Annotated in this window: 157 protein-coding genes, 4 pseudogenes and 1 riboswitch (2 of these 162 cut by a window edge); of the genes and pseudogenes, 108 read left to right on the top strand and 53 right to left on the bottom strand. The window is 71.2% G+C overall.

What is annotated here, in order from left to right:
• Positions 1–183, bottom strand: the 5' portion of a protein-coding gene (locus N5875_RS09885; protein WP_338493150.1) for a RecQ family ATP-dependent DNA helicase. Its footprint begins 2,001 nt before the window's first position; only the first 183 of its 2,184 coding nucleotides appear in the window; the start codon lies at positions 181–183; the stop codon falls past the left edge of the window.
• A 141-nt stretch (positions 184–324) separates the two neighbouring features.
• Here N5875_RS09885 and N5875_RS09880 point away from each other — a divergent pair, with 141 nt between their 5' ends.
• From N5875_RS09880 to N5875_RS09850, 7 genes are all read left to right on the top strand, one after another.
• Entirely contained in the window at positions 325–1,743 is a 1,419-nt protein-coding gene (locus N5875_RS09880; protein ID WP_338493147.1) for a DUF4192 family protein, read from the top strand.
• 115 nt (positions 1,744–1,858) lie between these two features.
• A complete protein-coding gene (locus N5875_RS09875) occupies positions 1,859–3,964 on the top strand; it encodes a glycogen debranching N-terminal domain-containing protein (RefSeq protein ID WP_338493145.1) in 2,106 nt (701 codons plus the stop codon).
• A gap of 109 nt (positions 3,965–4,073) precedes the next feature.
• Positions 4,074–4,928, top strand: coding sequence for an NUDIX domain-containing protein (locus N5875_RS09870; RefSeq protein WP_338493143.1), 855 nt, complete (start codon positions 4,074–4,076; stop codon positions 4,926–4,928).
• Positions 4,929–5,050: 122 nt separating this feature from the next.
• Complete coding sequence (locus N5875_RS09865; RefSeq protein ID WP_338493141.1) at positions 5,051–6,904, top strand: ATP-binding cassette domain-containing protein; 1,854 nt, start codon at positions 5,051–5,053, stop codon at positions 6,902–6,904.
• Positions 6,905–7,064: 160 nt separating this feature from the next.
• Positions 7,065–7,952, top strand: coding sequence for an FCD domain-containing protein (locus tag N5875_RS09860; RefSeq protein WP_318207495.1), 888 nt, complete (start codon positions 7,065–7,067; stop codon positions 7,950–7,952).
• A 378-nt stretch (positions 7,953–8,330) separates the two neighbouring features.
• A complete protein-coding gene (locus tag N5875_RS09855) occupies positions 8,331–9,878 on the top strand; it encodes an RNA polymerase sigma factor (protein WP_318207494.1) in 1,548 nt (515 codons plus the stop codon).
• 167 nt (positions 9,879–10,045) lie between these two features.
• Entirely contained in the window at positions 10,046–10,864 is an 819-nt protein-coding gene (locus N5875_RS09850) for a serine protease (protein WP_318207493.1), read from the top strand.
• Between the two features lie 114 nt (positions 10,865–10,978).
• Here N5875_RS09850 and N5875_RS09845 read toward each other — a convergent pair whose 3' ends face one another.
• Positions 10,979–11,209: a hypothetical protein gene (locus tag N5875_RS09845; protein ID WP_015036683.1), complete on the bottom strand. Its 231-nt coding sequence runs from the start codon at positions 11,207–11,209 to the stop codon at positions 10,979–10,981.
• 432 nt (positions 11,210–11,641) lie between these two features.
• Between N5875_RS09845 and N5875_RS09840 the strand changes: the two genes are divergently transcribed.
• The 3 genes from N5875_RS09840 to N5875_RS09830 all read left to right on the top strand — a co-directional run bounded on the left by N5875_RS09840 (position 11,642) and on the right by N5875_RS09830 (position 16,003).
• Positions 11,642–13,759, top strand: coding sequence for a DNA topoisomerase IV subunit B (locus N5875_RS09840; RefSeq protein ID WP_318207492.1), 2,118 nt, complete (start codon positions 11,642–11,644; stop codon positions 13,757–13,759).
• Positions 13,760–13,928: 169 nt separating this feature from the next.
• The gene (locus N5875_RS09835; RefSeq protein WP_318207491.1) at positions 13,929–14,414 is read left to right on the top strand and encodes a DUF485 domain-containing protein; all 486 of its coding nucleotides are present in this window, start codon (positions 13,929–13,931) and stop codon (positions 14,412–14,414) included.
• The gene (locus tag N5875_RS09830; protein WP_338493135.1) at positions 14,411–16,003 is read left to right on the top strand and encodes a cation acetate symporter; all 1,593 of its coding nucleotides are present in this window, start codon (positions 14,411–14,413) and stop codon (positions 16,001–16,003) included. The genes N5875_RS09835 and N5875_RS09830 overlap by 4 nt, the downstream gene beginning before the upstream one ends.
• 54 nt (positions 16,004–16,057) lie before the next feature.
• On the opposite strand, the gene N5875_RS09825 is transcribed toward N5875_RS09830, so the two are convergent.
• Both N5875_RS09825 and N5875_RS09820 read right to left on the bottom strand, forming a co-directional pair.
• Positions 16,058–16,747, bottom strand: coding sequence for a response regulator (locus N5875_RS09825; RefSeq protein ID WP_318207489.1), 690 nt, complete (start codon positions 16,745–16,747; stop codon positions 16,058–16,060).
• Positions 16,744–18,522, bottom strand: a complete 1,779-nt coding sequence (locus N5875_RS09820; protein ID WP_338493132.1) for a sensor histidine kinase — start codon at positions 18,520–18,522, stop codon at positions 16,744–16,746. The genes N5875_RS09825 and N5875_RS09820 overlap by 4 nt, the downstream gene beginning before the upstream one ends.
• Before the next feature lie 121 nt (positions 18,523–18,643).
• Here N5875_RS09820 and N5875_RS09815 point away from each other — a divergent pair, with 121 nt between their 5' ends.
• Together N5875_RS09815 and N5875_RS09810 are read left to right on the top strand one after the other, a co-directional pair.
• The gene (locus tag N5875_RS09815) at positions 18,644–19,726 is read left to right on the top strand and encodes a GTP-binding protein (protein WP_338493130.1); all 1,083 of its coding nucleotides are present in this window, start codon (positions 18,644–18,646) and stop codon (positions 19,724–19,726) included.
• A gap of 105 nt (positions 19,727–19,831) precedes the next feature.
• Positions 19,832–21,226: a M1 family metallopeptidase gene (locus tag N5875_RS09810; protein ID WP_338493128.1), complete on the top strand. Its 1,395-nt coding sequence runs from the start codon at positions 19,832–19,834 to the stop codon at positions 21,224–21,226.
• Positions 21,227–21,316: 90 nt separating this feature from the next.
• On the opposite strand, the gene N5875_RS09805 is transcribed toward N5875_RS09810, so the two are convergent.
• Positions 21,317–23,776, bottom strand: coding sequence for a DNA topoisomerase IV subunit A (locus N5875_RS09805; protein WP_338493126.1), 2,460 nt, complete (start codon positions 23,774–23,776; stop codon positions 21,317–21,319).
• A 181-nt stretch (positions 23,777–23,957) separates the two neighbouring features.
• On the opposite strand from N5875_RS09805, the gene N5875_RS09800 reads away from it, so the two are divergent.
• The 4 genes from N5875_RS09800 to N5875_RS09785 all read left to right on the top strand — a co-directional run bounded on the left by N5875_RS09800 (position 23,958) and on the right by N5875_RS09785 (position 28,813).
• Positions 23,958–25,313, top strand: a complete 1,356-nt coding sequence (locus N5875_RS09800) for a pitrilysin family protein (protein WP_318207484.1) — start codon at positions 23,958–23,960, stop codon at positions 25,311–25,313.
• Positions 25,314–25,339: 26 nt separating this feature from the next.
• Positions 25,340–26,707, top strand: coding sequence for a pitrilysin family protein (locus tag N5875_RS09795; RefSeq protein ID WP_318207936.1), 1,368 nt, complete (start codon positions 25,340–25,342; stop codon positions 26,705–26,707).
• Positions 26,708–26,907: 200 nt separating this feature from the next.
• Positions 26,908–27,073, top strand: a riboswitch (cyclic di-AMP (ydaO/yuaA leader).
• 12 nt (positions 27,074–27,085) lie between these two features.
• Positions 27,086–27,859 (top strand): M23 family metallopeptidase, encoded by a 774-nt coding sequence (locus N5875_RS09790; protein ID WP_338493124.1) that lies wholly within the window; start codon positions 27,086–27,088, stop codon positions 27,857–27,859.
• 270 nt (positions 27,860–28,129) lie between these two features.
• Positions 28,130–28,813, top strand: a complete 684-nt coding sequence (locus tag N5875_RS09785; protein WP_318207482.1) for a GntR family transcriptional regulator — start codon at positions 28,130–28,132, stop codon at positions 28,811–28,813.
• 144 nt (positions 28,814–28,957) lie between these two features.
• Here N5875_RS09785 and N5875_RS09780 read toward each other — a convergent pair whose 3' ends face one another.
• On the bottom strand, positions 28,958–29,239 hold the full coding sequence (locus N5875_RS09780) for an HPr family phosphocarrier protein (RefSeq protein WP_015036698.1): 282 nt from the start codon (positions 29,237–29,239) through the stop codon (positions 28,958–28,960).
• A 289-nt stretch (positions 29,240–29,528) separates the two neighbouring features.
• Between N5875_RS09780 and N5875_RS09775 the strand changes: the two genes are divergently transcribed.
• The 4 genes from N5875_RS09775 (at position 29,529) to N5875_RS09760 (ending at position 35,262) form a co-directional block, all read left to right on the top strand.
• On the top strand, positions 29,529–32,696 hold the full coding sequence (locus tag N5875_RS09775; RefSeq protein WP_338493119.1) for a GNAT family N-acetyltransferase: 3,168 nt from the start codon (positions 29,529–29,531) through the stop codon (positions 32,694–32,696).
• Between the two features lie 40 nt (positions 32,697–32,736).
• On the top strand, positions 32,737–33,333 hold the full coding sequence (locus tag N5875_RS09770) for a DUF5998 family protein (RefSeq protein ID WP_030325407.1): 597 nt from the start codon (positions 32,737–32,739) through the stop codon (positions 33,331–33,333).
• Positions 33,333–34,538: an alkaline phosphatase family protein gene (locus N5875_RS09765; protein ID WP_318207480.1), complete on the top strand. Its 1,206-nt coding sequence runs from the start codon at positions 33,333–33,335 to the stop codon at positions 34,536–34,538. The genes N5875_RS09770 and N5875_RS09765 overlap by 1 nt, the downstream gene beginning before the upstream one ends.
• Before the next feature lie 76 nt (positions 34,539–34,614).
• On the top strand, positions 34,615–35,262 hold the full coding sequence (locus N5875_RS09760) for a thymidine kinase (RefSeq protein WP_338493114.1): 648 nt from the start codon (positions 34,615–34,617) through the stop codon (positions 35,260–35,262).
• An 87-nt stretch (positions 35,263–35,349) separates the two neighbouring features.
• Here the strand turns inward: N5875_RS09760 and N5875_RS09755 are convergent, their stop codons facing one another.
• The 4 genes from N5875_RS09755 to N5875_RS09740 form a co-directional block, all read right to left on the bottom strand.
• A complete protein-coding gene (locus N5875_RS09755) occupies positions 35,350–36,357 on the bottom strand; it encodes an ABC transporter permease subunit (protein WP_318207478.1) in 1,008 nt (335 codons plus the stop codon).
• The gene (locus N5875_RS09750) at positions 36,354–37,250 is read right to left on the bottom strand and encodes an ABC transporter ATP-binding protein (RefSeq protein ID WP_318207477.1); all 897 of its coding nucleotides are present in this window, start codon (positions 37,248–37,250) and stop codon (positions 36,354–36,356) included. The genes N5875_RS09755 and N5875_RS09750 overlap by 4 nt, the downstream gene beginning before the upstream one ends.
• Positions 37,247–37,651: a GntR family transcriptional regulator gene (locus N5875_RS09745; protein ID WP_318207476.1), complete on the bottom strand. Its 405-nt coding sequence runs from the start codon at positions 37,649–37,651 to the stop codon at positions 37,247–37,249. The genes N5875_RS09750 and N5875_RS09745 overlap by 4 nt, the downstream gene beginning before the upstream one ends.
• Positions 37,652–37,812: 161 nt before the next feature.
• The gene (locus N5875_RS09740; RefSeq protein ID WP_338493109.1) at positions 37,813–38,502 is read right to left on the bottom strand and encodes a TetR/AcrR family transcriptional regulator; all 690 of its coding nucleotides are present in this window, start codon (positions 38,500–38,502) and stop codon (positions 37,813–37,815) included.
• A 136-nt stretch (positions 38,503–38,638) separates the two neighbouring features.
• Between N5875_RS09740 and N5875_RS09735 the strand changes: the two genes are divergently transcribed.
• From N5875_RS09735 to N5875_RS09715, 5 genes are all read left to right on the top strand, one after another.
• Positions 38,639–38,968 carry a hypothetical protein gene (locus N5875_RS09735; RefSeq protein WP_318207474.1) on the top strand — a complete coding sequence of 110 codons (330 nt, stop codon included), beginning with the start codon at positions 38,639–38,641 and terminating at the stop codon, positions 38,966–38,968.
• Positions 38,969–39,011: 43 nt separating this feature from the next.
• Positions 39,012–39,614 carry an isochorismatase family protein gene (locus tag N5875_RS09730; protein WP_338493107.1) on the top strand — a complete coding sequence of 201 codons (603 nt, stop codon included), beginning with the start codon at positions 39,012–39,014 and terminating at the stop codon, positions 39,612–39,614.
• A 307-nt stretch (positions 39,615–39,921) separates the two neighbouring features.
• A complete protein-coding gene (locus N5875_RS09725; RefSeq protein ID WP_338493104.1) occupies positions 39,922–42,528 on the top strand; it encodes a YfhO family protein in 2,607 nt (868 codons plus the stop codon).
• Between the two features lie 142 nt (positions 42,529–42,670).
• Positions 42,671–43,636: a glycosyltransferase family 2 protein gene (locus tag N5875_RS09720; RefSeq protein WP_318207471.1), complete on the top strand. Its 966-nt coding sequence runs from the start codon at positions 42,671–42,673 to the stop codon at positions 43,634–43,636.
• 3 nt (positions 43,637–43,639) lie between these two features.
• Complete coding sequence (locus N5875_RS09715) at positions 43,640–45,034, top strand: polysialyltransferase family glycosyltransferase (RefSeq protein WP_338493102.1); 1,395 nt, start codon at positions 43,640–43,642, stop codon at positions 45,032–45,034.
• A gap of 58 nt (positions 45,035–45,092) precedes the next feature.
• Here N5875_RS09715 and N5875_RS09710 read toward each other — a convergent pair whose 3' ends face one another.
• Positions 45,093–45,866 carry a VOC family protein gene (locus N5875_RS09710; protein ID WP_318207469.1) on the bottom strand — a complete coding sequence of 258 codons (774 nt, stop codon included), beginning with the start codon at positions 45,864–45,866 and terminating at the stop codon, positions 45,093–45,095.
• Between the two features lie 173 nt (positions 45,867–46,039).
• On the opposite strand from N5875_RS09710, the gene N5875_RS09705 reads away from it, so the two are divergent.
• The gene (locus N5875_RS09705) at positions 46,040–46,867 is read left to right on the top strand and encodes a sulfurtransferase (protein WP_318207468.1); all 828 of its coding nucleotides are present in this window, start codon (positions 46,040–46,042) and stop codon (positions 46,865–46,867) included.
• Positions 46,868–47,113: 246 nt separating this feature from the next.
• Here N5875_RS09705 and sepH read toward each other — a convergent pair whose 3' ends face one another.
• Complete coding sequence (gene sepH / locus N5875_RS09700; RefSeq protein WP_318207467.1) at positions 47,114–48,187, bottom strand: septation protein SepH; 1,074 nt, start codon at positions 48,185–48,187, stop codon at positions 47,114–47,116.
• A 539-nt stretch (positions 48,188–48,726) separates the two neighbouring features.
• On the opposite strand from sepH, the gene N5875_RS09695 reads away from it, so the two are divergent.
• Positions 48,727–49,560, top strand: a complete 834-nt coding sequence (locus N5875_RS09695; RefSeq protein WP_338493097.1) for a hypothetical protein — start codon at positions 48,727–48,729, stop codon at positions 49,558–49,560.
• Between the two features lie 3 nt (positions 49,561–49,563).
• Here the strand turns inward: N5875_RS09695 and N5875_RS09690 are convergent, their stop codons facing one another.
• On the bottom strand, positions 49,564–50,913 hold the full coding sequence (locus N5875_RS09690) for a D-arabinono-1,4-lactone oxidase (RefSeq protein WP_318207465.1): 1,350 nt from the start codon (positions 50,911–50,913) through the stop codon (positions 49,564–49,566).
• The gene (locus N5875_RS09685) at positions 50,852–52,114 is read right to left on the bottom strand and encodes an MFS transporter (protein ID WP_318207464.1); all 1,263 of its coding nucleotides are present in this window, start codon (positions 52,112–52,114) and stop codon (positions 50,852–50,854) included. The genes N5875_RS09690 and N5875_RS09685 overlap by 62 nt, the downstream gene beginning before the upstream one ends.
• Before the next feature lie 255 nt (positions 52,115–52,369).
• Between N5875_RS09685 and N5875_RS09680 the strand changes: the two genes are divergently transcribed.
• Both N5875_RS09680 and N5875_RS09675 read left to right on the top strand, forming a co-directional pair.
• Positions 52,370–53,497 (top strand): ferrochelatase, encoded by a 1,128-nt coding sequence (locus tag N5875_RS09680; protein ID WP_338493092.1) that lies wholly within the window; start codon positions 52,370–52,372, stop codon positions 53,495–53,497.
• Positions 53,498–53,544: 47 nt separating this feature from the next.
• On the top strand, positions 53,545–54,363 hold the full coding sequence (locus N5875_RS09675) for an inositol monophosphatase family protein (RefSeq protein WP_338499130.1): 819 nt from the start codon (positions 53,545–53,547) through the stop codon (positions 54,361–54,363).
• A gap of 141 nt (positions 54,364–54,504) precedes the next feature.
• Here the strand turns inward: N5875_RS09675 and N5875_RS09670 are convergent, their stop codons facing one another.
• Complete coding sequence (locus N5875_RS09670) at positions 54,505–54,678, bottom strand: hypothetical protein (RefSeq protein ID WP_015036717.1); 174 nt, start codon at positions 54,676–54,678, stop codon at positions 54,505–54,507.
• 375 nt (positions 54,679–55,053) lie between these two features.
• Between N5875_RS09670 and N5875_RS09665 the strand changes: the two genes are divergently transcribed.
• From N5875_RS09665 to N5875_RS09650, 4 genes are all read left to right on the top strand, one after another.
• Complete coding sequence (locus N5875_RS09665) at positions 55,054–55,707, top strand: response regulator transcription factor (RefSeq protein WP_030146958.1); 654 nt, start codon at positions 55,054–55,056, stop codon at positions 55,705–55,707.
• Positions 55,708–55,711: 4 nt separating this feature from the next.
• Complete coding sequence (locus tag N5875_RS09660) at positions 55,712–56,950, top strand: HAMP domain-containing sensor histidine kinase (protein WP_318207462.1); 1,239 nt, start codon at positions 55,712–55,714, stop codon at positions 56,948–56,950.
• Positions 56,951–57,346: 396 nt separating this feature from the next.
• Entirely contained in the window at positions 57,347–57,643 is a 297-nt protein-coding gene (locus N5875_RS09655; protein WP_003955561.1) for a DUF4193 domain-containing protein, read from the top strand.
• An 11-nt stretch (positions 57,644–57,654) separates the two neighbouring features.
• Entirely contained in the window at positions 57,655–58,716 is a 1,062-nt protein-coding gene (locus tag N5875_RS09650) for a hypothetical protein (protein WP_318207461.1), read from the top strand.
• Positions 58,717–58,738: 22 nt separating this feature from the next.
• On the opposite strand, the gene N5875_RS09645 is transcribed toward N5875_RS09650, so the two are convergent.
• Entirely contained in the window at positions 58,739–59,242 is a 504-nt protein-coding gene (locus N5875_RS09645; RefSeq protein ID WP_338493041.1) for a DUF3093 domain-containing protein, read from the bottom strand.
• Between the two features lie 58 nt (positions 59,243–59,300).
• Here N5875_RS09645 and N5875_RS09640 point away from each other — a divergent pair, with 58 nt between their 5' ends.
• The 8 genes from N5875_RS09640 to N5875_RS09605 all read left to right on the top strand — a co-directional run bounded on the left by N5875_RS09640 (position 59,301) and on the right by N5875_RS09605 (position 66,906).
• Positions 59,301–59,885, top strand: coding sequence for a PaaI family thioesterase (locus tag N5875_RS09640; RefSeq protein ID WP_318207459.1), 585 nt, complete (start codon positions 59,301–59,303; stop codon positions 59,883–59,885).
• A complete protein-coding gene (dut, locus tag N5875_RS09635; protein ID WP_055601374.1) occupies positions 59,885–60,397 on the top strand; it encodes a dUTP diphosphatase in 513 nt (170 codons plus the stop codon). Before N5875_RS09640 ends, dut begins: the two co-directional genes overlap by 1 nt.
• Position 60,398: 1 nt before the next feature.
• A complete protein-coding gene (locus N5875_RS09630) occupies positions 60,399–61,163 on the top strand; it encodes a DUF3710 domain-containing protein (RefSeq protein WP_229315634.1) in 765 nt (254 codons plus the stop codon).
• A 283-nt stretch (positions 61,164–61,446) separates the two neighbouring features.
• Complete coding sequence (locus N5875_RS09625; RefSeq protein ID WP_318207934.1) at positions 61,447–62,115, top strand: ABC transporter ATP-binding protein; 669 nt, start codon at positions 61,447–61,449, stop codon at positions 62,113–62,115.
• An 82-nt stretch (positions 62,116–62,197) separates the two neighbouring features.
• Positions 62,198–64,744: a sensor histidine kinase KdpD gene (locus N5875_RS09620; protein WP_318207458.1), complete on the top strand. Its 2,547-nt coding sequence runs from the start codon at positions 62,198–62,200 to the stop codon at positions 64,742–64,744.
• Positions 64,745–64,947: 203 nt separating this feature from the next.
• Positions 64,948–65,634 (top strand): response regulator, encoded by a 687-nt coding sequence (locus N5875_RS09615; RefSeq protein WP_318207457.1) that lies wholly within the window; start codon positions 64,948–64,950, stop codon positions 65,632–65,634.
• Between the two features lie 129 nt (positions 65,635–65,763).
• The gene (locus N5875_RS09610) at positions 65,764–66,162 is read left to right on the top strand and encodes an OB-fold nucleic acid binding domain-containing protein (protein WP_073906407.1); all 399 of its coding nucleotides are present in this window, start codon (positions 65,764–65,766) and stop codon (positions 66,160–66,162) included.
• 3 nt (positions 66,163–66,165) lie between these two features.
• The gene (locus tag N5875_RS09605; protein WP_318207456.1) at positions 66,166–66,906 is read left to right on the top strand and encodes a DUF3159 domain-containing protein; all 741 of its coding nucleotides are present in this window, start codon (positions 66,166–66,168) and stop codon (positions 66,904–66,906) included.
• A 106-nt stretch (positions 66,907–67,012) separates the two neighbouring features.
• On the opposite strand, the gene N5875_RS09600 is transcribed toward N5875_RS09605, so the two are convergent.
• On the bottom strand, positions 67,013–67,690 hold the full coding sequence (locus tag N5875_RS09600; protein WP_318207455.1) for a TrkA family potassium uptake protein: 678 nt from the start codon (positions 67,688–67,690) through the stop codon (positions 67,013–67,015).
• Positions 67,690–68,358, bottom strand: coding sequence for a TrkA family potassium uptake protein (locus tag N5875_RS09595; protein ID WP_030321520.1), 669 nt, complete (start codon positions 68,356–68,358; stop codon positions 67,690–67,692). The genes N5875_RS09600 and N5875_RS09595 overlap by 1 nt, the downstream gene beginning before the upstream one ends.
• Positions 68,359–68,592: 234 nt before the next feature.
• On the opposite strand from N5875_RS09595, the gene N5875_RS09590 reads away from it, so the two are divergent.
• Together N5875_RS09590 and N5875_RS09585 are read left to right on the top strand one after the other, a co-directional pair.
• Positions 68,593–70,644, top strand: coding sequence for an APC family permease (locus tag N5875_RS09590; RefSeq protein ID WP_318207454.1), 2,052 nt, complete (start codon positions 68,593–68,595; stop codon positions 70,642–70,644).
• 60 nt (positions 70,645–70,704) lie between these two features.
• On the top strand, positions 70,705–72,033 hold the full coding sequence (locus N5875_RS09585; protein WP_338493019.1) for a TRAM domain-containing protein: 1,329 nt from the start codon (positions 70,705–70,707) through the stop codon (positions 72,031–72,033).
• Positions 72,034–72,430: 397 nt separating this feature from the next.
• Here N5875_RS09585 and N5875_RS09580 read toward each other — a convergent pair whose 3' ends face one another.
• Positions 72,431–72,940, bottom strand: a complete 510-nt coding sequence (locus N5875_RS09580; protein ID WP_338499129.1) for a DUF6119 family protein — start codon at positions 72,938–72,940, stop codon at positions 72,431–72,433.
• Positions 72,941–72,998: 58 nt separating this feature from the next.
• Positions 72,999–74,117: pseudogene (locus N5875_RS09575) on the bottom strand (DUF6119 family protein); the annotation flags it as partial.
• Positions 74,118–74,263: 146 nt separating this feature from the next.
• Between N5875_RS09575 and N5875_RS09570 the strand changes: the two are divergent.
• The 4 genes from N5875_RS09570 (at position 74,264) to N5875_RS09555 (ending at position 83,021) form a co-directional block, all read left to right on the top strand.
• The gene (locus N5875_RS09570; protein ID WP_318207451.1) at positions 74,264–76,444 is read left to right on the top strand and encodes an N-6 DNA methylase; all 2,181 of its coding nucleotides are present in this window, start codon (positions 74,264–74,266) and stop codon (positions 76,442–76,444) included.
• 87 nt (positions 76,445–76,531) lie between these two features.
• Positions 76,532–78,526: a class I SAM-dependent DNA methyltransferase gene (locus N5875_RS09565; RefSeq protein WP_318207450.1), complete on the top strand. Its 1,995-nt coding sequence runs from the start codon at positions 76,532–76,534 to the stop codon at positions 78,524–78,526.
• Positions 78,523–79,815, top strand: a complete 1,293-nt coding sequence (locus tag N5875_RS09560; protein WP_318207449.1) for a restriction endonuclease subunit S — start codon at positions 78,523–78,525, stop codon at positions 79,813–79,815. Before N5875_RS09565 ends, N5875_RS09560 begins: the two co-directional genes overlap by 4 nt.
• Positions 79,812–83,021, top strand: coding sequence for a type I restriction endonuclease (locus tag N5875_RS09555; protein ID WP_318207448.1), 3,210 nt, complete (start codon positions 79,812–79,814; stop codon positions 83,019–83,021). The genes N5875_RS09560 and N5875_RS09555 overlap by 4 nt, the downstream gene beginning before the upstream one ends.
• A gap of 59 nt (positions 83,022–83,080) precedes the next feature.
• Here the strand turns inward: N5875_RS09555 and N5875_RS09550 are convergent, their stop codons facing one another.
• Together N5875_RS09550 and N5875_RS09545 are read right to left on the bottom strand one after the other, a co-directional pair.
• Positions 83,081–83,293 (bottom strand): DUF397 domain-containing protein, encoded by a 213-nt coding sequence (locus N5875_RS09550; RefSeq protein WP_318207447.1) that lies wholly within the window; start codon positions 83,291–83,293, stop codon positions 83,081–83,083.
• Positions 83,290–84,174 carry a helix-turn-helix transcriptional regulator gene (locus N5875_RS09545; protein WP_338499127.1) on the bottom strand — a complete coding sequence of 295 codons (885 nt, stop codon included), beginning with the start codon at positions 84,172–84,174 and terminating at the stop codon, positions 83,290–83,292. Before N5875_RS09545 ends, N5875_RS09550 begins: the two co-directional genes overlap by 4 nt.
• A gap of 110 nt (positions 84,175–84,284) precedes the next feature.
• Here N5875_RS09545 and N5875_RS09540 point away from each other — a divergent pair, with 110 nt between their 5' ends.
• The 7 genes from N5875_RS09540 to N5875_RS09510 all read left to right on the top strand — a co-directional run bounded on the left by N5875_RS09540 (position 84,285) and on the right by N5875_RS09510 (position 96,605).
• Complete coding sequence (locus N5875_RS09540; RefSeq protein WP_338493012.1) at positions 84,285–84,785, top strand: ATP-binding protein; 501 nt, start codon at positions 84,285–84,287, stop codon at positions 84,783–84,785.
• A gap of 127 nt (positions 84,786–84,912) precedes the next feature.
• The gene (locus N5875_RS09535) at positions 84,913–86,496 is read left to right on the top strand and encodes a serine/threonine-protein kinase (RefSeq protein ID WP_318207446.1); all 1,584 of its coding nucleotides are present in this window, start codon (positions 84,913–84,915) and stop codon (positions 86,494–86,496) included.
• Positions 86,497–86,573: 77 nt separating this feature from the next.
• Positions 86,574–88,739, top strand: coding sequence for an AIPR family protein (locus tag N5875_RS09530; RefSeq protein WP_318207445.1), 2,166 nt, complete (start codon positions 86,574–86,576; stop codon positions 88,737–88,739).
• 73 nt (positions 88,740–88,812) lie between these two features.
• Positions 88,813–90,945, top strand: a complete 2,133-nt coding sequence (locus tag N5875_RS09525) for a UvrD-helicase domain-containing protein (protein WP_338493007.1) — start codon at positions 88,813–88,815, stop codon at positions 90,943–90,945.
• A gap of 1,717 nt (positions 90,946–92,662) precedes the next feature.
• The gene (locus N5875_RS09520; RefSeq protein ID WP_338493005.1) at positions 92,663–93,637 is read left to right on the top strand and encodes an ROK family protein; all 975 of its coding nucleotides are present in this window, start codon (positions 92,663–92,665) and stop codon (positions 93,635–93,637) included.
• A 127-nt stretch (positions 93,638–93,764) separates the two neighbouring features.
• Entirely contained in the window at positions 93,765–94,958 is a 1,194-nt protein-coding gene (gene manA, locus N5875_RS09515) for a mannose-6-phosphate isomerase, class I (RefSeq protein WP_338493002.1), read from the top strand.
• Between the two features lie 339 nt (positions 94,959–95,297).
• Entirely contained in the window at positions 95,298–96,605 is a 1,308-nt protein-coding gene (locus N5875_RS09510) for a cellulase family glycosylhydrolase (protein WP_338493000.1), read from the top strand.
• A gap of 163 nt (positions 96,606–96,768) precedes the next feature.
• On the opposite strand, the gene N5875_RS09505 is transcribed toward N5875_RS09510, so the two are convergent.
• Both N5875_RS09505 and N5875_RS09500 read right to left on the bottom strand, forming a co-directional pair.
• Positions 96,769–97,815 carry a LacI family DNA-binding transcriptional regulator gene (locus N5875_RS09505; RefSeq protein ID WP_338492997.1) on the bottom strand — a complete coding sequence of 349 codons (1,047 nt, stop codon included), beginning with the start codon at positions 97,813–97,815 and terminating at the stop codon, positions 96,769–96,771.
• Positions 97,812–100,211: a glycoside hydrolase family 2 protein gene (locus tag N5875_RS09500; protein ID WP_338492994.1), complete on the bottom strand. Its 2,400-nt coding sequence runs from the start codon at positions 100,209–100,211 to the stop codon at positions 97,812–97,814. Before N5875_RS09500 ends, N5875_RS09505 begins: the two co-directional genes overlap by 4 nt.
• A 275-nt stretch (positions 100,212–100,486) precedes the next feature.
• On the opposite strand from N5875_RS09500, the gene N5875_RS09495 reads away from it, so the two are divergent.
• From N5875_RS09495 to N5875_RS09485, 3 genes are all read left to right on the top strand, one after another.
• Positions 100,487–101,812 carry an ABC transporter substrate-binding protein gene (locus tag N5875_RS09495; protein ID WP_338492992.1) on the top strand — a complete coding sequence of 442 codons (1,326 nt, stop codon included), beginning with the start codon at positions 100,487–100,489 and terminating at the stop codon, positions 101,810–101,812.
• A gap of 81 nt (positions 101,813–101,893) precedes the next feature.
• Positions 101,894–102,913 carry a sugar ABC transporter permease gene (locus tag N5875_RS09490; RefSeq protein WP_338492989.1) on the top strand — a complete coding sequence of 340 codons (1,020 nt, stop codon included), beginning with the start codon at positions 101,894–101,896 and terminating at the stop codon, positions 102,911–102,913.
• Positions 102,910–103,782 (top strand): carbohydrate ABC transporter permease, encoded by an 873-nt coding sequence (locus N5875_RS09485; protein ID WP_338492986.1) that lies wholly within the window; start codon positions 102,910–102,912, stop codon positions 103,780–103,782. Before N5875_RS09490 ends, N5875_RS09485 begins: the two co-directional genes overlap by 4 nt.
• Positions 103,783–103,861: 79 nt before the next feature.
• Here the strand turns inward: N5875_RS09485 and N5875_RS09480 are convergent, their stop codons facing one another.
• Positions 103,862–104,893 carry a LacI family DNA-binding transcriptional regulator gene (locus tag N5875_RS09480; RefSeq protein ID WP_338499125.1) on the bottom strand — a complete coding sequence of 344 codons (1,032 nt, stop codon included), beginning with the start codon at positions 104,891–104,893 and terminating at the stop codon, positions 103,862–103,864.
• 294 nt (positions 104,894–105,187) lie between these two features.
• Here N5875_RS09480 and N5875_RS09475 point away from each other — a divergent pair, with 294 nt between their 5' ends.
• Both N5875_RS09475 and N5875_RS09470 read left to right on the top strand, forming a co-directional pair.
• Positions 105,188–106,819 (top strand): cellulose binding domain-containing protein, encoded by a 1,632-nt coding sequence (locus N5875_RS09475; protein ID WP_338492983.1) that lies wholly within the window; start codon positions 105,188–105,190, stop codon positions 106,817–106,819.
• 625 nt (positions 106,820–107,444) lie between these two features.
• A complete protein-coding gene (locus N5875_RS09470; RefSeq protein WP_338492980.1) occupies positions 107,445–109,205 on the top strand; it encodes an ABC transporter ATP-binding protein in 1,761 nt (586 codons plus the stop codon).
• 59 nt (positions 109,206–109,264) lie between these two features.
• Here the strand turns inward: N5875_RS09470 and N5875_RS09465 are convergent, their stop codons facing one another.
• Both N5875_RS09465 and N5875_RS09460 read right to left on the bottom strand, forming a co-directional pair.
• Positions 109,265–110,575 (bottom strand): cellulase family glycosylhydrolase, encoded by a 1,311-nt coding sequence (locus N5875_RS09465; RefSeq protein ID WP_338492979.1) that lies wholly within the window; start codon positions 110,573–110,575, stop codon positions 109,265–109,267.
• Positions 110,576–112,007: 1,432 nt separating this feature from the next.
• A complete protein-coding gene (locus tag N5875_RS09460) occupies positions 112,008–112,964 on the bottom strand; it encodes a hypothetical protein (RefSeq protein WP_338492977.1) in 957 nt (318 codons plus the stop codon).
• Positions 112,965–113,337: 373 nt separating this feature from the next.
• Between N5875_RS09460 and N5875_RS09455 the strand changes: the two genes are divergently transcribed.
• From N5875_RS09455 to N5875_RS09445, 3 genes are read left to right on the top strand one after another with little or no spacing between them, the layout of a single operon-like run.
• A complete protein-coding gene (locus N5875_RS09455) occupies positions 113,338–114,216 on the top strand; it encodes a carbon-nitrogen hydrolase family protein (protein ID WP_338492974.1) in 879 nt (292 codons plus the stop codon).
• Positions 114,213–115,583, top strand: a complete 1,371-nt coding sequence (locus N5875_RS09450; RefSeq protein WP_338492972.1) for an APC family permease — start codon at positions 114,213–114,215, stop codon at positions 115,581–115,583. The genes N5875_RS09455 and N5875_RS09450 overlap by 4 nt, the downstream gene beginning before the upstream one ends.
• A 28-nt stretch (positions 115,584–115,611) precedes the next feature.
• Entirely contained in the window at positions 115,612–116,070 is a 459-nt protein-coding gene (locus tag N5875_RS09445; protein ID WP_338492970.1) for an ATP-binding protein, read from the top strand.
• Between the two features lie 608 nt (positions 116,071–116,678).
• Here the strand turns inward: N5875_RS09445 and N5875_RS09440 are convergent.
• From N5875_RS09440 to N5875_RS09430, 3 genes and pseudogenes are all read right to left on the bottom strand, one after another.
• Positions 116,679–116,818 (bottom strand): annotated as a pseudogene (locus N5875_RS09440) (glycosyltransferase); the annotation flags it as partial.
• Between the two features lie 267 nt (positions 116,819–117,085).
• A complete protein-coding gene (locus N5875_RS09435; RefSeq protein WP_338492968.1) occupies positions 117,086–118,912 on the bottom strand; it encodes a hypothetical protein in 1,827 nt (608 codons plus the stop codon).
• Between the two features lie 487 nt (positions 118,913–119,399).
• On the bottom strand, positions 119,400–120,293 hold the full coding sequence (locus N5875_RS09430; protein WP_338492967.1) for a LysR family transcriptional regulator: 894 nt from the start codon (positions 120,291–120,293) through the stop codon (positions 119,400–119,402).
• A gap of 133 nt (positions 120,294–120,426) precedes the next feature.
• Between N5875_RS09430 and N5875_RS09425 the strand changes: the two genes are divergently transcribed.
• The 6 genes from N5875_RS09425 (at position 120,427) to N5875_RS09400 (ending at position 128,326) form a co-directional block, all read left to right on the top strand.
• On the top strand, positions 120,427–122,010 hold the full coding sequence (locus N5875_RS09425) for an ABC transporter substrate-binding protein (protein ID WP_338492965.1): 1,584 nt from the start codon (positions 120,427–120,429) through the stop codon (positions 122,008–122,010).
• Positions 122,010–123,026: an ABC transporter permease gene (locus N5875_RS09420; protein ID WP_033204322.1), complete on the top strand. Its 1,017-nt coding sequence runs from the start codon at positions 122,010–122,012 to the stop codon at positions 123,024–123,026. The genes N5875_RS09425 and N5875_RS09420 overlap by 1 nt, the downstream gene beginning before the upstream one ends.
• A complete protein-coding gene (locus tag N5875_RS09415) occupies positions 123,023–124,999 on the top strand; it encodes an oligopeptide/dipeptide ABC transporter ATP-binding protein (RefSeq protein WP_338492960.1) in 1,977 nt (658 codons plus the stop codon). Before N5875_RS09420 ends, N5875_RS09415 begins: the two co-directional genes overlap by 4 nt.
• Positions 124,996–125,790: an ABC transporter ATP-binding protein gene (locus N5875_RS09410; protein WP_338492957.1), complete on the top strand. Its 795-nt coding sequence runs from the start codon at positions 124,996–124,998 to the stop codon at positions 125,788–125,790. Before N5875_RS09415 ends, N5875_RS09410 begins: the two co-directional genes overlap by 4 nt.
• Positions 125,787–126,692 (top strand): carbon-nitrogen hydrolase family protein, encoded by a 906-nt coding sequence (locus N5875_RS09405; protein WP_338492956.1) that lies wholly within the window; start codon positions 125,787–125,789, stop codon positions 126,690–126,692. The genes N5875_RS09410 and N5875_RS09405 overlap by 4 nt, the downstream gene beginning before the upstream one ends.
• Before the next feature lie 236 nt (positions 126,693–126,928).
• Positions 126,929–128,326 (top strand): aminotransferase class III-fold pyridoxal phosphate-dependent enzyme, encoded by a 1,398-nt coding sequence (locus N5875_RS09400; RefSeq protein WP_338492953.1) that lies wholly within the window; start codon positions 126,929–126,931, stop codon positions 128,324–128,326.
• 632 nt (positions 128,327–128,958) lie between these two features.
• On the opposite strand, the gene N5875_RS09395 is transcribed toward N5875_RS09400, so the two are convergent.
• The gene (locus N5875_RS09395; protein ID WP_338492950.1) at positions 128,959–129,303 is read right to left on the bottom strand and encodes a Tn3 family transposase; all 345 of its coding nucleotides are present in this window, start codon (positions 129,301–129,303) and stop codon (positions 128,959–128,961) included.
• Between the two features lie 467 nt (positions 129,304–129,770).
• Between N5875_RS09395 and N5875_RS09390 the strand changes: the two genes are divergently transcribed.
• The 3 genes from N5875_RS09390 (at position 129,771) to N5875_RS09380 (ending at position 132,844) form a co-directional block, all read left to right on the top strand.
• Positions 129,771–130,784, top strand: a complete 1,014-nt coding sequence (locus N5875_RS09390) for an AraC family transcriptional regulator (protein ID WP_338492948.1) — start codon at positions 129,771–129,773, stop codon at positions 130,782–130,784.
• Positions 130,785–130,886: 102 nt separating this feature from the next.
• A complete protein-coding gene (locus N5875_RS09385; protein ID WP_338492945.1) occupies positions 130,887–132,017 on the top strand; it encodes a hypothetical protein in 1,131 nt (376 codons plus the stop codon).
• Positions 132,014–132,844 (top strand): SDR family oxidoreductase, encoded by an 831-nt coding sequence (locus N5875_RS09380; RefSeq protein WP_338492943.1) that lies wholly within the window; start codon positions 132,014–132,016, stop codon positions 132,842–132,844. Before N5875_RS09385 ends, N5875_RS09380 begins: the two co-directional genes overlap by 4 nt.
• Positions 132,845–132,941: 97 nt before the next feature.
• Here N5875_RS09380 and N5875_RS09375 read toward each other — a convergent pair whose 3' ends face one another.
• The 3 genes from N5875_RS09375 to N5875_RS09365 all read right to left on the bottom strand — a co-directional run bounded on the left by N5875_RS09375 (position 132,942) and on the right by N5875_RS09365 (position 136,498).
• Positions 132,942–133,313: a hypothetical protein gene (locus N5875_RS09375; RefSeq protein WP_318207439.1), complete on the bottom strand. Its 372-nt coding sequence runs from the start codon at positions 133,311–133,313 to the stop codon at positions 132,942–132,944.
• Between the two features lie 172 nt (positions 133,314–133,485).
• Positions 133,486–135,243, bottom strand: a complete 1,758-nt coding sequence (locus N5875_RS09370) for a S8 family serine peptidase (RefSeq protein WP_338499124.1) — start codon at positions 135,241–135,243, stop codon at positions 133,486–133,488.
• A 775-nt stretch (positions 135,244–136,018) separates the two neighbouring features.
• Positions 136,019–136,498, bottom strand: a complete 480-nt coding sequence (locus N5875_RS09365; protein ID WP_318207931.1) for an ATP-binding protein — start codon at positions 136,496–136,498, stop codon at positions 136,019–136,021.
• 183 nt (positions 136,499–136,681) lie between these two features.
• On the opposite strand from N5875_RS09365, the gene N5875_RS09360 reads away from it, so the two are divergent.
• From N5875_RS09360 to N5875_RS09330, 7 genes are all read left to right on the top strand, one after another.
• Positions 136,682–139,351, top strand: coding sequence for a LuxR family transcriptional regulator (locus N5875_RS09360; protein ID WP_338492940.1), 2,670 nt, complete (start codon positions 136,682–136,684; stop codon positions 139,349–139,351).
• 364 nt (positions 139,352–139,715) lie between these two features.
• The gene (locus N5875_RS09355; protein ID WP_318207437.1) at positions 139,716–140,195 is read left to right on the top strand and encodes an Lrp/AsnC family transcriptional regulator; all 480 of its coding nucleotides are present in this window, start codon (positions 139,716–139,718) and stop codon (positions 140,193–140,195) included.
• Positions 140,196–140,353: 158 nt separating this feature from the next.
• A complete protein-coding gene (gene ddaH, locus N5875_RS09350; RefSeq protein ID WP_338492938.1) occupies positions 140,354–141,169 on the top strand; it encodes a dimethylargininase in 816 nt (271 codons plus the stop codon).
• On the top strand, positions 141,166–142,398 hold the full coding sequence (gene rocD / locus N5875_RS09345) for an ornithine--oxo-acid transaminase (protein WP_338492936.1): 1,233 nt from the start codon (positions 141,166–141,168) through the stop codon (positions 142,396–142,398). The genes ddaH and rocD overlap by 4 nt, the downstream gene beginning before the upstream one ends.
• A 169-nt stretch (positions 142,399–142,567) precedes the next feature.
• Positions 142,568–144,949 (top strand): SpoIIE family protein phosphatase, encoded by a 2,382-nt coding sequence (locus tag N5875_RS09340; protein ID WP_338492934.1) that lies wholly within the window; start codon positions 142,568–142,570, stop codon positions 144,947–144,949.
• 98 nt (positions 144,950–145,047) lie between these two features.
• Complete coding sequence (locus N5875_RS09335; RefSeq protein WP_338492932.1) at positions 145,048–145,392, top strand: hypothetical protein; 345 nt, start codon at positions 145,048–145,050, stop codon at positions 145,390–145,392.
• A gap of 179 nt (positions 145,393–145,571) precedes the next feature.
• Positions 145,572–145,700: a hypothetical protein gene (locus tag N5875_RS09330; protein ID WP_338492930.1), complete on the top strand. Its 129-nt coding sequence runs from the start codon at positions 145,572–145,574 to the stop codon at positions 145,698–145,700.
• Between the two features lie 296 nt (positions 145,701–145,996).
• Here the strand turns inward: N5875_RS09330 and cimA are convergent.
• Positions 145,997–147,559 (bottom strand): annotated as a pseudogene (gene cimA / locus N5875_RS09325) (citramalate synthase); the annotation flags it as partial.
• An 821-nt stretch (positions 147,560–148,380) separates the two neighbouring features.
• On the opposite strand from cimA, the pseudogene N5875_RS09320 reads away from it, so the two are divergent.
• From N5875_RS09320 to N5875_RS09310, 3 genes and pseudogenes are all read left to right on the top strand, one after another.
• Positions 148,381–148,816: pseudogene (locus tag N5875_RS09320) on the top strand (PfkB family carbohydrate kinase); the annotation flags it as partial.
• Between the two features lie 161 nt (positions 148,817–148,977).
• Entirely contained in the window at positions 148,978–149,952 is a 975-nt protein-coding gene (locus N5875_RS09315) for a 2-oxoglutarate and iron-dependent oxygenase domain-containing protein (protein WP_318207432.1), read from the top strand.
• A gap of 108 nt (positions 149,953–150,060) precedes the next feature.
• Positions 150,061–151,059: a methyltransferase gene (locus N5875_RS09310; RefSeq protein ID WP_338492927.1), complete on the top strand. Its 999-nt coding sequence runs from the start codon at positions 150,061–150,063 to the stop codon at positions 151,057–151,059.
• Between the two features lie 122 nt (positions 151,060–151,181).
• Here N5875_RS09310 and N5875_RS09305 read toward each other — a convergent pair whose 3' ends face one another.
• Positions 151,182–152,063: a helix-turn-helix transcriptional regulator gene (locus tag N5875_RS09305; protein WP_318207430.1), complete on the bottom strand. Its 882-nt coding sequence runs from the start codon at positions 152,061–152,063 to the stop codon at positions 151,182–151,184.
• 373 nt (positions 152,064–152,436) lie between these two features.
• On the opposite strand from N5875_RS09305, the gene N5875_RS09300 reads away from it, so the two are divergent.
• From N5875_RS09300 to N5875_RS09290, 3 genes are read left to right on the top strand one after another with little or no spacing between them, the layout of a single operon-like run.
• Positions 152,437–152,601: a hypothetical protein gene (locus tag N5875_RS09300; RefSeq protein WP_318207429.1), complete on the top strand. Its 165-nt coding sequence runs from the start codon at positions 152,437–152,439 to the stop codon at positions 152,599–152,601.
• A gap of 6 nt (positions 152,602–152,607) precedes the next feature.
• On the top strand, positions 152,608–152,919 hold the full coding sequence (locus N5875_RS09295) for a hypothetical protein (RefSeq protein ID WP_338492924.1): 312 nt from the start codon (positions 152,608–152,610) through the stop codon (positions 152,917–152,919).
• 34 nt (positions 152,920–152,953) lie between these two features.
• Positions 152,954–154,243: a LuxR C-terminal-related transcriptional regulator gene (locus tag N5875_RS09290; protein ID WP_338492922.1), complete on the top strand. Its 1,290-nt coding sequence runs from the start codon at positions 152,954–152,956 to the stop codon at positions 154,241–154,243.
• A gap of 40 nt (positions 154,244–154,283) precedes the next feature.
• On the opposite strand, the gene N5875_RS09285 is transcribed toward N5875_RS09290, so the two are convergent.
• Complete coding sequence (locus tag N5875_RS09285) at positions 154,284–155,627, bottom strand: FAD-binding oxidoreductase (RefSeq protein ID WP_338492919.1); 1,344 nt, start codon at positions 155,625–155,627, stop codon at positions 154,284–154,286.
• On the bottom strand, positions 155,624–156,100 hold the full coding sequence (locus N5875_RS09280; RefSeq protein WP_318207929.1) for a type II 3-dehydroquinate dehydratase: 477 nt from the start codon (positions 156,098–156,100) through the stop codon (positions 155,624–155,626). Before N5875_RS09280 ends, N5875_RS09285 begins: the two co-directional genes overlap by 4 nt.
• A gap of 250 nt (positions 156,101–156,350) precedes the next feature.
• Between N5875_RS09280 and N5875_RS09275 the strand changes: the two genes are divergently transcribed.
• Genes N5875_RS09275 through N5875_RS09260 form a run of 4 tightly spaced genes read left to right on the top strand, consistent with a single transcriptional unit; the run spans position 156,351 to position 160,356 of the window.
• Positions 156,351–157,127, top strand: a complete 777-nt coding sequence (locus N5875_RS09275; RefSeq protein WP_338492916.1) for an alpha/beta fold hydrolase — start codon at positions 156,351–156,353, stop codon at positions 157,125–157,127.
• Positions 157,124–158,155 (top strand): 3-dehydroquinate synthase family protein, encoded by a 1,032-nt coding sequence (locus N5875_RS09270; RefSeq protein ID WP_338492913.1) that lies wholly within the window; start codon positions 157,124–157,126, stop codon positions 158,153–158,155. Before N5875_RS09275 ends, N5875_RS09270 begins: the two co-directional genes overlap by 4 nt.
• A gap of 57 nt (positions 158,156–158,212) precedes the next feature.
• Positions 158,213–159,838, top strand: a complete 1,626-nt coding sequence (locus tag N5875_RS09265; RefSeq protein ID WP_318207423.1) for a bifunctional 3-(3-hydroxy-phenyl)propionate/3-hydroxycinnamic acid hydroxylase — start codon at positions 158,213–158,215, stop codon at positions 159,836–159,838.
• 53 nt (positions 159,839–159,891) lie between these two features.
• Positions 159,892–160,356 (top strand): nuclear transport factor 2 family protein, encoded by a 465-nt coding sequence (locus tag N5875_RS09260; protein WP_318207422.1) that lies wholly within the window; start codon positions 159,892–159,894, stop codon positions 160,354–160,356.
• A gap of 59 nt (positions 160,357–160,415) precedes the next feature.
• On the opposite strand, the gene N5875_RS09255 is transcribed toward N5875_RS09260, so the two are convergent.
• From N5875_RS09255 to N5875_RS09240, 4 genes are read right to left on the bottom strand one after another with little or no spacing between them, the layout of a single operon-like run.
• On the bottom strand, positions 160,416–161,387 hold the full coding sequence (locus N5875_RS09255) for an ROK family protein (protein ID WP_338492909.1): 972 nt from the start codon (positions 161,385–161,387) through the stop codon (positions 160,416–160,418).
• A gap of 20 nt (positions 161,388–161,407) precedes the next feature.
• The gene (locus N5875_RS09250; RefSeq protein WP_318207420.1) at positions 161,408–162,103 is read right to left on the bottom strand and encodes an HAD-IA family hydrolase; all 696 of its coding nucleotides are present in this window, start codon (positions 162,101–162,103) and stop codon (positions 161,408–161,410) included.
• On the bottom strand, positions 162,100–163,302 hold the full coding sequence (locus N5875_RS09245; RefSeq protein ID WP_338492906.1) for a Gfo/Idh/MocA family oxidoreductase: 1,203 nt from the start codon (positions 163,300–163,302) through the stop codon (positions 162,100–162,102). Before N5875_RS09245 ends, N5875_RS09250 begins: the two co-directional genes overlap by 4 nt.
• Positions 163,299–164,471 carry a DegT/DnrJ/EryC1/StrS family aminotransferase gene (locus N5875_RS09240; protein ID WP_318207418.1) on the bottom strand — a complete coding sequence of 391 codons (1,173 nt, stop codon included), beginning with the start codon at positions 164,469–164,471 and terminating at the stop codon, positions 163,299–163,301. Before N5875_RS09240 ends, N5875_RS09245 begins: the two co-directional genes overlap by 4 nt.
• 370 nt (positions 164,472–164,841) lie before the next feature.
• On the opposite strand from N5875_RS09240, the gene N5875_RS09235 reads away from it, so the two are divergent.
• From N5875_RS09235 to N5875_RS09220, 4 genes are all read left to right on the top strand, one after another.
• Positions 164,842–180,786: an SDR family NAD(P)-dependent oxidoreductase gene (locus N5875_RS09235; protein WP_338492903.1), complete on the top strand. Its 15,945-nt coding sequence runs from the start codon at positions 164,842–164,844 to the stop codon at positions 180,784–180,786.
• Between the two features lie 52 nt (positions 180,787–180,838).
• Complete coding sequence (locus N5875_RS09230) at positions 180,839–195,517, top strand: SDR family NAD(P)-dependent oxidoreductase (RefSeq protein WP_338492901.1); 14,679 nt, start codon at positions 180,839–180,841, stop codon at positions 195,515–195,517.
• A 98-nt stretch (positions 195,518–195,615) separates the two neighbouring features.
• Positions 195,616–196,410, top strand: coding sequence for an arylamine N-acetyltransferase (locus tag N5875_RS09225; protein WP_318207415.1), 795 nt, complete (start codon positions 195,616–195,618; stop codon positions 196,408–196,410).
• Between the two features lie 19 nt (positions 196,411–196,429).
• Complete coding sequence (locus N5875_RS09220; RefSeq protein ID WP_318207414.1) at positions 196,430–197,665, top strand: 3-deoxy-7-phosphoheptulonate synthase; 1,236 nt, start codon at positions 196,430–196,432, stop codon at positions 197,663–197,665.
• A gap of 110 nt (positions 197,666–197,775) precedes the next feature.
• Here N5875_RS09220 and N5875_RS09215 read toward each other — a convergent pair whose 3' ends face one another.
• Positions 197,776–198,744 carry a zinc-binding dehydrogenase gene (locus N5875_RS09215; RefSeq protein ID WP_318207413.1) on the bottom strand — a complete coding sequence of 323 codons (969 nt, stop codon included), beginning with the start codon at positions 198,742–198,744 and terminating at the stop codon, positions 197,776–197,778.
• Positions 198,745–199,076: 332 nt separating this feature from the next.
• Here N5875_RS09215 and N5875_RS09210 point away from each other — a divergent pair, with 332 nt between their 5' ends.
• Together N5875_RS09210 and N5875_RS09205 are read left to right on the top strand one after the other, a co-directional pair.
• Entirely contained in the window at positions 199,077–200,357 is a 1,281-nt protein-coding gene (locus N5875_RS09210) for a condensation domain-containing protein (RefSeq protein ID WP_338492896.1), read from the top strand.
• Positions 200,358–200,386: 29 nt separating this feature from the next.
• Positions 200,387–201,088, top strand: a complete 702-nt coding sequence (locus tag N5875_RS09205; protein WP_338492893.1) for an SDR family NAD(P)-dependent oxidoreductase — start codon at positions 200,387–200,389, stop codon at positions 201,086–201,088.
• Between the two features lie 144 nt (positions 201,089–201,232).
• Here N5875_RS09205 and N5875_RS09200 read toward each other — a convergent pair whose 3' ends face one another.
• The gene (locus tag N5875_RS09200; RefSeq protein WP_318207410.1) at positions 201,233–202,423 is read right to left on the bottom strand and encodes a cytochrome P450; all 1,191 of its coding nucleotides are present in this window, start codon (positions 202,421–202,423) and stop codon (positions 201,233–201,235) included.
• A gap of 61 nt (positions 202,424–202,484) precedes the next feature.
• Positions 202,485–203,483, bottom strand: a complete 999-nt coding sequence (locus N5875_RS09195; RefSeq protein ID WP_318207409.1) for an acetamidase/formamidase family protein — start codon at positions 203,481–203,483, stop codon at positions 202,485–202,487.
• A 159-nt stretch (positions 203,484–203,642) separates the two neighbouring features.
• Between N5875_RS09195 and N5875_RS09190 the strand changes: the two genes are divergently transcribed.
• The 9 genes from N5875_RS09190 (at position 203,643) to N5875_RS09150 (ending at position 215,851) form a co-directional block, all read left to right on the top strand.
• Positions 203,643–205,274: an AMP-binding protein gene (locus tag N5875_RS09190; protein ID WP_338492891.1), complete on the top strand. Its 1,632-nt coding sequence runs from the start codon at positions 203,643–203,645 to the stop codon at positions 205,272–205,274.
• Positions 205,275–205,395: 121 nt separating this feature from the next.
• The gene (locus N5875_RS09185) at positions 205,396–207,219 is read left to right on the top strand and encodes a non-ribosomal peptide synthetase (protein WP_338492888.1); all 1,824 of its coding nucleotides are present in this window, start codon (positions 205,396–205,398) and stop codon (positions 207,217–207,219) included.
• A gap of 59 nt (positions 207,220–207,278) precedes the next feature.
• A complete protein-coding gene (locus N5875_RS09180) occupies positions 207,279–208,622 on the top strand; it encodes a cytochrome P450 (RefSeq protein WP_318207406.1) in 1,344 nt (447 codons plus the stop codon).
• A gap of 53 nt (positions 208,623–208,675) precedes the next feature.
• On the top strand, positions 208,676–208,888 hold the full coding sequence (locus tag N5875_RS09175) for an MbtH family protein (RefSeq protein WP_318207405.1): 213 nt from the start codon (positions 208,676–208,678) through the stop codon (positions 208,886–208,888).
• Positions 208,885–209,652: a 3-oxoacyl-ACP reductase FabG gene (gene fabG, locus N5875_RS09170; protein WP_318207404.1), complete on the top strand. Its 768-nt coding sequence runs from the start codon at positions 208,885–208,887 to the stop codon at positions 209,650–209,652. Before N5875_RS09175 ends, fabG begins: the two co-directional genes overlap by 4 nt.
• 144 nt (positions 209,653–209,796) lie before the next feature.
• Entirely contained in the window at positions 209,797–210,954 is a 1,158-nt protein-coding gene (locus N5875_RS09165) for an acyl-CoA dehydrogenase family protein (RefSeq protein ID WP_338492882.1), read from the top strand.
• Between the two features lie 34 nt (positions 210,955–210,988).
• Positions 210,989–212,599 carry a carboxyl transferase domain-containing protein gene (locus tag N5875_RS09160; protein ID WP_338492879.1) on the top strand — a complete coding sequence of 537 codons (1,611 nt, stop codon included), beginning with the start codon at positions 210,989–210,991 and terminating at the stop codon, positions 212,597–212,599.
• A gap of 14 nt (positions 212,600–212,613) precedes the next feature.
• A complete protein-coding gene (locus tag N5875_RS09155) occupies positions 212,614–214,932 on the top strand; it encodes a biotin carboxylase N-terminal domain-containing protein (protein ID WP_338492877.1) in 2,319 nt (772 codons plus the stop codon).
• A 121-nt stretch (positions 214,933–215,053) separates the two neighbouring features.
• On the top strand, positions 215,054–215,851 hold the full coding sequence (locus tag N5875_RS09150; RefSeq protein WP_318212180.1) for a putative protein N(5)-glutamine methyltransferase: 798 nt from the start codon (positions 215,054–215,056) through the stop codon (positions 215,849–215,851).
• 150 nt (positions 215,852–216,001) lie between these two features.
• On the opposite strand, the gene N5875_RS09145 is transcribed toward N5875_RS09150, so the two are convergent.
• On the bottom strand, positions 216,002–216,640 hold the full coding sequence (locus N5875_RS09145) for an NAD(P)H-dependent oxidoreductase (RefSeq protein WP_318212179.1): 639 nt from the start codon (positions 216,638–216,640) through the stop codon (positions 216,002–216,004).
• Positions 216,641–216,805: 165 nt separating this feature from the next.
• Here N5875_RS09145 and N5875_RS09140 point away from each other — a divergent pair, with 165 nt between their 5' ends.
• From N5875_RS09140 to N5875_RS09125, 4 genes are read left to right on the top strand one after another with little or no spacing between them, the layout of a single operon-like run.
• Positions 216,806–217,654 (top strand): NAD(P)-binding domain-containing protein, encoded by an 849-nt coding sequence (locus N5875_RS09140; RefSeq protein ID WP_338492874.1) that lies wholly within the window; start codon positions 216,806–216,808, stop codon positions 217,652–217,654.
• The gene (locus N5875_RS09135) at positions 217,647–218,495 is read left to right on the top strand and encodes a metallophosphoesterase (protein WP_318212177.1); all 849 of its coding nucleotides are present in this window, start codon (positions 217,647–217,649) and stop codon (positions 218,493–218,495) included. Before N5875_RS09140 ends, N5875_RS09135 begins: the two co-directional genes overlap by 8 nt.
• The gene (locus N5875_RS09130; protein WP_338492870.1) at positions 218,492–219,247 is read left to right on the top strand and encodes a 4'-phosphopantetheinyl transferase superfamily protein; all 756 of its coding nucleotides are present in this window, start codon (positions 218,492–218,494) and stop codon (positions 219,245–219,247) included. The genes N5875_RS09135 and N5875_RS09130 overlap by 4 nt, the downstream gene beginning before the upstream one ends.
• Positions 219,219–220,202: an NAD(P)/FAD-dependent oxidoreductase gene (locus tag N5875_RS09125; protein WP_338492867.1), complete on the top strand. Its 984-nt coding sequence runs from the start codon at positions 219,219–219,221 to the stop codon at positions 220,200–220,202. The genes N5875_RS09130 and N5875_RS09125 overlap by 29 nt, the downstream gene beginning before the upstream one ends.
• Positions 220,203–220,261: 59 nt before the next feature.
• Here N5875_RS09125 and N5875_RS09120 read toward each other — a convergent pair whose 3' ends face one another.
• From N5875_RS09120 to N5875_RS09100, 5 genes are all read right to left on the bottom strand, one after another.
• Entirely contained in the window at positions 220,262–220,864 is a 603-nt protein-coding gene (locus N5875_RS09120; protein ID WP_055603314.1) for an XRE family transcriptional regulator, read from the bottom strand.
• A gap of 136 nt (positions 220,865–221,000) precedes the next feature.
• The gene (locus N5875_RS09115; protein ID WP_338492861.1) at positions 221,001–222,164 is read right to left on the bottom strand and encodes an acyl-CoA dehydrogenase family protein; all 1,164 of its coding nucleotides are present in this window, start codon (positions 222,162–222,164) and stop codon (positions 221,001–221,003) included.
• A gap of 3 nt (positions 222,165–222,167) precedes the next feature.
• The gene (locus N5875_RS09110; RefSeq protein ID WP_318212171.1) at positions 222,168–222,923 is read right to left on the bottom strand and encodes an alpha/beta fold hydrolase; all 756 of its coding nucleotides are present in this window, start codon (positions 222,921–222,923) and stop codon (positions 222,168–222,170) included.
• Positions 222,920–224,560, bottom strand: a complete 1,641-nt coding sequence (locus N5875_RS09105) for a GMC family oxidoreductase N-terminal domain-containing protein (RefSeq protein WP_338492858.1) — start codon at positions 224,558–224,560, stop codon at positions 222,920–222,922. The genes N5875_RS09110 and N5875_RS09105 overlap by 4 nt, the downstream gene beginning before the upstream one ends.
• The gene (locus N5875_RS09100) at positions 224,557–227,919 is read right to left on the bottom strand and encodes an amino acid adenylation domain-containing protein (RefSeq protein ID WP_338492855.1); all 3,363 of its coding nucleotides are present in this window, start codon (positions 227,917–227,919) and stop codon (positions 224,557–224,559) included. The genes N5875_RS09105 and N5875_RS09100 overlap by 4 nt, the downstream gene beginning before the upstream one ends.
• A gap of 234 nt (positions 227,920–228,153) precedes the next feature.
• Between N5875_RS09100 and N5875_RS09095 the strand changes: the two genes are divergently transcribed.
• Complete coding sequence (locus tag N5875_RS09095; RefSeq protein WP_338492852.1) at positions 228,154–228,747, top strand: flavoprotein; 594 nt, start codon at positions 228,154–228,156, stop codon at positions 228,745–228,747.
• Positions 228,748–228,842: 95 nt separating this feature from the next.
• Here N5875_RS09095 and N5875_RS09090 read toward each other — a convergent pair whose 3' ends face one another.
• Together N5875_RS09090 and N5875_RS09085 are read right to left on the bottom strand one after the other, a co-directional pair.
• The gene (locus tag N5875_RS09090) at positions 228,843–229,250 is read right to left on the bottom strand and encodes a RidA family protein (protein WP_318212167.1); all 408 of its coding nucleotides are present in this window, start codon (positions 229,248–229,250) and stop codon (positions 228,843–228,845) included.
• A gap of 58 nt (positions 229,251–229,308) precedes the next feature.
• Positions 229,309–230,686, bottom strand: the 3' portion of a protein-coding gene (locus tag N5875_RS09085; RefSeq protein WP_318212166.1) for an FAD-dependent oxidoreductase. Its footprint extends 86 nt past the window's final position; only the last 1,378 of its 1,464 coding nucleotides appear in the window; its start codon lies off the right edge, out of view; its stop codon occupies positions 229,309–229,311.

The raw sequence follows: 230,686 nt of genomic DNA, 5'->3' as shown, positions 1-230,686 counted from the left end.
GCCCCAGCCGGTCCGCTGCACCACCAGGGCACGGCGCCGGTCGGCGACCAGGGCCTCGATGGCCCGCCACTGGTCCTCGCGCAGTCTCGCCGTGCCCGTCGGGTCCGAGACGAGACGGGCGAGCACGGCATCGGCGGCGGTCCGGAGCGCGGCGCGGTCTTCCAGGGGATCTGCGTGGGTCATGACTCCATGCAACCCGATGGCTCGGACATCGCGCGAATGAGCGCCGAACCTGTGGACAACTCGACAGGCCGGCGGCAGCCCCGTTCCGGGAGTTATCCACAGGGGTTTCGGATTTCGGGAGATCACGAGACCGTCCTGACCATGAACGCGAATCACCACGAATCCAGCGGACCCTCCCGTACCCAGATCACCCTGCGCGGCCCGGCCGAACTGGCCGACGCCCTGCCGTTCGTGCTGGGCTTCCACCCCACCGACTCCGTCGTCCTGGTCGCCCTCCACGGGGAGCACGGCCGCTTCGGAGGACGGGTCAGGCTCGGCATTCCCCGCTCGCCCCGCGAATGGGCGTCCACCGCCGATCACCTCGCCGAATGCCTCGTCGAGGGAGGCGCGAGGAGCGGCACCCGACCCGACGGCATCGTCGTCTTCCTCTGCCAGGACCCCGCGGCGGGCGAGACGGGCCGCAGGGTCATGGAGCGCCTGCGCCCCTTCGCCCAGCGGCTGCGCACGGCGTGCGGCGCCCTCGACATCCCGGTCTACGAGGCCCTCTGCATCTCCGACGGTCTCTACTTCTCCTACTGCTGCCCCGACACACGCTGCTGCCCGCCCGATGGCACCCCGCTCGCCCTCAGCGGTACGTCGGTGATGGCGGCGACCGCGGCGTACGCCGGCGTCCAGGTACGGGGGTCCCTGCGGGACATGGAGAGGCGGTTCCAGCCCCCCGGCGGCCCCCAGGAGGAAGAACAGCGCGCGGCACTCGACGCGAGCGCCGCGGCGATCGTCCCCCGGATCCTCGAGGACGCCGAGGGCAAGGGGCGGGAGGAGGTGCGCGAGACGACGCTGCGCCTCGCACGGGCGGTCCTCCGCCGCTTCGTCAATCCGACGAGGGAGGCCGGGCCGACCGGCCGCACGGGCACCCCGACCGGCCCGAAGACCGTGCGGGGGAGCCTCGCCGGTACCGCCGAGGGCGACGCGGCCGACGACGCCCTGGTCGAGACCGGCGAAGCGGCCGCGCTGATCCTCGGTCTCCAGGACCGGGTCACCCGGGACCGCGCCGCCGAATGGATGGAGGGCTGGGAGGGCACCGCGGCCCTGCGCCTCTGGCGCGTACTCTCCCGGCGCTGCGTCGCCCCCTATCAGGAGCACGCCGCCGCACCGCTCACCCTCGCGGGCTGGACGGCCTGGTCCACCGGCGACGAGCCGACCGCCCGGGTCGCCCTCGGACTCGCGCTCGACATCGACCCCGAGTACGTCTTCGCCCGGCTGCTGCACCAGGCGTGCAACGAAGGGCTCGACCCCGAGTCGCTCCGCTCCTGCCTGCGAACCGAGCGGGACGGCCGGATCGCCTCGGACGAGGCCGCTTCCGGCGCCTCCCCGCGGGTCCGGACGCGCGTCGCCCGCCCGCAGAGCAGCAGGCAGACCCTCCGGAAGCCCGGTCGTCAGACCGGCGGAGGGGAGCGCCGTACCTCGGCCGGCGTCCGGCCCGGAGGGCCCGCCGCGGGGAAGCCGGGAAGCGGAAGTCCGCGGCGCGGTGGGCAGCGCGGCACCAGGAGCGGCCGATGACGACCGTGACCCGGCCGCCCGTCGGCGCGTTCAGCTCTCTGGCGGAGTCGTCCGAACCGTCCCGCCGACACGTCGCCGGCCGCCCGGTTCGCACAGAGAGCACCCCGTACCCGCCATGGCCCCCAGCCCTGTCCCGGCCCCCGGCCGTCACACCGGACCCCCGATCGGTCACCTGCCCGGACGCCCCAACGGGCGTCAACCGGGCACCGGCACCGACATGGGAGTCGGTGCCGCGCCGCCGCGCGCGGCCCGGCCCGTGGAGCTTCCCTCGGTGCACGGCGCGCTTCTCTGCGTGGCCCTGCCCGCCCTCGCGGTCTGCGCCGAGCACGGCCAGCTCACCGGTGAGGGACCCGAGGGCGTGTACGCGGCCGGGCGACGGATCCTTTCCCGCTGCGTCCTGCGCGTGGCGGGGCGCGAGCCGGTCGCCCTCCAGGGCCGCATGGCGGCCGCCGACCGGGCGGTGTTCCTCGGAGTCCTCCGAGCCCCCGGAGACCTGGGGCCCGATCCAGGACTCACCGTCGAACGCACGCGGAGCGCCGACGGCAGCGAGCGGATCACCCTGCGCAGCGCCGTCGCCCGCCCCCTCCGGCTCCCAGTGGAAATCGCTCTGGGGTCGGATCTCGCGGACCTGGGCACGGTGGCATCCGGCCGGACCGGACCCGAGCTCACCGCGACCGTCCACGGCACCGGGCTGCGCTGGGCCGGCGACGGCGGACGGTCCGTCACCGTCACGGCGGACCCGCCGCCCATGGACGCCCTGGCGGTGGCGGGCGTCCTGCGCTGGGAGGCCGAGCTGGCGCCCGGGGGCACGTTCACGGTCCGGTTGCGGGTACGCGGCGGCTCGCCGGGCCGCCCCGCCGGCTCCCAGGGCGGCAGCGCCGGACGGCCCGGCGGCCATGTCCTCGCCGAAGCCCTCGCCGAGGGCGACGACCCCCGCCCGGGGGAGCTGCTGCGCGCCTCCGTCGAGGACCTGCGGGCCCTGCTCCAGCGCGACCCGGCGCACCCGGCGGACGTCCACCTCGCGGCCGGCGTCCCCTGGCGCTGCGGGCCCGTCACCGCCGAAGCGCTCTGGGCGGCCCGGATGGCGCTGCCCCTCGGCACCCGGCTCGCCGTCACCACCCTGCGGGCCCTCGGGCGCACCCAACTCTCCGGCGGCGGACCCGAGTCCGGCCGCGTCCCGGGCCCCCTCAGGGACGCCGGCCCGTATCTGCCGCCCCGCTGCACGGGTATCGAGGCCACCCTCGCCTATCCGGTCGTGCTCGCCGAGGCCCGCCGCTGGGGGCTGCCGGCGGCGGACCTGGAGGAGCTGCTGCCCGTGGCGGAGCGCTGCCTCGACTGGTTGCGCCGGACGGCCGGCGCGAGTGGGCTCGTGCCGGACCCGGGGGCCGCCGGTCCGTGGCGCGCCGAGACGCAGGCGCACGCGCATCGCGCGGCGCTGCTCGGAGCGGACCTGCTCGACGCCTGCGGCAGGCCCGGGGGAGACGCGCTGCGCGAGGCGGCAGGGAGGCTGCGCGAGCACTTCCGACGGGATTTCTGGCTCGACGACCGGGGCGGCGGCCGACCGGCCGCCGCCCGGGGACCGGACGGCCGGACCTGGCCCCAGCTGGGTGGCTGGGCCGCGCATCTGCTCGACACCGGGCTGCTGGGCGGCGGCCGCCTCGCCCACGGGCTGCTGGACAGGACGGAGACCGAACAAGTGGCGAGGCTGCTCGGCACCCCCGCCCTCGACTCCGGCTGGGGGCTGCGCAGCCTGGGCGCCAAGGAACCGGGTCACAACCCCTTCGGCCACCGGGCCGGTGCGGTGCGGGTGCACGAGACGGCGGTCGCCGTGGCCGGACTCGCCGCCCTCGGCCATGAGAAGGAGGCCGCCTCCCTGCTCCGTGGGCTGCTCGACGCGGCGGAGGCCTTCACGTACCGGCTGCCCGAGATGTACGCGGGGGAGCAGCGCACAGCGGGCGGGCGCCCGGTGCCACACCCCGCCGCGTGCCGGCCGGCGGCCGTCGCGGCCGCCGGAGCCGTTCACGCGCTGCTTGCCCTCGCCGGAATCAGACCGGACGCGCCGGGCCGGTCCGTGTCGACGCATCCGCTGCGGTCGGCGCCGCTCGGAGCGATCCGGTTCTCGGGGCTCGTGGTCGCGGGGGAGCCGTTCGCCGTACGGGTCGGCAGGCTCGGTCTCGGTATGGTCGAGGAGGCCGCAGAGGGCCTTCAACTGGGGGTGTGACGGGATGCCGGGCACAGACACGACGGAAGCCTCGCGACAGGGCGCGGAACTCGGCGCCGATGCTCCCGAGGGGCGTGCTTATCGTCAGGAAGACGACTATGATCGCGGCATGCCTCCCTACGACCCGTCGGCCTTTCCGCCGTTCGCCGTGACCGTCGATCTGGTCGTGCTCACCGTGCGCCGCCATGCGCTGTGCACCCTGGTCGTACGGCGGGGGGAAGCGCCGTACCAGGGGCGTTGGGCGCTGCCCGGCGGCTTCGTGCGCGAGGACGAGGACCTCAGCGGCGCCGCCGCGCGGGAGCTGGTCGAGGAGACGGGCCTCTGTGCCCACGACCCGGCCGCTCCGCCGCCCGTACCGAGCAACGGCGCACACCTGGAGCAGCTGGCGACGTACGGGGCGCCCGGCCGTGACCCGCGCATGCGGGTGGTCAGCGTCGCGCATCTGGCGCTCGCCCCGGACCTGCCCGCGCCGCGGGCAGGCGGCGACGCGAACAGCGCCCGCTGGGCCCCCGTCGAGGAATTGCTCGGCGAGGACGTGCTCGCCGGGACGGCGGAGGGCGCCGTAGCGGCCCGTAGCGCCGCTGATGCCGGGGACTCCGGTGGCGCCGGTGCCGCCGGTGGGGACGAGGACGAGAGGGAAGGCGGCCCGGCGGCGCTCGCCTTCGACCATGCGCGGATCCTCGCCGACGGAGTGGAACGCGCCCGCTCCAAGATCGAGTACTCCTCCCTGGCCACGGCCTTCTGCCCGCCGGAGTTCACGGTCGGAGAGCTGCGGCGCGTCTACGAGGCCGTCTGGGGCGTGGCGCTGGACCCGCGCAACTTCCACCGGAAGGTGACCGGCACGCCCGGCTTCCTCGTTCCGGCCGGTGGCACCACGACTCGTCAGGGCGGGCGGCCGGCCCAGCTCTTCAGGGCAGGTGGGGCCACTCTCCTCAACCCGCCCATGCTGCGTCCCGAGGTCTGACGGACCGGTGTTTCCGGCGCTCCTGGGCGCCAACCCTGCGCTGAAAGTCCGAAATGTAGCGTTATCTTGCTGCGATAGCGCCGCCCTGCCGCGGAGCGGTGTCACCTACCGCGAGAGAAGCGATGCTCCAGGCAATCGGACTGACCAGCACTCCCCGCCGTGATCGCCCGCCCGCCGTGGACGATCTGACCTTCGAGGCCCGGCCGGGTGCCGTGACCGCTCTCCTCGGCTCGGCGGGCTCCGGCAAGACCACCGCGCTGCGGCTCATGCTCGAACTCGAGCCGGGCCGTGGGATCACCTACTTCCGGGGCCGGCCGCTGCACCGCATCGGCCACCCTCCGCGTGAGGTCGGCGTCCTCCTCGGGGACATCCCCGGGCATCCCTCCCGCACGCTCCGGGGCCAGCTGCGGATGCTGTGCGCCGCCACGGGTGTTCCCGCCTCACGGGCCGGGGAACTCACCAGGGCCGTCGGTCTCGACGGCCTGGAGCGCCGGCGGATCGGCACCCTGCCGATCGGGGCCGACCGCCGACTGGGCCTCGCCTGCGCCCTGTTGGGTGGCCCTCACACCCTGTTGCTCGACGAGCCCGGTGCCGGCCTCTCGGTACCCGAGAGCGCCTGGCTCTACGAGCTCCTGCGGGCGCACGCGGACGACGGGGGGACCGTGCTGTACACCACGGCGGATCCCAAGGACGCGGCCCGCAACGCCGACCGGGTCGTCACGCTCGACGGCGGGAGACTCGTCGCCGACCAGGACGTCACCGAGTTCGCCCGTACCCGGCTGCGCCCCCGCGTCGCCGTCCGCACACCGCAGGCCGCGCGGCTCGCCGCCGTCGTGACCCAGGAGGCCAGGGCGGCCCGCCGGCCGGTCGAGGTCGTCGCCGAGGACGGCAACCGGCTGTCCGTCTACGGAAGCGACTGCGCGGCCGTCGGCGACACGGCGTTCCGCCACGGCGTACCGATCCACCGGCTCGCCGCCGAGACCGGCGACACGGCTGACACCAAGCCCGTTCCGCGTACCACGGCGGGAAACAGCCGTCCGGAGGCCGGCACCGGGCGTGAGGCCGCGCCCAGCGGCCCCCTGCCCAGTGATCGTCCGCCCAGCGGCTCCGTGCCCGGTGCGCCTCCACCCAGTGACCCCGCCCCTCGCGACCCTGCCCCCCGCGACCCCGCGGCCGCGGAGCCGGGTCGGGCTCGGAGGCCCGTTCGCTCGCCCCTGCGGCCGCTGCGGTACGAGATCCATCGGCTCCTGGGGGTGCCGTCCACCCCGCTCGTCGTGGCGGCCGTCATGCTCGGCTCCGTGACCCTCGCCCTGCTCCTCGGGCGGGGCGGGCGCGCCGCGCTGCCCGCTGTCCTGGCCGGCTGGCCCGCATTCTCCCCGCTGCCGCCCGCGGCCCTCGGGGCCGGACTGCTCGGCGCCTTCTCCTTCGGTGAGGAGTACCGCTACCCCGCGCTCACCACGGGCCGGGGCGCCGTGCCCCGCAGGCCCGGCCTGCTGCTGGCGAAACTGGCGGTGGCGGCGGCCGTCGCCGTGGCGCTCGGGGCGTCCGTCGTCGTGGTGGATCTTGAGGTTCTGCGGTTCGTCTACGGCGGAGAGTTGATCTCCGTGCCCAAGAACTGGCCGACACTCTGCGCGAGTTGGCTGGGGCTGATCGTCGGTTGCGCCTGGGCCGGAGTGCTCGGTGCCGGGGTGTTCCGGGCGGCGGCGGCCGGGGTGGCGGCGGTCCTCGCGGTTCCGGTCGCCTTCGTCCCGCTGCTGCAGAAGGTGCTGACCGGCCCCTCGGTGCGGTCGGCCGCCGGACTCCCTTCGCGACTCAGGGAGTTCGCCGGGCCGCAGTGGTCCCCAGCGGTGGACCGCTGGCTGGCGGGAGGGTTGCGGGTGCTCGGGCAGCCCTCGGGGGTGGCTCTCTCGCTGACGTTGACCGGGTTGCTCTGCGCCTATGTGTTCACCGGCCTTCGCCGAAAGGCGCGTTGGTGATCACTTGCGGACCGAAAGGTTCCGGTTCGAGGTCAACTCCCTTGAAATCCGCCAAATATGTCCGATTAATCGTCAATTGTGTAGGGGGTGCCGATCACCCTTTCGTGTGCTTTTCACCAAAGACCTCAAGGGTCACGGAAGCAACGCCGACAAAGGATGCGTGAGTACCCTTGCGCACACCATGATGACCGCCGCCCGCTCCGTCGACTCCGGCCTCGGCGCCCCGGGCGATCTCGACCGCTACCCCTACGCGGAGGCGCCCGCCGCCGGCCGCGTGGGCCCGCCCTCCTGGGAGGGGGTGGACACCGACCTGGGCCGCGTCGGCCGCCGGAGCGCCGGGAACCGGGGGCGCGGGCTGCACGGGCAGCTCGTCCAGCAGCTCGGCCAGATGATCGTCTCCGGCGATCTCGGGGCCGACCGCCCGCTCGTCCCGGAGGAGATCGGCCAGCGGTTCGAGGTCTCGCGCACCGTCGTCCGTGAGTCGCTGCGCGTGCTCGAGGCCAAGGGGCTCGTCAGCGCCCGCCCGAACGTCGGCACCCGCGTCAGGCCCGTCAGCGACTGGAACCTCCTCGACCCCGACATCATCGAGTGGCGGGCCTTCGGCCCGCAGCGGGACGATCAGCGTCGTGAGCTGAACGAGCTGCGTTGGACGATCGAGCCCCTGGCCGCCCGCCTCGCCGCCGGGCACGGCCGCGAGGACGTCCAGCAGCGTCTCGCCGACATGGTCGAGATCATGGGCCACGCGTTCGCGCAGGGGGACGGCATCACGTTCTCGCGCGCCGACACCGAGTTCCACTCGCTGCTCATCCAGCTCGCCGGGAACCGCATGCTGGAGCACCTCTCCGGCATCGTCGGCGCGGCGCTCCAGGTGTCCGGCGGCCCCGTCACGGGCTGCGACCGCCCGAGCGAGGCCTGTCTCACGCACCACGCCCGGATCGTCGACGCGCTCGCCGCGGGCGACGCCCTCGGCGCGGAGACGGCCATGCGGGCGCTGCTCACGGTCCACCCCGAGGTGGAACGGGTCGTCCCCGCCCCTCGCGAACACTGACCCGCGGGCCGTGGCCGGGAGCGCGGAGGCGCGGACATCGCGCGCCGCCGGGTCCGAGCGGCGCCCGGGGAGCCCGGAAGGGTTTCCCGGCCGGTGCCAGGATTCCGGCGGCGTGAATGTACGCTGATATATCCCTCTGCGTTGATTTGTCGCACATGAGGTGTGACTCGGGCCACGAAGATTGGGCGTAACACTCCTCCGAGCCGTGCGATGACCTAAGAGGTGACAGCCGAGGAAGGAATACAGCAGCCGATGGAGGCGCTGTGTAGTTCCCCGGTCCAGCCCGCGCCGTCGGCACATTCCCCGTCGACGGTCGTCGGCTCCAGCCCGATCCAGGGCGGGGCCGGAAGCCGTTTCCATCGTTCCGAGAGGTTGTTCGTGTCGGCCAGCACATCCCGTACGCTCCCGCCGGAGATCGCCGAGTCCGAGTCTGTGATGGCGCTCATCGAGCGGGGAAAGGCTGATGGGCAGATCGCCGGCGATGACGTGCGTCGGGCCTTCGAGGCTGACCAGATTCCGCCAACCCAGTGGAAGAATGTTCTGCGCAGCCTCAATCAGATCCTCGAGGAAGAGGGTGTGACGCTGATGGTCAGTGCAGCGGAGTCGCCGAAGCGCGCCCGCAAGAGCGTCGCCGCGAAGAGCCCGGCCAAGCGCACCGCCACCAAGACCGTCACCGCCAGGACGACCGTGACGAAGACGACCGTCACGGCCGCCTCGGCCTCCGCGGCAGAGGGCGCCGACCCGGCTGACGAGGCCGGATCCGCCGCCCCGAAGGCGGCCGCGAAGAAGACCGCCGCCAAGAAGACGGTGGCCAAGAAGACCGTCGCCAAGAAGGCCACGGCCAAGAAGACCTCGTCCAAGAAGGACGCCGACGAAGCCGTCGAGGGCGAAGAGCTGCTCGAGGACGTCGCGCCCGGCAAGGGTGAGGAAGAAGAGACCGAGGGCGAGAGCAAGGGCTTCGTCCTGTCCGACGAGGACGAGGACGACGCTCCGGCGCAGCAGGTCGCTGTCGCCGGCGCCACCGCCGACCCGGTCAAGGACTACCTGAAGCAGATCGGCAAGGTCCCGCTCCTCAACGCCGAGCAGGAGGTCGAGCTCGCCAAGCGCATCGAGGCCGGCCTGTTCGCCGAGGACAAGCTCGCGAACTCGGACAAGCTCGCGCCGAAGCTCAAGCGCGAGCTGGAGATCATCGCCGAGGACGGCCGCCGGGCCAAGAACCACCTCCTGGAGGCCAACCTCCGTCTGGTGGTCTCGCTGGCCAAGCGCTACACGGGCCGCGGCATGCTCTTCCTGGACCTGATCCAGGAGGGCAACCTGGGTCTCATCCGCGCGGTCGAGAAGTTCGACTACACCAAGGGCTACAAGTTCTCCACGTACGCCACCTGGTGGATCCGTCAGGCGATCACCCGCGCCATGGCCGACCAGGCCCGCACTATCCGTATCCCGGTGCACATGGTCGAGGTCATCAACAAGCTCGCGCGTGTGCAGCGTCAGATGCTCCAGGACCTGGGCCGTGAGCCCACCCCGGAGGAGCTGGCCAAGGAGCTCGACATGACCCCTGAGAAGGTCATCGAGGTCCAGAAGTACGGCCGTGAGCCCATCTCCCTCCACACCCCGCTGGGTGAGGACGGCGACAGCGAGTTCGGCGACCTGATCGAGGACTCCGAGGCGGTCGTTCCGGCCGACGCGGTGAGCTTCACGCTCCTCCAGGAGCAGCTGCACTCGGTGCTCGACACGCTCTCCGAGCGTGAGGCGGGCGTCGTCTCGATGCGCTTCGGTCTCACCGACGGCCAGCCGAAGACGCTGGACGAGATCGGCAAGGTCTACGGCGTGACCCGCGAGCGGATCCGTCAGATCGAGTCGAAGACCATGTCGAAGCTGCGTCACCCGTCGCGCTCGCAGGTGCTGCGCGACTACCTCGACTGATCCTTGCCGCGGGTCCGTGAGGGTGACGGACACGAGGCAGGAGCGGTACGCGGAAGGGCCCGGTTCCCCGAGAGGGAGCCGGGCCCTCCGGCTGTCCGCGGGGTGCACGGCGCGGCCGTGTGCTGGACGCTGGGTGAACCGACATCACCGGAGAGTCAGGAGGCTCCATGCGTGGTTCCCTCACCCGAGCATTGACGGGTGCTCTGGGCCTGATCGCAGCGGCGGCGGGGCAGCTGGCCGGCGCCGCACCCGTGGCCGCCGACGGCGTCGTGGTGGGCGGCCGGCAGGCCCAGATCACGGACGCGCCATGGGTCGTGGCGCTGTCCAGCCGTGACCGGTTCGGGGGTACGCGCGCGGGGCAGTTCTGCGGGGGCGTGCTCGTGGCGCCGACCAAGGTGCTCACGGCGGCCCACTGTCTGGGCCGTGAGGTCCTCGGCGGCGAGCCGTGGGAGGTGCGCGACTTCGTGGTCATCGCGGGCCGCGCCGCGCTGCGCGGGCAGGGCGGGCAGGAGGTGCGGATCTCGGACACCTGGGTCAACCCCGACTACGACCCGACGACGAACTCGGGCGATCTCGCGGTGCTCACGCTGGTGAGCGCGCTGCCGCAGTCGTACGTGATCGGCGTCGCCCGTACGGGAGACGCGGCGTACACGCCCGGCACGGAGGCGGACGTCTACGGCTGGGGCGACACGACGGGCAACGGGACCTATGCCTCCACGCTGCGGACGGCGCGGGTCCAGGTGCTGCCCGACAGCGCGTGCGAGCGGGCGTACCCGGGCGGGTTCGGCGTCCCCTACCGGAGCGACACGATGCTGTGCGCGGGCGACCCGCAGGGCGGCAGGGACGCGTGTCAGGGCGACAGCGGAGGCCCGCTCGTGGCGAAGGGGCTCCTCGTCGGCCTGGTGTCCTGGGGCAGCGGCTGTGGGCAGGCGGAGAACCCGGGGGTCTACACCCGGGTCTCGGCGGTGCTGCCGGAGCGTTTCTGATCCAGGGCGGACAGTGACGGTACGAGAGCGGGCGGCCACCCCCCTTGGTCTTCGGGGGTGGCCGCCCGCTGTCCGGTCAGTGGCCGGATCTGGGCTCGTCGTGGATGCGAGGCGTCAGTGGTCGTCGCCCTGGGTGCGGGCCGGCACGTCCGTCAGGCGGTCCGTCTCATCCTGTATCTCAACGGCGATCTTCTTGAGTTCCGGCTCGAACTTACGTCCGTGGTGGGCGCAGAAGAGCAAGTCACCTCCGCTGGTCAGGACGACACGCAGGTAGGCCTGGGCGCCGCAGCGGTCGCAACGGTCAGCGGCCGTCAGGGGGCTCGCGGGGGTCAGAACAGTAGTCACGTCGCCTCTTCTCTAGCTCGACGAGCTGTCGTACCAGGGTCAACATCCAACCAGGCCGAAAACGTTCCCGCTCGCGGCTTTTCCTTCAAACTTCTTCGCAGGTGGCTGTCTGCTGCCGGTTGGCGGCGAATGAGCCGTATTGCGTCGCTCTACGGATTTCGCGTTGCTTGTGTCGGTCAGTCCTCCCGGCGTGGTTGCCGGTTGTTCATGAGGACGTGCCCGGAGCCTAAATGGTTCATGCCTGGAAGGGAACGTGATGTTCGCGTCACCCCATCGAGGGATCGAACATCCATGCGACGCTGGACTAGCATGAGGAATCGGGGAGGGTGGTGTAACAACGGCTCTACCAGGCATCGGTACCCTCTGACGGGTGACCGACGCCGGGCCTTACCCCACCGGGCCAGATTTCAAATTCAGCGAGGAGCGAACCGCGTGACCGCCGAAACGTCCGTGCCGTCCAGTGCGCTGCTGACCGCAGACCGTGACGCTTCCAACTACACCGCGCGGCACCTGCTCGTACTCGAAGGGCTCGAAGCGGTCCGCAAGCGCCCCGGTATGTACATCGGGTCCACCGACAGCCGCGGCCTGATGCACTGCATCTGGGAGATCATCGACAACTCGGTCGACGAGGCCCTCGGGGGCTACTGCGACCACATCGAGGTCGTCCTCCACGACGACGGCTCCGTCGAGGTCCAGGACAACGGCCGGGGCATCCCGGTCGACGTCGAGCCGAAGACCGGACTCTCCGGAGTCGAGGTCGTCATGACCAAGCTGCACGCCGGCGGAAAGTTCGGCGGCGGATCGTACGCCGCGTCCGGCGGTCTGCACGGCGTCGGCGCCTCCGTGGTCAACGCCCTGTCGGCCCGCCTCGACGTCGAGGTCGACCGGAACAGCGCCACGCACACGATCAGCTTCCGCCGGGGCGTCCCGGGCATCTTCACCGAGCAGGGTCCCGACAGCCCCTTCGATCCGGGCAACGGCCTGCGCAAGGGCAAGCGCGTCCCCAAGACCCGTACCGGCACCCGTGTGCGCTACTGGGCCGACCGGCAGATCTTCCTCAAGGACGCCAAGCTCTCCCTGGAGACGCTGCACCAGCGCGCCCGGCAGACCGCCTTCCTCGTGCCCGGCCTCACCATCGTCGTCCGCGACGAGCGGGACCTGGCGGGGATCGGCAAGAGCGAGGAGACCTTCCGCTTCGACGGCGGCATCAGCGAGTTCTGCGAGTACCTCGCGCAGGACAAGGCCGTCTGCGACATCCAGCGCCTCACCGGCCAGGGCACCTTCAAGGAGACCGTCCCGGTCCTCGACGAGCGCGGCCACATGACGCCGACCGAGGTCACCCGTGAGCTCGCCGTCGACGTCGCGCTGCGCTGGGGCACCGGCTACGACAGCACGGTCAAGTCCTTCGTCAACATCATCGCGACGCCCAAGGGCGGCACCCACGTCTCGGGCTTCGAGCAGGCCGTCACCAAGACGGTGAACGAGGTGCTGCGCTCGGCGAAGATGCTGCGCGTCGCCGAGGACGACATCGTCAAGGACGACGCCCTGGAGGGGCTCACGGCCGTCGTGACGGTCCGCCTCGCCGAGCCGCAGTTCGAGGGGCAGACCAAGGAGGTCCTCGGCACGTCCGCGGCCCGCCGGATCGTGGCGAACGTGGTCGCCAAGGAGCTCAAGGCCTTCCTCACCTCGACCAAGCGGGACGCCAAGGCACAGGCCCGTGCCGTCCTGGACAAGGCCGTCGCCGCGGCCCGTACGCGCATCGCCGCCCGCCAGCACAAGGAGGCGCAGCGCAGGAAGACGGCGCTGGAGTCCTCCTCGCTGCCGGCCAAGCTGGCCGACTGCCGCAGCGACGACGTGGAGCGCAGCGAGCTCTTCATCGTCGAGGGCGACTCGGCCCTCGGTACGGCCAAGCTCGCCCGCAACAGCGAGTTCCAGGCCCTGCTGCCGATTCGCGGCAAGATCCTCAACGTCCAGAAGTCGTCCGTCTCGGACATGCTGAAGAACGCCGAGTGCGGGGCGATCATCCAGGTCATAGGAGCGGGCTCGGGCCGCACCTTCGACATCGACGCGGCGCGGTACGGGAAGATCGTCCTCCTGGTCGACGCCGACGTCGACGGCGCCCACATCCGCTGTCTGCTGCTGACGCTCTTCCAGCGCTACATGCGGCCGATGGTGGAGGCCGGGCGGGTCTTCGCCGCCGTGCCGCCGCTGCACCGGATCGAGCTCGTCCAGCCCAAGAAGGGCCAGGACAAGTACGTCTACACGTACTCGGACAACGAGCTGCGCCAGACCCTGCTGGAGTACCAGCGCAAGGGCGTCCGCTACAAGGACTCCATCCAGCGCTACAAGGGTCTGGGCGAGATGGACGCCGACCAGCTCGCGGAGACCACGATGGACCCGCGTCACCGCACCCTGCGCCGGATCAACATCGGCGACCTGGACGCGGCGGAGCAGGTCTTCGACCTCCTCATGGGCAACGACGTGGCACCGCGCAAGGAGTTCATCACCGGCTCCGCGGCGACCCTCGACCGCTCGCGCATCGACGCCTGAGGCAGTCCGGACCGTGCGGTACGCATATCAGCACGGTCCGGTCAGGGCACCTGGGCGGAGAGTCACCTGATGGGGTGAACAGCGGGAGGAGAAGAGTCCGGGATCTTCCCGCTCTGTCCATCCTTGGGCACGCGGCCGAAACGGTTCGCCTGACAAGGAGAGTTGCCCGGTGGAGCAGGTGGACAAGCAGGAGGGGCTCGACGCTTCGGCGGTGCCCTTCGACGACCCCTGGTACGACGCGACGGGCTCCGGCCGGGACGAGCGCGCGGGGGCCGGGGCTCCCGGTGACGGCCGCCCCGACGCGGTGCTGCGACAGCGGGTCCACAGCGCGGCGGAGATCTATCTGGAAGTGCAGCGGAGCCCTGCCTTCCAGGAGGTGCGCCGCCGCTACCGCCGGTTCGTCTTCCCCGCCGCCCTCGCGTTCCTCCTCTGGTACCTCGCCTACGTCGTGGCGGCGACCGCCGCGCCCGGACTCATGGCGCGGCCGGTCGTCGGGGTGGTGAACGTGGCGATGGTGGCGTGCCTCGGGCAGTTCCTCACCACCTTCCTGCTGACCTGGGCGTACGCGCGCCACGCGCGGCTGCGCAGGGACCGGGCCGCGCTCGACCTGCGCTGGGACACCCAGGAGATGACCCGAGGGGTGACGCAGCCGTGACCGCGGACCACCAGACCCTGGCGCTCGTGCTGTTCAGCGTCTTCATCGCCGTCACCCTGGGGATCACCACCTGGGTGAGCCGCAACCGGCGCGGTTCGGCCGAGGAGTTCTACGCCGGGGGCAGGCTCTTCTCGCCCCTGGAGAACGGCTTCGCCATCGCCGGCGACTACATGTCCGCGGCCTCCTTCCTCGGCATCTCCGGGCTGATCGCCCTCTACGGCTACGACGGCATGCTGTACTCCGTCGGATTCCTCGTCGCCTGGCTGGTCGTGCTGCTGCTGGTGGCCGAACTGGTCCGCAACTGCGGCCGGTTCACCCTCGCCGACGTCGTCGCCGCGCGGATGGCCGAGCGCCCGGTGCGGATCGCCGCCGGCACCTCCTCGGTGGCCGTCTCCGTGCTGTACCTCGTGGCCCAGATGGTGGGAGCCGGAAGCCTGGTCGCGCTGCTGCTCGGCGGCACCAGCGAGGCGGCCCGCTCCTGGACGGTGATCGGCGTCGGCGCGCTGATGGTGATCTACGTGTCGCTCGGCGGCATGCGGGCCACCACCTGGATCCAGATCGTCAAGGCGGTCCTGCTCATGGCGGGCACGATCGCGCTCACCGTTCTCGTCCTGCTCCGGTTCCACGGCGACGTGAACAGCCTGCTCTCCAGGGCGGCCGAACGCAGCGGGCACGGCCTGGACTTCCTCGCCCCCGGGCTCCGCTACGGCGGCGACTGGACGGCCCGCCTCGACTTCATCAGCCTCGGCCTCGCCCTGGTCCTGGGCACGGCGGGACTGCCCCACATCCTGTCGCGCTTCTACACCGTGCCGACCGCCCGGGCCGCCCGCCGTTCGGTCGTCTGGTCCATCGGGCTCATCGGCAGCTTTTACCTGATGACCATCGTGCTCGGCTTCGGCGCCGCCGCGCTGATCGGCCCCGACGAGGTCCGCGCGTCCAACGCGTCCGGGAACACCGCCGTACCGCTGCTCGCCCTCGACCTCGGCGGCGGCGCGGGCTCCACCGGCGGCACCGTGCTCTTCGCGATCGTCGCCGCCGTCGCCTTCGCGACCATCCTCGCCGTCGTCGCGGGGATCACCCTCGCCTCCTCGGCCTCCGTCGCCCACGACCTGTACGCCTCGCTGCGCCGCCGGCACGCGAAGCAGTACAGCGAGGTGACCGTGGCCCGGATCGCCGCCGCGGGGATCGGCGCGGCCGCGATCGGCCTGGGGCTGCTCGCCCGCGACCTCAACGTGGCCTTCCTCGTCGGGCTGGCCTTCGCGGTCGCGGCCTCCGCCAATCTGCCGGTGCTGCTCTACTCGCTGTTCTGGCGGAGGTTCACGACCCGGGGCGCGGTCTGGTCCGTCTACGGCGGTCTGATCCCCGCGGTGCTTCTCGTCGTGATCTCGCCGGTGGTCTCCGGCAGTCCCGAATCGCTGTTCCCCGGTGTCGACTTCCACCTCTTCCCGCTGCAGAACCCGGGAGCGGTCTCCATCCCGCTGGGCTTCCTCGCCGGCTGGATCGGGACCGTGACGTCGACCGAGCCGCCCGACGAGGCACGGCACGCCGAGACCGAGGTCCGGTCGCTGACCGGCGCCGGCGCCGCCTGACCGTCCCGCGCGGGGCGTCAGCCGGTGGAGGGCGAGGTCGCCCAGGCGTAGGCGTCAGCCGGTGGAGGGTGAGGTCGCCCAGGCGTAGCGGTGTTCCGGACGGCCCGTCTCGCCGTACCGGAGCGAGAGGCGGACCCTGCCGGTGCGTTCCAGGAGTTTGAGGTAGCGCTGGGCGGTCTGGCGGCTGACGCCGGCCCGCTCGGCGATCTCCTGGGCGGACAGCGGCCCACCGGCGGCGAGCAGCACCTGGCGGACCAGCTCGGCCGTGGTGGGGGAGTGCCCCTTGGGCAGGTCCGGGGCCACGGAGCCCGCCGACAGGACCCCGAAGATCCGGTCCACCTCGGCCTGCTCCGCCTCGCCCCCGCCCTCCAGAGTGCGGCGGAGCGTCGCGTACGCCTCCAGCTTGGCGCGCAGCCCGGCGAAGTTGAACGGCTTGACCAGGTACTGGAGGGCGCCGTGCCGCATCGCCGCCTGCACGGTGGCCACGTCCCGGGCGGCCGTCACCATGATCACGTCGCACTGGTGACCGCGCGCACGGAGCTCCCGTACCGCGGCCAGGCCGTTCTGGTCGGGCAGGTAGTGGTCCAGGAGGATCAGGTCCACCGGCTGCTCGTCCAGGGCGGCGAGCGCCTCGGCGGTCGAGTGGGCGGTGGCGGCGACGCGGAAGCCGGGCACCTTGGCGACGTAGGCGGCGTTGATGCGGGCCACCAGCACGTCGTCGTCGACGACGAGGACGTCGATCATCGGGCCTCCTCGACGGGCTCCGGACCAGGCCCGCGGAGAGCCGCGTCCGGCTCGGCATCCGGCCTCCGTGCCGTCAGGTCCGGCTCGGGCTCGGGCGCCCGTACAGCCAGGTCCGGATCGGCCTCCGCGGCCAGGTCCGGCTCCGGCTCGGGCTCGGTCAGGGCGTCCGGGAGGACGATCGTGAACTCCGCGCCCCCGTCGAGCCCGTCGGCCACCCGCGCGGTGCCGCCCCGGCGCTCGGCGAGCCGGCGTACCAGGGCGAGACCGAGGCCGCGCTTCCCGTGCGACGGAAGCGCCTTCGTCGACCAGCCCTCGGTGAAGATCAGCTCGCGGCGCTCCTCGGGAACCCCCGGGCCGCTGTCCGTGACCCGCAGCACGACCGTACGTCCCTCGGTGCGGAACGAGACGTCGATACGGGCTCCCGGGGTGCCCGCGACGGCGTCCAGGGCGTTGTCGACCAGATTGCCGACGACGGTGACCAGTTCGCGCGGGTCGACGAGCCGGTCCGGCAGCAGCGAGTCGGGGGCGAGCCGCAGCGAGGCGCCCCGCTCGGCGGCGACGGTCGCCTTGCCGACCAGGAGCGCCGCGAGGAGCGGGTCGTGGACCTTCTCCGTGACCTGCTCGGCGGTGGCCCGGTGCACACCGACCACCTCGGTGACGAACTCGACCGCCTCCTCGTGCATCTCCAGCTCCAGGAGCCCCAGGAGGGTGTGCATCCGGTTGGCGTGCTCGTGATCCTGGGCGCGCAGGGCGTCGATCAGGCCACGGGTGGAATCCAGCTCGCGCCCGAGCCGCTCCAGCTCGGTGCGGTCGCGGAGGGTCGCCACGGCGCCGCCGTCGTCGGTCGGCATCCGGTTGGCGATCAGCACCCGGTGCCCGCGGACGGTGAGCAGGTCCTCGCCGGTCACCCGGCCCGCCAGGACGTCGGCGGTACGGCCGCGGCCGAGGACCTCGTCGAGCGGTCGTCCCGCCGCCTCGGGGCCGAGGCCCAGCAGCCGCTGGGCCTCGTCGTTCATGAGCCGGACCGAGCCGTTGCGGTCCAGCGCCACGACCCCCTCGCGGATGCCGTGCAGCATGGCCTCGCGTTCGGCGAGGAGCGCGGAGATGTCGGAGAAGGCCAGGTCGTGGGTCTGCCGCTGAAGACGCCGGGAGATCAGGTACGCGGCCAGGGCACCGGCCGCGAGCGCCCCGCCCGCGTAGGCGAGGAGGCCCGGGATCGCGGCGAGGAGCCGTTCGCGGACGCTGTCGTACTCGATGCCGACCGAGACCGCGCCGACGATCCGCCCGTCCGCGTCCCGCAGCGGCGTCTTGCCGCGCGCCGAGCGGCCCAGGGTGCCGCTGTCGATCTCCATCACCTCGTGCCCGGCGAGGACGTCGGTCGGATCGGTGGAGACGCGCCGGCCGATCTCCGCGGGATCGGTGTGCGACCAGCGCACCCCGCGGGTGTCCATGACGACGACGTACTCGGCGCCCGTGGAGGTCCGGATCCGCTCGGCCTCCGTCTGCACCGGACCCCGCGCCGACGGCCGCGTGCCGGTGAGGTCCGCGGCCAGCCGGGGTGACGCCGTGGTCCCCGCGATGGCCAGGGCGCGCCGCATCGCCTGGTCGTCGAGCTGGGCGCTGAGCGGGGCGAGGAAGAGCCCGGTGGCGAGGACGGTCACACCGGTCGCGATGGCCAGCTGCATCAGCAGGACCTGCGAGAACACCCGCTGCGGCCAGCCGAACCGCCGACGGCGCGCACGCGGGCGCGGGGGGCTGGTCTGTGCGGGGCTCATGGCGGAAACGGTACGGGGCCACGCCCCGGCACCGGAAATGGCGTCGGCACGGGTGTCGGTGCGGAAACCTATTCTGGGGATCCCACAGCCGTGGGACCCGAAGGAACCGGAGGCACGTCCCTTGACCACGCAGCAGATCCCCGTCGTCGTCCTGGCCGGGTTCCTCGGGGCCGGGAAGACCACGCTCCTCAACCATCTGCTGCGCAGCTCCCGGGGGACCCGTATCGGCGTCATGGTCAACGACTTCGGCGACATCGGCATCGACGCGATGAGAATCGCCGGGCAGGTCGGCTCCACCGTCTCCCTCGGCAACGGCTGCCTGTGCTGCGCCGTCGACGCGAGCGAGCTCGACGAGTACCTGGAGGTCCTCACCCGCCCCGAGTCGCGGCTCGACGTGATCGTGATCGAGGCGAGCGGCCTCGCCGAGCCTCAGGAACTGGTCCGGATGGTCCTCGCCAGCGAGAACGAGCGGATCGTGTACGGCGGGCTCGTGCAGGTCGTCGACGCGGCCGAGTTCTCCGCCACCCGGGAGCGGCACCCCGAGACCGACCGGCACCTGCCGATCGCCGACCTCGTGGTCGTGAACAAGACCGACCGGGTCTCCGCGGCCGAGCTGCTCGCCGTACGCGAGACGGTCGGTGGTCTCGCCGGGAAGGCCGTGATCGTCGACGCCACGCACGGACGGATCGACCCGGAGCTGCTCTTCGACCGGGTGGTCCCGGAGGACGAGATCGAGGGGCAGATGTCCATCGAGGACATCCTGTACGGAGACGGGGACGGGGACGGGGGCGGGGACGGGGACGGTGACCCGCGGGCGCACACCCACACGTCGTACGAGACCGTCTCCCTGACCGCTGCCGCCCCGCTCGACCCGCGTCGGCTGATGGCCTTCCTCGACGCGCGGCCCGAGGGGCTCTACCGGATCAAGGGCTTCATCGACTTCGGCGCCGCCGATCCGGACAACCGCTACGCCGTGCACGCGGTCGGCCGTTTCCTGCGCTTCTACCCCGAGCGATGGCCCGACGGCGAGGAGCGGCTCACCCAGCTCGTCCTGATCGGCTCCGGCGTCGACGCGGCCGGCCTGCGCAAGGAACTCGTGGAGTGCGAGCAGCACGGGCCGCAGGACGTCCCCGACGAGCAGAGCATGTGGGGCGTCCTGCGGTACGTACAGCGGAGCGAGGACGGGCCGGAGACCTCCGAGTAGGGCTTCGGCCGGGCTCCGCGTGGCGGCGAGCCCTGCGGTGGGGGAGTCCCGTCAGTGGCCCGGAACCCGCCCGTCCGGGCGTACGGGCGTCCTAGCGTGCCCGTCATGACCTCGTTCAGTGGTTGGCGGGCGCCGCTGCTCGCTCTCACGGCCGTCCTGCTGCTCGCCCCCCAGACGGCCGCCGCGCAGGACCCCGGAGGCTCCCCGCCCCCCGCGCGGACGGTGGCGACGCCGGACCGCCCCTCGTACGACGTGTCGCTGCGTACTGACGCCGACGGCTCGCACTGGACCGGCCGCCAGACGGTGTCCTTCCGCAATGCCGCCCGTACTCCGCTCGCTTCGGTCGACGTACGGCTGTGGGGCAACGGCACCGTCGGCTGCGGAACCCCGGACGGTCCGCCTCCGGTCCGGGTGAGCGGGGTCGCCGGAGGCACCCCGCACCTGCCCACCGTCGGCTGCACCGCGCTGCGGATCGACCTGCCCGCACCCCTGCCGTACGGGGCGCGGGCCAGCGTCTCCTTCGACGTCTCGATCACCGTCCCGGACCGCGTCCACCGCTTCGGCAGGGACGGCGCGCACCGCTACCTCGGCAACGCGCTGCCGCTGCTGTCCGTCCGCGACGAGCGGGGTCGGCACCTCGACCCGGACGTCGGCTTCGGCGAGAGCTTCCACACCCTCGCCGGGGACTTCCGGGTCGCCCTCGACCACCCCCGCGGTCTCGTGGTGCCCGCGACCGGCACCACCACCCGGCACCCGGGCGCCCCCGGCCGCACGGTCACGACCAGCGTCGCGCGCGGGGTGCGGGACTTCGCGTGGGCGGCGGGCCCCTTCCGGTCCAAGACGGTGACCACGCCCGGCGGCGTCAGGCTGAACGCGTACTGGACCGGCACCACCACCCCCGAGGGCGTCACGAACGCGCTGAAGGAGTCCGTCGGCTCGGTCGACGAGTTCGGGAAGCGGTTCGGGCGCTATCCGTACGGCGAGCTCGACCTCGTCATGAGCGACACCCTCGACGACTTCGGCAGCATGGAGTTCCCGGGCCTCGTCCTGCTGTGGACCGAACCGGAGGAATCGGGAGCCGTCCACGAGATCGCCCACCAGTGGTTCTACGGAGTCGTCGGCAACGACCAGTTCGCGGAGCCCTGGCTCGACGAGGCCTTCGCCCAGTACGCGAGCCGGCTGTACCGCCGGGAGGACACCACCACGTGCTGGGAGGACCAGGGCGCGTGGCCCAGTGACACGGCCGCCCTCACGCGGACCATGGGCTACTACGGGGACGGTCACCGCTCCGAGTACGTCCGCGTCGTCTACGTCCGGGGAGCCTGTGCCCTGAGCGATCTGGAACGCCTCCTGGGCGGCCGGGAGATGGCGGGCATGCTGCGCGGGTACGTGCGGGACCACTGGCTGGGCGTCGCCACCACCGCGGACTTCAAGCGCGCGGCCCAGGCCGCGACGTCCACGGACCTCGGCCCCTTCTGGACGGAGCACCGGATCCACTGACCGAAGCAGACGACCGACCGGAGCACGACCAGCGGCCGTCCGGTGGATCAGAGCACGCCCTGATCCACCGGTTCCAACCGTCGTGCCGGGTCAGACCGCCGGGCTCGCCACCACGTCCACCGGGTGGGGGAGCGGGGTGCCCGAGCCGTCGCGGCGGGGGTCGACGTCCGGGAGTTCCACCGGGGTGCCGGTCTTCTGGGCGGCGTGGGCCGGGGTGGTGCCCGCCCAGGCCAGGATCAGGACGTCCTCGCCCTTCAGGAAGCGCTGGCAGCGGACGCCGCCGGTCGCGCGGCCCTTGCGCGGGTACTGGTCGAAGGGCGTCAGCTTCGCCGACGTACCCGCCGAGGAGTCGAGCGTGCCCGTGGAGCCCGCGACGGTGAAGACGACGGCGTCCGCCGCCGGGTCGACCGCCGTGAACGAGATCACCTCGGCGCCGTCCGCCAGCTTGACGCCCGCCATACCGCCGGCCGGTCGGCCCTGGGGCCGTACCTGCGCGGCCGGGTAGCGCAGGAGCTGGGCGTCGGAGGTGATGAAGACCAGGTCCTCCTCGCCCGTCCGCAGCTCGGTCGCGCCGACGATCCGGTCGCCCTCCTTGAGGGTGATGACCTCCAGCTCGTCCTTGTTCGCCGGATAGTCCGGGACCACGCGCTTCACCACGCCCTGGAGCGTGCCGAGGGCGAGCCCCGGTGAGGACTCGTCGAGCGTGGTCAGGCAGACCACGGTCTCGTCCGCCTCCAGGGACAGGAACTCGGACAGCGGCGCGCCGCCCGCCAGGTTCGGCGCGGACGCCGTGTCCGGGAGCTGCGGCAGGTCGATCACCGCGATCCGGAGCAGTCGGCCGTCCGAGGTCACCGCGCCGATGTCACCGCGCTGGGTGGCGGCCACCGACGACAGGATCACGTCGTGCTTGACGCGCTTGGCGTCCGGGTCGACCGGGGGCAGCTCCGCCGTCGCCGTACGGGCGAGCAGCCCGGTCGAGGAGAGCAGCACGCGGCACGGGTCGTCCGCGACCTCCAGGGAGACGGCCGCGACGGGCGCGCCCGCCGACTCCAGCAGGACCGTACGCCGGTCCGTGGCGAACTTCTTGGCGACCGCGGCCAGTTCCGCCGAGACCAGCTTGCGCAGCTCCGCGTCGGAGTCGAGGATCCCGGTCAGTTCGTCGATCTCGCCGTTGAGCCGGTCCTGCTCGGTCTCCAGCTCGATCCGGTCGAACCTGGTGAGGCGGCGCAGCGGGGTGTCCAGGATGTACTGCGTCTGGGTCTCGCTGAGCGAGTAGCGCTCGATCAGGCGCTCCTTGGCCTGCGCCGAGTTCTCGCTCTCCCGGATCAGCCGGATGACCTCGTCGATGTCGAGCAGGGCGACGAGCAGGCCCTCCACCAGGTGGAGCCGGTCGCGCTTCTTGGTGCGGCGGAACTCGGAGCGGCGCCGGACGACCTCGAAGCGGTGGTCGAGGTAGACCTCCAGGAGTTCCTTGAGGCCGAGGGTCAGCGGCTGGCCGTCGACCAGTGCCACGTTGTTGATGCCGAAGGACTCCTCCATCGGCGTCAGCTTGTAGAGCTGCTCCAGGACCGCCTCGGGCACGAAGCCGTTCTTGATCTCGATGACCAGGCGCAGGCCGTGGTTGCGGTCGGTCAGGTCCTTGACGTCGGCGATGCCCTGGAGCTTCTTGGAACCGACCAGGTCCTTGATCTTGGAGATGACCTTCTCGGGGCCGACCGTGAACGGCAGCTCGGTCACGACGATGCCCTTGCGGCGCGCCGTCACCGTCTCCACGCTCGTGGTGGCGCGGATCTTGAACGAGCCGCGGCCCGATTCGTACGCGTCCTTGATGCCGGAGAGGCCGACGATCCGGCCGCCGGTCGGCAGGTCGGGTCCGGGCACGAAACGCATCAGCGTCTCGAGGTCGGCGCCCGGGTGGCGGATCAGATGGCGGGCGGCGGCGATGACCTCGCCGAGGTTGTGCGGGGGCATGTTGGTCGCCATGCCGACCGCGATGCCGGACGCGCCGTTGACCAGCAGGTTCGGGTACGCGGCGGGCAGCGCCACCGGCTCCCGCTCCTGGCCGTCGTAGTTCGGCGCGAAGTCGACCGTGTCCTCGTCGATGGACTCGGTCATGAGCAGCGCGGCCGGGGCCATCCGCGACTCGGTGTACCGCATGGCGGCCGGCGGGTCGTCGTTGCCCAGGGAACCGAAGTTGCCGTGTCCGTCGACGAGGGGGAGGCGCATGGAGAACGGCTGCGCCATGCGGACCATGGCGTCGTAGATGGACGCGTCGCCGTGCGGGTGCAGCTTGCCCATCACCTCGCCGACGACGCGGGCGCACTTGACGAAGCCGCGGTCGGGGCGGAGCCCCATCTCGCCCATCTGGTAGACGATGCGTCGCTGGACGGGCTTCATGCCGTCACGGGCGTCCGGGAGGGCACGCGAGTAGATCACCGAGTACGCGTACTCGAGGAAGGAGCCCTGCATCTCGTCGACAACGTCGATGTCGAGGATTCGCTCCTCGAACGCGTCGTCCGGCGGCGGTGTCTTCGTGCTGCGGCGGGCCATCGCGGCTGCGGCTCCTTCACCAACAAGGTTGATCTGACGCGGACCATTGTGGACCGTGCCACCGACAGCGCCGACCGCGACCCGGAAGAGGGACATCTCCGGGGGGCGGGAACTTCGCCAGGTGTCGGCGCGCTTGCATACAGTGGCAGGACTTTTTCACATCGCGATCGAAGGGACGTACATGCCCATGGGTCACACGGCCACGGCCGAGGCCGGCTCCGGCGGCCTGACAGCGACCGAGCACCGGTTGGCGAACGGCCTGCGTGTGGTGCTCTCGGAGGACCACCTGACCCCGGTCGCCGCGGTCTGCCTCTGGTACGACGTCGGCTCGCGGCACGAGGTCCCGGGCCGCACGGGCCTCGCCCACCTCTTCGAGCACCTGATGTTCCAGGGCTCGAAGCAGGTCCACGGGAACGGGCACTTCGAGCTCGTGCAGGGCGCCGGCGGCTCGCTCAACGGCACGACGAGCTTCGAGCGCACCAACTACTTCGAGACCATGCCCACGCACCAGCTGGAGCTCGCGCTCTGGCTGGAGGCCGACCGCATGGGCTCGCTGCTCGCCGCCCTGGACGACGAGTCCATGGAGAACCAGCGGGACGTCGTCAAGAACGAGCGCCGCCAGCGCTACGACAACGTGCCGTACGGCACGGCCTTCGAGAGGCTGACCGCCCTGGCCTACCCGGAGGGGCACCCGTACCACCACACGCCGATCGGTTCGATGGCCGACCTGGACGCGGCCACCCTGGAGGACGCGCGGAACTTCTTCCGCACGTACTACGCCCCGAACAACGCGGTGCTGTCGGTCGTCGGCGACATCGACCCGGAGCAGACCCTCGCCTGGGTCGAGAAGTACTTCGGCTCCATCCCCGGCCACGACGGCAAGCCCGCCCCGCGCCCCGGCGACCTGCCCGAGGTCATCGGCGAGCAGCTGCGCGAGGTCGTCGAGGAGGAGGTCCCGGCCCGCGCGCTGATGGCCGCCTACCGGCTGCCGCACGACGGCACGCGCGCGTGCGACGCCGCCGACCTGGCCCTCACGGTCCTCGGCGGCGGCGAGTCCTCCCGGCTGCACAACCGCCTGGTCCGCCGCGACCGTACGGCCGTCGCCGCCGGCTTCGGCATGCTGCGGCTCGCCGGCGCGCCCTCGCTCGGCTGGCTGGACGTCAAGACCTCCGGCGGTGTCGAGGTCCCGCAGATCGAGGCGGCCGTCGACGAGGAGCTCGCCCGGTTCGCCGCCGAGGGCCCCACGCCCGAGGAGATGGAGCGCGCGCAGGCCCAGTTGGAGCGCGAGTGGCTCGACCGGCTCGGCACCGTCGCGGGCCGCGCCGACGAACTGTGCCGGTTCGCCGTGCTCTTCGGCGACCCGCAGCTCGCGCTGACCGCCGTCGACCGCGTCCTGGCGATCACCGCCGACGAGGTGCAGGCCGTCGCCGCGGCCACGCTGCGCCCCGACAACCGCGCGGTGCTGGTCTACGAGCCCCTGGCGACCGAACAGAGCGAGAACGCCGACGGCGACGAGGAAGAGGGAGCGGACCAGTGACCGACGCCGCCGCGTCTTTGACGAGCATGGACTTCCACCCGCAGCCGACGCCGGGCCTCGCCCGGCCCTGGGCCTTCCCGGCCCCGGACCGCGGCGCCCTGGACAACGGCCTGACGGTGCTGACCAGTCACCGCCCCGGCCAGCAGGTCGTGGCCGTGGAGATCTTCCTGCCGGCCCCGCTGGACGCCGAGCCCGCCGGCCTCGACGGTGTCGCCACCATCATGGCCCGCGCGCTCTTCGAGGGCACGGACCAGCACAGCGCCGAGGAGTTCGCGGCCGAGCTGGAGCGCTGCGGCGCCACGCTCGACGCGCACGCCGACCACCCGGGCGTACGGGTCTCCCTGGAGGTCCCCGTCTCCCGGCTGCCCAAGGCGCTCGGTCTCGTCTCCGAGGCCCTGATCGCGCCCGCGTTCCTCGAGACCGAGGTCGAGCGCCTGGTGCGCAACCGCCTCGACGAGATCCCGCACGAGACGGCCAACCCGTCCCGCCGCGCCGCCAAGCAGCTCTCCAAGGAGCTCTTCCCGGCCGAGGCCCGGATGTCCCGGCCGCGCCAGGGCACCGAGGAGACCGTCGAGGCGATCGACGCCGCCGCGGTCCGCGCCTTCTACGAGGCGTACGTCCGGCCCGCCACGGCCACCGCCGTGGTCGTCGGCGACCTCACCGGCGTCGACCTGGACAAGGTCCTCGCCGAGACCCTGGGCGCCTGGACCGGCGAGCCGGCCGAGCCGCTCCCGATGCCGCCGATCACCGCCGACGACACCGGACGGGTCGTCATCGTGGACCGTCCCGGCGCCGTCCAGACCCAGTTGCTGATCGGCCGGGTCGGACCCGACCGCCACGACAGTGTCTGGCCGGCCCAGGTCCTGGGCACCTACTGCCTCGGTGGCACCCTCACCTCGCGGCTCGACCGGGTCCTGCGCGAGGAGAAGGGCTACACGTACGGCGTGCGTGCCTTCGGGCAGGTGCTCCGCTCGGACGGCCGGGGGAACGGCGCCTCGATGCTCGCCATCAGCGGTTCCATCGACACGCCCAACACCGGCCCGGCACTTGAGGACCTGTGGAAGGTGCTGCGGACGCTGGCCGCGGAGGGGCTCACCGACGCCGAGCGGGAGACGGCCGTGCAGAACCTGGTGGGGGTCGCGCCGCTCAAGTACGAGACCGCGGCCTCCGTCGCCGGGACGCTCTCCGACCAGGTCGAGCAGCACCTCCCGGACGACTACCAGGCCCAGTTGTACGCCCGGCTGGCCGAGACCGGCACGGTCGAGGCGACCGCGGCCGTGGTCAGCGCCTTCCCCGTGGACCGGCTCGTCACCGTGCTCGTCGGCGACGCGGCGCAGATCGCGGAGCCGGTGCGCGCGCTCGGGATCGGTGAAGTGACCGTCGTGACCGGCTGATTCACGCCGCCGGCATGACAAAGGAGGGCCCCGACGGCATAGTTCGTCGGGGTCCTCCTGTTTGTCCGTATTAAGGTCAAGGGTGATCGTATGCCCTGTGGCATGTCTTACAAAAGGCGTGTCCGGTTGGTGATTGAAAGACGATCCGCATAGCGTCGGTGCGTCTGTTCGTCAGTTGCACGTGCCGCACCCGCGGCATCGGACAGACATCGCCGAGTCCCCGTCAGGCGCGAGCCTGGGGAGCCGGGGACCCATACGCAGTCCCTGGGGTGAATCGGGCGCCTTCGTCTCGTACGGAGGGGCTCGTAGGAGACCTTCCTGCTCCGAACCCGTCAGCTAACCCGGTAGGCGAGAGGGAAGGAAAGGACCAGCCCCTACATGGCGTTCACCCGTGCCACCGGGAAGCATCGTGCTCCGAGCCGGATGGCGCGCCGCGGCGTGGGCATCGCCGGCGCGGCGACGCTCGCCACCACCGGCGTCATCGGAACCCTCGCTTCCCCGGCGCTCGCCGCCGACACGGAGAACCGTTCCTCCCTCGAGGACACCGGTCTCACCAAGGTGATCACCGAGGACTCCCTCGCCGAGCGGATCGACGCCCAGGCCGCCGCCCAGGAGCAGGAGGCCTTCGAGGTCGCCGCCAAGGCGAAGGCCAAGGCCGAGGCGAAGCGCAAGGCCGAGGCCCGTGCCAAGGAGATCCGCGAGGCCGAGCAGCGCGCCGCCCGTGAGGCCGAGCGCCGCCGCCTGGCCTCCTTCCAGCTCCCCGTCGAGGGCACGTACGTCTCGACCGGCTACCAGACCGGTGGCTCGCTCTGGTCCTCCGGCAGCCACTCCGGCATCGACTTCCACGCCTCCTACGGCAGCAGCGTCGTGTCCGTCGGCTCGGGCACCGTCGTCGAGGCCGGCTGGGGCGGCGCGTACGGCAACAACGTCGTCATCCGGATGAACGACGGCACGTACACCCAGTACGGCCACCTCTCCTCCATCGGGGTCTACGTCGGCCAGAGCGTCGAGCCGGGTGAGCGGATAGGCATCTCGGGCTCGACCGGCAACTCGACCGGCCCGCACCTCCACTTCGAGGCGCGGACGACCTCCGAGTACGGCTCCGACATCAACCCGATCTCGTATCTGCGCGCCCGCGGCGTCAACGTCTGATCCCCGCGGCGTCGACGTCCGATCCAGGACGGATCGAGGACGCCTCGCGCAGGACCGGCGGTTCCGCCGCCGCCCCCAGTGCCCGTTCCGCCGCCCCACCCGCATCGCAAAAGCCCCGGCTCGTACAGAGCCGGGGCTTTTCGTCGGTCGCGGGAGACCGATATTCCGCCGGGGCATCGGAAATTCCGGCGCGCTGCAATAGAGTCGCAGATCGGGCGCAGAACAGGCGCCGCTGGAATTGACTCGCGCAGACCAAGGCGGAGGTCGGACATGCGCATTCCCGCGCACTCGGTATGCACGGCGATCCGGGACGACATCGTCTCCGGTGTCTTCGAGCGGGGCAGCCGGCTGACCGAGGACCAGCTCGCCCGCCGGTACGGGGTCTCCCGGGTCCCGGTCCGTGAGGCCCTGCGCACCCTGGAGTCCGAGGGCTTCGTGGTCACCCGCCGCCACGCCGGGGCGCATGTCGCCGAACCCACCGAGCAGGAGGCGGCCGATCTGCTCGACATGCGGGCGCTGCTCGAACCCCTGGGGGCCGCCCGCGCGGCCCAACGGCGCACGGAGGCCCATCTCAAGGTGCTGCGCGGCCTGGTCAGGCTGGGCCAGGAGCGGGCCAGGCGCGGACAGGGCGAGGATCTGCGCTCCCTCGGCGGCTGGTTCCACGAGACGCTCGCGCAGGCCTCCGGCAGCCCGGCCCTGACGGCGCTGCTGACCCAGCTGCGGCACAAGATCGCCTGGATGTACGCGGTCGAGCAGCCCGAGCGGCCGGTGGACGCCTGGGCCGAGCGCGGCGCGATCGTGGACGCCGTGGCGCGCGGCGACGCCGAGCGGGCGCGGGCGCTGACCGCGCTGCACGCGGAGCGCTCGCAGTCGCTGCACCGCCTCAAGAGACCGGACCGCGGCCGTGTGAGGGTTTCGCAACATGCAGTCAACACGGCGAGTTCCCGGAATTAACGCGCGCATCGTATACATGGAATAGGAATTCGACGCCGTCGCTCCGTGCTGCCCGAAAAGCGGAGCGGTGGAAAAGCGAAAGGCCGTGACCACCGGAATTCCGGCGGTCACGGCCTTTCGTCGTGCAGAGTGGGTCGACCCGGATCAGACGGTCTCGGGAAGCTCGTCCAGGCCCTCGGCGACCAGCTTCGCCAGACGGTCCAGAGCGGCCTCGGCGCCGTCGGCCTCCGAAGCGAGGACGATCTCCTCGCCGCCCTGCGCGCCCAGGCCGAGCACCGCGAGCATGGAGGCGGCGTTCACCGGGGTGCCGTCGGACTTGGCGATCGTCACCGGAACGCCGGAAGCCGTGGCGGCACGGACGAAGATGGACGCGGGGCGGGCGTGCAGGCCCTCGGCCCAGCCGACGTTGACGCGGCGCTCAGCCATGGTGTTGCCCTTCAAGTCTCAAGCGGGTTGTCTAGACCAGTCTCTCACGGGTTGCGATGTGCTCGCGCCGACGTTCGACCCGGACCGGACCGCCTTTCGGCCCTCCCTCGCCGTGCGTGGCGTGCTCCCTACCTTGCACGGCGGACCCCCGCCGCGCGAGCGGTGCCGCCACCGTGTCGCGGCCGGTGCCACCACCGTGTCGCGGCCGGTGCCACCACCGTGCCGCGACCCGTGCCGCCACCGTGCCGCGACCCGTGCCAGCGCCGTGTCGCGGCCGTAGGCTGACCCCATGCAGAGCGCGTCGGACCAGCTGCCGGAGCACGACTACCCCGACCACTGGGAAGCGGACGTGGTGCTCCGCGACGGCGGCACCGCGCGTATCCGGCCCATCACGGCCGACGACGCCGACCGCCTCGTCAGCTTCTACGAGCAGGTCTCGGACGAGTCGAAGTACTACCGCTTCTTCGCCCCCTACCCACGGCTCTCCGCCAAGGACGTGCACCGCTTCACCCACCACGACTTCGTGGACCGGGTGGGCCTCGCGGCGACGGTGGGCGGCGAGTTCATCGCCACCGTGCGCTACGACCGCATCGACGACCGGGGCCTGCCCGCCTCCGCCCCGGCCGACGAGGCCGAGGTCGCCTTCCTCGTCCAGGACGCCCACCAGGGCCGCGGCGTCGCCTCCGCCCTGCTCGAACACATCGCGGCGGTCGCGCGCGAGCGGGACATCCGGCGCTTCGCCGCCGAGGTGCTCCCCGCCAACACCAAGATGATCAAGGTGTTCACGGACGCGGGCTACACCCAGAAGCGCAGCTTCGAGGACGGGTCCGTACGACTCCACCTCGACCTCGAACCCACCGACCGCTCCCTCGCCGTGCAGCGCGCCCGGGAGCAGCGGGCCGAGGCCCGCTCCGTACAACGCCTCCTCACGCCCCGGTCCGTCGCGGTCGTCGGCGCCGGACGCGCACCGGGCGGCGTCGGCCGGACGGTCCTCCGCAACCTCCTCGGGGCCGGGTACACCGGACGCGTGTACGCGGTCAACGCGGCGCTCGGCGAGAACGACGGGCCCGTCGAACTCGACGGCGTCCCCGCCCACTCCTCCGTCGCCGCCATCGGCGAGCCCGTCGACCTCGCGATCGTCGCCGTCCCCGCCGAACGGGTGCCGGAAGTCGTGGCGGACTGCGGCGAGCACGGCGTCCAGGGCCTGGTCGTCCTCTCCGCCGGATACGCCGAGAGCGGGGCCGCCGGGCGGGAGCGGCAGCGTCAGCTGGTCCGGCAGGCACGCTCGTACGGCATGCGGATCATCGGGCCCAACGCCTTCGGGATCATCAACACCGCCGCCGACGTCCGGCTCAACGCCTCCCTCGCCCCGCAGATGCCGGCCGCCGGGCGGATCGGGCTCTTCACCCAGTCCGGCGCGATCGGCATCGCGCTCCTCGCCGGACTGCACCGACGGGGCGCCGGGCTCTCCTCCTTCATCTCGGCCGGCAACCGCGCCGACGTCTCCGGCAACGACTTCCTCCAGCACTGGTACGACGATCCCGGGACCGACGTCGTCCTCCTCTACCTGGAGTCGATCGGCAACCCCCGGAAGTTCACCCGGCTCGCGCGCCGCACCGCCGCCGTCAAGCCGGTCGTCGTCGTCAAGGGCGCCCGACACAGCGGCAGCGCGCCGCCCGGCCACCGTGTGCCCGTCACCCGCATCCCGCACGCCACGGTCTCCGCGCTGCTCCGTCAGGCCGGAGTCATCCGCGTCGACACCGTCACCGAGCTGGTGGACGCCGGACTGCTGCTCGCCGCCCAGCCGCTGCCCGCCGGGCCCCGGGTCGCGATCCTCGGCAACTCCGAGTCCCTCGGCCTCCTCACCTATGACGCCTGCCTGACGGAGGGGCTGCGGCCGCTGCGGCCGCTCGACCTCACGACGGCGGCGGAACCGGCGGACTTCCGGGACGCCCTCGTGGCGGCGCTCGCGGACGAGACCTCCGACGCGGTCGTCGTGAACGCGATCCCGTGGGTCGGCGAGAACGGCGCCACCGAGTTCGGCGACGGCGAGGTCCTCGCGGCCTCCCTCCGCGAGGCCGTCGCCTCCGCTCAGGCCCCCACGAAGCCGGTCGTCGTCGTCCACGTCGAGATGGGCGGCCTCGCGGAGGCCCTCGCGGTCGCCACGAGCACCCGCCCGACAGCACCGGGCCGGGGCACGGCGGCGGCCGCCTCGGCCCCCCGGCCGACCGGCCTCCCGACCGAACCGGGGGCCGGGCCCGCCGCGCCTGACGGGCCCGCGACCGAACCCGAAACCGGGTCCGGACTCGTACCCGGACCCGGGCCCACCGGCCTTCGGCCCGAGGCCCGGACACCCGACCGCGGCCCGTCCGGCCAGGGAACGGGCAGCGCCGGGTCCGCCCTCGGCACCCCGGCGACGAGCCCGCCCGCGGCCACTCCGGCCGCAGCATCACCGGCTCCCGCGTCCGGCGCCGGGGACTCCGAGTCCGGCGCCGGGGACTCCGACTCCGACTCCGACTCCGACTCCGACTCCGGTACCGGCACCGACCCGGCACCCGCGGCCGTGTCCCTACCCGTCCCGCCCGCCACCATCCCCTCCTACCCCGCCGCCGAGCGGGCCGTGCGGGCGCTGGCCGAGGCCGTGCGGTACGGGCAGTGGCGCCGGCAGGCCGCCGAGCCCGGCCGGGTGCCCGAGTACGAGGACATCGACGAGGCAGGGGCCGCCGCGCTCATCGAGCGTGTGCTCGGCGGGGACGACGCCGACCCGCGCGGTGTGACCCTCGACACCGCACAGGCGGGGGAACTGCTCGCGCGCTACGGCATCGCCGTCCTGCCCACGCTGCCCGCCCCCACCCCCGACGCCGCCGTCGCGGCCGCCGGCCGGCTGGGCTACCCGGTGGCCCTCAAGACGACCGCGCCCCACCTCCGCCACCGCCCCGACCTCGGGGGCGTACGCCTCGATCTGGCGTCCGAGGAGCAGCTCCGTACCGCCTACGCCGAGCTGACCGAGGTCCTCGGCAAGCCCGAGGAGCTCCAGCCGGTCGTCCAGGCGATGGTGCCCCGGGGAGTCGACACCGTCGTCCGCTCCGCCATCGACCCGGCCGTCGGCGCCGTCCTCTCCTTCGGCCTCGCGGGCGCCGCGTCCGAGCTGCTCGGCGACACGGCGCACCGGCTGGTGCCCGCCACCGACCGGGACGTCGCCGAGCTGGTCCGTTCCCTCCGCACGGCCCCGCTGCTGTTCGGCTGGCGCGGCTCGGCCCCCGTCGACACCCCGGCCCTCGAAGAGGTCCTGCTCCGGGTGTCCCGCCTGGTCGACGACCACCCAGAGGTGGTCGCCGTCTCCCTGGAGCCGGTGGTCGTGGCACCGCGCGGGCTGTCCGTCCTCGGCGCCACCGTCCGGCTGGCCCCGCCGCCGCCCCGCACCGACCTCGGCCCGCGCAGCCTGCCGAGCTACTGAAGGGCCTGAGGGGGCCCCACAGCCCCGTAGGATGGAGTCCATGGCGAAGACCGGTACGACGACCCAGGGGCTGCGCGCGGCGATCGAGCGCAGCGGCTACTACCCGGCCCTCGTGGCCGAGGCGGTGGAGGCCGCTGTCGGCGGCGAGGCCGTGGCGTCGTATGTCGTGCACCAGGAGACCACCTTCGACGCCAACGAGGTCCGGCGCCATGTCACCGTCCTCGTCCTGACGCCGCACCGCTTCATCGTCAGCCACACCGACGAGCAGGCCGCCGACACCAGCTCCCCGACGCCGTACGCCACGACGTCCACCGAGTCCGTGAAGCTCGACCGGATCTCGTCGGTCGTCGTCAGCCGTGTCGTCGCCAACCCGGAGTCGTACACGCCGGGCACGCTGCCCCGCGAGGTGGTCCTCACCATCGGCTGGGGTGCCGTCTCCCGCATCGACCTGGAGCCCGCCGCCTGCGGCGACGCCAACTGCGACGCCGACCACGGCTACACGGGCAACGCCACCGCCGACGACCTCAGCCTCCGGGTGAGCGAGGCCGGGGACGGCCCGGACACCGTCCGGCAGACCCTCGTCTTCGCCCAGGCCCTGTCCGAAGCCATCGCGGCCACCGCCGCCCCCACCCGCTGATGGTGCAGCCGACCGCCGTGGCACACGGCTGGCCCGACGACCCGGTTCCGCTCGCCCCCGACACCGCGCCGGTCCCCGAGTACACCTTCGGGTCCCTCGGCGACGTGCTGCCGACGCTCGTCGCCGGTCAGGGCGTGCCCGGGTTCGACGCCCGGATCACCGAGCTCACCCCGGCCGACCGGAACTGCGTCTTCCTGATCGACGGGCTCGGCTGGGAGCAGATCAAGGCCCACCCGGACGAGGCCCCCTATCTGACCTCGCTCCTCGGCTCCTCGCGCGGAGGCACCGGCCGGCCGGTCACCGCGGGCTTCCCCGCCACCACCGCGACCTCGCTCGCCTCCGTCGGCACCGGCCGCTTCCCCGGTACGCACGGGCTGCCCGGCTACACCGTGCGCAACCCCGCCACCGGCGAGCTGATGAACCAGCTCCGCTGGAAGCCGTGGACCGCGCCGCAGGTCTGGCAGCCGTACCCCACCGTCTTCCAGCTCGCCCACGAGGCCGGGATCCACACCGCGCAGGTGTCCTCCCCGATCTTCGAGCAGACCCCGCTCACCAAGGTCGCGCTCAGCGGCGGAACGTTTCACGGGCGGCTCTCCGGCGAGGAGCGCATGGACTTCGCCGCCGAGCAGCTCGCCGCCGGCGACCGCTCGCTGGTCTACACGTACTACAGCGAACTCGACGGTGCCGGACACCGCTTCGGCATCGACTCCGACGCCTGGCGCGGCCAGCTGATGTTCGTCGACCGGCTCGTGCAGCGGCTCGCCGAGCAGCTGCCGGCCCGCTCGGCGCTGTACGTCACGGCCGACCACGGCATGGTCGACATCCCCTTCGACGAGCAGCACCGCATCGACTTCGACGAGGACTGGGAGCTCCGCGCGGGCGTCGCGCTCCTCGGCGGCGAGGGGCGTGCCCGGCACGTCTACGCCGTGCCCGGTGCCGAGGCGGACGTCCTCACCTGCTGGCGCGAGGTGATCGGCGAGCAGTTCTGGGTCGCGAGCCGCGACGAGGCGATCTCGCTCGGCTGGTTCGGGGACGAGATCGACGAGCGCGTGTACGGGCGGATCGGCGACGTCGTCGCCGCGGCCCACGACGACGTGGCGATCACCGCCTCCGTGAACGAGCCCCACGAGTCCGCGATGGTCGGCATGCACGGGTCCATGACCTCTGCGGAGCAGCTCGTCCCGCTGCTCGAAGTCCGCCCCTGAACCCGCCGGATCTCCGGACACCCGGACGCCCCGGCCACCCTTCCCCCTCCACGACCTGAAAGGTCCCCGTCCCGTCATGCCCGAGCTGGTCTTCTTCTCCGGAACCATGGATTGCGGGAAGAGCACCCTGGCACTCCAGATCGCCCACAACCGCGACGCGCGGGGGCTCCAGGGCGTGATCTTCACCCGTGACGACCGGGCGGGCGAGGGCAAGCTCTCCTCCCGGCTCGGCCTGGTGACGGAGGCGGTCGAGGCGCCGCAGGGCATGGATCTGTACGCGTACCTCGTCGCCCAGCTCTCCCAGGGCGGCAAGGCCGACTACGTGATCGTCGACGAGGCCCAGTTCCTCGCCCCGGAGCAGATCGACCAGCTCGCCCGGGTCGTCGACGACCTCGGTCTCGACGTCTTCGCCTTCGGCATCACCACCGACTTCCGGACCAAGCTGTTCCCGGGCTCGCAGCGGCTCATCGAGCTGGCGGACCGCATCGAGCAGCTCCAGGTCGAGGCGCTGTGCTGGTGCGGTGCCCGCGCCACGCACAACGCCCGCACGGTGGGCGGCGAGATGGTCGTCGAGGGCGAGCAGGTCGTCGTCGGCGACGTGAACCGCCCGGCCGAGGAGATCGGTTACGAGGTGCTGTGCCGGCGCCATCACCGTCGCCGGATGACCTCGGCCTCGGCCCGCGCGGGCGTCCTCTCCCCGGACGTGCTGCCGGTCAACGGCTGAGGCCTGCCGCTTCCCTGGACAGCCGGCATCAGCTTCTCTCGACAGCCGGCATCAGCGCCAGGTGCTCCGTTGTGGGACGGTCGTCTGTCAGGTCGCCCGGCGGCGGATCCACCAGGCGCAGAACCCGGTCAGGGCCAGGGCGAGGCCGAGGTAGAGCCCGGTCTCGGCCCATTGAAGGGCCCAGAAGTTCCCGGCCGGCTGATACGTCACCTGCTGCTTGTAGCCCAGGGCGCCGAGGTCGCCGACGCAGCGTTCGAACTGCTGCAGGGTGGGCGGGCCCGACTCGGTGTGCAGGCAGTCGGCGAAGGACGACGGCACGGTGGTCGGCTGACCTGCGGCGTTCAGCGTCTGCTGGGAGGTTTCCCAGGCACCGGGCACCTCGGGATGCGCGACGATCTGCTCGGCGTTCTCCTGGATGCTGATGGGAGCGCCGCCGGGCTCGATCGGCACGGTGGTCCGCTCCGTGGCAGCCAGGTGGGGCCGGATCCACATCGGCGCGGAGATCTGGACGGCGGTGTAGAGGGCGAACGTGGTCGCCATCGCGGGCAGGGTGCGGCGGATGACGAGGCCGAGGGCGACGCCCAGGGCGAAGGCGAAGGCGGCGTACGCCATGGGGACGACACCCCGTGCGGCGAAGGCCACGGGGTCGAGCCGCGGGAAGTAGGTGTCCGTCGCGCCACCGCCGTTGACAGCCCGGTCGATGGGGCTGCTCCACCAGCTCACCGCGAGTGAGGCCAGTCCGGCGACGGTCATGGCGGCCGCCGTGCCGAGGCCCAGTTTCGTCGCCAGCCAGCGGGTGCGGGTGACGCCCTGGTTCCATGCGAGGTAGTGGGTGCCGGTCTCCAGCTCACGGGCGATCAGCGGCGCGCCCCAGAACATCCCGATGACCGCCGGCACGGCGAGCACCACCAGCAGTCCGGCGTAGTAGACGGTCTGGTCCGCGCTGGAGACCTGGTCCACCAGGCGGCTGCCGGCAGCTCGGTAGAGGTCGGCCAGCTGTGGGCCGGTGACAGCGAGGGCGGCGGCGAGGGCAGCGACGGCGGCGAACATCACCGCGGCCTGCGTGCGGAACTGGCGCCAGGTCAGCCAGATCATCGGAGTACCTCCAGTGCGGGTCGGGTGTCACGTACCGCATCGGCGGGCCGGGTCATGTAGGCCAGGACGATGTCCTCCAGACCGAGCGGGCCGACGGTCCAGGACGGATCGTGGACCGTGGTGTCGGTGCGCACCAGGAGGGTGGTCTGCCGGTCGGTGTGGCTGGCGGTGATGACGTGCTGACCGGCCGGGAGCGTGTCCGGGTTCCGGCGCGGTCCGGTGAGCCGGTGGTGGGAGGCGAGGAGGTCGTCGATGTCGTCGGCCACCTGCACCTGGGAGTCGACCAGGACGATGATGTAGTCGCAGGTTCGCTCCACGTCGGAGACCAGGTGGGAAGAGAGCACGACGCTCAGTTCGTGCTCGGCGACGGCCTCCATCAGGTCCTGCATGAACTCCCGTCGGGCGAGCGGGTCCAGGGCCGCGACCGGCTCGTCCAGGATGAGCAGTTCCGGGCGCTTGGCGATGCCCAGGGTGAGCGCGAGCTGCGCGCGCTGGCCTCCGGACAGCTTGCCGGCCCGCTGCTTGGGGTCCAGACCGAGGCGACGGACCCGGTCGCGCGCCAGGGCGTCGTCCCAGTTCGGGTTGAGGCGCTTGCCGAGGTCGAGGTGGTCGGCGACGCTCAGCGCGGAGTAGGTCGGGGTGTCCTGGGCGACGAAGCCGACCTTGGCCAGCTGTTCCACTCCCTCGGCGGGACGGCCGCCGCACACCTCGATGGTGCCGGCCGTCGGGGTCAGCATGCCGGAGGCCAGCTTCAACAAGGTCGACTTGCCTGCGCCGTTGGGGCCGACCAGGCCGACCACCCGACCCGCGGGGACGTCCAGGTCACAGTCCCGCAGCGCCCAGCGCTGCTTGTACCTCTTGCCCAGGCCCTGGGCTCGCAAGACGGCGCTCACGCCACGTCCTCTCCGGCGGCGTCGCGAAACGTGTTCGCGAACAGCGCCTCGATGCTCTCGTCGTCGAGCCCGGCCAGGCGGGCCTTGGTCAGCCAGCGTTGCAGGTCCTTGCGCAGCGGTCCGTGCGCGGCGAGCGTGCCGTCGGCCAGCGTCCGGGTCACGAACGTCCCGACGCCGGGGCGGGCGGCCACCAGGCCGTCGTGCTCCAGCTCCCGGTACGCCTTGAGCACCGTGTTCGGGTTGACCGCCATCTGCCTCGCCACGTCCTTGACCGTCGGCAGCCGGTCGCCCTCCTCCAGGAGGCCGAGACGCAGTGCGTGGCGCACCTGTTGGACGAGCTGCTGGTACGGCGACAGCCCGGACCGGCTGTTCAGGTGGAACTCAATCACCGGTTCCTCCATTTATCTAGTTGCCTAGCACTATAGCCACCTAGGTCGGCCTTTCGGCAAGGTGGGTGCGGCGCAGCGCGCGCCCGCCCTGCCCGGACCGTGCAACGGACGGTGGGCGACGGATGGCGGGCGACGGGTGGCGGGCGAAGGGTGCGGCGGCAGCCGACCGGCGGTTACGTCTCCGAGGGCGGCGCGGCCGGGCGCCGGGCGGCGGTCAGCCGGTCGAGGGTGGCGCCGTCGGGGGTGGGCGTGCCGGTGAGGGTGGCGACCAGGGCCTGGGCGAGGACGGTCGCCGTACCGATCCGGCTGTCCTCGCGCTCGTCGCCGGTGACCTTCCCGATCACCGCGTCCCGTACCGCCGGAGCGGTGTCGGAGTCCCCGAACAGGTCGGGGAACGAGAGCGCCATCATGCACACGCCCACGTTGGCCGAGAGGATCGAGCGCCCGGCGAGCTCCGGGCTCGTCCGGAGCCTGCCGGCGTCACGGCAGCGCTCCACCGCCGTCAGGAGGATCGCCTGCGCCTCCTTGATGCCGCCCGGCTTCGCGTCGCCGGTCGGCGTGAACATCAGCCGGTAGAGGTGCGGGTTGCGGAGTGCGAAGGCGACATGGCTGTCCCAGGCCGTCCGCAGGTCCGCCACCGGATCGTCCGTGAGCGGATTCTTGCGCTTCTCGGCGAGGAAGCGCTCGAAGCCGATGTCGGCGACCGCGGTGAGCAGGCCCTGCTTGTCGCCGAACTGCCGGTAGATCTCGGGCATGCCGACCTTCGCCCGGTCGCAGATGGCACGGGTCGAGATCGCCAGCGCGTCCTTGGTGGCGAGGAGTTCCTCGGTGGCTTCCAGGATGCGCGCGCGTGCCGTCGACATGCCTCCCACGATATCAGCGCTAACACCCTTTCGTAATCGATGATTACAAGCTGTGTTAGCGTTGAAAACGTCTCGGGGGGTCGGGCGCCGCCTCCGGGTCTTCCCACCGTTCGCCACGAGAGAGCTGGTGTTCCCCATGAACCGTTCGACGTTCCGTCGCGTCGCCGCAGGGGCCTTGGCGGCCACCGTGGGCGTGACCCTCCTCGCCGCCTGCGGCAGCGAGAGTTTTGACGGCGCCGCCCGCACCCCCGCGATCCTCGACAACGCGCCGCTGACCCTGACCTCCGCGAACGCCGCCCTGGTGGCGAAGGACCTCGCGCCTCGCCAGGTCGTTCCGGTGCACACCGACAGCTGGAACATCTACTCCGAGGACCTGCGGTCCCTCGTGAAGGCGTTCGAGGACGAGGGGATCGAGGGCGAGCTCGTCGACCTCGCGCCGGACGGCACCCCGAAGAACCTCTCGTGAACCCCGATCTCTCCCTCTGCCCCTCCCTGTGAAAGGAACCGCCATGACCGCCTCCACCACCCTCCGTGATGTGATCGGCCTTCCCCAGGACCTGCCCCGCCTGAGCGAGTCCACGCTGATCATGATCGACTTCCAGAACACCTACCGCAGTGGCGTCATGCGGCTCGACGAGGCCGAGAAGGCCGTGGCCGCTGGCGCGCGTCTGCTCGCCGCCGCCCGAGCGGCGGGGGTGCCCGTCGTGCACATCGTCAACGACGGCGGCGAGGGCACTCCCTACGACATCCGTGCCGAGATCGGCGCGATCAGCCCCGAAGTCGCCCCGATCGAGGGCGAGAAGGTCGTCGTCAAGCAGTTCCCCAACGCCTTCCACGCCACCGACCTCGAAGAGACCCTGAAGGACCTCGGCGTCACCGGAGACCTGGTCATCGCCGGGTTCATGACGCACATGTGCGTCCTCTTCACCGCGCAGGGCGCCTTCAACCTCGGCTACCGCCCGACCGTCGTCGCCGAGGCCACCGCGACCCGTCCCCTGGAGGCGCCGGACGGCACCGTCACGGCCTCGGAGGCGCTCCAGGCCGCGAGCCTGACGACGGTCACCGACCTGTTCGGCACGGTGGCCCGGACGGTCGACGAGCTCGTCGGGTAGCGGTTCTCCCGGTGGGCGAAGGGTGCCGCCCCGTCCGGCGGCCCCCGCCTTGCCCCTGGCCCCGCCCCCGTCCGGCGGCCGCGCCCTGTCCCCGTCCCGCCCCCGTCCGGCGGCCGCGCCTCGTCCCGCCCCCGCCCGACCCCTCGCCCCCCTCGCCCCCTCGACCCCTCGACATCGGGAGTTCACCCGAGGTGTACCGAAACACCGCCTGATGATCGGTTACGGGTCGCCCGACTCGGCGGTAATGGCGGTCGGCCCGTGACGAATCACCCGGGCGCTCCTGTTCCGTACGCCCCCTGGAGGACGTGTGCCCCCCGCCGCCGAGACCGTGCTCGACGAGGTCGACGGCGAGGAGGGGACGGGCGGCCCGAAGCCTCCGCCCGGCTCCCCGCGGCACCGCCTGCGCTCCCCGGCCGTCGCCGGTCCGCTCTCGGCCGCCCTGCTCACCGCCGTCCTGCTCGCCCTCGCCACCCGGCTCTCGCGCAGCTACCCCTTCGGTCCGGTGACCAGGAACATCGTCGACCTGGGCCAGCAGTACCTGCCGTTCCACGCGTACTGGCGCTCGTTCCTCCTCGGTGAGACGCACGGAGACGCCTTCCTCAACTGGAACTCCGGCTTCGGCGCCAACTTCCTCGGTGACATCGGCACCTATCTGAGCAGCCCCTTCGACCTGCTCGTCGTGCTCTTCCCGGCGGACCGCATCGAACTCGCCCTGTACGTCGTCACCGCCGTCAAGATCACCGCGGCCGGGGCGGCGATGGCGCTGTTGCTCCTCCGGCTGCGGACCGGTCCCTGGCCGGTCGCCGCCGTACTCGGCAGCGCGTACGCCCTCTCGGGCTGGACCTTCAACTTCGGTGCCACCGTCCCGATGTGGCTCGACGGACTCGTCGCCTTCCCGCTGCTCTGCCTGGTCGGCGAGTGGGCCCGCACCGGGCGCCGCCCCGTCCTCGGCCCGGTCGTGGTCGCCCTGGCCTGGACCGCCAACTTCTACACGGCGTACATGGCGACCATCGGCGCCGCCGTCGTCCTGCTCGTACGGCTCCTCACCGCGGAGGAGACGGCCGACGCACGGCAGCGCATCGCCGGGGCGCTGCGCGCCGCGCGGGGCGTGCTCCTCGGCATCGGCCTCGCCGCGCCGCTCGTCGTGGTCATCTTCCTCGGCACCAAGGTCGCCGACCCCACCCCCGAGTCCACCTTCGCGCCCGCCGCCTGGGCGGAGCTCCTCGCCCGGTTCCTGCCGGCCACCGCGAGCCTCGCGAGCCCCGCCCTCTTCATCGGTACGCCCGCGCTCGCGCTCGCCCTCACCCTGCCCTTCAACGGAGCCGTCGCCCCGCGCGTCCGGGCCGGCTGGTCGGCCGCGGTCGTCCTGGTGACGCTCTCCCTCCAGTGGGAGCCGACCCATCTGCTCTGGCACGCGGGTGCCTCGCCCAACGGCGGTCCGTACCGGCAGGCCTTCGTCCTGTGCGGGCTGCTGATCGTCGCCGGCTGGTTCTCGGCCGCCCGGGGCGTGCCGCGTCCTCCCGCGCTCCTCGCGGGCGGCGCCCTGCTCGGGCTGCTTGCCTGGGCGGCCCACGGCAGCATCGACATCGACCGCTGGACCTACCCGGCCTTCGGCGTGGCCGCGGCCCTCGCGCTCGCCGCCGCCCTGACGGCCCTCCTGCACCACCGCAGGACCACGGCGAGCGAACCGTCCGCTCCCGGCACCGCGTCCGCCTCCCCTGCACGGGCCCTGACCACCGCGCGCGTACTGCCCGTTCTCGCCGTTCTCCTCCTCGTCGCCGCGCAGGCCGGGGAGGCGGCCGTCACCGGCAAGCGGATCGAGGAGCAGCAGCGCGCCAAGGTCGCCTGGTCCCCCCGGATCGGCCCCTGGCACACCGCCGTGGCCGACGAGGTGGCCCGCGCGGACGCCTGGCCGAAGTACCGGACGGAAGCCGGAGAGGTCCCCGGCGGCAACGACGTCCTGATCGTCGGCGGCCAGGGGGCCGACTACTACAGCAGCCTCACCGCCGAGGTGACCTCCCGCACCCTGGCCTCCCTGGGCTTCGGCTACTACGCCAAGGGCCGCCACCCGGTCACCCTCGACAACCCGGTGACCGACGCCTTGTTCTCCATCGGCACCCGGGTCCGCTCGGTGCCCACCGAGCCGGTACGACAGGACGCGCCGCCCCGGGCCACGGTGTCCGTCGCCACCACCGCCGTACCGCCGCTGGTCACCGTCCGTCCGACGCGACGGCCGGCCACCCACCCCGGGGACTCCGCGTTCGCCGAGCAGGAACGGCTCCTCGGCGCCGACGTGTACGAGCTGCCGGCCGTCACCCGTGACGGACGGACCGTCAGCGCCCGCTGCCCGGCGGGCTCCCAGGCCTGGTTCTGGGCCCCCGAGTACCTCGGCGGCGCGACCCTCGCGGGGGAGCCGCGCGTGGACTTCGAGGGCAAGCCGCCCGCTGTCCGGGCCCCCATGCGGGCCCTCGGGACGGTGCCCGGGTCCGGCGAGGTACGGATCGAACTGAGCCCCGAGCGCAAGGTCCGGCTGCCCCGTCAGCCGGTCGGCTGCCTGGACCGGGCCCGGCTCGACGCCGCCGTGCGGCAGCTGACCGCCACCGGAGCCACCGAGGTGCGCGCCACCGGACACACCGTCACGGCCGAACTTCCCCCGGGCAGCACCGGGACCGCGGTGCTCGCCGCGCCACGCATCTCCGGCTGGCGCTGCGCCGCCGGTGACGCGGAGCCGCGCCCCGCGCGCGCGTACCAGGGCCTCGTCGCGATCCCGCTCGACGGCCGGGCGAACACGGTCAGCTGCTCCTTCCGCCCGCCGGGTCTCAAGCTCGGCGGCGCCGTCGGCCTGACCGCCCTCCTCGCCCTGATCGCTACGGGAGTCCTGCACCGACGGGCCGGTCGGCGGACGGACGGGTGAGGCCGGTTCCGCACGGACTTTCCGCGGGGGACGACAAGAGTTCACCCGGAGTGCACGCGCGGATCGTTCGCCCGGAAAAGTGGAGCGTTACCGTACCCGCCGTAGCGGCGTTTAATTGTTCGATTCAGTATGGGGATTCCGAGTGCCGAAACTGTCCGTCGTCGTACCGTTCCACAATGTCGGGGCCTATGCGCCCGACACCCTGCGCAGTCTCGCGAACAACGCGGATCCGGAATTCGAGTTCCTGCTGATCGACGACTGCTCGACGGACGACACCCCGGAGATCCTCGACCGCTGGCGCGACCGTCTGCCGAACGCCACCGTCATCCGGCACGAGACGAACAGCGGTGTCGCCCAGGCGCGCAACACGGGAATCGACGCGGCGCGCGGGGACTACATCACCTTCCTCGACGGCGACGACTGGTACGCGCCCGGCCACCTGAAGGCCATGGTGACCGGAATCGAGCGCCTGGACTGCGACTTCGCCCGTACCGACCACGTCCTCTCGGAGGGCCGGAAGCGGAACATCAAGTACGCCCCGGCCAAGCGCCGCGACACCGTGATGGACCCCCGAGACGGAATCTCGCCCGCCAGCATGGTGACGATGGTGGACTATCCGTTCGTCCCCTTCGGAATTTACAGCTCCCGTCTCTTCCAGAACGGCGAATCCCGCTTCGAGACGTCCCTGAGAACGGCCGAGGACCGCCTCTGGGTCTGGCGCCTCCACCTCAAGGCCCGCACGTTCGCGGCGCTTTCCCTGCACGGCGTTTTCTACCGCCGTGGCGTCACCACCTCGCTCACCCAGATCACCGACAACCGGCAGCTGGACTTCATTCCGTCGTACGACACCCTGCTCGCCGACGTCTCCCGCGACGCGGAGGCCGACCGGTTCCTGCCGAAGGCGGTCCGCACCTACTGCGCGATGATCGCCTTCCACATGGGCAAGGTCGGCAAGTACGAGCCCGCCGTCGCCGAGCGGCTCCGCGTCGACGTGCGCGACGCGCTGCACCGGATGCCGCAGCAGGTCCTCGAAGAGACCCTCGCCACCATGGACACCCCCCGCAGCACCCTCCTCCGGAGCCTGCGCGACACCGTAAGGACCGCCTGACCCATGGCCCCCGCCCCCGTCACCGACCAGGCACCGGCGCTCGACCCGGCCACCGACGGCCGCCCGGTCCAGATCTTCCAGGTGTCCACCCTGTACGGCGCCGCCACCCTCGCGGCCTCGCTGGACGCCGGCCAGTTCGGCCCCCGTGAGGACCACCGCCGGCTCCTGCTGATCTCGCGCAACGCCGAGATCCCGGAGACCGCGCTGCGCATGGAGACGATGACCGGTTACGAGCGGATCGCCGCCCGCTTCGACGGCGTCCTCGACTGGAACGAGACGATCCACCCGTACCACCCCGCCGCCTGGGCCCCCCGCCCCGAGGAGGCCCCGCTCTGGCAGCGCGTGATGCGCACCGCGTGGGACCTCGGCACCGCCCCGGTCGAGCTGATCGTCGAATCCATCCAGGTCAACCCCGCCAAGGCGCTGGCCGGCACCTTCCCCGAGAGCGCCGTCCACGTCTACGCGGACGGCCTCATGAGCTACGGACCGACCCGCAACGACCTCGCGCAGTCGGTCGCCTGCCGCATCCGCCGGGTCCTCCATCTCGACCTGGTGCCGGGCCTGCGCCCCCTCCTCCTGAGCGAGTACGGCGTGGAGCCGGAGCTCGTCCCCGACGACGCCTTCCGCGCGGTCCTCGCCGAGATCGCCGAGGAGGCGGCCGACGACCCCGAGATCGTCCGGGCGGCCGCCGCCGAGCCCACGGCCCTGATGCTCGGCCAGTACCTCGCCGCCCTCAACCTCCTCACCGTCGAGGAGGAGGAGGAACTGCACGTACGGATGCTCCGTGGCGCCACGGAGGCCGGACACCGCTCGGTGGTCTTCAAGCCGCACCCGACCGCGCCCGTCGGCTACTCCACGGCGCTCCAGGAGGAGGCGGAGCGGTCCGGCGTGCGGCTCACCGTCCTCGACGGACCGCTGCTCGCCGAGACCTTCTACGAGCGGTGCAGGCCCCGGCTCGTCGTCGGCTGCTTCTCGACCGCGATGTTCACCGCCGCCGTCTACTACGGCGTCCCCATCGCGCGCGTGGGCACGGCCGAGGTCCTCGAACGGCTCACCCCCTTCGAGAACAGCAACCGGATCCCGCTCACCGTCGTCGACCATCTGGTCGCGGATCTGGAGGAGGGCGAGGAGCCCGTGGTCCCCGGCGCCGCGCCGGACTCGCTCACCCCGCTCGTCCGCGCCGTCGGCTACTGCATGCGGCACAAGAGCCACCCGGGGATGCGCGAGGAGGCCGCCGCCTTCCTGGCCGCGCACCACGCCGCCCCGGGCATCGCGCACCACTTCGATCCCGAGCGGCTGACCCAGCTCGGTCTGCCGGGCGGCACGGAGACACCGGCCCAGGGGAGCGGCAGGCAGTCCCGGCTCCGCCGCAGTCTCGTACGGTCCCGACGGGGCTGAACTTTCCGCCCGGTGCGAGGCCGCCGCGTAGCCCGTGCGGGCGGCGGCCTCCCCCGGGTCACACGGCGGGGGACCTGACGAGGGTGAAGACCGCGCCCTCCGGGTCCGTCACCAGGGCGAGCCGTCCCGCCGTGGCATCGCGCGGCGGGCGCAGCACATGGCCGCCGAGCCGCAGGACGAGCCGGGCGGCCGCGTCCGTGTCGGCGACCTCGAAGTAGGTCATCCAGTGCGGGCCCCGGTCCCGGGGCAGCGCGTTGCCGACGCCGTGCAGCGAGGCCACCGGGAGCCCGTCCACCAGCAGCGTGGCGAAGTCGTGGTCGGCGGACACGACCGGCTCCACCTCGTAGCCGAAGACCGTCCGGTAGAACTTGCCGACCGAGGACGTCTCGTACGTCAGGAGCTCGTTCCACACCGGGGTCCCGGGCGGTCCCGCCGTCGCCGTGCCGTGGTGCGCCTTCGCCTGCCAGACGCCGAAGACCGCGCCCACCGGGTCGGAGCAGACCGCCATCCGGCCCGCCTCGCCCGCGTCCAGCGGGCCCACGGCCACGGTGCCGCCGCAGCAGCGGATGCTCTCGGCGGTCTCGTCGGCGTCGGTGGTGGCCAGGTAGGGCGTCCAGGCGATCGGCAGATGCCGGTCGGGCGGCAGCTGGCCGATGCCCGCCACTTCCTTGCCGTCGAGCAGCGCGCGTACGTACGGGCCGAGATGCTGAGGCCCTGGTTCGAACTCCCAGCCGAAGAGCGCGCTGTAGAACTCCTGGGTGGCCTCAAGCCCGTGCACCATCAAGCTCACCCAGCAGGGTGTGCCGGGTGTGCGCCGAGTCGCCTCGGTCATCGTGACTCTCTCCTCGGACCATCGTCGTGCCCGTGTCCCCGTCCGATGGTGTCACCGACGGGGCCGCGGCGCGCCCCGGTCTCACCAAAGAGTGGCGCGATCCCGTGGCGACGACGCGGGGAGGACGCCGGGTTCGCCCTCCGCGGCCGTGTGGCTGCGCGAGGATGGCACCCATGAAGCCCATCATTGCCGTAAGCGAACTGTTGAGCGAGTCGGCCGGGGCCCGGCCGCCGGTTCTCCTGGACGTCCGCTGGACGCTGGGCGGCCCGCCCGGACGTCCGGCGTACGAGGCCGGGCACCTCCCCGGCGCGGTCTACGTCGACCTCGACACGGAACTCGCGGGCCCGCCCGGCGGCGGCGGACGCCACCCGCTCCCCGACCCGGAGGCCTTCGGGGCCGCGATGCGCCGGGCGGGTGTCTCCGCGGACACCCCGGTCGTCGTCTACGACGGCGGCCTCGGCTGGGCCGCGGCCCGCGCCTGGTGGCTGCTCCGCTGGGCAGGCCACCCGGACGTCCGGGTCCTGGACGGCGGTCTCGCGGCCTGGACGGGGGAGCTCACGGAGAAGGTGCCCACGCCGGAGCCCGGCGACTTCCGGCCGGAGCCTGGCGCGCTCGGGCTGCTCGACGCCGACGGGGCGGCGGCGCTGGCCCGCGCGGGGCTGCTCCTGGACGCGCGGGCGGCCGAGCGCTACCGCGGGGACGTGGAGCCGATCGACCGGGTCGGCGGGCACATCCCGGGCGCGGTCTCGGCCCCGACGACGGAGAACGTGGACGCGGAGGGGCGTTTCCTGGGCGCCGACACCCTGCGGGACCGTTTCATCTCGCTCGGCGCCGCCGAGGGGACCCCGGTCGCGGTCTACTGCGGTTCGGGCGTCTCCGGTGCCCACGAGGTCCTGGCCCTGGAGATCGCCGGCATCCCGGCCGCGCTCTACGCGGGCTCCTGGTCGGAGTGGTCCGCCGATCCCACCCGCCCGGTGGCCACGGGCCCGGACCCGCGGTAGCCCGTAGACGGATCCGGCCCGGGTCCTCCGTACGCGGGACCTGCACGGGTCCTCGGTACGCGGATCCGGCCCGGCTTGTCCGTACGCGGGACCTGCACGGGTCCTCCGTACGCGGAGCCCGCAGGGTCCTCCGTATGCGGAACCCGCCCGGGTCCTCCGGACACGGAAAGCCCGCACCGGCCCCCCGTACGAGGAGAGGGCCCGCGCCGATCTCGCGCGGGCCCTCTCCTCGTACGGCTACAGCCGTCAGTCCTGCTTCTTCCTCCGCGTGCCGAAGACGATCTCGTCCCAGCTCGGCACCGCCGCGCGGCGGCCCGGGCGGACGCCGTCCGCCTCGGCCTGGCGGTCGGTGGTGCCGGTGAGCCGGTCCCGGTGGCCCGAGACCGCGCGTGGCATGAGGACATCGGCGTACGCGGAACCGGCACCCGCCGAAGCGGCCGGGGCCGGCGGCTCCTCCGCCTCGACCTCTTCCGAGGGCTCCGAGTCCGGCTGGTCGGGCACGATCATGTCGCCGCGGAAGCTCGGCACGGCCTCCAGGAGGCTGGTCAGCGAGTCCCGCTCGTCCTCCGGCTCCACGGACGCGTGCGCCCGCTCCAGCTGGCGGTCCGGCCGGTCGATCTGACGGTCCAGGGCGCGGTCGAGCGGCCTGTCCCGGGGCAGCCGGGCGATCCGCGGCACGAAGGGGAAGCTCGGTTCCGGCGCGGCGGCGATCGTGTCGTCCGTCTCGCCGATCAGGGCACGCGCCTCGTCGTCCACGGCCTGGACGAGCCGCCGGGGCGGGTCGTACGTCCAGCTGGCCGTGTGGACCTCGCCCGCGACGCGGTAGACGAGCAGCACCTCCCAGGTGCCGTCGTCGCGCCGCCAGGAGTCCCACTGCGTGGTGTCCTTCTCGGCGCCGCGCAGCAGCAGCCGCTCCTGCACCGCCTCGCCGAGCTGCGGCCCGCTGTTCTCGCCGGGCCTGCGGACCGGGGTCTTGCGGGCCCGCTCGGCCATGAAGGCGCGCTCCGCGAGCACGGGGCCCTCGAAGCGACGTACGCGGTCGACGGGGATCCCGGCCATCTGGGCGACCTCCTCCGCGGAGGCACCGGCTCGTATCCGGGCCTGGATGTCGCGGGGGCGGAGGTGGCTCTCCACCTCGATCTCGATCTGGCCGAGGCGCGCGCGGTCGTTGCGCACGGCGGCGCGAAGCCGCTCGTCGATCGGAAGTGTGTACTCCGTGCTGTCAGCAGCCTTCAGCACCAGTCGTGTGCCGTCGTTGGAGACGGCCACGACACGCAGTTCGGGCATGGGGACCTCCCGGGTGGTGCCTGCCGACGTCACGTGCGTCGCTGCTTCCGCTAGTCGAGTGTGGCCTGCCCGGGTGCAGCCTGCCACTACCTTGCCGAGTTGCCCGGCGTGTCGGGCGTGGACCCTGGAACGCCGTTATGACACGGTTACCTGTTGGCTACTCGGAGTGACAGGCGGTCACTCTGTGCAGCCGGTTTCCGTGCGATGCCGCGGCGCCGCCGGTCGAGCGCCGTGTCCGGCCCCCTCCCCTTGATCCCGGGCACCCATGAGGGCGTCCGGACCCAGGGTTCGTCAATGTACTCCATTCGGGCCACCTGGGTGGACCGGCGCGCCGCCCAACTTCTCGGGCGGTACGGGAGTTGAGTCTCCGCGATCTTCCCCCGTACGTGTCGCTGTTCACAGAAAGAGCAGAAGCGGAACCATTCCCTTCGCCCATTTGTCCCTTCTGGGTGCAAGGCGAACGGATGAGCCATCAGGGGCTGGATCAGGGGTTGGAGATGCGTCACAGGCCGGAAACCGACACGGACGAGCCGGAGGGGAAGGAGGGCGGGAAGAGAAGGATCGATCTGAGTGTGGCTCAGGTCTCGGGCAGCGCCCTGGCCGCGGTCATCGCCGCCAAGCTCGCCTCCACCCTCGGCGTGTACGGCACGATCCTCGGCGCCGGTGTGATCAGTGTCATCGCCACCTGCGGTGGTCCGCTCTTCCAGCACCTCTTCCGCCGCACCGGCGAGCAGGTCCGCGACGTGACGGTCGCCGCCAAGCCGAAGGGCCGTCAGGTGCCGCTCGCCCCCGGGCCGCGGGACGACCACACCCTGATGCTGGGCACGGTCCGGGCACCCGCCCCGTACGCCGAGGAGCTCGACGAGGAGTTCGGCACGGCCACCACCCACGGCACCCGGGTGCGCGGCTGGAAGCGCCCGGCGATCGCCGCCGCGCTCGTCTTCGGCGTCACCATGGGCGGCATCACCACCTATGAACTCGTCTCGGGGCAGGACTTCAGCGGTACGCACGGGACCACCACCTTCGGCTCCGTCGTCCGGGGCGATGGCGGTTCGGGCCAAAAGGCGCCGCCGGCCGAGGACAAGGACCCCGCGACCGCGCCCTCCGGGTCCACCGGCGGCGCCGGGCGGCCGGACGACGGCGCCGGCAGCCCCTCGACGGGCGCCACCCCGACTCCGGGCGACCAGGGCGACGGGCAGAACGGCACCGCGACCCCCTCGCCCGAGCCGACGCCCTCCGACTCGACCGGCGGCGAGCCGACGCCCACCCCGACGCCCACGGCTCCGACGACGGAACCGACCCCGGCCCCGACCCAGGATCCGACCACGGGGACGGTCACGCCGGAGACCCCGTCGGCCCCGACCCCGGCGGGAGCAGGGGACGGAGCCGACGCGGGAGCCGAGTGACCGTCAGTCGCCCAGGACCCGGCGCAGATAGTCGTTGGCGAAGAGCCGGTCCGGGTCGAGCCGGTCCCGCAGCGCCGTGAACTCGGCGAAGCGCGGATAGACCTCGGAGAAGTAGGCGGCGTCACGGGTGTGGATCTTGCCCCAGTGGGGGCGGCCCCCGTGCGCCGTCATGATGCGCTCCACCGCCGTGAAGTACGCGCGGTGGGGCGTGCCCTTGTAGAGGTGGACGGCGATGTACGCGGTCTCCCGGCCCGAGGCCGTGGACAGCGCGATGTCGTCCGCCGGGGCCGTCCGCACCTCCACCGGGAAGCTCACCTTGAGCGGCGAGCGCTCGACCATCGCCTTGAGCTCGCGCAGCGCGGCGACCGCCGCCTCACGCGGAAGCGCGTACTCCATCTCCAGGAAGCGCACCCGGCGCGGCGAGGTGAAGACCTTGTACGGGATGTCGGTGTACGTACGGGCCGACAGTGCCCGGCTGGAGAACTTGGCGATCGAGGGAATGACCGGCGGCACCGCGCGGCCCAGTGAGCACGCCACCTGGAAGAGCCCGTTGGAGAGCAACTCGTCCTCGACCCAGCCGCTGACCCGGCCGGGGGGAGCGGCGGGGCCCGCGCTGCGGTTGTTGCGCTTGGTGTTGCAGTTGTCCGTGTGGGGGAACCAGTAGAACTCGAAGTGCTCGTTCTCCGCGTGCAGCGCGTCGAACTCCGAGGTGACCCGGTCGAAGGTCATCGGCTCCTCGCGCGCGGTGAGCAGGAAGACCGGCTCCACGGCGAAGGTGATCGCGGTGACCACGCCGAGGGCGCCGAGCCCGATCCGGGCGGCCGCGAAGACCGCGCGTTCCTCGTCGTCTCCCTTCTCCGAGCAGGTGAGCAGCTCGCCCGAGGCCGTCACCAGCTCCAGTTCGCGGATCTGCGCGGCTATCGAGGCCGAGTCGCGGCCCGTGCCGTGCGTCCCGGTGGAGGTGGCCCCGGCGACGGTCTGATCCATGATGTCGCCCATGTTCGTGAGCGACAGGCCCTCCCGGGCCAGCGCCACGTTGAGCCGCTTGAGCGGGGTGCCCGACTCGACCGTCACGGTCATCGACTCGCGGTCGATGCGCCGGATCCCGGTCAGCAGACCCGGCCGGATCAGGACGCCGTCGGTGGCCGCGATCGAGGTGAAGGAGTGGCCGGTGCCGACCGTCTTCACCCGCAGCCCGTCCTCGGCCGCCCGGCGCACCGCCTCGGCGAGCTCCTCGGCCGAGGCCGGGCTCACCTCCCGCACGGGGCGGGAGGTGACGTTCCCCGCCCAGTTACGCCACGGGCTGTCCGCCGTCCTGGTGCTGCCCGACCCCGCTGTTGTCGTCCCGCTCACGCTGCCCCTCCCGGTTCGGCGCCGGCCTGCGCAGCCGACGGTGTCCGAGGAGACCCACCGCGACCGCGAGCGCGCCCGAGACGACGGGCACCACGTACCCCGCCTCGGCCCCCGACGCGTCGACCACCCAGCCGGCGGCGGAGGAGCCGAGCGCCACGCCGATCGCGAGGCCGGTACCCGTCCAGGTCATGCCCTCGGTCAGCTTGGTGCGCGGTACGTGCGCTTCGACGAGGGCCATGGTGGTCACCATCGTCGGTGCGATGGACAAGCCCGCGACAAAGAGCGCCACGGCCAGCAACGGCAAGTTCCCGGCCAGTAGGAGGGGGATCATACTCACGGCCATCGCGCAGATGCCCAGCAGCCATCGACGGGACGGCTCGCTCTTGAGGTGGAGCAGTCCGAAGACGGCGCCGGCCAGACCGGAGCCCAGCGCGTAGACGGCCAGCACGAGACTGGCGGCGGCCTTGTGGCCCTGCTCCTCGGCGAAGGCCACGGTCACCACGTCGACCGAGCCGAAGATGGCGCCGGTGGCGACGAACGCGAGGGCCAGCACCTGGAGGCCGGGGGAGCGGAGCGCGGAACCGGTCTTGGCGCCCTGCTGGGGGTGCGGGACCGGCTCGGTGGCGCGCTGCGCGGTCAGCCAGAAGACACCGATGGTCAGGAACACCCCGGCGAACAGCGGACCGGCCTCGGGGAACCAGGTCGTCGACAGACCGATCGAGAGGATCGGCCCGAAGATGAAGCACACCTCGTCGACGATCGACTCCCAGGAGTACGCCGTGTGCAGGCGCCGCTCGTCGCCGCGATAGATCGCCGCCCAGCGGGCACGGGTCATCGCGCCGACGCTCGGCACACAGCCGATCACGGCGGTGAAGGCGAAGAGCGTCCAGTCGGGGGCCTTCTGCTGCACGCAGAGGAGGAGCCCGGCGGCGGCCACGAGCGAGACCAGCGTCACCGGGCGGAGGACCCGGCGCTGCCCGTGCCGGTCGACGAGCCGGGAGACCAGGGGGCCGAGGACCGCGGCGGACGCCGCCAGCGTCGCGGAGAGCGCGCCGGCCAGCCCGTACCGGCCGGTGACCTGCGAGATCATGGTCACGATGCCGATGCCCATCATGGACAGGGGCATCCGGCCGAAGAAGCCGGCGACGGAGAACGACGCGGTGCCGGGCGCGTTGAAGATCGCGCGGTAGGGACTGGGCAAGAGGGTCTCCGGATCTCCGTGCCTCGGAGCGGGCTCCGCGCGACGACTCAACACGTGTAATTAATAGCTAAAGCCTACGGTGTTGAAGTCGATGGGTCATCCCCCTTTTTTGGACGAGCACAGCCGGACGGGACGGCCGGTCGAGCGCCGTCGGACGGGACGGCCGGTCGAGCGCCGTCGGACGGGACCGCCGGTCGAGCGCCGTCGGACGGGCCGCACCCTCCGGTGTCGGGGGCGGGTGGGAGGATCGGTGCCATGTCCGATCAGCACGATCCCGCCCCGTACGACGCCCTGCTGCTGCTCTCGTTCGGCGGCCCCGAGGGCCCGGACGACGTGGTCCCGTTCCTGGAGAACGTGACGCGCGGCCGAGGCATCCCGAAGGAACGGCTCAAGGAAGTGGGGCAGCACTACTTCCTCTTCGGCGGCGTCTCCCCGATCAACGACCAGAACCGCGCGCTGCTCGACGCGCTGCGGACGGACTTCGCCGGCGCCGACCTGGAGATGCCCGTCTACTGGGGAAACCGGAACTGGGCCCCGTATCTCACCGACACCCTCCGCGAGATGATCACCGACGGCCGACGCCATATCGCCGTCCTCACGACCAGCGCGTACGCCTCCTACTCCGGCTGCCGTCAGTACCGCGAGAACCTCGCCGACGCGCTCGCCACCCTTGAAGCGGAAGGCCTCCCGCTGCCCCGGGTCGACAAGCTCCGGCACTACTTCAACCACCCCGGCTTCGTCGAACCCATGGTCGAGGGCGTCCTCGCCTCCCTCGCCGAACTCGACCCGTCCGTCCGCGCCGACGCCCACCTCGCCTTCACCACCCACTCCATCCCCGACTCCGCCGCCGACTCCTCGGGACCGGTCACCGAGCACGGCGACGGCGGGGCCTACGTCCGGCAGCACCTCGACGTCGCCCGGGTGATCGCCGACGCCGTCCGCGAGCGGACCGGGAACGACCACCCCTGGGAGCTCGTCTACCAGTCCCGCAGCGGAGCCCCCCACATCCCGTGGCTGGAGCCCGACATCTGCGACCACCTGGAGGCGCTGCACGGCTCCGGCGCGCCCGCGGCCGTCATGGTCCCCATCGGCTTCGTCTCCGACCACATGGAGGTCCTCTACGACCTCGACACCGAGGCCACGGCCAAGGCCGCCGAGCTCGACCTCCCCGTGCGGCGCTCGGCCACCGTCGGCGCCGACCCGCGCTTCGCCGCCGCCGTCCGCGAACTCCTCCTGGAGCGGGCCGCGCACGAGCGGGGGGCCCGCGTCGAGCGGTGCGCGCTGGGCGCCCTCGGCCCCTCCCACGACCTGTGCCCGATCGGTTGCTGCCCGGCCAGGGCGGAGCGCCCGGCGGCGGCCGGCGCCGACAGCCCGTACGCCTGAGGAACCCCATGACCGAGATCGCCGACGACGTGACCGAAGGGACCGACGTGACCGACCCGCTGCTCACCGAACTGCTCGACCTCGCCGTGGAGGCCGCACGACGGGCCGGAGCCCTGCTGCGCGACGGCAGGCCGGACGACCTGGCCGTGGCGAAGACCAAGACGAGCTCCATCGACGTCGTCACCGAGATGGACATCGCCGCAGAGAAGCTGATCACCGGCTTCCTCGCCGACCACCGCCCGCAGGACGGTTTCCTCGGCGAGGAGGGCGCGTCCAGCCCCGGCACCAGCGGGGTCCGCTGGGTGATCGACCCGCTCGACGGCACCGTGAACTACCTCTACGGACTGCCCACCTGGGCGGTCTCGATCGCCGCCGAACGGGACGGCGAGACCGTGGTCGGCGTCGTCGAGGCCCCGATGCGCGGCGAGACCTACCGGGCGGTCCTCGGCGGCGGCGCGTACGCGGAGGGCGGCGCCCGGGCGGACGAGCGGCGCCTCGCGGTCCGTCTCGCGCCCCCGCTCGACCAGGCCCTCCTCGGCACCGGCTTCGGATACATCCAGGCCAGGCGGGCCCACCAGGCCGACGTCGCGCGGCGCGTGATCCCGCGCGTCCGCGACATCCGGCGCGGCGGCTCGGCCGCCATCGACCTCTGCGACGTCGCCGCCGGCCGCCTGGACGCCTACTACGAGCGGGGCCTCAACCCCTGGGACCTCGCCGCGGGCGCCCTGATCGCCCGTGAGGCGGGCGCGCTGACCGGCGGCCGCCCGGGGGAGCCGGAGTCGGGCGAACTGGCCCTGGCGGCCCCTCCGGGCCTCTTCGGGCCCCTCCAGGAGATCCTGGAGGACCTCGGCGCCTGGCACGACTGACGGACGCGTGAGGGCCCCGGTGCCGGGAACGGCGCCGGGGCCCTCACACGTGTACGGGTCGGATCGGTGGAACGGCCTGGTCTGCGGGTCGGCCGGGTCTGCGGGTCGGTCGGGGTCGGGTCGGGCAGCGGGACGGTCGGGTCAGACGCCCGGCGCGGCTACTTCCACGCCGTGCTCGGCGGCCAGCCGGTGCAGGTCTTCGAGCTCCGCCTGCTCCACCTCCGCCAGGTAGTCGTCGCCCGTCTCACGAGCCCGCGTGAGGTCCGTCTGCGTGGTCCTGATGCGGTGCAGCAGGCCTGCGGTGAAAGCGTCCATCGTGCGCCCCCTCGTCATGGGTCCGGTGGCACGGGGGTGTGCCGAGGGTGGGTGGATCACACACTGCGGTCTCTGGGGGACAGAGAGCGGTAGGTGGCGCGCCACATACAGGGCGTGATCACGGGGTGTGCAGTCGTCCTCCCCAACCCCTTCCTCAGAGAAACCTCAACTGGCCCGCGAATCCGGTGAATTCTTCGAACCCGGGCTCGCGCCCCGCCTCACGCCCCCGTTCACCACCCACCCGCCCCCGGGCCCCGCACCGCCGTCTTACAGCCGGTTTACGCGCGTACGGGGCAGGATGGACACGCACAGTCAGTGCTCAGGTTTTCAGCCGGTCCGCCTCAGGGCCGCAGCTCAACGGGAAGGATGTACGACGTGCGCGTACTCGTCGTCGAGGACGAGCAGCTGCTCGCCGATGCGGTGGCCACCGGACTGCGCCGGGAGGCCATGGCCGTCGACGTCGTGTACGACGGCGCCGCGGCCCTGGAGCGCGTCGGGGTGAACGACTACGACGTCGTCGTCCTCGACCGCGACCTTCCCCTCGTCCACGGTGACGACGTCTGCCGGAAGATCGTGGAGCTGGGCATGCCCACCCGCGTCCTGATGCTCACCGCGTCCGGCGACGTCAGCGACCGGGTCGAGGGCCTGGAGCTCGGCGCGGACGACTACCTGCCCAAGCCCTTCGCCTTCACCGAGCTCACCGCGCGCGTGCGCGCCCTCGGCCGGCGGACGAGCGTGCCCCTCCCGCCGGTCCTGGAGCGTGCCGGCATCAAGCTCGACCCGAACCGCCGCGAGGTCTTCCGCGAGGGCAAGGAGGTCCAGCTCGCACCCAAGGAGTTCGCCGTCCTGGAGGTGCTCATGCGCAGCGAGGGCGCCGTCGTCTCGGCCGAGCAGCTCCTGGAGAAGGCCTGGGACGAGAACACCGATCCGTTCACCAACGTCGTCCGCGTCACCGTCATGACCCTGCGCCGCAAACTCGGCGAGCCGCCCGTCATCGTCACCGTCCCCGGCTCCGGGTACCGGATCTGACCTCATGCCCACCACCTCAGCGCCCCACCCCCAGGCGCCCCCGAAGCCGACCTGGGACCCCAGGGACCCGGTCCGGCCCCTGCTCCGGCCGACCATCCGGATACGACTCACGCTGCTGTACGGCGGGATGTTCCTGATCGCGGGCATCCTGCTGCTCTCGATCATCTACCTCTTCACGGCCCAGGCGCTCACCGACAGCGCCGCCCAGCTGCCCTTCAAGATCATCAAGGGCGAGGTCCAGCCCACCACCTCGACGTGCGTCCTGCCCAACACGGGGACCGGCGAGCAGTTCAACGACGCGGTGTCGGCCTGCCTCCGGTACCAGAGCGACCGGGCCCTCGACGACCTGCTGCGCCGCTCGCTCTTCGCCCTGCTCGGCCTGAGCATCATCGCCTTCGCCTTCGGTTACGCCATGGCGGGGCGGGTGCTCTCCCCGCTGGGCCGGATCACCCGGGCCGCCCGCCAGGTGGCCGGTTCCGACCTGGCCCGGCGGATCGAGCTGGACGGCCCGGACGACGAGCTCAAGGAGCTCGCCGACACCTTCGACGAGATGCTGGAGCGCCTGGAGCGCGCCTTCACGGCCCAGCAGAGATTCGTCGCGAACGCCTCGCACGAGCTGCGGACCCCGCTCGCGATCAACCGCACGCTCCTGGAGATCCACGTCTCGGACCCCGAGGCGCCCCTGGCGCTCCAGCAGCTGGGCAAGACCCTGCTCGCCACCAACGAGCGCAGCGAGCAGCTCGTCGAGGGCCTGCTGCTGCTCGCCCGGAGCGACAACCAGATCATCGAGCGCAAGGCCGTCGACCTTGCCGAGGTCGCCTCCCGGGCGGTCGACCAGACGCACGCCGAGGCCGTCGCCAAGGGCGTCGAGATCCGGGGCGAGCGCGCGCCGGCGGTCGTCCAGGGCAATGGTGTCCTGCTGGAGCGGATCGCGCTGAACCTGCTGCAGAACGCCGTCCGGTACAACGTGGCGGAAGGAGGCTGGGTGGAGGTGACGACGGCCACCGAGCACGGCCAGGCGGTCCTGGTCGTCTCGAACACGGGTCCCGTGGTCCCCGCGTACGAGATCGACAATCTTTTCGAGCCGTTCCGGCGGCTCCGGCAGGAGCGGACCGGCAGTGACAAGGGAGTCGGTCTCGGCCTGTCGATCGTGCGGTCCGTGGCCCGCGCCCATGGCGGCCGTATCATCGCGGAGCCCCGCGAGGGCGGCGGTCTCGTGATGCGCGTCACTCTGCCGATCTGACACACTGCACGAGCCGACCCGGTTCCGTTCGCTTTGCGCGGAATTCCGCGGGCCCGATTCTGAGACGCTCATGTGTGATCGATCACAGGAGAGGGTGTCCGGACATCCACTCTCCGTGACGGAGAAATCCCCGTGAAAACCCGGAAAAGTCCGGGTTTCCCGGGCCCGGATTGACGGGAAGTACACGGGGTGGCGCCTGCAAGGGGCGCCCGTAGGACCGTGTACGGTCCGGTTCGCCACCCGAAGCCGATCACTCGCGAGAGGACGGAACGGGTGTCGATTGAGTAACAGACCTTGATGTGAGGCAAAATCTCCGCCTCAGGTCGGGCACAAGTCCGACCTCTCACGCGTTACGTGCGCTGGAGACACCGCAACCACCCAGAGGGGGAGAGCGACATGGCAACGGATTACGACACCCCACGCAAGACCGACGACGACGTCGATTCGGACAGCCTTGAGGAACTGAAGGCCCGCCGGAACGACAAGTCGACCTCGACCGTCGACGTCGACGAGTTCGAGGCCGCCGAAGGCCTGGAGCTTCCCGGCGCCGACCTCTCGAACGAGGAGCTGGCCGTCCGGGTCCTGCCCAAGCAGGCCGATGAGTTCACCTGCATGAGCTGCTTCCTCGTGCACCACCGCAGCCAGCTGGCCAGGGAGAAGAACGGCCAGCCCATCTGCCGCGACTGCGACTGAGACCCTCGGTCGTGGCAGGCGACACACCGTCCCGGAAGCGGCGTCTACGGCTCCCTGGGAGCCCGAAGACGTACAAGGGCGGCTCGGGCCCGGCGGAGGGCGCCCAGGAGGCCCCTGAAGCCGAGCACGCCGCCTCCCTGCCCTCCCTCGGCGTACGTGACGACGAGCGAGGCCTCCCGGCCTCGCTCGAGGCGGTCACCGAGCCGGACCCGGCGCAGCCGCCGGCGGTGCCGGGAGCGGGGCGGAGCGACGCGCTGGACGAGGCAGGGGACGACGAGACACGGCGGGACGGGCGCTTCGGCGCCGTCAAGCGGCTCGCCAATCCCGCACGCGCCCAGCTCGACAAGATCAAGATCGACTCCGACCGGATCGACGCCGTCCGGCGCGGCGTCGCGCAGGGCGTCCGCCAGGGCGTGAAGCGCGGCGGCGACAGCGCCAAGGCCGGCATCGGCCATCTGGCCGACCGGTTGATCGACCTCGCCCCGCGGATCCCGGTCCGCGATCTGGCGACCCTGCGCAAGCAGTTCCCCGGGCTCGGCCCCGAAGCGCTCGCCGACAAACTCGTCGCGGGTGCGGCGAACGCGAGCTCGACCGTGGGCGCGAGCATCGGTGCCGCCGCCATGCTCCCCGTACCCCCGGCCATGCCGGCGGAGCTCGCGGCCGAGATCACCGGCGTCGCCGCCGTGGAACTCAAACTCATCGCCGAACTGCACGAGGTCTACGGGCTGCGGCCCCCCGGCCGGCTCACCCAGCGTTCGGCGGCCTATCTGACCTCCTGGGCCGAGGAGCGGGGCATCGACCCCACCAAGCCCACCACGGTCAACGCGGCGCTCGGCGGACAGCTCAAGCGCGAGCTGCGCCAGCAGATCATGAAGCGCATGGTGCGCAACCTGCCGAACCTCACGCCCTTCATGGTGGGCGCGGCCGTCGGCGCGGTCATGAACCGCCGCGACACCAAGAAGCTCGCGGGTCACATCCGCAAGGACCTGCGAACCCGCCAGGTCCCCTGGGACTCCCTCCGCGAGCTGCCCCCGCTGGAACAGCCGGAGAACCCGAAGGAACTCGGGTTCTAGCCGGACTCCCCGGCAGGCCCGCTCAGTCCTGGGCGCCCGCACGGACGGCGTCCAGGGCCGCCACCAGCGCCTCCGGCTCACGGCTGGAGAGATACACGTACGGCGTCGGGTCCGACGGGTCCGCCACCTCGATCCGCACCGCCCGGGTCACATAGCCGCGCATCACCATGAACGCGCGCGGGTCGGCCTTGTGGCTCCGCCACGCGCGCGCCTCCTCCGCGTCGAGCACCTCGGCCTCGCCCAGGGCCGAGACGGGGATCCGCGCGTCGCCCGCCACGAGCGAACCGGCCACCACCCGGATCCGGGCGGAGCCGTACGAGGAGACCGCCGCACCGGCCAGCACCGCCGCCACGATCAGACCGCCCAGCATCGGGACCGTACCCAGCGGCACCATGATCAGGCCGCCGGAGAGACCGAGCAGACCCGCGATGAACCACCAGGAGCGGGGCGCCGTCAGCCGCTCGTCGAAGAGCGGCGCGGCGGCGGGCACGGGGGAGGGGGCGGGGGACGGTGCGGAAGGCTGCATGCGTCCAAGCTTGGCACGGCGCGACCTGCGCCCATCCGCGCGGGTAAGGTCTGCGGCTGTGACTGCAACATCTGCCGCCCTCACCCCGCCGGCCGACGCCATACCGCCGGTACGCCACCCCGACGCGCCGGCTCCCGGAGAGCTGCTCGGTGCGCACTACGAGTACTGCTTCGGGTGCGGCGGCGGGCAGCCCCACGGCCTCCACCTGGAGGCACGCGCGGGCGAGGGCGTGACCGTCACCGCCGAGTTCACGGTGACCCCCGACCATCAGGGCGCCCCCGGTCTCGCGCACGGCGGCGTGCTCGCCACCGCGCTCGACGAGACCCTCGGCTCCCTGAACTGGCTGCTGCGGGTCATCGCCGTGACCGGACGGCTGGAGACCGACTTCGTCCGGCCCGTCCCGGTGGGCACCGTGCTCCATCTGGAGGCCGCGGTCACCGCCGTGCACGGCCGCAAGATCTTCTCGACCGCCGTCGGCCGGATCGGCGGGCCCGAGGGCCCCGTCGCCGTTCGCGCCGAGGCACTCTTCATAGAGGTCAAGGTCGACCACTTCATCGACAACGGCCGCCCGGAGGAGATCCAGGCCGCCATGTCCGACCCCGACCAGGTCCGGCGCGCCCGCGCCTTCGAGGTGAACCCCTGATGAGCAACCCTGTCGACGTACTGATCCGGCGTGTGGACCCGGACGTGCCGATCCCGGCCTACGGCCACCCCGGTGACGCCGGGGCGGATCTGGTCACCACCGAGGCCGCCGTGCTGGCCCCCGGAGAGCGGGCCGTGCTGCCCACCGGGATCTCCATCGCGCTCCCGGACGGGTACGCGGCCTTCGTGCACCCGCGCTCCGGACTCGCCGCCCGCTGCGGAGTGGCGCTCGTGAATGCCCCGGGGACGGTTGATGCCGGGTACCGTGGAGAGATCAAGGTGATCGTGGTCAATCTCGACCCGCGCGAGAGTGTGCGGTTCGAGCGATTCGACCGGATTGCCCAACTTGTCGTCCAACAGGTCGAGAAGGTGCGCTTCCATGAGGTGGCGGAGCTTCCCGGCTCGGCGCGGGCCGAGGGGGGCTTCGGGTCCACCGGCGGTCATGCCGCCGTGGACGGCACAACGGGTGGGAATCGATACGCTTCGGTCGTATCCGACCGGGAAGGACAGTGACGTGTTCGGACGTCGCAAGAAGAGCGGTGCCGCAGAGGACGCGGCGGGCGAGGCCGAGCAGGTCGTCGACGCGGTGGACGGCGAGGACGCGGACGACGCGGCCCCGCGCCGTGTGAACCTTCCGCCGGCGCCCCGGCCCGACGGACCCTGGGACATCTCCGAGGTCGGCAAGCCCGAGGACGGCCGTGTCGACCTGGGTGGCGTCTTCGTCCCCGGAGTCGAGGGCATGGAGCTGCGGGTGGAGGTGGCGGGCGACGCGATCGTCGCGGCCACCGTCGTCCTGCGCGACAGCGCCGTGCAGCTGCAGGCCTTCGCCGCCCCCAAGAACGAGGGCATCTGGGGCGAGGTCCGCGACGAGATCGCCACGGGCATCGTCCAGCAGGGCGGGGTCATCGACGAGGTCGAGGGCCCGCTGGGCTGGGAGCTGCGCGCGCAGGTCCCCGTACAGCTGCCGGACGGCAACCGCGGTGTGCAGCTGGTCCGTTTCGTGGGTGTCGACGGACCCCGCTGGTTCCTGCGCGGAGTGATCTCCGGGCAGGGCGCGGTCCAGCCCGAGGCGGCCGGTCTCCTGGAGCAGATCGTCCGGGACACCGTGGTCGTCCGCGGCGACGGCCCGATGGCCCCGCGCGACCCGATCGTCCTCAAGCTGCCGAACGACGCGCAGATGGTGCCGGACGGCGTGCAGCAGGAGGAGCAGGAGAACTCCCGCTTCTCCGGCGGCATGGGCCAGCTCCAGCGCGGTCCGGAGATCTCCGAGATCCGCTGAGCGACAGCAGCCACAACAGCGACAACAGCGACGGCATCGTCAGCAGCGACAGCGCCGTCCATGAGGGCCGGTGGGCCGCTTCCCGTACGTCTCGTACGGGAAGCGGCCCACCGGCCTTTTCACGGCACAGGCCGGTTTTCCACAGGTCCGGCCGACGGCTCTGGCCCCCGGGCCCGGCCGCGGACCATACTGGGCGCACATGTTCGAGGAGGGGGAGAACAGGGTGAGTGAGAGCAGCACGAGGTCCGCGACGGCCCTCGCCGAGGACCCGGCCGGCCCGCCGATGGTGCGCGTCGAGAACCTGCGTCGCTCGTACGGCACGGGCGAAGCGGCCGTCCACGCCCTGCGCGGGGTCTCCTTCGACATACCGCGCGGCGAGCTCGTCGCCCTCAAGGGCCGCTCGGGCTCCGGCAAGACGACCCTGCTCAACCTCGTGGGCGGGCTCGACACCGCCGACGGGGGCACGATCGTCATCGACGGCGTCGACCTCGCCACCCTCGGTGAGAACGGGCTCCTGGAGCTGCGCCGCGACCGGATCGGCTTCATCTTCCAGTCCTTCGGACTGCTCCCCATCCTCTCCGCCGCCGAGAACGTCGGCGTACCCATGCGGCTGCGCAAGGCGGACCCGAAGGAGCGCGAGGAGCGGGTGGCCCTCCTCCTCGGCCTCGTGGGCCTCGCCGACCACGCGAACCAGCGGCCCGGCGAGCTCTCCGGCGGGCAGCAGCAGCGGGTCGCCATCGCCCGCGCCCTCGCCAACAAACCGGCGCTGCTCATAGCCGACGAGCCCACGGGCCAGCTGGACGCGGAGACCGGGCTCGCCGTCATGCAGCTGCTGCGCGCGGTGGTGCGCAGCGAGGGCTGTACGGCGCTGGTCGCCACCCACGACCCCCAGCTGCTCGGGCTCGCGGACCGGGTCCTGGAGCTCAGCGACGGCGAGATCATCGAACACTGAGCGACATCAGGATCACGTCAAGACCGCACGGGCCCTTTCGCCGCGTACGGAATGTCCCATTGGCTGGACGTATGGTCGACCCATGGGACGCGGCAAGCTTCGGATATACCTCGGCGCTGCGCCGGGCGTCGGCAAGACGTACGCGATGCTCTCCGAAGGGCACCGCCGGGTGGAGCGCGGCACGGACTGCGTCGTGGCGTTCGTGGAGCACCACGGACGGCCGCGCACCGAGGTCATGCTGCACGGCCTGGAGCAGGTGCCGCGCCGCACCCTGGAGTACCGGGGGACCGCGTTCACCGAGATGGACATCGACGCCGTCCTGGAGCGGCGGCCCGCCGTCGCGCTCGTCGACGAGCTCGCCCACACGAACGTGCCCGGCTCCCGCAACCCCAAGCGGTGGCAGGACGTCACCGAGCTGCTCGCGGCCGGCATCGACGTCATATCGACCGTCAACATCCAGCACCTGGAGTCGCTGGGCGACGTGGTCGAGGCGATCACCGGCGTACGACAGCGGGAGACCGTCCCCGACGAGGTGGTGCGCCGGGCCGACCAGATCGAGCTGGTAGACATGTCCCCGGAGGCCCTGCGCCGCCGGATGGCCCACGGCAACGTCTACACCTCGGACAAGGTCGACGCGGCCCTCTCCAACTACTTCCGCCCCGGCAACCTCACCGCCCTGCGCGAGCTGGCCCTGCTCTGGACCGCCGACCGGGTCGACGAGTACCTCCAGCAGTACCGGGGCGAGCACAACATCCGCTCCACCTGGCAGGCCCGCGAGCGCATCGTCGTCGGTCTGACCGGTGGTCCCGAGGGCCGCACCCTCATACGGCGCGCCACCCGGCTCGCCGAGAAGGGCGCGGGAGGCGAGGTCCTCGCCGTCTACATCGCCCGCAGCGACGGCCTCACCGCCGCCTCGCCCAAGGAACTGGCCGTCCAGCGCACCCTGGTCGAGGACCTGGGCGGAACGTTCCACCATGTCATCGGCGACGACATCCCCTCCGCGCTCCTGGAGTTCGCCCGCGGGGTCAACGCCACCCAGATCGTCCTCGGCTCCAGCCGCCGCCGCTCCTGGCAGTACATGCTCGGCCCCGGCGTCGGCCAGACCGTGGCCCGTGAATCGGGGCCCGACCTCGACGTCCACATCGTCACCCACGGCGAGGTCGCCAAGGGCCGCGGCCTCCCGGTCGCCCGGGGTGCCCGCCTCGGCCGCTCCCGCATCATCGGCGGCTGGGCGGTCGGCGTCGCCGGACCGGTCCTCCTCGCCCTTCTCCTCACCCATGTCGAAGCCGACCTCGGTCTCGCCAACGACATGCTGCTCTTCCTGGCCCTGACCGTCGCGGCGGCCCTGCTCGGCGGATTCCTGCCGGCGGTCGCCTCCGCCGCGGCCGGCTCCCTCCTTCTCAACTGGTTCTTCACCCCGCCCGTCCACCGGCTCACCATCGCCGACCCCAAGAACATCGTGGCGATCGCCGTCTTCCTCGGCGTCGCCATGTCGGTCGCCTCCGTGGTCGACCTGGCCGCCCGCCGCACCCACCAGGCCGCCCGGCTGCGCGCCGAGTCCGAGGTGCTCTCCTACCTCGCCGGCAGCGTGCTGCGCGGCGAGACCAGCCTCGACGCCCTCCTGGAGCGGGTCCGCGAAACCTTCTCCATGGAGTCCGTCGCGCTCCTGGAGCGGGTGGACGACATCGAGCCCTGGACCCGGGCCGCGAGCGTCGGTCCCCACCCGGCGGCCCGGCCCGAGGAGGCGGACGTGGACATGCCGGTCGGCGACCATCTGGCCCTCGCCCTGTCCGGCCGGGTGCTGCCCGCCGAGGACCGGCGCGTCCTCGGCGCCTTCGCCGCCCAGGCCGCGGTCGTCCTCGACCGCCAGCGGCTCGTGGGTGAGGCCGAGGAGGCCCGCAAGCAGGCCGAGGGCAACAAGATCCGCACCTCCCTGCTCGCCGCCGTCAGTCATGACCTGCGGACCCCGCTCGCGAGCATCAAGGCCTCCGTCTCCTCCCTCCGCTCCGACGACGTCGAATGGTCCGAGCAGGACCACGCCGAACTCCTGGAGGGCATCGAGGCCGGCGCCGACCGGCTCGACCACCTCGTCGGCAACCTCCTCGACATGTCCCGCCTGCAGACCGGCACCGTCACCCCGCTGATCCGTACAGTCGACCTCGACGAGGTCGTCCCCATGGCCCTCGGGGGAGTCCCCGACGGCAGTGCCGAGCTCGACATCCCCGAGTCCCTGCCCATGGTCGAGGTCGACAAGGGCCTCCTGGAGCGGGCCGTCGCCAACATCGTCGAGAACGCCGTCAAGTACAGCCCCGAGGGCGTGCCCGTGGCCGTCGCCGCCAGCACCCTCGGCGACCGCGTCGAGCTCCGGGTCGTGGACCGCGGCCCCGGAGTCCCCGACGAGGCCAAGGACGGCATCTTCGAGCCCTTCCAGCGCTTCGGCGACGCCCCGCGAGGCTCCGGCGTCGGCCTCGGCCTCGCGGTCGCCCGCGGCTTCGTCGAGGCCATGGGCGGGACGCTCGGAGCCGAGGACACCCCGGGCGGCGGCCTGACGATGGTGCTCACCCTCAGGGCCTCGCCGGGCGGGCCACCGGCACCGGCCGCCGGCCTCCCGGCGCACGCCCTGACCTGAGCCGGCCGACCCGAGGCGCACGACCCGGCGCCTCAGCGCGCGCCCCGCTCGTTCCCGTACCCGCCGTGCCCCGCACCCCGCACCCGCACCCAGCACCCCGCAACCTCGCGCACCGGGTCCCGTACCCCGCGCGCCGCCCCCTCCGCTCCCGTACTCTCTTGCTCCCGCCCGCACGGGCGACCGAAGAAGGAAGGTCCCTCTCCATGACCCGGGTTCTCGTGGTCGACGACGAGCCACAGATCGTCCGTGCCCTGGTGATCAACCTCAAGGCGCGGAAGTACGAGGTCGACGCCGCGCCCGACGGCGCCACCGCCCTCCGGCTCGCCGCCGAACGCCACCCCGACGTCGTCGTCCTCGACCTCGGCCTCCCCGACATGGACGGCGTCGAGGTCATCAAGGGCCTGCGCGGCTGGACCCGGGTGCCGATCCTGGTCCTCTCGGCCCGGCAGACCTCCGACGAGAAGGTGGAGGCGCTCGACGCCGGCGCCGACGACTACGTCACCAAGCCCTTCGGCATGGACGAGCTGCTCGCCCGGCTGCGCGCCGCCGTCCGCCGCGCCGAGCCGGTCGGCGGCGCCGAGGACGGGGTCGTGGTCGTCGAGGCCGAGGGCTTCACCGTCGACCTCGCGGCGAAGAAGGTCCACCGCGACGGCCGGGACGTGCGGCTCACCCCCACCGAGTGGCACCTGCTCGAAGTCCTGGTCCGCAACAGCGGCCGTCTGGTCAGCCAGAAGCAGCTGCTCCAGGAGGTCTGGGGACCCTCGTACGGCACGGAGACCAACTACCTCCGGGTGTACATGGCGCAGCTCCGCCGCAAGCTGGAGAGCGACCCCTCGCACCCGCGCCATTTCGTCACCGAACCGGGCATGGGCTACCGCTTCGAACGCTGAGCGGATGCGGCCCCGGATGCGACCCCGGATGCGACCCCGGACGCGGCCCGGGGTGCGACCCCGGATGCGACACCGGGTGCGGGGTCCGGAGCCGGTCTCGGTGGCGGCGGTGGCCGGTACGCTTTCTTTATGAGTGCTGCACCGCGTACAGAGAAGCCGGCCGGTAGGTTCCGCCGGATGCTCGACCGGCTCTCCTCCTCCCCGGAGGACCTGGAGTCGGAGGAGCTCCAGGAGGACGCCGAAGCGTCGGGGTGCACGCGTATCTGCGACTGCTCCGACCGACAGATAGTCAAGGTGACTGGTACCTTGCGCACGGTCACGCTGCGTCCCCGGGCCGGTGTGCCCGCGCTGGAGGCCGAACTCTTCGACGGCACGGCACCGCTCGACGTCGTGTGGCTCGGCCGGCGCTCCATCGTGGGCATCGAGCCGGGCCGCAAGCTGATCGCCTCCGGCCGGATCTCCATGAGCCACGGCCGGCGGGTCCTCTTCAACCCCAAATACGAGCTCCGACCGCTCGGACAGGAGTAGCCGGTGACGTCCCTCGACAAGCCGACCACCACGGACCAGGACGCCCAGGCATCGAAGGAGGTCACCGAGGCCGCGCTGTTCGAGGCCTTCGGCGGCCTGCGGGGCATGATCGAGACGGTCCTGCCGGGCCTGTTGTTCGTCACGATCTTCACGATCAACAAGGACCTGCACATCTCGGCGATCGCCGCCCTCGCGGTGTCGCTGGTCCTGGTCGCCGTCCGGCTCATCCGGCGGGACACCGTCAAGCACGCGTTCAGCGGTGTCTTCGGCGTCGCCTTCGGCGTCGTCTTCGCGATGATGACGGGCAACGCCAAGGACTTCTACCTGCCGGGCATGCTGTACACCCTGGGCCTCGCCCTCGCGTACATCATCACCGCGCTCGCCGGGGTGCCGCTGATCGGCCTGATCCTGGGCCCGGTCTTCAAGGAGAACCTCTCCTGGCGCACCCGTAACCCGGGCCGGAAGAGGGCGTACACGAAGGCGAGCTGGGCCTGGGGCCTGATCCTGCTCGGCAAGTGCGCGATCCTCTTCCCGATGTACTGGTGGGCCGACACGACCAAGTTCGGCTGGGTGCTCGTGGCGCTGAAGATCCCGCCGTTCCTGCTCGCGGTCTACCTCACCTGGGTGTTCCTCGCGAAGGCTCCGCCGCCGATCGACGTCTTCGCCGAGATGGAGGCCGAGGAGCTCGCCGAGAAGGAGCGCAAGGCGGCCGCCGCCGCGGCGCGGAGCCACCCGGAGGCCTGAGACGCTCCTCCCGGAGGCCTGAGCGCACCACCCGGAGGCCTGAGACGCACAGGGAAGGGCCCGGACCTGACGAACAGGTCCGGGCCCTTCCCCGTACACCCGGGGCTCAGGACTCCGTCGGCTCGCGGCGGACCTGCAGCAGGTCCTCCAGCTGCTCCTCGCGGGCCTGCGCGGCCACGAACAGCAGCTCGTCACCGGCTTCCAAGGTCTCCTCGGGGCTCGGCGTGAGCACCCGCGAGCCGCGGATGATCGTCACCAGCGAGGTGTCCTGCGGCCAGGCCACGTCCCCGACCGAGGTACCGGCGACCGCCGACTCCGGCGGGAGCGTCAGCTCGACCAGGTTCGCGTCGCCGTGGCTGAAGCGCAGCAGCCGGACGAGGTCGCCGACGCTCACCGCCTCCTCCACCAGCGCCGACATGAGACGCGGGGTCGAGACGGCCACGTCCACGCCCCAGGCCTCGTTGAACAGCCACTCGTTCTTCGGGTTGTTCACCCGGGCGACGACCCGCGGCACGCCGTACTCGGTCTTCGCGAGCAGCGAGACGACCAGGTTCACCTTGTCGTCGCCGGTCGCCGCGATCACCACGTTGCAGCGCTGGAGCGCCGCCTCGTCCAGCGAGGTGATCTCACAGGCGTCGGCGAGCAGCCACTCCGCCTGCGGCACCCGCTCCACCGAGATGGCGGTCGGCGCCTTGTCGATGAGCAGGACCTCGTGACCGTTCTCCAGGAGCTCGCCCGCGATGGAACGGCCCACCGCACCCGCGCCCGCAATAGCGACACGCATCAGTGACCGCCCTCCTCGGGACCCTCGGCGAAGGCCTCCTCGACCTTCGCGATCTCGTCCGTACGCATCATCACGTGCACCAGATCACCCTCCTGGAGCACCGTCTGCGAGGTCGGCAGAATCGCTTCGCCCAGCCGGGTGAGGAAGGCGACCCGCACGCCGGTCTCCTCCTGGAGCCGGCTCACCTTGTGGCCGATCCAGGCGGGGGAGGTGTGCACCTCCGCGAGCTGCACCCCACCGCTCGGGTCCCGCCACAGGGGCTCAGCGCCCGAGGGCAGCAGCCGCCGCAGCATCTGGTCGGCGGTCCAGCGGACCGTCGCGACCGTCGGGATGCCGAGGCGCTGGTAGACCTCGGCGCGCCGCGGGTCGTAGATCCGCGCCGCCACGTTCTCGATGCCGAACATCTCGCGGGCGACCCGCGCCGCGATGATGTTCGAATTGTCGCCGCTGCTCACCGCGGCGAACGCCCCCGCGTCCTCGATGCCGGCCTCACGCAGCGTGTCCTGGTCGAAGCCCACGCCCGTGACGCGCCGACCGCCGAAACCCGACCCCAGACGACGGAAAGCCGTCGGGTCCTGGTCCACGACCGCGACGGTGTGCCCCTGCTGCTCCAGGGTCTGCGCGAGAGCGGCTCCCACTCGCCCGCAGCCCATGATGACGATGTGCACGTCCCCTTACCCCGCACTCCTGATCGTCTTACTGACCTGCGAAAACACCCTGCTCACAACTTTCCTCACCCGATGCGCCCGGGTCGCGGCGGGCAACACCCTGCCGGGTCACCCGGTCCGAGCTTAAGCGGCAACGCTGGCCGGGACCGCATCCGAGGTGGTAGACGGAAAGATTCCGTATGGATAGGGGGTCGCGGTGAGCATGGCTGTTTTCGAACGCTTACGATCCTCTCCGTGTCCAAACTGACCGACCTTCCCAAACGGATCCTGATCGGGCGGGCCCTGCGCAGCGACAAGCTCGGAGAGACCCTCCTCTCCAAGCGGATCGCGCTCCCCGTCTTCGCCTCCGACCCGCTGTCCTCGGTGGCGTACGCACCGGGCGAGGTGCTGCTCGTTCTGTCCGTCGCCGGTCTGTCGGCGTACCACTTCAGCCCCTGGATCGCGCTCGCGGTCGTCGTCCTGATGTTCACGGTGGTCGCGTCCTACCGGCAGAACGTCCACGCGTACCCGAGCGGCGGCGGCGACTACGAGGTCGCCAACACCAACCTCGGGCCGAAGGCCGGACTGACCGTCGCGAGCGCCCTGCTCGTCGACTACGTCCTGACCGTCGCCGTGTCGATCTCCTCGGGCATCGAGAACCTCGGCTCGGCGATCCCCTTCGTGGTCGAGCACAAGGTGGCCTGCGCGGTCGGCGTGATCGTGCTGCTCACCGTGATGAACCTGCGCGGCGTGAAGGAGTCGGGCTCGCTCTTCGCGATCCCGACGTACGTCTTCGTCGCCGGCGTCTTCATCATGATCGCCTGGGGCGCGTACAAGGGGATCGTCCTCGACGAGACGATGAAGGCCCCCACCGCGGACTTCGAGATCAAGCCCGAGCACCAGGGTCTGGCCGGTTTCGCGCTGGTCTTCCTGCTGCTGCGCGCGTTCTCCTCCGGCTGTGCCGCCCTCACCGGAGTCGAGGCCATCTCCAACGGTGTCCCCGCCTTCCGCAAGCCGAAGTCGAAGAACGCCGCCACCACGCTCGCCCTCATGGGCGGCCTCGCCGTCACCATGTTCTGCGGGATCATCTTCCTGGCCATGGCCACCGACGTCCGGATGGCCGAGAACCCCGCCCACGACCTGCTGAACAACGGCGTCCCGGTCGGCGAGAGCTACGTCCAGGACCCGGTCATCTCCCAGGTCGCGGCCGCCGTCTTCGGTGACGGAACGTTCTTCTTCATCGTGCTCGCCGCCGCCACCGCGCTCGTCCTCTTCCTGGCCGCCAACACCGCGTACAACGGCTTCCCGCTCCTCGGCTCGATCCTCGCCCAGGACCGGTACCTGCCGCGCCAGCTGCACACCCGCGGCGACCGCCTCACCTTCTCCAACGGCATCGTGCTCCTCGCCGGCGCCGCCGCCCTGCTCGTCTGGGTCTACGGGGCCGACTCGACCAAGCTGATCCAGCTGTACATCGTCGGCGTCTTCGTCTCCTTCACCCTCAGCCAGACCGGCATGGTCCGGCACTGGAACCGGCACCTGAAGACGGAGCGGGACCCGGCCAAGCGCCGCCACATGATCCGCTCCCGCGCGATCAACGCCTTCGGCGCCTTCTTCACCGGCCTCGTCCTCGTCGTCGTCCTCGCCACCAAGTTCACCCACGGCGCCTGGGTCGCCCTGCTCGGCATGGTGATCTTCTACGGGACGATGAGCGCGATCCGCAGGCACTACGACTCGGTCTCCGCGGAGATCGCCGCCGCCGAGGAACGCCCCGACGAATACGTACGCCCGTCCCGGGTCCGCTCCATCGTCCTCGTCTCCAAGCTCCACAAGCCCACCCTCCGCGCCCTGGCCTACGCCAAGCTCATGCACGCGAACGAGCTGGAGGCGCTGACCGTCAACGTCGACCCGGTCGAGACGAAGGCGCTCAGGGAGGAGTGGGAGCGGCGCGGCATCAACGTCCCGCTCAAGATCCTCGACTCGCCGTACCGCGAGATCACCCGCCCGGTGATCGAGTACGTCAAGAGCATCCGCCGCGAGAGCCCGCGCGACGCCGTCTCCGTCTACATCCCGGAGTACGTCGTCGGGCACTGGTACGAGCACCTGCTCCACAACCAGTCGGCCCTCCGCCTCAAGGGCAGGCTGCTCTTCACCCCCGGCGTCATGGTGACCTCCGTCCCGTACCAGCTCCAGTCCTCCGAGGCCGCGAAGAAGCGGGCCAGGAAGCGCCAGGAGTGGAACGCGCCGGGCTCGGTCCGCCGCGGCCCGGTGGAGAAGGGCCAGAAGGAACCGGCGGCGAAGAACAACTAGACTGGTGGGCTGCCGTCCAAACGGCAGCCCACCATCGCGTCCCCTTGGAGCTTCCCCACCATGCAGAACACCCCTGTTTCGTCGTTGGTCGGGGAAGAGTACGAGGTCGAGGTCGGTCCGGTCGCCCACGGCGGCCACTGCATCGCCCGCACCGACGCGGGCCGCGTCCTCTTCGTGCGCCACGCACTGCCCGGCGAGCGGGTCGTCGCCCGCGTCACCGAGGGCGAGGAGACCTCCCGCTTCCTGCGCGCGGACGCGGTCACGATCCTGGACGCCTCGAAGGACCGCGTGGCGGCCCCCTGCCCCTTCGCGGGACCGGGCAAGTGCGGCGGCTGCGACTGGCAGCACGCCAAGCCCGGCGCCCAGCGCCGCCTCAAGGGCGAGGTCATCGCCGAGCAGCTCCTGCGGCTCGCCGGGCTCACCCCCGAGGAGGCCGGCTGGGACGGCACGGTCATGCCGGCCGAGGGCGACAAGCTCCCGCAGGGCGAGGTCCCGCAGTGGCGGACCCGCGTCCAGTACGCGATCGACGCGGACGGCCACGCGGGCCTGCGCAAGCACCGCTCGCACGAGGTCGAGGTGATCGACCACTGCATGATCGCCGCCGAGGGCGTCTCGGAGCTCGGCGTCGAGAAGCGCACCTGGGAGGGCATGGCCTCCGTGGAGGCCATTGCCGCCACGGGCTCGAACGACCGCCAGGTCATCCTGACCCCGAAGCCCGGCGGCCGCCTCCCGCTGGTGGAGCTGGACAAGCCGGTCTCCGTCCTCCGCGTCGACGAGAAGGACGGCGGAGTCCACCGCGTCCACGGCCGCGCCTTCGTCCGCGAGCGCGCCGACGACCGCACCTACCGCGTCGGCAACGGCGGCTTCTGGCAGGTCCACCCGAAGGCCGCGCAGACCCTGATGCTCGCCGTCATGCAGGGCCTGACCCCCCGCAAGGGCGAAACGGCCCTCGACCTCTACTGCGGCGTCGGCCTCTTCGCGGGCGCCATCGCCGACCGCGTCGGCGACCAGGGCGCGGTCCTCGGCATCGAGTCCGGCAAGCGCGCGGTCGAGGACGCCCGCCACAACCTGGCCGGCTTCCCGCGCGTCCGCATCGAACAGGGCAAGGTCGAATCGGTCCTCCCGCGCACGGGCATCACGGAGGTCGACCTCATCGTCCTGGACCCCCCGCGCGCGGGCGCCGGCAAGCAGACGGTCCACCACCTCGCAGGCCTGGGCGCCCGCCGCATCGCCTACGTGGCCTGCGACCCGGCAGCCCTGGCCCGAGACCTGGCGTACTTCGCGGAGCGCGGCTACAAGGTTCGGACGCTGAGGGCGTTCGACCTGTTCCCGATGACGCACCACGTGGAGTGCGTGGCGATCCTGGAGCCGGTGAAGAAGGACGCCTGAGCTGCGGTTTCTCCGAGTGTGCGTTATGGGCGTTACGTGCGTTAGGTGCGATATCTTGACGCATATTCGACGCACGTGACGCACGTTTGACGCACGGACGGCCCCGTCTCTGATAGGTCGTCATGAGTGGTCCGAGGCTGCCGGTCGGTGCGCCCGCCCGTGTGGAGGTGGCCGCCGCGATGCGGTGGTGAGGCCGACTGCCACACAACTGGTCGGCCCCACCTCTTCGCTTCTCGGCCGTGACGTTCCGTGATGCAGGCCGGGTATCGGGCAGATGTCGTCGCAAGGGCCGTAGGGATTCCAGTGCCCAAGGGACGCCTTTGCGAGCGATCTTTCTGACGGAAGGGTGCGACGAGGTCCATGCGCGGCATGGAGGTCTGGCCTTCGCGGACGCGGATCAGGCGCTGGTGTCCACGGACGGAATGCCGACCACAGACACGTCGATGCCCTGGGCGCGCAGCGCACGGGCTGCCTGCAGTAGGGAGACCTGGGCGAAGGTGAATAGGTTCGCCGTCGTCAGGGCCTTCCCGCTCTTGAGCGAGATGGCGTAGACGACCTTCCGCGGGGTGAAGTCCTCGCTGACGGGGTGCCCAGAGCGTCGTTCCCGCACGCGTCGGACGAACTCGGAGCGCGCCTCCGCGTCGTAGCGCAGGGCATCGGCGGAGATCCTGCCCTGGGCGAAGAGATGGCTCAGCGGCGCCGAGGAGGCGGCCCTCTTGACGTAGATGAGGGTTCCGTCCTCGGCAAGCAGGTCAGCGGCCTCGAAACCGTGCGGATGCTGGGCGGTCTTGATCAGTCGGCGGTCCAGGCAGACGTAACCATGCTTTGCTGCCTCCACGTTGTACTCCTCCTCCGTCGCGAGGTCGGCCGTCCAGGGCGGCAGCGTGCAGCCGGCCGGTGCGGTCAGCAGGGTGTCGACCTCGCTCCGGATGCCCTCCAGGTACTGGTCCCCCGATCTCGAACCAGCGCCCCTCGTGGTGGAAGTAGCGGCTGGCGCCGAGCGAGATCTCGGCCGTGATCCACTTGTGGGCCTTCACCTGGGCGCTCACCGGGTCGGTGCCCTCCTCGTCCCGGTGCATCTGTATGTAGCCCGCGGACAGGGTTTCCAGGCGCCTGCCGGGCGGGATGCCGTCGAGCAGCTCCAGGATGTCGTCGATGGCCGGAGAGGACATGAGGCGGCGGACGGATCCGACCTTCACCTGGTAGGAGAGTGCGGCGTCCTCCTGGTCGAGGCAGGCCGCGGGGGCGGCCAGAGCCAGCGATCCGGTGTCCGCCGAGGCGCCCAGCAGGTTGTCGAGGCGGGCCTCCAGGCCGCTGCGTCGCGGGTCTCCGCTCTTGAGCGGGCGAACGCGGGCGATGGCCTCGAACTCCGGCGCGGGAGAGCGGCGGGCGAGGATCGCCCGGACCTGCGTGAGGTCGTGGACCAGGTCCTCGGGCTGCGCACCGAGATGGATCTTCAGGGCGTCCGTCCCGGCCACCTGGGGCGTTCGCCTGCTGTGCTTCCCGATCGTGAGTTCCGTCGAACTCAGGGTGCCGACCAACCGGCTCACCACTTCTCCGTACTCCTCGATGGGGAACGCGCGGATGTGCTGGCCCTGGGCGGCGGAGCTCCGGTCCGTGCGGCCTCTGGCGTCCATCAGGCTGTGCGTGACCTGGCGGACGGCGTCGGGCTGTGCCGCGCGCAGGACGAAGTCGAAGCCGAAGCCGGGGGAGATCCTGCTCTGGTCGAGCAGGAGGTGCCCCATGCCGAAGGTGAGGGCGAAGACGTCGTCGGCGACGGGGAGGAGCAGGACGCACGCCGAGGTGCGGTTCTCCACGGGCGGCTTCCGCCCGGTGAGGGTGTGCACCGCCGAGGTCCAGTCGGGAGGCCGGTGGTGGCCGATCACACCGTGGCACAAGAGCGCGGGGGCGTCCCCGACCGTCACGTCCTCGACAGCGAAGGAGTAATCGCGCTCATACCTGGCGTTGAGTGCCGCCCGCAGGTCCGCGGGAGACTGGCCCGTGTCCCGGAGCAGGTGGAGAGTGCTGCGCCGGGTCCTGGGGGCGGTGGCAGGGCTGTGGGTGAGGGTCGGGCCGAGCGGCATGGGGACTCCCGGGGTGGTGAGGCGGGGCCGTGGTGCTAACGACACCCAGTAGATGGACCTCTGAAAGCACTGTCAAGCGCAAATTCAGTCTCGGGGTGTGGTGTAGGGTGTGAACTGCCCGTCCAGAGGAGAGGTTCCGCCCGGTCATGCCCGAGACAACAGCCCACGTGACAGCCGCGGAGATCTCCCGCATCGCCGGCGTCACCCGGGCCACCGTCAGCAACTGGCGCCGACGGCACGCCGACTTCCCCCATCCGTCCGGCGGCACCGAGACCAGTCCGCTCTACGACCTCGGAGCGGTCCAGGCGTGGCTCGGCTCGCGCGGTCACACGCAGGTCGTCGACCCCCGGGGGGAGCTGCGCACCGCGGTCCGCCTCCAGGCCTCCGACCCGGACCGGACGACCGGCCGCATCGGCTTCGTCCTCACGCTCGCCCGCCGCTCCCCGGACGAGGCGGCGGCGCTCGCCGACCTCACGGACGCCGAGCTCGTCGCCCGCGCCGCCGAGGAGGTGGCCGAGCTCCTGGCCTCGCTCCCCGGTCCGACGCCCGCGAGCCCCCTGTTCGCCGCATCCGATGGCCCCACCCTGCGCGCGGTCCTTCGCTGCGTACGCGAGGAGAGCGGCCCGGCCGCGCTCGCCGTGCTCGCGGAAAGGGAACTGGAGGACAGCGCCGCGACCGGCGTCTACGGAACCCCCGAACCCCTGACGCGGCTGGTCGCGGCGCTGCTCCCGGCCGCGGTCACGCGGGTGCTGGACCCGGCCTGCGGCAGCGGCGCGCTTCTGGCAGCCGCCGCCGGGCGCGGCGCCACCACTCTCCTCGGCCAGGACTCCGTACCCGTACAGGCGCAGCGCGCCACGGTCGGGCTGAGCCTCGCCGCGCCGCAGGCCGAGGTCACCGTACGCATCGGGGACAGCCTGCGCGCGGACGCCTTCGACGGCCTGACGGCGGACGCGGTGGTGTGCAACCCGCCGTACGGAGATCGCGACTGGGGCCACGACGAGCTCGCGTACGACCCGCGCTGGGCGTACGGCGTACCGGGACGGGCAGAGTCCGAGCTCGCCTGGGTGCAGCACTGCCTCGCCCACCTCGCGCCGGGCGGCTGGGCCGTGCTGATCCTGCCGCCCGCCACCGCCTCCCGCCCCTCCGGGCGCCGGGTGCGGGCGGAGCTGGTGCGCGGCGGCGCCGTGCGGGCCGTACTGGCTCTCCCGGCCGGGGCCGCACCGCCGCTGCACGTGGGCCTGCAGCTGTGGGTACTGCAACGGCCCGAGCCGGGCGGCCCGGAGCGGAAGTCGGTGCTGTTCGTCGACATGGCAGGGTCGCCCGGGCCGGGTGCCGGGGAACAGGCGGCGGGATCGCCGCGTACGGGTTCTTCCCGTGCCCCGATCGACTGGGCCAGCCTGACGGGGCAGGCGCTCGCCTACTGGGCGGCCTTCACGGCCGACCCGGACGGCTTCGCGGCCGAGCCGGGCGCCGCACGTGCGGTACCGGTCGTGGACCTCCTCGACGAGTTCGTCGACCTCACCCCGGCCCGCCAGGTCCGCACCTCCCGCACGGATGTCAACCCCGCCGAGCTGTCCACGCGTACGGAGACGGGCCGCCGTGAGCTGACCGAAGCCGCCCGCTCCCTCCTCGACGCGGCGGACCTCACCGCCTGGACCCCGCCCGAACCTGGCGGCTCGGCCCGGGAGTGGCGTACGGCCACCGCCGCCGACCTTGCCCGGGGCGGGGCGCTGACCCTACTCCGTACCATCCCGGACGCCAAGGGACCGGAACCGGAGCCGGAAGGGGCCGCCCCCGCAACGGCGGCGCCGGTCCTCACCGGAGCGGACATCGCGCGCGGGACGGGCCCGACCGGCGACCCGGCGGAACTCCGTTCGGCGGCTCCCGTGCCCGTGATCGCCGTCGGCGACGTCCTGGTACGGGCGATCGCGGGCGGCGTCGGGCCGATGGCCCGAGTGGCGGATGAGGGGGACGCGGGTGCTCTACTCGGCCCCCAGGTCCACCTCCTGCGCCCGGACCCGGCCCGCCTGGACTCCTGGTTCCTGGCCGGATTCGTCGGCTCGGCGGAGAACGTTGCGGGGGCCTCCACCGGTAGCACCGTCCTGCACGTGGCTCCGGGCAGGCTACGGGTCCCGCTGTTACCACTGGACGAGCAGCGCCGCTACGGCGAGGCCTTCCGGCACGTCCACGGACTGCGCGCGCGGGCACAGCAGGCCGCGCGCCTCGCGGAGGAGACGGCGGCCCTGCTGACGGGCGGCCTCACGGGCGGCGCGCTCCTGCCGACCAGGGCCCCGGCTGGGGCCTCGGCCGATACCGAACCGGCCTGAACCACACGTGTACTTCTCGACCATCCACCACACTTGTCCGCACCCGCTTGCCTTGCGGGACGGTCCGGAAGGAAACCGGGGAATCCCTTGAACAGCAGTAAGCACACGGAACTGGCGAACCACGCCTGGTCCGTCGCCGATCTCCTGCGCGGCGACTACAAGCAGTCCGACTACGGCAAGGTCATCCTGCCGTTCACGGTGCTGCGCCGGCTGGAGTGTGTTCTGGAGCCGACTCGGGAGAAGGTCACGGAGACCGCGGCCCAGTACAAGGACCAGGAGGACATCGACCCGGATTACTGGCTGCGCAAGGCCTCGGGCCACTCGTTCTACAACAAGAGTGACCTGACCCTGAAGAAGATCGCGGGCGACCCGAAGAACGCCGCGAAGAACCTCCAGATCTACGTCGCCGCCTTCTCGGACAACGCCCGCGAGGTCCTCGACAAGTACGAGTTCGCCCAACAGATCAAGCGGCTCGACGGCGCCGACCTCCTCTACAAGGTCATCGGCAAGTTCACGGACCTGGACCTCCACCCCGAGCGTGTGCCCAACCACAACATGGGCTACATCTTCGAGGAGCTGATCCGCCGCTTCGCGGAGCAGTCCAACGAGACGGCGGGTGAGCACTTCACCCCCCGCGAGGTCATCAAGCTGATGGTCAGCTTGCTGATCGCCCCTGATGGCGACGCCCTCAGCCTCCCTGGGGTGGTCCGCACGGTCATGGACCCGGCGTGCGGCACCGGCGGCATGCTGTCGGCGGCCGAGGAGTACATCAAGAAGCAGAACCCGGACGCCACGGTGGAGGTGTACGGCCAGGAGCTCAACCCCGAGTCCTGGGCCATCTGCCGGTCCGACTTGATGATCAAGGGCCAGGACCCGGAGCACATCGCGTTCGGCAACTCCTTCAGCGATCCCGCTCACCGCCGCGAGAGGTTCGACTACCTCCTGGCCAACCCGCCGTTCGGCGTGGAGTGGAAGAAGGTCAAGGATGAGGTCGAGTACGAGCACAAGCACATGGGCGAGGCCGGCCGCTTCGCCGCGGGCCTGCCGCGCATCAACGACGGCTCGCTCCTCTTCCTCCAGCACATGATCTCGATGATGAAGCCGGTGGACGCCAAGGGCGGTGGCGGCTCACGCCTCGCCATCGTCTTCAACGGCTCCCCGCTCTTCTCCGGCGCGGCCGGCTCGGGCGAGTCCGAGATCCGCCGCTGGATCCTGGAGAACGACTGGCTGGAGGCAATCGTCGCCCTCCCGGACCAGCTCTTCTACAACACGGGCATCTCCACGTACTTCTGGATCCTCACCAACCGCAAGGCCCCGGACCACAAGGGCAAGGTCGTCCTCCTGGACGCGCGCGACCAGTTCCAGAAGATGCGCAAGTCGCTCGGCGACAAGCGCAAGGAACTGGGCAAGCAGCACATCAAGGACGTGACGCGGCTGTACGCGGAGGCCATCGAGGCCGCGGCGGACCCTAACCACGAGCTCCATGTCAAGGTCAAGGTCTTCGACAACGCGGCCTTCGGCTACCAGCGCATCACCGTCGAGCGGCCGTTGAAGCTCCGCTTTGAGGTCACCGAGGAGACGCTCAGGGCCCTGGCGACGGCGAAGCCGGTCCAGAAGCTGGCGGACGCGGAGCCGTTCGAGGCCGCCGTCCGTACCCTGCTGGGCTCGTCGTGGTCGAAGAAGTCCGACGCGCTGGTGGCCCTGAAAGATGCGGTGGTTGCCGCCGGCCTGCTGTGGCCGGCGGGCGCACCCTTCGCGAAGGCGCTGCGGGACGCGGTCGGCGTCCGCGACCCCGAGGGCGAGGTGCAGAAGGTCAAGGGCGAGCCGGAACCGGACACGGAGCTGCGCGACTACGAGAACGTCCCGCTGGGCGAGGACGTCGAGGACTACCTGAAGCGAGAGGTCCACCCGCACGTCCCGGACGCGTGGATCGACCACACGAAGACGAAGATCGGCTACGAGATCCCGTTCACACGGCACTTCTACGTGTACGAACCGCCGAGGCCGCTGGCGGAGATCGACGCGGAGCTGAAGGCTCTGGAGGCGGAGATTCAGGCGCTGCTGGGGGAGGTAGCGGAGTGAACCTCTCCTCTCTTCCGGTCGGCTGGCGCGTTGCCCGTCTGGGGTTTCTCGTTGAAACGCATGTACCTCAGCGTGACAAGCCTGATCCGTTGAACGGGCCAATCCCGTGGGTGCGTATCGAAGATTTCGATGGTCAGGAGATCCGAGTCTCCAAGTCGGGTCAGGGGGTGACCGCTGAGCAAGTGGCGGACATGAATCTCCGTGTGCTCAGTCCGGGCACGGTCCTTTGCAGCTGTAGCTGTTCGATGGGTGCAACGGCGATTGTGCGTGAGCCGTTGGTTTCAAATCAGACATTCATCGGCCTCACGCCTGGCCCCGAGGTTGAGTCACGCTTCCTCCTCTACCTCATGCATGCGATGCGGGATAGGTTGCAGGCGCTGGCGACTGGCGCGATTCAGCAGTATCTGTCACGTGACGACTTTCGGGCTCTGCGTGTTCCCCTTCCGTCGCTGGCGGAGCAGCGTCGCATCGCCGACTTCCTCGATTCCGAGACCGCCCGCATCGACAAGCTCCGAGAGCTGCGGGCACAACAACTCGCCCTGCTTACGGAGGCTGCGGTCTGCAGGGTCTACAACGCGGTGCGCGGGGGCTCAGTCGCAGGTGCACGGAAGGACAGCGGGCTGAATTGGTTGGGCAGCGTCCCCGAGAGCTGGCGGGTAGCTGCGGTCTCTCACTTCTTTGACGTGGAACTCGGCAAGATGCTCAACGAGGAACGTTCCACTGGAGACCATCTGCGCCCGTATCTGCGCGTGGCGAATGTGCAGTGGGACCACATCGATATCGGCGAGTTGGCCATGATGAACTTTCCGCCCAATGAGCAAAGCCGGTACCGGCTCAGAGAGGGGGATCTGCTGGTGAACGAGGGGGGAAGCTGGCCAGGGCGAGCTGCGATCTGGACCCACGGTGCGACGGAGATGTATTACCAGAAGGCGCTGCACCGAATTCGGCCGCGAACCGGCGAGCTGCCGAGGTGGCTCTATTACTGCCTCGTGGTGGCTGAGCGCGTGCGAGTGTTCCAGGTACAGGGCAATACCAGCACGATGACCCACCTCACGCGCGAGCAGTTGCGGCCGCAGCGGTTCCCCTTCCCGGACAAGGCAACTCAGGCGGCACTGGTTGCGGAACTTGACGCCGCAGCCGAGCGCGACAAGGGGCTTCAGGGCCTGTTGCGGCGCCAACTCGCCCTTTTCGCCGAGCGCCGCCAAGCCCTCATCACCGCTGCCGTAACCGGCCAGTTCGACGTCTCCACCGCCAGCGGACGCAACGTCACGGAGGGAATCACCGCATGAACCACGGCCCCGTCCACAGTGAGTCCGCCTTCGGCGAGGCCATAGTCGCCGCCCTCACTCGCCCGGCGAGCGACGGCACTCACCCCTGGCGTGAGGTCAGCCCCGCCTGCTACCAGCCTGACGTCGGCCTGGATACCCGGGAACTCTTCAAGTTCCTGGAGGAGACCCAGGACGAGGAGTGGCACGAGCTCTGCACCGTCTACGGTGACCCCAAGGAGGCCGAGCGCGGATTCGCCCGCCGCCTTGACCAGGCCATCGCCAACGACGGACTCCTCCACGTCCTCCGCAACGGCGTAAAGGATCGGGGTGTACTCCTACGTGTCGCCTACTTCAAGCCAAACCTGATCGCAGACGATTCCGTCCTCAAGGGCTACCGCGCCAACCGCCTCACCGTCGTCCGCGAGCTGATCTACGCCACCAAGCAGCTCGACTGGAACCACAAGCTCGACCTGACCCTGTTCCTCAACGGCATTCCCGTCGCCACCGCCGAGCTGAAGAACCCGCTCACCGGCCAGGGCGTCGAGCGCGCCATGCATCAGTACCGCACCGACCGTGACCCCACCGAGCTGATTTTCACCCGTCGGGTCATCGCGAACTTCGCCATAGACCCGGACCTAGTCTTCGTCGCGACCGTACTCAAGGGCAAGAACACCCGCTTCCTCCCCTTCAACACCGGCTCCGAGGGCCCCGGCCGCCCCGGCGGCGCCGGCAACCCGGCCCCCACCGCCTTCGGCCAGTACTCGACCTCCTACCTCTGGGAGCAGGTCTGGGAGCGGGACAACTGGCTCGACCTCCTCCAGCGTTTCGCCCACCAGCAGAAGTCCAAGACTCCCGGCGGCGGAACCACCCGCACCACGATCTTCCCGCGCTACCACCAGTGGGACGTCGTCAAGAAGCTGACCGCCCACGCCGCCACCCACGGTGCCGGTCAGAACTACCTGATCATGGCCTCGGCCGGGTCCGGCAAGTCCAACACCATCGGTTGGCTCGTCCACCGCCTCTCCGACCTGCACGCGGACAACGACCCCCGCACGCTGAACACCGAGGCCCTGTCCGCAGGCTTCATCAAGCCCGGGGCGCCCGTCTTCGACAAGGTCATCGTCATCACCGACCGCCGGAACCTGGACGCCCAGCTCCGCGAGACCGTCGGCAGCTTCTCCCAGACCGACGGCCTGGTCGTCAAGATCGACGAGAAGCACGGTGCCAAGAGCGAGCAGCTCGCCCGCGCGCTCTCCCGTGACACCGGCAAGATCGTCACCGTCACCCTGCACTCGTTCCCCGCGCTGCTGGACTACCTCAAGCGCAACCCGACCGAGATCAAGGGGACCACCTTCGCGATCGTCATCGACGAGGCCCACTCCTCCCAGTCCGGCGACGCCGCGACCTCCGTCCGGGCCGCCCTCCGTGAACTCGGCCTCGACTCCGACTCCGACGAGGCCGGCGCGACCACCGTCACCGTCACCGACAAGCTGAAGAAGAAGGCGCTCGAACGCTCACGGGCTGCCAACCTCTCCTACTTCGCCTTCACTGCCACCCCCAAGTCCAAGACCCTCGAACTCTTCGGCACCCCGGACCAGGTGAACGGCAAGGCCGCCTACCGTCCCTTCCACACGTACTCCATGCGCCAGGCCATCGAGGAAGGGTTCATCCTCGACCCGCTGCGCAACTACGTCACGTACAACACGTACTGGAAGCTGGTGAACCAGAACCACGACGAGCGCGAGGTCGACCCCGCCAAGGCGAACTCGCTCCTCGCCCGGTACGTACTCACCCACGACTCGACCGTCTCCCAGCACGCGCAGGTGATCGTCGAGCACTTCGTCGCCCACACCCGGGGCCGGCTCGGCGGGCGCGCCAAGTCCATGGTCGTGACCGCCTCCCGGCATTCCGCCGTCCAGATGGCCCGCGCCATCAAGAGCTACATCAAGGACCGCGACTACCACACCAGGTACCCGGAACTGGGCGTCCTGGTCGCCTTCTCCGGCTCCCTCACCATCGACGGCGAGGAGACCACCGAGCCGAAGGAGAACGGCGGCCTCTCCGAGACCGCCCTGCCCAAGGCCTTCGGTTACACGCGCGCCGACGACAAGGCGGTCAAGGTCGGAGCGAAGGGGCAGCAGGAGTACCGGATCCTGGTCGTCGCCGAGAAGTACCAGACCGGCTTCGACCAGCCCCTGTTGACGACCATGTACGTCAACAAGACGCTGACCGGCATCGCGGCCGTCCAGACCCTCTCCCGTCTGAACCGCACCGCCGAGCGCAAGGCACAGGCCGACCTCGCCGTCCTGGACTTCACCAACGAGGCCGAGGACATCAAGGAGGCGTTCCGCCCGTACTTCGAGGAGGCGAACACCCTCCCCTCGGACCCCAACCTGCTCTACACCGCCCAGAGCCGGGTCATGTCCGCGCCGATCATCTCCGAAGCGGAGATGGACGAGTTCGCCGCCGCCTACTTCGAGGCGAAGGAGAAGGCCGCCGGCACGCAGGCCAAGTGGGAGAAGCTGCACGCCGAGTTCTACCGACGGCTGTCCCCGGCCGTCACCCGCTACGAGGCCCTGCGCGACAACGACGAGGACGAGGACGAGGTCAAGGCGGCCGAGGACTTCCGCGCCGACCTCATCGACTACGTACGCAAGTACGGCTTCCTCGCCCAGATCGTGCCCTACCACGACCCCGACCTGGAGCGCCTCCACCTCTACGGGCGCTACCTCCTCACCCGCCTGCGCGGGCGCACGGACGGCGGCGTGGACATCGGCGATGTGGACCTCAGCCACCTGCGTGTGGAGAAGACCGGAGAGCATGACGTCTCCCTCAGCCCGGAAGGGCCCGCGACGATGCCGGGCTTCGGCGAGGGGCCGGGCGGCGCCAAGGAGGCCGAGACGTCGCTTCTGTCCGAGCTGATCGAGAAGTTCAACGCCAAGTTCGGTACGGAGTTCACCGAGCAGGACGTCATCCGGCCCTTCGAGGAGGCCAAGGCAGACGCCAAGGTCCGGGCTGCGGCCGTCGTCAACGACGAGGACAACTTCGGCAAGGTCTTCGACAAGGTCTTCGCGGACAAGATGGCCGACCACGTCGACTCCATCGCCGGTCTCGGCCGCCAGTACTTCGGCGCCGACCGGAACTTCAAGTCCAGCCTCGACCGCAGCGCCCGCCGCGCCGCGTGGCGGATGATCCGCCGCGAAGAGGGCGTGGACGACGCGGCGTAGCCCGCTGGCGCGCCGGGGTCTGCGTACACCTCACCGGTGTACGCAGACCCCGCGTCGCCTCAGCCCGTGGGGCCGGCTGCCAGCTCCACGAACCCGGCCCACGCCTCGGGTCCGACCGTCAGCACAGGCCCGCCAAGTCGCTTGGAGTCCCGGACGTGCACAACGTCGGGCGTCGGGGCCACCTCGATGCAGTCGCCACCTTCGGCGCCGCTGTAGCTGCTCTTGAACCAGGCGAGTGCCGGCTGCGCAGGCGAGGTCTCTGCGGTGCTCATAGCTCCCCCAGCAACTTCTCGATGAATCTCGTGGTCTCTCGCGGACTGAGAGCCTGGCTCCGAATGATCCCATAGCGGGCGGAGGCTAGCCGTGCCTCCTCCCGGTCAGTCAACAGGCTGCTTCGTCCCTGGACTTCCATGTACATCAGTTGCTGCCCGCCCTTGCGGGTGATCACGGTGAAGGGGCCATCCACACCGGCGTTGTCCTCGCGGTCGAGTGGCATGACCTGGATCTCCACATTGCGCTTCTGGCCGATGAGCAGCAGGTGTTCCAGTTGCCCGCGCAGGACCGCCTTGCCACCCAGGGGTCGGCGTAGAACCGACTCCTCCATCACGAAGCTCAGCAAGGGAGCCGGCCATCGGTTAAAGATCTCGTGGCGGGCCAGCCGGGCCGCCACGCGTGTCTCGATGGTCTCCTCATCGAGCAGCGGGCGTCGCATGCCCAGCACGGCCCGTGTGTACTCCTCAGTCTGTAGCAGGCCCTTGACGACCAGAGTGTCGTAGGCACACAGTTCCACCGCCTCCGCCTCCAGGCGCGCCATGTCCCGGAAGAACGCCGGATACTGCGCCCGCGCCACCTCCCCTTTCAGCGCTTTCAACACACCGCCCGCGTCCAGCACCTCGTCCGACTGGTCGATGAGCCTCGGCGGCGGGATGCGCCGTCCCTGCTCGAACGAGGCGATGGACTGCGCCGCGTACCCCACCAGCTTCCCGAACTCCGCCCGTTCCAGTCCGGCCCGGGTGCGGAACAGCTTCAGCTGTTGCCCGAACGCCGTGACCACGCCCTGCCCCGGCTCGTCCTCCGGCCGCTGCCCCACCGGCTCCGCCGCCCCGAGCGGCTCCGCCGACTCCGGTCCGGCCCCCGCGTCATCGTCCCGCACCGCCGCCACCCTTCCGCGCACGTACACCGCACCGCCCACCCGCGTACAAGCGGAACGCGACGGCGCGTCACCCATGGTCACGCTACGCCACCACGGCCCACCGTGGAGCCATGACGAGCAACCCCGCCAGTACCGGCACCCCCACCCAACCCGCGATGCCCACCCACCACTTCGAGATGCGGTTCACCTCCACGCCCCGCGGCGCCCGCCTCGCCCGCCGGCTGTGCGCGGAGCGGCTGCACGCCTGGGGGATCCCGTACGGCACCGAGCCGCACGACGTGATCGCCCTGCTCGTGGCCGGGCTCAGCGCGAACGCCGTCCAGCACGGCCGCGTCCCGGGCCGGGATTTCCACGTACGGCTGACCGTGCCCGTGCAGCCCCTCGCTCCCGCGCGGATCGAGGTGACCGACACGCGCGGCGACCGGACACCGGAGCCCGCACCGCACCTGCCCGGCCCGGACCGTACCGAGGGGCGCGGCCTGCTCCTCGTCGCCGCTCTCGCCGACCGCTGGGGCTGGGGCCCGCGCCCCTGCGGGGCGCCCGGCAAGATCGTGTGGGCCGAGTGTGACCGGCGGAGTCACGACGCACGGGCGGTTCTCGGCCATATGTGACAGACCTTCCCGCCCTTCCCTGGACGGAAGATCGCCACCCCCACCACACTGGTCCCGACATGTCGGGCCGGCCGACACCACCTCGGTACGCACGTCGGCGACAGCAACACGACGGGGCGGGGGCACGGTGCCGCAGCAGGTGATCGCCGGACGTTACGAACTCCTGGAGGAGCTCAGCCACGGCGGCATGGGCGACGTCTGGCGCGGCTACGACGCCGTACTCGACCGGCCCGTCGCCGTGAAGCTCATCCGCCCCCAGGCCGTCACCTCGCCGCAGATGGCGGACGAGCTGGCCAAGCGGTTCCGGCGCGAGGCCCGGATCACGGCCCGTATCCAGCACCCCGGCGTGCCGCAGGTCTACGACGCCGTCCTCGACGACACCCACGAGCGGCTCTTCCTCGTCATGGAGCTGGTCGAGGGCGTCCCGCTGTCCGCCTACGTGGACCCGGCCCGGCCGCTGCCGGTGAGCTGGGCCGTGGCCGTGGCCGCGCAGGTGGCCACCGTGCTCTCCCACGCCCACGAGGTCCCGGTGATCCACCGGGACCTCAAGCCGGGCAACGTCCTCGTCGCCCGCGACGGGACCGTGAAGGTCCTGGACTTCGGTATCGCGGCCATCCTGCGCACCGACGCGACCAAGCTGACCGCGACCGGGAGCCCGATCGGGACGTCCCAGTACATGGCGCCCGAGCAGGTCCGCGGCGGACGTGTCACCCCGCGAACCGACCTGTACGCGCTCGGCTGCGTCCTGCACGAACTGCTCGCCGGGCGCGCCCTGTTCCAGGCGGACAGTGAGTTCGCGCTCATGTACCAGCACGTCAGCGCCGCCCCCACCCCGCTCCGGCAGCTGCGCCCCGAGGTCCCGGCCGCGCTGGAAGACCTCGTCGTGCACCTGCTCCGCAAGGCCCCGGAGGCGAGGCCCGCCGACGTCCAGGAGGTGTACGAGCGGCTGCGGCCCTTCCTCCCGCAGGCCGGCCAGGAACCGGCGCCCGGCGAGAGCGGCCCGGCCGGAGCGCCGGACCCGACCGGGCTGTTCCGCCACCCGTACGCGCCCCGCTCCCGCCCCCGGCCGGTGGCCGCCCAGGCGCTTCCCGGGGAGCCCGCCCCCGCGCCCGTGCCCGTGCCAGTACCGGACGGACTCAGGGCGGACATCAAGGAGGCGTACGCGCACTCCGACGCCCTCCTGGAAGAGGAGCGGTTCGCGCAGGCCGCGGAGGTGCTGAGCGAGGTCATCGAACCGGCCGCCCGCGCCCTCGGCACCGACAACCGGCAGGTGCTCGACCTGCGCACCCAGCGAGCGGCCATCCGACTCCTGGGCGGGGACTACCGTGCCGCCCTGCCCGAGTTCAACGCGCTCGCCGACGCGTACGGGCGCATCGCGGGACCCACGAGCGCGAGGGCCCGCGCCTGCCGTGCCCAGGCCGCCCGCTGCCGCGCCGAACTCGGTCAGGTGACGGAGGCGCTCACGGCACTGGAATCAGTGCTGGCCGTCGTCCGGTCCGTGGACAGCGATGCCAGCGAGGAAGCCCTCGAACTGCGCCGTGACATCGGCATGCTGCTGCTCGCCCAGGGCCGCGCGGCTGATGCCCTGATCGTCCTCGAACCGCTGCACGGCGACCTGAACGTCGTCTACGGGCCCGCGGACGAGCTGACCGCGGAGATCGGCGAGGCGCTGGCCCTCATACGGCTGGACCTCGACGGCCAGGCGACCTGAGCCCACCCCCCTGGTACGTCAGACAACGTCCGAGGCCGTGTCGCCGGGTGGGCCCGGTCACCGGAGAAAGAGAGATCATGAGCGGGAAGAAGGCTGGAGACGGCGGCGACAGCGTGGCCCTTCAAGTGCGTCAGGTGGAGCAGGCGCTTCGGACCGTGTACGTGGACGGCGGCCTCCTGCACGTCAGCGATCTGGAAGACAAGTCGCCCCAGGAGCGCGAGCCCCGACTGTTGTCGAGGGCGCTGACGGCCCAGGCCGTACGGATGGTCACCGGCTTCAGCCCGCAGGAGGCGGCGGACACCGTCATAGACGGAATCGCAGACCAGGGAATCGACGCGATTGCGGTGGTGGACGGCCCCGACCCGCACGTCTACCTCGTTCAGGCGAAGTGGAGCCAGTACGGCAAGGCCAAGAGCGAGCGCGAGGCCGTTCTCGAACTGCTGGCAGGGCTGAGGCTCATCGACGACGAGGACTTCGCGCCGTTCAACCCGCGCGGCCGTCGCCTGGCCGAACAGGCCAAGGCCGTCATGTCGCGAGGGCCTGTGCCCGTCACCCAGGTCGTCGTCCTCATGCGCACGGACGAGGTGATCGAGGGCTTCCGGCAGGCGCTGATCAACGGCGAGAAGGAGTTCAACCGATTCGGTGACCTCCTCGACCACGAGATCATCCTCGCTCCCGACGTGTGGGCCTCGGTGCGGAAGGACCTGGCTCCCAAGCCCGTGGAGCTCGACGCCGTCCTCTTCCCGTGGTTCGGGGTCAACGCACCCTACGAGTCGTATCAGGGCGTCGTCGCGGCGGAGATCGTCGCGGAGTGGGCCGAGCACGGCTCCCACCTCTTCAACCTCAACATCCGCAACCCGCTGGGCAGGACATCGATCAACAACGAACTCATAGAGACCCTCACCCAGGAACCCGCGCACTTCCTCTACTTCAACAACGGCATCACCGTGCTGTGCGAGTCGGTCGAGAAGACGTACCAGTCGATGCGTACACCCCACACCTACCCGCTCGCGCTCAAGCTGCACAACGCCAGCGTCGTGAACGGTGCCCAGACCGTCAGGTCCGTGGCCGATGCCGTCGCCGCCGATGACGGCGCAGCCTCCGCTCAGGTGCCCGTCCGGATCATCGTCACCGGCAAGTCGGTCGATTTCGCCAAGCGGACCACCCAGGCGACCAACAGGCAGAACCGGGTGGAGCCACGCGACTTCATCGCGCTCGACCCGGTACAGGCTGCCATCCTGGAAGAGATGCGCGCCGAACTCGGGCTCGACTACAGCGTCCGCCGGGGTGAACTGGACCCGCCCGAGGACACCGGGTGTTCGGTCGTCGAGGCCGCCTGCGCCCTCGCCTGCGCCCACCCGAACAGCCAGTACGCCGCCCGGATGGCCACCACGCTGGACGTGCTCTGGGAGCGCGGCAGCCAGGGCATCTACGACGTGCTCTTCCGGCCGCAGCCCGGGGTGTACCTCCTGTGGAACGGGGTGCAGATCCTGCGCGCCGTCCGCCGAGCGCTCCACACCCTGCGCCCGCGCTATGAAGGCCGCGGCGCCGCACTCGTCGAGCACGGTCCCTACCTGCTCACGCACCTTGTGTTCCGGAGCCTGGACACCGAGGCGATCGACGAGCCGGATCCCAGGCTCGAATGGTCCACTGCCGCCGTGGCACGGGTTCCCGACCTGATCAAGGAACTGCTCCCCACGGTCGCGGCGACGATCGACGAACTCTATGGCGACCGGTCACAGATCCGCGCGGTGTGCGCGGACGTCGTCCGCTGCCGCGAGATCGCCGACCGGGTACTCGACGGCGGCGCAGCGGCACCGGACCCGGCCGAGCGGGACAAGTACCGCCGCATTCCCACACAGCGCAAACCCCGCCGGCCGAACGCCGTACACGTTCTCATCGACCAGGGCGCGCTGGAAGAAGGCGACCCCCTCACCCTGACCACCGCCTACCCCACGGAGGCCGAGGCCCTTGCGGGCTGGCTGGCCGAGGACGAGCGGCGCTCGCGTGCCACCTGGGTCAAGCACCGGTCCCGGCCGGTCCTGTGGGCGGCCGACGGCAAGCGGTACTCGCCGTCCGGACTGATCACACACATGTGGAAGCTGGCCGAGTGGGATCAGCGGCCCGTGGCGAACCAGGGCACCGCTCGATGGCTGACCTCCACCGGCGAGACTCTCGCAGAGCTTGCCTGGCGAGTTCTCGGCGGTCTCGAAGAACCTGCGCCGAGTGGCGAAGGCGACTGACGACAGCCGGGAGGGGGCGGCGACAGGGATGCCCGCCGACTGCCTCTCCCGCACCCGATGAGGAGACCCGCTCATGCCCCGCCTCGCCTTCGACATCGCCTTCTGCGCCCAGCTCCCCAAACTCCAGGGCACGGTCCGCAAGGGGGTCTTCGATGCCTGGGAGAAGTTCGAAAGGCTCACCCTGGACCAGCTGTTCAAGGATCCTGGCCTGAAGCTGGAGTCGCTCAAAGGTGCCCGGGACCCGCACATCCGGACGATCCGGATCGACCGCGGCACCCGAGGGGTCGTGCTGGCACCCGACAGCGGGGACACGTACGTCCTGCTGCGCGTGCTGCCGCACGACGAGGCCAACGCCTGGGCCGTCAAACAGAAGGCGAGCATCAACACGGTCACCCGGGCCGTCGAGATCCGCGACATCGCCGTCCTGGAGGAGCTCACCCCCGCCTACGAGCTGTTCGCCCCCGCCGCCGAGCAGCGGCTCTTCGCCCGGTTCTCGGACGGAGACCTCGCGGCACTCGGCATCGACGGGACGACCCTGCGGCAGGCCCGGGTCCTGACCAGTGCGGAGCAGCTGGAGGCCTTCGCGCCGTTCTTCCCCCAGGACCAGCGGGAGGTACTGGAGTACCTGGCCGCCGGCTTCACCGTGGAGGACGTGTGGCGCGAGGTGGTCGCCGTCAACCTGGCGGCCGCCGACAGCACTGAGCCCGTGAACCCGGCCGACTACGAGACCGCGATCCGGCACACCCGCACCCGCATCGCGCTGGTCACCGGGTCCGAGGAGCTCCGCGAGATCCTCGACAAGCCCTTCGCCGCCTGGAGGGTCTTCCTGCACCCGTCCCAGCACAAGGTGGCCTACCGGGCCTCCTACTCCGGCCCGGCCCAGGTCACCGGAGGTCCCGGCACGGGCAAGACGGTCGTCGCCCTGCACCGCGTACGCCACCTGCTCGGCCACCTGCGTGACGGCGACCGCATCCTGCTCACCACCTACACCAACGCACTGGTGGCCGCCCTGCGTGTGGGCCTCGCCGAGCTCGTCGACGACGTGACGCTCCGGGACCGGGTGGACATCATGACCGTCGACGCGTTCGCCGGGCGGGTGCTGTCCACGTCGCGCCGGCCCCTGCGCGCCGACGAGGAGCCGGCCCGCTGGCAGCATGCCGGCCGGGCCGCGGGTTTCGCCGGGAGCCCGCAGTTCCTCGCCCAGGAGTACAGACACGTCGTACTCGCCCAGAACCTGCGCACGTACGAGCAGTACGAAGCCGCCGAGCGCAAAGGGCGGGGCAGCGCGCTGCCCGCCGCGGCCCGGCCGCCCGTGTGGAGCGCCGTCGAGGAGTTCACCGCCCGGCTGGCCTCCGACGGGCTGCGGACCTACCTCGGCACCTGCACGGAGGCCGGGGACCTGCTGGAGCGGACCGGACCACGCTACCGGCACGTCGTCGTCGACGAGGCCCAGGACCTGCACCCCGCCCAGTGGCGCCTCCTGCGCGCGACCGCCCCGGTGCGCCCGGACGACCTGTTCATCGCGGGCGACCCGCACCAGCGGATCTACGACAGCAAGGTCTCCCTGAAGGCGGTCGGGATCAAAGTCGCGGGGCGGTCGGCGAAGATGCGCAAGAACTACCGCTCCACACACGAGATCCTGAGCTGGTCCACCGCACTCCTCGTCGGACGCCCCTTCGCGGAGCTTGAGGACGACGTCCGCCACGAAACCCTGCTCGGCTACCGTTCGGCCTTGCACGGGAGCGGCCCCGAGACCCACGCGGCCGGTTCCCCGGAGGCGGAGTTGACAGCGCTCGTCGCGCGCGTCCGCGGTTGGCTGGAGGACGGCATCGCCCCCGGTGACATCGGCGTGAGCGCCCGCTTCAACCAGACCTGCGACCAGGTGGCGGAGCGCCTGTCCGCGGCCGGCATCCCCGCTCAGCGCCTGCGGGCGGACCTGTCGGCGCCGGCCGACGCGGTGAGCGTCGGCACCATGCACTCCTTCAAGGGCCTGGAGTACCGGTGCGTCGCGGTGATCGGTGTCCATGACGGCGCCGTGCCGTTTCCCAAGGCGGTGACGCCCGTGCACGTCGACCGTCTCCAGCACGAGGCCGACCTGCTGGCGGAACGCTGCCTGCTGTTCGTCGCCTGCACCCGCGCCCGCGACGGTCTGTACGTGTCTTGGGTAGGGGAGCCCAGCCCTTTCCTGCCGACGACCGGAGTGTGAGCCGGAATGGATACCTGCGGCAACCGGCAAGCGCCCGTCCTTTGCGTTCCTGCTGTCGACGGGGGTGTTGCCTACCGTGTCCGGCGAGACGGCTTCGACGGGATCTCAGCTTGCCGGCAGACTTGGCGGCCGGACTGGGAGGCCCCTGCGGATGCTGCGGCGTGCGTCGAGAGTCGCATGTAGCGCCCGTAACGCACATTGATCTTGATTCGATTCGCGTCATGCAAGTCTCTGACCTGCAGCTTTCTTCAACATGTTTTCTGTTGACGTGGTTCCGATGACCCAGCACGTAGAGTGCGTCGCGATCCTTGAGCCTGCTGAAAAGGGCCGCTGACCTGGCTTTTCTCCTAGTGTGCACTATGGGCATTACGTGCGTTAGGTGCGGTATCTTGACGCATATCTGACGCACGTGACGCACGTTTGACGCACGGATGGCGCGAGTTCTGATGGGCCGTCATGCGTGATTGGCGCCACCGTTTAGAGTTCTCCGCTGTCTGTGCTTAGGCGCGCTGAGGTGGCCGAGGCGCTGGCTGCTGAGCTATAGGCCGCCACTGCCCCATCCCTTCTCGGTAGTGACGTTCCGTGACGCTAGATGAAGTGTCCGGTCCTTGGTGTGTCAGGGGCTGTACGGGCTCCAGTGTCCGAGAAAGGGCCCGAGATCGTCGGCTCGTGGTCGGGGATGTGGGGCAGTCGGTGAGTGCAGAGGGTCGAGGCGCTCCACACGCGTTGCTGTCCGGCTGATCCACCTTTCGGCCTCGGTGATCGACTGCTTCTGTGTATCTCGCACAGTCTCTGCTCGCGAGACGGGCGAGGGGGACTCGAAGGTGGTGCGCCTCTATGGAAGGTTGCCGCTGCCTTGGGAGCCCCGGCGGCTGAACCGATTAACTGAGATTGTAGATAACGTTGTCCTCAGATGTTCACATGGAGGGGTGGCGGCCGTCCGTCGCCTGGCGGGAGCCGAATTCAATGCGAATGACGGCCGGAAGGCCGCCGTCGCCCCACCTCCGAGCCGAGGCCATCATGGACATGATCCTGCAACTTGCGCCGACCTGGGGTGCCCCGTGTGTTCGCCGCGGGGCGGGGAGGAGCGGCTTGGTGCTTGCGCGGCGGCCGCAAGTTGCTCGCCTGGCGCGTCGACACGCCGCAGCCGCCCTGAGGAAGTGGAGATTGTCTCCGGAGGTGGTCGACGACATCGCTCTGATCGTCTCCGAGTTGGTGGCCAATGCCGACCAGCACACCGACGCAGGGCCGAAGGATCTGCGCCTGTCGATGCGCGGCGAACGCGTATACGTTGCCGTGCGGGACGCGTCCCCCTCGCCCCCGGTGCCTGCGACGTCACTCGGATCATGCGTCGATGTCGAACGAGGGCGCGGACTTGAAATCGTTCACGCCCTGGCGGAGGTGGCGGGCTGTCACCACTTCGAAGCCGGAAAGGTGATGTGGGCCCGGATAGGAGTTGCCCGGCCCGACGGTGTTGGTCCGAAATGCGGTGGTCAGCTGCCGGGGGAGGCGCCCCCGTTCGATCTCTGCTCTCCTGGATGGGTGCAGCCGACATCAATGGTGTGTGGCCCGGGGGATCGGATCAGGCCAGAGGTCGCTTCACGTCTCGCTCCGGGCGTGTGACTTAACCGGATCCGTTTCGCTCTAGACAACGTTGTCAACTTCTCGGCAGAGTGGTGCCTCGCACGGTTCGGAAGGTTCTGGAGAGGTTGGGCGGATGGTGTACGGAGCGCTGGACATCGGTGGTACGAAGATCGCCGGGGCGCTGGTCGATGCCGAGGGATGCGTGGTGGCGCGGGCGCAGCGGGCGACGCCCGCGCGCGGATCCGCCGAGGCGATGATGGCTGCGGTCAACTCGGTCGTGGATGAGCTGGCCACCCATCCGGAGTGGGCTTCGCTGTTCTGTCTGGGGATCGGGAGCGCCGGGCCCGTGGACACGTTCGCGGGCACGGTGAGCCCGGTCAACATCCCGGCCTGGCGTTCCTTCCCCCTGGTGGAGCGGGTGCGGATCCATCCTGCCGTCCCGACGGGCATGGAACCGGTGCTCGTCGGCGACGCGGTCGCCATGGCGGCGGCAGAACACTGGATCGGTGCGGCGAAGGACGTGGCGAACGCTCTGTGCATGGTCGTGTCGACCGGCGTCGGTGGCGGCCTGATCCTGGGAGGTTCCGTGCATGTGGGGACGACCGGAAACGCCGGCCACATCGGACACATCACTGTCGATCAGAACGGCCCCGAGTGTCCCTGCGGTGCCCTGGGGTGTGTTGAGCTCTATGCCAGTGGGACGGCGATCGCAGCCCATGCGCTGGAATCGGGCTGGACGTCTCCGGCCGGCCTTCCCGTCACCGCCCGTGAGGTCGAGGTAGCGGCCCGCGCCGGTGACCCGAGGGCGCTCGCCGCGTTCGACCGGGCCGGCCGCGCTCTGGCCGCCGCCATTGCGGCGACGGCCGCGCTCGTCGAACTCGACCTGGTCGTCATTGGAGGCGGGGTCTCCCAAGCGGGCGAGGTGCTGTTCGCGCCGCTGCGGCACCACCTGAAGTCTTACGCCGTCCTTGACTTCACCCGTGACGTTCCGGTCGTGCCTGCCGGGCTGGCTCTCGACGCCGGACTGATCGGCGCGGCCGCCGCCGGCGCCTCCTCTTCCGGACTGCCCCGTGTCGGAGTGGGCGCGAAGGGGCGGTCGGCCGTCTGACGTCCGGCCTTCACCGGTTGTGGGCGGGGTCGTCTCTTCATGCCTGCGTGCGCTGGCACAGAGCGCCCTTCGGGACGCTGTGGCGTCCCTGTCCCTCATCTCCCGTACGCACGTTAGAGAAAAGACCATGGACCTTCTCCACAACACCCTCCAGCCCTACGACTGGGGCTCCCGCACTCTGCTGCCGGAACTCATGGGCTTACCGCCCACCGGAGCGCCTCAGGCCGAGCTGTGGATGGGCGCCCATCCAGCTGCGCCCTCCCGGTTGTTCAGGGGCGAGGCCCTGGCACGGCTGGACCGGATTGTCGCTGAGGATCCGGAGGGCGAACTCGGCGCGGTCACCCTGCGCCGCTTCGGGCCCCGCCTCCCCTTCCTGGTCAAGCTCCTGGCCGCTGACGCGCCGCTCTCCGTGCAGGTGCACCCGGATCTCGCCCAAGCCCAGGCCGGATTCGCCCGGGAGAACGCGCTGGGCGTGCCCCTGGATGCGGTGCACCGCAACTACCGCGACGACCAGCACAAACCCGAGATGATCGTGGCTCTCACCCCGTTCCGAGGCCTTTGCGGCTTCCGGAGCCCTGAGGACTGCGCTGCTCTGCTCGACTCCCTGAGGGTGCCCGGGTTGCGGCCCTACATCGAGACCCTGCGCACTGTTCCCGAGCCGCAGGCACTCGCGCAGGTGTTCCGCGCCTTCTTCCGCCCGCCGGCGGACCTGCTCGTTTCCGTCGCCCAAGCGCTGGCCGTCGCGGCGGCAGGTACGGCCGGGGCTCACATCGTCGCCTACGATCGCATCGCTCGGGCGTATCCGGGCGACGCCGGACTTCTGTCCGCCCTCATGCTCCGCTATGTCGAGCTGAGCCCCGGTGAGGCTCTGTTCCTCGGAGCGGGAGTCCCCCACGCGTACCTCTCCGGGCTCGGGGTGGAGATCATGGCGAGCTCCGACAACGTCCTGCGGTGCGGGCTGACCTCCAAGCACGTCGACGCCGAAGAGCTGAGCCGGACTGTGCGCTTCGGCGCGCCGCCCACTCGCGTCCTGTCCCCTCGGGAGGAGGGAGAGGGTGAGGAAGTGTACCCGGCGCCGGTGGACGACTTCCGGCTGTCGCGGTACCTCCTCCGGGCCGGTGACCCGCGGCGGTGCGTGACGCTGGATGCCCCGCAGATCGTCCTGTGCACCGCCGGGACCATGAGCCTTTCCTCCACGAAGGAGAACGTCGACATCGGTCCCGGGCAGGCCGTGTACGTGCCGGCGGGCGCCGAGGCCGGACTGGAGGGCGCCGGCATGGCCTTTCGTGCCACGACGGGCACTGCCGAACGCCTCGGGTGAATGGAGAAGGTGGTCAACAAAACCACCACTAAACTTAACCGGTTATGTTCGGGCTATTGTTATCAGCCATCACGGCCCCTAGCCTCAACTCGGCCGCTAGGAAACGGCAGGGGGAATCGCTGATGGAAGAAGGCGACGTCCTGCATCGTGACTGCGGTTAATCCCCACTGTCCGGAACGAGCCGCAGCAATATCCGGGCAGTGGGGCCCGGCGGCGGTCCGCCCACCACTTGTGGGCCCGCCCGGCGTCATCGGCGTCGGTCAGCCGTGATCTCACTCCATGTCAGGCACCGCCGCGCCAACGTCTGTTTGGGGAGCGGCACCGAGTTGGGAGCACCACATGAACAGGACAAGGGTCTTCTCGGCAGCGACACTGCTCGCCCTCGCCGCTACGATCACCTCGGTCCCCGTCACCGCCCAGGCCGCCGAGCGCTCCGACGGCTTCCGCGTCGTGGACGGGCGGCTTGTCGACGCAACCGGCAAGGACTTCGTCCTTCGCGGTGTCAACCACGCACACACCTGGTACGCGGACCGTACCGGGCAGTCCCTCAGCGACATCAAGGCGCTCGGCGCCAACTCGGTCCGAGTGGTCCTCTCCACCGGCACCCGCTGGACGAAGAACGACGCCGCCGACGTCGCGACCGTCGTCTCCCAGTGCAAGGTCGATCGGCTGGTATGTGTCCTGGAGGCCCACGACACCACCGGCTACGGCGAGCAGAGCGATGCCGCCTCCCTTTCCGAAGCCGTCGACTACTGGCTGGAGGTGGCGAGTGTCCTCAAGGGGCAGGAGAAGTACGTCATCGTCAACCTCGGCAATGAGCCCCACGGCAACGCCGGCTACAGCGCCTGGACACAGGACACCAAGGCCGCCATCGGCCGGCTGCGTGCGGCCGGTTTCGACCACACCTTGATGGTCGACGCGCCCAACTGGGGCCAGGACTGGTCGGGCACCATGCGCGAGAACGCCCCTGCCGTCTTCGCCTCCGACCCCGACCGCAACACCGTCTTCTCCATCCACATGTACGGCGTGTACGACACCGCCGCCGAGGTCGAGGAGTACCTCGGCAGCTTCGTCGACCGCGGACTGCCGATCGTGGTCGGCGAGTTCGGCTACGACCATTCGGACGGCAACCCCGACGAGGACGCCATCATGGCCACCGCCCGCCGGCTGGACCTCGGCTACCTCGGCTGGTCCTGGAGCGGCAACGGCGGCGGCGTCGAGTACCTCGACCTCGCCACCGGCTTCGACGCCGACCGGCTGAGCGCCTGGGGCGAGCGCCTCTTCAACGGTCCCGACGGCATCCGCCAGACCTCCCAGGAGGCCGGCGTCTACCGGCGCGGTTGCTCGATCACCTACCGCCTCGACGACTGGGGCACCGGCTTCAATGCCGACATCACCGTCCGCAACACCGGTGAGCAGGCCCTCAAGGGCTGGAAGCTCGACTTCTCCCTCCCGGCCGGCACCACGGTGAACTCCGCCTGGAACGCCTCCGTCGACCAGACCGGGCGGCAGGTCCGCGCCACCAGCGAGTCCTGGACCGAGTCCGTACCGGTCGGTGGGGCTGTGAGCTTCGGTATCAACGTGGCGGGCGCCGGCGCCGTGCCCGGCTCCTTCAGCCTCGACGGCGTTCCCTGCGCCAAGGGCTGACCTTCGTACCGCACCCGCCGCACCGGGTGCGAGAGGAGCGGGTTCCGCCGGCACGTCCCTGCCCCGGAACCCGCTCCTCCTCCGTTTCCACGCCTCCCGAGAACCAGGCACGATGTTGGGGGGCTGCCCGCACGGGCAGCCCCCCAACATCGTGCCTGGTTCTCTAAACACGCGGCGGCGGGCCCGTCGACCCTCTCGGAGTCAGGGACGGGGTGGGGACCTGGCGGGCGCCCTTGTGGGTGCCTTCGACGATCCCGAAAAGGGTCCGGGCGACCTCTTCCCCGAAGTGGTGTACGTCATGGCTCATCGCGGACAGGGGCGGGTGCGTCAGCCGGCACAACTGCGAGTCGTCCCAGGCCAGGAGGGAGACGTCGTCAGGGACCGACAGCCCCATCTCCGAGGCGACCGCCGCCCCGGCGACGGCCATGATGTCGTTGTCGTACACGATCGCCGTCGGCCGGTCCTGGGACATGAGGAGACTGCGGGTGGCCCGGGCCCCTTCCTCTCCCACGAAGCCGGTCGCCACCTGCCGCCCTCCGCCCAGGCCCAGCTCGGCCATGGTCGCCTCGAACGCCGCGGCGCGGATGCCGCTGTGGCCGAGGCCGGCGGGACCGCCGACGCGGGCGATGCGTCGGTGCCCGAGCGCAGCCAGGTACCGCACCGCCTCGGCGGCTGCGGAAGCGTCGTCGGTCCAGACCGACGGGAACCCGCCGGTCAACGACGGGTGCCCCACGGCCACCACCGGCATGCCGAGGGCCCGCAGCGGCGGTACCCGCGGGTCGTCGTGGTGGAAGTCGACGAGGATCGCCCCTGCCACCGTCCGGCTGCGCCACCATTCCCGGTAGAGCGTGCTCTCCTCTTCCAGGTCGCGGACGAGCCTGAGAAGGAGAGAGCAGGAGCGCTCGGCGAGGACGTCCTCGATGCCGGATATGAACTCCATGTAGAAGGGCTCCAGGCCGAGGAGCCGGGCCGGCCTGCAGATCGCCAGACCGACGATGCCCGCCCGCTGGCCAGAGAGGTTGCGCGCGGTCTGGTTCGGGCTCCAGCCAAGTTCCCGGGCCGCAGAGAAGATGCGCTCCCGAGTCGCGGGGGACACTCCCGGACGGTTGTTGAATGCGATGGACACCGCGCCTTTGGACACCCCGGCCAGCGCAGCGACGTCGTTGATCGTGACACGCCGGCCGGGGGCACGAGAAGCTGGGGCGCTCACACCGCTCCGATGCTGAACAGGGCCCCGCGCACGGCCTCCGGGTCGTCGCCCGCCCAGCCGCGCACCTTGATCCGGACCTCCTCGCCCGGCAGCAGGGTGACCAGCCCGTGGTCGGCGCTCGCAGCCGGGGCCAGCCGGTCCGCCTGGAGCAGGAGGTCCCGCATGAGGGTGTGAGCGGCGACCGTCACGACCGAGTCGCCGTTCCCGGTCGGCTCGACATGGACGTCGTACACGGGCACCGGGTAGGCGAAGTCCTTCTCGAAGACCGGCAGGTGGACCGTCCGCAGGCCGTCCGCGTCTACCACCAGGAGCTCCTTTCCGGAGTCGGCCTCGGGCAGCAGCGACGCCGGGACGACCATCCGCACCACCGTCCGGGCCGCGGCCTCCAGGTCGAGCGAAACCTCCTTCAGCACGGTGCCGTCCGCGGCGACGCGGCGCAGGACGACCGTGGTGCGCCACGTCGTACCGGACTGGTTGTCGAGGGCGAGTACGGGACCCTCCTCGGTGGGCACCAGGCTCAGGAGCCGGTCGGCATAGACGCGGCGCAGCTCGTGGTAGAGCGGCTTGAGGTGGCCGTCGCCGTCGATGGCGGCCCAGGAGCTGACCGGCCAGCAGTCGTTGAGCTGCCACACGACTGTGCCCGCGCAGACCGGCCAGTGGGAGCGCCAGTGTTCGATGCCGGCGGCGACGGCGCGCGCCTGGACGACCTGGGCGAGGTAGTGCCAGCGGTCGAAGTCCCCGTCAGGCAGGCCGAAGTGGTGCTCGATGCCGCGGTTCAGCTTGCCGTTGCCGTCCTCGGCCTTCTGGTGGTGCAGCATGCCGGGGGAGTCGGGGGCGAGGTCCTCGCCGGGCAGGGCGCGCCGCAGGGTGCTGATCGCGGGCGGTGCCTGCCAGCCGAACTCGGCGCAGAAGCGGGGGACGTCGGCCCGGTATTCGGCGTAGTCCTGCCGGTTCCAGACCTCCCACGAGTGGTGGGTGCCGTGCCGGGGGTCGTTGGGGTGGTGGTCCCAGGAGCCGGACCAGGGGCTGCCGGCGGTGTAGGGGCGGGTGGGGTCGAGTTCGGCGACGATCCGGGGGAGGATCCCGAGGTAGTAGCCCTCGCCCCAGGAGTCGCCGGCCAGCGGCTCCTCCCAGTCCCAGTCGCGGAAGCCCCACAGGTTCTCGTTGTTGCCGTTCCACAGGACGAGACTGGCGTGCGACATCAGCCGGACAACGTTGTCGCGCGCCTCCGCCTCCACCTCCCCGCGCAGCGGCTGCTCCTCGGGGTAGGCGGCGCAGGCGAAGAGGAAGTCCTGCCACACCATCAGGCCCAGCTCGTCGCAGACGTCGTAGAAGGCGTCGTCCTCGTAGATCCCGCCGCCCCAGATCCGTACCAGGTCGATATTGGCCTCGGCAGCCTGGGTGAGCCGGGTGCGGTAGCGCTCGGGCGTGACCCGGGAGGGCAGGACATCGTCGGGGATCCAGTTGACGCCTCGGGCGAAGATCCGCACCCCGTTGACGACGAAGGTGAAACCGGTGCCGTGCGCATCGGCGGCGCGGTCGACGGTGACGGTGCGAAAGCCGATCCGCCGCGACCAGGAGTCGAGCGGCGCGCCGTCCTCGTCCAGGAGCTCGACATCGAGCCCGTAAAGCGGCTGGGGACCGTAGCCCCGTGGCCACCACAGTTCCGGCTCGGGCACGTCGAGGCGGAGCACCGTCTCCGTGCCCTCGTAGGAGGTCTCGGCGGTCGCCCCGGCCACCGTGGCGCGCAGGGTGAGCGGGCGGCCCCTACTGCTTTCGGTGCGGGTGGTCCGGATGCGCAGTTCGACGCGACCGGTGGCGCCGTCCACGGTGACCAGCGGGCGAACCTCGGCGAGCCGGGCGGTCGACCAGTGTTCGATCCGCACCGGCCGCCACATGCCGGCGGTCACGACAGTGGGTCCCCAGTCCCAGCCGAAGGAGCAGGCCATCTTGCGGATGTACTGGAAGGGCTCGGGGTAGACGTTCGGCCGGTCGCCGGTGAGTGCCCGGACCCGCTCGGCCTCCTCGTACGCCGAGTCGAAACGCACCTCCAGCGTTCCGGCCCGTCCCGTGACGTCGAAGCGGTGGACGCGGTGCATGTTTCGGGTCGAGCCGAGGGGCACGCCGTCGAGCAGGACCTCGGCGGCGGTGTCCAGGCCCTCGAAGACCAGCTCACTCCTCTCGTGCCCGCCATTGCCGGTGGCGAGTTCCCTCGTGTACGACCACGCCCGGCGCCCGACCCAGGCGATGTCCGTCTCGTTCTGCCCGAGGAACGGGTCCGGTATCACCCCGGCGGCGAGCAGGTCGGTGTGGACACAGCCGGGCACTTGCGCCGGGAGCAGTGCGCCCTCGTGGCGCAGGCTCCACCCCTCGTGCAGCTGGGTGACGTCCTTCATGGTGTGCGGCTCCAATCGCCTGGCATTGGGCGGGATGCATGTACGGGCCGACAAGTTAGCCCCACATTTACTTAACTGTCCATGAACCGGTGAAGCACAAGCTGTATGGCGCGTGATGTGGCAAGCGCAGGGCGTCATTGCTCCGCGACAGTCGGCCAGCTCGGGTAACGATTAGGCATCACGCTGGAAATCAACACTTTACCGGTTCACGACTGGCTGACATAGTGCCGTCATCCCACCGATGACCTGAGCCGTGACTTTGAAGGAGTTGGGCCATGGGGCACAAGAAGACGACTGCGCTCTCGGGCGCTGTGCTGGCCGCTGCGATGCTCGCGCTGTCGGCGTGCAGCGGAGGAGGCAGTGGCGTCACGGGCGAGGCGGCCACCGCTCCGTCCGACGCGAAGGAGGTCTCGGGCAAGATCGAGGTCCTTACGCAGCGGACCGACCTCGTCAAGAACGGCACCCTGAAGAAGTACGCAGCGGAGTTCAACAAGATCTACCCCAAGGTCAAGGTGTCCTTCGACGGCATCACCGACTACGAGGGGGAGGTGAGGATCCGCATGAACGGCAAGGTGTACGGCGACGTGCTCTTCATCCCCGGCGCGGTGGCCAAGAACGACTACCCGAAGTTCTTCGCGCCTCTCGGCACGACCCAGGAGATGTCGAAGTACCGCTTCAGCGACAAGACCGAGGTGGACGGCAAGGTCTACGGCGTCGCCCAGTTCGGCACCGCCAACGGCTTCGTCTACAACAAGGCGCTGTGGAAGAAGGCCGGGATCACCACCTGGCCCAAGTCCCCGCAGGAGTTCCTCGCGGGCCTGAAGGCCATCAAGGACAAGACGGGCGCCACCCCCTACTACACGAACTTCAAGGACGGCTGGCCGCTGACCCAGTGGACCAGCAACCTGGGCGGCGTCGGCTGTGACGCCCAGGCCAGCAACGCCCTGGCCGGCCCGGTCTCCCCCTGGAAGGCCGGCAGTGAGATGAACACCATCGACACCCTGCTTCACGACATAGTCAAGCAGGGCCTGTCGGAAAAGGACCCGACAACCACGAACTGGGAGTCCTCCAAGGCGCTGCTTGCCGAGGGGAAGATCGGCACCATGATGCTGGGCTCCTGGGCGATCACGCAGATGCAGCAGGCCGCGAAGGAGGGTGGCACGGATCCGGCGGACATCGGCTTCATGCCCTTCCCGGTCCAGAACGACGGGAAGTTCTGCGGGGCCCTGGTCTCGGACTACCAGCAGGCCGTCAGCATCTACTCCGAGAACAAGCCCGCGGCGCGTGCCTGGGTCGACTGGTTCACCGAGAAGTCGGGCTTCGCGGAGAAGGAGGGCGTCGTCTCCGCCCTGAAGTCCGCTCCTATGCCCGCCACGCTCAAGGAGTTCGTTGACAACGATGTCACGTTCTTCGACCGGTCGGAGGCCAAGACGGCCGCGGTCAACGACATCGACGAGGCGGCGGAGATCGGCCTGAACAAGCAGGACTACCGCCAGAAGCTGGTCGACACCGCGCGCGGGGTCGAGAAGGGCGACATCGAGGACTTCTTCGCCGGCCTGAACAAGAGGTGGGACGAGGCGGCGAAGACCGTCGGCGACTGACGACCGACGGAGCGGGCCCCGGCCGTACGACACCGGCCGGGGCCCCTGGACCTTCCGCAGTCGCGGACACGAAAGGCCGACATGACCGAGAAGACCGACACCGCACGAGAGAGCGCCGTCATGACAGGGCGATCCGTCACGGACAAGACAGACACGGGAAGCCACGGCCGGCCAGGGCGCCGGCCTGCCGGCCGCCGACGCGCGCCCTCGGCCGGACGGTCCCGCTCCTGGAGGGATTCGCCTCTACGGAAGATCACGCCCTGGCTGTTCCTCGCAGCCCCGCTCGCGCTGTTGATCACGTTCACCTACGTTCCGGTGGCGAGCATGATCTCGTACAGCTTCACGGACTGGGACGGAGTGAGTCCGGACCGGGAGAATGTCGGTTTCGACAACTATGTTCAGATCTTCACGCGTCCCGAACTCTTCCGGGTCTTCTTCGTCAGCGGCTACTACCTGGCCGCCTCCGTGGTGCAGATCGCCGTCGCGCTGTACTTCGCGGTGGTCCTGAGCTTCAACCTGAAGTTCCGGAACCTCTTCAAGGGGATTCTCTTCTTCCCCTATCTCATCAACGGTGTCGCGATCGGCTTCGTGTTCCTGTACTTCTTCCAGGACGGAGGCACGCTCGACTCGGTCCTGTCCTGGTTCGGTGTGACCACCGACCATCCCTGGCTCGGTGATCCCACCTCCGCCAACATCTCCCTCGCGGGCGTCTCGGTCTGGCGCTTCACCGGCTTGAACTTCGTGCTTTTCCTCGGAGCCATCCAGTCCATCCCCGGCGAGCTCTACGAAGCGGCCGAGCTGGACGGCGCCGGCAAGTGGAAGCAGTTCCGGCACATCATCGCGCCCAGTATCAAGCCCGTCATCAGTCTCAGCGTCATCCTGGCGATCTCCGGCTCGCTGTCCGTCTTCGAGATCCCGTACATCATGACCGGCGGCGCGACCGGCACCCAGACCTTCGTCATCCAGACGATCAAGCTCGCGTTCCAGTTCAACAAGACCGGCCTGGCCTCGGCCGCGGCCGTGGTGCTGCTCCTGATCATCCTGCTGATCACCTGGATCCAGCGCCGGCTCGTGCCCGACGACAAGGTGGACCTCGTATGACCCCCGATCTCGCCGCAGCCCCGGCGCCCACCCGCGCCTCCAAGCGCCGCCTCCCCGTCGGAACGCTGCTGACCTACTTGTCCCTGATCGTCGCCGCGGTGGTGGTCCTGCTGCCGCTGACCGTCATCCTCCTCACCTCGCTCAAGACGTCGAAGGAGGTCAGCGACGGCGGCGCCCTGTCCCTCCCCGGGAACTGGCTGAACTTCGACAACTATGTGACGGCGTTCACCGACGGCAACATGCTCATGGCCTTCGGCAACACCGCCTTCATCCTCTTCTTCTCCATCGGCGGCACCGTGATCATCGGTTCGATGACCGCCTATGCCGTCGACCGCTTCGACTTCCGGGGCAAGAAGCTCGTCATGGCGGGCTTCCTCATCGCCACACTGGTGCCCAGCGTCACCACACAGGTCGCCACCTTCCAGGTGATCGGCAGCTTCGGGCTCATCGACACCCGATGGGCACCGATCCTGCTCTACATGGGGACGGACATCGTCTCCGTCTACATCTTCCTGCAGTTCATCCGGGGCATCCCCATCTCCCTGGACGAGGCCGCCCGGCTCGACGGAGCCAACACCTTCACGATCTACCGGAAGATCATTTTTCCGCTGCTGAAGCCGGCGATCGCCACCGTCGTCATCATCAAGGGGATCACCACCTACAACGACTTCTACATCCCCTTCCTCTACATGCACTCCGAGGACCTGGGGACGATCTCCACCGCGCTCTTCCGCTTCAAGGGCCCCTTCGGAGCGCACTGGGAAGCCATCTCGGCCGGGGCGATCCTGGTCATCCTGCCGACGCTGATCATCTTCCTGCTGCTGCAGCGCTGGATCTACAACGGCTTCTCCCAGGGAGCCACCAAGTAACAGAGCAGTGCCGTGCCGCGGGGGCGGACCGCACGAGGGGACGGCCCGGCCCCCGTGCGGCGCTCCCGTAAACGAAAGGTCAGCGCGGGACCGGCTCCGGGGCAGGGGTGGAGGTGCTGCCCCGGGGCGCGAAGTGCGCGTACCCCTCGCGCATGTCGCCGACATCCTCTCCGCCGATCAGGGCGAGCAGCGCGGTCGCGGAGCGAGCACCGTACGCGGGGATGTCACGGGTCACCGCCGACAGCATCGGGCGCACCACCTGCGTCAGTGGCGACTCGTCCCATGCCACGACCGACAGATCGGCCGGGATCGACAGACCCAGCTCCTGCGCCACCGACAACGCGGCCACCGCCATGATGTCGTTGTCGAAGACGATCGCCGTGGGCCGCTGTGGTGCGATCAACAGCGCCCGCGCGGCCCGTGCACCCTCGTCGCCGGTGTAGTCGGTGTGGATCACCCTCGCCTCGGGGATACCGGCTTCCTGACAAGCCTTTGCGAGCGCCGCGTCGCGGACCGCTGTGTGCGCAAGTCCGGCCGGGCCCGCCACCCGCGCGATCCGCCGGTGCCCCAGCGTCGCCAGGTACCGCACGATCTCGTGGACGCTCTCACCGTCGTCGGACCAGATGGCCGGCAGACCACCGGCCACCTCCGGCGGACCGATCGCGACCGCCGGCAGGTCCATGCCGCGGATGGCGTCGACCCTCGCGTCGTCGGTCTGCAGGTCCATGAGGAACACCCCGTCGACCCGCCGCTCACCCCACCAGCGCCGGCAGACCTCGATCTCCTGCGTCTGGTCCGTCACGATCTGGAGCATCAGCGCATACGTGTGCTCGGCGAGCACCGCCTCGATACCACTGATGAACTCCATGAAGAACGGCTCCACCCCGAGCGTCCGCGCTGGCCGCCGCACGACCAGCCCGACCGCCTGCGCGCGCCCGCCGGTCAGCGCCCGGGCGGCACTGTTGGGACGCCAGCCCAGTTCCTGGGCGATGTTCTTGACCAAGGCACGCGTGGCCTCGGAGACTCCGGGCTGGTCGTTGAGTGCGTACGAGACCGCCACCTTCGACACGCCCGCCCGACGCGCGATGTCCGCCATCGTCGGCCGTTTCACTGCCACCCCAGCTCCATCCTGAACCCTTGATACCCCGACCTTACCGCCGGTTCATGCGCAAAGCGGCGGCTCCCTGCGGGCCCGATGGGCGGGAGATCCGCGCGCCGACAGGGCTTCGGTGACGAGATGTTCAACCCAACTGACTTTCCGGGAAGGCCATTTGAAAGCATTGACATGCCCCTGAGTCATCTCTACGGTTCCCCTCTGAGTTAACCGGTTAATTGCCGCTCGGGTGAGCCGCCCCGCAGACGACCGGATTCTTCTCCAGCTCCCTCCGGACGAAAGGGAATCCCCATGAACGCATCCCCCCGCCCCGCCCCACCGGTGAGACGAGCGGGTCCCCTGACTCTGCTCCTCGCAACGGTCCTGGCCCTCGTCGGTCTCCTAGTCGTCCGCCCGACCTCCGCCGCCGCCGACAGCACCGACTCCTTCGTCACCCGCTGTGGCATCCGCTTCTGCCTCGACGGCAAGGAGTACTACTTCGCCGGCGCCAACGCCTATGACATGTTCACCTTCGGGGCCGGCTCGGGCGACACCGAGACGCAGTACATGGACAAGGCCCGCATCGACACCCACTTCGCCCGCATGGCGGCCGACGGCGTCGACGTCGCCCGCGTCTGGATGTTCAGCCACGAGAGCTGGCACGGCTTCGAGGAGCGCGAGGGCGAGTTCAACGAGCAGCAGTACGCCGCCTTCGACTACATCATCGAGTCGGCCAAAGCCCACGGCCTGCGCCTGATCCCCGTGTTTGAGAACTACTGGGAGGCATACGGAGGCATCGACACCCGCCTGCGCTGGGAAGGTCTCTCCGGCGGACACCCGGCCCGCGCCGCCTTCTTCGACAAGAACCGCTGCCCCGGCTGCTTCACCTCGTACAAGGACTCGGTCTCCTACGCGCTCAACCGCACCAACCACTACAGCGGCGTGAAGTACAAGGACGAACCGACGATCTTCGCCTGGGAGCTCATGAACGAGCCCCGCTACGAGGGCCAGAGCGCCGCAGAGAATGTCGACGGCACCACCCTGCGCGCCTGGGTCGACGAAATGGGCTCCTTCGTGAAGTCCATCGATCCGAACCACCTCCTCGGCGCCGGTATCGAAGGCCACGGAACGAAGTACGGCTTCGGCGGCGACTCCGGCAACCCCTTCGTCCACATCCAGAAGTCCCCGTACATCGACTTCACCTCCGCCCACCCCTATCCGACCGAGCACTGGGCGGACCTCGGCATCGAAGAGACCAAGAACCTCGTCCGCGCCTGGATACGCGACTCGCACGAGGTCGTCGGCAAGCCCTTCTTCATGGGCGAGTTCAACGTCCACAACGTCGACCGCGCACTGTGGTGGAGGGAGATCTACACCGCCTTCGAAGAGGCCGGCGGCGACGGCAGCGCCTTCTGGTGGTACCAGGACCGCAACATCGACGGGAAGTTCGGTGTCTCTCAAGGCGCCCCCGAGCTCGCCGTCTTCCGCGCCCACTCCGACCGCATGGCCGCGAAGAGCGGGCTCCCCGGCTCCACTCCGTCCCCGACCCCCACCGACCCGACCACGCCGCCCACCCCCGGACCGACGGACCCCACGACCCCGCCCACCACCCCGGCCCCGGCCGACTGCACCGTCGCCTACACGCTCTCTGACTGGGGCATCAGCTTCAACGGCAGCGTGACGATCCGCAACACCGGTGGCACCCCCGTCCAAGGCTGGCAGCTGGCCTTCACCTTCCCCGGTGACCAGCGGATCACCCAGACGTGGAACGCCGTACCCGCCCAGAACGGGCGGGCCGTCACCGCGAGCAACCCGTCCGGCTACAACGCCACCATCGCCCCGGGAGCCAGCGTGAACTTCGGCTTCAGCGGCACGTCGGCAGAGGGCACCAACGGGGTGCCGGCCGCGTTCACTCTGAACGGGAAGACCTGCGCCACCGCCTGACCGTACACACCGCAGCAAAGGGGTGCCCACGCGCGGGCACCCCGCCTTGTCATTCCCGCATAGGGGACCTCATGGACATTCTCGCTTCCACCCTTCTCCACCCTTCTCTGCCGCCGCTGCCGGCACGCGCCCTCACCGGCTCGCTGTAACCCATGCCTGCTGCGGAGGAATGCGTACACGGCCGAGCCCGCCCCACACTCCGGGTGTTGTCCGCAGAGCTTCTTCCCGACCGGGCAGGGCCGGTCGCGTCGTACGCGACACGACGCACGCCGACTCGTGCAAGAGCGTGTGGCAGGGGACTACCGGCCACCCTGGCCCCGCACTCCTGCGCACTCTTCCGGCTCACTTGGAGCGATGTGAACTCGTGCGGGAGACCGGCGGTTTAGCCAGGGTTTCGCAAATCTTCCGAGCGGTCCGACCAGTGCTGGAATCGGAGGGCCCGCGCGCCGCATGCTTCTACGAGAGCACGCCGCCGTCCTCGCCCCAGGAAGAACCAGGTCGTCTCACGGCCGCAGGACCGGGCTGCCCTCGTACGGCAATCGTTTTGCCCTGTCCTGCACCCGCCACCAGACGCGGACACGGTGAGAGGGGCGGTCGGCCCCGACGAAGGAAGCCCGTGGAAGCCATGAATCACAGCCCGCTCGACCACCGTTACCGAGGCGAACATCCGATCCGCACCGTCCACTACCTCTTCCGGCCCGATCGCACACGGCTTGCCGGGGCTGCCGCGGTCTTCTTCGCCAAACACGCGCCTGTCTGGCTGCTTCCGCCGGTGACGGCGAACGTCATCGACGTCGTCGTCGAGCACCGGCCGATCTCCGAGCTGTGGTGGAACTGCGCCGTGATGCTCACGGTCCTTCTCCTGAATCCACCGCTGCACCTGCTGTACGTCCGCTGGATGCACGGCGCGATCCGCCGACTCGGCCGTGACCTGAGGTCCGCCCTCGTGACCCGCATGCAACAGCTCTCCATCGGCTTCCACAGCCGCACCAGCTCGTCCGTTCTGCACGCCAAGGTAGTCCGGGACGTCGAGGCCCTGGAGACAGGGCTCCAGCAGACCGCGGACAACGGACTCACTGCCGTCGCCACACTGGCGGGCGGCCTCGCCGTCATCGCCGTCGTGACCCCGGTCTTCCTGCCGGTCTTCCTCGTCCTCGTTCCTGTCGCTGTGCTGCTCATCGGAGCTCTACGCGCCCGGCTCGGAGAAGGGAACACCTCCTACCGGCGCTCGGTGGAGCGCATGTCCGCCTCCGTCAGCGACATGACCACCCTCATCCCCATCACTCGCGCCCACGCCCTGGAGCGCACGGCTCTGGGCCGCGTAGGCCGCGAGCTCGACCGGGTGCAGCAGGAGGGGACCCGGCTGGATCTGCTTAACGCCCGCTTCGGATCGCTCTCCTGGGTGGTCTTCAACGGGCTCGGCACGGGCTGCCTCGTCGGCGCTGCGCTTGTCGCCTACTACGGATGGACGTCCGTCACTCCGGGCGAGGTCGTCATGCTCAGCGCCTACTTCTCCACCCTCACCGGCGCCGTCACGAGCCTGCTCGCGCTCGCCCCGGTCGTGGGCAAGGCGGTGGAGTCCCTCAAGTCCGTCGGCGAGGTCCTCCAGGCGCCTGATCTGGAAGTCAACGACGGCAAGCGGCAGGTGGATTCGGTCGCCGGGGCGTTCCGGTTCGAAGGCGCCGGCCTCACCCATGGCGACAGCGACGAGCCCGCCCTGAGCGAGGTCGACCTCGACGTCCCTGTCGGCACCACCCTCGCGATCGTCGGCGGCTCCGGCGCGGGGAAGTCCACACTGCTCAACCTGGTGCTCGGCTTTCACCGACCTACGATGGGACGGGTACTCCTCGACGGTGAGGACATGGCCGGGCTCGATCTGCGAAGCTTCCGCAGGTTCGTCTCCGTCGTCCCCCAGGAGTCCGTCCTCTTCGAGGGGAGCATCCGGGAGAACATCACGTACGGCATGGAGCGCGTCGACGACGCGACACTCCGGCGAGCCCTGCACGACGCCAATGCGGCCGAGTTCGTCGATGCGCTGCCGGACGGTCTCGACACCGTGGTCGGTGAGCGCGGCACCCGGCTCTCCGGCGGCCAGCGCCAGCGCCTCGCGATCGCCCGGGCCCTCATCCGCGATCCCCGGGTTCTGGTGCTGGACGAGGCCACCTCGGCGCTGGACGCCCGATCCGAGGCGCAGGTACAGGAGGCGCTCGCCTGTCTTGTCGCTGGCCGGACGGTCTTCGTCGTGGCCCACCGTCTGTCCACGATCCGGCGGGCGGACCGGATCGTCGTGCTGGAGCGGGGCCGGGTGGTGGAGTCCGGCAGCCACCAGGAACTGCTCGCCCGCGACTCGGCCTACGCCCGCCTCCAGGCCACCCAGCTGGCCTGACTCGTGGCACGACGCGGGGGTGCCCTCCCGCCGCTGAGGATGGGAGGGCACCCTGTTGCTCAGTGGTCGGCGGTGCTGCCACGGACGACGCAGGAGTGGTTGCTCTCCCAGCCCCAGCCGTCGCCGTCGGGGTCGGAGGAGCCGCCGTTCACGCAGTACGGGTATCCGTTCGGAGCGGTGCCACCGGTATCACCGCCGGATCCGGTGTCGGCGGCGCTGCCCCGGACGACGCAGGAGTGGTTGCTCTCCCAGCCCCAGCCGTCGCCGTCGGGGTCGGAGGAGCCGCCGTTCACGCAGTACGGGTATCCGTTCGGAGCGGTGCCGCCGGTGTCACCGCCGTTGTCGCCTCCGCCTCCGCCTCCGAAGATCGTGGCGCGGGCCGAGGTGGTGGAGATGCCGTCGGCGCCGTTGAAGAACCGGTTGCCCCAAGCGGTCAGGGAGCCGGCGTTGAAGCCGCTGACCATGTCCAGGTACTCGACGCCGCTGCCGTTGCCGCTCCAGGACCAGCCGAGGTAGCCGACGCGCAGTGAGCGCGCGGTGGCCATGATGGCGTTCTCGTCGGGGTTGCCGTCGCTGTGGTTGTCACCGAACTCGCCGACCACGATCGGCAGTCCGTTGTTCACGAAGTGGTTCAGGTAGCCCTGAACCTCGGCGGCCGTGTCGTACACGCCGTACATGTGGATGGAGAAGATCGTGTTGCGGCGCGGGTCGGAGGCGAAGACCGAGGCGGCGTTGTTCCGCATCGTGTTCGACCAGTCCTGTCCCCAGTTCGGGGCATCCACCATCAGCGCGTTCTCGATGCCAGCACCGCGGAGTTTGCCGATGGCGTTCTTGGTGGCGGCGGTCCAAGCGGTGTAGCCGCTGTTGCCGAAGGGTTCGTTGCCGATGTTGACGACGACGTAGTCCTCCTGGCCCTGGAGAGCGCTCTTGACACCCACCCAGTAGTCGGCGGCCTGGTCGAGGGTGGCGGCGGCACCGTCCTCACCGTAGCCAGTGGTGTCGTGCACCTCCAGGACGCAGATGACCTTGTTGGTCTTGCAGTCGCCGATGATTGACGACACCTGGGAGGCGCTGGTCTCCGTCCAGCGGTCGCCGCTGGACAGGACGACGCGGACGGTGTTGGCGCCCTTGGCGGCGATGTCGGCGATGGCGTCGGTCTCGCCCGGATACCAGGCGTGCGCGTGGTTCACCCCGCGCATCACGAACTCACTGCCGTTGGCCTCGTAGATCCGGCCGTTGCTGACGTGGATGCCGCTGTCTGCGGCCTGGGCGGCTCCGGTGGGGCCGAAGACGGGCAGCAGCAGTCCGGCGACGCCGGCGAGGGCGCTGCCCGTTGCCGTGAGCCACGTCCTGCGCGGTGACTTGGTCATGCCTCTCCTCGTGAGAAATGGGGATAAGCCCCGTCCGCGCAGAACTCTAATGACGAGACAACGTTGTCAGAGTCCGATGACCGAGCCGCTGGTCTGCCCGCCGGGGGTGTCCACCATGAGGCACCCGTGGCCAGATCCATGTCAAGCACGGAGAGAGCTTTTATTGCGATGAGGTAAGACATTCAAGTCGGTTCAGTAAATTCCTACTGAACATGTAGTTGCTCCTATGGCTCTGCTGTCGAGCGTCAGGCGCTTGTCTAGTGAACCGTGGTACGTCGATCTGAACCACCGCGGCAGGCCTCGCTCTGGTGAGAGTCGGCGACGTAGGGGATCCGTCAAGGTCGGCCAAGTCGCTGTGGGCGCCAGGCGTCAGGACGCCGATGCGGCTTCCGCAGGGCCTACCTCCGGGCGTTGCCGGGTTGCTTGCCGGCGGGCTGCCGGTGGTGCAGAAGAGCGCTCGACGGTCTGGGTGTCGGGGAAAGCCGGCCCGCCTTCACCGCTAGAGCTGGTTCGGTTGGACTTGGAGGGCATCCCGAGCAGCGCCGACGCAGACGCACTCTCCGCAAGGGCAGTCCCGCTCGCCGACCCCGGCCGGCGAACAGCCGGGGCCGAGCCGGGCTTGATCGAACCATGGTTCCAGAGGACCCCTGTCCGTTTATCTGCCTCGGGAGACCCGCCAGCACTCTCTGGTGCACGTCAGAAGTCGCCCGGAGCGCTCACAGTGCACGCAACGCACATTGACCTTGAGTCCCTTTTGTGCCTCGCGAGCCTCTGATCAGCTGCTTTAATCAGTCTATTCTTGGCTCTACATCTTTTTTGTGACCCACCATGTCGAGTGTGTCGCGATCCTTGAGCCTGCTGAAAAGGGCCGCTGACCTGGCGTTTCTCCGAGTGTGCGTTATGGGCGTTACGTGCGTTAGGTGCGATATCTTGACGCATATTCGACGCACGTGACGCACGTTTGACGCACGGACGGCACGGTTTCTGATGGGTCGTCATGTGGGCTTGGCGACCACCGAATGGAGCCCTCGGCTGTCTGCTCTTAGGTACGCCGAGGTGGCCGGGGCACTGGCTGCTGAGCTGTTGGCTGCCCCAGCCCCACCCGCTTCTCGGTAGTGACACTCCGTGAGGCTAGGCGGGGTCCGGTCCATGTTGCGTCAGGGGCCGTATGGGTTCCATGCCGAGAAAGGGCCTGAGGGCGTCGGGTCGGTCGTGCCACAGCATGGCAAGGCCGGGGTAGCGGCCGATGCAGGGAAAACGGCGTTGGGTGTCTCCCGGCAACGGAGGATCCCGCTACTCAAGCTCCCGGAGAGATCGCATACCCCGCTGATGACTCGTGGGAGAGGCCCCGGCGGATGCCTGGCCCCTCGCACGTTGCTCAGCCGTCAAGAGCTGTCCGGCCTTCCAAGCCGAAGGTGAGGGGCCCGGCAACTCACGTGCCAGTCCCGCTCCTGCTCCGTGCCTTCTCGAACTCGGACACCGGGTCACCTCCGACGCTCCAGGGCCAGATTGTGACCATGCCGTTGATCGCCTCGAAGACCGGGCGGGCCTCGCCGCGCCGCTCGGCGGCCGTCAGTGCGTAGGCCAGCAGGTTCAGGTCGGCGAGGGCTGCCGCGTGGTGGAAGAACCCGGGCTGGGCCCAGGTGTGTGCCGCACGGTCGAGGGCCTGAGCGGCCGATGCGTGGGCCCAGTGGTTGCGTGCCATCAGCGCCTCGACTCCGCCCAGGGCGAGGACGGAGTGGTACTGCAGTACCTGGGCGGTCAGCTCGGTGGCCGCGCAGGGCGCGTTCGTGGGTATGCGGGCGCGGATCGCGTCGACGAAGTCCAGTACCTGGCTGCGCGATCCCATCTCCTCCGGCCCCAGATAGCGCAGCATGCTCAGATACGCCTCGCGGTTCCAGCGGTCGCGGGCCAGCACCTCGTTCCACAGGCCGAACACCTCCGGCTGACTGCGGCGCTCGAGCCGTGAGAGCCCCAGCATGACCACCCAGGGAGTGGGGTCCTCCGGCGCCAGTTCGGCGGCGCGCAGACAGCTGTCGGCGATGCCGGCAGAGTCCTCCAGGCGTCCCCGGGAGCGTCCGCGTTCGAGCTGCGCCCAAGCGGAGAGGATGAGCGCGGTCGCGTTGCGCGGCTCACGAGAGGCCCAGGCGCGGGGCCCATGCGATTCGGACAGGCGGTACGCCAGCACGGAGAGCTGATGGGTGCGGCGGTCCCAGTCGGCCCGGCTCTGGTTCAAGAGACGGGATATCTGGGCCATGTACAGGTCCGTTGTCCCGAGCGCGCCCGTATTCGGCGTCGCCTGGAGGGACTTCAGCAGCCGGCCGAGAGCGGCGTCGTCGAATTCCAGGGCAATACGCGCTCGTCTGCGGCGACTTGAGAGAAATGCCATGCACGGAGGCTAAAGGTTACGAGCCGTTACGCAAGGCGTGCGCTGAGATCGTTACCGATTACACCGTGCAATCTATGCGTTACTCGTCGGTATGTTGAGGCGGGTGCCCCCGAATCTCGGGTGGCCAGAAACGGGTGAGCATGCCGGTGGTCAGTGCATCCACTGCGACCTCGGTGGTGTCGGCGCGGGCGGCCCCGGCGCAGGCCACGTGACGCCTTCATGCCTCACAGGCATGTTAATCAACCCTTCCAAGTATTTGAGGCTATGGCTGATTGGTCGCATTCTTATTTCACCGGAACTCTTGGTTATCGGAGACCGAATCTCCGTCGACTTTCCGGGTAAAACGCATCCTTCGATTGGCTGGTGTTCCCGCATGGCCCGCCCCCTGCCCTTGATCCTCGCCCAGGCGCCCGGTCGCCCGGCCGACGACCTCGCAGGCTTTACCGCCGACGTAGAGCGGCGCGTGAAACTGCGCGCACCTGGCGCCCTCGTCGTCTACCCCGAACTGCACCTCGGCGAGAGCGCCCCCGGCGTCCCGGCCGACCCGGAGCAGGCGGCCGAGCCGCTCGACGGCAAACGCGACGCGGTCTTCGCCGAGCTCGCGGGGGATCTGGGCATCTGGCTGGTACCCGGCAGCGTCTACGAGCGAGGCACCGGCGACCGCGTCCACAACACGACACCCGTTTATTCGCCACAGGGCGAGCGCCTCGCCGCGTACCGCAAGATCTGCCCGTGGCGCCCGTACGAGACGACCGCACCCGGCAACCGGTTCGAGGTCGTCGACCTCGCCGGGGTCGGCCGCATCGGACTGTCCATCTGCTACGACACCTGGTTCCCGGAGATCTCCCGCCACCTGGCCTGGATGGGCGCCGAGCTGATCGTCAACGTGGTCCGCACGCCGACGAGCGACCGCGCACAAGAAGTCGTCCTCAACCGCGCCAACGCCATCGCCAATCAGGTCTTCGTCGCCAGCGTCAATTCCGCTGCCCCCTCCGGGATCGGCCGCAGCCTCGTCATCGATCCCCAGGGCACGGTGCGCGCCGAAACCGTCGATGCCGGCGACTCCACCCTCACCGACGTCATCGACCTCGACGAGGTCAGCAACGTCCGCCGCTACGGCACCGCCGGCCTCAACCGGATCTGGGACCAATTCCGCCCCGGCGACCCAGCCCTCGACCTCCCGCTGTACGGGGGCCGCATCGACCCCGCCACCTGGAACGCCGCCCACCCCACCGAGGAGCCACGACGATGAACAGCGAGACCACTGGGAACAGCATGAGACTGAAGGGCGACCTGAGCCTCTTCTCCGTCGTTCTGTTCGGCCTGGCCTACATCTCCCCTGGCATCGTCGTCACCATGTTCGGTGTGGTCGCCGCCACCAGCGGCGGCGTGGCCCCCACCGCGTTCGCCGTCGCCACCCTCGCGATGCTGCTCACCGGGCTGAGTTACGCGAAGATGGCGCGCGCCGTGCCCGGCGCGGGGTCGGTCTACACCTACGCCCGCAAGATGCTCGACAGTCGCATCGGTTTCCTGTCCGGCTGGGCGATGCTGCTCGACTACTTCTTCATCCCGATGGTCGGCTGGCTGATCACGGCGATCTACTTCAACGCCCAGTTCCCTGACATACCCAAGTGGGTCTGGCTGATCGTCTCGGTGGGCATCACCACCGCCATCAACATCTTCGGCATGAAGCTCGCGGACCGCGTCAACAAGGTCCTGATGTTCATCGCTCTGGGGTCGCTGGTCCTCTTCGCCACCCTGTGCGTCGTCTTCCTCGGCGAGCACGGCTCGTCCGCCTCCGCCACGGACGCTCTGTGGAACTCCGGCACTTCGATCGGCGCGGTCACTGCGGCCGCTGCCATCGCCGCGTACTCCTTCCTCGGCTTCGACGCCGTCTCCACACTGGGCGAGGAGGCCAGGGGCGGGGCGAGGACGATCGGCCGCGGCATCATCGGCTGCGTCATCGCCGCCGGAGCGATCTTCATCGTGCTGTCCTTCGTGATGCAACTGGTTCACCCCGGCGCGACGTTCATTGACGTCGACGCGGCCGCCTACCACCTGAAGGTCCAGGTCGGCGGCGAGACGTACGCCGAGATGATCAACTTCGTCACCATCGCCGGATCCATCGCCTCCTGTATTGCCCTGCAAGCCTCCGCCGCCCGGCTCATGTACGTCATGGGACGCGACGGCGCACTGCCCAAGGCGATCTTCGGCAAGCTGTCGGGGAAGACCGGCACGCCCGTCCTGAACCTGCTGCTGACTGCGGCCGCCGGTGTCGTCGCCATGAAACTCGACCTGACCACAGCCACCTCGTTCATCAACTTCGGCGCCTTCCTCGGCTTCGCCCTGGTGAACGTCTGCGTGATCGCCCACCTGGTCCGAGAGCGCAGAGACGGCCGCACCCCCAACCTCTTCTCGTACCTGGTGATGCCGGCCATCGGCGTCGGCGTCTCCCTCTACCTGCTCACGAGGCTCGATGGCGTTGCACTCCAGATCGGCGGCGTCTGGCTGGCGATCGGCGTCGTCTACCTGGCCGTCCTGACCAAGGGCTTCCGCCGACCCGCACCGGAGATGACCTTCGACGACGACCCCGCGGCCACGGACAGAGCCACCGTGTAGCGATCCCTCCCGATGCGAGGAGACGACGATGCCCACGACAACTGCTGAACTTGTGCATGACCGGACCCTCGGAGACCTGCTGATCCAGCGCGATGTGGTGCTCGACGGCCTCGATGCTCCGCAGCGCGCCGCCCGTACCGTCCTGGCCGACGTCCTGGACGGCAAGGCGGAGGATCAGCTCTTCGACGCCATGCTGGTGGCCAGCGAACTCATCGCCAACGCCATCCAGCACAGCAGCGGCGCGGTCCTCATAAGGGTTGAGGCCTACGAGTTCGGTGCGGCATTGGGCGTCGTCGACCGCGGGGCCGACATCACCGCCGTCCCCGTCCGGCCTTCGAACTCGTCTGTCGACGAGGCGACGGTGGCCGCGAGCGGGCGCGGCCTGTTCATCGTGGACAGCCTCGCCAGCGCCTGGTCAGTCGAGGAGACCGAGAACGGAAAGATCGTCATCGCCGTACTCGCCCTGACGGCAGGCCCCCGTCGTTGACCACCCTCGATGACCACTCTCGAGGAGAACCTCTCCGTGGAGGAGCTGGACCTCTACGTTCTGGAGTCCGGGGACTTCGGTCCGCTTGACCGCTGCCCGGTCACCGGGACCGGCCAGATGCCGTCGCCCTACCGGCGAAATGCCGGGCCGCCGTGCGGAGTGCGTCCCGCTCGGTCGCCGGCTCCCGCTCCCTTGTCTCGAGCTCGGCCCCCGAGCCTCCAACTGCCGGATGTGCTCGACCGGGTCTGTGGACGAGGCCGTCTGTCCGGCCAGGCCGGCCGGGCAGACGGCCTCGGACGTGGCAACGGCGGCGACGCGGCCGTTGCCGGCCACGCGGCACCCACTCACGCAGGGTGGCCCGGTCGACGCCCAGGTCGGTGGCGATGTTCTTGTACGTCGCCCCGGGCGTGGACTCGTACAGGGCCATGGCGCCGGACCTGAGTCAGTCCGGGTAGCCCTGACCGCCATCGGCGGTCTTTTTGTTTTTGGGATCATGCGGATCCCTTTCAGCGTGTCCGACGCGCAGGGGGACATCCCCATCCGCCTCGCGGACGGTCACCCGATCTGTGCCCAGGCCTTGAGGACCTGACCCGCCCGCCCTCGGCCACGTCGGCGGCCGGTCCGGCACTGCCGGCCTGGAGGATGCCGCTCAGCCCGGCGCGGCGCAGGCTCGCACGGCGATCTCGCTCTGCCGCTCCCCGTCACCGGACGCCATGCTCCCAAAGCCGATGAAGACGGTCCGGGGCCCGGGGGCAGCGGCAGGCGAGGGCGCAGTCGTGCGACAGCAGGGGCATGTGGTGGCGGGCACGAAGAGGCGCCCCGGCCTCTGGGGAGAGGCCTGGGCGCTGCTCGGACTGCCAGGTCGTACGCGCCGAGCCGGAGTTCCTTGGTCCACGAGCGGTTCACCGGACTGTTGAGACCGGCCGGTCGGCGCGCGACCCTGCCATGGGTTCGACGCTCGGAAGAAGACGAGAACTCCGGCCTCGGCGGGCGGGAGCCGCAGTCCGCTCGTGGGTCAGACCATGAGGGCGAGCTTGTTGGACTCGGCTACCGCCGCGGTCCAGGAGAATTCGTTGTTGTCGCTGAAGTAGTAGTACGTGGAACCGTTGGGCATCATCGCGATGGTGATGCCTCCGTATCCGGACATGAACGGTACGTGGAACGGCTGGGTGAAGGCGGGGTTGTCCGCGGACGTGAACTCCTGTCCCCAGAAGCCGTTCTGGTAGTGCATCGGTGCGCTGCCTGTCGTGGTGGCGCCGCGTCGGGACGGGTTCTGCTGCATGGAGTCGGCCAGCAGGCCAGGGTGCAGCACCTGGGTTCCGGCCACCGCGCCGGCGTCGTTGTTCAGGAACTTGGCGAACTTGGCGACATCGTCCTTGGTCCAGAACATCCCGTACCCGCCGAAGGGGACGCCGTCCGCGCTGTTGTCCGTACGGGAGGAGACGCGGGCCTCCGGGCTGACGCCGATCGGGGCGAGGACCTCGTCGCGGAGCATGTGGAACAGGTCCGCGCCGGAACCGGCCCGGTTCTGGAGGTAGTTGTTCATGGCGCGGGCTGCCAGGAAGGTGTCGGAGGTGTGGTAGACCCACTTGCTGCCCGGGGTGGTCTTGCGACGGAAGGACAGCGCCTTGTCCATCTTGGTGGCGTAGGGCTCGGCGAGGAAGAAGTCGGTCATGGTGCCGCCCGCCTCGTCGACCTCGAAGCCCGCCGAGGTGTAGTTGCCGGTGGTCATGTCCAGGGCGTGATTGACGGTGACATTCGACCAGGCTCTCTTCCCGGCGGTTTCCGGTATCAGGTCCGTCAGGCGCTGGTCCGCGACACCGGTGCCGTAGCGCTGGGCGAGCCGGAGCAGGGCGGTGCCGGCGAAGGCGGACTTGGCGGTGGAGTAGGAGGGCAGCAGCATCTGCCCGCAGAACGGGTACTGGCCCTGCCTGGTCTGGCAGCCGCCGACGTAGTTCACGCCGTCGTAGTAGAAGCCGTAGGTGCTCAGCGCGGTGGGGGTGATTCCCGCGCCGAACCTCGAGGTGTCCACGCCGGCGCCGGGGTGGTCGGTGGCGAGCTGCGCGATGGGTTTGGTGGGCAGCCGGCCGGCGACCTCGGCCGCGTAGGCGTCGCGCGCGGCTTCGCCGCCGGGGACGGTGCCCGGCTGGTAGGTGGCGGCCACCTGGCCCCACATGTCGAACTGGTGGTAGGCGCAGGTCTCCGCGGTGATCTGGTAGCGGACCTGGGAGACGGAGGATGCGTCGAAGAGGAAGGAGAGCACCCCGTTGTGCACGCAGTTGGCGTTCCGTTCGACCAGTGCGAAGGGCAGCGCGGCGCGCGTGCGGCCGCCGTCGCCGTCCTCCTGCCAAGCCCGGCCGGCTCCCACGGCGAGGTTCCAGGAGGCGTTCCCGGTGTAGCGCAGCCCGCGCACGGTGGGGACGAGGTGGCTGCCGTTCTGTACGAGGGTGGCGCTGAACGGGGGGAGGTGCTTGGTGGCCTCGGCGCCGGAGTAGCCGTAGGGGTCCTTCAGCTTGCGGTAGCCGCCGGCCGTGGCGGTGCCGTTGAGGGTCAAAGTGCCCTCGAACGTGAGTGCGGGCGGGGCCGCCTCGGGGGGCAGAGCGAACGCGCTGTCCACGACGGTGTCGGTGGGGGTGGCGCTGGAGAGCTGAGCCGCGGTGAGAACGGTGCGGGGCACGGCGCCGCTGCCGGTCAGCGGGTCGCCCGGCACGGGGGCCGCGCTTTCGGCGAGCGCGGGCGATGGAGCGGTGAACACGCCGGCGAGCAGCACGGTGAGCAGTGCCGTGGCCGTCGCAAGACATCGCATGCCGCGTGGGCGGCGGGTGGGCGGACTGGAGGTCATGGATGTCCCTCTTCCGGGCGGGGTCTGTTGTTGCGGCATGGTGGGTGCGCGCGGCGAGAGGTGTCCAATGCCTGTCAGGACTGGCCACGGTGTCTGAAAAGCATCGGGGCAGGTGCTCCGGCGGAGTGCGACGCACCGCCGGGGTCGGTGGACGGGAAACCAGGTCTGCGTGAACGTGCCGAGAACGCCGCAGCTGACCTGCCGCCCAGGTCCGATGCTGCTCGAGTCGCCGGGTCCAGCTGTCCGGGCAAGACCACGCTCGCCCGCGGGTCGGGGAGCGGCTGGGGCGGCTCACCGCGTAGGTCTTCGACGAGTTCGATGCACCGGAAGGCGTCGATTGCCGGTGGCGCAAGCGCATGACCGAGAAGGGTGGGTGCGTCGTGCGCTGCGGTACGGGACCGGGGGGCGACCTCCGGACAGGCTCACCGTGCGCGACCCGGGTCGCCGGGACGTTCCGGCCGTTGATGCCCTCCTTGTTCCAGCCGGTTCAGCTCCCCGCTGCCTCCGGCCCGTACTGCTCGACGCAGAAGCGGGCCAGGCCGGTGGCGAAGGACTCGATGGTGCGCAGCGCGTAGTGGCCGGCGTCCCAGGCCGCGTGCAGCCGGATGTGCAGGGGCTCCCCGTGCTGGTCGATGATCAGCAGGGGGTGCAGTCCGAAGCGGGGGTCGTCGGAGACGACGGCGATGCCGTGTCCCGAGGCCGTCATCGCCTGGGCGACCTGCGGGGTGTCGCACTCCAGGACGATGTCGAGGTAACTGCCCGCGTCCTGTACCGCCTGGTCCAGGATGCGGCGGGTGCCGTGCGCGAGGGTGAGGACGATCAGCGGCTCACCGGTCAGCTCCTGGATGGTGATCCGGTCCCGGTCTGCCCAGGGGTGCGAGGGCGGCACGTAGGCCCACACGGGCAGCCGGGCTACGGGCAGGCCCGCGTAGCGGCGGCGCGGCGGGGCTGAGGAGATCGCTACGTCGGCGCCCCGGGTGAGGGCCTGGTAGGCGCGTACCGGGCTTTCCGCCTGCACCGTGACCAGGGGGTCCTCCGGACCCCAGGTGGCCAGGAACGGGGCGATCACATCGGTGATGGTGGTGGCGGGGGCCGCCACGGTGATCCGCATCGCCCGCCCGGATGCCAGCGAGCCGGCGGCGGCGAGGGCGGTGTCGGCGCGGGTCACCAGATCCCGGGCGAGGGGCAGGAAACGGCGGCCGGCCGCCGTGAGCTCCATCCGCTTGCCCGTGCGGTCGAACAGTGTCACCCCCAGGGACGTCTCGAGTCCGCGCAGCTGGCGGGAGAGCGAGGGCTGGGCGATATGGACTTCGGCTGCCGCCTTGGTCACCGAGCCGCTCTCGACGACCGCCAGGAAGTAGCGCAGCACCCTGAGCTCCATAGCGAACCTCCTGTCCATGCCTTGCAGGCATGAAAGTCAACCCAATCAAGTATTTGAGGGTTATAGCTCACCGGGCCCATTGTTGTCTCACTTTGAACAGCCGGCGAATGCGCCTTCCCCGAGGAGCGAACTCATGACCACGCCCCGAAGAACCCCTGCCGCCGCCGCTCTGGTGGCCTGCGGTCTGCTCCTGTCTGCCTGTACCGGTACCGACAGTGGTGCCGACAACGGCACCGGGCAGATCCTCAACGTGGCGACCACCGCCGAGGTGACGACCTGGAATCCGGTGAAGTCCTTCTCCACCGAGGTCTACTACCTCAGCAACGTCTACGAGCCGCTGCTGTGGATGAACCCGCCCGGCTCGAAGGAACGCTTCCGCCCCGCCCTCGCCGAGCGCTGGGAGTCCTCCGCCGACGCCAGGACATGGACCTTCCACCTGCGCAAGGGGGTCACCTTCCACGACGGCGAGCCCATGAACGCAGCGGCGGTCAAGGCGTCCCTGGAAGCCTCCGCCAAGGACGGCGGCGCAGCCTTCATCTGGTCGGCGCTGGACACCATCGAGACACCGGACGAGCACACGGTCGTGCTCAAGCTGAAGAGCCCCGCCCCGGCCGACATGATCGCCTCGTCCATGTACGGGGCGTGGATCGTCAGCCCCAAGGCCCTGGCCAAGGGCGAGGACTACTTCGCCAAGGGCGTCGACGCAGGCACCGGCCCCTACCGGGTCTCGGAGTACCAGGCCAAGAAGAGGGTCGTCCTCAAGGCGTACGACAAGTACTGGGGCGGGTGGAAGGGCGAGCGCTACCGCACGGTCGTCGCCAGGATCACCGCCGAGCCGACCGCGCAACAGCAGATGCTCGAGTCCGGCCAGGTCGACTACGCCGGCTCGCTGCCACTGGAGAACGTCGCCCGGTTCAAGAAGGACAAGGGCTACACCGTCACCGAGTGTCCCACCTTCACGAGCCACACGGCCTTCTTCAACACCACCAAGGGCCCGCTGAAGAACGTGAAGGTACGCCAGGCGCTGGCGCAGGCCATCCCGTACGACGACATCGTCAAGGTGGGCGCCGAAGGCTTCGGCGCCCGCGCTCGGGGCCCCGTACCGGCCGGCGCCTTCCCTTACGACGCGCAGCTGCCGCAGACCCCGTACGACCTGGAGGCCGCCCGTCGGCTGCTCACCGAGGCCGGATACGAGGGCGGCAAGGGCCTGAAGCTGACCCTCAGCTACGCGGCGGAGAACGCGCAGCAGGCCAAGTACGCCCCGCTGATCAAGGACTCCTTCGCCAAGGTCGGCGTGACGGTCGAGCTGCAGCCGATCCTGTTCAACCAGCAGTGGGAGAAGGCCAAGGCGGACCCGGCCACGGCGCAGGACATCTTCCTGCTGATGTACTGGCCGACCTATTCCGACGCCGGCTCGGACAACCTGGTCTCGCTCTTCCGCAGCAGCGACAAGCCGTTCTTCAACCTCAGCTACTGGAAGGACGCCACGTACGACAAGTTCGTCGACGAGGCCGGCACCCACACCGCCACCGACCAGGACAAGGCCGCCGAGCTGTACGGCAAGGCGCAGCGCCGACTCCTTGAGCAGGCCCCCGGCGCGTTCCTCTACGACATGCGCACCCCCGTCGTGATGAACAGCCAGGTCAAGGGCTTCGCCTGCAACCCGAACTACTCCTTCTCCATCCCCTTCCACCAGCTGCGCCACGGAGCCAGCTGATGCCGCGCTTCCTGCTGCGCCGGCTGCGCGGCTCCCTGCTCGTCCTGCTCGGGGTCAGCGCGATCACCTTCCTCCTCGCGCGGGTGATCCCCTCCAACCCCGCCCTCACCTACGTCGGCGCCAAGGCGACACCCGAGGAGGTCGAACGGGTGACACACGCCCTCGGCCTCGACCAGCCGCTGCCGGTGCAGTACCTGTCGTACCTGCGCAATGTGCTGACCGGCGACTGGGGCACCTCCATCGCCACCAAGCAACCGGTCCTCGGCGAGCTCGGCGACCGGCTGCCCGCCACCCTCGAACTCGTCGGCGCCGCCATGGCGGTGGCGCTGGTGCTGGGCGTCACGCTCGGCTGCATAGCCGCCGTGCGGCCCGGCAGGCTCATCGACCAGGCGGTGCGGCTGCTGTCCATCGCGGGCGTCTCGGTGCCCGCCTTCTGGCTCGGACTGCTGCTCCAGCTACTGGTCTTCGGCCGCCTGGGACTGTTGCCGCCCACCGGACGCATCGACAGCGACCTGGAGTTCACCGCTCCGATCCACTCGATCACCGGACTGAACACGGTGGACGCACTCCTCACCGGCAACGGCGCGGCGCTGGCCAGCGCCGCGGCGCACCTGATCCTGCCGGCCCTCACACTGGCCGCCTACCCGCTCGGCGTCGTGGCCCGCATGACCCGCACCAGCATGCTGGAGGCGCTCCAGCAGGACCACATCCGCGTCGGCCGCGCCTACGGCGTCCCCGAACGCACCCTCGTCTGGCGCGTCGCCCTGCGCAACGCCCTCCCGCCCACCGTCACGGTGCTCGGTCTGACCGCCGCCTACGCCCTGACCGGCGCGTTCTTCGTCGAAGTGGTCTTCGACTGGCCGGGCCTCGGCCAGTACGCCGCCTCCGGCCTGCTGAGCCTGGACTACCCGGCGGTCATGGGCGTCACCCTCATCGGCGCCATCGCCTACGTCCTCGTCAACCTCGCGGTGGATCTCGTCCACGCGCGCCTCGACCCGCGAGTGAGGCCGGCATGAGCCACAGCCCGCAGACCATCCCCCCGCGCAGCGCCCGCTTCACCGCCCTGCTCCGCGACCCGCTCGCCGTCATCGGCCTGGTGCTGCTCGTGGCCCTGGTCGCCGCCGCCCTGCTCACCCCCTGGCTCGCCCCGCACCCTGATCAGGGCGCCGGAGCCGCCGAGGTCGCCGCCCGCCACCTGCCACCCGGCGCCGACCACCTGCTCGGCACCGACAACCTCGGCCGCGACGTGCTCAGCCGCATCATCTACGGTGCCCGGCCGGCGCTGACCGTACCGCTCCTCGTGGTCGGCCTCGCCGTGCTGGTGGGCGTACCGCTGGGGCTGATCGCAGGCTTCCGCGGCGGGCGCGTAGGCGAGGCGATCATGCGGCTGTGCGACATGTTCCTGGCCTTCCCGCCCCTGCTGCTCGCCATGGCCATCGTCGCCACCCTCGGCCCCGGCCTCGAGCACGCCGCCCTCGCGCTGGCCATCGCCTGGTGGCCCTGGTACACCCGGCTGGTCCAGGGCCTCACCGCATCCATGCGCGAGCGGCCCTTCGTCGAGGGAGCGCGCGCCCTGGGGCTCAAGGACCGAGTCGTCATGGTCCGGCACATCCTGCGCAACGCCGTCTCACCGATCCTGGTGCAGGCCACCGTCGACATCGGCACGGTGATCCTGGCCGCCGGATCACTGGCCTTCCTCGGCCTGGGCACCCGCCCGCCGCAGGCGGACTGGGGCCTGATGGTGGCCGAGGCCCGCGGCGACCTCCAGACCCACTGGTGGGCGGCGCTCTTCCCGGGCCTGGCGATCCTCCTCACCGTGCTGGCCTTCAACCTCTTCGGCGACGCTCTGCGTGACGTGTTCGACCCGCGCACGGAAGCCCGCTCCGCCGCCGCACGACGCGGCCTGCGCACCCTGGCCGGGCGGGCCGCCGCTTTGTTGCGGCGTCGGCCGGAGGGGAAGGCCACCGGCGCGGCGAGCCCCCTGCCCGCCAGTGAGGACGAGACCGCGCCCGGCCCGGGCACGCAGCGCGCAGACGGCCGGGAGGCACCCCTGCTGGAGATCTCCCGGCTGCGCGTCACCATCGGCGACGCCGCCCTCGTACGCGACGTCTCCCTCCGCGTGCGCGCGGGCGAGGTCGTGGGGGTGGTCGGCGAGAGCGGCTGCGGCAAGTCCCTGACCGCCCTCAGTGTCCTCGGCATGCTCCCCGCCGGAGCCGAAACCACCGGCGCCATCCGGCTCCAAGGCCAGGACCTGCGGGCCGCCGGCTTCCACACGGTCCGCGGCCGGAAGGTGGCCATGGTCTTCCAGAACCCCGCCGCCTCCTTCGACCCCGTCACACCGCTCGGCCACCAACTCGCCCGCCTGGTACGCCTCCACCAGGGCGGCACCCGGACCGAAGCCGCCGAGCAGGTGAGCACCGCACTGACGGAAGTGGGCCTGGCCGCCGAGCGCGTCACGCGCTCCTACCCCCACCAGCTCTCCGGCGGCATGCTGCAGCGCGTCATGATCGCCGCCGCTCTGCTGTGCCGGCCCGATCTGCTCATCGCCGACGAACCGACCACCGCCCTGGACGTCACCGTCGCCAAGGAGATCCGCTCCCTGCTGCGCCGCCTGCAGGCCGAGCACGGCTTCGGAGTCCTGTACATCACCCACAACCTGGGCGAGGTCCGCGAACTGTGCACCCGGATGTACGTGCTCTACGCCGGCCAGGTCGTCGAATCAGGCCCGGTGACCGACGTACTGGACACCCCGGACCACCCCTACACCCGAGCCCTGCTCGCCGCCCTCCCCGACCGGGCCGCCCCCGGCAGAGCACTGCCCGCCATCCCCGGCAGCGTGCCGGACCGCCCCGACCTGCTCACCGGCTGCCCTTTCGCCGACCGCTGTGCCCACACCACCGAGGCATGCGCCACCCCGCCGCCTCTCAACGCCGCCGGAGCGCGGGCCAGCGCCTGCCACCTCACCCAGCCGAAGGGAGTTCCCGCGTGATCCTCGACGTACAACAGCTCGTCAAGACCTTCGGCTCGCACACCGCCGTCGCCGGCGTCGACCTCGCCATCACCGCAGGCGAAGTACACGCGCTGGTAGGCGAGTCGGGCTCGGGCAAGACCACCCTCGCGCGCTGCGTGCTCGGACTGATCCAGCCCACCTCCGGCACCGTGCACATCGCGGGCAGCCCGCTCACCGGGCTGCGCCGCAAGGAGCTGCGGCGGCTGCGCCACCAGGTACAGATCGTCTTCCAGAACCCCTACGCCGCTCTCAATCCCCGGATGACCGTCCGGCAACTCATTGCCGAGCCACTGCGCGAGGCCGGCCGCCCCGTGACCGACGCCACCGCGGAACTCGAGCGCGTCGGCCTGCCCGCGACCGTCCTCACCCGCTACCCCCACCAGCTCTCCGGCGGCCAGTGCCAGCGCGTCGCCATCGCCCGCGCCCTCGCCGTCGGGCCCTCGCTGCTGGTGCTTGACGAACCCACCTCGGCCCTCGACGTCTCCGTCCAGGCCCAGATCCTCAACCTGCTGCTCGACCTGCGCGAGCACAGCGACCTCGCCTTCCTCCTCATCACCCACGACCTGGGCGTGGTCCGGCACATCGCGGACCGGGTCAGCGTCATGCTGCACGGCGAACTCGTCGAGACCGGGCCCACCGCCCAGGTCCTGGACTCCCCCCAGCACCCCTACACCCGCAGGCTGCTCGACGCCGTCCCCGGAATCCACCCACCGGACGCCACCCCGCCGAGCACACCCGCAGCCGCAACCGCACAAGGAGCCGTCCAGTGAGCCGAATCCTCGGCGTCGCCCTCGCCCAGGTCGCACCCGTGACCGGCGACCCCCAGGCGACCTTCGCGAAGTTCAGCCGCGAGGTGCGCTCCCTCAAGGCCCTCTCCCCGTCCATCGACCTGGTGGTCTTCCCCGAGCTGTACCTGAGCGCCTTCGGCAGCTTCGACGCCCGCCACCCGGCCGGCTACCTCGACCGCCTCGCCGAACCGATCCCGGGCCCCACCACAGACGCGGTGTGCCGGCTCGCGGCCGACACCGGACTGTGGATCGTCCCCGGCAGCATCCCGGAGCGGTCGGCCAAGGGCGTCCACAACACGGCCGTCGCCATCTCCCCGCAGGGCGAAGTGGTGGCCTCGTACCGCAAGATCTTCCCCTGGATGCCGTACGAGACCTCCGTGCCCGGCGACACCTACGTCACCTTCGACATACCCCAGGTAGGCCGCTTCGGCCTGGCGATCTGCTACGACGGCTGGGTGCCGGAGATCTCCCGCACCCTCGCCTGGATGGGCGCCGAGGTCATCATCCAGCCCACCTACACCCGCACATCCGACCGCGAACAGGAACTCGTTCTCGCTCGCGCCAACGCCATCACCAACCAGGTGTACGTCCTCAACCCGAACATCGGCGGCCTCTTCGGCACCGGCCGCAGCATCGCCACCGACCCCGAAGGCCGCGTGCTGGCCCAGGGCGGCGCAGGCGAGGAGTTCCTCACCTTCCACCTCGACCTCGACCTCGTGACCACCACCCGTGAACACGGCACCCTCGGCCTCAACCCCCTGTGGAAGCAACTGCGCGACGCCCCGCCCCCCTTCCCGCCCGCCAGCGAGGGCTACGACAAGGGCCAGATCATGACCGGTCTCGGCCCGCTGCATCCCGCCCGGGCCGGATCGACAGGAGCCTGAGACACCCAGCGGTCCCTCGGTCGCGACCGGCAGCCCCGCGCCTGAGGCCCCTCTCCGTAGCGGGCGCCGGGTCTCCGCCGCCGAGCCCTCTCGGAGCCGCCGTTCAGACACCGCTCCAGCGGCCGGCAACTACTTACGAAACGCGGCCGCCTCTTGCGCGCCCGGGGCCGCCCACTCGCTCCGCCGGGCCTGCCGTCTGCCCCCCCATGTGCCCGCCGACCTCCCCGGAGAACACCGTGCCCGACCACCCCGCCACCACACACGACGCCGACCGGCTGCGCGAAGCAGCCGGCAAGCACCTGCTCCTGCACTTCGGCCAACACGCAAACCTGCGCAACGGTCAGGGAATGTTCCTGCCCGACCGGGCCGACGGCGTCTACGTCTACGACGCGACCGGAACCCGCTATATCGACGGCCTGTCCGCCCTGTTCTGCGCACAGCTCGGCTACTCCTACGGCCCCGAGTTCGCCAAGACGGCCGAACAGCAACTCAACCGCCTGCCGTTCAGCACCCTGTGGAACACCGCGCACCCCGCCGCCATCGAGCTGGCCGAGCGACTTGCCGCTCTGGCACCCGACGGCATCAACCGCGTGTTCTTCACCTCCGGCGGCTCGGAGTCCGTGGAGTCCGCGTGGAAGCTCGCCCGCATGTACCACGTCGCCCAGGGCCAGCCCCAGCGCACCAAAGCCATCGCCCGCCGCACCGCCTACCACGGCCTGACCATGGGCGCCCTCGCACTCACGGGAATCCCGGCGCTCAAGGAACCCTTCGGCGAGCCGGCCTTCGAGGTCGCCCACGCACCCAACACCAACCGCTACCGCACGACCGACACCGACGAGGACGCCTTCACCCGGCGGCTGCTGGCCGAAACCGAAGCGGCGGTGCTGGAGGCCGGCCCGGAGAACGTGGCCATGCTCATCGCCGAACCCGTGCAGAACTCCGGAGGCTGCCTCACGCCTCCGGCGGGCTACTGGGCGGGGCTACGGGCGATGGCGGACAAGTACGGCTTCCTCTTGGTCGCGGACGAGGTCATCACCGGTTTCGGCCGCATCGGCGAATACTTCGCCGTGACCAAGTACGGTGCGGTCCCAGACATGATCACCACAGCCAAGGGCCTCACCTCCTCCTACGCCACGCTCGGCGCCGTCCTGGTGTCCGACAAGGTCTCCGCGCCCTTCTTCAACGACGGCGTGACCCTCCTGCACGGGCTCACCTTCGCCGGGCATCCGGTCGCCACCGCCACCGCCCTGACCAACCTCGACATCTTCGAACGAGACGGCGTCCTGGACAACGTCCGCGGCCTGACCGGTCACCTCCACCAGCGGCTCGCCGAACTGACCGAACTGAGCATCGTGGGCGACGTACGCGGCGACGGCTTCTTCTGGGCGCTCGAGCTCGTCGCCGGAGCGGACGGCCGACGCTTCACCACCGACCGCCAGAACGAACTCGTCAAGCAGTTCCTTCCCGCACGCATGCGTGCCCTCGGACTCCTGGCCCGCGCGGACGGCCGCGGCGACCCGGTCGTGCAGATCGCACCACCCCTGATCGCCACCCGCGACGAACTCGACCACATCGTCGATCTGCTCGGGCAGGCCCTGACTGACGCGGACCGCTATTTCCTCCACGCCCGCTGACCATCGAGCCACCCGGCGTCGATGACCGCGTGCAGCCCGGTGGACTTCAGACCGGACAGCAAGCGCGCCGCTCGGGCGGTCGCGCCGGCATCGGATGGATTGCCACCGGGCAGCCTGGCCTGCTCGGCGGCAGCCGCCCCGGGGCGGTGGGGCCGTTTGCCTCGTCGAAGTCGGCGATCAGCTCGTCCCGGTTGTAGCGCTCGATCTGCCGCTGCGCGGAAGCGCCACGCGTGTCGACCACTCACGGATCGCTCGCAGGATGCCAGCGGTCAGAAGGACGGATCCACCACTGCTGGAGCCGTTGCCGGGCGGGTAGTCGGTGTCGTTGCCAGCCGTGACGCAAAGGGCATTCGGGAACGCCAAACTGCGCGATTCTCGGCTGCGTGGTGCCCCAGCTGCCCTTCGGACATGCGTCAGAGGTCGCACGTAGCGCCCGTCATGCACATAATGCACATTGATCTTGTGTCCGTTTCGCGGCCCGCGCGCCGCCGACCTGCAGTTTTCTTCGACATGTTTTGTGTAGACCTGTTTCTTGTGACGCATCGTGTCGAGTGCGTGGCGATCCTGGAGCCTGCCGAGAAGGGGCGCTGACCTGCGATTTTGTTGAGTGTGCGTTACGTGCGTTACGTGCGTTACGTGCGATATTTGGCACATATCTGACGCGCGTGACGCACGTTTGACGCACGGACGGTTGCCCCGCCCCGGCGCCCGAAGTGCTTCGGGTTCGGCCGCGCGTACACCGAGGGGACCGGGCCGACGAACCGCATTCCGTGGGCCGAGGCGACCAGGCCGCCGCCCCACGCCTGCGCCAGCCCGATGGACGCCTGGTGGCCGATCAGGGTGGCGTTCGCGGCCCGGTACGTCGCGGGCCGCAGATACGTCTGGTCGATGTGGGACAGCCGCCCGTACTTCAGCGCGTCGGCCCCGCCGATCGCCGGGGTGCAGCAGACGTTGCAGCCGTGCGCGACACTCCTCACCGCCTGCGGCACTCCGGCCTAGGCGGCCGGCGCGGTCCCGGTGGCCGGTGATGCAGGACGACATCCTGGCCAAGGGCATCGTCGCCCGGTTCCCGGACAAGTTCTGGGCGGAGCCCGACCACAGGCAGGGCTTCAGGCGCACCTGACGGCGCTCCTGGGCCCGGGACGGGAACGGCGGCGACCGACCCTCAGCCCTGCGACCGAATCCCCGGGGGCTTCCGCCGCGGGGAGCCGCACAACGACCGCGACGTGCGCGCGACCTCGGCCCTGAAGGGGTGGTGTCCTGGGCCCTCCGGCGTGTCAGGCCAGGGGCGCGTTCCCGGTCGCCTCAAGGCATCCGCACGTAACGAGGCCGGGTCCGATGAGGTTCAGCGATCGCCGTCCACCCCGCTCGGGGCAGCCTGGCGGTCCGAGCCGGGGAAGTCATCTCCCGTCCGGCCTTCGACTGGCTGTCTACCATGCTGTGAATGGGGCCCATGATCCGTGCCGCCAGCCTGCGTGGCTTCGCGCCTTTGGTCCAGGAGCTGGGCGGTGACGTCGACGCGCTGCTCGCCCGGTTCGGTATTCCGCGTCAGGTGCTGGAGTCCGAGGACGGGCTCGTGTCCATCACGGCTCATGACCGGATGCTGGACGCGGCGGCGGAGCGGCTGGCATGCCGTGACTTCGGGCTGCGGCTGGCCGAGCGCCAGGACCTGACCGTCCTGGGGCCGTTGACCGTCGCGATCGAGTCCTCCTCGACGGTCGCCGAGGCGCTGGACTGCGCGTCGCGGTTCATGTTCGTGCACAGTCCCGCACTGAGCGTCGCCGTCGGGCCCGACCCACGAGGCCGCCGCGGGGTGGTCGCGCTGACCTACCGCAAGGACCTGCGCGAGTCGCTGTACTCGTCGCAGGCCATGGAGTTGGGCCTGGGCCTGTTCCAGCGGGTCGCCGCCCTGCTCCTCGGCGGACTCAGCGGCCTGCGCTCGGTCGAGCTGCCGCACGCGCCGGTCTCCCCGGTGCGCAGGTACCTCGACTTCTTCGGCGCGGACGTGCGGTTCGGCTCCCCGGCGGGGGCCCTCTGCGTCGAGCGGCGCGTCCTCGACGAGCGTTTCGCCGGCGCGGACGAGGCGATCCGGCGGATCGCCGTCGAGCATCTGAGCCGTGACTACCGTGAGCCGGGCGAGTCCGCGTCCACCAAGGTCAGGCTCGCCCTGGCCGAGACGCTCGGGACGGCCACGCCCAGCGTGGCGAACGCCGCCCGGCTGCTGGCCGCCCACCCCCGCACCCTCCAGCGCCGACTGGCCGAAGAGGGGACCTCCTTCGAGGCGATCCTGAACGATGTGCGTCGTGAGGCGGCGCATCGGTGGATCACGTGCACCAATCTGCCGTTCGGGCAGGTCGCCGCCCTGATGGGATTCACGGAGCAGTCGTCTCTCACCCATGCCGTGCGCCGATGGTACGGAGTCACCCCCCGCGATCTGCGCAGGACGGGCGGCTCCTGATCCGGAGCCCTCGGAGGTCTGTCGCGCGAGAACAAGTTTCCGTGGGTGCCGAGGGCCATGCTGACGGGCCTGAGTGCCGCGGACGACGAGGAGCGATGCATCGTGCAGCACAGCCGATCGGCCGACCACCTGGCCGGCATCGGAGCCCGCCCGGTCCCCGAGTTCGACGGAGTCCACGAGGTGTGGCCGCGAGGGGACCGGCTGCGTGCGGTCCGCGCGGCGGCCGCGGCGTACAAGGGACGGTTCAAGGCGCAGGGACAGGTCCGGGCGGTGAAGTCCGTGGACATCGCGGCGGCACCGTACCCGGTCGCGTACGCCTTTCACGGAGCGGTCTCGGTACCGACGCTGCCGCTGATATCGATGATCAACCGGATGATCGTGGTGCAGTACGACGACTGGAACGGCCGGCCCCGGACACTCGTCTTCGAGCCCACTGTCCCGGACGGCTCGGCCGAGGCGCCGTTCTACCGCAACCTGCGGCGGCTCATGGACAGGATTCCCGGCGGCCGGCTCGCCGAGAAGGTCGTGCTGAAGTACTACAACGAACCCGGCGACGTCCTGGCCAAGGTCGGCCTGAGCGCCGACGACATCGACTTCTGCACCTTCGACCACCTGCACGTGCAGGACCCGCGGATGATCCTCGGATCGTCGAAGGTCATCGACGGGGAGACCGCGCCACGTCGGCCGCTGTTCGGCGGCGCGCGGATGCTGGTGCACAGCCGTGAGCTGGCCACCTTGCAGTCGCTGCACCCGATGCAGTGGGCCTGGTACGTCGACGGCGGACTCGACGGCGTGGACCCGGACAAGTGCGTCACCTTCGACGGCGACATCGAGCTCGGCCCGGGCATCGCCCTGCTGTGGACGCCCGGACACACCGACGGCAACCACTCGCTCGTGATCAACACCCCGGACGGCGTCTGGGTGTCCTCGGAGAACGGCATCTCCCTCGACAACTGGCAGCCCGAGCTCTCCAGGATCCCCGGCATCCGGAAGTACCACCGCGAATTCGGCCGGGAGATCGTCCCCAACGCCAACACCCTTGAGGACTCCCTGGACCAGTACGACTCCATGGTCAAGGAGAAGACGCTGGCCGACCCCTGCCGGCGCGACCCGAGGTGGCTGCAGATCCTGCCCTCGACCGAACTCGCGCCGTGGAAGCGCTTCTGGCCGGTCGTGCCCACCTACGTCCACGGCGGGATCGCCTACGGCCGGATCACGGCGGGCCTCCGATGAGCCCGCGCACACCCGCGGGCGCCGTCGTCACCGGCGCCGGGCGTGGGCTGGGCCGGCTGATCGCCCGGCTGCTTGTGGAACGCGGCTACACGGTGCTGGTCACCGACCTCGACGAGACGGCCGCCCAGGCGACCGCCGCAGAACTCGGCGAACGCGCCGAAGCGCGAGCCCTCGACGTGCGCGACCACGCCGCGGTCGAAGGGGCCCGTGACCGCATCCTCGGCCGTACCGGCCGCCTCGACGTGTGGGTGAACAACGCCGGCGTCCTGGTGACCGGGCCCGCCTGGGAACAGAGCCCCGACACCCGTCGGCTGATGCTGGAGGTCAACGCCCTGGGAACCGTCAACGGCACCGTGGCGGCGATCGACGCCATGCGTGGCCGCGGTGGCGGGCACATCGTGAACACCGTCTCCCTCGCCGGTATCACGCTCGTTCCGGGCGAGGCGGTGTACGCGGCGTCGAAGCACGCGGCGATAGGATTCAGCCTGAGCACGCTCGCCGATCTCCGCCTCGCGGGCGTCAAGGACATCGACATCTCGTGCGTGTGTCCGGACGGCATCTGGACTCCGATGCTCCACGACAAACTCGACGACCCCGCCTCGGCCCTGTCCTTCTCCGGCAAGCTTCTGCGGCCCGAGGAGGTCGTCGCCGCCGTGGCGACCGTGCTCGACCGGCCGAGGCCGGTCACCACGATCCCCAGGTGGCGAGGACTGCAGGCGCGGATCGCCGACGCGCTGCCCCGACTGGCCCTGCGCGCAGTCCCCCTCGCGGTCGCACAGGGCCGCCGCGCCCAGGGGAAGCTGCTGAAGACCGGAGGGCCACGGTAGGAGACGCGAAGGGCCGGGCAGGTATCGCCGTTCTCCGCGGCTCGCTCACCGCTCGTCGAGCGAGTTCGCGCTCACCGCTCGTCGAGCGGGTACGCCGTCACCGGTCGTCGCGAGCGGCGCCGCGTGCCCAGAGGATCAGCGGGATCTGCAAGGGAAGCCGTGCGTAGGCGACGGCCCGGGCGGAAGCCGGGCGATGACGCCAGTCGTAGGCCATCTTCACGTTGGCCGGGAACACCGCCGCGAAGAAGGCGGCGGCGGCGCGGGCACTCGTCCGGCGTGTCGCGGGAACGACGAGCCCCGCGGCCAGGCCCAGCTCGACCGCACCGCTCACGGCGGTCCACGTCCGGGGGCGGCCGGGCAGCGCGCGCGGCACGATGGCGTCGAACTGCTTCGGGGCGATGAAATGCGCGGCGCCCGCGGAGGCGAGCAGCGCGGCCAACGCGAGTGCGGAGCGGGCGGGCGTGGGCATCGGAACTCCTTCAGGCGGGGAACGACGGGAAGGGCGCAAGCAGACCCTACTGGCGGGTAAGTGTGCTCCGGGAGCCCCCCGCCCCGTCACGCCCCGCAGGTCGGCGACGGCGGAGCCCGCCGATGCCGGCCTCGGCATCGGCGGGCCCTTGGGCGGGACGGGGCGCGGGCCGTCAGAAGGTCAGGCTCCAGGAGTCGATGTAGCCGGTGTCGCCGGTGTAGAGGTCGGTGACGCGCAGTTTCCAGGTGCCGCTCGCGGGGACGTTGGAGGCGTCGACGGTGTAGGTGGTGATGACGTTGTCGGCGCTGTCGCCGGAGCTCGTGTTCTTCAGGACCATGGCGAGGCCGTTCGGGGCGACGCTCTCGATCTTCAGGTCGCCGCGGTACGTGTGCTTGATGTCGACGGCGATCTTGAGGTCGGTCGGGGCGTATCCGGTGATGCCGGTGACCGTGAGGGGGGATTCGACCGTGGCGTTGTCGGAGATGGTGTAGTTCGCCGAGTTGGTGAACGTGTTGCCGCTCGGCGTACCGAGGGTGGCCGTCGCGTCGGCGAGGCCCGCGCCGCAGCCGCCGGAGCAGTAGCCGGGCAGGGGGCGTGCGTTGCTCTTGATCGCGGCCTCGATCTGTCCCGGCGTCATGGACGGCGTCGCCTGCTTCATCAGCGCGGCGAGGCCGGCGATGTGCGGGGCGGCCATGCTGGTGCCCTGGTAGGCGCTGTAGGTCTCGCTGCCGACGCTGCGGGTGCCGGTGTTGAGCGTGGACCAGATGCCGTTCGCGGAGCTCGCGCCGGTCTCGCCGCCGGGGGCGGTGATGTCGACGATCGTGCCGTAGTTGGAGTAGGAGGCCCGGTTGCCCTCGCGGTCGGAGGCGGCGACCGTGATGACGCCGGAGCAGTTGGCCGGATTGAAGTTCGCCGCGTTCATGTTGCTGTTGCCCGCCGCGACGACGATGGTGCTGCCGCGGTTCACGGCGGCGTTGATGGCGCTCTGGGTGCCGGAGTCGCAGGCCCCGCTGCCGCCGAGGCTCATGTTGATGACGTCGGCGGGGTTCGGGTTGGCCGGCACGCCCGGGACGTAGCCGCCGGACGCCCAGGTGATGCCGTCCATGATGTCGGCCGTCGTGCCGCCGCACTTGCCGAGCACGCGGACCGGCTGGATCGTCGCGTCGTACGCGATGCCGGCGATGCCCTTGCTGTTGTTCGTGCTCGCGGCGATCGTCCCGGCGACGTGCGTGCCGTGCCAGGAGTTGTTCGTGTCGTTGTACGGAACCGGGTTGCCGCTCGAGTCGGTGCCGCAGTCGCCGGAGTACAGCCAGTCGCCCGGGTCGGCGGCGTTGCTGTCACGGCCTCCGCCGTCGTTGGCCATCCACGGGTCGGAGATGAAGTCGTACCCGGCGATCACGTTGGCGGCGAGGTCGGAGTGGTTGACGTAGCCGGTGTCGATGACCGCGACGTTGACGCCCGAGCCGGTCGCCTTGTCCCAGGCGCCGGGGACGTTCATGCCTGCGGTGGCCTCGAACAGGTCCCACTGGCGGTAGTACTGGGAGTCGTCGGGGCTGACGGCGGCCGCGTACATCCGCCGGTCAGGTACGACGTAGGCGACGTCCGGGTCGGCCCGGAAGGCCGCCATGACGTCCTCCGAGTCCTTCGTGCCGAGCTCGCCGCCGAGGTCGACCAGCGCCGCGCCGGTGCCCAGGCGGCGCTCGAAGCCGAGGCGCTCTCCGGCCTTCTTGCCCTTCGCCTCGGCGTCCTTGGACGCCGCGGAGTCGGACGTGGCCTCCGTGGCCGCCGACTTGTAGCCGACGATCAGGCGCTCCACGGGCGCCTGATCGGCAGCGGTGGACGGCGTGGCGCCAGAGGCGGCCGGGGAGGGCGCGGCGGCGGAGGTGGCGGTGCCGGCGGCGAGGAGCGCGGTGGCGGTCGCCGCGAGCAGGGATATGCGAATGCGTCTGTAGCCGTTCAAGGCGTGGCCTTTCCAGGGGTTCGACCCGGCAGCACGAATCCATGCATTCATGGTCAGTGCATGACAAACCGGCTCCTGTGGCCGCGAACAGGAGAAGTGGGGGTTGGTGCGGCGGCCGGCCGCGCGGCGGGTGAAGGGAGCCCCGGGCCGTGAGCCTCGTCGGCGTGGGGTGCGCTCGGGTCCGAATACTTGGGGAGGCATGGTGCGGTCGCCGTGGCCTGGTGGGCTGAGCGCGCCGCACGCGACTCCCTTCAGCCGCGCGGTGCACCGGTCGGCTGTCCGCACGTCCCCCGTTGCGGGAGCGGACCGGCCGACCGGATGGCAGGAACCTATGGCTGGAACCGGCCGGACGCCTATCCGGGTGCGTTCCGCTACGGATACGTGATTAACCCGTCCGGTGTCATGCCCCGCCTGGTTCACGCACGTTCATGTCGTCGATCACGGTCTGAAGCCCAGATCGATCAATACGCACAGCGGGCAGGGCTGTTCGCACGTCGCAGGCGGCGTGTACGTTACCCGCGCGTCAGCAGGTTGGCCGCTTCTCGTGGAGGGCCCACGCCGTGTGCGTGCAGGGCGCAGTCGAAGCCCCCGTGCGGGCGGCCTGTGCCGGCGGGGGATCCGGCCGCTTCGGCAACGGGACAGTGCAAGGAGGCGCGTGGGTCCGACTGCTCAAGCCCGGCCGCAGTGGGGCGGGAGCGGCGGTCGTCGATGCGGCGGCGAACACTCGCTGTGGGAACGGGTGCCGCTAGAACGCGACGACGGCCCTCACTGTTGTGCCGGTGGCGGTCCGCGCGATGGACGACTCGAGCGCGTACGCGTCGACCAGGTCCAGGCCGCGCCCGAAGGTCGTGTCCACGTCTGCGGCCTCACGTCGCGGAGTGTGGCGTTCCTGCCACTGTCCGTCGTCGCGCACTCGCACGATCACCGCCGCGTTGCCGACCTCGAGGAACACGGACACCTCGGCGCCGCCGCTGTGCAGGACCGCGTTGGTGGCGAGCTCGGTCACGATCAGCGTGACCGCCTCGTCGACCCCTTCCGGCAGTCGGCAGCCGCCGACCACCCTGCGCGTAACGGTTCGCAGCAGTGGCACGGACGCCGGAAGCGCGGGCACCGTCACCGCGGCCAGCAGGCGGCCGGTGCAGGGCGGCACTTCCTCGACGGGAAGGCGTCGCGGCGTCGGCTCGGTTGCCTTCCGGGGTGCCGTGAGGGGGCTCGGGTACGTCATCTCATTCACCACAGGACTCCTGCCTGGGCAGCCGGTGGGGCCGGCGGCGGCCCCCGTCGGCCCGACGGGCCAGGAGGGCTTGACCCGCCCCACGCTCCCCGCCACACAGGGGAGCCGCAATCAGGAGAGACTGAAGTACGGATACGCAAACAAAAGGGATGCAGGGGCCACAGGGTGACGACCATGCCTGAACTGGCGGATACCGAGCTGATACGTCTACTGTCCCGCCCGCTCACCGAGGACACCGAGGTCCGGCCGGTCCTGCTGCTGATCGAAGGCGCCGCCGGTACCGGCAAGAGCAGCTTGCTGACCCGGCTGCTCACCGCGCTGCCGGTGCCCGCACGGACGACTGTCCCCGCCGCCACCGAAGGACAGCAACCCGCCGGTCCCCTTTTGCTCGCCGTTGAGGACGTCCACAGGGCAGCTGACAGCGACACCGCCGCGCTGCGTGAGCTGCTGGCGGCCCGGCCCGCCGGGCTCGCCTGCGTGCTCACCTACCGCCCCGAGGAGCTGATCGAGCCGGGCCTGGTCCTCGGACCGGACACCGACTTCCCGGCCGGGCTGACGGTCGTCCGGCACACGCTGGGCCCGTTCGACGTCGCCGCCGTCGGGCGACTGGCCGCCGCCGCGCTGGACGCGGAGCGATGTCCCGCCGATGTCGCCGCAGCCCTGCACCGTGCCTCCGGCGGCAACGCCCAGACCGTCGCCGATCTGCTCGACCTGATGGTCGCCCACGGGGCCGGGCGTCTCGGCATGCCGCCACGCGTCGAAGACCTGGAAGCGGTCGGCACACCGCCCCGGCTCGCCACGCTCGTCCTGCGGCGCACCACGGCCGTCCCCGAACCACTCCGCCGGGTGGTCCTCGCCGCCGCGATCCTGGAGCGGCCCGCGACCGCCCGTGAACTTGCCGCCGTCGCCGGCCTGCCCGAGGACACCGGCCACGACGCTCTGCTCGCCGCGCTGCACGGCGCCGCACTGCACGAACACGGCGACGGCCGGTACGGCTTCGCCGCGCCCCTTGAGGCCATCGCCGTCCGCCGTGCAGTCCCCGGTCCCGTACGCGAGGCGCTGCACCGGCGGGCGGCGGAGCTTCTCGCCCGGCGGCAGCCGGTTCCCTGGGAGGCCGTGGCCTGCCACCGCCGGGCCTGCGGTGACGATCGCGGATGGCTGCGTGCCGTGGAGCGCGCCGCCGAGCAGTACGCCGACACCGGCGAGGTCGAGCGCGCCGTCCGGCTGCTGGAGTCCTCCCTGGCCAACGGTCCGGTGCCGCCGCACGCCCGCTCCCGGCTGGCTGTCATGCTCGCCCGCAGCGCCGTCATCGGGCTGCACTCGGAGCAGACGAGGGACGTCCTCCAGCACATCGTCGCCGACCCCGGCCTCGCTCCGGGTGTCCGGGGGGAGATCCGGCTCGACCTCGGCCTGCTCCTGTGCAACCAGATGGGCAGGGTCCGCGAGGGTCAGGCCGAACTCGTCCGTGCCGTCGGCGATCTGGCGGCTCAGCCGGTGCCGCTGGCCCGTGCCATGTCCGCTCTGGCCATGCCGTACTGGCCGGGGATACCGCTCGCCGACAACATCGGCTGGATGGAACGCGCCCTCGCCGTGGCCACCGAATCCGGTGACCCCGTGGCGCAGGCGGCGGTGGCCGCCAACCAGGTCAGCGTGCTGCTCAACATCGGCGATCCGGCCGCCTGGTCTCTCATCGACCGACTGCCTCGGGACAGCGATCTCGTCGCCTGCCGCCAGCAGGCCGCCCGCGGCCTGTGCAACGCCGCCGACGCCGCCGCCTGGCTCGGCCACTACGAGCAGTCCCGCACCCTGCTCGACGAAGGCATCGCCCTCGCCGCCCGCAGCGGAGCCTCCTACGCCGAGCAGACCGGCCGCGGCTGCACCCTCGTCCTGGACTGGGCCACCGGCCGATGGGCCGGGCTCCCCGAGCGAGCCCGCGCCCTCGTCGACGAGGCAGGCGGCATGCCGTACATCGCCTCCGACGCCCGCATCGTCCTCGGCCTGCTGGCCCTCGCCCGAGGCGAATGGGCCGACCTCACCGAACACCTTGTCGGGCCTGACGCCCTCGACCTCGACGACGGCCCCGTCCCCCTCTCCGCCGCCGCTTCCGGTGCCCTGATCCGGCTCGCCCTCGCCCGTGAGGAGACCGAACCTGCCGCCGCCCAGGCCGCGGCCGCCTGGCGGCGGCTGCGCTCCAAAGGCGTCTGGGCCTGGGGAGCCGAACTCGCCCCCTGGGCCGTCGAGGCCATTGCCCGAGTCGGCGCCTCTGCGGCGGCCCGCGAGATGACCGAGGAGTTCGCGGCCGGACTCACCGGCCGTGACGCCCCTTCCGCGTCCGCGGCCCTGGACTGGACCTACGGTGTCCTCGCCGAGTACACAGGCGACCTGACCGCCGCCGTCCAGCGGTACGAGAAGGCCACGGCCGCGTACACCACCCTGCCCTGCCCGTACCACGCGGCGCTCACCGCGACCGCGGCCGCCCGCTGCGCGCTCGCCTCCGGCGAAGACGCCCCCGAGGCGATCGCCGCCCTCGCTGACTGCGCCGACCGTTTCGAGGGGCTCGGCGCTGCCTGGGACGCGGCCCGCACCCGTGCTGACCTGCGCGGACACCGCCCCCTGGAGGAGCGGCGTGCGCCCGGGCGGCCCGGCTACGGAGATCTCCTGTCCCCGCGCGAGGCGGAGGTCGCCGAGCTCGCCGGCGCGGGCATGACGAACCGGGACATCGCCGCCGCCCTGCACCTCTCACCGCGCACCGTCGAACAGCATGTCGCCCGGGCCATGCGCAAGACCGGCGCGCACTCGCGCAAAGGGCTGGCGGCCGTCGGCCGGGGTGATGCGGAGGAGTGAGTGCGCATGCGTGGGGGCGGCCTTCCGTGCCGCTGCCCAGAGGGAAGAAGGGAATAGATGAGTATCCGTAGGTGATCGGGTCCGGATAGGCCCGGGTCTTCCCGTCGCGGCATGATCCTTCCGGGCGGCGCCGCACAAACCCCCTGCGGCGCCGCAACGGGCCCGGCCACCATGATGGCCCGAGCGCGCGAGGTCCGGCCGTGCGCACGGCTTCGGCCCGTTCCGCGCCCGCGCACTGCATCCGCCACCGCTGTTTCGCGCGGCGGACTCCCGCATGGGTCAGGCTCATGTCGGGATCGCCGGACGCGCTCGGCGCACCGCGGAGCCGACCGCGCGAACCAGTGGAAACGGAGGAAGACGACGTATGGCCCAGCCGCCCCCATCACTCGACGATCTCGATCGCCGGATCCTCTCGGCCCTCGTGGCCAACGCCCGGCGCAGCTTCGTGGAGATCGGTCAGGAGATCGGCCTTTCCCCCGCCGCCGTCAAACGCCGCGTCGACCGGATGCGTGAGGCGGAGGTGATCACGGGCTACACCGCCGTCGTACGGCCGTCCGCCCTCGGGTGGCGTACCGAGGCTTACGTCGAGGTCTTCTGCGAGAGCGCGGCTCCGCCCCGGCGGCTCGCGGAGGTCGCCCGCGCCTACCCGGAGGTGGTCGCCGCCATGACGGTGACCGGAGGCGCCGACGCCCTCCTGCACATCCGAGCAGCGGACATCGAACACTTCGAAGAGGTGCTGGAGCGCATCCGGGCGGAGACGTTCGTGCGGCGCACGAACAGCGTCATCGTCCTCACTCACCTGCTGCCCGGTTCCCCCGACGCCGGCGCTTCGGCGTCTCCCTGAGTGGCCCGCGGGCCGACGAGTGACGCGAAAAGAAACGCCGCGGCAGGCCCGTCAGACGCAAAACTCCTGCGCATACGCGCAATCGGCGGGCGTTGTCGGAGGTCAGGCTCCCTTTCTACGCTGAGCACACCCCTGCCGCTCCCCTTGAAAGGAAGTCCGTGCCGTCCACGCCGACCGCGCGACCACGTCGCTACCTCATGTGCGAACCCCGCTTCTTCGACGTGCGATACGCCATCAACCCCTGGATGAGCGCCGACACCCCGGTCGACCACGCCCGGGCCCTGGCCCAGTGGCAGAGCCTGGTCGACACGTACCGGTCGCTCGGCCACGCCGTCGAGACGCTGGAGCCCCTGCCCGATCTGCCGGACATGGTGTTCGCCGCGAACGGCGCCGTCATGGTCGACGGCCGGGTGCTCGGCTCCCGGTTCCACGCAGCGGAACGCCGACCGGAGAGCGTCGCGCACCACGCGTGGTTCAAGACCGCGGGGTTCGACGTCCGGGAACCGGAGTCCGTCTGCGAGGGGGAGGGCGACCTGGTGCCGGTGGGGAGATTCCTGCTCGCCGGAACGGGCTTCCGGACCAGCGCGGCCGCTCACCAGGAGGCACAGGAGTACCTGGGCGTCCCCACGATCACCCTGCGCCTGGTGGACCCGTACTTCTACCACCTGGACACCGCGCTGTTCGCCCTCGACGACGAGAACGTCGCCTACTACCCCGGCGCGTTCTCTCCCGGCAGCCGCGAGGTGCTTCAGCGGCTCTATCCGGACGCGATCCTCGCAGACCGTGAGGACGCGCTCGCCTTCGGGCTCAACTCCGTCTCCGACGGTCGGCACGTGATCGTCCCGCCCGGGGCCACCGGCCTCATCGCCCAGCTCGCGGCCCGCGGTTTCGAACCGGTTCCTGTCGATCTCTCCGAGTTCCACAAGTCCGGCGGCAGCGCCAAGTGCTGCACCCAGGAGGTACGTACCGCATGACCGTCACCTCGCAGAGGCCCGCCGCGGCCAGCTCCTCCGCCGAACTCATCGCCCTGGAGGAGGAGAAGCTGGCGCACAACTACCATCCGCTTCCGGTGGTGGTGGCCAAGGCCGAAGGCTCCTGGGTCGAGGACGTGGAGGGCCGCCGCTACCTGGACCTGCTGGCCGGCTACTCGGCGCTCAACTTCGGGCACGGCCACCCCGTGCTGCTCGACGCCGCCCACCGCCAGCTGGACCGCGTCACCCTGACCTCCCGCGCCTTCCACAACGACCGCCTCGCCGGATTCGCGGAGTCCCTCGCCGCCCTCACCGGTCTCGACATGACCCTGCCGATGAACACCGGCGCCGAGGCCGTCGAGAGCGCGCTCAAGATCGCCCGGAAGTGGGCCTACGACGTCAAGGGCGCGGCTCCCGGCCGAGCCGAGATCATCGTGGCCGCCGGAAACTTCCACGGCCGCACCACCACCATCATCAGCTTCTCCGACGACGCGGTGGCACGCACCGGCTTCGAGCCGTTCACCCCCGGTTTCACGACAGTGCCCTACAACGACCTGTCCGCGATCGAGGCCGCGATCGGCGAGAACACCGCCGCAGTCCTGATCGAGCCGATCCAGGGCGAGGCCGGCGTGCTGATCCCCGACGACGGCTACCTCGCGGGCCTCCGGGAGCTGACACGGCGCACCGGCACCCTGTTCATCGCCGATGAGATCCAGTCCGGCCTCGGCCGCACCGGCGCGACCCTCGCCGTCGACCACGAGTCGGTCCTCCCGGACCTGCTGCTTCTCGGCAAGGCCCTGGGCGGCGGCATCGTGCCGGTGTCCGCGGTGGTGGGCCGCGCCGACGTCATGCGGGTACTCGGTCCGGGCAGCCACGGTTCCACCTTCGGCGGCAATCCCCTTGCCGCGGCTGTGGGCTCCGCTGTCCTCGGCCTCCTGGAGACGGGTGAATATCAGCAGCGCGCCAAGCAGCTGGGGCAGATCCTGTCCGCCCGGCTCGCCGCCCTCGTGGGCCACGGCGTGGTGGAATTCCGCTCACGCGGCCTGTGGGCCGGTGTCGACATCGACCCCCGCGTCGGCACCGGGCGTGAGGTGAGCGAGCGCCTGCTGGCAGCGGGCGTCCTGGTGAAGGACACGCACGGCTCCACGATCCGCATCGCGCCGCCCCTGTGTATCGAGGAGGACGACCTCCTCCTCGCCCTCGACGCCCTGGAGAACGTGCTGGCCGGCTGACGGCCGACGCAGCCACGCGCCGATTCCCGGGTGCCGCGTCACGTCGCGTGATCGTGATGACGCGTCCCGCTTGCCGGGGAGATACGCGTATCCGAGACTGAAGCCGTCAGTCCGACAGAGTCCGGGTGGTCAGATGGGTATGCCCCGACCGGCTTCACGCGTCCCTCCCGTGCCGTTGGATGGTGCGGTCGCCGCCGTCATCGACGGGTCGGGTGTCCTCACCGCGTGGACACGGGAAGCCGCGGAACTCCTGGGGTATGCCGACGTCGATGTCATCGGACGGCCTGCCCGGGTGCTGGTGGCGCATCGACGCCCCGGCGGGAACGCGCCCGCCGGGGCACCTGGCGGGCGCGTTCTGGCGCTGCGGCGCGACGACGGCGAACGCGTGGATGTCTGGGTCAGGCTGCTGCCGCTGAGCGGCTCGGCCGTCCTCGCGTTGGGGCTGCCCGCGAAGGTCCTCGCGGCGTGGGGTGACCTCACCTCGGTGGCCCGGACGGTGCTGACTCAGGACGCCTGGCAGGTTGCCGTTCACGGCCTTGATCTGCGGCTGCGACAGTGCAGTCCCGCTGTCCGGCGGTCCCGCCGTGTCCGCGAGGGCGACCGTGACCCGCTGTGCGACATGCCCGTCGTGGACGGCGACGGTACGGGTGCGGATCTGCTGCGCCAGGTGATGGAGACCGGACGCCCGGTGGTGGGCGCGGCGGGCGTACTGCGCGCGGCCCAGCCGGGCCTACCGGACGCGATCTACTCGCTGACCGCGGCCCCTCTGTACGACTGGCGCGGGGACATCAGCGGAGCCTTCACTTCCCTGGTGGACGTGACCGCCCGGTACGAGTCCGGTCGCCGGCTCAACCTGGTGTACAAGGCCTCCCGCGCCGGTGACGCCCTGGACATCCGCCGCACGGCGGAGGGACTGGTGGACACGCTGGTCCCCGCGCTGGGCGATCTGGCCGCGGTGGAGATCTCCGAGGCGACCCTGCAGGGCGCCGAGCCACCGCTCCGCGTCCACGGGCTGCGCGGCGACTTCCGCCGCATCGCCGCCGGCCACGCCCACGGGGCCTGGCCCGTCGACCTGGTCCAGGTCGGCGAGATCCTGCCGGCCGTCCCCGACCAACCGGGCTTCCGCGAGCTGGAGCGGGGTACGGTCCTCGTCACCAACGACCGGCGGGACTATCTGGGCTTCCTGGGCGACGTCCCGCAGGCGGCCCGCATGATTCCGCGTGACATGCACGCGTCCATCGGCGCGGCACTCGTCGCCCGGGGCCGTGTGCTCGGCTACGTGCAGGTGTTCCGGACGCGACGGCAGTACGCCTTCACCGGCCACGACGCCAAACTCCTCAAGGAGATCATCACCAGGGCGGCACTCGGCATCGACAACGCCCGCCGCTACACCCGTGAGCACCGGGTGGCCGAGACGCTCCAGAGAAGCCTGCTCCCTCCCGTGTCCTCCAGCACCGCGGCAGCCGAGACCGCCGGCATCTACCTGCCTCCCCGGGGCGAGGTCGGCGTGGGCGGCGACTGGTTCGACGTGATCGCCCTGTCCTCGCTGCGTACCGCCCTGGTGGTCGGCGATGTCATCGGGCACGGCCTGGAGGCCAGCACCACCATGGCCCGGCTGCGTACCGCCGTGCAGACACTCGCCGACCTGGACCTGGCTCCCGACGAACTGCTGGTCCGGCTCGACGACCTGGTCCAGCGCATGGCCGCGGAGTCCGCCCACCCCGACACCCTGGGCGCCTCCGTCCTCTACGCCGTCTACGACCCGGTCACCCGGCTGTGCCGCCTCGCCAGCGCCGGCCACCCGCCACCCGTCGCCGTCCACCCCGACGGCACCACCCACGTGATCGATGTGCGGCCCGGGCCTCCTCTGGGCGTCGGCGGGGTGCCCTTCGAGGTCACGGATGTCCCCCTGCCCGAGGGCAGCGTCCTGACGATGTACAGCGACGGCCTCCTCGACACCGCGCGCGGGGCACAGCGCGACCCGCGGAGACCGCCGGCCGACCCCGAGGGCGAGTACGCGGCCCGACTGCGCGCGGCCTGCCGTCCAGGACGCCCGCTGCGACGGATCGGTGAGGTACTCGTGGAGCAGGCGCGGCAGGCGCCCGAGCGGATGGACGACATCACCCTGTTGCTCGCCCGCACCCGTGCCGTTCCCGACGACTCCGTCGCCGACTGGCGCTTCCCGCCCGATCCCGCCGCCGTCGCGGAGGCCCGTGAGGTCGCCGTCGCCCAACTGACCGCCTGGGGACTGCACGAGAACATCTTCGCCACCGAGCTGGTCGTCAGTGAACTCGTCACCAACGCCATCCGCTACGCCACGGGCCACATCGGGCTGCGCCTGGTGCGCGACGCCGTACTCGTGTGCGAGGTGACGGACTCCAGCGAGAGCCAGCCCCGGCTGCGCCGTGCCCACAACGACGACGAGGGCGGCCGTGGACTCTTCCTCGTCGCCCAGGTCACGAGCCGCTGGGGCAGCCGCTACGACGCCTCCGGGAAGACGATCTGGACGGAACAGGCCATCGTCGCGGAGCAGGTCCCTGGCAGGGACTGAGCGACTGTCGGGCCTGCCGGGACCGGACGCCCCGCTGGTGGCAGGGGTGCGGGTGGCCGGGTCGGGCCGCATCGCTGCTCAGCGAGGCCGGTGCCCGGATGTCCACCTCACTGGACATGCGGCAGACCGCGCAGGAACTGGCCGACGTGGCGCTTCACGGGCTCGCCGACCTCGCCACCGTGGACCTGTTGGCGGAGATCGCCGACGACGCCGCCGCGGAGCCCGCCGACGGCCTGACGGGCGACATCGTCGTCCGGCGGCTGGGCAAGGCACCGACACAGGGCTCGCCGGCGGAGCAGGTCCTCGCTCCGCCGGGTGCGACTCTCCACCATTCGGCGGACGCCCCGTACGCGCGGGCCATGGCACGTGGCGACCCCTTCCTGGTCGCCCAGATGAACGAGCGAACCTTTCCCGCCTTCCCCGGCCGTCGCCCGACGACGTGACACTCGCCCGCGACATCGCGTCCCGGGCCGCCGTCTACCTCGACAACGCCCGCCTCTACACACGCGAACACGACACACCGTGACCTTGCAGCGCAGCCTGCTGGGACACCTCGCCCTGTACACCGACGGTCTCGTGGAGACCCGCGACGCGGACCTCGACGAGCGTCTGAACCGGCTCCGTGACAGTGCTGAGCGACAGCTCGGCGCTGCCGCTGGACGGCCTCTCCCGAAAGGTGGTGGCCCTGCTCGCTCCCGCACCCGACGACGACGTCGCTCTTCTGCTGGTCCGGATCAGCCGGCGGGAATGACAGGTACACCATGGCGACCGGCAGGAGTGCGATCAAGGGGCGGCGTCGGTGACCGCGAGGACCTCCACCAGACGGTTGAGCTTGTTGCGCGCACGGTCGGCGGACTTCCACGGAAGCGTGATTCGCGCCGTGCCCCGCGACGCAAGTGTAGACCCGTACGTCAGTTCGGTGACGGGGATGGTTCCGAGCGAGGCGGTCACCCGGCGCAGAGCACCAGGGGTGTCGGTCAGGGTGACCACCAGCGTGGCGTCGGTCCTGTTCTCCTCCGCGTCGGCGGCACGGCGTGCCGCGCTGTGCAGGAGGCCGTACGTGAAGGATTCCTGGAGCGCTTCGCAGGAGGCGGCGATGACGTTCTCGCCGACGCCGACCGTCGACCACTCGCCGTTGCCGTCGCTGGTGGTGATCAGGACGCGGGTGGTGGACTCGGTGCCGTGGCGGCCTTCCAGGATGCGGACCTTGTAGTCGACCAGCTCGAACTTGGCGAGCTGCGGGTAGATCCGTTCCAGGGCGAGGCGCATCGCGCGGTCGAGGGCGTTGACGGGGCCGTTGCCCTCGGCGGTGGCGACGATCCGCTCGCCCTTGGCCCAGAGCTTCACGGTGGCCTCGTTGGCGTGGGTGCCGTCGGGGCGGTCCTCGACGATCGCGCGCCAGGACTCGGTGCGGAAGTAGCGGCGGGCCCGGCCCTCGGCCTCCTCCCGCAGGAGCAGCTCGAAGGAGGCGTCGGCGGCCTCGTAGGTGTAGCCCTGGAGCTCGCGCTCCTTGACCCGCTCGACGACCCGGGCCACGAGCGCGCGGTCGTCGCCCAGGTCGACGCCGAGTTCCTTGCCCTTGAGCTCGATGGAGGCCCGGCCGGCCATGTCGGAGACGAGCATCCGCATGGTGTTGCCGACGAGCTCGGGGTCGATGTGCTGGTAGAGGTCGGGGTCGACCTTGATCGCGGAGGCGTGGAGCCCGGCCTTGTGCGCGAAGGCGGAGACGCCGACGTACGGCTGGTGGGTGGAGGGGGTGAGGTTGACGACCTCGGCGATGGCGTGCGAGATCCGGGTCATCTCGGCGAGGGCGCCGTCGGGCAGCACCTTCTTGCCGTACTTGAGTTCCAGGGCCGCGACGACGGGGAAGAGGTTGGCGTTGCCGACCCGCTCGCCGTAGCCGTTGGCGGTGCACTGGACGTGGGTGGCGCCGGCGTCGACGGCGGCGAGGGTGTTGGCGACGGCGCAGCCGGTGTCGTCCTGGGCGTGGATGCCGAGGCGGGCGCCGGTGTCGGCGAGGACGGTGGCGACGACGGCCTGGATCTGGGCGGGGAGCATGCCGCCGTTGGTGTCGCACAGGATGACGACATCGGCGCCGGCCTCGTACGCGGCGCGGACGACGGCCTTGGCGTAGTCGGGGTTGGCCTTGTAGCCGTCGAAGAAGTGCTCGCAGTCGACGAAGACGCGGCGGCCCTGGGAGACCAGGTGGGAGACGGTGTCGCGGACCATCTCCAGGTTCTCGTCGAGGGTGGTGCGCAGGGCCAGCTCGACGTGCCGGTCGTGCGACTTGGCGACGAGCGTGACGACCGGGGCGCCGGAGTCCAGGAGGGCCTTGACCTGCGGGTCGACGGCGGCGTCGCCGCCCGGCCTGCGGGTGGCACCGAAGGCCACGAGCTGCGCGTTCCTGAACGCGATCTCCTGGCGGGCGCGGGCGAAGAACTCCGTGTCGCGCGGGTTGGCGCCCGGCCAGCCACCCTCGATGAAGCCCACGCCGAACTCGTCGAGGTGCCGGGCGATGGTCAGCTTGTCCGCGACGGTGAGGTTGATGCCTTCACGCTGCGCCCCGTCGCGCAGCGTCGTGTCGAAGACATGGAAACTGTCGTCAAGCATGTCGGGCGGTCCTGTCTGCCGGGCTGGTGAGCCGTGGGGCACGGTGGCGAGTCGCTGGTGGCGGAAAACAAAAAGACCCCTCGCGGAGCGCGAGAGGTCTGCGTGCGGGCGGTGAGCGGCCGGGAAGGGTCTCTTCCGGGTCACGTCATTGCCGGCACGCTGCCGCTGATAATGAGCTGGTACAGCACGCACGGATTCTCACACATCGGTCTCGGAGTCAGAACAGCGATCTCAGAGTCTGGAACACGCTCGTGAGGACCGGGCGCTGGAGACCGGGTACGGCGGCGCCGGTCGCTGAGGCGTTGCACCTGGGCACCGGTTCTCGTGGGGCACGGCGTGCGCGAGTGCGTGCGACACGCCACGTGACAGAAGGACTGACCTGGTCAACCTCGGCTCGGCGGCGACGCCCACCATCCCCGGCTACATCGCCCAGGGCAACGGTGGTGTCTTCGAAGGCACCTTCAACAACCCTTCAGGCATCGGATCCGGCGAGACGCGCAGGCCCTGACCCCGCGGTTCCACCCGTCCACCGACGGGCCCTGGCGGCTACAGGCACGTACGACAGGAGCGGGAAGCAGCGCGTTCGCCGTCGCGGCCTGGAACCTGGCCCCGGACGACAGCTGCCGGGAAGCCCAGCCGGCGGGCCGGGGAACACAGGGCGCCTGATTCCCCCGTCCACCGCAGCGGCTCACGCCCGTACGGCACACGTCGGCTCACGCCCGTACGGCGCACGTCGGCTCACGCCCGTACGGCGCACGTCGGCTGCGTTCCGTGGCGCGGGGCGAGAGCCCCGCGCCCTCCCTGAGAGGCAGACAGTCACCTGCGCGACCGCGGACATCCTCCGCCTCAGCGAAGACGACTGTGCCCTCCTCGCCCCCGGTGCCGGCCTCGCGGACGCCTGCGAAAGCCGGCACGCCGCGGGCGCCCGCCTCGTCGTCATCACCCTCGGAGGGCGCGGTGCCCTCGCGTCCCCGGACGGCGAGCGCGTCACCGTCCCGGCCCCGCCGGTCACCGTCATGGACACCGTCGGCGCCGGGGGATTCCTTCACCGCCGGCCCGCTCCACCGCCTGGCGGCCCGGGGGCACCTGGGCGGGCGACTCGACCGGATCGCCCTCGAGGACGTCACGGACGCGTGCTCCCACGCCGCCCGCGTCGCGGCCCTCACATGCTCCGTCGCGGGCGCGAACCCGCCCCGGGCGGACGAACCCACCCTGGCGACGGCCGCCGAACCGGTCGTACGACGCTCACCGAACTGAAGGACGCGTCGGCGGGGTGTGGGGCCACCCTTCCCGACAGCCGAGGTGGGGCGGCTCGTCCGTTTGCTTACGGACTGTCAACTCAGAGGATGTTTAGGCAATTTGGCTCGATGCAGACTGGCGGCGATCGGAACCGTACCTCAGACAAGAAGGACTCACCTATGCCCGAAATCTTTCCCGTCATCGACCTCACGCCCTGGTTCGAAGGTGACAGCGGGGAGCGGTCCAAGGTCGCGGAGCAGGTCGACGAGGCTCTGCGGACGTCGGGGATTCTGCTGGTCACCGGGCACCGGGTGCCCGTGGGACTGCGGGAGGAGACGCGGGCGGTGGCGCGGGAGTTCTTCAAGCTGCCGGCCGACGTGAAGGGGCGCTCCTCCATCGCCTTCGGCGGCCGTGGCTGGATCGCGCCCCGGTTCGCCGAGGCCGAGGGGTACGAGGGGACCGCCACGATGGCGCCCGACCTGAAGGAGTCCTTCTCCTTCGGCGCCGACCGGGCGACCGGCGACGAGGCCGTCGACGCCCGCTGGTTCCGGCCGAACACCTGGCCCGCCGAGGTGCCGGGGATGCGCCCCGTGGTCAGTGAGTACATCGAGCGCATGCACGCGCTGTCCGACGAGCTGATGTCGCTGTGCGCGGTCGCCCTCGGACTCGGCGCGGACTTCTTCGCGCCGTACCTCGACCACCCCACGTACGGATTCAACTTCAACCGCTACCCGCCGGTGGACCCCGCCCGGCCGCCGGCGCCCGGGCAGTTCAACGTCGCGCCGCACACCGACTTCGGCACCATCACCGTGCTCGACCGCGAGCCCGGCCCCGGCGGCCTTCAGGTCTACACCTCCGAGGGCACCTGGGTGGACGCGCCGTACCACCCCGACGCCCTGACGGTGAACATCGGCGACCTCCTCGCCCGCTGGACCGGCGACCGCTGGCACGCGACCCGGCACCGTGTCCTGCCTCCGCAGGCGAGCGCTCCCGGGGACGACCTGATCTCGCTCGTCTACTTCTACGAGACGAATCACAACGCTCTCATCGAGTCGATGGAGCCGCCCGTCGGCCGCACCGCCTTCCCGTCGGTCCTCTCGCACGAGTACCTGCGATCGAGGCTCGCCTCCATCGCCCCGAAGGCGAAGCACTAGCCCGAACTCCGGGCGCACATCACCACATCCATGACACAGCAGGGGGGAATCATGAAGGAAGAAACAGCAGCGAGAACGGACAGATCGGTCGTTCGACGTCTCGCCGAGATGTCGAACCTCTACACACCGTGGTCACTGCGGACCGCGGTGACACTGGGGCTTCCCGATCTGATCGCCGACGGGCCGGAGGGGGTCGTCGGCATCGATGATCTGGCCAAGCGGTCGGAAACCGACAATGGAGCCCTGCGGCGGCTCACCCGGCACCTGACCCACCTGGGCCTCTTCGAGGAGGTCCAGCCGGACGGTCTCCGGCTGACCGAGCTGGGCGAGGCGCTCCGCTCGACCCACCCGGCGAAGATGGCCCACTTCCTCGACCAGACCGACGCCTTCATCCGGTCCAACGACGCGGTGATCCCCGCCATGGCCGACTCGGTCCGCACGGGTGCGGCGGGCTGGGAGAGCGTCTTCGGGCAGGACCTCTGGGACAGCCTGGCCGCGGACCCGGTCCTGTCGTCGTCGTTCGACCGGATCATGGCGCAGCACGCCGACATCCTGGGCCGGCGACTGGCCGGGATCCACGAGTGGTCCGCGGTCGGCAGCGTCGTCGACGTCGGCGGCGGCAGCGGTCAGCTGCTCGCCAACATCCTGCGCGAGCACGGCCATCTGAAGGGCACGGTCGTCGATCTGCCCGACACCGTGGGCAGGGCGGCCGCGATCTTCGACACGGCCGGAGTCTCCGACCGGGCCGATGCCGTCGGCCGGAGCTTCTTCGAGCCCCTGCCGGCCGGCGGCGACGTGTACCTGCTCGTGCACGTCCTGCACAACTGGCCTACCGGCGAGGCGGCGAAGATCCTGCGCGGCTGCGCCGAGGCGGCGGGTGCCACCGGCAAGGTGCTCGTCGTGGACCAGGTCATCGATCTGGAGGGGCACGCGGCGCCGTACATCAGCACGCAGCGCGACCTCTGCATGCTGGTCATGGTCGGCGGTCAGGAACGCACCGCCGAGGAGTTCGAGGCGCTCGGGGAGGAGGCCGGCCTGCGGCTCGTCTCGGTGACCTCGCTCGGGCCGGACGGCAACTCCCTGCTGGAGTTCGAGCCCCGGGGCTAGGTCCTGTCTGCTGGATCAGGAGGGGTCGGAAAGCGGTGACGAGGTCACAGCTTCTGGGCTGTGACCTCGTCACCTTTCCGGGCGAGCCGGCGATGAGGGGGCGCCGTTCACCATGGCCGTGGCTACAGCCAGGACCGCTGCGCCGCCTTGAGGCCGGCTTCGAACCGGCTGGTCGCGCCGAGGCGTTCCATGATGGACGCCATCTGACGGCGGACCGTACGGACCGAGACCCCGAGGCGCTGACCCGCGGCCTCGTCGGTCAGACCGGAGGCGAGCAGGCGCAGCAGCTGGCGTTCGGCGGGGTTGAGGCCGGTGTCGGGGTCGCGGCGGGTGCACGCGCCGAGGGGCACCGCCAGCGACCAGGACTGCTCGAAGAGGGTCACGAGCGAGAGGACGATGCTGGGTTCGGTGACGTAGAGCGCGCCCTTGCGGCTGTCCGACGGGTCGAGCGGGACCAAGGCGTGGCTGCGGTCGGTGATGACCATGCGCTGCGGGACGACCGGGGCCGTACGGACCTCGCCGCCGCGCTCCAGGAGCCAGTGGGCGTGCTCGACGGTGGCGGCGTCGTTGCGTACGCAGTCCTGGTAAAGGGTGCGGAACGTGACCCCGCGCGACAGCGCCTCGGCGTTGGGCTGCCGGCTGGCGAGCAGGTCCTCGGCGCGCTGGGCGCGGCCGGGGTGCACGCCCATGCACTCCCCGGTCATGGTGCGGCCCATGATCTCGAGGCGGCTCTGGATCGCGTCGAGGCCCAGGAGCCTTTCCCCGTGGGTGCCTTGTGTCTGACCGCCGTTGGCGTGAGCTGCGAAAAGCTCGGTGACGACGGCGCGCGAGGCCGCCAGCTCCGCCTGTCTTCGGGCCAGTTCCGCTTCCTGTTCGTGGAGGATGCTCGCGAGCCCGACCTGAGGGCTGACGGCGCACAGGTCGCCGGGGTGGTCGCGGGAGACGCGCACGAGCATGAGCCGGCCGAGTTCGTCCAGGGCGGTCCGTACTTGATTTTCTGTCAATGACGTTGCAACTGCCAACTCTGCAACGCCTGCCTTGGGCTGAGCGAGCATGGCGCGATAGAGGCAGTCGGCCTCCATTGATAGTCCCAGCGTCTCGAGCATCCTTGTCCCCCTGACCGCGAAGCCCCGGAGGGGCTCGTGTGCTGAGGATCATGGCAGCCGGGTCTGAATGATTCAAGGTCAGATGGCGTATGCGGAGAGGGTGCGGGCGTCGGCTGGCAACAAGCTGTCAGACCTGATGATGTCACCCGATCCGGCTTCCCCTGTGGCTGGATGACGTCCACAGTGGATCACGGCCGGACGGCGTGAACCGCCGAAACACGGCTTCGCAATTTGCAAAATCATTACCGACGCTTGAGTTAGGGATTCCCTCATGGCCTTCTCGTTCCGCTTCGCCCTCGCCGCGGTCTGCGCCCTCGTGCTCACCGCCCTCCTGACCGCCCAGTCGAGTGACGCGGCGTCGGGTGCGAAGGGCTGGGCCGTGAGCGGTGTGGACGTTCCGGTTGTCCAGATCCAGAACGACCTGTCCTGGGGCTGACAGACGGTGCATGCCGTCTACGCGTCCCTGACCGCCTTGCCCGGGGTGGTCGTCGGACCCGAGGACGCCAACGAACTGGCCGACAGCCTGTGGGCGCACGCCACACAGGAGGACGGCCTGGAACACGTCCTGGTTCTTGCGCAGTCGGCAGACCGCGTCGATCTCATCCTGTTCCTCCTGGAGGGATCGCACCCCGACCCCGTACGCCGGGTGGCCGCCCTGATCCGAGAGTGCTACCGCGCGTCCGGAACCTTGCCGTCGAAGTACGAGGTGCCCGGCGAGCCAGTCCTCGACAGGCTGCGGCCCGGTGCCAGTTGAAAGGCTTGACCGAGAAGTGGGCTTTGATCGTTTCATGGAAGCAACCGCAGTGATCGACCGATGTGCGGCGTTTCCCTCGCCCTGCGCGTCGGGGGCATGTGACACGGCGCGCCTGCTGGCCCTGTCCGACGAGGCCTGGCGCGACGGCCGACTCGAGGACGGGATCACCCTCGCGGGCTCGGCCACCCGGATCGAGTGCGACGCGTCAGCGGGCGAGTGCGCCTTCCACGCGCACATGAAACTGGCGCTGCTCCTGTCCCAGATACGCAGGTTCGAACAGGCCTGGGAGACCCTCGACGCCGTCGGCGCCGTGGGGGAGGGCGGACGGAAGCGCGCCGTCTCCGTGCTGGTCAGGGCGCAGGTGACAGCGGCCTCCGGCGACCTCGCGAAGGCCGTGGACCTCGCGAGGGAAGGACTGGGCGCCGCGGAGGAGGAGGGCCTGCGGGCGTGGATCCCGGTGGGCCACTTCGTCCTCGCCTCGGCCGCGGTCCGCCAGGGCGAGCTGGCGACCGCGATCAGGTACGCACGCCAGCTCCAGGAAGACGCCGTGTTCGGCCGCGAGATGCTGCCGGCGGGGCAGTCGACGTGGGCCGTGGTCCAGGTCGCCGAGGCCGACCGGGGCCGGGAGAAGACCGTACGGCTCGCCGCGGAACTCCTGCTGTCGGGATCCATCACCCGCCAGCTCTTCATCGCCGAACCGGCCGCGGTTCCCTGGCTCGTACGGCTCGTCCTGAGCGCCGGCCACACGGCGCTGGCCGCCGAGGGCGTCCGCACGGCCACGCGGCTCGCGGAGCGCAACCCCGGGGTCCACTCGGTCGCCTCGGCCGCGCTGCACGCCGCCGGGCTGCTGGAGGACGACGTCGCGAAGCTCCGGAGCGCCGCGGAACTGCACGGCGACCCCTGGGCCCGCGCCTCGGCGCTCGAAGACCTGGCCGTGGTGCTGGCCCGTACGGAAACCGGGCGTTCCGAGGCAGCGGAGACGTACGAGGAGGCCATGCGGATCTACCTCGACACGGGCTCCCTGCGGGACTCCTCGCGCGTCAGGAGCCGCCTGCGCTCGATCAACGCCTGCCCGGGCCCGCGCGACCCCGGCCGGCCGCGCAGCGGCGTGCCGAGCCTCACGGACACCGAGTACGCCGTCGCCAAGCTCGCCGCACAGGGATTCACCAACGGCCAGGCCGCGGAGCAGCTGTTCCTGTCCCGGCACACCGTGGCCTTCCACCTGCGCAAGATCTTCCGCAAGGTCGGTGTGGGCTCGCGCGTCGAACTCGCCCGCGAATGGAGCTTCCTGGACGTCGACGGCGCCGCCGGCGAGGGGATATGACGATGCCTCATATTCCCTCGCCGGTCGGACCGTCCCGTGGTCAGACCTGTGCGGCGGGAGCGGGCTTCACGTTGGGATTGCGCGAGAAGACGTTCTCCGGGTCGTAGGCCCGCTTCACGGCCTGGAGCCTCGCGTATGTCGCCGGCGGATAGGCGGCGGCGATGTCCTCCTCGTCCGCCTCGCTGAGGAAGTTGCTGTACGCCCCCCGCACATACGGGGCGAGCGACTCCCAGAACGCGGCGAGCGCCGGAGCGGCCGCGGCGTTCTCCTCGCGCGTCCCCATGTTGATCGTGTTCATCAGGACCTCGGAGCCGCGGTGCGCGAAGGCCGTGGCGTCCTCCGGCACACGGTTCACGGCGCCACCGAGACTGCGGAACTCCAGGAACAGCGTGCGGAAGGCGCCCGCCCCCGCCAGCACCGCGTCGACGAACGCGTCGCCGCACTCGGGAACGAACCGGCTGCGCACCGTCGGCTCCCAGCCCGGCGGGAGCCCGCCGGACGGCGCGAGCACCTGCGGGACCGGCACCAGGTCGACGGTCTTGCTCTCGGCCGTGCCGAGCGACAGGAGCGGTGCGATCGCCTCGTCGCCGTCGTCCCCCGCGTAACAGAAGATCACCGTGATCGGGGCCGGAGTGTCGCCGCGCGTGGGGAAGAGCGTCACATGGGACATGAGCGCGTCGGGCGCCCCCCGCATGTGCCGGGCCCAGCCCTTGAGCACCTCGGCGGCCTCGGTGCCGGGGTAGACGACCCTGCCGTACTGGACGCGTTCCAGCGGGCGCGCGGTGATCTCGAAGGAGGTGACGATCCCGAAGTTGCCGCCGCCGCCGCGCAACGCCCAGAACAGCTCGGGGTTGTCCTCGGCGCTCGCCCGTACGACGCGCCCGTCGGCGGTGACCAGTTCGGCGGCGGTCATGTTGTCGAGGGCCAGGCCGTCGGCGCGGGCCGTCCAGCCGATGCCGCCGCCGAGCAGGAGCCCGCCGACGCCCACGGACGCCGTGTCCCCGGAGGAGAACGCCAGACCGTGTCCCGCGAGGAACGCGGCGACCTCGCTCCACACCGCGCCCGGGCCGACGCGTACCCGGTGCCGCTCGGCGTCGAGGAGTTCGACGGTGTTCATCGGCGACAGGTCGATGACGAGACCGCCCCGGCCGGTGCCGTAGCCGGCCAGGCTGTGCTTGCCGCTGCGGACGGAGATCTCAAGACCCTGCTCGCGCGCGAAGAGGACCGCCGCGCGGACGTCGTCCGTGCCGTGGCAGCGCACGACGGCCGCCGGCTCGCCCTTGCGGGAGAACACATGGCGGAGTTCCTCGTACGTCTCGTCGCCGGGCAGGACGACCTCGCCGGAGAGGTCCTCGGCGAGTGCGGTGAACGGCTCGTGGTTCATGAGCTGTGCTCCATGTGCGTGGTGTGCTCGGTGTCCTGTACGGGGTTCAGGTGCATCAGCGCCCTGGCGGCAAGGCGGTAGCCGTACGCGCCGAGGCCGACCACCACACCGGCGGCCAGCGGTGCGATCACCGACTCGTGGCGGAACGTCTCGCGCGCCCACACATTGCTGAGGTGCACCTCGATCCACGGCTGCGGGTACGCGGCGAGCGCGTCGCGCAGACTCCAGCCGGCGATCATCAGGGCACCCGGATTGACGATGGCGCCCACGGTGTTCGCCCGGTGCTCGTGCACGGCGCGGACGAGATCGCCCTCGGAATCGTGCTGCACCGAATGGACTTTCCAGCCGCGTTCCGCGAGCTCCTCGCCCACGGCGGCCGCGATGTCCGCCAGCGTGTCCGTGCCGTACACCTCCGGTTCGCGTTCACCGAGAATCCCGAGATTGGGACCATTCAGAAGAAGAATTGCGCTCAAGGGCCACCTCTTGTATCGGACTCTCGTATCGGAATGGCGCAGTGCGACGAGGAGCGCGCCAGGCAGCCTGTGCCGCATACGCACGTACGCGCAATTCTCCGTGACCCGCACCGAGTTCGGCATCGCCCGGGTTGACAGTGCGCTCTTTTCCCGGTCCGGTGGAACTGTCAGGCTGAGGGATACCGTGCGGACAACGCGCTCGCTAATCTCCGGACGTCGCCACAAGAGTCGAAAAAGGAGAGTCGCCGGCATGACGCAAGCGTCCACACGCGAGGATCTGTGGGTTCGCCGCTACCATTCGGCTCCCGACAGCCCGATGCGTCTGGTGTGCCTGCCGCACGCGGGCGGCTCGTCGACCTTCTACTTCCCGGTCTCCAAGGCGCTGTCGCCCGCCGTCGAGGTCCTCGCCATCCAGTACCCCGGCCGTCAGGACCGCCTCGCCGAGCCGGGCATCGAGTCCCTGCCGGAGCTGGCGGACCGGATCTTCGACGCGCTCCAGCCGTTCATGGACCGGCCCCTCGCGCTCTTCGGCCACAGCATGGGCGCGATCCTCGCCCACGAACTGGCCCTGCGGATGCGGAGCGCGGGGCTCCCCGACCCCGTACGGCTCTTCCTGTCCGGCCGGCGCGCCCCCTCCTGCCGCCGCGAGGAGGACATGCGGCTGCGCTCGGACGCGGGCATCCTGAACGAACTGAAGGCCCTGCACGGCACGGACGAGTCCATGCTGAACGACCCCGACGTCCTCGACATGATCATGCCGTCGATCCGCAGCGACTACCGGGCTGTCGAGACCTACCAGTTGGCGTCCGACACGCTGCTGAGCTGCCCCGTCACCGTGCTGACCGGGGACAGCGACCCGCGGGTCGCCCCTTCGGAGGCGGAGCTGTGGCGCGAGTACACCACCGGTGAGACCGAGCTCCGTGTCTTCCCCGGCGGCCACTTCTTCCTCGCCGACCGCGCCGCGGAGGTCGTCTCCCTGGTCGCCGGCCGACTGGGCGAGAAGACCGCGACCGTCGTGGCGGGTTGAGCGCGGTGGAGACGTCACGGAGGATCGACGTCGACCTCGGTGAGCGCTCGTACGCCGTGCACATCGGGCCGGGCGTCCGCATGCTCCTCGCCGACGAGGTGGCCGCCACCGGCGCGCGCCGGGCCGTGGTCGTGACCGCGCGCGGGCCCGGGGCGGTTCCCGACCCCGGCGTCCCCTTCCACGTGGTGGAGGTCGCCGACGGGGAGGATCACAAGAACCTGACCGCCGTCGAAGGACTCTGCCGGTCGTTCGCCGAGTCCGGACTGACCAGGGACGACGTCATCGTCTCCTGCGGCGGCGGCACCACCACCGACATGGTCGGCCTCGCCGCGTCCCTGTACCACCGGGGCACACCGGTCATCCATCTGCCGACATCCCTCCTCGCCCAGGTGGACGCGAGCATCGGCGGCAAGACGGGCGTCAACCTCCCCACGGGCAAGAACCTCGTCGGCGCCTACTGGCAGCCGAGAGCGGTGCTCTGCGACACCGACTACCTCGACACCCTGCCCCCACGCGAGCGGCTGAACGGCTACGGGGAGATCGCCCGTTGCCACTTCATCGGCGCCGGGGACCTGCGGCAGCTGCCGCTGCACGAACAGATCGCCGCCAGTGTGGCCCGCAAGGCCGAGGTGGTCGCCGCCGACGAGCGCGACACCGGCCTCCGGCACATCCTCAACTACGGTCACACGCTCGGGCACGCCCTGGAACGGGCGACCGACTTCGCGCTGCGGCACGGCGAAGCCGTCGCCATCGGAACGGTGTTCGCCGGGCGGCTCGCCGGAGCACTCGGGCGGATCGGCGCGGAGCGCGTCGCCGAGCACCTGGACGTCGTCGGCCACTACGGACTGCCGACCCGCCTGCCGGAAGCGGTGGACACCGGGGAGCTCGTCGAGCTGATGCGGCGGGACAAGAAGGCGACCTCCGGCCTGGCCTTCGTCCTGGACGGGCCGGACGGGGCGGAACTGGTCCGCGACGTCGACGAGGCGACCGTCATGGACTGCCTCCGGGCGATGCCCCGCGACCGCTGACCGCGGCTCCTCTCCCTCTCCTGTTCCCTTTCTTCTACGCTGTGGAGGCTGGCCAGCATGCTCATGGACACCGGCATCGACACCGATGTCGTCGTCGTCGGATACGGGCCGGTCGGCGGCGTCCTGTCCATCCTGCTCGCCCAGCGCGGCCTGCGGGTGACCGTGCTCGAACAGCGCGAGCGGCCCTACCTCCTCCCGCGCGCCACCAGTTTCGACGGTGAGACCGCCCGTCTCATCGCCGGCACCGGAATCGGCCCCCAGATCGGCGAGTTCACCGAACCGGCCGACGGCTACCGCTGGCAGAACGCGGCCGGACAGGCCCTGCTGGACATCGACTTCGCGGCCCTCGGCCCGTACGGCTGGCCCGACGCCAACACCATGCACCAGCCGACGCTCGAAGCCCGCCTCGCGGCCCGGCTGTCCGCCCTTCCCGGCGTGGACATCCGGCGCGGGGAGCGGGTCGTCGGCATCGCCGACGACGGGGAGCGCGTCGAGGTGACCACCACCGGACTCGACGGCACGACGCGCGCCCTCACCGCCCGCTGGGTCGTCGGCTGCGACGGCGCCCGCAGCTTCGTGCGCGAGGCGCTCGGCGTCCCCGTCACCGACCTCGGCTTCTCCTACGACTGGCTCCTCTGCGACGTCGAACTCGCCGAGCCCCGCACCTTCACCCCCAGCAACGTGCAGATCTGCGATCCGGCCCGCCCGACGACCCTGGTCGCCAGCGGCCCGGGCCACCGTCGCTGGGAGTTCATGCGCCTGCCCGGCGAGAACAACGCCGAACTGGAGCGGCCCGAGACGGCATGGCGGCTGCTCGCCCCCTTCGACGTCACCCCTGCCAACGCGACGCTCCTGCGCACGGCCACCTACACCTTCCAGGCCCGCTGGGCGGACCAGTGGCGGGTGGGGAGGGTCCTGCTGGCCGGCGACGCCGCGCACCTCATGCCGCCCTTCGCGGGCCAGGGCATGTGCTCCGGTATCCGGGACGTCGCCAACCTGGCGTGGAAGCTCGACCTCGCGTCGCGCGGCCTGGCCGACGTCTCCGTGCTCGACAGCTACACCACGGAACGCCGGAAGCAGGTCGAGGAGTCGATCCGCTCCTCGGTGAAGCTCGGCAAGGTCATCTGCGTGTCCGATCCGGGCGCCGCGGCCGACCGGGACGCCGCGATGCTCGCGCGAGCCTCGTCCGGTACGAGCACGCGGCCCGAGCCGGCGCCGCCGCTCTCCGGCGGGCTGCTCTACCAGCGCTTCACCGGCGTGACCGAGCCGCCGGCCGGTGACGTCGTACCGCAGGGCCGGGTCCGGTACCAGGGCCGTACGGGCCTGTTCGACGAGGCGGTGGGACGCGGCTTCGCCCTGCTCACCACCGAGGACCCGCTCGCTGCCCTCGGCGAGGAACGGCTCTCCTTCCTCGCGGGGCTCGGCGCCCATGTCGGTCGCCTCGTCGCGCCGTCCGAGGCTGATCGCGTCGCCGACGCGGTGGTCGCCGACGCGGTGGTCGACACGGACGGCGTGTACCTCTCGTATCTGGACCGCTGCGACGGTACGACCCTGCTGGTCCGGCCCGACTACCACGTCTTCGGCGCCGCGAAGGGAGCCGCGGAGGCGGCGACGCTCGTCGACGACCTGCGGGCCCAGCTCACCGGGGCGGCGAGGGCCCCCCGGTCCCGGCTCGGGATCTGAACTTCCCTCCTTCCTTCTCTCCTTCTCTTCCTTCTTCCTCGTGGAGGTACCCCATGTCCGAGACTCCCACCGCACGCGAAGTGTTCCTCCGGATGATCGACGGTGTGCCCAAGCTGGTCGCCGGCGACGCGTCCCAGGCCGACGTACTCGCCTCGCTCTACGCCGAACAGACCCGGGTGGAGCACCCGATGGCGCCCGTCGGCGACACCCCGATCCTGACCCGCGAGGCCATGCGCAAGCACTTCGCCGAGGGCCCCGGGAAGTCCGCGGCCGCCGGCCTGCGCGACTACCGCGCGGAGGACGTCGTCGTCCACGAGTCGACCGACCCCGAGGTCGTCGTCGCCGAGTTCACCTACCGCGGCACCATCAACGGCAAGGACCTCGTCCTGCCGTGCGTGTACGTCCTGCGGGTCCGCGACGGGCTGATCATCGAGTCGCGCAACTACACCAACCACCTGGAGGGCTCCCGCGTCTTCGGCCGCCTCGACCAGCTCTTCGCCGCCCTGAAGCAGCTCTGACCTGTGGGGCAGCGACGAAGGCCCGGGCCTTGGCCCGGGCCTTCGTCGTGGTTGCCCGCTCAGAGCGAGCGGGCCAGCGCGCACGCACCCCGCAGGGAGGACAGACCGCCGAGGACCGCCGGGCGGACCGGTGAGCTCGGGCCGCCGGGCCGGGCCAGCCGGGACACGTGCCGGGCCACGCCGTCGACGAACCCGGGCATCCCCTCGGCGAAACCTCCGCCGATCAGCGTGAGCCGAGGATGCAGCAGTTCGTGTACGCCGACCACCGCGGCGGCCAGCGCCGCGCACGCCTCGTCCACGGCCGCCAGGGCCCATGGCGCACCCTCGGCCACTCCCGCGCGCAAGGCCTCGAAGGAGACCTCCGCGCCCCGCAGCCGCGCGGCCCGCCCCAGTGTGGCCGGACCCGAGGCGACGGCCTGTACGCATCCCCGGCGCCCGCACACGCACAGGGCACCGTCCCGCTCGACGATCACGTGCCCGATCTCGAACGAACCCCGGCCGGCTCCCGGGTGGACGGCGCCCTCGTCGACGAAGCCACCGCCGACGCCGGTGCCCACCCCCAGGTAGAGCAGCCGATCACAACCGGCCTCCTCCGCCTCGGCGAGTGCGCCCAGATCACCGTCGTCGGCCCAGCCGACGGCCGCCTCGGGGAACAGCCCCCGCAGCGCCGCCTCCAGCTCGACGCCGGTCCACTCCGGCCGGCTCGGCCAGGCCAGGACCCGGCCCGAAGGGGCCACGGTGGCGGGCATGGCGACGCCCACCGCCCGGAACCCGCTCCTCACGTCCGCGCCCGCGTCCGAGTCCGCGCTCGCAGCCGCACCCGCACCCGCACCCGTACACCCGCGCATGCGAGCGCGCAGCTCGCCGACGGCGTCGGCGAGCTGCGCGAGATCCGCTGCGGCGCTGTGGCGTGCGTTCCACGGGAAGGACACCTCGTACGGGTCCTCGCCCTCGGACTCGACCCGGAAGGCGACCTTGGTCCCCCCGACGTCGATGCCGAGGTGACGTCCCGTCCCCACTGCGCGTTCCACCGCCCGTCTCCCCGGGTCTCTCAGTGACCGGGCACCGCGGGGCAGACCGCGAGAAGGTCGGCCGGTCCGCGCAGGACCACGTCGGGGCCGCAGGCGAGCAGCTCCTCCTCGTCGATGGTCGCCCACACGGCCGCGGCCGTGGAGACCCCCGCGCCCTGCGCGCTGGCCATGTCGGTGGGCGCGTCGCCCACCATGACGGCGCGCTCGGCCGGCACACCGAGCAGGTCGAGGGCGTGGAGCACGATGTCCGGGGCGGGCTTCGGCCGGGGGATCTCGTCGGATCCGATCACGTGGTCGAAGTAGTGGAGCAGGCCGAGGACGTCGAGCAGCGACCGGGCCCGCTCGCCGGCCTTGCCGGTGGCTATGGCAAGGCGCAGACCGCGGGAGCGCAGGGTCGTCAGGAGGTCGACGACGCCGTCGAAGACGCGTACCTCCTTCGCGAGCCGGTAGCTCTCGCGGACGAAGGGCTCCTCCATCTCCAGGGGGAGCCCCATGATCTCCATGATGTCCGTGAAATAGCGGCCCTGGTGGCGCTGGTACTCCTCGAACGGCGCGGGGCCGTCGCCGACGACCTCCGCGTACGCACGCGTGAAGGCCTCGTTCATCACGGCGAGGCTGTCGACGATGACGCCGTCCAGGTCGAAGATCACGGCGTCCCTGACCGGAGTCAGCGTTTCCGTCGTGGTGTCGGACGGTCCGACCGGGCTCGTTGTCATGACATTCCCAGGGGGAGGAGGGGAGAGGGTTCGAGGGAGGGTTCAGGGGAGGGTGCGGCGGAGGTTTCCGGCAAGGGGGCGCTGCCCGCCAGGGCGGACTCGTAGAAGCGCTCCGTGATCCGGATGTTCCTGCGGATGTCCGCCACGGCGCGGCCGCGGTGGGTCGGATCGCCGAGGAGACGGGGCAGATCGTCGAGCTGGCGGCCGTACTCCACACCGATCGGCTCGGTGGGCAGCGCGATGTCCTCGGTGCGGCCCTCACGGGTCAGGGTGAGCGTCGGTACGGGTTCCCTGTTCGGGCTGAAGCCGAAGACGCACCGCAGGGTGGCGGTGCCCGCGCTGCCCTCGACCCGGATGAGCGTGAGGTCGCGTGCCGCGTGCGAGGCCCAGCTGGCGCGCAGCGCGACCGAGGTGCCGTGCTCCGACACCAGAAAGCCGCGGGCCGTGTCCTCCACGTCGCCACGGAGATGGTCCGCCTGCGGGCCGTCCTGGCGCCAGACGGCACCCCACGACGGGTCGTTGAGGAAGTCGTCGGAGACGGTGCCCGTCACCTGGACCATGGGGACCGGTCCGAGGATCGCGTCGAGGGTGTCCAGCAGATGCCAGCCGAGGTCCAGCAGGACACCGCCGCCCGCCTGGCTGCGGCTGGTGAACCAGCCACCGGACTTCGGAACGCCGCGCGCCCGCGTCCAGGCGAGCTCCACGTGACGGACGGTGCCGAGGGAGGGAACCAGGTCCAGCAGGACACCGATGTCGCCGCGGTAGCGCGAGGCACTGCCGGCGAGCAGCACCGCGCCGCCGTCGGTCTCGGCCTGCGCCAGCTTCTCGGCCTCGGCCGAGTTCAGACAGACGGGCTTCTCCACGAAGGCCGGGATGCCGCGCTCCAGCAGGGCGACGGCCACCTCGGCGTGCAGGTGGTTGGGTACGGCGACCACGGCGAGGTCGACCGAGTGGCGGTCGAGCTCGTCCACGTCGGCGAGGACCGCCGGACGGGCGACGCGCGCACCGTCCTGCGCCTCGTCCTGTGTCCCGTCCCGCGCCGCCCCGTCCTGTGTCCCGGTCTGCTCGTAGGCGGCACGGGAGGCCGCGCTCGGGTCGACGACGGCGACGACGTCGAACGCGGGATGCTCCCGCAGCCGGGGCAGCCACAGTTCACGGCCCGCCCAGCCGAGCCCGACGACCGCGACCCGGACGCTCATCGGCCGGCCAGGGTCTCGGCCACCACCTCGGCCACGATGGCCGCGGTGACGTGCATGTCCTCCTCGGTGCCGAGGAGCACGCGGTGCTGGAGCCAGACGCAGTCGCGCGTGATGGCCTCCGTGTGGGGGCAGAGCTCGGCGAGTTCCTCCACCGTCATGTCCGGCGCGCCCGTCTCCCAGAACGCGTCGGTGCGGTAGACCGCGCGGAAGGCGACGAACGCCGGCAGCCCGCGGGCGACGAGCGACTCGACCAGCGCGTTGCGGCCCTCCTCGCTGATGCCGGGGATGCGGAACATCGCCATGTAGTGCGCGTTGTGGTCGGCGCGCGGGTCCACGGTCTGCGGGACCACGCCCGGGATCTGCCGCAGCAGCTCCTGGAGCACGGGCCATCGCTGCTGGCGGGTCGCGATCTGCGCGTCCAGGCGCCCCAGCTGCGCGCGCAGGACGGCCGCCGAGAACTCGTTGAGCCGGAAGTTGGAGCCGCTCGTCTCGTGGAAGTACCGGCGGTCGGTACGGGGACGGCCGCAGCTGTGGCGGATGAACGCCTTCTCGTACGTCTCCGCGTCCGGGAAGAGCACCGCGCCGCCCTCGCCCGCCGTCATCAGCTTTCCGTTCTGGAAGCTGAACGCCGACACCGGGCTCAGTTCACCGACCCGCTTGCCCTCCCAGCGGGCGCCGTGCGCGTGCGCGGCGTCCTGGAGCAGCGGGACGCCGGTGTCGGCCGACAGCTTGCCGAGCGCATCCATGTCCGCGATCTGACCGGCCATGTGCACGGGCATGATCGCCCGCGTCCGGGAGGTGACCGCGGCGGCCACCGCCGCCGGGTCGATGTTGTACGTGTCCGGGTCGACGTCCACGGGGACCGCGACGGCCCCCAGGCGCTGCACGGCCTGCGACGAGGAGATGAAGGTGAAGGCCGGGACGATGACCTCGTCACCCGGGCCGACCCCCATCACCTGGAGGGCGAGTTCCAGGGCGTGAGTGCCGTTCGTGACCGCCAGCGCGTACGGCGCGCCGTGGTGGTCGGCGAACTCCCGCTCGAAGGTGTCCACTTCGCTGCCACCCATGCGCCACCACTGGCCCTGCTCCAGCGCACGGATCAGGCCGTTCCGCTCGTCATCGCCGAACTGCGGCCATGAAGGGAATTCCGGTGCCTGTCGGGGATTCATGAATCTCCTGTTCTCCCGCCTGGGCGGGAATGCGTCCGAGGTTGCCCGGGAACATGCCACGGACGGGTTCCGTGTCCCGAAACACCGTCACCGTGCTGGAAATCGCCTGTGATTGCCGTCGGGCGTCGACATGGGTGATGACGCGGACGGCATCGTGGCTGGGGTTTCCTCAGGGTAGTGCGGCACCTTCGGCCGGACATCCCCCGGTCTGGTAGTGGTCAGCCGCTCCGTCGGGGAACCGCAAGGGCTCTGTCAGGCCCTACCAGGGTGAGGGATGTCGCGCCGCCACCACCCCGAACTAGCCTGGCCGAAAGGTCCGGTCTTGGGACTTCTCTCGAACGATTCTGGTAATTCCGGAAGGTGTGACGTCATGGTGCAGGGCGAAATCATCAACACCCTTCCGGGAATTCTGATCGAGCACGCCGAAAGGTTCGGCGACAAGCCCGCCTTCGTGGACCGGGGGCGCTCCGTCGGCTACCGGGAACTGGAGGCGAGGACGGCCCGACTGGCCGGCCGGCTGGCGGACCTCGGCCTCCGCCGCGGCGACCGCGTCGCCATCCTGCTCGGCAACACCGTCTCCACCGTGGAGAGTTACCTGGCGATCGTCCGCGCGGCCGGTGTCGGCGTCCCCGTCAACCCGCGCTCCACGGCCGGTGAACTCGACCACATGCTCGGCGACAGCGGCGCCCGGTTCGTCATCACCGACCCGGAGGGCGCCGCCCGACTCCTCGACCGGGCGGAGGAGGCCGCGACGCTCGGCCCCCTCGACCGGGTGGAGGAGCCCCCGCCGCTCGGCCCGCTCACGCTCCTCGTGACCGGCGCCGGGCCGGTGCCGGAGGGCTGCCACTCGTACGACGAGCTCGCCGCGGGCGTCCCGTCGGACGACGCGCCGGCCCCCTCCGCCCCCAGGGACGACCTGGGACCGGACGAGGTGGCCTGGCTCTTCTACACCTCCGGCACGACGGGCCTCCCCAAGGGCGTGCTGTCCACTCAGCGCAACTGCCTCTGGTCCGTGGCGAACTGCTACATCCCCGTACCGGAACTCTCCGCCGACGACCGCGTCCTGTGGCCCCTGCCCCTGTTCCACAGCCTGTCCCACATCGCCTGCGTCCTGTCGGTCACCGTGGCCGGCGCCACCGCCCGCATCCTCGACGGACACTCTCCGCAGGACGTCCTCGACGCGCTCCGCGACGACCGCTCGACCTTCCTCGCCGGTGTCCCGACGACGTACCACTACCTCGTCGAGGCGGTACGCGACAGCGGCTCCGCCCTGCCCGACCTGCGGATCGGCCTCGTCGGCGGCGGCGTCACCTCCGCCGCACTGCGCCGGGCGTTCGAGGACACCTTCGCCGTGCCCCTCGTCGACGCCTACGGCAGCACCGAGACCTGCGGGGCGATCGCCATCAACGCCCCCCACGGCACCCGCGTCGAGGGATCCTGCGGCCTGCCCGTCCCGGGCGTCGGAGTCCGCGTCGTCGACCCCCGCACCGGCGAGGAGGTCCCGGCCGGGCAGGAAGGCGAGGTCTGGGTCCAGGGGCCGAACGTCATGGTCGGCTACCACAACAGCCCGGAAGCCACCGCCGAGGCGCTGCGCGACGGCTGGTTCCGCACCGGCGACCTGGCCCGCCGGGACGAGGAGGGCCACCTCACCATCTGCGGCCGCATCAAGGAACTCGTCATCCGCGGCGGGGAGAACATCCACCCGGTCGAGGTCGAGACGGCCATGCGCTCCTTCCCGGGCGTCGCCGACGTGGCCGTCGCCGCGAAGCCGCACGAGGCCCTCGGCGAGGTGCCCGTCGCGTACGTGGTCCCCGGGCCCGCCGGCTTCGACGAGGAAGCGCTGCTCGCGCACTGCCGCGCCCGACTGGCCGCCTACAAGGTCCCCGAGGAGATCCACGAGATCGAGGAGATCCCTCGCACGGCTTCGGGCAAGGTCGTCCGGCACCGCCTCGCGGACGTCCCGGGACGCCTGAGGATCGCGGTGGACGCCACCGGCCGCTCGCTCCGGCTCGTCGAACCCGACCCCGCCGTCCACGCCGCCCTGCGGGCGGACCTCACGGGCCGCGAGAAGAGCGCCCAGCTGCGCGCACTCGAAGAGCTGGTGCGCACACAGGCGGCGGACGTGCTCCGCCTTCCCTCCGCCGAGGACATCACGGCCGACCGCGCCCTGCGCGACCTGGGATTCACCTCACTCGCCATCGTCGAACTGCGCAACCGACTCGTCCTGCGCACCGGGCTGCGCCTGCCCACCACGATCAGCTTCGACCACCCGACCCCGCGCGCCCTGGCCGCCCACCTGCGCGCCGAGATCCTGGGGATCGCGGAGCGGGGGGACGCGGATGCGGATGCGGGTGCGGATGCGGACGCCGCGGGACAGGTGGACAGCGATCCTCACGACCCCATCGTCATCGTCGGCATGGCCTGCCGCCTGCCGGGTGGCGTTGCCGGTCCGGAGGACCTGTGGCAGATGGTGAGTGAGGGCCGCGACGGCATGTCCGGCTTCCCGACGGATCGCGGGTGGGATCTGGAGGGTCTGTTCGACGCCGACCCTGACAATCCGGGGACGACGTACGTCCGTCGTGGCGGTTTCCTGCACGAGGCGGGCCGTTTCGATGCGGGGTTCTTCGGGATCTCGCCGCGTGAGGCGACGGCGATGGATCCGCAGCAGCGGCTGCTGTTGGAGACCTCGTGGGAGGTGTTCGAGCGGGCGGGGATCGATCCGGGTGTGCTTCGGGGCGCCGAGGTGGGCGTGTTCTCGGGTGTGATGGGTCAGGGGTATGCCTCGGGTGAGGGTGTTCCGGCGGAGCTTGAGGGGTTCGCGGGCACGGGCAGTGCGGGCAGTGTGGCCTCGGGCCGTGTGTCGTACGTGTTCGGGTTCGAGGGTCCCGCGGTGACGGTGGACACGGCGTGCTCGTCGTCGCTCGTCGCGATCCACCTGGCCGCGCAGGCGCTGCGGCAGGGCGAGTGCACGATGGCACTCGCCGGCGGTGTGGCCGTCATGGCGACCCCCGACTCCTTCATCGGCTTCTCGCGGCAGCGCGCGCTCTCGGCCGACGGCCGCATCAAGGCGTTCTCGGCTTCCGCCGACGGCACGGCCTGGGCCGAGGGCGTGGGTGTCCTGCTGCTTGAGCGTCTCTCGGACGCCCGTGAGAACGGTCACCAGGTCCTCGCGGTGGTTCGCGGTTCGGCGGTCAACCAGGACGGTGCGTCGAACGGTCTGACGGCTCCGAGCGGTCCTGCGCAGCAGCGAGTGATTCGCAAGGCGCTGGCCGGTGCGGGTCTTTCGTCGGCGGACGTCGACGTCGTCGAGGCGCACGGTACGGGTACGACGCTGGGTGACCCGATCGAGGCGCAGGCTCTGCTGGCGACGTACGGGCAAGGGCGTGCGGCGGACCGGCCGCTCTGGCTCGGTTCGCTGAAGTCGAACATCGGGCACGCACAGGCCGCCGCCGGCGTGGCGAGCGTGATCAAGATGGTCGAGTCGATGCGCCGTGGCGTGCTTCCGGCGACGCTGAACGTCGACGAGCCGACCCCGCAGGTCGACTGGTCGGCGGGCGCGGTCGAGCTGCTCACGGAGTCCCGGTCGTGGCCGGAGACGGAGCGTCCGCGTCGCGCGGGTGTCTCGTCGTTCGGTGTCAGCGGTACGAACGCGCACGTGATCCTGGAGCAGGCGCCGGTGGAGGCGGAGCTGCCGGCGCAGGCCGTGGCGGGCGGTGCGGTGCTGCCGTTCGTGGTGTCGGCGAAGGGTGCGGGTGCGTTGGCCGGTCAGGCGCAGCGGCTGGCGGCGTTCGTCGAGGCTGATGAGACCGTCTCGCTCGCGCGGGTCGCGGGTTCGCTCGTGTCCGGTCGTGCGGTGTTGTCGGATCGTGCGGTGGTGGTCGCGGGTTCGCGTGACGAGCTGCTGTCGGGTCTGGGCGCGCTGGCGCGCGGCGAGTCTCCGGTCGGCCGTTCTGCCGCTCGTGGTCGGTCGGTGTTCGTGTTCCCGGGTCAGGGTGCTCAGTGGGTGGGCATGGGCCGTGAACTGCTGGACTCGTCCGCGGTGTTCGCGGATCGGGTGGCCGAGTGTGAGCGTGCGCTGTCCCCGTTCGTGGACTGGTCGCTGACGGATGTGCTGCGGGGTGACGCGGACGCGGGGCTGCTGGAGCGGGTGGATGTGATCCAGCCGGCGAGTTTCGCGGTGATGGTGTCGCTGGCCGCGGTGTGGCGTTCGGCTGGTGTCGTTCCGGATGCGGTTCTGGGTCATTCGCAGGGTGAGATCGCCGCGGCGTGTGTGGCGGGTGCGCTGTCCCTTGAGGACGCGGCGCGTGTGGTGGCTCTGCGGAGTCAGGCGATCGGCCGAGTCCTGTCGGGTGCGGGCGGTATGGCTTCCGTTGCACTTTCGGAGGCCGAGGTTCGGGGTCTGCTGGTCGAGGGTGTGGAGGTTGCGGCGGTCAACGGCCCGACGTCCGTGGTGATCGCGGGTGATGCGGATGCTCTGGACGGTCTGCTGACCGTGCTGGAGGGCCGTGGTGTGCGGGTGCGGCGGGTCGCGGTGGACTACGCGTCCCACACCCGTCACGTCGAGGCCGTGGAAGAGGTCCTCGCGACCGAGCTCGCCGGGGTTTCCGCGCTGGCTCCTGAGATTCCGTTCTTCTCCTCGGTGGACGGTGCGTGGGTCGAGTCCGAGGGTGTGCTCGACGGCGGGTACTGGTACCGCAACCTGCGGCGCACGGTGGGCTTCGAGCCCGCTGTCCGCGAGCTGATCGGTGCGGGCTTCGGTGTCTTCGTCGAGGTCAGCCCCCACCCGGTGCTCCTCCAGCCGGTGACGGAGATCGCCGACCAGGCGGAGGCCGACCTGGTGCTGGTGGGCTCTCTGCGCCGGGGTGAGGGCGGCATGCGTCGCATGCTGGCCTCCCTCGGTGAGGCGTTCGTGCGTGGTGTGGACGTCGACTGGACGGCCGTCCTGCCGACCGGTGTTGTCGGTGGTCCGCGCGTGGACCTGCCCACGTACGCCTTCGACCACGAGCACTACTGGATCCAGCTGACGGGTGCCGACACCGACGTCGCATCCGTCGGTCTCGCCTCCACCGACCACCCCCTCCTCGGCGCCGTCGTCGGGCTCCCCGGTTCCGACGGCTTCGTGACGACCTCGCGCTGGTCCCTTCGTTCGCACCCCTGGCTCGCCGACCACGCCGTGGCCGACGTGATCGTGGTACCCGGCGCCGCTCTCGTGGAGCTGGCCCTCGCGGTCGGCGACGAGATCGGCGCCCCCACCGTGGAGCGGCTGACCGTCGACCACCCCGTCGTCCTGCCGCTCAGCGGTGGCCGGTCGCTCCAGCTGACGGTGGGCGGCGCCGACGAGACCGGGCGCCGTGCGATCCAGCTGTACTCCCGGGCCGAGGACTCCGGTGCGCAGGAGGAGTGGGTCCGGCACGCCGACGGGACGCTCGCGCCGAGCGCGCCCGTGGACGCGTCGGTCTCCGACGACACCACCGGGGTGGACGTCGTCCTGCCGGAGGGCGTCATCGACGCGGACCGGTACGGGCTGCACCCCGCGCTCCTCGACGCGGCCGCCGCCGTCGCGCTCGCGGACGGCATGCAGCCGTACGAGTGGACGGGTGTCTCCCTGCGGGCGTCGGGCGCCTCCGCGCTGAAGGTCCGTACGGCGCGTGCGTCCGGTGAGGGCAGTTCGCTCGAACTGGCCGACCGGAGCGGCCGCACGGTGATGTCCGTCGCGACCGTGACCGGCAGGCCCTACACGCCCGAGCAGGCACTGATCGCAGACGTCCTGACGCACGACGCGCTGTTCCGTGTCGCCTGGACCGAGCTGCCGTCGGCGCCCGCCACCGCTGCCGCGGGCTCCGCCGAGTCTCCGTACGTGTCCTCGGCCGCCGAGGTCGCCGCCGTGGCCACCGCGAAGGGCGCGGCCCCCGGCCACCTGCTGTACGAGGTGGACCCGGCCGATGCGGACCCCCGCTCCACGACCGCGGCCGCGCTGGGCGTCGTACAGGAGTGGCTTGCCCGGCCCGCGCCGGCGGACACGCGGCTCGTCGTGCTGACCGGCGACAGCGGCGAGCCCGCCACCGCGGCCGTCCAGGGGCTCGTACGCTCCGCCCAGTCGGAGCACCCCGACCGGATCGTCCTCGTGGAGACCGACGCCGACGCCCGCTCCCGTACCGTCCTCGCGACCGCCCTCGCCGGCTCCGAGCCCCAGCTGCGGATCCGCGCGGGAGTGGCCGAAGTGCCGCGTCTCGTCCGCGCGACAGCCGCCCGAGCCGCTGGAGCCGCCGGGTCCACCGGAGCCGCTGCGCGCCCCCTCGACTCCGACGGCACCGTCCTGATCACCGGCGGCACGGGCACCCTCGGGGCCATCGTCGCCCGCCACCTCGTCACCGCACACGGGGCCCGCCACCTGCTGCTGGTCAGCCGGCAGGGCCCGGACGCGCCCGGCGCCGCCCGGCTGGCCGAGGAGCTGACCGCCCTCGACGCCACCGTCACGATCGCACGCTGCGACGTGGCGGACCGTACGGAACTCGCGGCGCTCCTCGCCACCGTCGCCGCCGGGCAGCACCCGCTGACCGCCGTCGTCCACACCGCGGGCGTCCTCGACGACGGCGTGGTCTCCGAACTGACGCCGGAGCGCATCGACACGGTGCTGCGGCCCAAGGCGGACGCCGCCCTCCACCTCCACGAGCTGACCCGGGACCTCGACCTCGCGGCCTTCGTCCTGTTCTCCTCGGCCGCCGGCGTCCTCGGCAACCCGGGACAGGCCAACTACGCGGCCGCCAACGCCTTCGTCGACGCCCTCGCGCTCCGCCGCCGGGCCCTCGGTCTGCCCGCCCTCTCCCTCGCCTGGGGCTACTGGTCCGAGGTGAGCGGGATGACCGAGCACCTCGCCGACGCCGACCTCCACCGCAACACGCGCAACGGCATGTCCGGGCTGTCCGCCGTACAGGGAATGGCGCTCCTCGACGCCGGTCTGCGCGGGGACGACTCCCTGCTCGTCGCCACCCGGCTCGACATCCGCGCACTGCGCGCCCGGGCCGCGAGCACCCCCGTGACCCCGCTGCTGCGCGGTCTGGCCCCTTCACCGCGGCCGACGGCCCGGGCCGCCGCCGCGGACTCCGGCTCGTTCGCCGAGCGCATCGCCGCGCTGGGCGCCGCCGAGCAGACCGAGGCCCTCGTGGAGCTCGTACGCCGTCACGCGGCCGAGGTCCTCGGACATGCCACGGCGAACGCGGTGGCGGACGAACGGGCCTTCAAGGAGGCCGGGTTCGACTCGCTGACCGCAGTGGAACTGCGTAACCGTCTCGCCGCCGCGACGAGCCTGCGGCTCTCCCCGACGATGGTCTTCGACTACCCGACGCCCGCCCTGCTCGCCGGGCAGCTACGGGTCATGCTGCTCGGCTCGCTGGGCATCGAGCCCGGCGACCCGACCGCCCCCGCCGGGGCGGACGCCAGGGCGTCCTCCCGGGCGTCCGCCGACGAGCCGATCGCGATCGTCGCCATGGCCTGCCGCTTCCCGGCCGGCATCGCGAGCCCCGAAGACCTGTGGCGCGTGGTGAGCGAGGGCGCCGACGCGGTGACCGACTTCCCCACGGACCGTGGCTGGGACACGGAGCGGCTCTACGACGCCGACCCCGACCACGCGGGTACGACGTACGTCCGCCACGCCGCCTTCCTCGACGACGCCGCGGGCTTCGACGCCGCGTTCTTCGGCATCTCGCCGCAGGAAGCGCTGGCCATGGACCCGCAGCAGCGGCTGCTCCTGGAGACCTCGTGGGAGGTCCTCGAACGGGCCGGCATCGACCCGACCTCCCTGCGCGGCCAGGACGTCGGCGTGTTCGCCGGCATCAACAGCAATGACTACAGCCTGCTGCTGCACCGCTCCCCGGAGGTCGAGGGGCACCGGCTCACCGGCAGCTCGGGCAGCGTGCTCTCCGGCCGCATCGCGTACCACCTCGGCCTGGAGGGGCCGGTCCTCACCGTCGACACGGCGTGCTCCTCCTCGCTCGTGGCCCTGCACCTGGCGGCGCAGGCCCTGCGCCGGGGCGAGTGCTCCATGGCGCTGGCCGGCGGCGTGATGGTCATGGCCAACCCGGACACCTTCGTCGAGTTCTCCCGCCAGCGCGGTCTGGCCCCGGACGGGCGGTGCAAGGCCTTCGCCGACGGCGCCGACGGCACCGGCTGGTCCGAGGGCGCCGGCCTCCTGCTTGTGGAGCGGCTGTCGGACGCGCGACGCCACGGCCACCAGGTCCTGGCCGTCCTCAAGGGCTCGGCCGTCAACTCCGACGGCGCCTCCAACGGACTGACCGCTCCGAACGGTCCGGCGCAGCAGCGCGTGATCCGCAAGGCCCTCGCCGACGCCGGCCTCACCACGGCGGACGTCGACGCCGTCGAGGCGCACGGTACGGGTACCACGCTGGGCGACCCGATCGAGGCGCAGGCGCTCCTCGCGACGTACGGCCAGGACCGCCCCGCGGATCGCCCGGTGTGGCTCGGCTCGGTCAAGTCGAACCTCGGCCACACCCAGGCGGCGGCGGGCGTCGCGGGCGTCATCAAGATGGTGATGGCGATCCGCCACGGGCTGCTGCCCCGCACCCTGCACGTGGACACCCCCTCCACCAACGTCGACTGGTCGGCGGGCGCGGTCGAGCTGCTGACGGAGTCCCGTCCGTGGCCGGAGACCGAGCAGCCGCGCCGGGCCGCGGTCTCCTCCTTCGGTATCGGCGGCACCAACGCCCATGTGGTGCTGGAGCAGGACACGACTCCTCAGCGGGACGTGCACGTGCACGTGCACGTGGACGTGGACGGAGACGGAGACGGAGACGGAGACGGAGAGAACAGGGTCGTCTCCGGGGCCGCGCCGGACGTTCGGACGGTGCTCGTGCCGGTGTCCGGCAGGACGGCCGACGGGCTGCGCGGGCAGGCGGAGCGCCTCGCCTCCTTCGTCGAGAGCCGCCCTGACGTGAGCGTCGCCGACACGGCGTACTCCCTGGCCACCACCCGTGCGCACCTCGCCCACCGGGCGGTCCTCGTCGCCACCGACCGGGACCGGCTCGGCACCGACCTCCGCGCCCTGGCCGAGAGCGGCGAGGCGGGCCCCGGGACGGTGACCGGTACGCCGGTCGCCGGAAAGCTGGCCTTCCTCTTCACCGGCCAGGGCAGCCAGTGGGCCGGCATGGGCCGCGAACTCGCCGACGCCTTCCCGGCCTTCCGCGACGCCTTCGACGCCGCCTGCGCGGCCGTCGAGCAGCGACTGGGGGAGGAGCACCTCGACCGGCCGCTGCGCGACATCGTGTTCGCGGCCCCGGGATCGGCCGAGGCGGCCCTGCTCGACCGGACGATGTACACCCAGGCCGCGCTGTTCGCCCTGGAGACCGCGCTCTTCCGGCTCTACGAGTCGTGGGGCGTGCGACCCGACCTCCTCGCCGGACACTCGATCGGCGAGGTGAGCGCCGCGCACGTCGCGGGCGTGCTGAGCCTGGCCGACGCCGCCACCCTGGTCGCCGCACGCGGCCGGCTGATGCAGGCCCTGCCCGCGGGCGGCGCGATGGTCGCCGTCCAGGCGACCGAGGCCGAGGTCGCCGCCCTCCTCGCCGAGGACGCCCGAACGAGCTCCGCCGTGTGCGTCGCCGCCGTCAACGCCCCCGACTCGGTGGTGATCTCCGGTAGCGAGGCCGAGGTCCTGGCCGTCGCGGCCGAGCTCGCCGGCCGTGGCTGCAAGACCCGGCGCCTCCAGGTGAGCCATGCCTTCCACTCGGCGCTCATGGAGCCGATGCTCGACGCGTTCCGCGCGGTCTGCGAAGGACTGGACTACCGCCCGGCCGGCGTCCCCATGGTGTCGACCCTCACCGGCAAGGCCCTCGCCGCGGACGAACTCGGCACCCCGGACTACTGGGTCGACCAGGTTCGGCACGCCGTGCGCTTCGCCGACGCCGTCACCTCCCTGAGCGACCTGGGCGCGACGACGTACCTGGAAATCGGGCCGGGCGGTGTCCTCACCGGCATGGCCCTCGGCTCGCTCGCGCCTCTTGCCTCCCCCATGGGTTCGGCGGAGGACAGCGGTTGCGTGGCCACGCTCCGCCGCGACCAGGCGGAGGACGTCAGCGTCCTGACCGCCCTCGCGGAGCTGCACGTACGAGGCATCGCCCTCGACTGGACCGCCCTGTCCGCAGAGCCTCGCCGGGCCAGGACCGACCTGCCGACGTACGCCTTCCAGCACCAGCGCTACTGGCTCGACCGTGCCCTGGACACCCACACCGACGCCGGCGCGACGGGCGGCGCCGACCACCCGCTGCTCGGCGCCCCCACGGAGCTGCCCGGCGACGGCGGGATCGTCCACACCGCACGGCTGTCGGCCGGCCGCCACGGCCGATTCCTCGGCGCGGGCGACCGAGTGCAGGGCGCCGTCGCCGTTCCCGCCGCCGCGCTGCTCGAGATGATGGTCAAGGCCGGCGACGCCGTCGGCTGCGGGTCGCTCGAAGAGACGGCCGTGGAACGCGCCCTCGTCCTGCCGGAGCACGCCACGGTGCAGCTCCAGGTGGCCGTCGGCGGCCCCGACTCCGCCGGACGTCGCACGGTGCGCGTGTACAGCCGCCTCCACGGCGCGGACGCGGCCGGGACTCCCTGGACCCGCCACGCGAGCGGTGTGCTGGCCGCCGGGATGCCGGAGGCCTCGTTCGACCTGGCGAACTGGCCGACTGCCGAGGACACGTCGACCATTGCCCTGCCTGGTGTACGCGCCGTTCGGCAGGACGGCGAGCAGACCTTCGCCGAGGTGGCGCTCGATGGGCATCTCCTCGACGAGGCCGATCAGTTCACCCTCCACCCGGTCCTCCTCGACACCGTGCTGCGGCTCGTGGCGGCCGTCGACGGTACGCCGTCTCCGCGCGAACTCGCCCGCTGTGCACGGCTTGTCGTCCACGCGGCCGGTGCCACGGCCCTGCGCGTACGGATCACTTCCACCGGACAGGGACGCCACCTGGTCGAGCTCGCGGACCCCACGGGTACGCCGGTCGCGTCCATGGGACCGCTGGAACCGGCGGAGGGCGCGCCGACGGCCGGGGGCGCCGAGGTCGGGACCGGGACTCCTGACGTGCCGCCCGCCGCCGAGGCGGTCCGCCGCCGTGCGGTGACCCGCGACGCGGCCGACGCCGGGTCGTTCGCCGCGCGGCTGACCGGGCTCACCGCCGCGGAACAGCAGCGCGTCCTGGTCGAGCTCGTGGAATCCGGCGCGGCCGCCGTCCTCGGCCACCGTGCGACGGACGCCTTCGACCGGACCCGCTCCTTCAAGGACCTCGGCTTCGACTCCCTCGCGGCCGTCAAGCTCCGCAACAGGCTGGCCCACGCGACGGGGATCGAAGGACTCTCCGCCTCGGTCGTCTTCGACTACCCGAAGCCCGCCCTGCTCGCCGGACACCTCCGCGCCGAACTCCTCGGCGAGGAGACCGAAGCCGACTCCACGGCTGGCGCGCCCGCCTCGTCCGACCTGAACGAACCGATCGCGATCGTGGCCATGAGCTGCCGCCTGCCGGGCGGTGTGGAAAGCCCCGAGGACCTGTGGCGACTCGTCGCGGAGAAGCGCGACGCGATCTCCGGCTTCCCCGTCGACCGTGACTGGGACCTGGACGGGCTCTACCACCCGGATCCGGACCACCAGGGCACCAGCTACGCCCGTACCGGCGGATTCCTGCACGATGCCGCGAAGTTCGACGCGGGCCTCTTCGGGATCTCGCCGCGCGAGGCCCTCGCCATGGACCCGCAGCAGCGGCTGCTCCTCGAGACCTCCTGGGAGGCGCTGGAGCGGGCGGGGATCGACCCCCGGTCCACCGGCGGCAAGGACATCGGCGTCTTCACCGGCATCGTCCACCACGACTACGTGTCCCGGCTGGGCCAGGCACCCGAGGGCGTCGAGGGCTACGTCATGGCCGGCACCGCGGGCAGTGTGGCCTCGGGTCGTGTGTCGTACGTGTTCGGGTTCGAGGGTCCCGCGGTGACGGTGGACACGGCCTGCTCGTCGTCGCTCGTCGCGATCCATCTGGCGGCGCAGGCGCTGCGGCAGGGCGAGTGCTCGATGGCCCTTGCCGGCGGAGCCACCGTCATGTCCAGCCCGGACGCGTTCGTGGAGTTCTCCCGCCAGCGCGGCCTCTCGCTCGACGGCCGCTGCAAGTCGTTCGCGGCATCGGCCGACGGCACGGGCTGGGGCGAAGGCGTGGGTGTGGTGCTCCTGGAGCGGCTGTCGGAGGCCCGGAGGAACGGGCATCGCGTGCTGGCCGTGCTGCGGGGTTCCGCGGTCAACCAGGACGGTGCGTCGAACGGTCTGACGGCTCCGAACGGTCCCGCGCAGCAGCGGGTGATCCGCAAGGCGCTGGCCGGTGCCGGTCTGACGTCGGCCGATGTCGACGTCGTCGAGGCACACGGTACGGGTACGACGCTGGGCGACCCGATCGAGGCGCAGGCTCTGCTGGCCACTTATGGCCGGGGGCGTGCGGAGGGCCGGCCGCTCTGGCTCGGTTCGCTGAAGTCGAACATCGGGCACGCGCAGGCCGCCGCCGGTGTCGCCGGTGTGATCAAGATGGTCGAGTCCATACGGCACGGTGTGCTTCCGGCGACGCTGCACGTGGACGAGCCGACCTCACAGGTGGACTGGTCGGCGGGCGCGGTGGAGCTGTTGACGGAGTCCCGTCCGTGGCCGGACACCGAACGTCCGCGCCGCGCCGGTGTCTCCTCCTTCGGCGCGAGCGGTACGAACGCCCACCTCATCCTGGAGCAGGCGCCGGTGGAGGCGGAGCTGCCGTCGCAGGCCGAGCCGGGCGATGCGGTGCTGCCGTTCGTGGTGTCGGCGAAGGGTGCGGGTGCGCTGGCCGGTCAGGCGCAGCGGCTGGCGGCGTTCGTCGAGGCGGACGAGACGGTCCCGACGTCTGGTGTGGCGGCTTCGCTGGTGACTGGTCGTGCGGTGCTGTCGGATCGTGCGGTGGTGGTCGCGGGTTCCCGTGACGAGCTGCTGTCGGGTCTGGGCGCGCTGGCGCGCGGTGAGTCGGCGCCGGGGGTGACGGCGGGTGCTGGTTCTACTGCTCGTGGTCGGTCGGTGTTCGTGTTCCCGGGTCAGGGTGCTCAGTGGGTGGGCATGGGCCGTGAACTGCTGGACTCCTCACGGGTGTTCGCGGATCGGGTGGCGGAGTGCGAGCGTGCGCTGTCCCCGTTCGTGGACTGGTCGCTGACGGATGTGCTGCGGGGTGATGCGGACGCGGGGCTGCTGGAGCGGGTGGATGTGATCCAGCCGGCGAGTTTCGCGGTGATGGTGTCGCTGGCAGCCGTGTGGCGTGCGGCCGGTGTCGTTCCGGATGCGGTTCTGGGTCATTCGCAGGGTGAGATCGCTGCGGCGTGTGTCGCGGGTGCGCTGTCCCTGGAGGATGCGGCGCGTGTGGTGGCTCTGCGGAGTCAGGCGATCGGCCGGGTGTTGTCGGGCGCGGGCGGTATGGCGTCGGTGGCTCTGTCGGAGGCCGAGGTTCGGGGTCTGCTCGTTGAGGGTGTGGAGGTTGCGGCGGTCAACGGCCCGACGTCCGTGGTGATCGCGGGTGATGCGGATGCCTTGGATGGTCTGCTGACCGTGCTGGAGGGCCGTGGTGTGCGGGTGCGGCGGGTCGCGGTGGATTACGCGTCCCACACCCGTCACGTCGAGGCCGTGGAGGAAGTTCTCGCGGTCGAGCTCGCCGGGGTTTCCGCGCTGGCTCCTGAGATTCCGTTCTTCTCGTCCGTGGACGGCGCCTGGATCGAAGAGGCGGGCGTCGTGGACGGCGGGTATTGGTACCGGAATCTGCGGCGCACGGTGGGCTTCGAGCCGGCGGTGCGTGAGCTGATCGGTGCGGGCTTCGGTGTGTTCGTCGAGGTCAGCCCGCACCCGGTGCTCCTCCAGCCGGTGACGGAGATCGCGGACCAGGCGGAGGCCGACCTGGTGCTGGTGGGCTCTCTGCGGCGGGGTGAGGGTGGCATGCGTCGCATGCTGGCGTCCCTTGCCGAGGCGTTCGTGCGTGGTGTGGACGTCGACTGGACGGCCGTCCTGCCAGACGGTGTTGCCGGTGGTCCGCGCGTCGACCTGCCCACGTACGCCTTCGACCACGAGCACTACTGGCTCAAGGCTCCCGACCGTCCCACCGACGGAGACATCCAGGTCAACGAAGCCGACCGCGACTTCTGGACCGCCGTCGACGACGCCGATCTGGACGCGCTGGCCACGCTGCTGAAGGCCGACACGACCGACCGCCAGAGTGCCCTCGGCGCCGTCGTCCCGCTGTTGGCGGACTGGCGTGAGGGCCGCCGCGAGCGGTCCGTGGTGGAGGGTCTCCGCTACGCCGTCACGTGGCAGCCCCTGCCGCAGTCCGCCCCCGGAGTCCCGGGCGGTACGTGGCTGGTGATCGCCCCGGCCGAGCGTGCCGGTGCCGGTGGGACCGACGACCTGGCGCGCGTACTGGCTTCCCAGGGCCTCAACACGGTGCTGCTGGAGGTTCCGGAAGCCGGCCTTCGTGACCGGGCTTCCCTCGCCGAGTCGCTGAGCCGCGTACTCGCCGAGCACGACCTGTCCGGCGTACTTTCCCTCCACGCCCTTGAGCGGGGTCAGGCAAACGCTCCGGAGCGGGGACAGACGCCGCAGGACGCCGCGGCCGTCGCCGAGACCACCCTGGTGCTTCTCCAGGCCCTCGCCGACACGGGTGCCACCCAGTCGCTCTGGTGCCTGACCGCGGGCGCGGTCAGCACGGGAGCGCAGGACTCCGTGACCTCCCCGCTCCAGGCGGCGCACTGGGGCCTCGGCCGCGCCGCGGGCCTGGAGTTCGCGGACCGCTGGGGCGGCCTCGTCGACCTGCCCGCCGAGATCGACAACCGAACCGTTCAGCGTCTGCTCGGCGTACTCAACTCCGCGGGCGACGAGGACCAGCTCGCGATCCGGCGTACGGGCGTCCACGCCCGCCGACTGGTCCGCAAGTCCCTGCCGAAGACGGCGGGTACGCAGCGGTGGCAGCCGCGTGGAACGGTCCTCGTCACCGGCGGAACCGAGGGCCTCGGCCGGCATGCCGCCCACTGGCTCGCGCTCGGCGGGGCCGACGCCCTGATCGTCACGACCACCGCCGAGACCCCGGACGGCAGCGTCGAGACGCTGCGCGACGAACTCTCCCGGCTGGACGTCCGTACCGGTGTCACGGCCTGTGACGCCGCCGACCACGACGCGCTCGCCCGCCTGCTCGACGGACTCCCCGACGACCGGCCGCTGACCGCCGTGATCCATGCCGCCGACGTCATGCAGACCAGCTCCCTGGCCGACACACGGCGCGCCGACCTCGACGAGGTGTTCGCCGCGAAGGTGGAGCTCGCCGTGTGGCTCGACGAGCACCTCAAGGACACCGAGCTCGACGCCTTCGTCACCTTCTCCTCGATCGCCGGCGTCTGGGGCGGCGGTGGGCAGGGCCCGTCCGGTGCGGCGAACGCCGTCCTCGACGCCCTCGTCGAACGCCGCCGCGCACGCGGACTCAGGGCGACCTCCCTCGCCTGGGGCGCACTCGACCAGATCGGTGTCGGCGCCGACCCGGACGCGCTCGCCCAGCTGCGCCGCCGAGGTGTCCTCCCGGTGGCTCCCGAGGTCGCTGTGAGCATCCTGGAGCAGGCACTGCGCGCCGACGAGAACATGGTGGTCGTCGCCGACATGGACTGGACGGCGTTCATCCCGGCGTTCACGTCCGTCCGGCCGAGCCCCCTGTTCGGCGAACTGCCCGAGGCACGCGAGGTGATGCGGTCCGCGCAGTCCGAGACGGGCCCGGGCAGCGACGACGCACACTCGTCCCTGGTCGCGAGCCTGACGGCAGCCTCGGAGACCGAGCAGCAGCGCATCCTGCTGCGGCTCGTCCGCAGCCACGCCGCCACCGTCCTCGGCCACACGAGCTCCGAGGCCATCCGGCCGCTCCAGGCCTTCCAGGAGGTCGGGTTCGACTCGCTGGCGGCCGTCGGCCTCCGCAACAGCCTGCAAGCGGCCACGGGTCTGCGCCTGCCCGCGACGCTGCTCTTCGACTACCCCACCCCCGACGCGCTGGTCGAGTACCTGCGCGCCGAACTCCTCCGTACGACCGGAGACGAGTTCGAAGGGCGGGAGGACGACCTCAGGCGTGTCCTGGCGACCGTCCCCTTCGCCCGGTTCAAGGAGTCCGGAGTCCTGGACGCCCTTCTGGAACTTGCCGAGACGGACGCGCCCGAGGTGTCGGCGCCGTCCGAGGACAACTCGGAACTCATCGACGCAATGGACGTCGCCAGCCTCATTCAGCTGGCACTCGGCGACGACGCAAGCTGACCCGTTACATCAGATCGTGGAGGAAGAAATGGCATCGCCCGACGAGCAGCTTGTGAGTGCACTGCGTGCGTCTCTGAAGGAGAACTCCAGGCTGCAGCACGAGAACAGCCAGCTCGCCGCCGCTGCCGTCGAGCCCATAGCCATCGTGTCGATGGGCTGCCGCTTCCCGGGTGGCATCAGCAACCCCGAGGACTTCTGGCGGGTGGTCTCCGCGGGCGCCGACGTCTACACCGAGTTCCCGACCGACCGCGGCTGGGACCTCGACGGACTCTTCGACCCGGATCCCGACAACCCCGGGACCACCTACGTGCGCGAAGGCGCCTTCCTGCACGACGCGGCCAAGTTCGACGCGGCGTTCTTCGGGATCTCGCCGCGCGAGGCCCTCGCCATGGACCCGCAGCAGCGCCAGCTCCTGGAGGTCTCCTGGGAGACCTTCGAGCGCGCCGGCATCGACCCGACCTCCGTGCGGGGCGCCGACGTCGGCGTCTTCACCGGCATGGTGCACCAGGACTACGCGCCGGACCTGAGCGGCTTCGAGGGATACCTCAGCCTCGAACGCGCCCTCGGCACCGCCGGCGGCGTCGCCTCCGGCCGCGTCGCCTACACCCTGGGCCTGGAAGGCCCGGCCGTGACCGTCGACACCATGTGCTCCTCCTCGCTGGTCGCCATGCACCTGGCGGCGCAGGCACTGCGCCGTGGCGAGTGCTCGATGGCGCTGGCCGGTGGTGCCACCGTGATGGCCACGCCGGGTGGCTTCGTCGGCTTCTCGCGGCAGCGCGGCCTGGCCGCCGACGGCCGCATCAAGGCGTTCTCCGCGTCCGCCGACGGCAGCGGATGGGCCGAGGGCGTGGGTGTGGTGCTCCTGGAGCGGCTCTCGGACGCCCGCAAGAACGGGCATCACGTGCTGGCCGTGCTGCGGGGTTCCGCGATCAACCAGGACGGTGCGTCGAACGGCCTGACGGCTCCGAACGGTCCCGCGCAGCAGCGGGTGATCCGCAAGGCCCTCGCCAACGCCGGACTGACCACCTCCGACATCGACATGGTGGAAGCGCACGGTACGGGTACGACGCTGGGTGACCCGATCGAGGCGCAGGCGCTGCTCGCCACCTATGGCCAGGGCCGCGAGGAGGGCAGGCCGCTGCTGCTGGGCTCGGTGAAGTCCGTCCTCGGGCACGCACAGGCCGCTTCCGGTGTCGCCGCGGTGATCAAGACCGTGCAGTCGCTGCGGCACGGTGTGCTCCCGGCGACGCTGCACGTGGACGAGCCGACCCCGCAGGTCGACTGGACGGCGGGCGCGGTCGAGCTGCTCACGGAGTCCCGGGCGTGGCCGGAGACCGAGCGTCCGCGCCGTGTGGGCGTCTCGTCGTTCGGCGCGAGCGGTACGAACGCGCATGTGATCCTGGAGCAGGCGCCCGAGAGCGAGCTTCCGGACTCCGAGTCCACGCAGCCCGTGGACGGCGACGCCGTGCTGCCGTTCGTGGTGTCGGCGAAGGGTGCGGGTGCGCTGTCGGGTCAGGCGGCGCGGCTGGCGGAGTTCGTCGAGGGCGACGAGGCCGTGTCGCAGGCGGGAGTCGCCGCTTCGCTGCTGTCCGGTCGTGCGGTGATGTCGGATCGTGCGGTGGTGGTCGCGGGTTCGCGCGAGGAGCTGCTGTCGGGTCTCGGTGCGCTGGCGCGTGGGGAGTCCGACGCGACGCTGGTCAGGAGCCTCGTTCCTGGCGTGGGCAGTGGTCCGGGCCGGTCGGTGTTCGTGTTCCCGGGTCAGGGTGCTCAGTGGGTGGGCATGGGCCGTGAACTGCTGGACTCGTCCGCGGTGTTCGCGGATCGGGTGGCCGAGTGTGAGCGTGCGCTGTCCCCGTTCGTGGACTGGTCGCTGACGGATGTGCTGCGGGGTGACGCGGACGCGGGGCTGCTGGAGCGGGTGGATGTGATCCAGCCGGCGAGTTTCGCGGTGATGGTGTCGCTGGCCGCGGTGTGGCGTTCGGCTGGTGTCGTTCCGGATGCGGTTCTGGGTCATTCGCAGGGTGAGATCGCCGCGGCGTGTGTGGCGGGTGCGCTGTCCCTTGAGGACGCGGCGCGTGTGGTGGCTCTGCGGAGTCAGGCGATCGGCCGAGTCCTGTCGGGCGCGGGCGGTATGGCTTCCGTTGCACTTTCGGAGGCCGAGGTTCGGGGTCTGCTGGTCGAGGGTGTGGAGGTTGCGGCGGTCAACGGCCCGACGTCCGTGGTGATCGCGGGTGATGCGGATGCTCTGGACGGTCTGCTGACCGTGCTGGAGGGCCGTGGTGTGCGGGTGCGGCGGGTCGCGGTGGACTACGCGTCCCACACCCGTCACGTCGAGGCCGTGGAAGAGGTCCTCGCGACCGAGCTCGCCGGGGTTTCCGCGCTGGCTCCTGAGATTCCGTTCTTCTCCTCGGTGGACGGTGCGTGGGTCGAGTCCGAGGGTGTGCTCGACGGCGGGTACTGGTACCGCAACCTGCGGCGCACGGTGGGCTTCGAGCCCGCTGTCCGCGAGCTGATCGGTGCGGGCTTCGGTGTCTTCGTCGAGGTCAGCCCCCACCCGGTGCTCCTCCAGCCGGTGACGGAGATCGCCGACCAGGCGGAGGCCGACCTGGTGCTGGTGGGCTCTCTGCGCCGGGGTGAGGGCGGCATGCGTCGCATGCTGGCCTCCCTCGGTGAGGCGTTCGTGCGTGGTGTGGACGTCGACTGGACGGCCGTCCTGCCGACCGGTGTTGTCGGTGGTCCGCGCGTGGACCTGCCCACGTACGCCTTCGACCACGAGCACTACTGGATCCAGCTGACGGGTGCCGACACCGACGTCGCATCCGTCGGTCTCGCCTCCACCGACCACCCCCTCCTCGGCGCCGTCGTCGAGCTGCCGCAGTCGGACGGGCTGGTGTTCACCTCCCGTCTGTCGCTGCGGACGCACCCGTGGCTCGCGGACCACGCGATCCAGGGCTCGGTCGTCATCCCCGGCACCATCTACGTCGACCTGGCCATCCGCGCCGGTGACGAGTTCGGCTGCGGCGTGCTGGACGAGCTCGTGATCGGGGCACCACTGGTGCTCCCCGAGGACGAGGCCGTCCGCATCCAGGTCGCCGTCGGCGGTGCCGACGAGTCCGGCCGTCGCACGGTGGGCGTCTACGCGTCCCGTGGTGACGCCGGTGAGGGCGGCGGGCAGGAGTGGACCCGGCACGCTTCGGGTGTCCTGTCCCCGGTGGCGCCGGTTTCGGCGGGGACGCGGTTCGACTTCGGGCAGTGGCCGCCGGCCGGTGCGGAGCCGGTCGACATCACGGGCTTCTACGAGGATCTGACCGAGCGCGGGTACGCGTACGGGCCGGCGTTCCAGGGTCTGCGGGCTGTCTGGCGGCGGGGCGAGGAGCTCTTCGCCGAGGCCGCCCTGCCCCGTGAGCCCCGGGAGGACGCGGGCCGCTTCGGTCTGCACCCGGCACTCCTGGATGCCGCCCTGCACACGAACGCCTTCGTGACGCGGGAGGACGACGGCCGGAACGTGCTGCCGTTCGCGTGGAACGGTGTGGTGTTGCAGGCGGCTGGTGCTGCGGCGTTGCGGGTGCGGGTGGCTCCGTGTGGTCCGGATGCGTTGTCGTTCGACGCTGCGGACGAGTCGGGTGCTCCGGTGCTGACGATGGATTCGTTGGTGTCGCGGCCGGTGTCGGTGGAGCAGCTGGACGCCGCGGGTGCGGGTGCTGGTGCGGGTGTGGATTCGCTGTTCCGGCTGGAGTGGGCTGAGCTGTCGGGGGTTTCGGTCTCCGGTGGTGGTGCCTCTCCGGTGGCTGTGGCGGATGCCGCTGGTGTGGCATCGCTGGTTGCTGGTGGTGTGGTGCCGCCGGTGGCGGTGCTTGAGGCCGTGGACAGTGGCGATTCCGGCGATGCTGTGGGGCTGTTGGGCCGTGTGCTGGGTGTGTTGCAGTCGTGGCTGGTGGCGCCTGGGTTCGAGGAGTCGCCGCTTGTGGTGGTGACGCGTGGTGCGGTGCCTGCGAGCGACGGTGCTGTGGTGTCGGATGTGGCTGGTGCTGCGGTGTGGGGTCTGGTGCGGGCCGCGCAGGCGGAGTATCCGGACCGGATCGTGCTGCTGGATGTGGAGCCGGGTGTCGAGGTCGGCTCCGGGCTGCTGTCGGATGTGCTGGCTGTGGGCGAGCCGCAGCTGGCGGTGCGCGGTGCCGTGGTGTCCGTGCCGCGCCTGGCGCGCGCCGGTGCGGTGGCCGAGTCGGGTCGGGAGTCGGTCTTCGATTCCGAGGGCACGGTTCTGATCACGGGTGGTACGGGTTCCCTCGCGGGTGTCCTCGCCCGGCATCTGGTGTCGGCGCACGGCGTGCGGCATCTGGTGCTGGCCAGCCGTCGCGGTCCGGCGGCCGAAGGCGCTGCCGAGCTGGTGGCCGAGCTGTCGGCCGAGGGCGCCACGGCGACCGTCGTCGCCTGCGACGTCTCCGACCGCGAAGCGGTCGCGGAGCTCCTGTCCACCCTCAGCGCCGAGCGTCGACTCACCGGCATCGTCCACACGGCCGGTGTCCTCGACGACGGTGTCCTCGCGTCCCTGACCGACGAGCGCCTCGCGGGTGTCTTCGCTCCGAAGGCTGCCGCCGCCCACCACCTGGACGAGCTGACGCGCGGCCTGGACCTGGACGCCTTCGTGGTGTTCTCCTCCGCGGCCGGCACCTTCGGTTCGGCGGGCCAGGGCAACTACGCCGCCGCCAACGCCTACCTCGACGCCCTCATGCTCCGCCGCCGCGCGGCGGGCCTGCCCGGCGTCTCCCTCGCCTGGGGCCTCTGGGAGCAGGTCACCGGCCTCACCGGTCAGCTGGCCGCCGTCGACCAGGCTCGTATGGGCCGCGGTGGTGTGCTCGCCCTGTCCTCGGCCGAGGGCATGGCGCACTTCGACTCCGCCGTGGCCGGCGACCAGGCGCTGCTCGTCCCGATCAAGATGGACCTGCGTGCGGTACGGGCGGAGGCCACGGCCGGTGGCGGGGTGCAGCCGGTGCTCCGTGGGCTTGTGCGTCCGGGTCGTCGCACGGCGCAGGCCGGCGCGGGTGACCGTAACGCCCTCGCCCAGCGGCTGGCGGGCCTCACGCCCGCCGACCAGGAGAAGTCCCTCCTGGAGATCATCGCCGCCGAGGCCATGGACGTGCTCGGCGTCAACGTCGGCGACCTGGCCCAGGGCGGCCGGGGCTTCAGCGAGCTCGGCTTCGACTCGCTGACGGCGGTCGAGCTGCGCAACCGCCTCAGCGCGGCGACGGGCGTGAAGCTCCCCGCCACGCTGATCTTCGACTACCCGACCCCGCGCGCCCTCGCGCGGTACCTGCGCGACGAGTTCAGCGGGCAGACGGCCGCCGTCGCCCCCACGGCGCGGGTCACCGTGTCCACGGACGACGACCCCATCGTCATCGTCGGCATGGCCTGCCGCCTGCCCGGCGGGGTCGCCGGTCCCGAGGACCTCTGGCGGATGGTGCACGAAGGCCGCGACGGCATGTCCGGCTTCCCGACGGACCGCGGCTGGAACCTCGACGGGCTCTTCGACTCCGACCCCGATCACGCGGGCACGTCCTACGTCCAGCAGGGCGGTTTCCTCCACGAGGCCGGCCGCTTCGACGCGGGCTTCTTCGGCATCTCGCCGCGTGAGGCCATGGCGATGGACCCGCAGCAGCGGCTGCTCCTCGAGACCTCGTGGGAGGTGTTCGAACGCGCGGGCATCGACCCGACGCAGGCGCAGGACACCAACATCGGTGTCTTCTCCGGAGTTTCGATCCACGACTACCTCGGTGCGCTGGAGCAGGTGCCGGAGGAGTTCGAGGGCTTCGCGACGACCGCCATCGCCGGCAGCGTCGCCTCGGGCCGCGTGTCGTACGTGTTCGGGTTCGAGGGTCCCGCGGTGACCGTGGACACGGCCTGCTCGTCGTCGCTCGTCGCGATCCACCTGGCCGCGCAGGCGCTGCGGCAGGGCGAATGCACGATGGCACTCGCCGGAGGTGTGGCCGTCATGGGATCCCCGGCCGGTGTGCTGGGCTTCTCGCGCCAGCGCGGCCTGGCCGCCGACGGCCGTATCAAGGCCTTCTCCTCCACCGCCGACGGAACGGTCCTCTCCGAAGGCGTCGGTGTCGTCCTCCTGGAGCGGCTCTCGGACGCCCGGAGGAACGGCCACCAGGTCCTCGCCGTCGTCCGCGGTTCGGCCATCAATCAGGACGGCGCGTCGAACGGTCTGACCGCTCCGAACGGTCCGGCGCAGCAGCGCGTGATCCGCAAGGCCCTCGCCGAGGCCGGCCTGACGTCGACGGACGTCGACGTCGTCGAGGCGCACGGTACGGGTACCACGCTGGGCGACCCGATCGAGGCGCAGGCGCTCCTCGCGACGTACGGCCAGGGCCGCGAGGCGGACCGGCCGCTCTGGCTCGGCTCGCTGAAGTCCAACATCGGGCACACGCAGGCCGCCGCCGGTGTCGCGAGCGTGATCAAGATGGTCGCGTCGATGCGACACGGCATCCTCCCGGCGACCCTGGGGGTCGACGAGCCCACCCCGCAGGTGGACTGGACGGCGGGCGCGGTCGAGCTGCTGACCGAGGAACGTCCGTGGCCGGAGACCGAGCGTCCGCGCCGCGTGGGCATCTCGTCGTTCGGCGTCAGCGGAACCAACGCCCACCTCATCCTGGAGCAGGCGCCGCAGGAGGCCCCCGCGACCGAGGCGCACCCGTCGACCGAGGCGCACCCGGCGCCCGAGGGCGACGCGGTCCTGCCGTTCGTCGTCTCGGCGAAGAGCGCGGCCGCCCTCGCCGGGCAGGCGAGGCGGCTGGCTGAGTTCGTCGAGGACGAATTCGCCGCGGAGGAGTCCGCCGAGACGGATCACGCCGAGACGGATCACGCCGAGACGGAATCCGCCGGTGACGAGTCCGCCCGAGCCGGAGTGAACGTCCCGCTCGCCGGCCTGGCCGCCTCCCTCCTCTCCGACCGCGCGCTTCTCTCGGACCGTGCGGTGGTCGTGGCCGCGAGCCGCGAGGAACTCCTCGCCCGCCTGCGCACGCTGGCCGACGGCGAGTACGGCCCCGGCATCACGTCCGGCACCCGGACGGGTACGGGCAAGCTGGTCCTGCTCTTCCCCGGCCAGGGCGCGCAGCGCGCCGGCATGGGGCGCGAACTGTATGCCCGCTACCCGGTCTTCGCGGCAGCGCTGGACGAGGTGTGCGCCGAGCTCGACGCCGCGCTCGCCGGATGGGTGGCCCGCCCGATCCGCGAGCTCGTCTTCGCCGACGAGGACAGCGCCGACGCGCGGCTGCTGGACCAGACGGTGTACACGCAGGCGGCCCTCTTCGCCGTCGAGACGGCGCTGTTCCGGCTCGTCGAGTCGTGGGGCGTCCGCCCCGACGTGGTGATGGGGCACTCGATCGGTGAGATCAGCGCCGCGCACGCGGCCGGCATGCTGTCGCTGAAGGACGCCGCGACGGTGGTCGCGGCCCGCGGCCGCCTGATGCAGGTCCTGCCGACCGGTGGCGCGATGGTCGCCGTGGCGGCGGGCGAGGACGAGATCCGCGCCCTGCTGGCCTCCACCTCCACCACGGGCGTCGACATCGCCGCCGTCAACGGACCCGCGTCCGTGGTCCTCTCCGGCGACGAGGGCCCCGTGCTCGAACTCGCCGAGCAGCTCAAGGCGTCCGGCCGCAAGGTCAAGCGACTCGCGGTGTCGCACGCGTTCCACTCCGCCCGGATGGACGCGATGCTCGACGAGTTCGCCGCTGAACTGGCCGCCGTCGCGTGGCAGCCGGCGAGCATCCCCGTCGTGTCGAACGTGACGGGCCGCGTCGTCGAGGACGACCTGATGCGGACCGCGGAGTACTGGGTGGAGCACGTACGCCGCCCCGTCCTCTTCGCCGCCGGTGTCCGGGCCGCGCGGGAACACGGAGGCCAGGTCTTCCTGGAGCTCGGCCCCGGCGCGGTACTGACCGGACTCGTCCGGGAGTCGGCCGCGGAGGCCGACACCGCGGGCGCGTCGGGCGCGGTGGACGTCGTGTGCGCACCCGCGATGCGGGACGGCCGCGACGAACGCCAGACGCTGCTTGACGCCCTCGCCGAGGCCTTCGTGCGCGGCGCGGACGTCGACTGGACGGCCGTACTCCCGGCCGGGGCCACCGGTGGCCCGCGCGTGGAACTGCCCACGTACGCCTTCGACCACGAGCACTACTGGCTGCGGACGGCCGATGCCCCCTCGGACGCCTCGTCCCTCGGGCTCTCGGCCGCCGACCACCCGCTGCTCGGCGCGAAGGTCGACGTCCCGTCGACCGGTGGGCTGCTCTTCACCTCCCGTCTGTCGCTGCGAACCCACCCGTGGCTCGCGGACCACGCCGTTCAGGGCGTGGTCCTGGTACCGGGGACGGCGTACGTGGACCTGGTGGTCCGGGCCGGTGACGAGTTCGGCTGCGGGGCGCTCGACGAGCTGGTCATCGACGCTCCGCTCGTGCTGCCCGCGGAGGGTTCGGTCCGTGTCCAGGTCGCCGTGGGCGGCGAGGACGAGTCCGGGCGCCGGGCCGTGGGCGTCTACGCGTCCCGTGGTGGCGCCGGTGAGGGCGGCGGGGAGGACTGGACCCGGCACGCGTCGGGTGTGCTGTCTCCGCCGGCCCCTGTTCCTGCCGGCACGCGGTTCGATTTCGCGCAGTGGCCGCCGGCCGGTGCGGAGCCGGTCGACATCACGGACTTCTATGGGGACTTGGCCGAGCGGGGGTACGCGTACGGGCCTGCGTTCCAGGGCTTGCGGGCCGTCTGGCGGCGTGGCGAGGAGCTCTTCGCCGAGGCCGCCCTGCCGGAGGAACTGACCGAGGAGGCACGCCGGTTCGGCCTGCACCCGGCGCTGTTCGACGCGGCTCTGCAGTCGGTTTCGGCCCACGACGACACCGAGCCCGAGGAAGGCATCACGCTGCCGTTCGCGTGGAACGGTGTGGTGCTGCAGGCGGCCGGTGCTTCGGGGCTGCGGGTGCGGGTGGCTCCGTGCGGTCCGGATGCGTTGTCGTTCGATGCGGCGGACGAGTCGGGTGCTCCGGTGCTGACGATGGATTCGCTGGTGTCGCGGCCGGTGTCGGTGGAGCAGCTGGATGCTGCGGGTGCCGGGACGGGTGTGGGTGTTGATTCGCTGTTCGGGCTTGAGTGGGCTGAGCTGTCTGGGGTTTCGGTCTCCGGTGGTGGCGCTGCGCCGGTAGTGGTGGCGGATGCTGCTGATGTGGCGTCGTTGATCGACGTGCCGTCGGTGGTGGTGCTTGAGGCCGTCGACGGTGGTGAGGCAGTCGGGCTGCTGGGCCGGGTGCTTAGTGTGTTGCAGTCGTGGTTGGTGGCTCCGGGGTGTGAGGAGTCGCCGTTGGTGGTGGTGACGCGTGGTGCGGTGCCTGCGGGCGGGTCTGGTGTGTCGGATCCGGCTGGTGCTGCGGTGTGGGGTCTGGTGCGGGCCGCGCAGGCGGAGTATCCGGACCGGATCGTCCTGGTGGACGTGGAGCCGGGCGTCGAGGTCGGCGCGGACCTGGTGTCGGGTGTGCTGGGCGCTGGTGAGCCGCAGCTCGCGGTGCGTGGCGGTCTGGTGTCGGTGCCGCGTCTGGCGCGGGCCGGTGCTGGGGCCGGATCGGCGGGTCAGGGAGGGGTCTTCGATCCTGAGGGCACGGTTCTGATCACGGGTGGTACGGGTTCCCTGGCGGGCGTTCTGGCCCGGCATCTGGTGTCGGCGCACGGTGTACGGCATCTGGTGCTGGCCAGCCGTCGCGGTCAGGGCGCGGAGGGTGCTGCCGAGCTGGTGGCCGAGCTGTCGGCGGACGGTGCCACGGCGACCGTCGTCGCCTGCGACGTCTCCGACCGCGAGGCCGTTTCCGAGCTGCTGACCGGCATCTCCGCCGAGCGTCGTCTGAGCGCTGTGATCCACACGGCGGGTGTCCTCGACGACTGCCTGCTGGGCGCGCTGAACGAGGACCGTCTCGCGGGTGTCTTCGCTCCGAAGGCTGCCGCCGCCCACCACTTGGACGAGCTGACGCGCGGCCTGGACCTGGATGCCTTCGTGGTGTTCTCCTCCGCGGCCGGCATCTTCGGTTCGGCGGGTCAGGGCAACTACGCCGCCGCCAACGCCTACCTCGACGCCCTCATGCTCCGCCGCCGCGCGGCGGGCCTGCCCGGCGTCTCCCTCGCCTGGGGCCTGTGGGCCCAGACGTCCGGTGGCATGACCGGTCACCTCGGCGCCGCCGATCAGGCTCGTATGGGCCGTGGCGGTGTCCTGGCCCTGTCCTCGGCCGAGGGCATGGACCTCTTCGACTCCGCCGTCGCCGGGGCGCAGGCGCTGCTCGTCCCGATGAAGCTGGACCTGCGTGCGGTACGGGCGGAGGCCACGGCCGGTGGCGGGGTGCAGCCGGTCCTCCGGGGGCTTGTGCGTCCGGGCCGCCGCACGGCGCAGGCCGGCGCGGGTGACCGTAACGCCCTCGCCCAGCGACTGGCGGGCCTCACGCCCGCCGACCAGGAGAAGGCCCTCCTTGACCTGGTCCGCACCCACACGGCGACCGTCCTCGGCCACGCGACGGTCGAGCGCGTCGAGGCGGACAAGGCGTTCAAGGACGCCGGCTTCGACTCGCTGACGGCGGTCGAGCTGCGCAACCGTCTCAGCACGGCGACGGGCGTGAAGCTCCCCGCCACGCTGATCTTCGACTACCCGACCCCGCGCGCCCTCGCGCGGTACCTGCGCGACGAGTTCAGCGGGCAGACGGCCGCCGTCGCCCCCACCGCGCGGGTCACCGTCTCCACGGACGACGACCCCATCGTCATCGTGGGCATGGCCTGCCGCCTGCCGGGTGGCGTTGCCGGTCCGGAGGACCTGTGGCAGATGGTGAGTGAGGGCCGCGACGGCATGTCCGGCTTCCCGACGGATCGCGGGTGGGATCTGGAGGGTCTGTTCGACGCCGACCCCGACAATCCGGGGACGACGTACGTCCGGCAGGGCGGTTTCCTGCACGAGGCGGGTCGCTTCGATGCGGGGTTCTTCGGGATCTCGCCGCGTGAGGCGACGGCGATGGATCCGCAGCAGCGGCTGCTGTTGGAGACCTCGTGGGAGGTGTTCGAGCGGGCGGGGATCGATCCGGGTGTGCTTCGGGGTGCCGAGGTGGGCGTGTTCTCGGGTGTGATGGGTCAGGGGTATGCCTCGGGTGAGGGTGTTCCGGCGGAGCTTGAGGGCTTCGCGGGCACGGGCAGTGCGGGCAGTGTGGCCTCGGGCCGTGTGTCGTACGTGTTCGGGTTCGAGGGTCCCGCGGTCACCGTGGACACGGCGTGCTCGTCGTCGCTCGTCGCGATCCACCTGGCCGCGCAGGCGCTGCGGCAGGGCGAGTGCACGATGGCACTCGCCGGCGGAGCCACCGTCATGTCCACCCCGGACACCTTCATCGGCTTCTCCCGCCAGCGCGGCCTGGCCGCCGACGGCCGGGTCAAGGCCTTCTCCTCCTCCGCCGACGGCACGGGCTGGGCGGAGGGCGTGGGCGTCCTGCTGCTTGAGCGTCTCTCGGACGCCCGTGAGAACGGTCACCAGGTCCTCGCGGTGGTTCGCGGTTCGGCGGTCAACCAGGACGGTGCGTCGAACGGTCTGACGGCTCCGAACGGCCCCTCCCAGCAGCGGGTGATCCGCAAGGCGCTGGCCGGGGCGGGTCTGACGTCGGCCGATGTCGACGTCGTCGAGGCGCACGGCACCGGCACCAGGCTCGGGGACCCGATCGAGGCACAGGCGCTGCTGGCCACCTACGGTCAGGGCCGCGAGGAGGGCCGGCCGCTGTGGCTCGGCTCGGTCAAGTCCAACATCGGGCACGCGCAGGCCGCTTCGGGCGTGGCGAGCGTCATCAAGATGGTCGAGTCCATGCGACATGGCATCCTGCCGGCGACGCTGAACGTCGACGAGCCGACGCCCGAGGTGGACTGGTCGACCGGTGCGGTGGAGCTCCTGACGGAGTCCCGGTCGTGGCCGGAGACGGACCGCGCGCGCCGGGCCGGCGTGTCCTCGTTCGGTGTCAGCGGTACGAACGCGCACGTGATCCTGGAGCAGGCGCCGGTGGAGGCGGAGCTGCCGTCGCAGGCCGAGCCGGACGATGCTGTGCTGCCGTTCGTGGTGTCGGCGAAGGGTGCGGGTGCGCTGGCCGGTCAGGCGCAGCGGCTGGCGGCGTTCGTCGAGGCGGACGAGACCGTCTCGCTCGCGCGGGTCGCGGGTTCGCTCGTCTCCGGTCGTGCGGTGTTGTCGGATCGTGCGGTGGTGGTCGCGGGTTCGCGTGACGAGCTGCTGTCGGGTCTGGGCGCGCTGGCGCGCGGCGAGTCTCCGGTCGGCCGTTCTGCCGCTCGTGGTCGGTCGGTGTTCGTGTTCCCGGGTCAGGGTGCTCAGTGGGTGGGCATGGGCCGTGAACTGCTGGATTCGTCCGCGGTGTTCGCGGATCGGGTGGCGGAGTGCGAGCGTGCGCTGTCCCCGTTCGTGGACTGGTCGCTGACGGACGTCCTGCGGGGTGATGCGGATGCGGCGTTGCTGGAGCGGGTGGATGTGATCCAGCCGGCGAGTTTCGCGGTGATGGTGTCGCTGGCCGCCGTGTGGCGTGCGGCCGGTGTCGTGCCCGACGCGGTCCTGGGCCACTCCCAGGGCGAGATCGCTGCGGCGTGTGTCGCGGGTGCGCTGTCCCTTGAGGATGCGGCGCGTGTGGTGGCTCTGCGGAGTCAGGCGATCGGCCGAGTCCTGTCCGGCGCTGGCGGAATGGCTTCCGTTGCACTTTCGGAGGCCGAGGTTCGCGGTCTGCTCGTCGAGGGTGTGGAGGTCGCGGCGGTCAACGGCCCGACGTCCGTGGTGATCGCGGGTGATGCGGATGCCTTGGATGGTCTGCTGACCGTGCTGGAGGGCCGTGGTGTGCGGGTGCGGCGGGTCGCGGTGGACTACGCGTCCCACACCCGTCACGTCGAGGCCGTGGAAGAGGTCCTCGCGACCGAGCTCGCCGGGGTTTCCGCGCTTGCTCCCGAGATTCCCTTCTTCTCGTCCGTGGACTGCGCCTGGATCGAAGAGGCGGGCGTCGTGGACGGGGGGTACTGGTACCGCAACCTGCGGCGCACGGTGGGCTTCGAGCCCGCTGTCCGTGAGCTGATCGGTGCGGGCTTCGGTGTCTTCGTCGAAGTCAGCCCCCACCCCGTCCTCCTCCAGCCCATCTCCGAGATCGCGGACACCGCGGACGTCACCCCCCTGCTGGTGGGGTCCCTGCGCCGGGGCGAGGGCGGCATGCGCCGCATGCTGGCCTCCCTCGCCGAGGCCTTCGTCCGTGGTGTGGACGTCGACTGGACGGCCGTCCTGCCTGCCGGGTCCGCCCGGCACCAGCGTGACCTGCCCACGTACGCCTTCGACCACGAGCACTACTGGATCCAGCGCACGAAGTCGGCCACGCCTGCGGGCTCGTTCGGCCAGACCGAGTCCGATCACCCCCTCCTCGGCGCCGTCGTCGAGCTGCCGCAGTCGGACGGGCTGGTCTTCACCTCCCGCTGGTCGCTGCGTACGCACTCCTGGCTGGCCGACCACGCCGTCCACGGCGCGGTACTGGTCCCGGGCGCGGCCTTCGTCGACCTGGCCATCAGGGCGGGCGACGAGTTCGCCTGCGAGGTGCTGGACGAGCTGGTGACCGACGCTCCGCTGGTTCTTCCGGAGGAGGGCTCCGTCCGGGTGCACGTCACCGTCGGCGGCGAGGACCCGATGGGCCGTCGTACCGTCGCGGTCTACTCCTCGTCCGGGGATGCCCGCGACGCAGGTCAGGGAAGCGGGCAGGAGTGGACCCGGCACGCGTACGGCACTCTGTCGCCCGAGGCGCCCTTCGCGGCAGCGGGCACGGGTGCAGGCACGGGTGCGGATACGGGCACGAGTGAGGGCGGCGGCGACCTCGGCCAGTGGCCGCCGGCCGGTGCCGAGCCCGTCGACCTCACCGACCTCTACGCCGTACTCGCGAAGAAGGGGTACGCCCACGGGCCGGCGTTCCAGGGCCTGCGCGCCGTCTGGCGGCGGGGCGAGGAGCTCTTCGTCGAGGCCGCCCTTGCGGACGACCAGCGGGCGGACGCGGGCCGGTTCGGTCTGCACCCGGCCCTGCTGGACGCGGCGACGCAGCCCGCGCTGTCCGTGACCGGCCCCGACGGGGAGACGCCGCTGTTCTCCGCGTGGCACGACGTGGTGCTGCACGCCGAGGGTGCCGCGAGCCTCCGGATCATGCTGACCCGGACCGGCTCCGACACGCTGTCGTTCGCGGCGGTCGACGAGATGGGGACGCCGGTGCTGACGATGCGGTCGGCGGTCGCACGGACCGTGTCCGCCGAACAGACCGCGGCCGCGGCCGCCGCCACCGGTGGTGCCCAGGCGCGGCTCCAGCGGGTTCCGGGCCGCAGGCGGCGCCCGACGGCCCAGGCCGTGGTCTCCGCCGACGAGCGGCGTGCGCTCGCGGACCAGCTGGAGACGCTGCCCGCCGCCGAGCGGGAGGAACTCCTGCTCGACGTGGTGCGTACGCAGATCGCCGCGGTCCTCGGGTACGCCACGGCTGATCGGCTCAGCGCCGACCAGGGGCTCTTCGAGATCGGCTTCGACTCGCTGACCGCCATGCAACTGCGCAACAGGCTGGTCGAGTTGAGCGGCACGAAGCTGCCGTCCAACGTGGTCTTCGAGTACCCGACCCCTTCGATGCTCGCGGCGTTCCTGCACGAGCGGACGACCGACCGGCTCGCCGGCTGACGACGTCTCCCTGAGAACCGCCCCGGTGCCGGTCGCCCCGCAGGTCTTCCTGCCGGCGACCGGCACCGGGGCCACCTGACGAGAAATGTGGTGAGGAAATGTTCGACGTCGTCGAATATCTGCGGTGCATAGGTCATGAGGGAGAGGCGAAACCGGATCTCGACACGCTGCGGGCGCTCCACAAGAAACACCTCATGGCAATTCCGTACAACAGCGTCAGCTCACTCACGCTTCCGCCGTCGGAGGGGACCGGAGTCGCCCTGGTCGACATCGACGAGGACGCCACATTCGACGCGGTGATCGCCGAAGGCCACGGTGGCGGCTGTATTCAGCTCAGCCGCCTCTTCTTCCGGCTGCTCCGGGAATTGGGTTTCGACGTCGCCCTGATCGGCGGCAGCACCGTCGAAGGGGCGCAGGTCTTCGGCACGGAGGTCGAGCACATGCTCCTCCTCGTCGCGCTGGACGACGAGCGGTGGCTCGTCGACGTCGGATACGCGGGACCGTCCTTCCTGGAACCACTGCGGGTCGGTGAGGAGATCCAGGTCCAGTACGGCGTCCAGTACCGGCTCGTCGAGGACGCCGGGCACCTCGTCCTGCGCCGGTGCGCGCAGGGCGGCCGCTGGCACGTCGTCTACCGCTTCACGCTGGCCGTCAGGGAGCCCGACGCCTGGTCGGAGCTCGAGGGCAAGGTCAACGAGAAGCTGGCCGCGACGGAACCGCACGCGGCCGGCGGGTTGATGCTCTGCAGCCGGGCGGTGGACGACGGCCAGGCCATCCTGAAGGGGCGGCGGTACCTGACCGTTCGGGACGGCCGTGAGCAGGTACGTACTCTCGTCGACAACGCCGAGTACGAGAACCTCGCCGCGGGCATCCTCACCGGGCCCGTCGGCTGAGCGGCCCGCCGTGTCCTACGTGACCACCCTGCTTCCCCTGCCCGTCGAGGATCTCGCCGCGGCCTTCGCCGACGAGGACTGCGGCCCGGCGCACGCCGTCCGGGAACGGCTCCGCGCCGCGCCGCCGCTCGTGGCGCGGGCCGAGACGGAGCTGCTGTCGGTGCGGCTGGCGGCGGTCGCCAGGGGCGAGGCGTTCCTGCTCCAGGGCGGTGACAGCACCCGGCCCGCCGCGGGGGACCCGCAGGTTCACCTGGAGGCCAACCTGCGCGTGCTGCACCAGACGGGCGTCGCCCTCATGTACGCGACCGGCCTGCCGGTGGTGAAGACGGCCCAGGTCTGTGGGCCGTACGCCCGGCCCCACGGCCTCGCCGACGACGGCATCGCGCGGGACCACGCACTCTCGGCGCCGATCATGAACCTGTTCCGGGGGCTGTGCCGCGGCGAGTCGCCCTCCCTGGACCGGATCCATCGCTGGAACACCGAGTTCGTACGCACCGCCGCCGGCGCCCGCCACCGGGTCCTGGCCGATCGGATCGGCCGCGGTCTGCGCTTCATGGAGGCCGGCGGCTTCACCGACCACACCGCGCGCACGGCGGAGGTGTACACCTCCCGCCGGATGGTGGCCCCGGACGACGAGCGGGCCATGATGCGCCCGGACACTGAGGCCGACCGCCCGGCGGGACGGGACACGTCGACCCCCCGCCCGATGGGCCAGGACGCCGCGCCCGCCGGCCCGGCGACCTCGATGGTCAGCGGTTCGGCGCACTTTCTCTGGCTCGACGCGCGGACCGCCCGCGCGGACGCCTCGTACACGGACCTCGTCCGGCGGGTGTCGAACCCGGTCGGACTGCGGATCGGCCCCGACACCACCGCGGCACACGTCGCCGATCTCGTGGAGCGCCTCGACCCGCGCGCCGACCCGGGGCGGCTGACCCTGACCTGCGCGATGGGGGGCGGGCGGGTCCGCGACCTCCTGCCATCGATCGTCGAGCGGGTCGAGGCGACCGGTCGGCAGGTCGTCTGGCAGTGCGACCCGGTGCATCGCAACCCCGGGGAATTCGAGGGCGCGCTCGACGAGGTGGCGGGCTTCATCGAGGTGCACCGCCGCCTGGGCACGCACCCGGGCGGACTTCGCGTCGAGACAGCCGGGTCGCGCGAGAGCGCCGGGTCGTGCGAGAGCGCCGCCGGGGCGCGACTCACCGGGTCGCACGCCGTCGAGCTCGGCTTCCACACCGCCGAGCTGCTGGGCACATGAACCGAACCGCCCCACCCCGAGGCGGCGCGTTGCGCGGCACATGCGAAGAGGCGGTGCCCGGGATCTCCCCGGGCACCGCCTCTTCGTCGGTCAGCGGACGGCCGCCCGCCTCACGGCCAGGTGAGGACGAGGTTGCCCCGTACGTCGCCGTCCGACAGGCGCTTGAACGCCGCGGGCGCGTCCTGCGCCGGCAGCACCTCGTCCACCAGCGGCCTGATGCCCGTCGTGTTCATCAGCGCGATCATCCGCGCGTACTCGTCACGCGTACCGCTGAACGAACCGACGATCTTGATCTGATGGAAGTAGATGCGGTGCAGCCGCGCCGGAGACACGTCACCGGTGGTCGCTCCGGCGACGACGACCGTGCCGCCGTTGCGCACGCTGCGCAGTGAATGCGTCCAGGTCGCCCTGCCGACGCTGTCGATGACGGCGTCCACCTGCTCCGGCAGCTCGGTGTTGGGCTCGAACGCCTCGTGGGCGCCGAGCCGTCGGGCCAGATCCCGCTTGTCGGCGGTACGGCTCGTGGCGTAGACCCGGAGTCCGGCGGCCGCGCCCAACTGGATCAGCGCGGTGGACAGTCCGCCCGCGGCGCCCTGCACGAGCACCGAGTTCCCGGGGAGCAGTTCGGCCTTGGTGAACAGCATCCGGTACGCCGGCAGCCACGTGCACATCAGACAGGCGGCCTCCTCCCACGTGAGGTGGTCCGGGACCGGCAGGAGGCTGTGGGCGGGCGCCGCGATGTACTCGGCGAGCGTTCCCGGCCGCGCCCCGACGAGCTGCGCGGCCGGCAGGACGAGCGTCTCGTCGGTCGTCCCGGGCGGCGAGTCGAGTACGGGGTACAGCGCCACCCGACGGCCGTCCGGATCCTCGCCCGCTGCCTCGCAGCCCAGGATCCGGGGGTACTTGTCGTGGTTCAGCCCGACGCCCCGCAGGGTCCACAGGTCCTTGTGGTTGAGGGAGACGGCCCGGACCCGGACGCGTACCCAGCCCTCGGGGACCACGGGGTCCGGGCGTTCGCCGATGACCAGCGCCGACAGCGGATCGTGGTCGTCGGGACGGTCTGCGTAGACGGCTTTCACACGTATGCCCTCTCGCGTCGTGCCTGAATGGGCGGGGGATTGTCGCGACAGTGCATGAATCTCCTCACGCAGGGGTCGGTCAGCAAGGGAAGGCGAATTCAGCACTTTGTCGGACGCACGGGATGTGGAGTCCTGTCATGCCATTCGGTGACGCTAGTACCGGGAAGTAGGCCCGCACCATCCCTCAGCCTGGTAGGACCCGGCGGCACCTTCCCGCACCGCTCGTTTTCTTTCCGGACGTCCCGCGCGGAACTGTCAGGCCGGGGGATGTGGAAGTCCCCTGCCCCGATTTAGCGTGACGGTGCCGAGCCCTGTCTGGAGAAATGATCTGTATGCGACGCAAGCTGTCTCTGTCGGAAATCCTGTACGTCGGTGAGATCAGGACCCTCGCGACGACCGTCTGCACCGTACGCGGTGAGGTCGACGAGGAGTTGCTGGCCGCGGCGTTCGCCGCGAAGGTCGCCGAGCACCGCTCGCTCCGCAGCCGGGTGGCCCACGACGGCGACGAGGTCTTCCTCGAACTCCTGGACGAGGAGGAGCTGCCGCGCCTGGAGGTGCTTCCGGCCGGACCCACCGACCTGACCGACCAGCTCAACCGGCCGCTGCCGGCCGGCGGCCCCCTGGTCCGCGCCACCCTCTTCCGCGGCGACGGAGAGTCGACGTTCGTCCTCGGCATCGACCACGTCATCTGCGACGGACACAGTGCCACCGTCCTGTGCAACGAGATCTGGAGCGCGTACTCCGGGATCCAGGACGGTTCGTACGAGGCTCCGCGGGCCGCGGGGGAGTCGTGGCCGGTGGCCGTCGACGATCTGCTCGCGCCGAGCTCCGAGGAGGATCTCGACGCCTACGTGAAGGACCGGACCGAGCGGACCTCCGCGCACCCCCTCGCGGTGCTCCCGTTCACGGCGAACGCCTCGTCGCAGGACGGGCCCCTGATGGACGTGAAGCGCGTCCGTCTGACCCGCGAACAGACCAGCGCCCTCGTCGCGTTCGCCAAGAGCGCTGGCGTCTCCGTGCACGGCCTGGTCGGGGCCGCCCTCCTGGTCGCGGTCCGGGACGGCTACGGACCCGGCTACGGCAGCGACCACCGGCTGAGCTTCGTCTCGCCGGTCGATCTGCGGGCCCGGCTGACCCCGGCGCTCGGCCGCGACGTGCTGATCCCCGCCGCGTCCTGGTACCTCGACGTCATCGACGTACCCGCCGGAAGCGACCTGATCGAGCTGGGCCGCCGGATCACCGGACAGCTGCGCGACGCCATCGAGCGGGGCGAACCCGCCCGGGAGCTCCAGGCCCTGCCCCGGCTGCTCGCGAACCCGTCCGTACTGACGGCAAGTCTCGTCGTGCCCAACGTCGGCAGCGTCGCGGGGCCGCCGGCGCCACGCGGTCTCGAGATCACCGACATGCGCAAGTTCGCCATCTCCTCGAAGTGGGTCCCCGAGGCCGGCGCGGGCGCGCTGGTGGCGTCCCCGATGACCGTGTACGGCCGTCTCAGCATCGAGATGCCGTACAGCGCCAAGTGCTTCACCCCCGCGCGGATGGACGAGATCCACGATCACGTCCTGGCCACCCTGCTCTCCTTCGTGGAGCGCGCCCCGGTGTCCGCGGCCTGACGCCGACCCTGTCGAGAGAGGAACGAACCATGGCAGTCGCAATGGTGACCGGCGCGGCGCAGGGCATCGGCGCCGACGCGTCCGTACGGCTGGCCGACCACGGCATGGACGTGGCCGTACTCGGAGCGGACGAGGCCGCGCACGCCGACACGGTGCGGCGGATCGCGGAGACGGGGCGACGGTGCGTGTTCGTGGCCGCGGACGTCACCGACGCGGGCTCGGTCGATCTCGCGCTGACCCGCGTCCGCGCCGACCTCGGTGATCCCGGCGTCCTGTTGAACTGCGTCGGGGCCGTCGACCGCGGTCCGCTGCGCGAACTCTCCGACCAGGACTGGACCGAGGCCGTCGGCGGCCCCCTGCGAGGGGTCTTCGTCACCAGCCGCGCGGTCGTCGACCCGATGATCAAGAACGGTGGGGGCCGGATCCTCGTGCTGGCCGACGTCGCGGGCGGCGACCGGCCGTCGGCGGCGCGGAACTCGGTCGTCGAGACGGGCCTCGCCGGGTTCACCAGGACGCTGGCGATGGAGCTGCGGCCGTTCGGCATCACGGCCAACGTCATCGCTCCCGAGCCCTCCGTGACGGACCTGACCGCCGCCGCCGCGTCCGGCGCCGGCGGCGGCTCGGCGTACGCGGCGGGGGCGCTCGACGCCGTATGGTTCCTGGCCGGCGCGGAGGCCTCGGCGGTGTCCGGCCAGATCGTCCACGTCGCGATGACGGCGGGACGGCCGTGACGTCGTGCGTGACGGCCCTGATGCCGTGCGTGTCGGCATGACGGCGAGCGCACGGCCGTGAGGCGGTACGACGCGCGGTACGACGGAGCGGGCCCGGAGGATCTCCGGGCCCGCTCCGTCGTACGCGACGCGCTGCTCAGTCCGTCACCAGCGGACGGGCAGTTCGACCATGCTCACCACCGTGGAACGGCCCCGCAGCGGGACCTCCTCCAGCGGAACAGCCAGTTCGAGACCGGGCAGTTCCTCGACCAGCGTCCGCAGCCCGGCGCCGATGACGATCCGCGCCAGGTTCTGGCCGAGGCACATGTGCACGCCGTATCCGAAGGCCATCTGTCCCGACGTGTCGCGGTCGAGATCCAGTGCGTGCGGGCAGCCGAACTTGGCCGGATCGCGGTTGGCGGCGGGCAGCGACACGGTGACCGTGTCGTCCTTCCTGATCGTCTCGCCGCCCAGCTCGATGTCCTCCAGCGCCGTACGGAAGATCTGGTACTGGTTGACCGTCGTGTAGCGGAGCAGTTCCTCGATCGCGTTCGCGGACCTGGGGTTCGCCCGGAACTCCGCGAGCCGTTCGGTGTGGTGCAGCAGCGCCAGCGTGCTGCACGTCAGCGCGGCCTCCGTCGTGGAGTAACCGGCGACGAACACCAGGAGGATCATGTTGGTGATCTCCTGGTCCGTCAGCTCACCGGCGGCGATGAGCCGGCTCAGCATGTCGTCGCCCGGCTCGTTCCGCTTCCGCTGGACGAGTTCGCGCACGTAGAAGAACGACTCGCGCCCCGCGGCGAGCTCGTCGTCCAGCTCGATGCTCTCGTCGTTCGAGGTGTCCGGCAGCTGGGCGATCTTCTCGCACTCGTCGTACGGAATGCCGATCAGCTCACAGATGACCTGGAGGACCAGCGGCCGGACGAAGGAGGCGACGAGATCGGCCGAAGTGCCCTGCTCGCGCATTCCCTTCAGGTGCTCGGCGGCCAGGACGTCGACGCGCTCCGCCCACTGGTTCATCCGGCGGGTGGTGAATTCACCGGTCAGCAGCTTCCGGTACTTCGTGTGCTCCGGCGGGTCCATGTGAATGAACATTCCGGGCATCACCGGCAGCGGCGGAATCTGCTTGCCCTTTTTGGTGATGGGGAAGTGGCCGATCCCGTAATTGTGGCTGAAGACGGGATTGCTGAGGATCTCGCGGGACAGCTCGTGGCCGGTCACCAGCCAGCCGACATGGCCGCTGGGGTACGTCATTCTCGTCAGCGGCCGTTCCCGGCTCAGGTCCAGCAGAAGCGACGGCGGATCGAAATGATCCGTGCGGTCCCAGTGCTGCTGATAGGTTATCGGCTCGCTCATCGCGGCATCCTTCTCGATATCGGGCATACGCAGTGGGGGGTGGGGATTCGCCGACCGGCCGTCATCGGGCCGACGGCCGCAGCCAGGCGCCGATGCGCTCCTGGACCTCCGGCGGGAAGACGTCCTTCGGCACCATGCCGTGGACCGTCTTCGGGGGCAGCGCGCTGTACGAGGAGCCGCGCTGGTCCGCGTACTGCGTGATCCGGAAGCTCACCGCCATGCCGCACAGCGCGTACGCCTCGGCGGCCGTGATCCCCGCCGCGGCCGGCAGCCAGGCCACCAGCCCCCGCAGGCAGGCGAGGAGCGCTTCGTCGAGGTCGGCGGCGAAGCCGAAGCCGATCCAGTGCGTCTCGGTCTCCGCCAGCGGGCCGTCGAGCGCGACGGACTTGTGCAGGTCGTAGCGGATCCGCAGATCCTCCGCGGCCGACTTGATGCCCGTCTGGTCCACCATGCCGTCACCCTGCGCCGCGTGCACGTCGCCGACCCACACCCGCCCGCCGGGCTTGGCCACCGGCAGGAACAGCGAGGACCCGACGGTGAGTTCGCGCAGCACCAGGTTGCCGCCGTGGGGGCCGGCGAGCAGCGCGCCGACCGGCTCGTCCCCGGCCGGCTCCACTGCCATGATCCCGAGGAACGGCGCCAGCGGGATCGTGGTCCCCTGGGCGTAGGCGGCCGTGCGACGCTCCTCGTCGAAACGGAAGTAGTGCATGTACGGCTCGGTGAAGTCGTCACGCAGCGCGCCCGACCCCGGGTGCGAGGCGTTGCAGCCCCAGTCGCGGGTACGGAGCGCGGTGAGCCGGCACTCGATCACATCGCCCGGCTCGGCTCCCGCGACCTCCACCGGCCCCAGGAGCGGAAACGGATTGCCGGGATTGCGCCGACGCACGTCGACCAGTTCCTCGAAGGACATCCCGAACGCCAACTCGTTGTTCCAGTTGGTCCAGGTGTCGGGATAGCTCACCACATCGCCGGATTCAATCTTCGCGACCGCCGGGGCACCCGGGTCGAGTACGCCGGAACGCACAGTGACAGGTGTCGACTCGACCGTGTGTATCTCCATGGCGTACGACGCTAGGACAGGCGTCGTACGAATATCAAGGCATTCCGGCGGCGTTCTCACGACTACCAGACCTGGGGATGTCGGCGCGTCGGCTCCACCTCTATCTTGAGATCTGGTGAACGTCCATCTCAGCGGGCCGATACGCGAGGCCGGAACGCCGTGCCTCAATTGACTGATGCGCTGACGGCCTCGCTCCCACGAGCCGAATGGAGAACGTGGTTGCAAGGCAATAGTCATTACGTCCGGCAGATCCTGGACGCCCTCGGCGCCAATCCCCTGAATACACCACTCATATGCGAGGACGTGCCCACCACCGCCGGATCTCTCGCCGATTCGGTCACCTCGGCCGCCCAGGTCATGCGTGCGCAGGGCGTGGGCCTCGACAGTGTGGTCGCCGTCCTGACCCACGCCAACACCCCGGCGACGCTGATCCTGCGCTGGGCGGCGAACCTGCTCGGCGCCACGGTGGTCCACCTCAGGGGAGTCAACGCGGTCAACCCGCTCGACCAACTGCCGCTGGAACTCCAGCTCGACATCCTCACCGACGTCGGGGCCACCCTGCTGGCCGTCGACGCCGACAACGTCGGCCGCGGCCGCGAGCTGTGCGACGCGCTGAAGACCCGTCCGCTGCTCGCCGGGCTCGGCGCCTTCGGCCCCGACGTCGTCGACCTCACCGCCGCCCCCGCCGACGCCTTCGACCCGGAGACCGCCGAGGCCGGCGACATCGCCGTCGTCACCTACACCAGCGGCTCCACCGGCCGCCCCAAGGGCGTCAGCTGGGCGTTCGCGGTGAAGAACGACATGGTGGCCACCTCGGCGGCCCGCGGCGTCCCCGCGAACTGTCTCGTCACCGCGCCGCTCACGCACTCCAGCGGCTTCGCCGCGGACGACACCGTCATCACCGGCGGCCTCGTCGTCCTCCAGTCCGCCTTCGACGCGACCGAGGTCCTGCGGGCGATCGGCCAGTACGGCATCACCCGTCTCGTCCTGTCCGCGCCCCAGGTGTACGCGCTGACCGAGCACCCCGCCATCGGCAGCACCGACCTGTCGACCCTGCGGGAGCTCTTCTACACCGGCAGCGCCGCCTCACCGGACCGCATCGGCAAGGCCGTGGAGGTCCTCGGCCCCGTCATCATGCAGGTGTACGGCACCAGTGAGAGCGGCCTGATCAGCCTCCTCCTCCCGGACGACCACCGCGACCCCGCCCTGCGGGCCACCGTCGGCCGGCCGCCCGAGGCCGTACGCGTGACCATCCGCGACACCGAGGACGGCCGGATCCTGCCGGCCGGCGAGCCCGGCGAGATCTGCGTCATCTCCCGCTGGTCGATGGAGCGTTACTGGAACGAGCCCGAGCTCACCGCGCTCACCGTCCGCGACGGCTGGATCCACACCGGCGACATCGGGCACCTCGACGACGCCGGATACCTGCACCTGCACGGCCGGATCGCCGACGTCATCAAGACGAACGGCATCAAGGTCTACCCGGCCTCCGTCGAACGCGCCCTGCTTGACCACCCGGCGGTCGCGGAAGCGGCCGTCTTCGGCGTGGAGGACGTGGACCGGCTCGAACGGATCTTCGCCGTGATCGTCCCGACGGCGGGTGCCGCCCCGGACGCCGACGAGCTGCGCCGGCACGTCGCCGAGCGGCTCACGCCGAACCACGTACCGGCCGACATCGAGCTGCGCACCACCCTGCCGGTCCTCGCCCTCGGCAAGCCCGACCGGCTGCGGCTGCGCGCCGAAGCCCGGGAGCGGCTCGCGGTCACCGACGCCCGCTGGCCGGTGGCCTGACATGCCGGACAAGCCCGACGCACCCGCCGTACCCGGCACACCTGACATGACGAATCCGAACACGACGACGGGCGGTACGACCGCGTCGTCCGGGACCGCCCCCCTTGAGGAGAAGGACGGCATGGCCACCACCACACACGGCACGCGGAACGACAGCGGCCCCGGAGAGGCCCCGGTCACCCTCGCCGAGCTGCTGGAACGGCGGGCCAAGGACCGTCCCGACGCCACCGCGCTCGCCTCCGCCGGGGAGACCCTCACCTACGAGGAGTTCAACGGCCGCGCCAACCGGCTCGCCCGGATCCTCCTCGCCCACGGCGCGGGCCCCGAGAAGCTGGTCGCCCTCGCCCTGCCGCGCTCGGTCGACATGGTCGTCGCCACCCTCGCGGTCGCCAAGACCGGCGCCGCGTTCCTGCCGGTCGACCCCGCCTACCCGGCCGACCGCATCGCCTTCGTCCTCGCCGACGCGGCCCCCGCCCTGGTGGTCACCGACCGCACCTCGGCCGACCGGCTGCCGCCGAGCACCGGAAGCGACCGGCTCGTCATCGACGAGCCGGCGACCGCCGACCGGATCGCGACGGCCCCCGACGCGAACCCGGCGCTCGTCGAACTGGACGCCCCCCTGACGGCGGCCGGCCTGGCCTACGTCATCTACACCTCCGGCACCACCGGCACGCCCAAGGGCGTCGCCGTCACCCACGGCGGCCTCGCCGGCCTCGCGGCCGCGACGGTCGAGCGGATGGCCGTCGACACCGACAGCCGGCTGCTCCAGTTCGCCTCGCCGAGCTTCGACGCGTACGTCTTCGAGCTGCTGGCCGTCCTCGAAGCGGGCGCCACCCTCGTCGTCCCGCCGCCCGGCACCCTCGCCGGCGAGACCCTGACCGAGGTCCTCACCGGACTGGACGTCAGCCACGCCGTGCTCCCGCCGGTCGCCGCAGCCAGCGTCCCCGCCGAGGAACTCGGCGGAATCCGCAGCCTGCTCGTCGCGGGCGAGGCGTGCACCGCCGAACTCGTGGAGCGCTGGACGGGGCGGGACCGCCGCATGGTCAACGCGTACGGCCCGACCGAGGTGACCGTCTGCGCCACCATGACCGAACCGCTGACCGCGGCCGGGACCCCCTCGCTCGGCACCGCGATCCCCGGCGCCCGGGTCCACGTGCTGGACGCGGAACTGCGCCCCGTGGCCGTCGGGGAGACCGGCGAGCTCTACGTCAGCGGCGACGGCCTGGCACGCGGATACCTGCGCCGCCCCGGCCTCACCGCCGAACGCTTCGTCGCCGACCCCTTCGCGGCCGACGGATCCCGCATGTACCGCACCGGCGACCTGGTCTCCCCGCGGCCCGACGGCGGCCTCGACTTCCACGGCCGCGCCGACGACCAGGTCAAGCTCCGCGGATTCCGCATCGAGCTCGGCGAGGTGGCGAGCGTCCTGGCCGGGCACCCCTCGGTCGACCAGGCCGTGGCCGTCGTCCGCGAGGACCAGCCGGGCAGCCGCCAGCTCGTCGCCTACGTGATCGTCGGCAAGCTCTACGGCAAGCCCGCACCGAGCTCCGCCGAACTGCGCGAGTTCGCGGCCCGCAGCCTGCCGGAGCACATGGTGCCCGCCGCCTGCGTCACCGTCACCACCTTCCCGACGACCCCCAACGGCAAGCTCGACCGGCTGGCCCTGCCGGCGCCCGAGACCACCGCCGACACCGCCGGCCGGGCCCCCGGCAACCCGGCGGAAGTGGCCTTCGCCGCCATCTTCGGCGAGCTGCTCGGCGTGTCCGAGGTCAAGGCCGACAGCAACTTCTTCGCGCTCGGCGGCGACAGCATGCTCGCCATCACCGTCATCCTCAAGGCGCGCGAAGCGGGCTACTCCATCTCGCCCCGCGAAATGATCAGCAACCCGACCGTCGAGGCACTCGCCGCGGTCGCGAGCGGCGCCGACGCCGCGGCGCAGCGCTGAGCGCGACGCCCCGGCCCCCTGCCGAACCCGCCGACGCGCAACGCGGACTGGAGACCCCGATGACCGAGACCCCGACGACCGAGGCACCGATGACGACGACCGAGGCACCGAAGACCGAGACCCCGAGGACCGGGGCGGAGACACCCGTCCCCCCGCACCAGAGCAAGCCGATGGTCGACCCGGCCGAACTCGAGAGCCTGGACCTCGCCGACCCCGTCCTCCACGCAGAGCGGGACCTGACCGAGGTGTGGCGCCACCTCCGCGCCGAACGCCCGATGTACTGGCAGGAGGCCCGCGGCTCCCAGCCCGGCTTCTGGGTGGTCAGCCGGCACCAGGACGCCATGACCGTCTACCGCGACAAGGAGCACTTCACCACCGAGGGCGGCAACGCCCTGGGCACGCTCCTGACCGGCGGCGACTCCGCGGCCGGGACGATGCTGGCCGTGACGGACGGCATCCGCCACTCCCAGATCCGCAACATCCTGATGAAGGCCTTCTCGCCGCGGATGCTGCACGACATCCGCGAAGGCCTGCGCGAGACCGTCGACGGCCTCCTCGTCGCCGCCATCGAGAAGGGCGAGTGCGACTTCGCGGAGGACGTCTCCGGCAGCGTCCCGCTCGGCGCCATCTGCGACCTGCTCGGCGTGCCGCGCTCGGACCGCAAGTACCTCCTCGGCCTCACCTCCCGCGCCTGGAGCTCCGACCACGCCGACGCCCCGCCGGAGGACAGCTGGACCGCCAAGAGCGAGATCCTGCTGTACTTCGCGGACCTGGCCGCCACCCGTAAGAACAGCAAGCACGACGACGTCGTCAGCCTCCTCGCCAACAGCCAGATCGACGGCGAACGCCTGAGCGACGCCGAACTCATGGCGAACTGCTACGGCCTGATGATCGGCGGCGACGAGACCGGCCGCCACGCCATCACCGGCGGCCTGCTCGCCCTCAAGCAGTACCCCGAGCAGTGGAAGGCCCTCCGCAGCGGCGAGGCGAAGCTCGACACCGCGGTCGAGGAGATCCTGCGCTGGACCGTGCCGTCCATCCACGGCGGCCGCGCCGCCACCGGCGACGTCGTCGTCAACGGACAGCTGATCAAGGCCGGCGACGTGGTCAGCGTCTGGATCGCCTCGGGCAACTTCGACGGCGACGTCTTCGAGGACCCGTACCGCTTCGACCTGAACCGCACGCCCAACAAGCACCTCACCTTCGCCCACGGTGCGCACTTCTGCCTGGGGCACTACCTCGCCCGCATGGAGATCGAGGCGGTCCTCGACGGACTCCGCCGCATGGTCACCGACATCGAGCAGACCGGCCCCGAGAGCTGGATCTACTCGACGATCCTGCACGGCATGCACTCCCTGCCGGTCTCCCTCAAGCCCGACCTCAGCGGCATGCCCAAGGGCTGACCACGCCCGCCCCATCGCGGTCCACCGCGATGCCGCCCCAGAAAGGTGCACCGATGACCCACCCCTTCGAGGACCGAGACGGCAGCTACCTCGTCCTGGTCAACGACGAGGAGCAGTACTCCCTCTGGCCCGCGTCCACCGCCGTACCGGCCGGCTGGCGCAGCGTCCTGGGGCCGGCGGACCGGGCGGCATGCCTGGACCACGTCGAGGCCTCGTGGCTCGACATGCGCCCCAAGAGCCTGATCGGGTCGATGGAGGGAGCATGACCTCGGGCACCCTCCGCGCCGGCGCCGTGGCGATCGTCACCGGAGCGGGCCGGGGCATCGGCGCCGCGACGGCGAAGCGGCTCGCCGCCGACGGCGCGGCCGTCGTCGCCCTCGACCTGACCGAGGGCGACGCGGCCGACACCGTCGCCGGGATTCGCGCGACCGGCGGCCGTGCCATGGCCGTCGGCTGCGACGTCACGGACTCCGGCCAGGTCGACGCCGCGATCGACCGTACGGTCGCGGAGTACGGACGGCTGGACGTCCTCGTCAACAACGCCGGCGTCCTGCGCGACAACATGCTCTTCATGATGAGCGACGACGACTGGGACACCGTCGTCGACGTCCATCTCAAGGGCGCCTTCCTGTGCTCGCGCGCCGCGCAGCGGCACATGGCGGGACAAGGGTCGGGGAAGATCGTCAACCTGAGCTCGGTCGCCGCCGACGGCAACCGCGGCCAGGCCAACTACGCGGCCGCCAAGGCGGGTGTCCAGGGCCTCACCCGCACCCTGGCGATCGAGCTGGGACCGTACGGGATCAATGTCAACGCCATCGCTCCCGGCTTCGTGGCCACGGCCATGACGGACCAGACCGCACGCCGTACGGGCGCCGACCCGGAGGAGTTCCGCCGGGCGGCGGCCGCCAGGTCGCCGCTGCGCAGGGTCGGCTCGCCCGAGGACATCGCCGCGGTGGTGTCGTTCCTCGCGAGCGAGGACGCCGCCTATGTCACCGGTCAGACGATCCACGTGGACGGCGGGCCGCAGTAACCCACCCCCCTCGCGGTGCCGGCACAAGCCCCCTGCCCCTGCCTACGCCGGCACCGCCCCCCTCACCACGCCTTCCGGCCACCCCGACGCCCCCGCCATCCCCGCGCCCGGAGCACATCCGCCCGGGCCCCAGGAGGAACCCCCATGCTTGACCACCGGCTCTCTTCCGAGTACGAGGAACTCCGCGCCACCGTCGCCGCGTTCGCCCGCGACGTGGTCGCCCCGAAGATCGGCGCGTACTACGAGGAGCGGCGGTTCCCGTACGAGATCGTCGCGGAGATGGGCCGTCTCGGGCTGTTCGGTCTGCCCTTCCCTGAGGAGTACGGCGGCATGGGCGGCGACTACTTCGCGCTCTGCATCGCCCTGGAGGAGCTGGCCCGGGTCGACTCCTCGGTGGCCATCACCCTGGAGGCGGCCGTCTCGCTCGGCGCGATGCCCCTCTACCGCTTCGGTACGGAGGAGCAGAAGCGCGAGTGGCTGCCGAGGCTCTGCTCGGGCGAGCTGCTCGGCGCGTTCGGTCTGACCGAGCCGGAGGCCGGTTCGGACGCGGGCGGCACCCGGACGACGGCCGTGCGGGACGGCGACGAGTGGGTCATCAACGGTTCGAAGTGCTTCATCACCAACTCCGGTACGGACATCACGGGTCTGGTGACGGTCACGGCGGTCACCGGCCGCAAGCCCGACGGCCGACCGCTGATCTCCTCGATCATCGTCCCCTCCGGCACCCCGGGCTTCACGGTCGCCGCCTCGTACTCCAAGGTCGGCTGGAACGCCTCGGACACCCACGAACTCTCCTTCGACGACGTCCGCGTCCCGCTCGCCAACCTCGTCGGCGAAGAGGGCCGCGGCTACGCCCAGTTCCTGCGCATCCTGGACGAGGGCCGCATCGCGATCGCCGCCCTCGGGACGGGGCTGGCCCAGGGCTGTGTCGACGAGTCACTCGCGTACGCGGGGACCCGGCAGGCTTTCGGCCGCCCGATCGGGTCCAACCAGGCCATCCAGTTCAAGATCGCCGACATGGAGACCCGCGCCCACATGGCACGCCTCGCCTGGCGGGACGCGGCCTCCCGGCTGCTCCACGGTGAGCCGTTCAAGAAGGAGGCGGCCATCGCCAAGCTCTACTCCTCGGAGGCCGCGGTCGACAACGCGCGGGAGGCGACGCAGATCCACGGCGGATACGGCTTCATGAACGAGTCCGCGGTGGGCCGGTTCTGGCGTGACTGCAAGATCCTGGAGATCGGCGAGGGGACGTCGGAGGTCCAGCGGATGCTCATCGCGCGGGAACTCGGAATGACGTCATGAGGCCGCGGACACCGACGGGCCGGGACGACGCGCGATGACACGCCAGGCACCTGTGCTGACGAGTGGGGCGGATCCCGCCTCGCCGGCCTGGCAGGCGAACGAGGCGGCGCACCATGAGCTGGCGGCGACCCTGCGTGCCAAGCTCGCGGCGGCGGCGCTGGGTGGTGGTGAGAGGTCCCGGGCGCGGCATACCGCGCGGGGGAAGCTGCTGCCGAGGGACCGGGTGGACACTCTGCTCGACGCGGGCTCGCCGTTCCTGGAGCTGGCGCCGCTGGCGGCGAACGGGATGTACGGGGATGCTGCCCCGGCGGCGGGTGTGATCGCGGGCATCGGTCGGGTGTCGGGCCGTGAGTGTGTGATCGTCGCGAACGATGCGACGGTCAAGGGCGGTACGTACTACCCGATGACGGTGAAGAAGCACCTCCGCGCCCAGGAGGTGGCCCTGGAGAATCGTCTCCCCTGCCTGTACCTGGTCGACTCGGGCGGCGCCTTCCTGCCGATGCAGGACGAGGTCTTCCCGGACCGCGAGCATTTCGGGCGGATCTTCTACAACCAGGCGCGGATGTCGGGGGCGGGTATTCCGCAGATCGCGGCGGTCCTGGGTTCGTGCACGGCCGGTGGCGCGTATGTGCCGGCGATGAGCGACGAGGCGGTGATCGTACGGAATCAGGGCACGATCTTCCTGGGTGGTCCGCCGCTGGTGAAGGCGGCGACCGGTGAGGTCGTGACGGCGGAGGAGCTGGGCGGCGGTGAGGTCCACTCCCGGATCTCCGGTGTCACCGACCACCTTGCCGAGGATGACGCCCACGCGCTGCGCATCGTCCGCAACATCGTGGCGACGCTTCCGGAGCGTGGGGCGCTGCCGTGGTCGGTGGAGCCGGTGGAGGAGCCGAAGGTCGATCCGTACGGGCTGTACGGGGCGGTGCCGGTGGATTCCCGTACTCCGTACGACGTGCGCGAGGTGATCGCGCGGGTCGTGGACGGATCGCGTTTCCAGGAGTTCAAGTCGGAGTACGGGCAGACGCTGGTCACGGGCTTCGCCCGGATCCACGGGCATCCGGTGGGGATCGTCGCCAACAACGGCATCCTGTTCGCCGAGTCCGCGCAGAAGGGCGCGCATTTCATCGAGCTGTGCGACCAGCGCGGGATTCCGCTGGTGTTCCTGCAGAACATCACCGGTTTCATGGTCGGCAAGGCGTACGAGCACGGTGGTATCGCCAAGCACGGCGCGAAGATGGTGACGGCGGTGGCCACCACCCGGGTGCCGAAGCTGACGGTCGTGGTCGGTGGTTCGTACGGTGCGGGCAACTACTCGATGTGCGGGCGGGCGTACTCGCCGCGCTTCCTGTGGATGTGGCCGAACGCGAAGATCTCGGTGATGGGCGGGGAGCAGGCCGCCTCGGTCCTGGCGACCGTCAAGCGCGACCAGCTCGGCGACGACTGGAGCGCGCAGGACGAGGAGGCGTTCAAGGCTCCGATCCGTGAGCAGTACGAGACCCAGGGCAGCGCTTACTACGCGACCGCGCGGCTGTGGGACGACGGGGTCATCGACCCGCTGGAGACCCGGCAGGTCCTCGGACTCGCCCTGACCGCCTGTGCCAACGCGCCCCTGGGAGACCCCCAGTTCGGCGTCTTCCGGATGTGAGAGGACCGCAGACCATGTTCGACACAGTGCTCGTCGCCAATCGCGGCGAGATCGCGGTCCGTGTCATCCGCACGCTGCGGGCCCTGGGTGTACGTTCGGTGGCGGTGTACAGCGACGCGGACGCCGACGCCCGGCACGTACGGGAGGCGGACACGGCGGTACGGATCGGCCCGCCGCCGGCCGCCGAGTCGTACCTGTCGGTGGAGGCACTGCTCGACGCGGCCGCCCGGACGGGCGCGCAGGCCGTCCACCCGGGCTACGGCTTCCTGGCCGAGAACGCCGGGTTCGCCCAGGCCTGCGCGGACGCGGGCCTGGTCTTCATCGGCCCCCCGGCCTCCGCGATCTCGCTGATGGGCGACAAGATCCGGGCGAAGGAAACGGTGAAGACGGCGGGCGTCCCCGTCGTGCCCGGCGCGGCCGACCCCGAACTGGTCGAGGCGGCCCGGAAGTTGGGGGCGCCCGTTCTGCTCAAGCCGTCCGCCGGCGGTGGCGGCAAGGGGATGCGGCTCGTCCGGGACCTCGCAGTCCTGGACGAGGAGATCGCGTCCGCGCGCCGTGAGGCCCGCGCGTCGTTCGGCGACGACACGCTGCTGGTGGAGCGGTGGATCGACCGCCCCCGGCACATCGAGATCCAGGTCCTGGCGGACGCCCACGGAAACGTGATCCACCTCGGCGAGCGCGAGTGCTCGCTCCAGCGCCGCCACCAGAAGATCATCGAAGAGGCACCCAGCGTCCTGCTGACTCCGGAGCTCCGGGCGTCGATGGGCGCGGCGGCGGTCGAGGCGGCCCGGTCCTGCGGCTATGTGGGCGCGGGCACGGTCGAGTTCATCGTCCCGGGCGGCGACCCCTCCTCGTACTACTTCATGGAGATGAACACCCGCCTCCAGGTCGAACACCCGGTCACGGAGCTGATCACGGGCATCGACCTGGTGGAGTGGCAGCTGAGGGTGGCGGCGGGCGAGCGGCTCCCCTTCACGCAGGACGAGATCCGGCTGGACGGCTGGGCGATCGAGGCCCGCATCTGCGCCGAGGACCCCTCCCGCGGCTTCCTCCCGTCGGGCGGTACGGTCCTGGCGCTGAACGAGCCGCAGGGCAACGGCGTCCGCACCGACTCCGGCCTCTCGCAGGGCACGGAGGTCTCCTCCCTCTACGACCCGATGCTCTCGAAGGTCATCGTCCACGCCGAGGACCGCCCCACGGCCCTCCGTAAACTCCGCGCGGCCCTCGCCGACCTGACGACCCTGGGCGTCCCCACGAACGCAGGCTTCCTCCGAAGGCTCCTCGCCCACGACGCCGTGGTGGCGGGCGACCTGGACACGGGTCTGGTGGAACGGGAGGCGGAGAACCTGATCGACGCCGGGGTCCCGCAGGAGGTGTACGCGGCGGCGGCGCTGCTGCGTCAATTCCCCCGCCCCACCCCTCCTCGCAGCATCGATCAGCGGCTCCGCCGCGGGCCTGCCGAGGGCTGGCTGGACCCCTTCGAGGTCCGTAGCGGCTGGCGCCTGGGCGGCCAACCGGCTTGGACGCCCCACCATTTCCGCGTCCCAGGCCACGAGCCGGTCCGCGTACGCGTGCGCGGCACCGAATCGAGCGCCCAGCTCCTGCTGGGCGAAACGGAACCCACGCCGCATGCGCCCGGCGCCACGCCCGGCGCCATACCCGGCATCGCAGCCGGCGCCACGCCCGGCGTCGCGAAGCTGCCGCACGAGCCCGGCGCAGCCGGTGCCACGCCTGGCATCGCAGCCGACGGCATGCCCGGCGTCGCAGCCGGTGCCACACCCGGCGTCGCAGTCGGCGTCGCCACGCCCGGCGCCACGCTCGGCGGCGCGAAGCTGCCGCACGCGCCCGGCGCAGCCGGTGCGCTCACCGCTGCCCTCGGCAGCACCCTTCTCCCAGCCCCCGGCAGGGTTTCGGGAAGGGGCGGGGTGGGGGAAATCTCCCTCACCGTCGACGGCGTCACCCACCGCTTCACCGTCACCCCCTCCCCGGAGGGGATCTGGCTCGGCCGCGACGGCGACTCCTGGCACGTCCTCGACCACGACCCCGTCGAGGCCGCGCTCTCCGGCGCCCGGCACGGCGGCGCCGACACACTCGCCGCGCCCATGCCCGGCACGGTCACCGTCGTCAAGGTGGCCGTCGGGGACGAGGTCGAGGCCGGGCAGAGCCTGCTCGTCGTCGAGGCGATGAAGATGGAGCACGTCATCTCCGCCCCGCACGCCGGCACCGTCACCGAGCTGGACGTCACACCCGGCACCACCGTCGCCATGGACCAGATCCTCGCCGTCGTCAGCGCACCGGGTCAGGTTGAAGGGCGAGATCAACACGTCGGATAATGCTGAGATATTCGCCGGTCGTCTCCGACAACCGCACCGCACCGCACCGCACCGCACTGCACCGCCCGTACGGCATACCGCACCGCAACCGCACGTCACCATCGCAGTTCGAAAGGCTCCCATGTCCATTCCCTCGCTTGACCATTCCGAAGCCGCCATCGTCACCCGACTCCGCACCGCGGGATGCGTGTTCGCGGAGGACGAGGCCCAGATGATCATGTCTGCGGCCGGTGATGCCGCAGAGCTCGAAGAAATGGTGGAGCGCCGGGTCGTCGGTCTGCCGCTCGAACACGTCGTCGGATACGCGGAATTCTGCGGCCTGCGCATCGAGGTGGACGCCGAGGTCTTCGTACCCCGGCGACGCACCGAGGCGCTCGTTCAGGAGGCCGCACGGCTCGCTCCGGCCCGGGCGGTCGTCGTGGACCTGTGCTGTGGCTCGGGCGCTCTGGGTGTCGCGCTCGCCGCCTCCCTTGACGAGGTCGAGCTGCACGCCGCGGATGTGGACCCCGCCGCCGTCCGCTGCGCCCGGCGCAACGTCGTCCCGGCGGGGGGAGCGGCGTACGAGGGGGACCTCTTCGAGCCGCTGCCCGTCGGGCTGAAGGGCCGCGTGGACGTCCTGCTGTGCAACGTCCCGTACGTGCCCACCACGGAGATCGAGCTCCTTCCGGCCGAGGCCCGCGACTACGAGGCGCGGGTGGCTCTCGACGGCGGGGTGGACGGTCTCGAGGTCCTGCGGCGCGTCGTCGCCGAGGCGGCGGAGTGGCTTGCTCCGGGCGGCGTCCTGCTGTTCGAGACGAGCGAGCGACAGGCCGACGAGGCCGTGGCCGCCGTGACCGGCGCCGGGCTGCTCGCCCGGGTGGCCGTCGACGACGAGCTGGACGCGACGGTGATCATCGCGAGCCGCGCCGACGCTGCCTGAGGCGTGACCGGGAGGTTGACCGGGGCGTGACCGGGAGGTTGACCGGGACGGTCGGGCGGCGGAGAGCCGCTGCCCGACCGGTCGGCCCGCTGGGATCTGACCGGGATCTGACCGGGATCTGACCGGGATCAGACCGGGATCAGACCAGGATCAGAACTGCCGGGCGTACTGCTCGGCTTCCTCGTGGGCGCGGGCGAGGGACGCCTCCGCCAGGGGAACGAGCGAGGCCATGGCGGGGTTGAGCGGGGCCATGGTCAGTTCGGGGGTGACGAACTCGACGTCCAGGCCGAGGGAGCTGCCGAGGACGGTCTTCAGGTAGGGCGTGACGTGGTCCATGCCCTCGCGGGGGCTGCCGGGGCCGTAGCCGCCGCCGCGGCTCGCGATGACGACGGCGCGGCGGCCGCGCGTGGGCACCTGGTCGGGGGAGCCGAAGAGGACCCGGCCGACGACGAAGACCTGGTCGATCCAGGCCTTGAAGGCGGACGGGACCGAGTTGTTGTACATCGGCACGGTGAACAGGTAGGCGCCGGCCCCGTGGAACTCCTCGATGAGGGTGTCCTGGAGGGCTATCGCGGCCGCCTGGGCCTCGGTGCGGTCCCCGGGGGCGGTGACGCGGCCGGTGACCGCGTCGGGGGTCAGGTGGGGCAGGGGGTCCGTCGTGAGGTCGCGGTGGACGACGGTGAGTTCGGGGTTCTCCTTCTGCCACGTGGTGAGGAAGGTGGCCGCGACGTCACGGGAGACCGATCGGTGGGGGACGGCGGAGGAGTCGATGTGCAGCAGGTAGGTCATCTTCGCATTTCATTTTCGGACCGGGCGGAAACGGTTCCATAGTCTCCCAGTCGAGGGGGAGGAGCCACCCCTTCAAGGTGGCTCGGCATCCCCCATGTTGACGGTTTTGATTCGAAAGGACTCCGCGGCCGGACCGCGGGGCGCCCTGCGGGAAAGAGGTCATCCGTGGAGAGCAACTCTTCTCATGCTCTGTCGATTTCGGGGGAGAGCCGGCTCTATGCCGTCCTTGGTGACCCCGTCGCCCAAGTGCGGGCACCGTCCCTTCTCAATCCGCTTTTCGCTGAGCTTGGCTTGAATTCGGTGCTGTTTCCGGTCCATGTGCGGCCGGATTCCTTCGCCGAGGTCTTCCACGGGCTGCGGAAGACGGACAATCTCGACGGGATACTCGTGACCATTCCGCACAAGGCGGCCGCGCTACGCCTCGCGGACGAGGTCAGCCCGGCCGCCGCGGCCTCCGGCGCGGTCAACGCGCTGCGGCGCGAACCGGACGGTCGGTGGACCGGTGAGAACTTCGACGGCATCGGGTTCGTCGCCGGACTGACCGAAGCCGGGCACCGACCCGACGGGATGCGCGTCACGATCGTCGGCTCCGGCGGGGCCGGGAGCGCGATCGCGGCGGCTCTGCTGGCGGCGGGCGCGGCGCGGGTGTCCCTGTGCGACCCGGACACCGACAAGCTGGACGCGCTCCTCGCCCGGCTCGACGCGTACTGGCCGGGCCGTGCGTCGGGGAGCCGTACGCCCGTGTTCGCGGACGCGGACCTCGTGGTGAACGCGACCCCGCTCGGTATGCGCCCCGACGATCCGCTGCCGTTCTCCCCACAGGACCTCCCGCCGCGGTGCGTGGTCGCCGATGTGATCATGAAGCCGCGGGAGACCGCGCTGCTGAGGTCCGCCGCGGCCCTGGGGCACCCGGTCCTCCACGGGGCACCCATGCTCGATCACCAGCTCGCCCTCTACCGGACCTTCTTCCGGCTCGACGAGGCCGTCGCGGACGGAGGGCGGGACGGTGAGTGAGCGCCGGCCGAGCCTGCTCGCCATCAGCGACCTGCACGTCGCCCACGCGGAGAACAGGCAGATCGTCGAAGGACTCCGCCCGTCGTCGGACGGCGACTGGCTGATCGTGGCCGGTGACGTGGGGGAGTTGACCGAGCAGATCACCTGGGCCCTGCGAACGCTCAGCGAGAGGTTCGCCCGGGTGATCTGGAGCCCGGGCAATCACGAGCTGTGGACCCCGGAGCAGGACCCGGTCCAGTTGCGGGGCGTGGCGCGGTACGAGTACCTGGTGGACGTCTGCCGCGGACTGGGCGTGCTCACCCCCGAGGATCCGTACGCGCTGTGGGAAGGAGACGGCGGTCCGGTCCGCGTCGCGCCCCTGTTCCTGCTGTACGACTACACCTTCCGCACCCCCACGGCCGCGAACAAGGAGCAGTCGCTCGCGCAGGCCTACGAGGCGGGGGTGGTGTGCACCGACGAGTTCTTCCTGCACCCCGACCCGTACGCCGGCCGTGAGGACTGGTGCGCGGCGCGGGTGGACTACACCGAGCGGCGCCTCGCCGCGTGCGACCCCGACGTCCCGCTCGTCCTGGTCAACCACTGGCCCCTGCTCAGGGAACCCACCAGGATCCTGCGGTACCAGGAGTTCGCCCAGTGGTGCGGGACGGAACGCACCGCGGACTGGCACCGCCGGTTCAACACCGCCGTCGCCGTCTACGGTCACCTCCACATCCCCCGGACCACCCGGCACGACGGCGTGCGCTTCGAGGAGGTGTCGGTCGGCTACCCGAGGGAGTGGAAGCGGCCCGGCCACCCCCGGAACGTGCCGCGCCCGGTCCTCGTCCCCCGGAGCGCCCCGTGATCGAGCGGATCCTCCCCGAAGGCCTCGCGGTCTCCGAGGCCTTCGACGACCCCGACGACGCCACTCTCTTCCCCGAGGAGGAGGCGGTCGTCCGAAACGCGGTGGACTCCAGGCGACGGGAGTTCACGACCATCCGGACGTGCGCCCGCAGAGCCCTCGCCGAACTGGGCCTCCCGCCCACCCCCGTACTGCCCGGCGAGGGCGGCGCCCCCCGCTGGCCGGAGACGGTCGTCGGCAGCCTCACCCACTGCACCGGGTACCGGGGCGCGGTCCTGGGCAGAACGAGCGAGTTCGCGATGATCGGCATCGACGCGGAACCCCACGCGCCGCTGCCCGAGGGAATCCTCGACGCGACCACACTGGCGACGGAACGCCGCCACCTGCGCCTCCTGGGGGCGGCCGACCCGGGCGTCCACTGGGACCGCCTGCTGTTCTGCATGAAGGAGGCCGTCTTCAAGGCCTGGTACCCCTTCACCGGCCAGGCCCTCGGCTTCGAGGACGCCGACATCACCATCGACCTCGCCGATTCCACCTTCGACGCGAGGATCCTGTCCCCCGACACCCCGCCCGGCATCGGCCTCACCCACCTGGAAGGCCGCTGGCTGACCGCCAACGGCCTCGCCCTGGCGGCCATCACCGTCCCCCCTACCGGCGTCCCGGAAATGGCAACAAAGATTGTTCAGGTTTCGGGTGGGCCGCACCCTGGCGGCGGAGGTGATCGCCATGACCGGCGCCCACAAGGAAAACAGTGACCGAACCTCGTACGACGTGATCGTCATAGGCGGCGGGGCGGGTGGGCTCAACGCCGCGCTCGTGCTCGCGCGGGCGCGGCGCAGTGTCGCCGTCGTCGACTCCGGGGAGCCTCGCAACGCTCCCTCGGCCCATATGCACAGCTTCCTCTCCCGTGACGGGGTGTCGCCGCTGACCGTGCTCGAGACCGGGCGTGCGGAGATCGCGCGCTACGGGGCCGTACGGATCGAGGGGCGCGTCGACCAGGTCGAGGCGCGTGACGAGGGGGGCTTCGTCGTACGGCTCGACGGTGGTGCCTCGCTCGACGCGCGGCACGTCGTGCTGGCCACCGGGCTGCGCGACCAGCTGCCCGAGATCCCCGGAGTGCGCGCGCTGTGGGGCGGGGACGTGCACTTCTGCCCGTACTGCCACGGCTACGAGGTGCGCGACGAGAAGATCGTGGTGCTGGGCGTCCATCCGGCCTCGGCCGGGCAGGCCCTGTTGCTGCGGCAGTGGTCCCACGACGTCGTGTACGTCTCCCACGACCGGCCGCTCGGCGAGGACGAGCGTGAGCGGATGGACGCCCGGGGGGTCGAGGTGGTCGACGGGTCCGTGGCCACCCTGCTCAGCAAGGACGGGCGGCTGCACGCCGTCGAGCTCACCGACGGGCGCACCGTGGACTGCGCCGGTGTCTTTCTCTTCCCGAAGATGAGTCCGAACGACTCCGCCTTCGACGGGCTCGGCTGCGAGCGTGACGAGCAGGGCTGGCTCGTCACCGACCGCGCCGGACGCACCAGCCGGCCCGGCCTCTGGGCCGTCGGCAACGTGGTGGACTCGCGTGCCCAGGCCGTCACCGCGGCCGGCATGGGAGCCGCGGCCGCGTTCGCGCTCAACCACGATCTGGTGGACGAGGAGATCCAGCGGGATCTTCTGGCCCACCGTGCCTCCCAGGACGAGGGGGCCGTTCCCGCGGCCTGATCCTCCGGCCTTCCGGCGTCGGTCCCCGCGCCGCCTCCCCCTCCTCGCCCGTCTCCGGCTCAGTCGCCGGAGGCGGGCGTTCGGCCTGTCGGTCTGGCGCGGATGTGCATGCGTTCGCCCTGGCGTCCGAAGAGGCTGAGTACCTCCACCGAGCCTTGTCCCGTACTGCCGAACCAGTGCGGCAGCCGGGTGTCGAACTCGGCCACCTCGCCCGGGTCCAGGACGATGTCGTGGTCGGCCAGCACGAGCCGGAGCCGTCCCGAGAGCACGTACAGCCACTCGTAGCCCTCGTGGGTGCACAGCTCCGGGGTGTCGCGGCTCGCCGGGAGGACCATCTTGTAGCTCTGCAGCGGGCCCGGCTGACGGGTCAGCGGCAGCACCGTGTTGCCGTTCACCGCGTGCGGCTTGAGCCGGACCCTCGGGTCGCCCACGTCGGGGGCACCGACCAGTTCGTCGATCGGGACCTGGTGGGCCTGGGCGATAGGCAGCAGCAGCTCCAGGCTGGGGCGGCGCTGGCCGGCCTCCAGGCGCGAAAGGGTGCTCTTGGAGATTCCGGTGACCTCCGACAGCGCGGCGAGGGTGACTCCGCGGGCGGTACGTAGCCGCTTGAGCCGGGGGCCGACGGCGGACAGGGCCTGGGCGATGGACGAGGGCTGCTCCACGCCGTCATTACATGCACTCGTCCCGGAATTTGCAAAGAGAGGTGCTGTTTTCGGACGCTGAACAGGCCCCCACGCGGGCGCCCCGCCCGTCGCGCGCCGGGGGGAGGGGCGCGCGGCGGACGGGGCGGGTCCTGCGTCAGAGGCCCAGTGAGCGGCCGATCAGTTCCTTCATCACCTCCGTCGTCCCGCCGTAGATGGTCTGCACCCGGCTGTTGGCCCACTCGCGGGAGATCGCGCTCTCCTTGAGGTAGCCGAAACCGCCGTGGATCTGGAGGCAGCGGTTGGCGATGTCCACCTGGAGCTCGGTCGTCCACCACTTCACCTTGGCGGCGTCCGTCACCGACAGTCGGCCCGCGTCGAGTTCGGTGACGCAGTGGTCGAGGAAGATCTGGGCGATCGTCAGTTCCGTGTCCATCGTCGCCAGTTGGAAGCGGTTGTGCTGGAAGGTGCCGATCGGCTGCCCGAAGGCCTCGCGGGTCTTCGCGTACTCCAGTGTGTCGGCGAGCATCCGCTCGGCGGCGCCCACCGCCACGGTCGCGATGCTGAGCCGTTCCCGGGGGAGTCCGGCCATCATGTAGGCGAGGCCGGCGTTCTCCCTGCCGATCAGGTTCTCGGCCGGCACCCGGCAGTCGTCGAAGAACAGCTCGCAGGTGTCGCTGGCGTGCCAGCCCAGCTTCTCCATGCGCCGCCCGCGGGTCAGTCCGGGCGTGCCGCGCTCCACCACCAGGAGGCTGATGCCCTGGGCGCCGCGGTCGGGGGCCGTCTTCGCGGCGACCACGATGACGTCGGCGTTCTCGCCGTTGGTGATGAAGGTCTTCTGCCCGTTGAGGACGTAGGAGTCCCCGTCGCGTACCGCGGTGGTACGGATGTCGGCGACGTTGGAGCCGGCGTCGGGCTCGCTCATCGCGATGGCCGCGATCAGCTCGCCCGCGCACAGTCCGGGCAGCCAGCGTTTGCGCTGGTCCTCGGTGGTCCGCTCGGTGAGGTACGTGGCGATGACGTCGTTGTGCGCCACGAAGCCGGGCGCGGTCGCCCGGGCCCACATGATCTCCCGCTGGAACACCGCCGGATAGCGGTAGTCGGGCTCGCCGCCTCCGCCGTACGCCGGGTCGACGCCGATGCCGAGGAGTCCGGCCCGGCCCGCCGCCCGCCACACCGAGCGGTCGACGATGCCCTCCCGCTCCCAGCGGGCGTGGTGCGGGACGACCTCGCGGTTCAGGAACTCCCGGCAGGTCTCCCGGAACTGTTCGTGCTCCGGCTCGTACCGGGACGCAGGGCGGCTGCTTCGGTTTCCTGCCACGGCTCAGCCCTTCCCGGGGTCGGTGTCGTCGCCGATGATCGCCAGCGTCTCCTTGGGGTGCTGGACCGCGGCGAAGTGGCCGCCCTCGATCTCCACCCGGCGGACCGGGGCGGAGCTGTGCGCCGACCACGGCCAGACCCGCTCCGGCGGGGCGTGGACGTCCTCGCGCGCGGCGATCAGGGTGAGCGGGAAGTCCACCCGCAGGCCCGCCGCCTCCCGGGCGAACTCCGCCCGTACGCAGTCGTCCTCGCGGAGCATCCGCAGGAGGATCCGGCTCATCGTCGGCTCGGCGAGCACCGCGGCCGGGGTTCCGCCGTCGGCCGCGGTCCGGGCGAGGAGTTCCTCGTCGGGGACGGCGGCGAGCAGCGCCCCCGGTCGCTGGAGCGCCGGCGGTATCGCCCCCGAGAGCACCGATCGCACCGGCGCCAGGCCGGTCTGCCGGGACACGTGCTCGGCCACCGCGAGGCTCATCGTGGCGCCGAAGCTGTGCCCGAACGTCGCCCAGCGCAGACCGGGGGAGCGCTCGCGCTCGGCGAGCAGATCGGCCACCACCTGCTCTCCCATGGCCCGTACCAGACCGTGGTAGTTGACCGCCTTGCGCTCCTGGCGGCGCGCGCCGCGGCCCGGCGCGTCCACGCCCCGGATCCGCAGGTGGGGCTCGCCGAGGGTCTGCCAGCCGCGGTAGACCTGCGAGGTCGCCCCGGCGTGCGGGAAACAGTAGAGCCGCACCGGAGGGCTCGTGACAGGGTGCACGGTCATTCCTTCATGCTCCGGGCCAGCTTTTCGGCCAGCATCAGGGTGGTCAGATTGGTGGGGGCGCTCGGGATCACGGGGAAGAGCGAGGCGTCGGCGATCCGCAGGTTCTCGGTGCCGTGCACCCGGCCCTCCTGGTCGGCGACGGCGTACGGGTCGGAGTCCGGGCCCATCCGGCACGAACCGGCCGCGTGCCAGCCGGGGTTCATGATGTGCCGGACCCCGCTGCGCAGCACGCCGTCGTTGGCGACCATCCGGTCGCTCCAGAACTGAGTGTGTGTCAGCCTGGCGGACAGGCCGGGGGAGCGCAGGAAGCCCCACGCCCTGCGGACGCCGTGGCAGAGGCGCTCGACGTCCTCGGGGTCGGTGCCGAGGCCGAGTTCGATGACGGGCGAGGCCAGCGGGTCGGCGCTGTCGAGGAAGACCCGGCCGCGGGAGCGGGGGCGCAGCAGCATCACGGAGATGCCGACGACCAGGGGCCAGCCGAGCCGGTCGACGAAACCGGGGATGGTGTGGCTCTCCACGTTGTTGAGGAGCCCCATCTGGATGTCGACGTCGTCGTCGAAGCCGCTGCTCATCCGGGCCGCCACCTGGCGCCAGGGCAGGCCCGGCGTACACACGCCGTCGGCAGGCCGGGACCAGATGACGACGGACGGGTGGTCCACCAGGTCGCGGCCCACGCCCGGCAGGTCGGCCACCGGGGCGATGCCGAGGGCGCCGAGCAGGGCCGCGTCGCCGACGCCGGAGCGCTGGAGGATCACGGGGGTGCCGACGGCCCCGGCGGCGAGGATCACATGCCGGGCCCGGACGGTGTCGAGCCGCCCGTCCCGTTCGGTCTCCACGCCGACGGCACGGTTCCGGTCCTTCGGGTCGAACAGGACCCGGGTGACCCGTACGCCGGGGCGTACGTGGAGGTGGGGCAGCTCGCGGGTGTCGGAGAGGAAGGCGGTGGCGGCATCGATCCGCTCGCCGTCGACCGTGTTGCCGGGGATCGGGCCGACGCCGGCCTCCTCCCCGGAGTTGAGGTCGGGAAGGTCTCCCACGCCCTGGCGGTTGCACTCCTCCCAGAAGGCGGCGTCCAGGGGGTGGACCCGCTCGCGCGGGGTCCGCCGGATCGGGAGGGGGCCGCTGTCGCCGTGCGAGGGGCGGTCGGGGTGGTCGGCGTCGTTCTCGATGGCCCGGTAGAAGGGCAGCACCCGCTCCCAGGACCAGTCGGGGTTGCCCTGCACCGCCCAGGCGTCGAAGTCACGGGGCAGTCCGCGCAGGGCGATGGCCCCGTTGACGGCGGAGCCGCCGCCGACGACCTTGCCGAGCTGGTAGGGGAAGCGTTCCCAGAGGGCACGGGCCGGGCTCCCGGCGCCGTCACCGCCCTTGAGCAGGTCCTCCAGGCGGCCGCTGCTGCGGAGGTTGGCCCGGTAGTCCCAGTTGAATCCGGCGAGGACGAGCCGGCCCGCGTCGGCCAGCGGGTGGGCACGGTCGCGGGGGACCGGCTGGTCGGGGCCGGCCTCCAGGAGCAGTACGGTGCCGGAGCCGCGGGCGGCGAGCCGGGCGGCGACGAGCGCGCCGGCGGAGCCGCCGCCGACGACGACGTGGTCCCACTCGGCGACGTCGGAGTCCGGGGTCGCGGGAGGCGTGGTGGTCATGCTGCGGACTCCTCGGACGCCGGGGAGTCATGGGACCCTTCGGATGCCGTCGACCCCTCGGACCCCCCGGATGCCAGGGACCCCTCCGCCGGGGCGATCAGTTCGGCGAAGGACGAGATCGAGGCGTTCATGAAGAGGCCCTCGACCATCTCCTGCTCCATGTCCGCCTCGATGCCGAACTCCGCGCGCAGCACCGTGAGCAGACCGACCGCGTGCAGGGAGTCCCCGCCGATGTCGAAGAAGCCCTCCTCGACGCCGAAGTCGCCGTGGCCGAGCTGCTGGGACCAGAGCGCGAAGAGCCGCTCCTCGACCCGGCTGCGGGGGGCGACCCGGGTGCCGGTGGTCTCGGCGTCGTCGTTCCACGGTGTCGGCAGCGCCTTGTGGTCGATCTTCCCGTTGGTGGTCAGCGGCAGGGTCTCCAGGGTGAGGAAGCGGCTGGGCACCATGTATCCGGGCAGGACGGCGGTGAGCGCCTCGCGCAGCTCGGCCGGGTCCGGAGCGGCGCCCGCCTCGGGCACCACGTACGCCACGATCTGCCGCTGTCCGGTACGGGCGTGGGCGGGCGCGGTGACGAGTGCGGTGCGCACATCGGCCCGGCGCAGCAGCGCGGCCTCGATCTCACCGAGCTCGACGCGGTAGCCGTTGATCTTCACCTGGAAGTCCTCGCGGCCGAGGATCTCGATGTCGCCGCCGGGCAGGTAGCGGCCGAGGTCGCCGGTCCGGTAGATCCGCTCCCCGGAGACCGGATGGACCGGGAAGCGCTCGGCGGTCCGCTCGGGGTCGCCGAGGTAGCCCTGGGCCACCCCGATGCCGCCGATGTGGATCTCGCCGGTGACGCCGACGGGCGACGGCTCCTGCCACTGGTTGAGGACGTGCATGGTCTGGTTGGCGAGCGGCTTGCCGTACGGGATGCTCGACCACTCCGGCCGGACGGTCTCGACGGGGTGGTGGATCGACCAGATGGAGCCCTCGGTGGCGCCGCCGAGGCTGATCACGCGCATCGCCGGGAGCTTCTCGCGGATCCGGGTCGGCAGGTCGACCGGGATCCAGTCGCCGCTGAGCAGGGCGAGGCGGAGCCGGCAGCCGCGCGGCACCGCGCCGTCGCCCAGCGCGTCGATCCACATCCGCATGGGCGCGGGCACGCTGTTCCAGATGGTCACCCCGTAACGGCCGACGAGCTGGGACCAGTGGGCGAGGTCGTTGCCGCGCGCGGGGTCGGGGACGACGACGGTGCCACCGGCGCCGAGCACGCCGAAGAGGTCGTACACGGACAGGTCGAAGCCCGCCGGGGCGAGCGCCATGGTGCGGTCGTCCGGGCCGACGTCGAAGCGGCGGTTGATGTCCTGGACGGTGTTGGCGGCGCTGCGATGGGTGATCATCACACCCTTGGGCTCGCCGGTGGAGCCCGAGGTGAAGATGACGTACGCGAGGTCGTCGGGTCCCTGGCGGCGCCCCGGTGCCCACTCCGGGCAGGCCAGGGTCTCCGCGTCCTCGGGGGTCAGTACGGTCACGCCGTCCGGCCAGGGCAGCGAGTCGAGCAGCTCGGGGTCGGTCACGACAGCCCGTACCGAGCAGCGGGCGAGCAGCTTCAGGCGCCGCTCCTCGGGCAGTTCGGGGTCGATGGCGACGTACGCGGCGCCGGTGTGCAGCACGCCGAGCAGCGCGGCGTACTGGGCGGCGCCGGGCCGCATCGACACGGCGACGATCTCGTTCGGGGCCGCGCCGGGGGAGCGGAGCAGCCGGTGGGCGATCCGGTGGGCGGACTCGGTCAGCTGCCGGTACGTGGTCTCCGTGCCGGGCGTGATCACCGCGGGCGCGTCGGGGCTGCGCCGGGCCGCCTCTGCGACCAGTTCGTGCAGCAGCGCGGCAGGGATGTCCTGGTCGGTGGCGTTGGCCAGGGCGCGCTCCTCGGCCTGCGCGGCCGGCAGCGGCACGATGCCGCGGATGGCGTCCCAGAGCGCCGGCTCGTCGGTGAGGCGGTCGAGCAGCGTGGTGTACGCCGTGAACATGGCCTCCAGGGTGCCGGCGGGGAACAGGCCCTCGACGGCGTTCCAGTTGACCGAGAGCCGGCCGTCGAGCTCCAGGATCTGGTTCTCCAGCCACACCTGCGGCGTACGGCTGTGGTCGTGGACCAGGGTCCCGAAGGACTCCAGGCGACCGGCGCCGGGCGCGCCGCTCCGGCCGGCCCCGGCCCCGGCCCCGAGGGTGCTGGAGAAGACCACGGGCAGCGACGCCCGGCCGTCGTCCCTGCGGCGGGCCAGGTCGCGCAGGACCCGGATGCCGCCGTGCGGGTGCGCCAGGTCCTCCAGGAGCCGCTGCTCCAGGTCACGGGCCCGCTGGACGAAGCTCTCCTCGGGACGGCCGCCGACGGCGAGCAGGCTCGGGTCGAGGAAGTTCCCGATGACGTCCTCGACCCGCGGGTGCAGGCCGAGCCGGTGGAACTGGGTGACGGTGAGGGTGAATTCCTGCCGCTGCGACCAGGTGCGCAGCACCTCCGCGTAGGCGGCGAGCAGCACGCCGGACGCCGTGAGGCCGTGCCGCTCGGCCGCCGCCCGCAGCGCCGCCCAGCGCTCGGGGGCGAGCTGCGCCCGGTGCCGTACGAAGCGCGGGGTGCCGAGCTGCTCCGGCGCGGCGGCCAGCGGAAGTTCGGGCGCGCCGGGCAGGCTGTCCAGGCGGTCCGCCCAGTAGGCGGCGGACTCCCGGCCCAGGGCGTCCCCGCGCAGCTCCTCCCGCGCGAGGACGTAGTCGCGGAACGAGACCTCCGGCGGCTCGGGCCGCCACGCCGGGTCGTCGTAACATCGGCGCCACTCGTCCATGAGCCGGTAGAGCCCGCGCATGTCGAGGAACAGCAGGTCCACGGCGACATGGAGGCGCAGCCGGTCGTCGTCGAGCCGGGTGGCGCGGACGTCGAGGAGCGGAGTCCGGTCCAACGGCAGTACCTGGCCGGTGAGTTCGGTGCGGACGCGCTCCAGCTCCGCCGTCCGCTCCGACGCGGGCCGGCCGCGCAGGTCCGTGACACGGATGTCGTACGGGCCCACCTCGGCCGCGGGGAGGACGCGCTGGGTCTGGTCGGTCCCGGCCACCGTGCGCAGGGCCTCGTGGCGGGCGATCACGGTGCGCAGGGCCTCGGTGAGCCGGTCCGGGTCGAGAGCGGGACAGTCGAACTCCAGGTAGTACTGGCTGGAGATGCCGCCCAGTTCGAGCCCCTTGTGGCGGCCGATCAGATACGCCTGCTGGATGTCGGTCAGCGGGAAGGGGTCGTGCCGGTGGTCCGGCCGAGGCTTGAGCTCGAGGAGCCGGTCCTCGTCGAGGCGGGGGTGACCGGCACCGCCGCGCAGCCTTGCGAAAAGATCCTCCATCGTCGTCCGTCCCTTTTCCTCGGATGCCCTGCCGGGCTTTCGAATTCCCTTGCGAGAAGCGACGTTAGGCAGTGGGGTAAACGGTCTCAATACGGTGGGACCGTAGGGACGACCGAAGGATTTCGGTGCCTCCGGACTTCCACTGGACTCCTGCTGGACCGGCCCTGGACCCGCTCTGTCATGCCTTGTTGTGCCTCTTGACCTGCGACGGGACGGCGGCGACATCATCAGCCCATGGAAATTCGAAACTCCCCGGAGTCGACCGGGAAACGCATACTCATCGGTGCCACCGGATCCATCGCGGTGACCAGACTTCCGGCGTACGTCGAGGCGATGCGCCGGCAGATCGAGGGCAGCACGTTCACTGTTCTGATGACCCACACGGCGACATCGTTCCTTTCCCCGGAGAGCGTCGCGCTCTTCGCCGAAAGGGTGGTGAGCGGGGAATCCCCGGCGGACTGGCCGACCGACAAGCCCTCCCGGCTCGCCGCCGACCACGACATCCTCGCGGTGCTGCCGGCCACCGCCCACACGCTCGCCTCGGCCGCCGCCGGGGCCGCGCCGAACCGGCTGCTCACGGTCGCGCTGTCGGTGGACTACCCCGTGGTCCACTTCCCGGTGATGGGCGCCAAGATGTGGCACAAGGCGGCCGTGCAGCGGAACATCGCGCGGATCCGCGAGGACGGCGGCCTCGTCAACGAGCCGGAGTGGCACGACGGTTTCGACCCGACCACGGGAACGGTCAGCCGCCACCCGGCCCTGCCCGCACCGGAGACCGTGGCCGCGGTGATCGAGGACCTCCTGGCCAAGCAGCGGCCTTCGACCTGACCGCAGTGACACGCACGTGAGGGCCCCGCCGAATCCGGCGGGGCCCTCACGTGCGTGGTGCGAAGGGTGGTGGAAGCGGCTCCTCCTGGAAGCGGCTACTCCGCGATGGCCGTGGCCTCGATCTCGATCAGGAAGTCGGGCTCGGCGAGGGTGGCGACCCCGACCAGGGTGGTCGGCCGGATGACATCGGCACCGAGCTTGGCGGCCGCGCGCTCGGCGCCCGCCGTGACCGCCTCCCACTTGTCGAGCGACCAGTCCACCGCGTAGATGGTCAGCTTCACCACGTCGTCGAAGCTGGCGCCGGCCGCGGCGAGACCGGTGCCGATGTTGAGGTACACCTGCTCGGTCTGCGCCGCCAGGTCGCCCATGCCGACCGGCTCGCCGTCGGCGGTACGCGGGGTCTGGCCGCTCAGGAAGATGACGCGGCTTCCGGTGCCGACCGCCAGCTGCCGCCAGCCGTAGGGCTTGGTGAGGCCGGGCGGGTCGATGTTCTCGACAGCCATGGGGTGTCCTTTCTGGAGGGACTGACAGCGAGGGCCGTCCGTCAGGGGTGGGGGCCGGTCAGCTGTATTCGCGGCAGGTCGCGTAGTACTTCCGCAGCAGGCTGACCAGCTCGGGGTCGAAGCGGGAGGCGAAGAGGAGCTCGGCCGGCGGGGTGAACTCGGGGTCGAGCTCGTTGGCCCAGGCGAGGGTGGCCGGGCGCAGGTCCATCTCGATCCACTGGTGCCACTCGACGGGGATCGTCCAGTCCTGCTCGTAACCGATGCCCATCTGGTGGTCGATGAGGAGGTCGACGATCTCCTCGCGCGTCCCGGTCCGGTAGGGCTGCCGCAGCGGCGCGAACCGGTCCAGGTCGGCCTGCGGCTCCTCGCCGAGGATGCGGGCGGCGAAGTCCTGGGCGAGCAGCGGGGACAGGTGCAGTCCGTCGCGGTAGGTGCCGGTCATGATCGTCAGGCCCTGCATGCCGCCGTCGCCGAGCAGCGGGAAGCCGTCCATGGAGACCGGGCGGTTGCCGACCTGGACCTTGGTGACCTCGCTGTTCCAGAGGTTGCGGCGGACCTGGCGGTGGGCGCACTGGAGCAGGAAGACCAGGTCGCGCATCTCGGCGGTGTCGCGCGGCTCGACGGCGATGACGTTGGTGGCGCCGACGTAGACGTGGCCGTCGCCGCGGGGCACCACGTGCAGGCCGCACGCGAAGGAGCGGTTCGGCGTACGGATGACGCTGTCCGGGCTCGTGCCGTCCTGCGTCTTGATCAGCGAGGAGACGCCGTAGCCGCTGACCAGCCGGGGGATGCGGGGGCCGACGGGCAGGCTGTCCAGGAGTTCCTGGGTGCGGGCGCCGGCGGCCAGCGTGACGTGGTCGGCGGAGATCGTACGGCCGGAGGCGAGCACGACTCCGGTGACCCGCTCGCCCTGGTACTCGACGCGGGTGGCGAACTCGGGAACGAGGGTGGCACCGGCCTGCACGGCGGCCGATTCGAGCCGCTCCAGGAGGGCCGCGGCGTTGACCGCGTGTTCGCCGGGTATGTGGAAGGCCTTCAGCGGGCGGGAGATGGGCTCGGCGTCCACCCAGTCGAGGTCGGAGGGCTCCACGTCCTCGAACGGCTCTTCGTAGTGGGTGAGTTCGGCGCGGATGGCGTTGTAGTTGGCGTCGTCGATCTCGGCGGTGCCGATGGTGTTGAGGACGACGGTGGTGCCCTGGGCGGTCTTGATCGGCGCGCCCTCGGTCTGCTCCTCCAGCTCGTCCAGCCACGGTCCCCACATCTCGGTCGCCTTGATGCCGAGTTCGAGCTTGTGGCGACCGTGCTCGGTGGCCAGCAGCGAGGTGGTGACCTCGCCGAAACAGCCGAGCATGGCGCCGGCCGCGGCCGATCCGGCCCAGGGCCGGTGGGGCTGGCCGAGCACGGCGACGCGCTGTCCGCGTCGCGCCAGGACCCAG

It is taken from the genome of Streptomyces sp. SJL17-4 (genome assembly GCF_036826855.1).
Lineage (GTDB): Bacteria > Actinomycetota > Actinomycetes > Streptomycetales > Streptomycetaceae > Streptomyces.
This window is presented reverse-complemented; position numbering and strand designations above follow the sequence as displayed.

What these genes read in the sequence shown, in the direction of transcription:
- N5875_RS09880 (WP_338493147.1), top strand. Translation starts at nt 325, where the DNA reads ATGAACGCGAATCACCACGAATCCAGCGGACCCTCCCGTACCCAGATC.
- N5875_RS09875 (WP_338493145.1), top strand. Translation starts at nt 1,859, where the DNA reads ATGGCCCCCAGCCCTGTCCCGGCCCCCGGCCGTCACACCGGACCCCCG.
- N5875_RS09870 (WP_338493143.1), top strand. Translation starts at nt 4,074, where the DNA reads ATGCCTCCCTACGACCCGTCGGCCTTTCCGCCGTTCGCCGTGACCGTC.
- N5875_RS09865 (WP_338493141.1), top strand. Translation starts at nt 5,051, where the DNA reads ATGCTCCAGGCAATCGGACTGACCAGCACTCCCCGCCGTGATCGCCCG.
- N5875_RS09850 (WP_318207493.1), top strand. Translation starts at nt 10,046, where the DNA reads ATGCGTGGTTCCCTCACCCGAGCATTGACGGGTGCTCTGGGCCTGATC.
- N5875_RS09825 (WP_318207489.1), bottom strand. Translation starts at nt 16,747, where the DNA reads ATGATCGACGTCCTCGTCGTCGACGACGACGTGCTGGTGGCCCGCATC.
- N5875_RS09820 (WP_338493132.1), bottom strand. Translation starts at nt 18,522, where the DNA reads ATGAGCCCCGCACAGACCAGCCCCCCGCGCCCGCGTGCGCGCCGTCGG.
- N5875_RS09810 (WP_338493128.1), top strand. Translation starts at nt 19,832, where the DNA reads ATGACCTCGTTCAGTGGTTGGCGGGCGCCGCTGCTCGCTCTCACGGCC.
- N5875_RS09805 (WP_338493126.1), bottom strand. Translation starts at nt 23,776, where the DNA reads ATGGCCCGCCGCAGCACGAAGACACCGCCGCCGGACGACGCGTTCGAG.
- N5875_RS09800 (WP_318207484.1), top strand. Translation starts at nt 23,958, where the DNA reads ATGCCCATGGGTCACACGGCCACGGCCGAGGCCGGCTCCGGCGGCCTG.
- N5875_RS09795 (WP_318207936.1), top strand. Translation starts at nt 25,340, where the DNA reads ATGGACTTCCACCCGCAGCCGACGCCGGGCCTCGCCCGGCCCTGGGCC.
- N5875_RS09790 (WP_338493124.1), top strand. Translation starts at nt 27,086, where the DNA reads ATGGCGTTCACCCGTGCCACCGGGAAGCATCGTGCTCCGAGCCGGATG.
- N5875_RS09785 (WP_318207482.1), top strand. Translation starts at nt 28,130, where the DNA reads ATGCGCATTCCCGCGCACTCGGTATGCACGGCGATCCGGGACGACATC.
- N5875_RS09780 (WP_015036698.1), bottom strand. Translation starts at nt 29,239, where the DNA reads ATGGCTGAGCGCCGCGTCAACGTCGGCTGGGCCGAGGGCCTGCACGCC.
- N5875_RS09775 (WP_338493119.1), top strand. Translation starts at nt 29,529, where the DNA reads ATGCAGAGCGCGTCGGACCAGCTGCCGGAGCACGACTACCCCGACCAC.
- N5875_RS09770 (WP_030325407.1), top strand. Translation starts at nt 32,737, where the DNA reads ATGGCGAAGACCGGTACGACGACCCAGGGGCTGCGCGCGGCGATCGAG.
- N5875_RS09765 (WP_318207480.1), top strand. Translation starts at nt 33,333, where the DNA reads ATGGTGCAGCCGACCGCCGTGGCACACGGCTGGCCCGACGACCCGGTT.
- N5875_RS09760 (WP_338493114.1), top strand. Translation starts at nt 34,615, where the DNA reads ATGCCCGAGCTGGTCTTCTTCTCCGGAACCATGGATTGCGGGAAGAGC.
- N5875_RS09755 (WP_318207478.1), bottom strand. Translation starts at nt 36,357, where the DNA reads ATGATCTGGCTGACCTGGCGCCAGTTCCGCACGCAGGCCGCGGTGATG.
- N5875_RS09745 (WP_318207476.1), bottom strand. Translation starts at nt 37,651, where the DNA reads ATGGAGGAACCGGTGATTGAGTTCCACCTGAACAGCCGGTCCGGGCTG.
- N5875_RS09740 (WP_338493109.1), bottom strand. Translation starts at nt 38,502, where the DNA reads ATGTCGACGGCACGCGCGCGCATCCTGGAAGCCACCGAGGAACTCCTC.
- N5875_RS09735 (WP_318207474.1), top strand. Translation starts at nt 38,639, where the DNA reads ATGAACCGTTCGACGTTCCGTCGCGTCGCCGCAGGGGCCTTGGCGGCC.
- N5875_RS09730 (WP_338493107.1), top strand. Translation starts at nt 39,012, where the DNA reads ATGACCGCCTCCACCACCCTCCGTGATGTGATCGGCCTTCCCCAGGAC.
- N5875_RS09715 (WP_338493102.1), top strand. Translation starts at nt 43,640, where the DNA reads ATGGCCCCCGCCCCCGTCACCGACCAGGCACCGGCGCTCGACCCGGCC.
- N5875_RS09710 (WP_318207469.1), bottom strand. Translation starts at nt 45,866, where the DNA reads ATGACCGAGGCGACTCGGCGCACACCCGGCACACCCTGCTGGGTGAGC.
- N5875_RS09705 (WP_318207468.1), top strand. Translation starts at nt 46,040, where the DNA reads ATGAAGCCCATCATTGCCGTAAGCGAACTGTTGAGCGAGTCGGCCGGG.
- N5875_RS09680 (WP_338493092.1), top strand. Translation starts at nt 52,370, where the DNA reads ATGTCCGATCAGCACGATCCCGCCCCGTACGACGCCCTGCTGCTGCTC.
- N5875_RS09670 (WP_015036717.1), bottom strand. Translation starts at nt 54,678, where the DNA reads ATGGACGCTTTCACCGCAGGCCTGCTGCACCGCATCAGGACCACGCAG.
- N5875_RS09660 (WP_318207462.1), top strand. Translation starts at nt 55,712, where the DNA reads ATGCCCACCACCTCAGCGCCCCACCCCCAGGCGCCCCCGAAGCCGACC.
- N5875_RS09655 (WP_003955561.1), top strand. Translation starts at nt 57,347, where the DNA reads ATGGCAACGGATTACGACACCCCACGCAAGACCGACGACGACGTCGAT.
- N5875_RS09645 (WP_338493041.1), bottom strand. Translation starts at nt 59,242, where the DNA reads ATGCAGCCTTCCGCACCGTCCCCCGCCCCCTCCCCCGTGCCCGCCGCC.
- dut (WP_055601374.1), top strand. Translation starts at nt 59,885, where the DNA reads ATGAGCAACCCTGTCGACGTACTGATCCGGCGTGTGGACCCGGACGTG.
- N5875_RS09625 (WP_318207934.1), top strand. Translation starts at nt 61,447, where the DNA reads ATGGTGCGCGTCGAGAACCTGCGTCGCTCGTACGGCACGGGCGAAGCG.
- N5875_RS09620 (WP_318207458.1), top strand. Translation starts at nt 62,198, where the DNA reads ATGGGACGCGGCAAGCTTCGGATATACCTCGGCGCTGCGCCGGGCGTC.
- N5875_RS09615 (WP_318207457.1), top strand. Translation starts at nt 64,948, where the DNA reads ATGACCCGGGTTCTCGTGGTCGACGACGAGCCACAGATCGTCCGTGCC.
- N5875_RS09610 (WP_073906407.1), top strand. Translation starts at nt 65,764, where the DNA reads ATGAGTGCTGCACCGCGTACAGAGAAGCCGGCCGGTAGGTTCCGCCGG.
- N5875_RS09600 (WP_318207455.1), bottom strand. Translation starts at nt 67,690, where the DNA reads ATGCGTGTCGCTATTGCGGGCGCGGGTGCGGTGGGCCGTTCCATCGCG.
- N5875_RS09585 (WP_338493019.1), top strand. Translation starts at nt 70,705, where the DNA reads ATGCAGAACACCCCTGTTTCGTCGTTGGTCGGGGAAGAGTACGAGGTC.
- N5875_RS09570 (WP_318207451.1), top strand. Translation starts at nt 74,264, where the DNA reads ATGCCCGAGACAACAGCCCACGTGACAGCCGCGGAGATCTCCCGCATC.
- N5875_RS09555 (WP_318207448.1), top strand. Translation starts at nt 79,812, where the DNA reads ATGAACCACGGCCCCGTCCACAGTGAGTCCGCCTTCGGCGAGGCCATA.
- N5875_RS09550 (WP_318207447.1), bottom strand. Translation starts at nt 83,293, where the DNA reads ATGAGCACCGCAGAGACCTCGCCTGCGCAGCCGGCACTCGCCTGGTTC.
- N5875_RS09540 (WP_338493012.1), top strand. Translation starts at nt 84,285, where the DNA reads ATGACGAGCAACCCCGCCAGTACCGGCACCCCCACCCAACCCGCGATG.
- N5875_RS09530 (WP_318207445.1), top strand. Translation starts at nt 86,574, where the DNA reads ATGAGCGGGAAGAAGGCTGGAGACGGCGGCGACAGCGTGGCCCTTCAA.
- N5875_RS09525 (WP_338493007.1), top strand. Translation starts at nt 88,813, where the DNA reads ATGCCCCGCCTCGCCTTCGACATCGCCTTCTGCGCCCAGCTCCCCAAA.
- N5875_RS09520 (WP_338493005.1), top strand. Translation starts at nt 92,663, where the DNA reads ATGGTGTACGGAGCGCTGGACATCGGTGGTACGAAGATCGCCGGGGCG.
- manA (WP_338493002.1), top strand. Translation starts at nt 93,765, where the DNA reads ATGGACCTTCTCCACAACACCCTCCAGCCCTACGACTGGGGCTCCCGC.
- N5875_RS09510 (WP_338493000.1), top strand. Translation starts at nt 95,298, where the DNA reads ATGAACAGGACAAGGGTCTTCTCGGCAGCGACACTGCTCGCCCTCGCC.
- N5875_RS09500 (WP_338492994.1), bottom strand. Translation starts at nt 100,211, where the DNA reads ATGAAGGACGTCACCCAGCTGCACGAGGGGTGGAGCCTGCGCCACGAG.
- N5875_RS09495 (WP_338492992.1), top strand. Translation starts at nt 100,487, where the DNA reads ATGGGGCACAAGAAGACGACTGCGCTCTCGGGCGCTGTGCTGGCCGCT.
- N5875_RS09490 (WP_338492989.1), top strand. Translation starts at nt 101,894, where the DNA reads ATGACCGAGAAGACCGACACCGCACGAGAGAGCGCCGTCATGACAGGG.
- N5875_RS09485 (WP_338492986.1), top strand. Translation starts at nt 102,910, where the DNA reads ATGACCCCCGATCTCGCCGCAGCCCCGGCGCCCACCCGCGCCTCCAAG.
- N5875_RS09475 (WP_338492983.1), top strand. Translation starts at nt 105,188, where the DNA reads ATGAACGCATCCCCCCGCCCCGCCCCACCGGTGAGACGAGCGGGTCCC.
- N5875_RS09470 (WP_338492980.1), top strand. Translation starts at nt 107,445, where the DNA reads ATGAATCACAGCCCGCTCGACCACCGTTACCGAGGCGAACATCCGATC.
- N5875_RS09465 (WP_338492979.1), bottom strand. Translation starts at nt 110,575, where the DNA reads ATGACCAAGTCACCGCGCAGGACGTGGCTCACGGCAACGGGCAGCGCC.
- N5875_RS09460 (WP_338492977.1), bottom strand. Translation starts at nt 112,964, where the DNA reads ATGGCATTTCTCTCAAGTCGCCGCAGACGAGCGCGTATTGCCCTGGAA.
- N5875_RS09455 (WP_338492974.1), top strand. Translation starts at nt 113,338, where the DNA reads ATGGCCCGCCCCCTGCCCTTGATCCTCGCCCAGGCGCCCGGTCGCCCG.
- N5875_RS09450 (WP_338492972.1), top strand. Translation starts at nt 114,213, where the DNA reads ATGAACAGCGAGACCACTGGGAACAGCATGAGACTGAAGGGCGACCTG.
- N5875_RS09445 (WP_338492970.1), top strand. Translation starts at nt 115,612, where the DNA reads ATGCCCACGACAACTGCTGAACTTGTGCATGACCGGACCCTCGGAGAC.
- N5875_RS09435 (WP_338492968.1), bottom strand. Translation starts at nt 118,912, where the DNA reads ATGACCTCCAGTCCGCCCACCCGCCGCCCACGCGGCATGCGATGTCTT.
- N5875_RS09430 (WP_338492967.1), bottom strand. Translation starts at nt 120,293, where the DNA reads ATGGAGCTCAGGGTGCTGCGCTACTTCCTGGCGGTCGTCGAGAGCGGC.
- N5875_RS09425 (WP_338492965.1), top strand. Translation starts at nt 120,427, where the DNA reads ATGACCACGCCCCGAAGAACCCCTGCCGCCGCCGCTCTGGTGGCCTGC.
- N5875_RS09420 (WP_033204322.1), top strand. Translation starts at nt 122,010, where the DNA reads ATGCCGCGCTTCCTGCTGCGCCGGCTGCGCGGCTCCCTGCTCGTCCTG.
- N5875_RS09415 (WP_338492960.1), top strand. Translation starts at nt 123,023, where the DNA reads ATGAGCCACAGCCCGCAGACCATCCCCCCGCGCAGCGCCCGCTTCACC.
- N5875_RS09390 (WP_338492948.1), top strand. Translation starts at nt 129,771, where the DNA reads ATGGGGCCCATGATCCGTGCCGCCAGCCTGCGTGGCTTCGCGCCTTTG.
- N5875_RS09380 (WP_338492943.1), top strand. Translation starts at nt 132,014, where the DNA reads ATGAGCCCGCGCACACCCGCGGGCGCCGTCGTCACCGGCGCCGGGCGT.
- N5875_RS09375 (WP_318207439.1), bottom strand. Translation starts at nt 133,313, where the DNA reads ATGCCCACGCCCGCCCGCTCCGCACTCGCGTTGGCCGCGCTGCTCGCC.
- N5875_RS09365 (WP_318207931.1), bottom strand. Translation starts at nt 136,498, where the DNA reads ATGACGTACCCGAGCCCCCTCACGGCACCCCGGAAGGCAACCGAGCCG.
- N5875_RS09360 (WP_338492940.1), top strand. Translation starts at nt 136,682, where the DNA reads ATGCCTGAACTGGCGGATACCGAGCTGATACGTCTACTGTCCCGCCCG.
- N5875_RS09355 (WP_318207437.1), top strand. Translation starts at nt 139,716, where the DNA reads ATGGCCCAGCCGCCCCCATCACTCGACGATCTCGATCGCCGGATCCTC.
- rocD (WP_338492936.1), top strand. Translation starts at nt 141,166, where the DNA reads ATGACCGTCACCTCGCAGAGGCCCGCCGCGGCCAGCTCCTCCGCCGAA.
- N5875_RS09335 (WP_338492932.1), top strand. Translation starts at nt 145,048, where the DNA reads ATGTCCACCTCACTGGACATGCGGCAGACCGCGCAGGAACTGGCCGAC.
- N5875_RS09315 (WP_318207432.1), top strand. Translation starts at nt 148,978, where the DNA reads ATGCCCGAAATCTTTCCCGTCATCGACCTCACGCCCTGGTTCGAAGGT.
- N5875_RS09310 (WP_338492927.1), top strand. Translation starts at nt 150,061, where the DNA reads ATGTCGAACCTCTACACACCGTGGTCACTGCGGACCGCGGTGACACTG.
- N5875_RS09300 (WP_318207429.1), top strand. Translation starts at nt 152,437, where the DNA reads ATGGCCTTCTCGTTCCGCTTCGCCCTCGCCGCGGTCTGCGCCCTCGTG.
- N5875_RS09290 (WP_338492922.1), top strand. Translation starts at nt 152,954, where the DNA reads ATGGAAGCAACCGCAGTGATCGACCGATGTGCGGCGTTTCCCTCGCCC.
- N5875_RS09285 (WP_338492919.1), bottom strand. Translation starts at nt 155,627, where the DNA reads ATGAACCACGAGCCGTTCACCGCACTCGCCGAGGACCTCTCCGGCGAG.
- N5875_RS09275 (WP_338492916.1), top strand. Translation starts at nt 156,351, where the DNA reads ATGACGCAAGCGTCCACACGCGAGGATCTGTGGGTTCGCCGCTACCAT.
- N5875_RS09265 (WP_318207423.1), top strand. Translation starts at nt 158,213, where the DNA reads ATGCTCATGGACACCGGCATCGACACCGATGTCGTCGTCGTCGGATAC.
- N5875_RS09260 (WP_318207422.1), top strand. Translation starts at nt 159,892, where the DNA reads ATGTCCGAGACTCCCACCGCACGCGAAGTGTTCCTCCGGATGATCGAC.
- N5875_RS09250 (WP_318207420.1), bottom strand. Translation starts at nt 162,103, where the DNA reads ATGACAACGAGCCCGGTCGGACCGTCCGACACCACGACGGAAACGCTG.
- N5875_RS09245 (WP_338492906.1), bottom strand. Translation starts at nt 163,302, where the DNA reads ATGAGCGTCCGGGTCGCGGTCGTCGGGCTCGGCTGGGCGGGCCGTGAA.
- N5875_RS09240 (WP_318207418.1), bottom strand. Translation starts at nt 164,471, where the DNA reads ATGAATCCCCGACAGGCACCGGAATTCCCTTCATGGCCGCAGTTCGGC.
- N5875_RS09235 (WP_338492903.1), top strand. Translation starts at nt 164,842, where the DNA reads ATGGTGCAGGGCGAAATCATCAACACCCTTCCGGGAATTCTGATCGAG.
- N5875_RS09225 (WP_318207415.1), top strand. Translation starts at nt 195,616, where the DNA reads ATGTTCGACGTCGTCGAATATCTGCGGTGCATAGGTCATGAGGGAGAG.
- N5875_RS09210 (WP_338492896.1), top strand. Translation starts at nt 199,077, where the DNA reads ATGCGACGCAAGCTGTCTCTGTCGGAAATCCTGTACGTCGGTGAGATC.
- N5875_RS09205 (WP_338492893.1), top strand. Translation starts at nt 200,387, where the DNA reads ATGGCAGTCGCAATGGTGACCGGCGCGGCGCAGGGCATCGGCGCCGAC.
- N5875_RS09200 (WP_318207410.1), bottom strand. Translation starts at nt 202,423, where the DNA reads ATGAGCGAGCCGATAACCTATCAGCAGCACTGGGACCGCACGGATCAT.
- N5875_RS09195 (WP_318207409.1), bottom strand. Translation starts at nt 203,483, where the DNA reads ATGGAGATACACACGGTCGAGTCGACACCTGTCACTGTGCGTTCCGGC.
- N5875_RS09185 (WP_338492888.1), top strand. Translation starts at nt 205,396, where the DNA reads ATGGCCACCACCACACACGGCACGCGGAACGACAGCGGCCCCGGAGAG.
- N5875_RS09180 (WP_318207406.1), top strand. Translation starts at nt 207,279, where the DNA reads ATGACCGAGACCCCGACGACCGAGGCACCGATGACGACGACCGAGGCA.
- N5875_RS09175 (WP_318207405.1), top strand. Translation starts at nt 208,676, where the DNA reads ATGACCCACCCCTTCGAGGACCGAGACGGCAGCTACCTCGTCCTGGTC.
- fabG (WP_318207404.1), top strand. Translation starts at nt 208,885, where the DNA reads ATGACCTCGGGCACCCTCCGCGCCGGCGCCGTGGCGATCGTCACCGGA.
- N5875_RS09165 (WP_338492882.1), top strand. Translation starts at nt 209,797, where the DNA reads ATGCTTGACCACCGGCTCTCTTCCGAGTACGAGGAACTCCGCGCCACC.
- N5875_RS09160 (WP_338492879.1), top strand. Translation starts at nt 210,989, where the DNA reads ATGACACGCCAGGCACCTGTGCTGACGAGTGGGGCGGATCCCGCCTCG.
- N5875_RS09155 (WP_338492877.1), top strand. Translation starts at nt 212,614, where the DNA reads ATGTTCGACACAGTGCTCGTCGCCAATCGCGGCGAGATCGCGGTCCGT.
- N5875_RS09150 (WP_318212180.1), top strand. Translation starts at nt 215,054, where the DNA reads ATGTCCATTCCCTCGCTTGACCATTCCGAAGCCGCCATCGTCACCCGA.
- N5875_RS09145 (WP_318212179.1), bottom strand. Translation starts at nt 216,640, where the DNA reads ATGACCTACCTGCTGCACATCGACTCCTCCGCCGTCCCCCACCGATCG.
- N5875_RS09125 (WP_338492867.1), top strand. Translation starts at nt 219,219, where the DNA reads ATGACCGGCGCCCACAAGGAAAACAGTGACCGAACCTCGTACGACGTG.
- N5875_RS09110 (WP_318212171.1), bottom strand. Translation starts at nt 222,923, where the DNA reads ATGACCGTGCACCCTGTCACGAGCCCTCCGGTGCGGCTCTACTGTTTC.
- N5875_RS09105 (WP_338492858.1), bottom strand. Translation starts at nt 224,560, where the DNA reads ATGACCACCACGCCTCCCGCGACCCCGGACTCCGACGTCGCCGAGTGG.
- N5875_RS09100 (WP_338492855.1), bottom strand. Translation starts at nt 227,919, where the DNA reads ATGGAGGATCTTTTCGCAAGGCTGCGCGGCGGTGCCGGTCACCCCCGC.
- N5875_RS09095 (WP_338492852.1), top strand. Translation starts at nt 228,154, where the DNA reads ATGGAAATTCGAAACTCCCCGGAGTCGACCGGGAAACGCATACTCATC.
- N5875_RS09090 (WP_318212167.1), bottom strand. Translation starts at nt 229,250, where the DNA reads ATGGCTGTCGAGAACATCGACCCGCCCGGCCTCACCAAGCCCTACGGC.